This window comes from Paenibacillus sp. cl6col, from assembly GCF_900102125.1.
Taxonomy (GTDB): domain Bacteria; phylum Bacillota; class Bacilli; order Paenibacillales; family Paenibacillaceae; genus Paenibacillus_B; species Paenibacillus_B suaedae.
On sequence record NZ_FNAZ01000001.1, the window covers coordinates 749,728 to 964,337 of the forward strand.

174 protein-coding genes, 7 pseudogenes and 3 riboswitches (1 of these 184 running past the window's edge) are annotated in these 214,610 nt (G+C 46.3%); of the genes and pseudogenes, 74 read left to right on the forward strand and 107 right to left on the reverse strand.

The window, feature by feature from the left end; all coding sequences use genetic code 11:
- From BLS15_RS03230 to BLS15_RS03240, 3 genes are all read left to right on the forward strand, one after another.
- Positions 1-876 carry the 3' portion of an ABC transporter ATP-binding protein gene (locus BLS15_RS03230; RefSeq protein WP_028532144.1) on the forward strand. 141 nt of this gene lie to the left of the window's left edge, so 876 of the gene's 1,017 nt are visible here — the last part of the coding sequence; the start codon falls outside the window, past its left edge; its stop codon occupies positions 874-876.
- Positions 860-1,645, forward strand: a complete 786-nt coding sequence (locus tag BLS15_RS03235; protein ID WP_090509848.1) for a DeoR/GlpR family DNA-binding transcription regulator — start codon at positions 860-862, stop codon at positions 1,643-1,645. Before BLS15_RS03230 ends, BLS15_RS03235 begins: the two co-directional genes overlap by 17 nt.
- An 87-nt stretch (positions 1,646-1,732) precedes the next feature.
- The gene (locus BLS15_RS03240) at positions 1,733-2,749 is read left to right on the forward strand and encodes a histidinol phosphate phosphatase domain-containing protein (RefSeq protein WP_036666962.1); all 1,017 of its coding nucleotides are present in this window, start codon (positions 1,733-1,735) and stop codon (positions 2,747-2,749) included.
- Between the two features lie 88 nt (positions 2,750-2,837).
- On the opposite strand, the gene BLS15_RS03245 is transcribed toward BLS15_RS03240, so the two are convergent.
- On the reverse strand, positions 2,838-3,764 hold the full coding sequence (locus BLS15_RS03245) for a MerR family transcriptional regulator (RefSeq protein ID WP_028532147.1): 927 nt from the start codon (positions 3,762-3,764) through the stop codon (positions 2,838-2,840).
- A 200-nt stretch (positions 3,765-3,964) separates the two neighbouring features.
- Positions 3,965-4,067, forward strand: a riboswitch (TPP riboswitch).
- A gap of 128 nt (positions 4,068-4,195) precedes the next feature.
- On the opposite strand from BLS15_RS03245, the gene tenA reads away from it, so the two are divergent.
- The 5 genes from tenA (at position 4,196) to BLS15_RS03270 (ending at position 8,331) form a co-directional block, all read left to right on the forward strand.
- Positions 4,196-4,897: a thiaminase II gene (gene tenA, locus BLS15_RS03250; RefSeq protein ID WP_090510079.1), complete on the forward strand. Its 702-nt coding sequence runs from the start codon at positions 4,196-4,198 to the stop codon at positions 4,895-4,897.
- The gene (gene thiM / locus BLS15_RS03255) at positions 4,894-5,739 is read left to right on the forward strand and encodes a hydroxyethylthiazole kinase (protein ID WP_028532149.1); all 846 of its coding nucleotides are present in this window, start codon (positions 4,894-4,896) and stop codon (positions 5,737-5,739) included. Before tenA ends, thiM begins: the two co-directional genes overlap by 4 nt.
- A complete protein-coding gene (thiD, locus tag BLS15_RS03260; protein WP_090509851.1) occupies positions 5,730-6,551 on the forward strand; it encodes a bifunctional hydroxymethylpyrimidine kinase/phosphomethylpyrimidine kinase in 822 nt (273 codons plus the stop codon). Before thiM ends, thiD begins: the two co-directional genes overlap by 10 nt.
- Entirely contained in the window at positions 6,548-7,261 is a 714-nt protein-coding gene (thiE, locus tag BLS15_RS03265) for a thiamine phosphate synthase (protein ID WP_090509857.1), read from the forward strand. The genes thiD and thiE overlap by 4 nt, the downstream gene beginning before the upstream one ends.
- A gap of 65 nt (positions 7,262-7,326) precedes the next feature.
- Entirely contained in the window at positions 7,327-8,331 is a 1,005-nt protein-coding gene (locus BLS15_RS03270) for a linear amide C-N hydrolase (RefSeq protein ID WP_090509860.1), read from the forward strand.
- 81 nt (positions 8,332-8,412) lie between these two features.
- On the opposite strand, the gene BLS15_RS03275 is transcribed toward BLS15_RS03270, so the two are convergent.
- The 4 genes from BLS15_RS03275 to thrS all read right to left on the reverse strand — a co-directional run bounded on the left by BLS15_RS03275 (position 8,413) and on the right by thrS (position 12,901).
- The gene (locus BLS15_RS03275; RefSeq protein WP_021254802.1) at positions 8,413-9,138 is read right to left on the reverse strand and encodes a polysaccharide deacetylase family protein; all 726 of its coding nucleotides are present in this window, start codon (positions 9,136-9,138) and stop codon (positions 8,413-8,415) included.
- A 10-nt stretch (positions 9,139-9,148) separates the two neighbouring features.
- A complete protein-coding gene (locus tag BLS15_RS03280; protein WP_028532153.1) occupies positions 9,149-9,736 on the reverse strand; it encodes a YkoP family protein in 588 nt (195 codons plus the stop codon).
- A gap of 268 nt (positions 9,737-10,004) precedes the next feature.
- Entirely contained in the window at positions 10,005-10,940 is a 936-nt protein-coding gene (locus BLS15_RS03285; protein WP_090509862.1) for a GNAT family N-acetyltransferase, read from the reverse strand.
- A gap of 47 nt (positions 10,941-10,987) precedes the next feature.
- Complete coding sequence (thrS, locus tag BLS15_RS03290) at positions 10,988-12,901, reverse strand: threonine--tRNA ligase (RefSeq protein WP_021254805.1); 1,914 nt, start codon at positions 12,899-12,901, stop codon at positions 10,988-10,990.
- Between the two features lie 585 nt (positions 12,902-13,486).
- Here thrS and BLS15_RS03295 point away from each other — a divergent pair.
- Complete coding sequence (locus tag BLS15_RS03295; protein ID WP_021254806.1) at positions 13,487-14,008, forward strand: TetR/AcrR family transcriptional regulator; 522 nt, start codon at positions 13,487-13,489, stop codon at positions 14,006-14,008.
- Positions 14,009-14,115: 107 nt separating this feature from the next.
- Positions 14,116-15,288: a YhgE/Pip domain-containing protein gene (locus tag BLS15_RS03300; protein ID WP_090509864.1), complete on the forward strand. Its 1,173-nt coding sequence runs from the start codon at positions 14,116-14,118 to the stop codon at positions 15,286-15,288.
- Positions 15,289-15,399: 111 nt separating this feature from the next.
- Here the strand turns inward: BLS15_RS03300 and BLS15_RS03305 are convergent, their stop codons facing one another.
- From BLS15_RS03305 to BLS15_RS03320, 4 genes are all read right to left on the reverse strand, one after another.
- Positions 15,400-16,497 carry an iron-containing alcohol dehydrogenase family protein gene (locus BLS15_RS03305; RefSeq protein WP_090509868.1) on the reverse strand — a complete coding sequence of 366 codons (1,098 nt, stop codon included), beginning with the start codon at positions 16,495-16,497 and terminating at the stop codon, positions 15,400-15,402.
- A 5-nt stretch (positions 16,498-16,502) separates the two neighbouring features.
- On the reverse strand, positions 16,503-17,348 hold the full coding sequence (locus tag BLS15_RS03310) for a MetQ/NlpA family ABC transporter substrate-binding protein (protein ID WP_021254809.1): 846 nt from the start codon (positions 17,346-17,348) through the stop codon (positions 16,503-16,505).
- A gap of 140 nt (positions 17,349-17,488) precedes the next feature.
- Positions 17,489-18,154, reverse strand: a complete 666-nt coding sequence (locus BLS15_RS03315; protein WP_028532156.1) for a methionine ABC transporter permease — start codon at positions 18,152-18,154, stop codon at positions 17,489-17,491.
- Entirely contained in the window at positions 18,144-19,157 is a 1,014-nt protein-coding gene (locus tag BLS15_RS03320; protein WP_090509869.1) for a methionine ABC transporter ATP-binding protein, read from the reverse strand. The genes BLS15_RS03315 and BLS15_RS03320 overlap by 11 nt, the downstream gene beginning before the upstream one ends.
- A 95-nt stretch (positions 19,158-19,252) precedes the next feature.
- Positions 19,253-19,360: riboswitch (SAM riboswitch) on the reverse strand.
- 211 nt (positions 19,361-19,571) lie between these two features.
- On the opposite strand from BLS15_RS03320, the gene BLS15_RS03325 reads away from it, so the two are divergent.
- From BLS15_RS03325 to gntK, 5 genes are all read left to right on the forward strand, one after another.
- Positions 19,572-19,679, forward strand: a complete 108-nt coding sequence (locus BLS15_RS03325; protein ID WP_090509870.1) for a putative holin-like toxin — start codon at positions 19,572-19,574, stop codon at positions 19,677-19,679.
- A 715-nt stretch (positions 19,680-20,394) separates the two neighbouring features.
- Positions 20,395-21,294 (forward strand): phosphogluconate dehydrogenase (NAD(+)-dependent, decarboxylating), encoded by a 900-nt coding sequence (gnd, locus tag BLS15_RS03330; RefSeq protein WP_021259604.1) that lies wholly within the window; start codon positions 20,395-20,397, stop codon positions 21,292-21,294.
- Positions 21,295-21,435: 141 nt separating this feature from the next.
- A complete protein-coding gene (locus BLS15_RS03335) occupies positions 21,436-22,113 on the forward strand; it encodes a GntR family transcriptional regulator (RefSeq protein ID WP_028532157.1) in 678 nt (225 codons plus the stop codon).
- Positions 22,114-22,241: 128 nt separating this feature from the next.
- A complete protein-coding gene (locus tag BLS15_RS03340; protein WP_090509871.1) occupies positions 22,242-23,603 on the forward strand; it encodes a GntP family permease in 1,362 nt (453 codons plus the stop codon).
- A 34-nt stretch (positions 23,604-23,637) separates the two neighbouring features.
- Positions 23,638-25,185 (forward strand): gluconokinase, encoded by a 1,548-nt coding sequence (gene gntK / locus BLS15_RS03345; RefSeq protein ID WP_021254815.1) that lies wholly within the window; start codon positions 23,638-23,640, stop codon positions 25,183-25,185.
- Positions 25,186-25,280: 95 nt separating this feature from the next.
- Here the strand turns inward: gntK and fabF are convergent, their stop codons facing one another.
- Positions 25,281-26,516 (reverse strand): beta-ketoacyl-ACP synthase II, encoded by a 1,236-nt coding sequence (gene fabF / locus BLS15_RS03350; protein WP_021254816.1) that lies wholly within the window; start codon positions 26,514-26,516, stop codon positions 25,281-25,283.
- Positions 26,517-26,855: 339 nt separating this feature from the next.
- Between fabF and BLS15_RS03355 the strand changes: the two genes are divergently transcribed.
- Together BLS15_RS03355 and BLS15_RS03360 are read left to right on the forward strand one after the other, a co-directional pair.
- Positions 26,856-27,464, forward strand: coding sequence for a class I SAM-dependent methyltransferase (locus BLS15_RS03355; RefSeq protein WP_090509872.1), 609 nt, complete (start codon positions 26,856-26,858; stop codon positions 27,462-27,464).
- Between the two features lie 179 nt (positions 27,465-27,643).
- A complete protein-coding gene (locus tag BLS15_RS03360; protein ID WP_090509873.1) occupies positions 27,644-28,498 on the forward strand; it encodes a helix-turn-helix transcriptional regulator in 855 nt (284 codons plus the stop codon).
- A 209-nt stretch (positions 28,499-28,707) separates the two neighbouring features.
- On the opposite strand, the gene BLS15_RS03365 is transcribed toward BLS15_RS03360, so the two are convergent.
- The 11 genes from BLS15_RS03365 to BLS15_RS03415 all read right to left on the reverse strand — a co-directional run bounded on the left by BLS15_RS03365 (position 28,708) and on the right by BLS15_RS03415 (position 48,863).
- Positions 28,708-29,601 carry a DUF2268 domain-containing putative Zn-dependent protease gene (locus BLS15_RS03365; protein ID WP_090509874.1) on the reverse strand — a complete coding sequence of 298 codons (894 nt, stop codon included), beginning with the start codon at positions 29,599-29,601 and terminating at the stop codon, positions 28,708-28,710.
- Between the two features lie 123 nt (positions 29,602-29,724).
- Positions 29,725-30,864, reverse strand: coding sequence for a Ger(x)C family spore germination protein (locus BLS15_RS03370; protein WP_090509876.1), 1,140 nt, complete (start codon positions 30,862-30,864; stop codon positions 29,725-29,727).
- Positions 30,861-31,970: a GerAB/ArcD/ProY family transporter gene (locus BLS15_RS03375; protein WP_090509878.1), complete on the reverse strand. Its 1,110-nt coding sequence runs from the start codon at positions 31,968-31,970 to the stop codon at positions 30,861-30,863. Before BLS15_RS03375 ends, BLS15_RS03370 begins: the two co-directional genes overlap by 4 nt.
- Positions 31,971-31,989: 19 nt before the next feature.
- Positions 31,990-33,444 (reverse strand): spore germination protein, encoded by a 1,455-nt coding sequence (locus BLS15_RS03380; protein ID WP_021254822.1) that lies wholly within the window; start codon positions 33,442-33,444, stop codon positions 31,990-31,992.
- Between the two features lie 171 nt (positions 33,445-33,615).
- Positions 33,616-35,265, reverse strand: coding sequence for a methyl-accepting chemotaxis protein (locus BLS15_RS03385; RefSeq protein ID WP_021254823.1), 1,650 nt, complete (start codon positions 35,263-35,265; stop codon positions 33,616-33,618).
- Between the two features lie 168 nt (positions 35,266-35,433).
- A complete protein-coding gene (locus BLS15_RS03390) occupies positions 35,434-35,793 on the reverse strand; it encodes a hypothetical protein (protein WP_021254824.1) in 360 nt (119 codons plus the stop codon).
- A 244-nt stretch (positions 35,794-36,037) separates the two neighbouring features.
- Complete coding sequence (locus BLS15_RS03395) at positions 36,038-42,772, reverse strand: non-ribosomal peptide synthetase (protein ID WP_254777278.1); 6,735 nt, start codon at positions 42,770-42,772, stop codon at positions 36,038-36,040.
- Positions 42,763-43,518, reverse strand: coding sequence for a 4'-phosphopantetheinyl transferase family protein (locus BLS15_RS03400; RefSeq protein ID WP_021254826.1), 756 nt, complete (start codon positions 43,516-43,518; stop codon positions 42,763-42,765). Before BLS15_RS03400 ends, BLS15_RS03395 begins: the two co-directional genes overlap by 10 nt.
- A gap of 83 nt (positions 43,519-43,601) precedes the next feature.
- A riboswitch (cyclic di-GMP riboswitch) is annotated at positions 43,602-43,688 on the reverse strand.
- Positions 43,689-44,257: 569 nt separating this feature from the next.
- Positions 44,258-47,380, reverse strand: coding sequence for a copper amine oxidase N-terminal domain-containing protein (locus BLS15_RS03405; protein WP_028532160.1), 3,123 nt, complete (start codon positions 47,378-47,380; stop codon positions 44,258-44,260).
- A gap of 223 nt (positions 47,381-47,603) precedes the next feature.
- A complete protein-coding gene (locus tag BLS15_RS29300; protein WP_081819863.1) occupies positions 47,604-47,735 on the reverse strand; it encodes a CatA-like O-acetyltransferase in 132 nt (43 codons plus the stop codon).
- Between the two features lie 99 nt (positions 47,736-47,834).
- Positions 47,835-48,863, reverse strand: coding sequence for a LacI family DNA-binding transcriptional regulator (locus BLS15_RS03415; RefSeq protein ID WP_021254147.1), 1,029 nt, complete (start codon positions 48,861-48,863; stop codon positions 47,835-47,837).
- 235 nt (positions 48,864-49,098) lie between these two features.
- Between BLS15_RS03415 and BLS15_RS03420 the strand changes: the two genes are divergently transcribed.
- Positions 49,099-50,148: a 2,3-butanediol dehydrogenase gene (locus BLS15_RS03420; RefSeq protein WP_028532163.1), complete on the forward strand. Its 1,050-nt coding sequence runs from the start codon at positions 49,099-49,101 to the stop codon at positions 50,146-50,148.
- 107 nt (positions 50,149-50,255) lie between these two features.
- Here BLS15_RS03420 and BLS15_RS03425 read toward each other — a convergent pair whose 3' ends face one another.
- The 7 genes from BLS15_RS03425 to BLS15_RS03455 all read right to left on the reverse strand — a co-directional run bounded on the left by BLS15_RS03425 (position 50,256) and on the right by BLS15_RS03455 (position 60,034).
- Positions 50,256-51,047 carry a YdcF family protein gene (locus BLS15_RS03425; RefSeq protein ID WP_254777272.1) on the reverse strand — a complete coding sequence of 264 codons (792 nt, stop codon included), beginning with the start codon at positions 51,045-51,047 and terminating at the stop codon, positions 50,256-50,258.
- 407 nt (positions 51,048-51,454) lie between these two features.
- Positions 51,455-52,561, reverse strand: a complete 1,107-nt coding sequence (locus BLS15_RS03430) for a hypothetical protein (RefSeq protein WP_028532165.1) — start codon at positions 52,559-52,561, stop codon at positions 51,455-51,457.
- Between the two features lie 175 nt (positions 52,562-52,736).
- On the reverse strand, positions 52,737-54,320 hold the full coding sequence (locus BLS15_RS03435; RefSeq protein WP_021254143.1) for a response regulator transcription factor: 1,584 nt from the start codon (positions 54,318-54,320) through the stop codon (positions 52,737-52,739).
- Positions 54,321-54,340: 20 nt separating this feature from the next.
- Positions 54,341-56,116, reverse strand: a complete 1,776-nt coding sequence (locus BLS15_RS03440) for a sensor histidine kinase (RefSeq protein WP_028532166.1) — start codon at positions 56,114-56,116, stop codon at positions 54,341-54,343.
- A gap of 2 nt (positions 56,117-56,118) precedes the next feature.
- Positions 56,119-57,492, reverse strand: coding sequence for an extracellular solute-binding protein (locus BLS15_RS03445; RefSeq protein ID WP_231515091.1), 1,374 nt, complete (start codon positions 57,490-57,492; stop codon positions 56,119-56,121).
- A gap of 870 nt (positions 57,493-58,362) precedes the next feature.
- Entirely contained in the window at positions 58,363-58,683 is a 321-nt protein-coding gene (locus BLS15_RS03450) for a hypothetical protein (RefSeq protein WP_139170632.1), read from the reverse strand.
- Positions 58,684-58,882: 199 nt separating this feature from the next.
- The gene (locus BLS15_RS03455; RefSeq protein WP_028532168.1) at positions 58,883-60,034 is read right to left on the reverse strand and encodes an epoxide hydrolase family protein; all 1,152 of its coding nucleotides are present in this window, start codon (positions 60,032-60,034) and stop codon (positions 58,883-58,885) included.
- A 251-nt stretch (positions 60,035-60,285) separates the two neighbouring features.
- Between BLS15_RS03455 and BLS15_RS03460 the strand changes: the two genes are divergently transcribed.
- On the forward strand, positions 60,286-60,849 hold the full coding sequence (locus BLS15_RS03460; protein WP_021254138.1) for a CGNR zinc finger domain-containing protein: 564 nt from the start codon (positions 60,286-60,288) through the stop codon (positions 60,847-60,849).
- Positions 60,850-60,939: 90 nt separating this feature from the next.
- Here BLS15_RS03460 and glyA read toward each other — a convergent pair whose 3' ends face one another.
- Positions 60,940-62,199, reverse strand: a complete 1,260-nt coding sequence (glyA, locus tag BLS15_RS03465) for a serine hydroxymethyltransferase (RefSeq protein ID WP_028532169.1) — start codon at positions 62,197-62,199, stop codon at positions 60,940-60,942.
- Between the two features lie 191 nt (positions 62,200-62,390).
- Here glyA and BLS15_RS03470 point away from each other — a divergent pair, with 191 nt between their 5' ends.
- Entirely contained in the window at positions 62,391-63,821 is a 1,431-nt protein-coding gene (locus tag BLS15_RS03470) for a MocR-like pyridoxine biosynthesis transcription factor PdxR (protein WP_028532170.1), read from the forward strand.
- A gap of 85 nt (positions 63,822-63,906) precedes the next feature.
- Here the strand turns inward: BLS15_RS03470 and BLS15_RS03475 are convergent, their stop codons facing one another.
- The 6 genes from BLS15_RS03475 to BLS15_RS03500 form a co-directional block, all read right to left on the reverse strand.
- Entirely contained in the window at positions 63,907-64,650 is a 744-nt protein-coding gene (locus tag BLS15_RS03475; RefSeq protein ID WP_028532171.1) for a YggS family pyridoxal phosphate-dependent enzyme, read from the reverse strand.
- Between the two features lie 13 nt (positions 64,651-64,663).
- Positions 64,664-65,200: a pyridoxamine 5'-phosphate oxidase family protein gene (locus BLS15_RS03480; RefSeq protein ID WP_021254134.1), complete on the reverse strand. Its 537-nt coding sequence runs from the start codon at positions 65,198-65,200 to the stop codon at positions 64,664-64,666.
- Positions 65,201-65,451: 251 nt separating this feature from the next.
- Entirely contained in the window at positions 65,452-66,024 is a 573-nt protein-coding gene (locus tag BLS15_RS03485) for a hypothetical protein (RefSeq protein WP_021259638.1), read from the reverse strand.
- A 2-nt stretch (positions 66,025-66,026) separates the two neighbouring features.
- Positions 66,027-66,359, reverse strand: a complete 333-nt coding sequence (locus BLS15_RS03490) for a PadR family transcriptional regulator (RefSeq protein WP_021254132.1) — start codon at positions 66,357-66,359, stop codon at positions 66,027-66,029.
- A gap of 218 nt (positions 66,360-66,577) precedes the next feature.
- Entirely contained in the window at positions 66,578-67,468 is an 891-nt protein-coding gene (locus BLS15_RS03495; RefSeq protein ID WP_021254131.1) for a GNAT family N-acetyltransferase, read from the reverse strand.
- A gap of 165 nt (positions 67,469-67,633) precedes the next feature.
- Positions 67,634-68,389 carry a cyclase family protein gene (locus BLS15_RS03500; protein WP_028532172.1) on the reverse strand — a complete coding sequence of 252 codons (756 nt, stop codon included), beginning with the start codon at positions 68,387-68,389 and terminating at the stop codon, positions 67,634-67,636.
- 271 nt (positions 68,390-68,660) lie between these two features.
- On the opposite strand from BLS15_RS03500, the gene BLS15_RS03505 reads away from it, so the two are divergent.
- Positions 68,661-69,134: a GNAT family N-acetyltransferase gene (locus tag BLS15_RS03505; protein ID WP_021254129.1), complete on the forward strand. Its 474-nt coding sequence runs from the start codon at positions 68,661-68,663 to the stop codon at positions 69,132-69,134.
- A gap of 462 nt (positions 69,135-69,596) precedes the next feature.
- Positions 69,597-71,639 (forward strand): ATP-binding protein, encoded by a 2,043-nt coding sequence (locus tag BLS15_RS03515; protein WP_021254127.1) that lies wholly within the window; start codon positions 69,597-69,599, stop codon positions 71,637-71,639.
- Positions 71,640-71,667: 28 nt separating this feature from the next.
- On the opposite strand, the gene BLS15_RS28850 is transcribed toward BLS15_RS03515, so the two are convergent.
- Complete coding sequence (locus BLS15_RS28850; protein WP_155987228.1) at positions 71,668-71,811, reverse strand: hypothetical protein; 144 nt, start codon at positions 71,809-71,811, stop codon at positions 71,668-71,670.
- A 258-nt stretch (positions 71,812-72,069) separates the two neighbouring features.
- On the opposite strand from BLS15_RS28850, the gene BLS15_RS03520 reads away from it, so the two are divergent.
- From BLS15_RS03520 to BLS15_RS03535, 4 genes are read left to right on the forward strand one after another with little or no spacing between them, the layout of a single operon-like run.
- Positions 72,070-72,987: an ABC transporter ATP-binding protein gene (locus BLS15_RS03520; protein WP_090509887.1), complete on the forward strand. Its 918-nt coding sequence runs from the start codon at positions 72,070-72,072 to the stop codon at positions 72,985-72,987.
- On the forward strand, positions 72,984-73,733 hold the full coding sequence (locus BLS15_RS03525) for an ABC transporter permease (RefSeq protein ID WP_021254124.1): 750 nt from the start codon (positions 72,984-72,986) through the stop codon (positions 73,731-73,733). Before BLS15_RS03520 ends, BLS15_RS03525 begins: the two co-directional genes overlap by 4 nt.
- A gap of 13 nt (positions 73,734-73,746) precedes the next feature.
- Positions 73,747-74,478 carry an ABC transporter permease gene (locus BLS15_RS03530; protein WP_028532174.1) on the forward strand — a complete coding sequence of 244 codons (732 nt, stop codon included), beginning with the start codon at positions 73,747-73,749 and terminating at the stop codon, positions 74,476-74,478.
- Between the two features lie 24 nt (positions 74,479-74,502).
- The gene (locus tag BLS15_RS03535; RefSeq protein WP_028532175.1) at positions 74,503-74,856 is read left to right on the forward strand and encodes a YxeA family protein; all 354 of its coding nucleotides are present in this window, start codon (positions 74,503-74,505) and stop codon (positions 74,854-74,856) included.
- Positions 74,857-75,063: 207 nt separating this feature from the next.
- On the opposite strand, the gene BLS15_RS03540 is transcribed toward BLS15_RS03535, so the two are convergent.
- Both BLS15_RS03540 and BLS15_RS03545 read right to left on the reverse strand, forming a co-directional pair.
- Positions 75,064-76,464, reverse strand: a complete 1,401-nt coding sequence (locus tag BLS15_RS03540; protein ID WP_090509892.1) for a sensor histidine kinase — start codon at positions 76,462-76,464, stop codon at positions 75,064-75,066.
- Positions 76,457-77,194 (reverse strand): response regulator transcription factor, encoded by a 738-nt coding sequence (locus BLS15_RS03545; RefSeq protein ID WP_021254120.1) that lies wholly within the window; start codon positions 77,192-77,194, stop codon positions 76,457-76,459. The genes BLS15_RS03540 and BLS15_RS03545 overlap by 8 nt, the downstream gene beginning before the upstream one ends.
- Positions 77,195-77,481: 287 nt before the next feature.
- Between BLS15_RS03545 and BLS15_RS03550 the strand changes: the two genes are divergently transcribed.
- Positions 77,482-78,036, forward strand: coding sequence for a DJ-1/PfpI family protein (locus tag BLS15_RS03550; protein WP_021254119.1), 555 nt, complete (start codon positions 77,482-77,484; stop codon positions 78,034-78,036).
- 177 nt (positions 78,037-78,213) lie between these two features.
- Here BLS15_RS03550 and BLS15_RS03555 read toward each other — a convergent pair whose 3' ends face one another.
- A complete protein-coding gene (locus BLS15_RS03555; RefSeq protein WP_090509893.1) occupies positions 78,214-79,686 on the reverse strand; it encodes a stalk domain-containing protein in 1,473 nt (490 codons plus the stop codon).
- 194 nt (positions 79,687-79,880) lie between these two features.
- On the reverse strand, positions 79,881-80,267 hold the full coding sequence (locus tag BLS15_RS03560; protein ID WP_217635859.1) for a winged helix-turn-helix transcriptional regulator: 387 nt from the start codon (positions 80,265-80,267) through the stop codon (positions 79,881-79,883).
- Positions 80,268-80,414: 147 nt separating this feature from the next.
- On the opposite strand from BLS15_RS03560, the gene BLS15_RS03565 reads away from it, so the two are divergent.
- Positions 80,415-81,215 (forward strand): alpha/beta fold hydrolase, encoded by an 801-nt coding sequence (locus tag BLS15_RS03565; RefSeq protein WP_175460702.1) that lies wholly within the window; start codon positions 80,415-80,417, stop codon positions 81,213-81,215.
- Positions 81,216-81,330: 115 nt separating this feature from the next.
- Here the strand turns inward: BLS15_RS03565 and BLS15_RS03570 are convergent, their stop codons facing one another.
- Genes BLS15_RS03570 through BLS15_RS03580 form a run of 3 tightly spaced genes read right to left on the reverse strand, consistent with a single transcriptional unit; the run spans position 81,331 to position 85,986 of the window.
- Positions 81,331-83,913 carry an AAA family ATPase gene (locus BLS15_RS03570; RefSeq protein ID WP_090509898.1) on the reverse strand — a complete coding sequence of 861 codons (2,583 nt, stop codon included), beginning with the start codon at positions 83,911-83,913 and terminating at the stop codon, positions 81,331-81,333.
- The gene (locus tag BLS15_RS03575; protein ID WP_028532179.1) at positions 83,897-85,189 is read right to left on the reverse strand and encodes a class I SAM-dependent methyltransferase; all 1,293 of its coding nucleotides are present in this window, start codon (positions 85,187-85,189) and stop codon (positions 83,897-83,899) included. The genes BLS15_RS03570 and BLS15_RS03575 overlap by 17 nt, the downstream gene beginning before the upstream one ends.
- Entirely contained in the window at positions 85,189-85,986 is a 798-nt protein-coding gene (locus BLS15_RS03580; protein ID WP_028532180.1) for a nucleotidyltransferase domain-containing protein, read from the reverse strand. The genes BLS15_RS03575 and BLS15_RS03580 overlap by 1 nt, the downstream gene beginning before the upstream one ends.
- Positions 85,987-86,290: 304 nt before the next feature.
- Here BLS15_RS03580 and BLS15_RS03585 point away from each other — a divergent pair, with 304 nt between their 5' ends.
- Positions 86,291-87,601 carry a helix-turn-helix transcriptional regulator gene (locus BLS15_RS03585; protein ID WP_090509901.1) on the forward strand — a complete coding sequence of 437 codons (1,311 nt, stop codon included), beginning with the start codon at positions 86,291-86,293 and terminating at the stop codon, positions 87,599-87,601.
- Positions 87,588-88,394 carry a WYL domain-containing protein gene (locus tag BLS15_RS03590; protein WP_028532182.1) on the forward strand — a complete coding sequence of 269 codons (807 nt, stop codon included), beginning with the start codon at positions 87,588-87,590 and terminating at the stop codon, positions 88,392-88,394. The genes BLS15_RS03585 and BLS15_RS03590 overlap by 14 nt, the downstream gene beginning before the upstream one ends.
- Before the next feature lie 852 nt (positions 88,395-89,246).
- Here the strand turns inward: BLS15_RS03590 and BLS15_RS03600 are convergent.
- Positions 89,247-91,238, reverse strand: coding sequence for a methyl-accepting chemotaxis protein (locus BLS15_RS03600; RefSeq protein ID WP_028532184.1), 1,992 nt, complete (start codon positions 91,236-91,238; stop codon positions 89,247-89,249).
- An 894-nt stretch (positions 91,239-92,132) separates the two neighbouring features.
- On the opposite strand from BLS15_RS03600, the gene BLS15_RS03605 reads away from it, so the two are divergent.
- Genes BLS15_RS03605 through BLS15_RS03625 form a run of 5 tightly spaced genes read left to right on the forward strand, consistent with a single transcriptional unit; the run spans position 92,133 to position 96,419 of the window.
- Positions 92,133-93,395 carry a threonine synthase gene (locus tag BLS15_RS03605; RefSeq protein WP_090509904.1) on the forward strand — a complete coding sequence of 421 codons (1,263 nt, stop codon included), beginning with the start codon at positions 92,133-92,135 and terminating at the stop codon, positions 93,393-93,395.
- Position 93,396: 1 nt separating this feature from the next.
- Positions 93,397-94,062 carry an amino acid ABC transporter permease gene (locus tag BLS15_RS03610; RefSeq protein WP_028532185.1) on the forward strand — a complete coding sequence of 222 codons (666 nt, stop codon included), beginning with the start codon at positions 93,397-93,399 and terminating at the stop codon, positions 94,060-94,062.
- A complete protein-coding gene (locus BLS15_RS03615) occupies positions 94,043-94,699 on the forward strand; it encodes an amino acid ABC transporter permease (protein WP_021254106.1) in 657 nt (218 codons plus the stop codon). Before BLS15_RS03610 ends, BLS15_RS03615 begins: the two co-directional genes overlap by 20 nt.
- A gap of 35 nt (positions 94,700-94,734) precedes the next feature.
- Positions 94,735-95,502 carry an amino acid ABC transporter ATP-binding protein gene (locus BLS15_RS03620; RefSeq protein ID WP_021254105.1) on the forward strand — a complete coding sequence of 256 codons (768 nt, stop codon included), beginning with the start codon at positions 94,735-94,737 and terminating at the stop codon, positions 95,500-95,502.
- Positions 95,499-96,419 (forward strand): transporter substrate-binding domain-containing protein, encoded by a 921-nt coding sequence (locus BLS15_RS03625; RefSeq protein WP_021254104.1) that lies wholly within the window; start codon positions 95,499-95,501, stop codon positions 96,417-96,419. Before BLS15_RS03620 ends, BLS15_RS03625 begins: the two co-directional genes overlap by 4 nt.
- A 93-nt stretch (positions 96,420-96,512) precedes the next feature.
- On the opposite strand, the gene BLS15_RS03630 is transcribed toward BLS15_RS03625, so the two are convergent.
- Positions 96,513-97,259 carry a Fic family protein gene (locus tag BLS15_RS03630; protein ID WP_021254103.1) on the reverse strand — a complete coding sequence of 249 codons (747 nt, stop codon included), beginning with the start codon at positions 97,257-97,259 and terminating at the stop codon, positions 96,513-96,515.
- A 75-nt stretch (positions 97,260-97,334) separates the two neighbouring features.
- The gene (locus BLS15_RS03635) at positions 97,335-98,027 is read right to left on the reverse strand and encodes a YjjG family noncanonical pyrimidine nucleotidase (RefSeq protein WP_021254102.1); all 693 of its coding nucleotides are present in this window, start codon (positions 98,025-98,027) and stop codon (positions 97,335-97,337) included.
- 364 nt (positions 98,028-98,391) lie between these two features.
- Between BLS15_RS03635 and BLS15_RS03640 the strand changes: the two genes are divergently transcribed.
- Positions 98,392-100,977: a TPM domain-containing protein gene (locus BLS15_RS03640; RefSeq protein ID WP_021254101.1), complete on the forward strand. Its 2,586-nt coding sequence runs from the start codon at positions 98,392-98,394 to the stop codon at positions 100,975-100,977.
- Positions 100,978-101,310: 333 nt separating this feature from the next.
- Here the strand turns inward: BLS15_RS03640 and BLS15_RS03645 are convergent, their stop codons facing one another.
- The 4 genes from BLS15_RS03645 to BLS15_RS03660 form a co-directional block, all read right to left on the reverse strand.
- Positions 101,311-101,760 carry a DMT family transporter gene (locus BLS15_RS03645; RefSeq protein WP_021254100.1) on the reverse strand — a complete coding sequence of 150 codons (450 nt, stop codon included), beginning with the start codon at positions 101,758-101,760 and terminating at the stop codon, positions 101,311-101,313.
- Positions 101,761-101,772: 12 nt separating this feature from the next.
- Positions 101,773-102,474 (reverse strand): Crp/Fnr family transcriptional regulator, encoded by a 702-nt coding sequence (locus tag BLS15_RS03650; protein ID WP_021254099.1) that lies wholly within the window; start codon positions 102,472-102,474, stop codon positions 101,773-101,775.
- A gap of 28 nt (positions 102,475-102,502) precedes the next feature.
- On the reverse strand, positions 102,503-102,928 hold the full coding sequence (locus BLS15_RS03655; RefSeq protein ID WP_021254098.1) for a DMT family transporter: 426 nt from the start codon (positions 102,926-102,928) through the stop codon (positions 102,503-102,505).
- Positions 102,929-103,094: 166 nt separating this feature from the next.
- Positions 103,095-103,751 (reverse strand): DUF2306 domain-containing protein, encoded by a 657-nt coding sequence (locus tag BLS15_RS03660; protein WP_036666971.1) that lies wholly within the window; start codon positions 103,749-103,751, stop codon positions 103,095-103,097.
- A 265-nt stretch (positions 103,752-104,016) separates the two neighbouring features.
- Between BLS15_RS03660 and BLS15_RS03665 the strand changes: the two genes are divergently transcribed.
- Positions 104,017-104,643: an ArsR/SmtB family transcription factor gene (locus BLS15_RS03665; protein ID WP_175460703.1), complete on the forward strand. Its 627-nt coding sequence runs from the start codon at positions 104,017-104,019 to the stop codon at positions 104,641-104,643.
- Between the two features lie 31 nt (positions 104,644-104,674).
- On the forward strand, positions 104,675-105,508 hold the full coding sequence (locus tag BLS15_RS03670; protein WP_090509908.1) for an MBL fold metallo-hydrolase: 834 nt from the start codon (positions 104,675-104,677) through the stop codon (positions 105,506-105,508).
- Between the two features lie 64 nt (positions 105,509-105,572).
- Here BLS15_RS03670 and BLS15_RS03675 read toward each other — a convergent pair whose 3' ends face one another.
- The 4 genes and pseudogenes from BLS15_RS03675 to BLS15_RS03690 all read right to left on the reverse strand — a co-directional run.
- Positions 105,573-105,998 (reverse strand): GNAT family N-acetyltransferase, encoded by a 426-nt coding sequence (locus BLS15_RS03675; RefSeq protein ID WP_090509913.1) that lies wholly within the window; start codon positions 105,996-105,998, stop codon positions 105,573-105,575.
- Between the two features lie 168 nt (positions 105,999-106,166).
- Positions 106,167-107,039, reverse strand: a complete 873-nt coding sequence (locus BLS15_RS03680) for a pentapeptide repeat-containing protein (protein WP_028532188.1) — start codon at positions 107,037-107,039, stop codon at positions 106,167-106,169.
- 124 nt (positions 107,040-107,163) lie between these two features.
- The gene (locus BLS15_RS03685; protein WP_021254092.1) at positions 107,164-107,814 is read right to left on the reverse strand and encodes an MBL fold metallo-hydrolase; all 651 of its coding nucleotides are present in this window, start codon (positions 107,812-107,814) and stop codon (positions 107,164-107,166) included.
- A 476-nt stretch (positions 107,815-108,290) separates the two neighbouring features.
- Positions 108,291-108,581, reverse strand: a pseudogene (locus tag BLS15_RS03690) (EamA family transporter); the annotation flags it as partial.
- Positions 108,582-108,916: 335 nt separating this feature from the next.
- Between BLS15_RS03690 and BLS15_RS03695 the strand changes: the two are divergent.
- Positions 108,917-110,179, forward strand: a complete 1,263-nt coding sequence (locus tag BLS15_RS03695; RefSeq protein WP_090509920.1) for a Kelch repeat-containing protein — start codon at positions 108,917-108,919, stop codon at positions 110,177-110,179.
- Between the two features lie 250 nt (positions 110,180-110,429).
- Here the strand turns inward: BLS15_RS03695 and BLS15_RS03700 are convergent, their stop codons facing one another.
- Positions 110,430-111,344 (reverse strand): DMT family transporter, encoded by a 915-nt coding sequence (locus BLS15_RS03700; protein WP_021254089.1) that lies wholly within the window; start codon positions 111,342-111,344, stop codon positions 110,430-110,432.
- A gap of 252 nt (positions 111,345-111,596) precedes the next feature.
- Here BLS15_RS03700 and BLS15_RS03705 point away from each other — a divergent pair, with 252 nt between their 5' ends.
- Both BLS15_RS03705 and BLS15_RS03710 read left to right on the forward strand, forming a co-directional pair.
- Positions 111,597-112,823: an MFS transporter gene (locus tag BLS15_RS03705; protein WP_021254088.1), complete on the forward strand. Its 1,227-nt coding sequence runs from the start codon at positions 111,597-111,599 to the stop codon at positions 112,821-112,823.
- A gap of 33 nt (positions 112,824-112,856) precedes the next feature.
- The gene (locus tag BLS15_RS03710; protein ID WP_021254087.1) at positions 112,857-113,516 is read left to right on the forward strand and encodes a PadR family transcriptional regulator; all 660 of its coding nucleotides are present in this window, start codon (positions 112,857-112,859) and stop codon (positions 113,514-113,516) included.
- Between the two features lie 113 nt (positions 113,517-113,629).
- On the opposite strand, the gene BLS15_RS03715 is transcribed toward BLS15_RS03710, so the two are convergent.
- Both BLS15_RS03715 and BLS15_RS29305 read right to left on the reverse strand, forming a co-directional pair.
- Positions 113,630-114,076 (reverse strand): hypothetical protein, encoded by a 447-nt coding sequence (locus BLS15_RS03715; RefSeq protein WP_021254086.1) that lies wholly within the window; start codon positions 114,074-114,076, stop codon positions 113,630-113,632.
- A 233-nt stretch (positions 114,077-114,309) separates the two neighbouring features.
- Positions 114,310-114,537 (reverse strand): hypothetical protein, encoded by a 228-nt coding sequence (locus tag BLS15_RS29305; protein ID WP_021254085.1) that lies wholly within the window; start codon positions 114,535-114,537, stop codon positions 114,310-114,312.
- Between the two features lie 464 nt (positions 114,538-115,001).
- Here BLS15_RS29305 and BLS15_RS03725 point away from each other — a divergent pair, with 464 nt between their 5' ends.
- On the forward strand, positions 115,002-115,403 hold the full coding sequence (locus BLS15_RS03725; protein ID WP_021254084.1) for a RidA family protein: 402 nt from the start codon (positions 115,002-115,004) through the stop codon (positions 115,401-115,403).
- A gap of 173 nt (positions 115,404-115,576) precedes the next feature.
- Here the strand turns inward: BLS15_RS03725 and BLS15_RS03730 are convergent, their stop codons facing one another.
- From BLS15_RS03730 to BLS15_RS03770, 9 genes and pseudogenes are all read right to left on the reverse strand, one after another.
- Positions 115,577-116,200 carry a response regulator transcription factor gene (locus BLS15_RS03730; RefSeq protein WP_021254083.1) on the reverse strand — a complete coding sequence of 208 codons (624 nt, stop codon included), beginning with the start codon at positions 116,198-116,200 and terminating at the stop codon, positions 115,577-115,579.
- Positions 116,190-118,457 (reverse strand): ATP-binding protein, encoded by a 2,268-nt coding sequence (locus tag BLS15_RS03735; protein ID WP_175460704.1) that lies wholly within the window; start codon positions 118,455-118,457, stop codon positions 116,190-116,192. The genes BLS15_RS03730 and BLS15_RS03735 overlap by 11 nt, the downstream gene beginning before the upstream one ends.
- Before the next feature lie 67 nt (positions 118,458-118,524).
- A complete protein-coding gene (locus BLS15_RS03740; RefSeq protein WP_090509928.1) occupies positions 118,525-119,325 on the reverse strand; it encodes a CPBP family intramembrane glutamic endopeptidase in 801 nt (266 codons plus the stop codon).
- A 382-nt stretch (positions 119,326-119,707) separates the two neighbouring features.
- Positions 119,708-121,012: an imidazolonepropionase gene (gene hutI, locus BLS15_RS03745; RefSeq protein ID WP_090509932.1), complete on the reverse strand. Its 1,305-nt coding sequence runs from the start codon at positions 121,010-121,012 to the stop codon at positions 119,708-119,710.
- A 125-nt stretch (positions 121,013-121,137) separates the two neighbouring features.
- Positions 121,138-122,802 carry a urocanate hydratase gene (gene hutU, locus BLS15_RS03750; RefSeq protein ID WP_021254079.1) on the reverse strand — a complete coding sequence of 555 codons (1,665 nt, stop codon included), beginning with the start codon at positions 122,800-122,802 and terminating at the stop codon, positions 121,138-121,140.
- Between the two features lie 53 nt (positions 122,803-122,855).
- On the reverse strand, positions 122,856-124,418 hold the full coding sequence (gene hutH / locus BLS15_RS03755) for a histidine ammonia-lyase (RefSeq protein ID WP_021254078.1): 1,563 nt from the start codon (positions 124,416-124,418) through the stop codon (positions 122,856-122,858).
- A 226-nt stretch (positions 124,419-124,644) separates the two neighbouring features.
- Positions 124,645-125,591, reverse strand: a pseudogene (locus BLS15_RS03760) (alpha/beta hydrolase).
- A 66-nt stretch (positions 125,592-125,657) separates the two neighbouring features.
- Positions 125,658-126,719 carry an LLM class flavin-dependent oxidoreductase gene (locus BLS15_RS03765; protein WP_028532196.1) on the reverse strand — a complete coding sequence of 354 codons (1,062 nt, stop codon included), beginning with the start codon at positions 126,717-126,719 and terminating at the stop codon, positions 125,658-125,660.
- Positions 126,720-126,897: 178 nt separating this feature from the next.
- On the reverse strand, positions 126,898-128,061 hold the full coding sequence (locus BLS15_RS03770; protein WP_254777279.1) for an MFS transporter: 1,164 nt from the start codon (positions 128,059-128,061) through the stop codon (positions 126,898-126,900).
- Between the two features lie 343 nt (positions 128,062-128,404).
- On the opposite strand from BLS15_RS03770, the gene BLS15_RS03775 reads away from it, so the two are divergent.
- Entirely contained in the window at positions 128,405-128,986 is a 582-nt protein-coding gene (locus tag BLS15_RS03775) for a TetR/AcrR family transcriptional regulator (protein WP_090509936.1), read from the forward strand.
- Positions 128,987-129,130: 144 nt separating this feature from the next.
- On the opposite strand, the gene BLS15_RS03780 is transcribed toward BLS15_RS03775, so the two are convergent.
- From BLS15_RS03780 to nadB, 4 genes are all read right to left on the reverse strand, one after another.
- Positions 129,131-129,787 carry a DJ-1/PfpI family protein gene (locus tag BLS15_RS03780; protein ID WP_090509941.1) on the reverse strand — a complete coding sequence of 219 codons (657 nt, stop codon included), beginning with the start codon at positions 129,785-129,787 and terminating at the stop codon, positions 129,131-129,133.
- A gap of 203 nt (positions 129,788-129,990) precedes the next feature.
- On the reverse strand, positions 129,991-131,088 hold the full coding sequence (gene nadA, locus BLS15_RS03785) for a quinolinate synthase NadA (protein ID WP_090509948.1): 1,098 nt from the start codon (positions 131,086-131,088) through the stop codon (positions 129,991-129,993).
- A gap of 22 nt (positions 131,089-131,110) precedes the next feature.
- Entirely contained in the window at positions 131,111-131,944 is an 834-nt protein-coding gene (gene nadC, locus BLS15_RS03790) for a carboxylating nicotinate-nucleotide diphosphorylase (protein WP_090509953.1), read from the reverse strand.
- The gene (gene nadB / locus BLS15_RS03795; RefSeq protein WP_090509956.1) at positions 131,926-133,623 is read right to left on the reverse strand and encodes an L-aspartate oxidase; all 1,698 of its coding nucleotides are present in this window, start codon (positions 133,621-133,623) and stop codon (positions 131,926-131,928) included. The genes nadC and nadB overlap by 19 nt, the downstream gene beginning before the upstream one ends.
- Before the next feature lie 235 nt (positions 133,624-133,858).
- Between nadB and BLS15_RS03800 the strand changes: the two genes are divergently transcribed.
- Positions 133,859-135,004 carry an IscS subfamily cysteine desulfurase gene (locus BLS15_RS03800; RefSeq protein WP_090509959.1) on the forward strand — a complete coding sequence of 382 codons (1,146 nt, stop codon included), beginning with the start codon at positions 133,859-133,861 and terminating at the stop codon, positions 135,002-135,004.
- On the forward strand, positions 134,994-135,536 hold the full coding sequence (locus tag BLS15_RS03805; RefSeq protein ID WP_090509963.1) for a transcription repressor NadR: 543 nt from the start codon (positions 134,994-134,996) through the stop codon (positions 135,534-135,536). The genes BLS15_RS03800 and BLS15_RS03805 overlap by 11 nt, the downstream gene beginning before the upstream one ends.
- 243 nt (positions 135,537-135,779) lie before the next feature.
- Here the strand turns inward: BLS15_RS03805 and BLS15_RS03810 are convergent, their stop codons facing one another.
- Positions 135,780-136,943, reverse strand: a complete 1,164-nt coding sequence (locus BLS15_RS03810; RefSeq protein WP_021254067.1) for an Ig-like domain-containing protein — start codon at positions 136,941-136,943, stop codon at positions 135,780-135,782.
- Between the two features lie 305 nt (positions 136,944-137,248).
- On the reverse strand, positions 137,249-137,848 hold the full coding sequence (locus BLS15_RS03815; RefSeq protein ID WP_021254066.1) for a nitroreductase family protein: 600 nt from the start codon (positions 137,846-137,848) through the stop codon (positions 137,249-137,251).
- A 333-nt stretch (positions 137,849-138,181) separates the two neighbouring features.
- Between BLS15_RS03815 and BLS15_RS03820 the strand changes: the two genes are divergently transcribed.
- Positions 138,182-139,141, forward strand: a complete 960-nt coding sequence (locus tag BLS15_RS03820) for an NADP-dependent oxidoreductase (RefSeq protein ID WP_021254065.1) — start codon at positions 138,182-138,184, stop codon at positions 139,139-139,141.
- A 169-nt stretch (positions 139,142-139,310) separates the two neighbouring features.
- On the opposite strand, the gene BLS15_RS29915 is transcribed toward BLS15_RS03820, so the two are convergent.
- On the reverse strand, positions 139,311-139,742 hold the full coding sequence (locus BLS15_RS29915; RefSeq protein WP_028532201.1) for a hypothetical protein: 432 nt from the start codon (positions 139,740-139,742) through the stop codon (positions 139,311-139,313).
- A gap of 284 nt (positions 139,743-140,026) precedes the next feature.
- A complete protein-coding gene (locus BLS15_RS29920) occupies positions 140,027-140,401 on the reverse strand; it encodes a serine hydrolase domain-containing protein (protein WP_368087119.1) in 375 nt (124 codons plus the stop codon).
- A gap of 174 nt (positions 140,402-140,575) precedes the next feature.
- Between BLS15_RS29920 and BLS15_RS03830 the strand changes: the two genes are divergently transcribed.
- Positions 140,576-144,880, forward strand: a complete 4,305-nt coding sequence (locus BLS15_RS03830; protein WP_028532203.1) for an S-layer homology domain-containing protein — start codon at positions 140,576-140,578, stop codon at positions 144,878-144,880.
- A 223-nt stretch (positions 144,881-145,103) separates the two neighbouring features.
- Here the strand turns inward: BLS15_RS03830 and BLS15_RS03835 are convergent.
- The 4 genes and pseudogenes from BLS15_RS03835 to BLS15_RS03850 form a co-directional block, all read right to left on the reverse strand.
- Positions 145,104-145,494: pseudogene (locus tag BLS15_RS03835) on the reverse strand (alpha/beta hydrolase); the annotation flags it as partial.
- A 7-nt stretch (positions 145,495-145,501) separates the two neighbouring features.
- A pseudogene (locus tag BLS15_RS03840) lies at positions 145,502-145,645 on the reverse strand (DNA-binding response regulator); the annotation flags it as partial.
- A gap of 147 nt (positions 145,646-145,792) precedes the next feature.
- Positions 145,793-147,601 (reverse strand): helix-turn-helix transcriptional regulator, encoded by a 1,809-nt coding sequence (locus tag BLS15_RS03845; protein ID WP_021254061.1) that lies wholly within the window; start codon positions 147,599-147,601, stop codon positions 145,793-145,795.
- Between the two features lie 161 nt (positions 147,602-147,762).
- Entirely contained in the window at positions 147,763-149,121 is a 1,359-nt protein-coding gene (locus BLS15_RS03850; RefSeq protein WP_028532205.1) for an erythromycin esterase family protein, read from the reverse strand.
- A 263-nt stretch (positions 149,122-149,384) separates the two neighbouring features.
- Between BLS15_RS03850 and BLS15_RS03855 the strand changes: the two genes are divergently transcribed.
- From BLS15_RS03855 to BLS15_RS03895, 9 genes are all read left to right on the forward strand, one after another.
- The gene (locus BLS15_RS03855) at positions 149,385-150,278 is read left to right on the forward strand and encodes a CPBP family intramembrane glutamic endopeptidase (protein WP_021254059.1); all 894 of its coding nucleotides are present in this window, start codon (positions 149,385-149,387) and stop codon (positions 150,276-150,278) included.
- A 261-nt stretch (positions 150,279-150,539) separates the two neighbouring features.
- Positions 150,540-151,901, forward strand: a complete 1,362-nt coding sequence (locus tag BLS15_RS03860) for an FAD-dependent oxidoreductase (RefSeq protein WP_090509968.1) — start codon at positions 150,540-150,542, stop codon at positions 151,899-151,901.
- A 543-nt stretch (positions 151,902-152,444) separates the two neighbouring features.
- The gene (locus BLS15_RS03865) at positions 152,445-153,440 is read left to right on the forward strand and encodes a beta-ketoacyl-ACP synthase III (protein WP_021254057.1); all 996 of its coding nucleotides are present in this window, start codon (positions 152,445-152,447) and stop codon (positions 153,438-153,440) included.
- Positions 153,430-154,758 (forward strand): ATP-grasp domain-containing protein, encoded by a 1,329-nt coding sequence (locus BLS15_RS03870; RefSeq protein WP_139170634.1) that lies wholly within the window; start codon positions 153,430-153,432, stop codon positions 154,756-154,758. Before BLS15_RS03865 ends, BLS15_RS03870 begins: the two co-directional genes overlap by 11 nt.
- The gene (locus BLS15_RS03875; RefSeq protein ID WP_021254055.1) at positions 154,755-155,771 is read left to right on the forward strand and encodes an NAD-dependent epimerase/dehydratase family protein; all 1,017 of its coding nucleotides are present in this window, start codon (positions 154,755-154,757) and stop codon (positions 155,769-155,771) included. The genes BLS15_RS03870 and BLS15_RS03875 overlap by 4 nt, the downstream gene beginning before the upstream one ends.
- On the forward strand, positions 155,762-156,652 hold the full coding sequence (locus BLS15_RS03880) for an MBL fold metallo-hydrolase (RefSeq protein WP_021254054.1): 891 nt from the start codon (positions 155,762-155,764) through the stop codon (positions 156,650-156,652). The genes BLS15_RS03875 and BLS15_RS03880 overlap by 10 nt, the downstream gene beginning before the upstream one ends.
- Complete coding sequence (locus BLS15_RS03885; RefSeq protein ID WP_021254053.1) at positions 156,645-157,964, forward strand: F390 synthetase-related protein; 1,320 nt, start codon at positions 156,645-156,647, stop codon at positions 157,962-157,964. Before BLS15_RS03880 ends, BLS15_RS03885 begins: the two co-directional genes overlap by 8 nt.
- On the forward strand, positions 157,961-159,118 hold the full coding sequence (locus BLS15_RS03890; protein ID WP_021254052.1) for a hypothetical protein: 1,158 nt from the start codon (positions 157,961-157,963) through the stop codon (positions 159,116-159,118). Before BLS15_RS03885 ends, BLS15_RS03890 begins: the two co-directional genes overlap by 4 nt.
- Positions 159,119-159,147: 29 nt before the next feature.
- Complete coding sequence (locus tag BLS15_RS03895) at positions 159,148-160,026, forward strand: SDR family oxidoreductase (RefSeq protein ID WP_090509972.1); 879 nt, start codon at positions 159,148-159,150, stop codon at positions 160,024-160,026.
- A gap of 94 nt (positions 160,027-160,120) precedes the next feature.
- Here BLS15_RS03895 and BLS15_RS03900 read toward each other — a convergent pair whose 3' ends face one another.
- Positions 160,121-160,981: an AraC family transcriptional regulator gene (locus BLS15_RS03900; RefSeq protein WP_175460706.1), complete on the reverse strand. Its 861-nt coding sequence runs from the start codon at positions 160,979-160,981 to the stop codon at positions 160,121-160,123.
- A gap of 201 nt (positions 160,982-161,182) precedes the next feature.
- Positions 161,183-162,211 (reverse strand): alpha/beta fold hydrolase, encoded by a 1,029-nt coding sequence (locus BLS15_RS03905; protein ID WP_090509982.1) that lies wholly within the window; start codon positions 162,209-162,211, stop codon positions 161,183-161,185.
- Between the two features lie 197 nt (positions 162,212-162,408).
- On the opposite strand from BLS15_RS03905, the gene BLS15_RS03910 reads away from it, so the two are divergent.
- Positions 162,409-162,897 carry an NUDIX hydrolase gene (locus BLS15_RS03910; protein WP_021254048.1) on the forward strand — a complete coding sequence of 163 codons (489 nt, stop codon included), beginning with the start codon at positions 162,409-162,411 and terminating at the stop codon, positions 162,895-162,897.
- Positions 162,898-162,935: 38 nt separating this feature from the next.
- On the opposite strand, the gene BLS15_RS03915 is transcribed toward BLS15_RS03910, so the two are convergent.
- Together BLS15_RS03915 and BLS15_RS03920 are read right to left on the reverse strand one after the other, a co-directional pair.
- Positions 162,936-163,409 (reverse strand): hypothetical protein, encoded by a 474-nt coding sequence (locus tag BLS15_RS03915; RefSeq protein WP_021254047.1) that lies wholly within the window; start codon positions 163,407-163,409, stop codon positions 162,936-162,938.
- A 183-nt stretch (positions 163,410-163,592) separates the two neighbouring features.
- On the reverse strand, positions 163,593-163,811 hold the full coding sequence (locus tag BLS15_RS03920; protein WP_021254046.1) for a hypothetical protein: 219 nt from the start codon (positions 163,809-163,811) through the stop codon (positions 163,593-163,595).
- 162 nt (positions 163,812-163,973) lie between these two features.
- Here BLS15_RS03920 and BLS15_RS03925 point away from each other — a divergent pair, with 162 nt between their 5' ends.
- From BLS15_RS03925 to BLS15_RS03935, 3 genes are all read left to right on the forward strand, one after another.
- Positions 163,974-164,417 (forward strand): GNAT family N-acetyltransferase, encoded by a 444-nt coding sequence (locus BLS15_RS03925; protein ID WP_021254045.1) that lies wholly within the window; start codon positions 163,974-163,976, stop codon positions 164,415-164,417.
- 730 nt (positions 164,418-165,147) lie between these two features.
- Positions 165,148-166,227, forward strand: coding sequence for an LLM class flavin-dependent oxidoreductase (locus BLS15_RS03930; RefSeq protein ID WP_021254044.1), 1,080 nt, complete (start codon positions 165,148-165,150; stop codon positions 166,225-166,227).
- Positions 166,228-167,069: 842 nt separating this feature from the next.
- Positions 167,070-167,972: an MBL fold metallo-hydrolase gene (locus BLS15_RS03935; RefSeq protein ID WP_254777273.1), complete on the forward strand. Its 903-nt coding sequence runs from the start codon at positions 167,070-167,072 to the stop codon at positions 167,970-167,972.
- 104 nt (positions 167,973-168,076) lie between these two features.
- On the opposite strand, the gene BLS15_RS03940 is transcribed toward BLS15_RS03935, so the two are convergent.
- Complete coding sequence (locus BLS15_RS03940) at positions 168,077-168,520, reverse strand: hypothetical protein (RefSeq protein ID WP_021254042.1); 444 nt, start codon at positions 168,518-168,520, stop codon at positions 168,077-168,079.
- A gap of 328 nt (positions 168,521-168,848) precedes the next feature.
- On the opposite strand from BLS15_RS03940, the gene BLS15_RS03945 reads away from it, so the two are divergent.
- Positions 168,849-169,298 (forward strand): P-loop NTPase family protein, encoded by a 450-nt coding sequence (locus BLS15_RS03945; protein WP_021254041.1) that lies wholly within the window; start codon positions 168,849-168,851, stop codon positions 169,296-169,298.
- Between the two features lie 130 nt (positions 169,299-169,428).
- Here BLS15_RS03945 and BLS15_RS03950 read toward each other — a convergent pair whose 3' ends face one another.
- On the reverse strand, positions 169,429-171,021 hold the full coding sequence (locus BLS15_RS03950; RefSeq protein WP_028532592.1) for a basic secretory protein-like protein: 1,593 nt from the start codon (positions 171,019-171,021) through the stop codon (positions 169,429-169,431).
- 192 nt (positions 171,022-171,213) lie between these two features.
- The gene (locus tag BLS15_RS03955; RefSeq protein ID WP_021254039.1) at positions 171,214-171,585 is read right to left on the reverse strand and encodes an iron chaperone; all 372 of its coding nucleotides are present in this window, start codon (positions 171,583-171,585) and stop codon (positions 171,214-171,216) included.
- Positions 171,586-171,841: 256 nt separating this feature from the next.
- On the opposite strand from BLS15_RS03955, the gene BLS15_RS03960 reads away from it, so the two are divergent.
- The 4 genes from BLS15_RS03960 to aceA all read left to right on the forward strand — a co-directional run bounded on the left by BLS15_RS03960 (position 171,842) and on the right by aceA (position 175,858).
- A complete protein-coding gene (locus BLS15_RS03960) occupies positions 171,842-172,339 on the forward strand; it encodes a DinB family protein (RefSeq protein ID WP_028532593.1) in 498 nt (165 codons plus the stop codon).
- Between the two features lie 371 nt (positions 172,340-172,710).
- A complete protein-coding gene (locus tag BLS15_RS03965) occupies positions 172,711-172,941 on the forward strand; it encodes a hypothetical protein (protein ID WP_021254037.1) in 231 nt (76 codons plus the stop codon).
- A 6-nt stretch (positions 172,942-172,947) separates the two neighbouring features.
- Positions 172,948-174,555 carry a malate synthase A gene (gene aceB / locus BLS15_RS03970; protein WP_175460707.1) on the forward strand — a complete coding sequence of 536 codons (1,608 nt, stop codon included), beginning with the start codon at positions 172,948-172,950 and terminating at the stop codon, positions 174,553-174,555.
- Positions 174,556-174,574: 19 nt separating this feature from the next.
- Positions 174,575-175,858, forward strand: coding sequence for an isocitrate lyase (aceA, locus tag BLS15_RS03975; protein ID WP_036667137.1), 1,284 nt, complete (start codon positions 174,575-174,577; stop codon positions 175,856-175,858).
- A 40-nt stretch (positions 175,859-175,898) separates the two neighbouring features.
- Here aceA and BLS15_RS29755 read toward each other — a convergent pair whose 3' ends face one another.
- Positions 175,899-176,027 carry a hypothetical protein gene (locus BLS15_RS29755; protein WP_268632723.1) on the reverse strand — a complete coding sequence of 43 codons (129 nt, stop codon included), beginning with the start codon at positions 176,025-176,027 and terminating at the stop codon, positions 175,899-175,901.
- Positions 176,028-176,494: 467 nt separating this feature from the next.
- Here BLS15_RS29755 and BLS15_RS03980 point away from each other — a divergent pair, with 467 nt between their 5' ends.
- Positions 176,495-177,784, forward strand: a complete 1,290-nt coding sequence (locus BLS15_RS03980) for an esterase/lipase family protein (RefSeq protein ID WP_028532596.1) — start codon at positions 176,495-176,497, stop codon at positions 177,782-177,784.
- A gap of 295 nt (positions 177,785-178,079) precedes the next feature.
- On the opposite strand, the gene BLS15_RS03985 is transcribed toward BLS15_RS03980, so the two are convergent.
- The 6 genes from BLS15_RS03985 to BLS15_RS04010 all read right to left on the reverse strand — a co-directional run bounded on the left by BLS15_RS03985 (position 178,080) and on the right by BLS15_RS04010 (position 187,679).
- The gene (locus tag BLS15_RS03985) at positions 178,080-178,934 is read right to left on the reverse strand and encodes an alpha/beta fold macrolide esterase (RefSeq protein ID WP_021254033.1); all 855 of its coding nucleotides are present in this window, start codon (positions 178,932-178,934) and stop codon (positions 178,080-178,082) included.
- A 431-nt stretch (positions 178,935-179,365) separates the two neighbouring features.
- Positions 179,366-182,710, reverse strand: coding sequence for a DEAD/DEAH box helicase family protein (locus BLS15_RS03990; protein ID WP_028532597.1), 3,345 nt, complete (start codon positions 182,708-182,710; stop codon positions 179,366-179,368).
- A 21-nt stretch (positions 182,711-182,731) separates the two neighbouring features.
- The gene (locus BLS15_RS03995; protein ID WP_175460708.1) at positions 182,732-183,892 is read right to left on the reverse strand and encodes a restriction endonuclease subunit S; all 1,161 of its coding nucleotides are present in this window, start codon (positions 183,890-183,892) and stop codon (positions 182,732-182,734) included.
- Complete coding sequence (locus tag BLS15_RS04000) at positions 183,885-185,363, reverse strand: type I restriction-modification system subunit M (protein ID WP_090509994.1); 1,479 nt, start codon at positions 185,361-185,363, stop codon at positions 183,885-183,887. Before BLS15_RS04000 ends, BLS15_RS03995 begins: the two co-directional genes overlap by 8 nt.
- Before the next feature lie 319 nt (positions 185,364-185,682).
- Positions 185,683-187,116: a PQQ-dependent sugar dehydrogenase gene (locus BLS15_RS04005; RefSeq protein WP_090510104.1), complete on the reverse strand. Its 1,434-nt coding sequence runs from the start codon at positions 187,114-187,116 to the stop codon at positions 185,683-185,685.
- A gap of 191 nt (positions 187,117-187,307) precedes the next feature.
- The gene (locus BLS15_RS04010) at positions 187,308-187,679 is read right to left on the reverse strand and encodes a winged helix-turn-helix transcriptional regulator (RefSeq protein WP_090510002.1); all 372 of its coding nucleotides are present in this window, start codon (positions 187,677-187,679) and stop codon (positions 187,308-187,310) included.
- 241 nt (positions 187,680-187,920) lie between these two features.
- Here BLS15_RS04010 and BLS15_RS04015 point away from each other — a divergent pair, with 241 nt between their 5' ends.
- The 4 genes and pseudogenes from BLS15_RS04015 (at position 187,921) to BLS15_RS04025 (ending at position 190,936) form a co-directional block, all read left to right on the forward strand.
- Entirely contained in the window at positions 187,921-189,114 is a 1,194-nt protein-coding gene (locus tag BLS15_RS04015; protein ID WP_090510006.1) for an MFS transporter, read from the forward strand.
- Between the two features lie 25 nt (positions 189,115-189,139).
- Complete coding sequence (locus BLS15_RS04020; RefSeq protein ID WP_028532602.1) at positions 189,140-189,982, forward strand: aldo/keto reductase; 843 nt, start codon at positions 189,140-189,142, stop codon at positions 189,980-189,982.
- 277 nt (positions 189,983-190,259) lie between these two features.
- Positions 190,260-190,340: pseudogene (locus BLS15_RS28435) on the forward strand (LysE family translocator); the annotation flags it as partial.
- Between the two features lie 23 nt (positions 190,341-190,363).
- Positions 190,364-190,936, forward strand: a complete 573-nt coding sequence (locus tag BLS15_RS04025; protein ID WP_028532603.1) for a DinB family protein — start codon at positions 190,364-190,366, stop codon at positions 190,934-190,936.
- A 126-nt stretch (positions 190,937-191,062) separates the two neighbouring features.
- Here BLS15_RS04025 and BLS15_RS04030 read toward each other — a convergent pair whose 3' ends face one another.
- From BLS15_RS04030 to zwf, 8 genes are all read right to left on the reverse strand, one after another.
- Positions 191,063-193,324 (reverse strand): PQQ-dependent sugar dehydrogenase, encoded by a 2,262-nt coding sequence (locus BLS15_RS04030; RefSeq protein ID WP_028532604.1) that lies wholly within the window; start codon positions 193,322-193,324, stop codon positions 191,063-191,065.
- Positions 193,325-193,788: 464 nt separating this feature from the next.
- A complete protein-coding gene (locus BLS15_RS04035; protein ID WP_028532605.1) occupies positions 193,789-195,063 on the reverse strand; it encodes an L-lactate MFS transporter in 1,275 nt (424 codons plus the stop codon).
- 164 nt (positions 195,064-195,227) lie between these two features.
- On the reverse strand, positions 195,228-195,974 hold the full coding sequence (locus tag BLS15_RS04040) for a LytR/AlgR family response regulator transcription factor (protein ID WP_021254023.1): 747 nt from the start codon (positions 195,972-195,974) through the stop codon (positions 195,228-195,230).
- Positions 195,971-197,614 carry a sensor histidine kinase gene (locus BLS15_RS04045; RefSeq protein WP_028532606.1) on the reverse strand — a complete coding sequence of 548 codons (1,644 nt, stop codon included), beginning with the start codon at positions 197,612-197,614 and terminating at the stop codon, positions 195,971-195,973. Before BLS15_RS04045 ends, BLS15_RS04040 begins: the two co-directional genes overlap by 4 nt.
- 212 nt (positions 197,615-197,826) lie before the next feature.
- Positions 197,827-199,248 (reverse strand): NADP-dependent phosphogluconate dehydrogenase, encoded by a 1,422-nt coding sequence (gndA, locus tag BLS15_RS04050; protein WP_028532607.1) that lies wholly within the window; start codon positions 199,246-199,248, stop codon positions 197,827-197,829.
- 124 nt (positions 199,249-199,372) lie between these two features.
- Positions 199,373-200,041 (reverse strand): fructose-6-phosphate aldolase, encoded by a 669-nt coding sequence (gene fsa, locus BLS15_RS04055; protein ID WP_021255212.1) that lies wholly within the window; start codon positions 200,039-200,041, stop codon positions 199,373-199,375.
- A gap of 37 nt (positions 200,042-200,078) precedes the next feature.
- Positions 200,079-202,073, reverse strand: coding sequence for a transketolase (gene tkt, locus BLS15_RS04060; RefSeq protein WP_090510011.1), 1,995 nt, complete (start codon positions 202,071-202,073; stop codon positions 200,079-200,081).
- Positions 202,051-203,574 carry a glucose-6-phosphate dehydrogenase gene (gene zwf, locus BLS15_RS04065; protein ID WP_028532609.1) on the reverse strand — a complete coding sequence of 508 codons (1,524 nt, stop codon included), beginning with the start codon at positions 203,572-203,574 and terminating at the stop codon, positions 202,051-202,053. The genes tkt and zwf overlap by 23 nt, the downstream gene beginning before the upstream one ends.
- Before the next feature lie 126 nt (positions 203,575-203,700).
- Between zwf and BLS15_RS04070 the strand changes: the two genes are divergently transcribed.
- Complete coding sequence (locus BLS15_RS04070) at positions 203,701-204,597, forward strand: LysR family transcriptional regulator (RefSeq protein WP_028532610.1); 897 nt, start codon at positions 203,701-203,703, stop codon at positions 204,595-204,597.
- 115 nt (positions 204,598-204,712) lie between these two features.
- A complete protein-coding gene (locus BLS15_RS04075) occupies positions 204,713-205,333 on the forward strand; it encodes an NAD(P)-dependent oxidoreductase (RefSeq protein WP_028532611.1) in 621 nt (206 codons plus the stop codon).
- 143 nt (positions 205,334-205,476) lie between these two features.
- Here BLS15_RS04075 and BLS15_RS04080 read toward each other — a convergent pair whose 3' ends face one another.
- The 5 genes and pseudogenes from BLS15_RS04080 to BLS15_RS04095 form a co-directional block, all read right to left on the reverse strand.
- Positions 205,477-205,959: a GNAT family N-acetyltransferase gene (locus tag BLS15_RS04080; protein ID WP_028532612.1), complete on the reverse strand. Its 483-nt coding sequence runs from the start codon at positions 205,957-205,959 to the stop codon at positions 205,477-205,479.
- Between the two features lie 73 nt (positions 205,960-206,032).
- Positions 206,033-206,134: pseudogene (locus BLS15_RS28440) on the reverse strand (Zn-dependent protease); the annotation flags it as partial.
- A gap of 324 nt (positions 206,135-206,458) precedes the next feature.
- Complete coding sequence (locus BLS15_RS04085; RefSeq protein ID WP_028532613.1) at positions 206,459-207,934, reverse strand: aminotransferase class I/II-fold pyridoxal phosphate-dependent enzyme; 1,476 nt, start codon at positions 207,932-207,934, stop codon at positions 206,459-206,461.
- A gap of 145 nt (positions 207,935-208,079) precedes the next feature.
- On the reverse strand, positions 208,080-209,207 hold the full coding sequence (gene nspC, locus BLS15_RS04090) for a carboxynorspermidine decarboxylase (RefSeq protein ID WP_021255218.1): 1,128 nt from the start codon (positions 209,205-209,207) through the stop codon (positions 208,080-208,082).
- Position 209,208: 1 nt separating this feature from the next.
- Positions 209,209-210,447 (reverse strand): saccharopine dehydrogenase family protein, encoded by a 1,239-nt coding sequence (locus tag BLS15_RS04095; RefSeq protein WP_021255219.1) that lies wholly within the window; start codon positions 210,445-210,447, stop codon positions 209,209-209,211.
- Between the two features lie 1,068 nt (positions 210,448-211,515).
- On the opposite strand from BLS15_RS04095, the gene BLS15_RS28855 reads away from it, so the two are divergent.
- Entirely contained in the window at positions 211,516-211,683 is a 168-nt protein-coding gene (locus BLS15_RS28855; RefSeq protein WP_175460709.1) for a hypothetical protein, read from the forward strand.
- A gap of 258 nt (positions 211,684-211,941) precedes the next feature.
- Here BLS15_RS28855 and BLS15_RS29925 read toward each other — a convergent pair.
- Positions 211,942-212,781: pseudogene (locus BLS15_RS29925) on the reverse strand (TnsA endonuclease N-terminal domain-containing protein).
- A gap of 155 nt (positions 212,782-212,936) precedes the next feature.
- Positions 212,937-213,578, reverse strand: coding sequence for a hypothetical protein (locus tag BLS15_RS04115; protein WP_090510015.1), 642 nt, complete (start codon positions 213,576-213,578; stop codon positions 212,937-212,939).
- Between the two features lie 593 nt (positions 213,579-214,171).
- On the opposite strand from BLS15_RS04115, the gene BLS15_RS04120 reads away from it, so the two are divergent.
- Positions 214,172-214,610: IS110 family transposase (locus tag BLS15_RS04120; protein WP_139170636.1), on the forward strand; the 439-nt coding region annotated here is incomplete at its 3' end.

The following is a 214,610-nucleotide window of genomic DNA, read 5'->3' on the forward strand; positions in this document are numbered from 1 at the left end:
ATCCTGTCTGGACTGACTCCGCTCGACGGCGGAACGATTCACATCGATGGTAAAGATGTGACAGGGATCGAACCGAAGGATCGGGAGATCGGCATGGTGTTCCAGTCCTATGCGCTGTTCCCCAATATGACGGTAACCGACAATATTGCCTTCGGCTTGACGATGAAGAAGATGCCGCGTGATGCGATTCGCCAGGCAGTTGGCGAAATGATTGAGCTCACCGGGCTTCAAGGCAAGGAGAAGTCTTTCCCCCGTGAGCTCTCTGGTGGGCAGCAGCAGCGTGTCGCACTTGCCCGCTCGCTTGTTACGAAACCAAAGGTATTGCTGCTGGACGAACCGCTTAGTGCGCTTGACGCGCAAATTCGTAAAAACCTGCAGCAGCAGCTGCGTTCCATTCAACGTGAATTGAACATGACAACAGTACTAGTTACGCATGACCAAGAAGAAGCGATGTCCGTCAGTGATCACATATACATCATGAATGCAGGCAATATCGCGCAGCATGGCTCACCGCAGGAGATTTATATGCAGCCAAGCAGCGAGTTCGTCGCAAGATTCATTGGCAGCTATAACGTATGGAACGCCGAAGCCTTAGGGCAAATCGTACCAGACTACACGCTTGCAGACAGCAAGCTGTATGCCATTCGGCCAGAGACGTTCTGCGAGCAGCCGCTCGTTGGCGGCATGGCCGTAACAGGAACGGTACGCAATGTGACCATGCTTGGCAACATTACGCGTATGGAACTAACGGTTCAGGGTCAGCATGTCGTCGTCGATCAGATTCATCGCAATTCCGATTGGGTGAGCGTCGGCTCTACCACGACGGTATACCTCCATCCGAAGGACGTGATTCCGCTTCATGATGCTACTGCCTGAAGAACGTAGACAGCATATTTTAGAACAGCTGAATCGACATGGCAAAATTCAAGTTGCTTCCCTCGCCAGCGTATTAACGGTTACGCCCGAAACCATTCGCAGGGATCTCGACGAGTTGGAAGCGAAGCAGATGCTTAAGCGCGTGTACGGAGGCGCAGTTGCGTATTCGCATATGAAGATTGAACCTCATTTTGATAAAAAACGAAGCATCAAGCAGTCGGCAAAGAAAGCAATCGGGGAAGCTGCGGCCGCGCTCATTCAAGATGGAGATACAATCGTGGTCGATGTAGGCACGACGACTGTTGAGCTTGTTCGCGCCATACGCGGTGTCGTCGGCGTTACGATCGTGACGAATTCTATTCCTGCTGCCGAACTGCTCATGGAACGGCTGGAAGCCAAACGATTTGACGGCAAAGTCATTGTACTCGGGGGAGTTACGCATCCAGAGCAGAAATCGATTGCAGGCGCCCTAACCTGTGAACTGCTTACACGCTTCCACTTCGATAAGGCATTCATCTCCTGTGCAGGAATGACACCAGCGGGAATCAGTGATTACGACATGGAAGAATCGATCTGCTCCACCTTAATGATTGAGCAGTCCGAGCAGGCATATGTGCTTGGAGATTGTACCAAGCTCGGGGAGACACAGCTGTGCCGCATCTGTGACATGAGCAAGGTCACCGCCATCATATGCGATGCACCAATGCCGGATAAATGGAAGCGCAGCGGATTGCAAGTAGGTTGGATTACGCCGGCTTGCGAGCCATAAGAACATAGCGAAGTTATATGTCGAAGTAACACATCACTTCATACATCACGAATGAGCCACTATGACATAGGATGGGATGCGATCATTATGCTGTATTATGTAGACTACCATATGCATTTGGAGGAAGGCCCCTATTCGTTCCGCTGGCTTGATCGTACGAATCAAGCATTCGACCACTTCCATCCACTTGCTGAACCACGCCATTCCCGTGCATGGCTCGAAGCGAGTTATGCGCGTATGCATACAAGACTGCAGCGAGGAGCTTATGACGAATCATGGCTCGATCTCTATTTGCAAGAAGCGCTGCGCAAAGGACTGCGGGAGGTCGGAATCGTAGATCATCTCTATCGGTTTCTAGAGACGCTCCCCTACTTCGAACGTCACCTCGATATCGGAGACTCCCCGCTAGGCCGCCTTCAGCATACATGGCTGCATCAAGTATGCACCGAGCGGATTGAGGATTTCGCAGCTGCCATTCAGACCGCAAAGCCCAGATGGGCCGAGCAGGGAGTCGAGCTACGTCTTGGATTAGAAGCGGATTATTTTGCAGGTGGAGAGAAGGAGTTGGAATCTTTCATTGCGATGGCGGATTGGGACTATGTGATCGGGTCGATTCACTATGTGGATGGATGGGGATTCGATAATCCCGAGACTCAGTTCCGCTTCGATCAGGTTGATCTGCGTGAACTGTACGGGCACTTTTTCGATGATGTCGAACGAATGATTAACAGCGGTCTGTTCGATATTGCCGCCCATTTGGACAATTTGAAAGTATTTAATTATCGCCCAGCTGAGGAGCTGCATCTCCCGTACTACGAGCGAATCGCACAAGCATTAAAACGGACAAATACAGCTACAGAGGTAAATGCAGGACTGTTCTACCGCTACCCGGTCAAGGAGATGTGTCCGAGTTCCTCCTTTATCGATGTTCTGCTTCGACATGATGTCCCCTTTACCCTGTCATCGGATTCTCACTTTCCAGACGACGTCGGCAAATACGTGGCGGACAATACCCTTATGCTTCAGCAGCGCGGTCTAGCCGAAATTGCCACATTCCATCAACGCAAACGCATCATGCGACCGCTCGCAACTTCGACTTCTTAATAAAGAAAACGCAAAGCGAGCTGCCCTCTCTCCTATCCCATGAAAAGCAATTCCCGGCGCAACGACTGCACCGGGGATTTCATGTATATTATTTTATTTTCTTTCGAACCGGTTCGAATAGCTGCAGCCAATAAGCGTTGCTGCTTCCTGCCGGGCTGTCATTTCGTATATGCTCCTCCAAGCAGAATCTTGCCTCCGAATCAGGCTCGTAGTCTGGATGCTCGTTCAATTTCTCCATCAATAATTGCCACGATCCCGTAATATCATCTGTACTCTCCATCATGGCATACACCCCGCCGGAGAACCTAGCCTCCGCCAAATGACTTGGTATATCGATATTTTCTGGAATGGAGGCATATGCACAATAACCGTAAACGTTCGATTCAACGTCAGGGAGTGGTTCTTCATTTTTTCCAAATAGCCGTGCCGTTCCTTGCAGTTCAGCTTGCACGAGCCAGTCCGCTAATGATTCGATCGCTTCTTCTTCTGGTGATGCGCTTACGACAACATGGCAAGCCATTCTCATTGGTGGAAGGGTTACGAATTTGATCGATGCTGGAGAATAACTCCACTGATTACTCATCGGCATTGTCACCTCATGTTTCATATTTGAATGTAGGAACGGTTCATGACATAATTGCAGCAGCAATTGAGCCGTAATCGGTTCATTGAGGTACTTGTGCAACTGCTCCAACCATTTCTTCAATGTTAGTTCCTTCGATATGCACTCATTCTTGTGCTCAATCATCTCGTGTGCATACTGAGTCATTACCTGATGTGCGGTTCGGAACGTCATATCCGCCAGCACCACTTTAATCTCTTTAATCCCAATATCAAACCCTCTTAACAAAGCAGTTATACGGATTGCAAGCACAGTCTGTTCATCATACATCCTCCAGCCAGAACTGGTATCGCGCTGACTTGCAAACAACCCCTGCGACTCCCAGTGGCGCAGGGTACGGCTCGTCACACCGATTTCCTGCGATAATTTATCGATTCCTATCATGTTGCCCATCACTATCATCAACCTCTGTCACTTGACGTATCATAAGGCGCCTTATGAGGTTATTGTATCAGTTGTCGCAGCGTCAATTACAATACGAAACTTCGCTCCAAGCACTAACAAATTATCGTTTTGACCGAATGGTTGAGAAAACTAACGTTTTACAATTATCTCCATCAATGCTAAAGTAGTTCGTAAGATGAATATGACGTGAAATCCACTAGGGGAGCCGCATAGGCGGCTGAGACAAGAATTCTTGGACCCTTTGAACCTGATCCGGGTAATACCGGCGGAGGGAAGTGGAGCCGGCCTCATGGTCTTTTTGTATGGACATGATGAAGCCGCTCCATTTCGGGGCGGCTTTTTTTGGCTGCCGCGAAGTGCTCCTTGACCAGATTTCAGCATGCATTCATCATCTATCCAATCATTCGGAGGTGCTGTTCATGCTTACATTTACGGAGGAACTGAGACACGAAGCAGAGCCGATATACGATGCCATTATGGATCATCCATTCGTTCGGGGAATTGCTGAAGGTACTGTCAAGAAAGAACAGTTGATTCACTACGTAAAGCAGGATTTTGAATATTTGAATGCCTTTATTCGGATTTACGGCATTGCGATTTCCAAATGTAACAGCCGAGAGACAATGGCTCTTTTCAACGAGCAAATCTCGTTTGTGCTGAATAGCGAGATACACCCCCATCATAATTTTTGTAACGTGGCAGGCGTAACGTTCGAAGAACTGCAAGGCTACCCGATCGCCCCTTCTGCGAGCCATTATGTGTCCCATATGCTTACCGTGGCCCACGAAGGAACCCTAGAAGATATTATTGCGGCTTTGCTGCCGTGCCCATGGACATATACGGAGATCGGACAACGTCTGCTAAAAGAAGTGAATCCAGATGAGACCCATCCGTTCTATGAGTGGATTCATTTCTATGGAGACCTCGGCGGCGGAGTTACGGACAAAATGCGCCGAATGCTGGATGAATGGGCAGAATCGCTGTCGCAAGCACGCAAGCAGCAGCTGAAGAAGCATTTTCTGACTAGCTGCCAGCTGGAATATATGTTTTGGGACATGGCTTATCAAGTAGAAGACTGGCCGGTACGCTTGGCGGAGAAGACAGAGGTGAAACAAGGATGATCGATATGCAGTTCTTCCCCCAACGTATTAAGGAACGGCGCCCCCTCATCCACAATATGACGAATATCGTCGTCGCCAACTTTACCGCTAACGGTCTGCTAGCCATTGGCGCCTCCCCTGTGATGGCTTCAGCCAAAGAAGAGGTAGCAGACATGGCCAAGGCAGCAGATGCGCTCGTATTGAACCTCGGCACGCTCGATACAGACATGATAGAAGCTATGCTAATCGCAGGGCGGTCGGCGAATGTACATGGCATTCCGGTTATTCTCGATCCAGTAGGCGCAGGCGCAACGCCGTATCGGACGAAGGTGTCCGTGAAGATGCTCAAGGAATTGCGTGTCTCGATCGTGCGCGGCAATGCCGCGGAAATTGCTCAGCTGATGGGTGAAGCTGGCGAGATCAAGGGCGTGGATTGCATGGAGTCTGAAAGCTCCCTTCGTTCCCCTGAGGAGTTGTTCGATCTTGCTGCACGGGCAGCTGACCGTTTCGGCACCATCGTTGCCATTTCGGGCAAAGAGGATGTCATTACAGACGGCACAACCGGCTACGTTATTGCGGGCGGTCATCCGATATTAACGAGCATAACGGGAAGCGGGTGCCTGCTGACATCGGTCATCGGCGCATTTGCTGCGGTAGAATCTGATTTATTGCTGGCAGGAGCCGCAGCGATGTCTTATTATGGGGGCGCAGCAGCCCATGCCTATCGAACAGCGGGCCACCGAGGTCCTGGCAGCTTCCAAACTGCATTTCTTGATGCCTTGGCTGAGATCGACCTATTCGATACGGCGGCATCAACAATCACCCCTCGCCAAGCCTCCGCTAGAAGAAAGGTATGGCTATGATGGTCGCACGAGCATTGACGATTGCCGGTTCCGATAGCGGTGGCGGCGCCGGCATTCAAGCCGACATCAAGACCTTCCAAGAGCTGAACGTATTCGGCATGTCAGCGATTACGGCTGTGACGGTACAGAACACGCTTGGTGTTCACGGCGTATACCCGCTATCTCATGAAGCCGTTGCTGAACAGATAAATGCCGTCGTAGAAGATATTGGGGTTGATGCTGTCAAAACAGGGATGCTGTTCAGCGCAGGCATTATTGAGACAGTAGCGAATCGCCTTGAAGCATTCGGTTTGAACAACGTTGTCGTCGACCCAGTCACGATAGCCAAGGGAGGCGCAGAGCTGCTGCAGCAAGATGCCATAGAGGCGATGAAGAATCGCCTGCTGCCGCTTGCGCTGATTGTCACGCCGAACATCCCAGAAGCAGAAGCGCTTGCAGGAATGAAGATTGTCACCCTGCAAGATCGGTGCAAGGCTGCGATAAGAATTGCTGATTACGGCGCCAAAATGGTCATCATCAAGGGAGGCCACGACATGACGACCGAGCTGGCTGTTGACCTGTTCTATGACGGAGCCCACTTCACACTGCTGGAAGACCGCAGAATCATGACCAAGCATACTCATGGCACGGGCTGCACTTACTCGGCAGCGATTACGGCAGAACTTGCGAAGGGCACTGCTCCCAGCGACGCAGTTCGTACTGCTCGGCATTATATTCAAGCAGCAATTGAGGAGACGCTCGGGCTCGGCGGCGGCAACGGCCCAACCAACCATTGGGCATATCGGCGGCAGATGCAAGAGGTGGTCAGATGATAAGTATAGATAGTCGCATTGAAGATGCTTGCATGCGTTCCTATTTGCGGTTGTACCTCGTGCTCGGCAGCGGCAATTGCGAGGGTGACCCTGCAGCGGTTGTCGAGGAGGCCGTTCGCGGAGGAGTAACGATAGTACAGTTTCGAGAAAAGGGCGCAAACGCGCTGAAGGAAACAGCTAAGAAAGAACTCGCAATGCGCATTCAGTCGGTGTGCAGAAGACACGGCATCCCCTTCCTCGTGAACGATGATGTAGAGCTGGCGCTTGCCTTGAATGCGGACGGGGTTCATGTCGGCCAGAACGACGAGCCAGCGGCGCAAGTCAGGGATCGCATCGGCAATAAAATACTCGGCGTGTCCGTTCATTCGGCAGCTGAGGCTCTGCTGGCTGAGGAACAAGGCGCCGATTATCTCGGCGTTGGGCCGATTTATTCGACTGCTTCCAAAGAGGATGCTCTAGAGCCGCAAGGCACTGCAATCATTCAGCGGCTAACAGAGATAACATCACTGCCGATCGTAGGCATTGGCGGCATTACGGCAGAGCGTGCGCCACATGTAATTCGAGCTGGTGCAGACGGGATCGCTGTTATCTCTGCCATTACCCATGCGGAGAATGTATGTCATGCCGCGAGAGGACTTGCTTCCGGAACTGTTCTCTCGACAGCAGGATCGAGTCACCCAAGCGTTGCTTGCCCTTCTGTCATACCATAGATACCATCTTTGTCGTTCAATTGTCGAACATCATGGAGGAATCCGCCTGAAAAGGAGGAATTAGCATGTGTACAAATATATCGATACCGCGAAAATCGAAGAAGGGCGGCATCGTCTCCGCAAGAACAATGGACTGGACATTGAAGCTCAATTCCATCGTCAATTTTGTGCCTCGTGGACAGTCTTTTCCTGAAGCCAATCTTCCGGGAGATGAAATGAAATGGAAAAACAAGTACGGGTTTGTTGGAGCAGGCGATCCAATTGAAGACTTTATCTTTTACTCCGACGGATTGAACGAGCATGGACTTTCCGTTGCCGGGCTGTGGTTGTCCTGCAGCAAATATCCTATGCCTCGACCAGGTACTCCGATCCTATATAACTCCAATTTCGTTCCGTATCTATTGGGGAACTATAAAAATACCCATGAGGTAAAGGCTGCTTTGGCTGATTTGACCGTCATTAATATTTCAGAACTATATCCGTCCGCCTATGCGCTTCTGCATTATATTATCAGTGACGCATCCGGCAATCATTTAATCGTGGAGTTTACTGAAGGGGAAATGAAAATTTACCCGAGCAAACTGGGCGTATTGACGAATGAGCCTACATATCCTTGGCATCTTGTCAATCAAGAGCTATATCAGCACTTAAGCCTGGAAAACAATGCGCAAACCAGCTGTGGAAGTGAACTCTACGGCAGCGGCCAGCTCGGAATTCCAGGCGATCCGACTCCCCAATCCCGCTTTGCTCGATCTGCATTCCTACAGAAAACGACTTTTCGTCCTGCCAACACGAAACAAAGCATCGGGTTAGCTAGACAAATCTTGCAAACACTCACGGTTCCTAGCGGCACGGTCTATAATATGGGCTCCAGCACCATATACGATTGGACGCAGTGGTGTGTATACCGCGATCATACCAATCGCAGCTACTACTTTAACACAGACTTTAACAGCAAGCTTTACGGGATACACCTTACCCAATTAAATCTCGACGCCTCTGAACAAAGCCGAATCCAAATAGAAAGGCCTGCTTGGTACGAGGACATTACCAAAGCGTTTAACGCCTGACACGTATACCGTATGACCAATGAGCTTTTTCAGGCTGAAGTATTAAGAATAATACTATATTCTCATTAACTTCCCTATTTACTACGCATGCTCCAGCCTGATCAATTCATCCGTGCGTACGCATTTTAGCCCTCTACGTTCGGCCTCGTGCAATATATCGCGCAGCACCGTCAACATTTGTCCAGGGGCTTCCTTGTCAGCGCCGAACGTATCCCCACTGTCATGGAGTACGATAACTGCACCTGGCTCAATACGCTCAGACAGCAGCTTACGCAAGTTGCGTTCCCCCGTATCCAGCTTCCAATCCCGCGCAATAATCGACCATAATACGAGCCGATACGATTTGCGCAGCAGGAACAGATCTCCTAAATTCAGTATCCCCCATGGAGGACGATAGAAGGTTGGCCGCTCTCCTGTAATGCGTTCAATAATGTCCGCAGAACGTTCCACATGCTCGCGCCTGATGTTCCGAGGCGTCATGACCCAATTCGGCATATGCGTATAATTGTGAATGCCAATCTGATGGCCTTCCTCATGCATGCGTTTCACAAGCTCGGGATACTTCTCTGCCTTGCTGCCCAGAACAAAAAAGGTGGCCTTCGCGCCCCGCTCGCGCAATAAATCAAGCAGTTCAGGCGTATAATCCGGGTCTGGTCCATCATCGAACGTAAACGCGACATGACGATGTGCCCGCTTCCGTCTCGCCTTACGAAATACGCCCCATCCGCAGATTCGGGTCAATAAGAAAGGAAGCCCCATATAAATAGCGATCAGTACAATTAATATTCCTGCGATAATATTGTCCATGTTATCTCTCCTACTCCTTCACCCTATTCACATATCGATCCATTAACGTGGCACGAGACATCATCAGCATTTTCGGCACCAGCTTCGATCGCTGCTGCTTCAAGCGCTTGGCTCCCTCCGGATTCAGCATGCGGAGCAGCAAACGCAGATATATGGTAGATACTCGCTGCATCCACTTCGTCTCCAGAGGGTGCAGCTCGAAGCCTAATCCATAAGTGATGCCGCGATGAAGCAGTGTTATCCCAGTCAGCGCCTTTACCTTAGCCAATTCCGGATTCGTATTCACAGCATGGCCGACCTGCTTCAATGCATCACGCAGCCTGCGCGCCGTAACAAGTGCAGCCCGATCCGCACCAACGGAGCGAGACAGCTCCAGCACTTCCCGATTATCAAGGTGAATCTCGCATACATAGTCGCCTTTATGAATATAGGTTCCATCCTCACAGTGAATGGAGGTGCCTCGATGCGTCCGTACGACAACTTTACATATTCCGAACTGTGACTGATATACACTTCGAAGAGGCGTGATCAATTCAAATACAGCCTCCCACGTCATCCACAGTGATTGCAGCATTTTGTTGCCCAAGGTGGAAATCATGAACAATCAAATCCTTCCTGTATGAAAAATCGTGATCTGCTTAACTTACTTTCATCGTACAGCCTGGAGTTCTCTTTTTTCTTACTCCATTCTTACGAGTTTCTTAAATAATTGAGGTAAGCAGAGTCCTTTATATCCAAACCTTTCCTTTAGACAACAAAAAAGCAGTACAGCACTTCAAACTTTGTGCTGCACTGCTTATGCTAATTAACGAATCTCTTCGCTCTAACTTATCTAATGCTTCATTACGCTTCGGTTCCAGCGGCTATTAGACCACAATATTGTCGGAAGCAGCTTGTTCCGCTCTATCCAACGCTAGCTCTAATACGTAATAGTCATTGATATTGCGCACGTGGAACCCACAAGACGTGTATAACCCTAGTGCCCGCTCATTCTCAATTGCAACTTCTAATTCAATCTTGGCAGTTGGCTGCTGCTCCTTCATGCGCTCAATAATACTGCGAAGAATCCAGCGTCCGTATCCTCTGCCTCTGTGCTCAGGTTGAACACTGAAGCCGAATAGAAATGCACTGCCTTCTTCTCGCATAGCATGAATCTTCCCGATAGGCAGCCATTCTCCATTCTCCTGCTGGCAGTCTGCAATAAAAATATAATCCTGCTGCGAGAGCATCGCCGTCTCTACATACCCTCTTGCATCTTCCTCATTCATATCGAATCCGTCCATGTTCAATCGCGTGAGAAGAGCCACATCGCTGGTCTCTGCCTGACGTAATTCGATTTTCGCAGGGGGTTCACTAGCATCTTGCACATGCTCTCCAGTAAGTGTCATCCAATATTCGGAGAAGCTGCACTTCGAACCGATGCTCTCCAAATATTCCTTGCCAGATAAGGAAGGTCGAGCGCAAATGAAGATGAGTTTCTCCACCTGACGTCTCCCACACTCCTGCTGAGCTTCCTTAACAAGCTGACTGAATATGCCTTGACGCCGATAGTCGGGATGCACCATCCCGCTTATCTCTACCTCCGATGCACAGAACTGATAGATACCGAGAAATCCAACAATCTCACCATCTACAACATACACATAGTCGTTAGCGACATCACCCGTGCGTGCACGAAGTGAATCCCAGTTCAACTTCAAAATGATTTGATCGTGTTCATTGCAAATGTCTTCCAACCTACGCAGTGCTTCAAGCTGGTCAGCATCCAATTGTGTATAGGTTCGCAAGCCTGTATTTTTCATGCTACTCATCTCCTTCGCTTTCAAATGCGAATTCATGAGATTGTATTCTACACCTTGGCTGTTATTTCCTTTTCAATCAGTTCAGCAAGTTGTTGAATTGGCTGCGTTCCCAGATCGCCCTCGCCCCGCTTGCGGACGGACACGCTTCCGCTCGCCTGCTCCTGCTCTCCTACAATAAGCATGTAAGGAACTTTGCTCTGCTGCGCTTCGCGTATTTTGAAGCCTAGACGCTCATTGCGCGCATCCACTTGTACCCGAATGCCCGCCTGTTCCAGCGATTCCTTCACTTCATACGCGTAGTCGACGAAGAGATCCGATACAGGCAGTACCGCCACCTGAACGGGCGCAAGCCATGTCGGGAATGCTCCTGCATAGTGCTCTGTCAATATGCCAATGAACCGATCAATCGAACCGTACACTGCACGGTGAATAACAACAGGCCGATGCTTCAGGCTATCCTCTCCGATATAGGACAGGTCGAATTTCTCCGGCATCTGGAAGTCCAGCTGAATCGTGCCGCATTGCCAGCTCCGCTTGAGTGCATCCAAGATGTGAAAGTCGATCTTCGGCCCATAGAAGGCCCCGTCCCCTTCATTAACACGATATTCGACGCCGCGGTTATCCAACACGTTCTGCAATGCCTGCTCCGCCTCATTCCACAGTTCCTCTGAGCCCATCGAATCCTCCGGCCGAGTAGATAACTCGATCTTATACTCGAAGCCGAACACGTTATAAATGTGATCGATTAAGGCCATAACCTTGCCGATCTCCTCTTCGATCTGATCCGGACGGACGAACAGATGAGCATCATCCTGACAGAACGTACGAACCCGAAGCATACCGTTCAAGGCGCCAGACATTTCATGCCGATGTACTTGACCGAACTCGCCAAGTCGAATTGGAAGCTCTCGATAGGAGTGCTGCCCATTTTTGTAAATGAGCATATGCCCTGGGCAGTTCATCGGCTTCAGTGCAAACGTCGTATCATCTACTTTCGTGAAATACATATTGTCCTTGTAGTGATCCCAGTGACCCGACTGCTCCCACAATCGGTTGTTCATCATAAGCGGTGTGCGCACCTCGTCATAGCCGCGTCTTCGTTGAAGTCCGCGCGCGAAATCCTCAAGCTCTGTGCGAATCGTCATCCCGTTCGGCAAGTAGAAAGGCATACCAGGCGCTTCCTCGGAGAACATGAACAGTCCAAGCTCTGTTCCAAGCTTGCGATGATCGCGCTTCTTCGCTTCTTCAAGCATATGCAAATATTCTTCCAGTTGATCCTTCTTCGCAAAGGCAGTTCCGTATACGCGCTGCAACATTTTGTTATTCGAATCCCCACGCCAATACGCGCCGGATACCTTCATCAGCTTGAAGGCCTTAATGCGGCCTGTGGACGGAACATGTGGGCCTCGGCATAAATCCACGAATTCACCCTGCTTGTAAATGCTTATAACTGCGTCCTTCGGCAGGTCATGAATCAACTCCAGCTTCAACGGCTCATCCCGCTCGGTAAATAAGCGAATAGCCTCTTCCCGGCTGACAACCTCGCGCGTAATCGGCAGATTTTCTTGGATGACACGCGACATCTCTTGTTCAATCGCTGTCAGATCCTCTGTCGACAATGGCTTCGCGATATCAATGTCGTAATAGAATCCATCTTCAATGACTGGGCCGATTCCCAGCTTGACTGCATCGGCTCCATATATGCGTTGAATGGCTTGCGCCATTACATGTGCTGTACTGTGGCGAATGATGGAGAGACCATCCTTGCTGTCTGCTGTGACAATCTCGACGAGGCTGTCATGCTCGATCGCAGTGTCGACATCCACGAGCGTACCGTCCATTTTCCCGGCAAGTGCTTGCTTCTTCAAGCTTGTGCTAATCGATGCTGCAACTTCTTCGATGGTCGTGCCTTGCAAATACCTCCTGTTCGATTCGTCTGGAAATGTTACCTTGATCTCCATGCTTCAGCCTCCCTTTCCTCATAGTCGCAAGTGAATGATGAACGCCTGAGAGAACGCAAAAAAACGCATCTCTCCCGAAAGGGACGAGTGCGTTCTATCTCGTGGTTCCACCCTAATTCAATCCTGCATTGCTTGTTGGAACGGGATAAGCCGCCATTCGCTGCAATTGCAAGATCCTTCATTGGACATCCGGTAACGAGGATGGGTCGGTGATGCTTACTGCTGAGAAGCGGATTGCAATGGTACCAGTACCATTTCCAAATGCTCACCCTCAGGTTCAACATCACGGCTGCAAAGGGGTAATTCCACAACCGTAACTGAAGAAGCTTGCACCAATCGCTTCTCTCTCTGGACAGCTCGTGCTGGAAATCATGTCTTTGGTCATCGCCTGATTGATATGGGAATTATCTTACTCCTTCCAACGAAAAAGTCAAGCAATAAAATCCAAAAATAAAGATGCGAGCCCTTCTTGAGGATGTTAGATTTATGTATACTATGGCCATTTCCCCACTTGACAAAAGGAAGCACATACATTAATTTATTGATTAATAAATAACGAAAATTCTGACAAGGTGTTGAACCAACATGTCACCAAAAGACCCATCTTTATCTCGTAAGGATCAAATCATTGATGCTGCTGTCGCCTCCTTTGCGGAGCATGGCTTTTACAAGACGACAACCGCCAAAATAGCCAAATCGGCTGGTGTAACGCAGCCATATGTGTTTCATTTTTTTAAATCCAAAGAGGAATTGTTCATCGCAGTTCTCGACCGCGCCACAGAGAAGATTGAAGAGGCCTTCTCCAGCGTGGATGCTCCTCCCGAACAGTTTGTAGAGACAATGGGACGCGCCTTCGGGAAGCTCATTGAGACCCATCGCGATGAGATGCTCGTGACGATGCAGGCATTTACAACTTCAGAGCCAGCAATTCGCGATTCGGTGCGTGACCATTTCACTGCGATACACCAGACGGTCATACGGCGCTTTGAACAAGCCGGGATTCCGAATGCCAAATTCGCAGCCAGCATGTTCATCGGCTCAGGTCTAATTATTACGATGTCAGAAGTGCTTGAAGCGCCTAATTTATCTCCGTGGCCATCTAAATAAAACATAGTGAAACCACTATTCATCTGCTGCCTTTTTGAGGTCGCACTTTTTTTGGCATTGTATTTATTGATTAATAAATAAATATTAAAAATGAGGTGTGTTGATTTATGAACAAAATGTCTGTAAAATCCACTTTTCTTCACCTGTTACAGTCGCCGTCGGTCATTATTGGCCTTATTACCGCGCTTACTTTTCAAGTGCTATTCAGCCTAATCTGGCTGACCGGGTACGATCATTTGACAGACAATGTGAATCGGTTAGCCATTGCCATAGTGAATGAGGATCAAGTAGTTGGCAAGCAAGCGGTGCAATCGATTATGGGGAAGCTGCCAATTCACATGAAAGAGGAAGCGAGTCTTGATCAGGCAATGACACAGCTTGAAGAACGCAAGGTGCAAATGGTTGTGCATATTCCAGGCAATTTCTCTAAGCAGCTAACGGATCCGACACAGAAAGCTGTCATCACGTACGCTGTGAACGAATCCAATCCAAGCATGGTGAAAAGTGTAATGCAATCTGTCTCCAGCCAAATTACGACTTCACTCAATGAACATGCGGTTCGTACGGGCATGACTCAAGTACTGGAGCAGGTACATGTTCCACAGTCGCAAGCAAGCAGCCTATCCGAATCCATGTCTGCACGCGTTGTAGCCGAAATGAATAACGTCCATCCCATTTCGAACTTCTCGTGGACGATGGTTCCCATGATGCTGCTGCTGGCTTCCTTCATTGGCTGCATGCAGTTCACCATGGAAATGAATAAGGCTGCCAAAGCTATTAAACAAAAATGTGGCCAATGGACACTCCTGACAGCTCGCTCCCTGCACAATATTGTGGCCTCCTTGATCATTACAACGGTCGGCACGGGAATGGTGGCGCTGATGGGTGTTCATTCCGATCAAGGCTTCGGCATAATGTGGCTATTCCAACTCGCTTACGTCATCACGTTTCTATTTGTCTCTCAGCTGTCCTTTTACATCTTCAGCGATGCTGGTGCATGGGTCAATATTGCACTGCTGTCGATCCAGTTGATCACCTCGGGAGCTCTGCTGCCGCGCGAGCTGCTGCCATCTTTCTATCAGAAAATCAGTGAATTCTCCCCTGGCACCTATGCCGTAATTGGCATTATGAACCTAGTGAACGGGGGCCCAGCCATATCGGATTCAATCCATGCGCTCTTGCTTATCTTGACTGTGGTCATCCTGCTGACGACTATGATTGTTGGATGGGTACAGTTATTGCAGCGCAAACCGAAAGAACATGGACAGCTAGCTTCGTAAGCAAACTTATTAATGATGCGTAGACACAACGAGATACCGCGTATTCGCATTACATGGCAATAAAGCGCCATCCGCCGCATTTTTACGGACAGATGGCGCTTTATTCCTTCCTCACGATACAATTTGCTCCAGCTTCACGATTGCCTCATATACCTCGTCCGAGGTTACGCCTTCTGGCCTCATCAGCTGTATGGATTCCTGTGGGAGAGTCGCTTTCCGCGCAATGCACTCCAACGTTGGACGGTCTTCCGCAGATAATGCAAGGTCACTTAGCCGATAAGGCAAGCCTAAGTCTTCATAGAACGGCAGCAAATTCTTCATTTCCGCAACATTATCCTCCAGCACCAATTGAACGAGGATACCGTACGCGACCTTGTCTCCGTGCAGCAAATGATGTGTCGCTGGCGCGGCGGTCAGGCCATTATGAACCGAGTGTGCTCCAGCTATTCGACCAAGATGATCGCCGAAGCCGCCAACAAGGCCGCCTGTCATAATTATCGTCTCCGCTACCTCTACGAACGCATCGGATAGCCGCTTCTGCTCTGCGTCGTGAATGCTCTGCCGTCCATGCTCCAGAAGTGCAGTCTGGCATAGACGAGCTGTAAGATGCGCAACCTGAACAGCGGCTGAACGATGCTTCAAACCACGAATGAGTACATCCGCCTCATACCATTTCGCTAATGTATCGGCAATCCCTGCACGCAGATAATCAACAGGTGCATGCAAGGCAATGCGTGGTTCAAGCAGCACCATAAGTGTGCTTTTCGGAAAAACGGTATAGTGTGTAAATTGTCCTTCTTCGTTATAGAACACGCTGAGCGGCGTCCATGCTGCACAATTCGAGGCGAGCGTTGGCACGAGAATCGTATCCAGCCCCGATGTATTGCCTGCTGCCTTGACCAAGTCCATTACCTTGCCGCCGCCGAGTCCAAGAATGGCATCCGCTCGTTCGGCCTGTGCATAGCATGCAATCCGGTGCGCTTCCTGCAATGTGCATTCCCCTTGATAACGGAGATATAACAGTGTTGTGTTCGTCTCCTTCGGCCAATAGGGCTGCGCCGCCTCCAAGGAGCGATCACCATGCACGACAATCACTCGCTTGTATTGATACGGTGCCAATAATGTATCTAGCTTGTCCAAAATGCCCGCTTCACAATGATAGACTGCCGGCGTACCTCTAACGACGATAGATTGCTCTTCCTTCTTCATCGATGTCACTTCCTTTTCAGCATCCACTCTGGTTTGCCGAAGCCTTTGAACTGTTCATCTATTGTTTTCTCGAATTCGGCAGATTCAACAGCTTCCTTCAAGTCCTTCGCGAATTGCTTGTCCAAATCAGCTGTATTCACAACGACACGATTGCGGTAATCATCCGGCATATTTTCGAGCTTCAGAGCATCGAGCAGGTTCATTTTCGCAGCAAGTGCGAAGTTGCCCGGAACAAGAGACAGGTCAGCGCTGTCTACTGCGCGCGGAAGCTGAGCAGCCTCGATTGGCTGTAGAACAAGATGCTTCGGATTGTCCTTCACGTCCTTCTCCGATACACGCAGTGGATCGATGTCCTTGTTCACGGTAATGAGTCCTGCATCTTGCAGCAAGCCCAATGTACGCGCCAGGTTCGTCGGATCGTTCGCAATCGCTACTGTACTTCCGTCAGCAACTTCATCCAAAGATTTGAACTTAGACGAGTAGATGCCCATTGGTGCCGTCGGTACCGAAATAAGCTCGGACAATTCAATTTTATTTTCTTTTGCAAAGTTCTCCATGTAGATTTTGTGCTGGAACAGGTTCGCATTCAAATCCCCATTCGACAATGCCAGGTTCGGCTGCACATAATCTCCGAATTCAACCAACTCAATGGAATAGCCTTTCTTCTCCAATATCGGCTTAATCGCCTTCGTTATCATATCGCTATAAGGGCCTGCTGTTGCGCCGATCTTGATTGCTTTGCTTTCTTCCTGCTTTGCGTCTCCTGAACCCGTTGATGCGTCTTTGCTGCCGCATCCAGCCAGCAAGCCAATTGCTAGAATAAGAGAAAGAATAAGAGCTGTTTTCTTCATGTTGATGACCTCCGTATATGTTTTTTGTATGGATTTGGTGCCTTATGTCCCTTTTTCAATACCAAAAAGACGGCGTGATCTTGATATTTTTCTTCCGTTGCTTCGTAACGGTTGACTTCAAATGATCGACAGCGAATGCATTATCGCTTGTCTACTTTCTTTGCAATAAAGTCTCCTCCGTACTGAATGATCTGCACCAAGCAGATTAGAATGATTACCGTGGTAAACATTACAGTGTTGTCGTAGCGATAGTAACCGAACCGAATCGCCAAATCGCCGATTCCACCTCCACCGACTGTACCAGCCATTGCCGAATAAGCGACAAGGCTGATTGCTGTAATGTTCACGCCTTGGATGATGCCTGGCTTCGCTTCAGGGAGAAGTACATCCCTAATGATCATCCATGGTGTTGCACCAATGGAGATTGCCGCTTCGATGACACCTTTGTCAATCTCGCGCAGCGCCGTCTCTACCAAGCGGGCGAAGAACGGAATTGCCGCAATCGAGAGCGATACCGAAGCAGCCGTCGGGCCTATCGTTGAACCGACAATGAGCTTCGTCAGCGGCAGCAGTGTCACCAGCAAGATGATGAACGGAATTGAGCGAATCATGTTGACGATGAAGCCTAGCACATTTTTCGTAAACGCATTTTCGAGGAATAGCCCCTTATCGGTTACAAATAATAGAATTCCAATGGGAAGACCCAGAATTATGGCAGCAAACAGCGAAATTCCAACCATATAGAGCGTCTGGACAAATGCCTTGCCCAAGTCCGGCAGCAGTTGGATGATCGAATCACTCAGCATGATGGATGACCTCCAATCGATAGGTTCGTTTTTTGATGTAGTCGAGTGCTTGCCGCAGCTCTGATACTTCTCCATTCAGCTCCAAGATCAGAATGCCTAGCGGGTTGTCATGGATGTATTCAATTTTGCCATGCAAAATATTTGCTCTAACCTTGAAGTTCGTCATTACATCAGTAATGATTGCTTCCTCTGCTTGCGGCGCCACGAAGTGAATCTTCACGATCGTTCCCTTGCAATGCTCAATCAATCGTTCTGGAAGATTGAATTGGAACAGACTGCTGATGAACGAGCGGGTCATCGGATGCTGTGGATCAGAGAAAATGTTATATACCGGCCCCTCTTCTACCACATTGCCGTTCTGCATCACCGCCATCCGGTCACAGACGTCCTTCACCACTTCCATTTCGTGCGTAATCAATACAATCGTCAGGTTAAGCTGACGATTGATTTTCTTCAGCAGCTCCAAGATTGACTGAGTCGTCTCAGGATCCAGCGCAGACGTTGCTTCATCACACAGCAGCACATGCGGTTCATTGGCCAGCGCTCTGGCGATACCTACTCTCTGCTTCTGCCCGCCGCTGAGCTGAGCAGGATATACATCTCGCTTGTCAGCCAAACCAACCATGTCAAGCAATTCAAGGACACGCGGTTCAATCTCTGCCTTCGACTTGTTGTTGGCCTTCAGAGCAAATGCGATATTCTCGAATACCGTCTTGGAGCGGATAAGATGAAAGTGCTGAAAGATCATGCCGATCTTCAGTCTTGCCTGTCGCAAGCTCTCTCCTTGCAGCTTCGTCAAGTCAACGCCATCGACGAGGATACTCCCGGATGTAGGTTCCTCCAGCAAGTTGATGCAGCGCAGCAATGAGCTCTTCCCCGCACCGCTTCGTCCGATAATCCCGTAAATTTCCCCTTTATTGATTCGGAGGGAAACGTTATTTACGCCGATGACGGTCGATGTCTTGCTTCGATACTCCTTAACCAAACTCCGAATTTCAATCATTTCACACACCCCGCCATTCTGTTGCTATCACCTGGATGAAAACTAAAAAGCCTCTTTCCCTAAGAGAGAAAGAGGCTGAATTGGCAGTATCGCCACACTTATCTCTCAGAATGGAATCATTCCGTAGGATTTAGCACCGTTTACTCACAGGTAAGGTTGCCGGACGTCATAGGGCCTAGTCCCTCAGTCGCTCTTGATAAGGTAGTATGAAGTTGTCATTTGTTGTTGAAAATATTACATCTGAAAATATGAGATGTCAACAATATTTCATTTCATTTTCAAAATGGATCCCTCATTCTCGGAACCATGCAAACATTCATAAACGTCACTAGACCAAATATGTTATAATATGGAACATACAATAGAATGGCTTACAAGGGCGGTCGGCTATCCTCCGGAAGGGAGGTGATGCCTGTGAGCGTATATGAAGCATTATCCGTCATGCTCCAATTCGGACTATGGATACTCGCGTTAATCACGTTGATTATTACGCTGCTGATATACCTCAACAAACAGAAATAGACCGCCCTAGGTCAAAGGATGCGGTCTATTTCTGCTTCCGAAGCCAATCGCCCTTAAAAGCGGCTATTGTATAGGAGTCGGTTGCAGCCGACTCTTTATTTATTCTTATTATAGCACTGGGAATATATACATGCAATGCGCTCACACAGCGAGTACCTTACATCACATCATTTACTTTGGTATTTTAAAACATCAACACATTCTCTGAATAATTGTCCATGAGGACGCTAGGAATCACATAAAAAAGCAGCACACCGATTATAAAGATGGAGCACTTCGATATTGAACGCATTTTTCTTACGAATCACATATTCATCATTGCTCTGGTTGCTGGATATAAACCATATATTGTTTTTCATGCTGTTATCCCTCTCAGAAAAGTTCATCTAACGTCCTACTAATGTCTTCGTGATCATGATTATAGCCGGAGAGACGGATTAAATTCCCCTTTCTCAATCAGACCGATCATTTCCTGGCATGGACGGTGTTGACTATTTCCTGCTGTGTCAAGATTTTCTCCACACGTATTATATAGATACATAATTTCCGCCACTATGAATCACTCTAAATGAGACAGCATACCCCTGAGCCGAGATATAGCGCTTACAATTTCCACTTTACAGATAGGCCAGAAGACAGTAAGATAAGATCACACTAAGTTGTATACAAGTATACTTGTTGTACTTTACAGCATGATCACAGGAGTGAATACAGCATGAAATTAGGCATGATTGGCCTTGGAAAAATGGGTTTCAACCTCGTAGATAACATATTGCAGCACAAGCATCAGGTAGTCGCTTTTGATGTAAATGCTGAACAACGTCAAAAAGCAGCTGACCTAGGAGCAATTCCTGCAGATACAATTGAAGAACTCGTATCGAAGCTGGATGCTCCGAAGATCATCTGGATGATGGTTCCGGCTGGAGAAATCGTGGATCAAGTGGTAGACACTCTGCTTCCTCTTCTCTCTCCAGGAGACATTGTCATTGACGGAGGAAATTCACATTATAAACAATCCATCGCTAGAGGCGAGAAAGTGCATGCACTGGGTGCCCATTACTTCGATATCGGAACATCCGGCGGAGTATCTGGCGCAGCTGAAGGCGGCTGCTTCATGATTGGCGGCAACCAAGAAGTATTCGCTACACTTGAGCCACTGTTCAAGGACATTGCGGTAGATCAAGGATATTTGTATGCAGGCAAGAGCGGAAGTGGACATTTCCTGAAAATGGTTCACAACGGTATTGAATATGGAATGATGCAGGCGATCGCGGAAGGCTTCGAAGTATTGGACAAGAGCGACTTCGATTTCGATTACGAACAAGTTGCACGCGTATGGTCCAACGGATCGGTTATCCGCAGCTGGTTGATGGATCTGACGCAAAATGCTTTCTCCAAAGATCCGAAGCTGGACAGCATTCGCGGCGTTATGCAAAGCTCTGGCGAAGGCAAATGGACAGTGGAAACTGCACTGGAGCTGCAAGCAAGCGCACCCGTTATCGCGATGTCCCTCTTCATGAGATATCGTTCGCTTGAGTCCGATTCCTTCCACGGTAAGGTAGTTGCTGCACTGCGCAATGAGTTCGGCGGACATCAAGTGGTAACGAAGGAATAGTCAGTTCCTATTTCGATAGCGAAGATAGAATCACCACAAGCCCGATGGTCGCGCCATGCAGCACCGTGGTACAATCAGAACCAAATCTGTAAAGTAAAGATATGGGTTCAGGAAACCAATCATGAGGAGAGTTCACGCATGATACACTATCCGAAACAGTGGCTGCAGGGCGCATCCCTTGGGGAATCCATCGCCTGTGAGCTGCGATTGCAAATTATTAACGGCTCCATCAAGCCGGGCGAAATTATATCGGAGAATCGAGTGGCTGCCGACTTCGGCACCAGCCGCTCTCCCGTTCGCGAAGCATTGAAAACGCTCTCTAACGAAGGGCTTATCCGCTTGGAGCGCATGGGTGCTGTTGTCTTAGGGCTTAGTCTTATCGACGTCGAAGAACTGTACGATGTTCGCTATCTCATTGAGAGCTTTGTCCAGCAGCGGCTCGCCATCGTGAACACAGATGGTCTGATTCTGACGCTTCTGCAGATTATCGACAAGATGGAACTCGCGGTTAAGTACAATGATGCCGTTGAATTCGCTTATCAGGATTTATCGTTCCATGAAGCGATCATTGCTGCAGCGGAGCATAAACGCATCATGCATCTGTGGACGAGCATTCGACTGATCGTGAAGACCGTCATGCTGATGACAACGGAAGAAATATTCTCTGAGGGAGAAGCGAAGCTGTTCACTGTAATTGAAAAACACCGTACGATCGTAAGAGGACTCCAGTCGAAGGATACTCATACGATCCAGCAGGTTGTCTCAGCCTACTTCGCCGACTCGAACCGTACCTTGCATGTCAGCTTGCCGCATTCGTAACGGCAAGCTGCAAGGATACAAAGTTTTTTAATTTTAAGTTGTCGACAAGTATTCAAGTTTGTTTTGGAAACGCTATATTTGGAATCATTCATAACAATCGGCACTTTTCAAAAGGAGGCTCGTACATCATGAGCACACTATTCGGAATGAGTCACAATGTGACATTACTATTTTGGACACTGCTTACCATCGTATTTCTCATTGTGTTCATTGCCAAGCTAAAATGGAATCCTTTCGTGACGTTGCTTATATCAGCATTAATGCTCGGTCTGTTAACAGGCATGAAACCGCAAGATGTTGTGCAATCGATTACACAAGGCCTTGGCGGCACACTTGGCACGATAGCCATTGTCATTGCGCTCGGTACCATGCTGGGCAAGATGATGGCAGAATCCGGCGGTGCAGAGCAAATCGCCACTACCCTTATTGATAAATTCGGAGAATCACGCGTTCACTGGGCAATGCTCCTTGTTGGTTTTATTGTAGGTATCCCGGTATTTTTTGAAGTTGGTGTAATACTATTAATTCCAATTGTGTTCACTGTAGCACGCAAAACAAACAAATCATTGCTGCAGATCGGCATTCCAATCTTGGCGGGGCTATCTACCGTACATGGACTCGTACCACCGCATCCGGCACCGATGATTGCCATCGACGCTTATCAAGCGGATCTCGGTCGTACGATTCTCTACTCTCTGCTCGTCGGAATACCAACAGCAATTATCGCAGGGCCGCTATTCGGCAAGTTTATTGGTAAACGCATTCAATTACAGCCGCCAGCGAAGCTCGCTGAGCAATTCGCGCAGAAGAGTGATCGGCCGCTCCCAAGCTTCGGCATTACGCTGTTCACCATTTTGCTGCCTGTCATTCTTATGCTGATTGGCTCCGTCGCAGACATCATCGATCCTGAAGGCATTAGCAGCTTAGCCGTACTGTGCAAATTCATCGGCCATGAAATTATCGCGCTTCTGATTGCAGTCGTCTTCTCCTTCTTCTCGCTCGGTTATGCGCGCGGCTTCAAGAAGGAAGAGATATCCCACTTCACCAGCGAATGTCTCGCTCCTACCGCAACGATCATTCTTATCATTGGCGGCGGCGGTGCGTTCAAGCAAGTGCTCATTAACAGTGGTGTTGGCGGTGCGATCGCAGAGCTTGCCACACAAGCGAACATTAACGTCATACTATTCGCCTGGTTCGTCGCAGCATTGATTCGTGTTGCAACTGGTTCTGCAACCGTTGCCATGACGACCGCTGCTGGTATTGTTGCTCCAGTACTGGCGATGACTCCAGGTGTTCCTGTAGAATTGGTTGTACTTGCAACTGGCGCAGGCTCGATCGTTCTGTCCCACGTCAATGATGCAGGTTTCTGGATGGTGAAGGAATTTTTCAACATGTCCGTCCCAGAGACACTTAAGTCATGGACAGTGATGGAGACGATTCTATCTGTCGTCGGATTAGCATTGATTCTGCTGTTGAGCACAGTAGTGTAACATACATGGTAATGAAAGAAAGAAGGTTATTCCTATGAATCATCCCAACTACATGATCGGAATCGATATGGGAACGACGAGCACGAAGGCAGTCGTATTCGAAGAGAATGGCAAAGTCATATCCACCGGCAGCCAAGGCTATCCACTGCATACACCGAACGCAACGATAGCCGAGCAGGATCCAGAACGGATATTCCAAGCCGTTGTCTCTTCTGTCAAGCAAGCGATGAGCGCTGCGCAAGCCGGGCCTGAGGATGTACTGTTCCTGTCCTTCAGTTCGGCGATGCATAGCCTCATCGCCGTCGATGCAGATGGCCATCCGCTCACCCCTTGCATCACGTGGGCAGACAATCGGAGCAGCAAATATGCAGCTCAGCTCAAGAAGGATCCGCAGGGACATGCCTTATATTTGCGGACAGGCACTCCCATCCATCCGATGTCCCCGCTTACGAAGTTGATGTGGATGCGGCATGAAGCTCCGGAATTGTTAAATAAGGCGGCTAAATTCATTTCCATTAAGGAATACGTACTATTCAAGCTGTTCCATACGTATGTTGTCGATTACTCGATTGCGTCTGCTACCGGGATGATGAATTTGCAGCAGCTCGCTTGGGATGAAGAAGCGCTTGAACTTGCGGGCATATCGACTGACAAGCTATCCGAGCTCGTTCCTACTACGCATCAGCTAACAGGAATGGATGAAGTCTACGCGCGGGAGATGGGACTCTCCCCTGCTACCCCAACGATTGTGGGAGCCAGTGATGGTGTGCTCTCCAATCTTGGTGTAAATGCGATCGAGCCTGGTGTTGTTGCAGCAACAATTGGAACGAGCGGCGCGATCCGTACCGTCGTGGAACAACCGCTTACCGATCCGAAGGGCAGAATCTTCTGCTATGCCCTGACAGACAAGCACTGGGTCATCGGCGGACCTGTGAACAATGGCGGCATGCTGTTCCGCTGGGTACGCGATGAACTGGCTGCTTCCGAGGTTGAAGCAGCGAAGCGGCTTGGCATTGATGTCTATGATCTGCTTACTCGCATTGCCGAGCAGGTTCAGCCGGGGGCAGACGGACTGCTCTTCCATCCTTATCTAACTGGCGAACGAGCTCCGCTCTGGAATGCGGACGCGCGCGGCTCCTTCTTCGGCCTCACGATGCATCACAAGAAGGAACATATGATTCGTGCCGTGCTGGAAGGCGTCATCTTCAATATGTACACGGTGTTGCTTGCAATGGAAGAGCAGATGGGACGCCCTAGCAAGATTCACGCCACTGGCGGATTCGCTCGTTCACCGCTCTGGCGGCAGATGATGGCCGACATCTTCGATCAAGAAGTTGTCGTCCCTGAGAGCTACGAGAGCTCCTGCCTTGGTGCTGTTGTGCTTGGTCTATACGCAACTGGAAGAGCCGATTCACTCCGTATCGTATCTGATATGGTAGGCGCTACGCACAAGCATGAACCTAATCCGGAGCATGCAGCGATTTATCATGAACTGCTTCCGATCTATATCTCGATATTCCGCAAGCTGGATGAAGAATACGAAGCGATTGCCCGCTTCCAACGTAAGCGTCTTGAATCCTAAGCCCTGCTGATAAACGCCGAGCCCCTGAATTTGCGGATATGCCGCAAGTCAGGGGCTATTTTGTACCGAACCGATTATCCGGTTATGCGTCTCAATCACTCATACTTCTTCAACACGATCACGGCATTATGACCGCCAAAGCCGAAAGAATTAGATAGTCCCACCTTCACATTGGCCTTCCGTGCTTCATTCGGCACATAATCCAGATCGCAGAGGGGGTCAGGGTTCTCAAGGTTAATCGTCGGCGGAATCAGTCCCTCCTGTAAGCTCTTCACGAGCGAGATGGCCTCTACTCCCCCAGCAGCACCCAGCATGTGACCCGTAATGGACTTATTTGCTGTTATCGGAATCCGATAAGCATGCTCGCCGAACATTCTTTTAATCGCCGTTGTCTCTGCCAGATCGCCAACCTCCGTACTCGTTGCATGCGCGTTAATGACATCTACATCCTCGGCAGAGACTGATGCTTCCTGAAGAGCCGTTCTCATCGCAAGATAGGCACCTCGCCCTTCAGGATGGGTCGCAACAATATGGTAAGCATCCGAGCTTATCCCATATCCAATAACCTCCGCATAGATTCGTGCCTTTCTACGGATGGCGTGCGACAATGATTCCAGAATGAGTATGCCCGCGCCTTCAGACATGACAAATCCATCCCGCTCCGCATCGAAGGGCCGACTGGCCTTCGTCGGATCATCATTCCTTGTTGATAATGCCGTTGCATTACCGAAGCTGGCTAGCGATAAGTCGGTAACAGCAGCTTCCGTTCCGCCTGCAAATACAATGTCTGCTCCTCCCGAGCGAATGAGCCGGAACGCCTCGCCAATCGCAGTATTGCCGATCGCACAAGCAGAGACATGGGACATCGTAGGGCCCAGCGCTCCCCATTTGATGCTGATCTGTGCAGACGCTGCATTCGCCATCATGGCTGGCACCAAGGTCGGACTGACTCTCCCAGGACCTCTGCTTCGCAAAATATCGACATTTTCAATCAAGGATTCAATTCCGCCAATGCCTGACCCCACGTAGACACCTAAGCGCTCAGGGTCAATCTGATCCAGCACCAGCCCAGAATCCGCCCATGCCTGCTCTGCGGCAGCAAGTGCAAATTGAGTGAAGCGATCCAGCCGTCTTGCCTCTTTGCGTCCTAGAAGTCCATCCGCATCGAACTCACGCACAAGACCAGCAATTTTCGTTTTATGACCGCTCACGTCAAATGTATCAATAGAGGATATTCCTGATTGTCCAGCAACTAAGTTCCTCCAAAATGTCTCTACATCATTTCCTATCGGGGAGATAACTCCCATTCCTGTAATCACTACGGGTTCCAACTCTAATTCCTCCTCACAGATCGTGATCGTACAAGCCTCTATAACGACACTGTCTTCATTGTGAAATATGAATCTACCTAGCTATTTGGATCATCCATGAGTCGCCTCATGCCTATTCATTGGTTTACGATATTGTCACACAGGATTTATCCTATTACAAGTTGTTGGTTATACTAGTATAATTACTACCTGACTCCAGCAGTAAACAATAAATATCATCCATATCAAGCACTCCTCAGCTGCTCTCTTGCATCATTCGTTGACATAATTAGGAATCCTTATCTATAATAAAGGAAACAAATGTTCGTAATATATTGGCAGAAAGGTAGAGTAGATTTCATGTCCAACTTCAAAGCTGCACTAGCCCAATCGTATGATCAGGATGCACAGAGAAGATCCAGCAGATCCTTGTCTTCTTGGAAAATAGACGAAAGAAAGAAATTTCGTGAGCTGATAAGCCGTGAGGGGAAAACAACTATACTAGAAATCGGTGCGGGAACAGGGATCGACGGCGTTTATTTTCAACAGAGCGGAATGCAGACAACCTGCATCGATCTATCCAGTGAATCGGTGAAGAAGTGCATCGAAAGAGGCTTGAATGCGAAAGTAATGGATTTTTATCAGTTGGACTTTGCCGATCATAGCTTTAAAGCTGTCTATGCGCTAAATTGCTTGCTGCACGCGCCGAAGAAGGATCTGGATCAGGTCTTGCAAGAAATGCATCGAGTGCTCGCTCCGAATGGACTGCTTTTTATTGGATTATATGGTGGATACGACTCAGAAGGAGTATGGGAGGCGGATTGGTGCAATCCGCAGCGATTCTTCTCCTTTCACACGGACAATGCCATTCAGAAGACCTTATCCCGTTGGTTTCAGATCGTAGATTTCCACACTGTCCCATTGGATGATGACAACTTGCACTTCCAATCGATTACGCTGCGCAAATGATATACTAGATAAGGCCATGAAGCCATGCTGCGACATGCAAGTTGGGAATCACAAACAACCATGTAACCTTTCACGATTATTCCTGATCCATTGTTAATCCACTGCTGATCTGGTTATTCACTCTACATAGTCGATAAAACAAAACTAAATGTACAACTGGCTTGATAGGAGGGATAGCCATGTCCAACCAAACGAGATTAGAAGCCCTGTCCACCTTCCTAAAGTCCAAGCGCTCAGGCATTCAACCGCAGTCCGTAGGACTGCCTGCTGGTACTAGACGTCGAACACCTGGCCTGCGTCGTGAAGAGGTAGCGCAATTGGCAGGAGTCAGTACGACTTGGTATACCTGGCTGGAGCAAGGGCGCGACATCACCGTGTCTCCATCTGTTCTGGACGCGGTAGCTGCCGCTCTGCAACTGAATCAGGATGAGCGGAAATATGTATACGATCTTGCACTTGAGAAGCATATTAGCCCACCACAGCAGGAAATGAGTATTGCGAAAATTCCGCCATCGCTCGGGAAAATATTGAATGAGCTAACGCATTGCCCAACCATCATTACGGATAGGCACTTCCACATTGTTGGCTGGAATGCCGCTGCGGCATATGTATTTCTCGATTTCGATCAGGTTCCCTTAGAGCAGCGGAACTTGATTCGACTCGTCTTCGTCAGAAAAGAGCTGCGCTCATTAGCCGTCAATTGGGAACACTTCGTCAGAGGCTTCCTCGCGATGTTCCGCGCCTACTATGGTCAGTACGTGGGAGATGAATGGTATACAGACTTCGTAGACGAAATGTCAGAGCTTCATCCCGAATTCCATGCACTATGGGAAGCAAGCCAAGTCAGCATTGCCCCCGACGTTACGATCGAATTCCGTCACGCGAAGGCAGGCAAGATGCTGTTCAACCTTACCTCGCTTCTCTTGCAGGGGAACATGGACTTGCGGTGCAGTGTATTCACCCCAATTGAACACTCCTCTACCGAGGAGAAGCTAGTCCGTTTTATGAGAAGAGATGAACTACTGAATGAATAGCCTTTGTTGCCGTAACCAAATTACGGCAACAAAGGCTACAATCAACCGAAGAAATATCGAAAGAAAGACCTGAAGAACGAAGGATCTGAAGAACGCAAAGACCCCGAGCAGAGATTTCCGCCGCTGCTCAGGGTCTTGCCTCATCCGAATATGGATCCATTCTTCCGATTCTTGAGAGCCTTACAATCAATCGATAATCCTACATAATCCTACACCATACCACTCCCCTGTATGATGGTCTTCGCCGGCAGCAGGGTCGCTTCATAAATAGATACATCGTTCCTCTTCAAGAAGGACTGTACAACATGATAGCCAACCGCATACCCTGCCCCCGCAGGCAATCCAATTGCCGGATAACCTTCACGCACAGCAGCTTCATCGCCGAACATATAGCTGCTCACCTCAGCGAATCCCTTCGTATCCAATGCTCCTCGGATTACCTCGAAGCAATGATCCAGCTCCTTGCCCTGTATATTCGCCACCCATGGACCAAGCAGCTCCTCTCCATACATCTCAGTTGCAAAAGAATCTGCCAAGCCCTCAATGATAATATAGTCGCCTAGCGTTACATTGCCATGGTTCCAATCGAAATAGGAGAAGCGAACGTTATGGTGGAACTCATGAGCGATCAGCGCCGGCAGTCGCGGAATATTGTAGCTGTTCGGATCCAGGATAATGAGGATATATCCTGGAATACCGCCAAATCCGGTATACCCCTGATAACTGCTTAACTTGTCAGGATCAGCAAGATACGCGCCAAATATCAATTCCTCTGCCTTGACTGCCAGCCCCGCTGAGTCTATTCGGTGGATACATCCCAACAAAGTCTCCTTCGCGAGTTCCAGAATGCGAATATCCTGCAGATGCTTCCTTGCCTTCTCGATTCCTTCCTGATGCTGAAGCGGAAGGAAGCCCATCATTTGAGTGGCCATTACCACATCATAGCCGTTCGGCTGCTGCGCTGTTATAGGTACATGAATGGTCTCCCACATCGATCGAAACGGCTTCATCATTGTATGCCTGAAATAGCCATTTCTCTGCTCATTTGGCATAGTCAACAATACTTCATACTGACGTAACGTGTCTTCCATGTGAATGTTCATTAGGTTCACCTGCATCTCTTCATGGTATGTTCCTCTCCGACAAGTCGGAATACCATTAGGCTACACGATCACGTTACGTGAGAGTCAATCATTCAGCGCAATGTAACTCACAAAAAATTCCGATTACTCAATCGTACCTGTTCGGACAATGTTCACCTCGACATGAGATTGAATGCTTGCCTCAGGGAACATCTTCTTCCACTTGTCAGCTGTCAGTTTGGAGTGCCTTACCGAGCTGCGGTAGACCTCGCCGAAGCCAATCGGATCCGAGCCGAGGCGCTGAAGCTTTTTAATAAGTGCTTCGGTTTCCTTCGTCAATGCTTCTCCTATTTTTTGTTGAAGCAGTTTGCTTGCCTGGGGTTTGCTAAAATCATATTCATCTGTAATTTCATGCAGCTCCACATTGATGCGTAAATTGGCTTGAAATTTCAGGGGAGAAGCTGAGAGGAGACGAATATGTTTTTTACTGCCCAGGTTCGCGAAGACCACTCGTACATGCCCGTCCTCCTTCCGATTCTCATGCAAATAAGGACGCAGCTCATCACGATCAATTTTGATCTCTTTCAATGACGCTAATTTTCCAAGCAGCAGCTTGAGCAAATAGCCTTCTCCAGGCCCGATCGTTCCGACTACTCGATCATTCTGAAGCAGGGCCAGTCCAAAAACCTCAACTCCGTTGGGCAGCTTGCGCAGCATTGGGAGTACCGGATCTTGTCCAGCACTGTAGAAGGCGCTCCGATAATCGTGAACCGTGCAGGAAGGAACCCAATCATCTTGAATATGCTGCTGCAGCATTTCATACAAGTAGGTTCCAATATTCGGAATCTGCTCATAACTGCCGGCCAGCAATTCATGAGACGGCCCTTCACTGACTGCGAGAAAAATCATATCACCGAAAAACGGATCCCTCGTCAAATTCTCAACAATATACGTAATCCCTTGCTTGGCCAGCTTATCATCAAAGACAACGACACGAACCTGACCGTTCACAAGTGTGTGGGCCAATTGCTGGTTGTTGTTAATTCGAGCTCCCTTGGTGCTGCTTGCAATACCAGAGACGATCTTCGTCTTCTTCTTCGCTCCTGGCTCCGGATTGGTCAGAACTGAAGTGACATTAAACTTCTCTTCCGACAGAACGTCAAACCCGATCGCTACACTTATTCCCAACTTCTCCAGCACACTAGACTGTACACAGCCTACAAGAAGTGCCAGCACGGATAACACACCAACTACCCTGAACATCGGTTTGAGCAACGATCTCAATGCGCATCACTCCCCTTCTCACGTTTGCGCCACTTGTATACATACGTCAGAGCGAACAAGAGGAGCGGATAACAATAAGAGACAATCACAGAGTATATCCCGATAAAATCATTGAGCTGATTCACTTGTTCCCGATTATGGAGGGTGCTGGATGCCACGATCACAATAACAGCCAAGCCATACAGTGTCAGCTTCTCATTCCATCCAAACAGCTGCACAGTGCCCCGCAGCACGTTCCAAGCCAGCTGCATGATACCAGGAAGCACAACTAGCATCCAGAAAGGAATTGCAATGAACTCGATCCGCTCCAAGAAGGGGTACTTAATAATTTTTAATAAATTAATGGAGCCCCAAATCGTACGAAGTATCTGATTCTCACTGAAATAGATGATCGACACGATCATAATGAACAAGTACAGGATGTTGGTGAAGAGCACGCTCGCTTGTGCGTAGCGCATCACCTTATTTTTGTCCTGCACATGGCGATAGAGCATAAATATTACTTCAAACCCCGTAATCGTAAACCCCATCTTTATTGCCCCTACCCAAATATGTTGTGCAGTCGTATCATAAATTGGCAGTAAACGGCTCCATTCCACATAGCGGATCGGATAATTGAAGAAAAGGGAGGTCGCGATAATCAGGAAAAAGCTGATAAAGCTCGTTTGTAAAATGACTCTAATTCCGCCCAAGCTGCCATACACCATAAGCACAAGCAATATAAGTGATAGGAGCCATGTCGGAAAATCGGGGAAAATCCACGATTGGATCGCTTCAATATACGTTCTGACAATGGTCGTCATATTCGTCAGGAAATAGAGCATCATGCAGATGCTCAATACTCCGCCAATCCATTTGCCAAACAGGACGTGTTGAATGCCGTACAAATCAAGCGACTTATGCATTTCCAAGGTCTTGACCATAATCCAGACGATCAAATGGGTAGCTATTCCTGCAAGCAGGACCGACATCCATGCATCATGCCCCGCCTCCTTATAGATGTACCGCTGAAATCCGAATATTCCTACACCGACCTGCACGTTGCACACGAGGAACAGCAGCATGTAGGCTTTGAATTGATATTTGTGTGATGTTCCGCTATTCATCTTTTTCACCTACAAATGACTAATCATCAATCTTTCCGGTCCATAGCGAACGAAGAGAAATGGATCGGACGTATTTACGAACCTTGTGCCCTGTTGCAGTCAAGCCCTTCGGTTCTGGAAGCAGCACCTCATCATAAGCCAAGTCAGATTCCTTAATCGGGTGAACTGGTGAAAAATACGGCCTGCCTAAGCTCGTCTGACGAATGAGGTGCATCGTTACCAAGGAGGTTACAAACACAATACCGATGCTGCCCCACATGCCCGCAAAGATCACCATCGGATATCGGACGAGGCGTAAGCTGCTGCTCATTAAATAGTCTGGTGTTGCGAAAGAACCAAGCGCCGCAAGTGCCACTAGCATGATGAGAATATTGCTCGTAAATCCGGCTTGAACCGCTGCCTGCCCAATGACAATACCGCCTACAATGCCCATTGTCTGTCCAACCTTCGTCGGCAGCCTCGCCCCCGCTTCCCGAAGCAGTTCCATGGTCACTTCCAGAATTATCGTCTCAAATAAAGGCGGAAAAGGGACTTTGGAGCGTGACTCAATTAAGGATACGAGCAAAGAGGAAGGAATAATTTCATAATGGAAAGTAAGGGCGGCCACATAGGCAGGAGTCAAGAATACAGAAAGAATTAACGCAACCATTCGCAGTGCGCGAATAAATGTCCCGATCCCCCATCCTAAATAGCGATCTTCCATGGATAAGAAAAAGTCAATGAATTCGCTTGGTCCTACGATCACAAGCGGACTCCCATCCAACAGAATAATAATCTTGCCTTCTATCAGCGAATGGCTAGCCAAATCAATCCGTTCGGTTAGCATCAATTGCGGGAAGACACTCAAATCATTATCCTGAATCATGTGCATGAGCTCTGAGCTGCCTGTCACATCATTGAGACGAAGCTGCTTAATTCGTTGACGTACCAGCTCAACCCGATCTGGATTCGCCCGATCTGCCATAAACATGAGATGGATCGTCGTATTGCGTTTGTTCCCCATCTTATATTCTTCACTGCATAGCTCCGTATCTGGAATAGAGGTTCTAAGCAAGGTCGTGTTCATGCCAATTGACTCCGTAAAAGCAACCATTGGGCCTAATATGGTCGTCTCATTCTCTGGCGAGGTAAGAGACCGCTTAGGCAAGTCCGCCACATTTGCCGCAATGCCTGCCTGAGGGGTCGCAATATAGACCCATCCCTTCACAATCAGCGGTGCGCATTCCGGGATAGTCGCAATATCCATGATTTCTCCGATAGGGAGCGAACTGCGAAGATCCTCGATCGTCGGTGTCTGCCCCAACTGCAGCAACGGAGATAGAATAGAGGTGTGAAGCTGCTTCGTATCGACATGCTGGGGCATATAGCATATGGCAACTGACGGCGAAATGCTTCTTACCACAAGATGGACGCGATGATGAAACAATGCCGATATTTGTTCTTGCAGGGAAGCTGCGAAATCAAAGTCCGCCATAAGACAATTCCCTCCTGTAATCACTTTGAAGATGACGAACATGCTGGATGATCAGACAAATTATTCCCTGCTGCTCGCAAATTCATGCGTGATCGCCATGACATAAAAAAAACCGATACCTAAGTCAGGTATCGGTTCAAGTACGGTATAATCTAGTTGTCAAAATAAATATTAAAATTTAAATTTCGTCAATGAATCCTGCAATCCCATTGCCATGCGCTTAAATTCCTCGGCTGAGCTTGCCAGCTCTTCCATAACCGCATTCTGCTCTTCAGTAGCAGCGGCAATCGATTGCACACTTGATGCGGATTCCTCCGAAATGGTCACAACCCCCTGAACACGCTCGAGCATGTCTTGAGAGCTAATATTGACCTCCTGGACGATCGCCTCGACCATGCTGGCTAGATTGGATATTTCCTGCATCATCGCCACAATGGCATGGAAGACGTCACCCGTATCATTAACACTTTGAATGCCGGATTGGACGAAATGATGGCTCTTCTCCATTGTCTCGACTGCATTTCCCGTCTCGGATTGAACTTCAGCAATAATCTGCTGAATTTCGAGAGCTGCCTGATTCGATTGATCAGCCAGCTTGCGAACTTCATTCGCCACAACCGCGAAGCCTCTGCCATGTTCCCCTGCCCGAGCAGCTTCAATCGCGGCATTCAGTGCAAGCAGGTTTGTTTGCCCCGCAATATCCGTGATAATCGCTAGAATTTCGCCGACTTTATCGGATTTTTGCTGCAGGCTGCTCATCATGCCAGCACTTGCTTCCACATTATCAGACAGCTGTCTCATATGGGTGATCGTTTTATTGACGATTTCATTGCCATGCACAACCTTATCATTGGCCTTCGTGAATTCGCCTGTAATCGTCTTCACCGTTTGATCCACTTCGCCAATTGCCATCGTCACATCCTCGATCATTTGACCGACCTCAGCAAGCTTCTTCGCCTGCTCGTCCACGCCCATTGATATATCCTGCAGCGAGATTGTAATCTGTTCCGATGATTTACTTGTTTCCTGCGAGCTGATTGCAAAGTCATTCGAAGTTGTATTAATGTTCTCGCTCGTATCGACAACTTGATCGACCAATTCCTTCAGATTGCTATGCATGCTCGAAAAGCTGCGGGATACATTTCCCCAAATATCCTTGCGCTCCTCAGCTATTCCAACACGATGGGTAAAGTCCCCAGACCCTATATGCTCAACGGTACGTGAAACCTTGTGGATTGGTTTGACAAACAGACGATTCACAAGCATCCAAGTCACACTCGTGATAATGAGCAAGGATCCAATGGTCACCGCCCACATCAGCCAATTGTAAGAATCAAGACTGCTGTCAAAATCATCAAATCGCGAGATTACTACTGCGGTATAATCTCCAGACTTCGCTGCATATGCGTATCCACCGAGTCCAATGTCCAACTTCATTTCATTCTGCTCGCCAGTGTAAAGTGCATGCAGACTATCTTCGATCTCACTGGACAGCTCCTTACCAAATCGGGCTATCACCTTGCCATCTTTCACCAGCAATGAAGTGCTGTTATCCTTGTATGCAACCATATTCAATACAGCCTTTGGATCGTCCTTGCCGTGCTGCACTACGAATTTCCCAATTTGCCGAACTGCCGTCTGTGTGTCTTCGATCATCATGTCAGTAACGACACTTCGAATAAAGCTGGCATTCACCATGCTGGTCGTTATAATGACAAGCAGAGTAATAAGACTGATAGGCAATAATATCCGCGCTAACAGTGATTGAAAACAGTGATTCCATAACGCCCGTATCCGTTCGTTGATAGATTGAGATTTCATTCCTGTCACACCTTTTATGTAATAGGGTATCTTCCGATACCACGCGTTGTCCTTCATTGCACTTGCTCAAGCTTGCTCGTCACCAAAAAAAAGACCTGCCCGTCCGGGAACGGGCAGGTCATATCATTCAGTATCCTTCAATAAGACGAAAAGATAAGAACTATAAGACTACAAGCTGTCCAAGTAGCGATCTGCTTCTTCGTAGCTTTGAGCTACGCCGTATGCACCGCCGAGATCTTTAACCAAGCGAGACAATTGCAGCTTCGTCAGAGCGGAGCTTACGATCATAGAAGATCCCTTTGTTTTTTTGTTTGCCATGTAGTCGCGCAATCCTGCCAAATAATCGTTCACATCAGCTGGTGCTGGTTGTGCCTTCGCCATATCGATGCAGAATGTGTAGCCTTCCTTCGCTTTATCAACTTCACGACGAACAGCTTGATCGTATTCTTTGGCCTCTTCAATTGTCATCATACCTTCAAGCTTAACATACACACGGTTTTTAGATGCTTCGTATTTCGTTTCGAACATGGAAAATCTCCTCCTAGATGTAATAAATTCATAAGTATGGTGTTACTGATTGTCTACTGCACATACTGAATATTACCCAATATGTCGTTTCATGCCAATGCTTTTTGGTCTTTTTGCTGATTGACGTATGCCTATCAAGTTAAGATAGGGCGCTCTTCGAGCTGCATATGAACCGCAATCAACCTCTCTTCTGCCATTCTCGATGCCATCCCCCCTGCACATAATATCGCTCCGAATTGCTGGCCTACTTGTTCGTAAGAGTTAGGAAGCCAACTTTGAACCCGTGTCGCAGCATATTCGTGACTTGAGCTTCACCAGGTACAGTCCAGGAAAAGCCTAATGCAGCAAGCGTAGATGCAGTCCGTTCTGCAGTAAGCTCGAACGCTGTCAGCGCAGCGCCTTCATCCATCCACCCGTTATGCAGCATCACATTCTCGACTGCCTCAAGCTTCGCCCCCTGTTCATACTGCTCGAACAGATAGGATAGGAACTTCTCCATTGGCAGCCTCGCAACCTGAACATCATTCCGCCCAGCCAGCATTTCGGACATGCTGATCAGATGAGGATTATAGATATGGTAGATCTCATCATGCAGGGCAGGCTTGTCATGCAGTGTAATAATCGCACGGCTCACCTGATCTACGAAGGATAAGTCTGTATCCTGACCGGAATCAGGAACGGCCCCCAATTGGATGAAGGACTTCATCGTCTTGTAGAACGCATTGTCCTGGATATTCTCCTGGAACTGACCGCTCTCTGAGTGACATACAATGTTACCAACTCGGTAAATGTTCGTATGAAGCCCCTGCAGACGCGCCTGTTCTACCAATTGCTCCGCTTGGAATTTCGTCTTTACATAATAGTTGTCATGCACTTGTCCGATGTCCAAGTCATCCTCCGTGAAGAGAACGGATTCCTTGCCTTCAATCGTTCCCATCCCGACCGACATTGTAGAGACGTGGTGGAATCCCTTCTTCGTGCCGGTTGCTGCCAATTCCAACAAGCGCTCCGTCGCCGTAACATTATTCAGTACGAATTCAGAATAGTGGCCATAATGCTTCACATTGGCCGCAGCATGGATGATGCATTCCACTTCATCTGCCAGCTTAGCATATTCGTGTTCAGCGAGTCCGAGATGTTCGTCACTCAAGTTCGCGTTAACGACTTCGATTCGATGTCCGTGCGTGTCTGTCAGTGCTGCACCGAAATAATAGGCCAGCTTCTCGTACAATCTGTGTCGAGCCTGCTCAGGAGATGTCCCGCGAACAATAGCAACCACCTTGCTGTCAGTGCAATGCAGAAGATCGCGAAGCAGGTAAGCACCCAAGTATCCTGTTGCACCTGTAAGGAGAACCTTAGCATAGTTCAACTGCTGCGATAGCTCTCGTTTGTGATAAGCTTCGTTGCGGCTGCGATACTGCTTCCAAGCTTCCGTTACAGCCTTATCCTCCACGACCGCTACTTCCTCTGCATACATGGCACGAATCCGCTCCAGCTTATCCTTCATATGGTTCGGACGATACTTCATCCGCAATGCCAATTCTCGGATCGTCGGATATGCGAATACGTCGCTGACGTCAACCTCGTATTCCTGCTTCAACTGCGCAACAAGCGTGATCGCCTTCAAGGAATGCCCGCCTAGCTCAAAGAAGTTGTCGCAAACGCCGACCGTTGTCAGGCCAAGCAGCTCCTGCCATAGCTCAGCAAGCTTCATCTCCGTCTCACTGTCAGGCGCTACGTAGCCGGCTCCTGTCCACTCCTGCTTCGATGGCGCAGGGAGCTTCGCGCGATCGATCTTGCCGTTCGTGGTCAGCGGCATCTGATCGAGAAACGCATAGTAAGTTGGGATCATATAATCCGGCAAATGATCAAGCAGATGCTGACGAATATCTGCAGCTGTCACCGTACCTTCCGTTACGATGTACGCACAGAGCGCCTTTTGTCCTGGCGATTCCTCAATATCGGTAACGAGTGTTTCTTTCACGAGCTCATGAGTTCGGATTTGCGCTTCAATTTCACCAAGCTCCATGCGATATCCGCGAATTTTCACTTGATGGTCTTTGCGTCCTAAGAACTCGACTGTTCCGTCCGGCAGCCAGCGAACAAGGTCGCCTGTCTTATACAGCTTCTCTCCAGCCTTGAACGGACTGTCGATGAACTTCTCGTTCGTCAAGTCCTCGCGATTCAAGTAACCACGCGCCACGCCATCGCCGCCGACCCACAGCTCGCCCGCTACGCCAATCGGCTGCAGCTTGCCATAGTTGTTCACTACATAGGCTGTCGAGTTCGCAATCGGCGCTCCAATTGGGATCGATCCGTCCTGCTCCGCTGCAATATGGTGGCAGCAGGAGAAGGTCGTATTCTCTGTCGGTCCATATCCGTTCACGATTTGAATTGGCGCACAAGCATGAAGCACCCGGTAGATATGCTTCGGAGACAATACATCTCCGCCAACGAGCAATGTTCGCACAGGTTCGAATAAGCGCTCATTTTTCTCAACTAGCTGTGTGAATAACGGTGAAGTCAACCACATCATAGTGATGCCGTGCCGTACAATCGCTTGTTCCAACTGCTCAGCATCCAAAATCGTCGGCTTGTCAACGAGTACAAGTTGAAGTCCGTTCAGAAGGGCTCCCCATATTTCAAATGTCGAAGCATCGAATACGAGAGAACCAGTCTGCAAAATGCGATCACCCTCTTGGAATGATACGAAATTCGTATTCTTCACAAGGCGAATCACGTTGCGATGAGTGACCATAACTCCCTTCGGCTTCCCTGTCGATCCCGATGTGTACATTAAGTACGCGATATGCTCAGAATTATTGAGATCATCTATGTTTTCCGTTGACTGTACAGCTAGTTCCGAATCCGTGAAACTGATGCTGCTCAGTCCTTCCGGCAATCGTTCAGTCAAATGGTCGCTTGCGAGTACGATATTAACACGGCTGTCCTCCAGCATATATTGAATCCGTTCCTGCGGATAATCTGGATCGATCGGCACGTAAGCACCGCCAGCCTTCAAGATTGCGAGTACACCGATAATCATTTCTGGTGTGCGCTCTGTGAACAGACCAACCGGCTGTTCAGCCTTCGTCCCATGCTTCTGCAAATAATGCGCCAAACGATTGGCCTCCGCATTCAGCTCCGTATAGGTAATTTCACGTTCACCAGACATAAGCGCAACCCGATCAGGCGTTACACGCACCTGTTCCTCGAACAGACTGTGTACAGTCGCATGGCGAGGATATTCGGCATCCGTATTATTGAAGTGGTGCACGATTTCTTCCCGTTCTTGATCCGTAATCAGTTCAAGTTCTCCAATGCTGCATGACGGCTGCTGTGCTGCCTGCATAGCAAGCTGCTCGAAATGCCCTGCCATTCGTTCTACAGTTGCCCGTTTGAACAGCTTCGAACAGAACTCAAAGTTGCATTCGAGTTCCTCTTCACGCTCGATTGCCTCCAGCGTAAGGTCGAACTTCGATGTGCCGTTATGATAAGGCAGCTGTGTGAAGACGGCATCTCCAGCTTGAAGCGAAAGATCCCCCATGTTCTGCATGACGAATACGGTATCGAACAATGGATTGCGGCTTACGTCCCGCTTCAGCTGCAGGCGTTCAACCAGGCTGTCGAGCGGGTATTCCTGATGCTCATAGGCAAGTAGAAGCGTATCCTTCATCTCATTCAAATAATCAGCAAAGGCCTTGCCGCCCTCTGGGAAGCTGCGAATCGGCAAGGTGTTGACGAACATGCCCATCATTCGATCTACATCAGTATGTGTTCGAGCAGCAATCGCACAGCCAACAATCATATCCTCCTTGTCCACATATTTGGACAAGAGCACATTATATACCGACAACAGCACCATATAGAGTGTAGTTCCTTGACGGAGAGCCAGCTGCTTCAATCCTTCCACCGTCTTGGCAGACAATGCTATACGCACCATATCGCCTTCAAATGACTGCACATTCGGACGAATATAATCGTATGGAAGATCCAGCAGTGGGATGTCCCCTTCAAGCACACTCAGCCAATACTGTTCATGTGCTTGTTCATCTTGTGCACGCTTGGACTGCCACTCCGCATAGTCCTTATATTGCAGCTTGATTGAGGCCAGCTCCTCGCCCTTATAGATTGCAGCCAGTTCTTCTGCAAACACACTGAGCGAGGTTCCGTCGAAGACGATATGGTGAATATCCAGCATCAGTATGTAGCTGTCTGCTGCCACTTTCGCAATCGCAGCACGTAGAAGCGATTGCTCCTCCAACTGGAATGGACGGACGAATTCATTCGCCAGTTCAGCAGCAGTACGGCCCTCGGCCTCTATAATCGGCACATCCATATCAACTGTCTCATGCACCTTCTGTACGATCTGTTCCTCTTCCCAATGGAATGAAGTACGGAATGCTTCATGACGCTCTACGATTTGGTGTAGAGCCTTCTTCAGGCGGCCGGTATCCAAATGGCCTTTCACTTCGTACACGAGTGGAATGTTGTAGGCCATGCCAACTCCGCCCCGTTGTTGCAGCGCGAACATACGTGTCTGTGCAGGTGCGAGACGATAATGCGCCTTCTTCTCGGCTGGCGTTATCGATTCGTATTGTTCTTGCGCTCCTCCGTCGATAATTGCAGCAAGCTTGCCGACATATGGATTCGAGAACAATTCCTTGAAGGACAATGAGATATGGAAGTCAGCTGCGATACGTGCTTGCAGCTGTGCCAGCTTCAACGAATGCCCGCCAATCTCGAAGAAGTGATCCGCTGTGCCAATTGGAGAGATGCCAAGCAGTTCCTCCCATATCGCCGCAAGCTTCTTCTCCGTATCCGTTACAGGAGCTTGATATTCGGTAGAGATGCGCTCCTGCTTCTCAGGCTGAGGCAGCTTGGCCCGATCAATCTTGCCGTTGATCGTAAGCGGCATGCGCTCCAAGAACATGAAGTATGCCGGCACCATGAACTCAGGCAAATGCGAAGACAAGTACTCTCGCATTGCACTCGCTGTCATGCCTTCTTCCGCTACAATGTAAGCACAGAGAGCCTTCTGGCCAGGCGACTCTTCAAAAGCTACAACCAGTGCTTCCGTTACTTGCTCGTGCGTATGAATCTGCGCTTCAATCTCACCGAGCTCCATGCGATAGCCGCGAATCTTCACTTGATGATCTTTGCGTCCGACGAATTCCAAGTTGCCATCTGGCAACATGCGCACAAGGTCACCTGTTTTATAGATTCGTTCGCCAGCTACGAATGGACTATCCGCGAACTTCTCACGCGTCATCTCATCCTTATTCAAGTAGCCACGTGCTACGCCTTCACCGCCGACCCACAGCTCTCCTACAGCGCCAATCGGCTGCAGCATGCCGTAATCATTGACAACATAAGCGGTTGAGTTCGTAATTGGCGTACCGATAGGAATTGTCCCGTCTCCCTCTTCCTTCATCAGATAAGAAGTAGAGAAGGTTGTATTTTCAGTAGGACCATAAATATTCGAAATCTCAATCGGTGCACAGTCCTTAGCCGCTCGATAGAAGTGCTTTGGCGACATCAGCTCTCCACCGACAAGCAATTGGCGAAGCGGCGCAAATATGCGCGGATTGCGATCAACCAATTGAATGAACAGCGCCGTCGTCAAGAACATAATCGTTACCTGATGGCGGATGAGCGCTTCCTCCAGCTGCTCAGCGTCCAGTATCGTCGTCTTATCGATGAGCACGAGCCCTAAGCCATTCAACAAGGAGCCCCAGATTTCAAAGGTTGAGGCATCGAAGACAAGTGATCCCGTCTGCAAAATACGGTCGCCTTCGCCAAACTTCACATAATTCGTGCGCTTTACTAGGCGAATGACATTACGATGAGTAACCATGACGCCCTTAGGTCTTCCTGTCGAACCGGATGTGTAAATGATATATATAAGATCTTCTGGCTGATTCACAGATACCAGATTATCGCTAGATTCATCAGCAAGGCTCGGGTCATCCATATGAACCTGCTCGATGGTATTCGGCAAATCTATATCTGACGATCTGCTAGTCAGTACCAGCTTCGTACGACTGTCTTCCAGGACATATTGAATGCGATCCTGAGGGTGATCGGGATCAAGTGGAACATAAGCTCCTCCCGCCTTGAGAATCGCTAAGATACCGACAACCATCTCTGCACTGCGCTCTGCCATAATACCAACAGACTGTTCCCGATCGATGCCAAGCTTCCGCAGCCTGCGCGCCAATTGATTCGCACGAGCATTCAACTCGCAATAGGTCAACTCGCGATCATCTTCGATGACAGCTACTCGATCCGGATGCAGCTTAGCCTGTTCCTCGAACAGCGCCTGAACCGTGAATGTATGAGGATATTCAGCTCGCGTCTGATTCATCCCCTCAATTAACTGGCGCTTGTCCTGCTCTGTCAGCATTTCCAGCTCGCCAATACGCTTCTGAGGATGCTTCACAGCTTCATCCAGCAGCTGCAAGAAGTACTCCCCCAGCTTCTCTACCGTCGATAACTGGAACTGATTTTCCTTGTAATACATTGTGAACATTGGTAATGCGCCCGTTCCAGCAGCATGCTGAATGCAGCCGTGCAGGTCACATACCTGCTCTCCCTCTGGAAGCACGGGCTGAACATCTTCTCCGTACCAGCAATACGTTGCCACATCACTGTCAGAAGCTATTTCAGAGCAAGTCAGGTTACGTCCTTCTGCGCAAGCCGACAAGCTGTTATGAATGCTCATAATTCCTTGCAAGGTTACGTCATCCTGACTGACTACTGTATGGTTGCCATTGCCGTGTCCCGCTTGAACGGCATGAAGAGTTACTTGCTGCGAGTTGTAGAACCGGGACAACAGCGTTGCCCACGCACTGAACATGACGGATTCCAACTTGACCGAATGCTCGGCCGAATGCTTCTTTAGAAGACGCATTGTCTCCTCAGGCAGTTCGATAGAATGTACGTCATAGCCTGCCAATCGTTCTACTGTCAATTCCATGAAAGCCAATTCTCGTCCTCTCCTTTATACGATCCAACCCATTTCGTAAACCTATGAGTCAACTGCTCCCATGTGATGTACTCTATTTGCTTGGCAAATTCCATATGCTGTGCGCACACAGTCATACTATAGCCTGTTACAGGAACGACATATTGCTTTACATAATTATGATCAACATTCCATAATTGATTATGCTGTATAGGTACAGCTGTCTCCTGCACAATCTCGAATGTGCTAGGAGGCAGGCTGAGACCCGTTCCTAATGCCTTCAGAACACTTTCCTTAGCCGTCCATATGTAAAAAAACAATTCCTGACGCGCACGACTGTCGTTCGTATTTGCAAGCAATTCCAACTCACGCGGCGAGCATATCAGCCTAGCCACGTCCATGTTCCATTCTCCTGCTTGCTCTATATCAATCCCGATTGGCGCTTCATCCAATGCCACTGCTATGAACGCACCGGCGTGAGAGATGTTGAAAAATACTGGATCACCCTCCACATATGGCTTGCCGAAGGGATGAGTGTGAATAACAAGTTCGTTATTCGAACATTTCAAGGTTCGACATAGCAGCATGCGTGCCAATATGTCAGCCGCAACCGTGCAATAAAGATCTTCACGGTTCCGAAGTCTATCTAACCTTTTGTATTTTTCAGGTGTAACGAACGGGATAAATCGATCCATCAATGAATCTATGTCTTCGTAGGAAGTACACTCGTCCCATTTTAGCAACACAATTTCCATCATTTACCCCAGCTTCTGTGCGCAAAAAAAAGGCCATTCTGCATAGCCTTGTCACCGAATAACCGTTGTGTAGTTACCGCAACATTAATGGCAACCCGGCCGCCGTAATCCGTGAAGATGTTAGGCCCGCGGCTTTGCGTCCTCATCTTTCGAAGAGTTTGCCTTTCAATCCTGATGTTGTTCTTCTTGATGTATCCATTGCGTGTTGCAGATCGATTATCAGGCAAGAATGTCATAGCAATGTTACGCACTAGTTCTTGTGACATGTATCGCGTGAATAGGTCTAAAGTACATATTACATATCAGCATGTTGGACGGTCGCATTCCCTATCCAACTCAAGACCCATATTTTATATCGGTTGCTCGAATGAAAAGATTAATACTTTTTCATAACACTTTTCAATTTTTCGACACGAAAAATCATTTTTTGTCATTTTATAGTCATTTTCAAAGGTGGTTTCACCCTATTTCCGACAAAAACACCCCTATCCTCTCCATCCTTGCTCCCATAGATTCGTACAATTCCCTCCAACTGCTCGAACATTTGTCGATTTCCCTATAGAGCCACTACTGCTTAGCCCCCCTCTCCCCTACCAATTACCTAATAGACAGCACTGAAGTCATTTCTTACTCATTACACAACTCTCTTGTACTCTTGGTGATACATAAAAAGCCTCGGAAATCATTCCGAGGCTCTTATTGAATGCCATCTATCTATCTTCTCTATCCCACATCATGAGGATTAATATCCGTCACCAACTGTCATTTCGTTGGATGCAGTGGACAGCGCATTCACCGTTGCACTTCGTCCATCTGCTATGGACATCACGAATACTTTATAGGTAACGCCTGTGCGAATCGGATTTCCATATGCATCATTATCGGACAGCGAGAATATGGTTGAACCATCGCCTGATACACTAACCAATTTATAATTACTTCCTGCCACACGATTTGCCTGATCCAGGTTGAATGAACCCGCTGAACCGGAAGGAACAGCCATCACTGCGTAATAGGCAATTCCGTTATCACTGCCTGGCTTCGTGAAGTAAGCCTTGAAATCATTCACGCCTTCTCTCGCTGCAAACACGTTCGTAGGTGCCTGAACAGATTGATCTACCAAGGAAAATTCACCAGAAGGCGAAGACAAGGCATTCGAGGAGCCGCTTCTATTGTCAGCTACCGTAAGCACAAATACCCGGTAAGCAACACCTTTTTGAATGTCGTTGCCTTGAACATCCCGCAAGCCGCTTGTTAGCGATTGTCTTACATAGCCACTCTGATTCCCAACCCGAATGTAGCTGGATGATCTCACCTGTCCCGCACTATATGCGTCGAATGCATAGGACTGATCTGCGCGGACGACCATAATACGGTATTCATTTACGTACGAATTACTGGATGGTGCATTAAAGCCTACTTCAATGTCGCTGGCATTACCGTTTTTGCCAATAATCTTCGCTTCTACATTCGTCACAACATCAACCGAGGCATTGCCTTTAAGCGTCACCTCTGGAGATGGAGCAGACAACGCATTGTTCGCTTGACTATTGGAGCTTACAGACAGAACAAATACCCGGTAGCTGTTGCCGTTGCGAATCGGTGCTCCATCTACATCTCTTGCATCCGCATCGAATACATGCGACAAGCTGCTGCCACTCCGATACACGACAGCTGAGTTCCAATTATTAACTCGATTGGCCTCTGTTAGATTAAAACGGCTTGCGTTGGAAGACTTCACGACCATTACGCGATAATGGTTCACATTCGATTCATCTGCAGCACGGTTGAATGTTACACTCAGGTTTCGTCCATCATTGTAGTTTCCACCCAAACTGCTTGCCGATACGTTCGTTGCAGGGTACACCGTCGAATTGTTAGACAACGTAATCGTATCTGAAGAGCTGGACAGGGAATTCACATAACTACCGCGTCCAACAGAAAGCACATATACTTGGTAGCTGGTTCCGTTACGGATCAGGTCCCCATCTACGTCTCTCGCAGTAGAGCTCAGCTTGAGGCTAACGTCTCTGCCATTCGGGTTCATCGACGTATAATTGTAGTTGGATACGTTGTTCGCTTCGGATACATCAAAGCGGTACGATCTGCTCGTCTTCACAACCATAATTCGATACTGGCTAATATTCGATTCATCCGAGGCCCGGTTGAAGGTAACCATCATATCGCGGCCGTCATTATAATCTCCGACATCGCTTACTCTTACATTGGAAGCACTGTACACCGTTGAGTTATTCGAAATATTGATGGAATCAGATGCGCCCGACAATGCATTGTAATCAGAGTTGCTATTCGAAACTGACATGACGAACAGGCGGTATGTTTCCCCTCTGCGGATTAGTGAGCCATTCACATCACGCATATTAGATGGCAATGTTGAAGTAATGCTATAGCCATTCTTCGAGACATCATAATAATTGCTAGATGAAACCCGGTTTGCTTCAGTCAAATCAAAGCGATAAGCATCCGAATATTTCACTGCAAAAATCCGGTAGTAGCTTACGCGCGATTCATCGGAGGAGCGATTAAAGCTGATCTGAATATCGCGTCCATCTCCATAATTGCCCACTTGGCTGACCTTCGTAATCACTGGAACACCAGCTGATTGTCCAAGCGTGAACGAGGATGAGCCGGAGGACAGCTTGTTGGCATACGAGCTCGTATTGCTTACAGATACTACAAATACGGTATAAGACACATTATTGCGGATATATTCACCTGATGTATCTCTTGCCGTCGAACTCAAGGTTGTCGTCAACGTCGAGTTGCTGGACTTCGATACGGTCGTATAATTTTGGCTGGAGACGCGGTCTGCTTCATAAGCATCGAAACGAGATGCATCCTTCGTTTTAACGACCATAATCCGATAATTTAGAATTTGGCTATCGTTAGAAGGACGGGAGAAGCTGACCTGCATATCGCGGCCATCGTTATAATTCGCCACATTGCGCACTTGCACATTCGTTGCCGCCGCAACCGCATTGTCGCCTAACGTAAAGGTTGAAGATGGGTTCGAGAGCACCTGTTGGTTGCTCGTTCTGCCCACTGACAATACATAAGCTTCATACTTCACATTCGTGCGGATGTAGTCTCCATCTACGTCACGTGCTCGGGAATCCAATCTGACTACAGGATCGTCACTGCTCTTGTTCACTACGGTATAATTGTTGGAAGATACCGAACGAGCCTTGTTCAAATTAAAGGAGTTCGACGCTTTAACAATCATGACGCGATATTGATCAAGGTTATTTTCATACTGTTCCTTGGAGAAGCTGACACGAATATCGCTTGCATCTCCGGATTGGCCTGAGATCTGTGTTGTCACATAATTGACGCCTCTAAGATTGCCGGAGTAGTCGGGCTCATCTGGGTATGTTGGACGATCCGGGTACGTTGGGCGATCCGGATATGTCGGCGAACTTCCAGAAGTCACGCGAACGATTCTCGTTTTGTCGTCATAGTTGATTGTGGCGCCCAATGCTTCACTTACGAAGCGTACCGGAACCATCGTTTTTGCATTCATTATTCTAGATGGAACATCCATATAGACAGTTCTTCCATTGACCGTTGCCGCTTTGGAGCCTATTGTTAAAATTACAGAGGATCCTCCCTTGTAAGCTGTCACCTTCTTCGTCTTCGTTGCCCCATCGAAGCTTACACTGGCACCGAGCGCCTGGAAAATATCCGCCATCGGCAGCAGCACACGGCCTTGCGTGTACACAGCATCTGTTCTAACTTGTTTACCGTTCACATAGACGGTGTAAGCAGGCGCTGCTTGCGCTGGTGCAGGCGTTACCATCGTAAAGCCGAGTGCCACCGCTACAAAACCTGATACTAGTTTTTTCACTCTTTCACCCTCCTAAGTTGCATTCATATTCCAAGTATAAAATTACCACCTTCAACTTAGATGCATCAAATGAGGAAAATGTTTCATACTCCTTTATAAAATTTATTAGATTGTGACAAATTTGTGTCATATCGTCATTTGCCGATTCCACATCAATGAAAAAAGCCGTTGGAACAACGGCTAATTATGGCCTTCTTTCCAACGGCTTCATTACTTTGCTCAATCATGTGTATTCCTTCGGATCATTTATCCATTCCTTGCTATAATCAGCCAATCGCTGCAGCTCGCCAACTAATAAGCCTGCATGATACCCGCCGCACACCACATGATGCAGCTGCAAGGATACGGGCAGCAGGACTCGACCCGTTTACCCGAAATACTGTCCAAATGTGATGATCGGCAAATACGTTCCCTCATTGAACACATTCAAATTGAATGTACATCAAGATATAGATCAGTCCAACTGCTGCGAGCTGCGCGTCATCGCCACACTAGAATCCCTAACAATGAGACGAGGCTCAAACTGCACTCGTTCATATACACCGCGCTTCTGTTCGATGATACGATTAAGCAGCAGTTCGGTCGCTACTCTGGCAACCTCTGCTCCCATGATCGACACAGAGCTAAGCCGCGGCGTCGTAATTGTTCCCCACAAAATATTATCAATGCCAACAATCGCAATGTCTTCGGGCACGCGGATCCCCAATTCCTTGAATCGGTTCAGTAGTCCCATCGCAATCATGTCATTGCCCGCATAGATCGCATCCGGCATTTTCGTTAGACCTGAGAAATAATCGGCTGCCTTCAATCCCGTTTGCATCGAGAAATCATCTCCGAGATAGACCAGAGAGCTGTCTACTTGCGGGAGGGCATCCTCGTAGGCAAAGAAACGCTCCTCAATGATATGCTTCGGCGCACCTGCGTACGCAATCCGCGTCCGGCCTATGTTCATGAAATGCTCCATGACAAGTTTGCCCTCTTGCGTAGATAGACTGACGATATCCGCCTTCACATCGTCACCGAGCTTCTTCCCATAGTTAATAACGGAGATCGGAATGCTCGATTTATTAATCAAGTCAGGCAGCGTTGCAGGGTAAGCTAGCGGCAGGACAATCAGACCGTCTACATGAAGCTTCTTCACTTCCCTAAGTATTTCAAGCTCTGCTCGTGCATTCCCTAATGTATTGATCTGAACGACACGGTAGTCGTAATTTTTGGCCGCCTGCTCGACGGAATAGGCAATCTCCGGAACGAAGGCATTGCGAATATCGGGAACGGCTAGCGCAATTTGCTTCGTCTGCCGTACCTTAAGGCTGCGTGCGAAGGAGTTCGGCACGAAGCCCAGCTCTTCAATCGCCTGCATCACCTTGGCCTTCGTCTTCGGACTAATGCCATCTGCGTCATTGATTGCACGCGATACGGTTGCCAATCCGACCCCTGCTCGCTGTGCAACATCCTCGATTGTGACTTTTCTCTGAACCACTGGTACATCTCCCTCTCGTTACAAGTGGAATTGCTTCCACCATTCCAGCCAAGCCTTATTTCTGTATCATACCATCTGCATTCACATTATTCACCTGATCTTCCTGCAGTAGAAGACTGTGATTGACATCACACTAAGAGTGTGACATATTTAATATCGGAAACGTTTCCGAAAATATTTTCCCGTTTCCATTTCATACAGTATTTCATTTCTATACTTCTGGGGAGATGAGCACATGAAAGCATTAAGATGGCATGGCGTCAAAGATTTGCGCGTGGAGAACATTGCAGAACCAGCAGCCGGTAAAGGCAAAGTAAAAATTAAAGTCGAATGCTGCGGCATCTGCGGCAGCGACTTGCATGAATATACGGCAGGACCGATCTTCATTTCAGACAGCACTCCCCATCCTCTAACTGGAGAGAAAGCTCCAATCGTTATGGGACATGAATTCTCTGGACAGATCGTCGAGGTTGGAGAAGGTGTAACCAAATTCCAAAAGGGCGATCGCGTTGTTGTAGAGCCGATCTTCACATGCGGTGAATGTGAAGCCTGCAAGCAAGGCTTGTATAACCTCTGCGACAAGATGGGATTCCTTGGTCTCGCTGGCGGCGGTGGAGGCTTCTCCGAATATGTAGCAGCAGACGAGCACATGGTGCATAAGATTCCAGATAGCGTTTCTTACGAGCAAGGCGCGCTTGTTGAACCTTCCGCAGTAGCTCTCTATGCAGTTCGTCAAAGCAAGCTTCAAGTTGGGGATCGTGCAGCCGTATTCGGTACAGGCCCAATTGGACTGCTTGTTATCGAAGCATTGAAGGCTGCCGGCGCATCGGAGATCTATGCAATTGAACTGTCCGAGCAGCGTAAGCAAAAAGCAGAAGAACTCGGAGCCATTGTACTTGATCCTTCGCAAGTCGATGTCGTGAAGGAGCTTCGCGAACGGACAGGCGGCGGCGTGGATGTCACTTATGAAGTAACGGGAGTTCCTGCTGTACTGAACAATGCCATTGATGCAGCCAAGCTCGGCGGTGAAGTGATGATCGTCAGCATTTTCGAGCGAGAAGCTACTATTAAACCGAATGCAATTGTAACGAAGGAACGCACAATGAAAGGCATCATCGGTTACCGCAATGTATTCCCTGCGGTTATCAAATTGATGGAGCAAGGCTACTTCCCAGCAGAGAAGCTGGTAACGAAGCGCATTCAATTGGATGAAGTCGTTGATCATGGCTTCGAGGCGCTCTTGAAAGAGAAAAACCAAGTAAAGATTATGGTGAAGCCGCAATAATCCGTAAACAAAAACACGAAGGCTTAGGGTGCTTCAAAGTCATACTGAAATAAAACAAAAGATCGAGTCAGGGGTTAATCAGCTCCCCTTGCTCGATCTTTTCTCCATCATAATGCCGTTCTCAACAGCAAGACGGTAAAACATACGATCATTGATACCACTGCAAGATGCCACCATTTGTACATCATAATGATACCGATATACTCGCGGATGAACGCACTTGGCATGTAATATCTTGCTGTCTTCGCGCCAACACCCTCACACTTCTTCAATCCCGCGAGCCGCGCATAAATGCTTGCCCGAAATACATGATAGTTGTTCGTGACGAAGATGCTTTTATGATCGGGTTTCATCTCGTCCATAATGGCCTTCGAGAACAGCATATTTTGCATCGTGTTGCGAGATTTGTCCTCCATAAGCACGTCCTGCTCTGGAACTCCCTTCGCCACGATATATTTCTTCATTGCCTCTGCTTCACTAAGCAATTCGTCCGGCCCTTGGCCGCCCGACACGATAATTTTAGGCACTTGATGATACTTCATATATTGTTCAATGCTTTTATCCAAACGTGACGCTAGAAGCGGCGGGACTCGTTTCCCTCCGATTAGACCAGAGCCAAGCGCGATAATGAAATCGGGCTTGTACCATATTTTCCAGTAATGATAGAAGATCGCATACGCCAGAAAGCTGACGAATACAAAGGAAAAGTACATGAAGATGAGCAGCGTCCCGAGATAAAAAACAGCAAATTTATCATTATACGAAATAAAGAAAATGTAGAAAAACATGCCGATCATCGCAAAGATCAGGAGACTCAATAATAATGACAACATATTCGCAAGCTTCTTGCTTTCCTTCTTCAGCATAATTCGTCCGTTAAGCAGCAAATATATACTCACAAACAGTACGCTCAAAGGAATAGAGGCAAGGATAACCGCGGCTATAATTAAGTTCACCCACGGAATCTGGTTAGAAAAGGCCACCACGTCCAAGAATAAATTTGCTACAGCCGCCATGAACAGGAATGAAAGACTGATCCGTCTTTTTTCCCTGATAAATAAAAAAACAAAAAGCCCAAATAGAATCAAACTAAAAAAACTCATCATACACTCCCTTTCCAACCTTACTATTGTAAGCAATTCATTCCTTTTTGCAACCCTTTTCCCCCGTCATTATTGAAATGGATCACGATGAGACATTCATGGCTTTGCCAACTGTTAACAAGATGCAGATAATCCCAGCAATCCTCCGCCCAAAAATAAAACAAGCCGATTCCTTCACAATAGAGGAATCGGCTTGCATAAACTCATTTTGTATAGAATTCGTTTACTTTATCTAGTATTTCTTTGAAGTATGGAATATTAAATCGATTTATTAAGCCTTTAGATCCCATGTAAAAGCTGAATCGCCCTTTTTCGCCTAGAAGTTCCTTGAACTTATCAACTGTCTGGTCATACCTTTCTCTTTTCCCTGTATCGGTAAAATACCCTGAATCAATCTCCATTTGAATTCCGATTTTCGTTTTATCTAAATGATTCTTTGCAACCAACCGACCACCATCCCCATATATTCTTCCTTCTTTCACGCTATCGTAAATTGGCTGCAAATTTATTGCGCTGTCTTTGTCAAAATAATAGTGGGGTTGAATATACACATCATCAAAGATCATTGTCTCGTCCACGATGTATGCAATTGTTTCCACTATCTTTTCCCTATTAGGGCCAAAACCATAATAGGGAGCCCATGCAAAAGAAGTAGCTCCGTCTACGTCGTCACTGTTCTTTATATACTCCGAAAGTTTTTCCAACAACTGAACTTGCGATTGATTTTTAAGTTGCGAGTAGCTGTAATTTTGAGTCCCATAGAAGTATATGGCTTCGTTTGGATAATAAAATCCAGTTACCGAGTCCCAATTTGGACCAAGCTTTCGTTTTAACTCCTTTATATAGCTTACATATTCATCGAATAACTGATCAACATTTAACTTGCTCGATACATCGTGTGCTGGCAGAGAAACAAGAACTTTATATTCGCTGTTCGTGTCCACGATTGTCTGCACCGTTTCATTTACATCATCAATCATATTTCTCTCTTTATAATTGTCAATTTTGTTTGTCTTATTATCTATCGCAATAACAAATTGCCTCACCGTATCCAAACGTTCAAGCTCTGCCGATTCATATGGAATGTACCGTTGACCGTCCCCAAAATGACCGCTGTATAAAAACACCATATTTCTTGCTGACAGGTCACTTCGATCCATCGCAATGCTATCCATTTCATTTTCTTCAACGTCTTTTGCCGCTCTAATCACTGGTGTCGAGAACAAATTAACGAACAAACTCAAGGTAAACGTAATCGTCAGCACCCCTGCAAACCAAGCCTTTCTTTTCTTCTTTGGCTTCATGTTCATAACATCGACTCCTTATCCTTAGTTTAGTAGTTTTACAACAATTCACTTAATTCCCTTTATGAACCATTTAATTGTTTCTACAGAAGCATACAAGGAGTTGCGAGACTCTGGAACTAGACAATGATGACAATATTCGGTTGAAAAATGACATTCAGCCTATTCCCTAGAGTAATATTTATTTCTTTACACTGCTTGGCGTTACGCCCCAGTATTTACGGAATATTTTAGTAAAATAGCTGACGTCTCGATATCCGATCATGGCGGCAGCATCATACACTCTCGCCCCATTCATCAACGCCGTCCTCGCCCGTTCCATCTTGCGTTCCAGAACATATGAGGTAAATGACATTCCTATTTCTTGCTTGAATAAGCGACTTAAATAGGAGGCGTTCACATAAAAACGATCAGCGATCGTATGCAAGGTAAATTCCTGATCCTGTTCCGCCTCAAGCAGCTCAATAATCGCTTGAACAGTGGTATGGGTAACCTTCCTGTCATGGCTCTCTGCATATGTGATTATGCTTCTTACAGCACGATGCAATACATCGTACATATGCTCTGGCGTCGTAAGTGATTGTACATTCGAGAGAAAATCGAAATCCGCTCCTGTCACATCCTGTACAGACCATCCGCGTTTGCGGATAAAGAGCGTCAACACGCCAACGATGTACATTAACTGCTCCATCATAATTTCATACGAAGCAGAGTTGTTCTTCGCCGCCTCGCACATGTTCGAAATCATTCGCATGGCAAGTTCTTGATCCATCGTCTCCAATGCCATCTCTAGCTGCTTGTCCTCGTGCTCGTAATCCGGACGATTATTGAACTCAGCTTGGAGCGGCTCATCATATGGAATTGCGATTCCTGTTCCATAAACGACCCGATTTTGCAGCGCCTTTTTGGCTTGAATATATAATGGCAGCAGTTCGTCTATCTTTCCGGTTCCTCCACTAATTCCCGCGCTTACGTCAATGCCAAGACATTGCTTGATGTTGCGAATGAGCTTCTCCATCGCCACGTGAATCCCGAGCATCTGCTGCGGAGTATGTTCCAGCGCTCCCGTATTCCCTATCACAATAATGGTTTTATCCTCTTCCGTGCATACATAAAAATCAGGAGTCGGCAGTATATCTCGAATAACATGCACGAGATTATCCAAGGTCATGCCATCTTCATTGCTGGAACAGACATATTCGTCCACGTCCAGAACGATTACCGCATAACGAGATTCCATGTCTATATGAAGCCCTAATGAAACACAGGAAGCTTCCAGCTCTTCTATCTGATATCGTCCATATGCTAGATTGCGAATCGTATGCTGATGCAGGACGGGGAGGTACTGCGTCCATTGCTCCTGCATCATTAGTTGACGCGTTCGCTCCATCAACTCTGCTTGAATGCATCGGGCTGCGTCCGTTACAGCCTGGAGAATGTCCATTTCAGCAGCAGGCTTGAGCAAATACTTGTATACGCCAAGCTCCACCGCCGTCTGCGCATAGGAAAAATTGTCATGACCGCTTAAAATGATGATTTTCGTGTTCGAATAAGCCCGAGCCACTTGACTCGCCAAGGAAAGACCGTCCATTTCGGGCATTTGAATATCCATTAAAATAATATCGGGCTGCTTCATTTGTATCTGAGCGAGAGCTTCAGCACCGTTATTCGCCGACCCTACTACTTCGATATCGTGTTCTTCCCAGGGCATGTGAAGCAGATTTTGCAAAAATCTAATTTCATCTTCTACAATAAGAAGATTCAAGCGATCCTCTCCTTATTTCATTATTCATCTGTCGTACTTGATAAAGGCAGCTCAAGAGTTACTGTTGTACCTACTCCTAACTGGCTTTCGAATCGGATGCACGCTTCAGGGCCGTAGAACATCCTCATTCTGGAACAAACGTTGCGCAAGCCATATAGCTCCGTTTCTGGTGATTCCAAAAAAGATAAAGGAGCCGACTTGCCGTCGATTTCCTGAATCACTTGATGAATGGATTGCAGGCGCTGCTCACTTATTCCGCTTCCGTTATCTTGCACCGTTATCATCAATTTCCCCTGCTTCAAGAAGCTCGAAATGATCAACAACCCATCGCCCTTCATCTGCTCCAGTCCATGAATAACTGCATTTTCAACCAAGGGCTGCAATAGCAGCTTTAATATAGGGATCGTTTTCGTTTCTTGGTGTATCTCATACACGACATGAAAGCCATGTAAAAAGCGAATTTGCTGGATGCGTAAGTAGTAGTTTAGATGGGTAATCGTTTCCTCTACCGTGAATGTATCTTGCCCTTTATGAAGGCTTAATCGGAAAAAGTGTGACAGGTTCAGCACCATCTCGCTTATTTCCTCTGCCTCGTAGTTTTGAGCCGTCCAGTATATAGAGTTCAGCGTATTATATAAGAAATGGGGATTAATTTGAGATTGCAAAAACGTGAGCTCCGTGCGGGCAATGCGAAGTTGCTGCTCATAATGATCCTGAATCAGATGCTTTTGATGCTCGGCCATTTGATTATACGAGTCCATCAAATAACCAAATTCATCCTTCCTTCTTGTGTGTAACCGGATATCATAATCTCCTCCGATTAACCCCTTCATCGCATGCTTTAATCTGCCTAAAGGGGAAGCTATGCGGTTGTAAACACCCCAAGATATAAGCATGGAAAGCACAAAACTGCACGCTATGATTAAATAGGTAAATTGTCTCATTGTTTTCGTTTCTTGATAAATCTCTTCGATCGGCCGAAATACTTCCAGCCGGATTGGATAGCTAGATGACTCCATGCTCACTTCGAGTATATCCCCATCTTGCTGTCCTCCTGAATCGGTATTAGGAACGGTCAAAATGGGGTCTCCTTCTCTGTTCGTTATTTTCAAGCTAGTCAACTCAGATTTCAACAGCGGGCTTATAAGTGTCTGAAGAGCATTTTTATGTAAAGTCACAATTAGTAAACTTGCTTTGTCCTCATCAGGGAAGGCATTCATCCTTCTGACAAGAGATATTGAGTTTACCTCCACTAAATCTGTGATTACAGGTTCTACCCCCTCTTTGGGCTGGGGCATAAGGAAAGTACTCGCTTGATCCGCAAGTCGATTTAAATAGGCGAAACTTTCTCGCTCGGTTGCAGATTCGATTCTCTTTCCTCCATATTTCGTAGATATCATCGTATGGGTTTCCATCTGATAAATCGTGATCTGGGAAGCCACCAGGCTCACCGCCGAAATGTTCCATAGCTCTTGCAGCAGCTCTGAGTACTGTACAATTGTACGAGGTGACATCCCCGACCCATGCACCCTAAGTTTCTCATTAATGTTGTGGTTCGCCGCAATTAGATTGGTTAACGTCTCAAAATGATGCAACGACAATTCCAGGTTATTCATAACAGACTCCACCTTATCTTGAGTCTGTTCTGTCGTCTTTTGAATAATAATTTGGTTCGCTCTGTTATTGACGTACAAGCTAATGATAACTAGCGGCAGAAGCACAATGAAGAAATAGATGCTGAGCCGTAATTGCGAGGTTTGCAGAAACTTATGATGCGCACGTTGGAATAGTTTCATGGCTACATCCTATTTTTTTTATGCGATTCATGCCAATCGTTTACTTCCTGCGTAACTTCTGTGCCTCCGCTCTCATACCATCGTTTTACGTAGTCGTCGAATGAATTCATGGATTCTAGGCCGAGAATGATTTTTACGAAGACTTCCTGCAATGAATAAAGTTCATTCCATTTTCCTACAATGGTAAGAGGAGGTGGGCCTCCATATGCATCTTGTACGACATGCTTTTCCAATTTTTCAATGTTCTCGTTGAGACGAAATTTTTTGCCGTAGGAATCATTGCGTGCACGCAACAGCCACCGTGTGTCCACATTCACCAGTGCAGAATATATGCCTCTATACAGGTGCTTATCATGTTCATTAAAATTGCTGACAATTTTTCCGTCTTTCCAATCCCACACTTGATTTTGAAATCCCAGAACTAGTGAGGTTCTGCCTTTACCTGCAATGAAATTTAAAAATTGAATGACTTCGCGAGCATGACTGCTCCCTTTTGGAACCACTTGATACCCGAATACTGGATTCAATGCGCCTACTCCCTGCTTCCCTTTCTTGCCAATCGGATAGTCAATGGTTATCCAATTCGCTTTCGAATCTTTCATCAAGCTTTGAGCAATAACTCCGCGTGTATCATACCAAGCTCCGGAAAACATTCCAACCTTCCCTTCTATTATTTTTTCGTTCATGACCTCTCTACGGTAAATAGGGAAATCCGGATCAATCCATCCCTGTTGATAAAGCTCAGCAAAGAATGAGAGCGCTTCCTTCATTTCCGGCAAAACGTTGCCATAGACGAGCTTCCCCCCTCGTTCCGTCCATTGGTTCAATTGAACTCCGAACGCCCCAAAAAGCGGTGAAGAATGATACAAATCCTTCATCATCGTAAAGCCGTATGTATCTCTCTTTCCGTTTCCGTCAGGATCGCCTTCCGAAAATGCTTTTATTACTGCCTTATAATCTTCCAGCGTTACGGGTATCGGCAGGTTCAGTTTATCCAGCCAGTCTTTGCGGATATAGATGATTTCTCTCCCCTTCACCTGCTGACCACTCGGAATTGCGTAAATCGAGCCATCATACCGAACGCGGTCCCATAATTCTTCCGGTATGAGACGCTTTAAATCTGCTCCGTATTCATTGATCCAGTGATCGAGAGGTTGGAGTTTATTTTGCGTCACGAATTTGGCAAATTGGATCGGGGAATTGATGCTGATCATATCGGGATGATTCTGTTCCATCGAAATGATGGTGTCGATCGTTTTTTCATAACTGGGTACGGGCGGCAGTTCGACACGGACATTCAATCCGACATGTTTTTTAATGTAATCCAAATAAGGATTTTGATTTTCATCCAAGCCTGCCGGAAACGGAAAACTCAAACTATTGATCACAATGGCTATGTTTTTTCCATCCCGCAATTCTTTATTCTCAGAACTGATTGAAATTGGGTTGAACTTGGGTATAAAAAATAGGCCTAACACAAGAAGGGTTAGCATGTAAATTATCAGCATGAATCTATTTACAAATTTACCGCTGCTCAACACTACAAAAATCATCCTTTCGATTTTTTTTATTTCCCCATGTAATTGAGAAGCTTCTACGATCCCTCCTACAGAACCATTTCGATTGCGACACAAGTCCTAATTCAAATTATAGTATAAAATTTGAACTTCAAACAATATTTCTCAGCAATATTTATATTATGTATGATACAAATACAAAAAAACTCTTCCCGGTCTAATTGAAATAGATACCGAAAAGAGGTTTCGCGGTCGTACAATATGCTCTTCTCCTGAGTACAGCCACCATCGAGTCCTACAACTTCCAATCCAGATACTCTGCCCAGGTTGAACGTAAAAGAGTTTTTATTTTAGCAGTAGGGATATGAATAATAACTACATTAGAAATGCTATTCGTATACATATTGGTTAATAGGTATTTTCCATCAGGAGATGGTTTATATGGCAGCACACCTTGCGTATCAACCTGTATCGTAGAATGATCATTACCTGTTATGGAATCAATATGGACAACGTTCGTTTCGTTACTCTGCTGGTATGCAATATATTTTTTATTGTAGGAAAGTGAGGGATTAGAAGCATTCGATTTATACTCATCTAGTTGATGATTCGTAAGATTGAACGACATAATGTGCGGAGACTTTTGTTCATCTTGTGCGGTAAAAAGAACCCGATTGGAATCAAGCCAATCATAGTATAGATATCCACTATCAAGCGAGGCTATGGAAGTTAATGCCCCGTGTCTCTATCATATACCTTCAACTCGCCTTCTTCTATAAAGCTAATGGCATGACGGCCAGGAATTGACTTTGGAAATTGAATGTTCTTTCCCGCTATTATTTTCTCTCTTTTCGAGTAACTAGCATTATCATCTTCAATTTCATAAATATCTTGCTCATCCCCGTTTTGAATGACAGCAAGAAGCTTATTCCCATTATTAACACTATAATGCGGTTCGAAAAAATTATTATGAAACGGTAAAAGAGCATCTGTCTGCAGATTAAACTTGTACATAGGTGTTTCAGTCGGATTCATTTGCTGCATGATCATGATCTCCCCCTCCATTGATGAGAAATCATTTGATTCTGAATAACTCTGCCATATCAGAAAAGCAACGAGAAAAACACATATTGTTGCTACAAGTAGGATCAGCCTTCTTTTCAATTCGTGCACCTTCCTCCTTTTATAGTATGGGGTTACAAACCCAATGAATTCAGAGGAGTTACTTCCCCCTTCACTGGGGCTATTACTATGATCTAATATTAAAAAATGAACGTATCGATTCTGCAACCAGCCCCGGCTGCTCCAGCGCAACAAAATGCCCACCTGTATTCAGCTCATTCCATTGCAGGATGTTCGGGAACAAGCGCTCCACATATTCTCGCGGCGGACGCTCATGAGGCTGCGTCTTCGTTAACGAAACGCCATGCGGTACAGGGCATGTCTCACCTTCACTCGGCCACTTGATATGCCTGCCTTCATAATAATAGCGGTTCGCCGCGTTAATCGTCTGGGTAAACCAGTAGATTGAGACATTTGCCAGCAAATCGTCCTTGTTGAACTGCTCTAACCGCTCACCCTTTTCGGTTACCGTCCAGTAATACCATTTTTCCAAAATAAAGGCTGCCAGACCTACAGGAGAATCATGCAGTCCATACGCCGCAGTCTGAGGCTTCGTCCCCAATAGATGCGCATACCCGCCCTCTTCGCGATACCACTGATCGCCACATGTAAGAAAGGCCCGCTCAGCCTCGGACATCTCCATGCCCTTCCCTATAAAAGGACTCGGATTCCCCGGTGATGTCGTATGATACCCAATGACCTTCTCCGGATGATCCAAGCATAGCAAGCCAAGTACGCTCGCCCCCAAATCATAGCCATGTGCCCCGAACTGCTCATAGCCCAGCCCCTCCATCAACTTGACCAACACATTCGCGACCTGTCTATCCTCATAACCCGGCCCCAATGGTATACTCGAGAACCCATGCCCCGGAATCGAAGGAATTATGACATCGAAGGAGATGGAATCATTGCCTCCATCGTTATCCGGCTGTGTCAAAAACGGAATCAGATCCAGCATCTCATAAAATGTACTTGGCCAGCCGTGGGGAATTAGAATTGGTAATGAGCGACTTCCCTTCCCTTTTTCGTACACAAAGTGAATGTCTGTCCCGTCAATCGTCGCTTTGTAATTAGAGAAGGAATTGATACGCCGTTCCACCATGCGCCAATCGAAATCATGCAGCCAATAATGAACAATATCCTTCATATACGATATTGGAATCCCGTAATCCCATTCTGCTCCTGGGATTTCATCCGGCCATCTCGCCATTCGCAGTCTTTGCTTCAATTGTTCAATCTCTTCGTCTGAAATACTCACAGTGAAAGGATTCATGTTCATCGTTATCTTCGCTCCTTGGCAGAATAAATACGAGAATAGATAGAAAAGACTTGAGGAAGCTAGGCCGCGAGTTCATCAAATCTATAATTTAGAACAACCTAGTGATACACTGATAATGAAATCAGAAATCAAGAAGCACGTATAAGACATAACTCACGAACGTAACCAGTAAAACGGTTTAAATAGTTAGTCAACTAGTAAATAAATCTTAATAGTTAGTTAACGATGTGTCAATAGGAGTGGTTGAGCAGATGACGAATGGATATGATCAGCTTGAAATAATTGCTGATTTCTTCAATACACAGGATAGACGAACGCGGTACGAGGGAGATCCCGGGATCGAGCATTTAACAGAGCCTAGCCGTTTAGTCGAGTGGCTCTTGCAGCACCAGCTTATCACAGAATCAGATAATGCTGCTTCAGAGGAAGAATTGCAATTGGCGCGCGAGCTTCGCAATGAACTTCGCAAAACAATAGTGAACAACGAGCACGATGGAAATGTAGAACAGGTTAAGCTGGAGCAGCTTACGAAGAATTTCCAGTTCGGGCTCGTGTTCCAGGAGAATGGAGAGCAGCTTGTGCCTCTGCAAGTAAATGCAGCTAAAGGATTAGCTCAACTACTCATTATTGTGTACGAACTGAGACGAACGAAGATGTGGCATCGCATACGTGTATGTACAGCAGAGGATTGCCAGTGGGTATTTGTGGATCGATCCAGACCCGGAACGGGGAGATGGTGTTCGATGAAGGCATGCGGAAATCGAGCGAAGAATAAGACCTTCCGCCATAAACATAAAAACGAATCGTCGCTGTAATGGAGTAGAGTAAAGGGCTGGCTTCCCAGCCCTTCGCATCAGACCGGACGTGAGGTTTCCGCTTACCGGCCTTCCTGCAATGAAGCAAATTTACATGCTATCTAACGAATGAAGTCCTTCATATAAAGGAAACTGAGACGTCATTTCACGTACAATTTCTAGTATTTGATTTTTAATCGTCGAACTCTTGGGATTTTTAAAGGCCAGTCCAATAAGCTGGGCAATTTCTTTCATCTCCTCGGGTCCTAATCCTCGTGAAGTCATTGCAGGAGTTCCGAAGCGAATGCCACTCGTTACTAACGGGCTGGCCGTATCATGAGGAACTGCGTTTTTATTCGCCGTAATCCCCACCTCATCGAGTATGGATTCTGCTTCTTTGCCCGTAAGTCCAATTGCGCGCAAATCAACCAAAACAATATGATTGTCTGTCCCCCCCGATACAACGGTTAACCCTTCATTCATTAGCGCTTCCGCCAATACGTTAGCATTTTCAAGCGTTTTTGCTATATACGTTTTGAAGTCCGGTTGCAATGCCTCGCCTAGCGCAACCGCTTTTGCCGCGATAACATGCATAAGTGGGCCGCCTTGCGATCCAGGGAATATCGCTTTATCAATGGCTTGCGCCCATGGTTTACGGCACATGATGACACCGCCTCTTGGCCCTCTTAACGTTTTATGCGTGGTCGTCGTAACAAAGTGTGCGTGTGGCAGCGGGTTTGGGTGCAATCCTGCTGCAACGATTCCTGCAATATGTGCCATATCTACAAAGAAAAGAGCCCCAACTTCGGCCGCGATTTGGGCGAACAACTCAAATTCGATCGTTCGTGGATAGGCGCTGGCACCAGCCACGATGATGCGTGGAAGGTGCTTATGGGCGAGTTTTCGCACCTGGTCATAGTCAATGCGCCCTGTTTGTTCATCGACACCATAAGAAACAAAATTATAGAATCTTCCAGAAAAATTCACCGGACTCCCGTGTGTAAGATGGCCGCCATGGGATAAACTCATGCCCAATATCGTGTCACCAGGCTTTACTGATGCAAAATATACCGCCATATTCGCCTGTGCACCGGAGTGAGGCTGCACATTGGCATGCTCGGCACCGAAAAGCTCTTTAACTCGGTGAATGGCAAGTTCCTCGATCCTATCGACATGCTCACATCCGCCATAATATCTTCTTCCCGGATACCCTTCAGCATATTTGTTGGTCAGTACTGTGCCCGTCGCTTCCATGACAGCTCGGCTTACAAAATTCTCCGATGCAATCAGTTCTATTTTATCCCGCTGCCGTGTAAGCTCTTGCCGAATTGCATTAGCCACCGCTTTATCTTGCTGCTCCAAATAATTCATGATCATCTTCCTCTCTACCTGTCTATTTCACTATTGAAATCTGATATTTCCGCCATAAGAAGAGAATTCAGTTGTGTTGCACAATCAACAATTGTCGTGCTAGTATACCAATCAATGGAGTGTTGATTAATATCCATAGTTGAGTAATTATAGCAATCCATAATCATGCCAAAAACGCGGGAGTTGTCTGAATGTTACAAGTCAATCGAAATGATAAACGTCCCATCTGGCAGCAGCTTCTGGATCAAGCGATACATAATATTACATCCGGAAAATGGCCTCCAGGGGAATTACTGCTCCCAACCCGTGAACTCGCTCCATTGATTGGTGTTTCACGCTCAACCATCCAGATTGTTTACGAGGAATTATTCAGCCGCGGGTATACCGTAACCTCTCGTCGCGGCGGAACAAGAGTTAGCGATTGGACATATGCAACTCGTCCTTCTGAAGATGCTGCCACACAAGGGCCGATCCCTCCTGAATTGCCATCATTAAACACGGGAATCGGACATTTACACGATTGGTTTGGAAATAAAGATCATCGTCAAGTAGAGATCGATTTCACTCCTCATGAGCCATACCTAGACGAGCATTTCCGAAAAAATTGGAGACACTCCTTTTTGCACGCCTCTACAGAAACAGACCTGGACAATTGGGCTTACGGAAATGCATATGGATTTCTACCGCTGCGAGAGCAGATTCAACGTTATTTGTCGCTTGAACGGGGAGTTCATGTGGATGTCGATCAAATCATCTTGACCTCAGGCGCACAGCATAGCATTGATTTGATTGCCCAAGCTCTGTTACAGCAAGGAGAAACGGTTTCAGTTGAGGATCCCGGCTTCCCTGCTGCCTGGATGGTGATGAAGTATCGGCGCATGCAAGTTGAATCCGTTCCGGTTGACGAACACGGACTATGCGTTGACCGCATTCATCCTGAGTCCAAACTTATATATGTTACGCCATCGCACCAGTGTGCGGTTGGAGCAATTATGTCGGAGCCGCGCAGGCAGCAATTGTTACATATGGCTGCTGAGCAGAGGTTCTGGATTGTTGAGGATGATTACGATAGTGAATTTCGATATCGCGGTGACCCGCTCCCGACGCTGTTCAGTCAGCGACCTCAGAACACGCTATATATGATGAGTTACTCCAAAATGGTCGCTCCTGGCATTCGGTTATCGGCAATTGTCGGATCCAAAGAGGCCATTCGTCAAATTACCCAAGTCCATGAATTAACCTATCGGCATCTGCCGATTATGGAGCAATTAACACTTACTCATTTTATCGAGCATGGTCATTTTATGCGTCATATGAGACGAGTTCGGAATGTATATCGTCGTAGACATGAAGCCATGACGAAGGCTATTATCGCAACAGGTCTGAGCGACCACTTCACACTAAGCGGCGTAGAAACGGGATTGCATATGCTTCTTGAGGCTGATAAATCGTTTGATGAGGAAGCCGTGACAAAGTTAGCGTTCGAAAAGGGAATCCGCGTGTATCCGCTGAGCACGTATTGCTTGGAAAGTGATCGAAAAGGTTGGGTACTCGGTTTTGCGAAAGTAGATGAAGCAGCTATTGAAGAAGGAATTTATCGTCTTGCGGGGATGCTTTTATAAGCCAAGCATCCCCGTCACGACCTTCGCTTGCTCACATCAACCATGTAGAAAATGTTGTGTTCGTAATCGCTCTCCTGTCTCTCTCCTAATCGTCCTGGCGCGCATTTTCGTTCCAGTAATAGCTGTCCGGCAAGTAACGTTGCCCGAATACGCTTGTCCCTACGCGGATGATAGTAGCCCCTTCCTCGATAGCCACCTTGAAATCACCAGACATGCCCATCGAGAGGATATCCATTTCTACACGCGGAAACTTTTTCTCCCTAACTTGGGTTTGAATCGATTTTAATAATCGGAAGCAGTGCCGGGTCTCGTCGTTTGTCGCATTTAGTTTTCCAATCGTCATTAAGCCCTTCACGTTCAACGTGTCGAACTGGGACAATTGTTCCACCAACTCCAGTGCCGTTTCCGGGGAAGCACCAAATTTACTTTCTTCGTAGGAAGTGTTGATTTGCACCAGAATATCCATAGTCTTGTTCTCTTTGGCGAGTTGATGGTCCAGGGCCTGCCCCAATTTCAGACGGTCTACAGAATGAATGAGCGTAACATATTTAACAACGTCCTTCACTTTATTCGTTTGCAAATGTCCGATAAAATGCCATTCCACCTGATTAGATTGCTGCATAAGCGGAAATTTGTCCCGAAGTTCCTGCGCTTTGTTTTCCCCAAATAGAGTCTCCCCCGCTTGTATGGCCATTTGCAATTTTTCAAGCGGAACAGTTTTGGTTGCCAACAACAATTTCACGTCCTCTACCTTGCGCCCGGATGCTTGGCAAGCCAATTCCATCTGCTGCCTTACGGTTCTGAGATTCTCTTCAACTAAATGTCCCATGTCTCTTCCCTCTTTACACCGTTTTTCCAGGCTCAAACATTTTCCCCTCTTCAATCGGATTTTCTTTGGCGGTAATATGATGTGGATCTATTCGATACACCTGAACCGGGCCACCGAATACAGCTGATCGGTATTTGTCCACGTGCTGCTTGGGTAATGGACGATTATAGTAATCTGGCACATACTTATCAATCATTTCCTGCAGCATATGTGTAGCTTCATCCAGATCGACGATAGGCTGTACCTTGCCAAAAATCATTACGCTCATATACGCTGTGTCCGTCTTGGCTGGCACCGGATTTGTAATCGTCCCGTACTCTTCACAAACCGTAAAGCAGACCTCCGGGTTTTCACCTATAACCTGATTTCTTCTCCCGCCAGTGGCTCCATGGAAATAAAGCTTGCCATCTGTCCAAACGAAATTAAGAGGAACAACATACGGCAGATGACCATCGACCATTCCAAGATGTCCAATTCGAGCTTGCCGCAGAAAGGTCTCAATCCTGCTCTTATCCAACACTTCTCTTATTTTGTAACGTACTCCATTCATGGCTTCACCTCTATTGAATTGAATGATTATGATGTGAGTTTATCAGCCATTGGAATGAGGTTAAATGTCCATAAACATATAATTAATGCAATCCATATTAGACAGTAAGCGATCCCTCTTCGTCAAACCTGATAAGGAGCGCATCCGTGTTTAGTTCTATTCCGCTTAGCATGGGCTAGGCGCACTCCATGAAAAAACCGGAATGAAAGTCATTCATTCCGGTTCTCTCTGGCTCCACATGAACTGCCAGCTTATTCTATTCGATCCCGCCCCAAGCTGATTTGTGCGTTCTTCATCATTCCGAGTGCCAAGCCAAGCATTAGGCCAATACCTGTGACGATAAAGAACAACACGCCTATCCCCTCCTTCAGGACGACCATTTGCAGAATAACGCCAACAAGCGCACCAAGTGCCAAGCCAATGAACATGAACGCGCCGTAGTAGAGACCTATCGCCTCCGCAACAGCAGGCTCCCCATAATGCAGCCATTTCGCTTCACTGTGCAGCAGCGGATTATCTGGATTCTCCACAGAGAACGCGGCCTTCGCACGCTCGAATGCATCCGCTTCAGAGATTCCCTCTTCGGCGACAAGGTCTTGAATGTAATCGGACATATAACCCATCAGATCTTCTTGCGCTTCCCGATTTTTCTGTGATGTCCATTTGAATTTGGCTGCCTGCTTCTTCGCTTCTCCTAACGTTGCGTTCGCTTTTTGAACCAGTTTCTCAAAGTATGTTAGTTCATCACTGCCTGCCATGTTTAATTGTGTATTTTGCTTAATGAACTGCTTCATTTTATGTTCTGTATCTTTGCTCATCGTCATGATCATTCCACTCCTTCTAAAAATTGATCCATTAATTGCTTCATAAAGAGCCATTCTGCCTTCTTATGACTCAAATAGGCTCTGCCCGATTCGGTGAGATGATAGTACTTTCTCCGAGCTGCCGCACTTCCCTCTTGCCAATAGCTTGTCACGTATCCATTGTTCTCAAGACGCTTGAAGGAGAGATACAGCGTGCCTTCCTTCAGTTCGAAGGAACCTTGGCTCTGCTTCTTCACTTCCTTACTTAAATCATATCCGTACAAATCCTGATGATACAGCAGACTCAGGATGATCGTATCAATGTAACCGCGCAATATTTCCTTATCGACGTTCAACAAAGTCACTCCTCGCTGATACCTTACTTTATTAGGTACAGGAACAGTATATACGATCTATACCTTATAAAGCAATGTATAATTTAAAGTAAGGTATCATTCATCATTCTCCCAATCAAAAAACCTCCACGAATGCCGCACCTTATAAGGGTCAACATCCAGTGAAGGTTAATTGGGTTAATTAGGTTAATTGGGTTTATTGTGGATTATCCATATATTTATCGGGTTATTTTATAAAACAATAGCCGATGCTTCTGCCGAAAACCTGCCTTCTGATAGAGGGAAATTGCCTTCCCATTCTCTTCCTCCACACATAAGGAGATTTCGTCAATCTTCCTGTCTAGGAGCAGGAAGCGCAGTGCCTCTTGTATCAGTGAAGTACCGAGACCTTGTCCTTGCGCATGCGGTGATACAGCGATGAATTCGATATTTCCTTCCTGCGCGTCGCAGTCTGCTTCCACATATACGTAGCCAAGCAAGCTCTGCTGGTGATCGACAGCAATAAATATCCGATGATCGTCCTGAAGGCGGCTCATAATTTCTTGTCCGCTGTAATATGTGTTCGGGAACGAAGCATCATGCAGTGCAATGAAGGCATTAACATAGTCTGGTGTGATCTCCTGTAGGGTATGGGCCGGCGCATAGGCAAATGCAGAGCGGGTACATACCAATACCAAATGGGCATGCAAATATGTTGACGACGATATGCCATCCATAAATTGCAGAGCCTGCTTGTTCTCCTCATTATAAAAGCTGTGCAGTGTCGTTACCTTGTCACCAAGCTGGTTAATTCCCGCTCTCCACAGCTCATGTGCAAGGTCATTCCATCTCGCTCCCTCCTCGATGAACGGCCCCCATACCTCTGCCACACCGCGTTCCAGGTCGACATCAAAGCCGAGGGCTCCTATGATTCGTTCATGTTCATAGGCAACCACGAAGGATGTATCTAACTCAAGATCAGAGAACTCCTCGGAAAGCGTGCCCGCAATTTCGTCTTCCTGATCCCCACAAAATCCAACATGATGCTGCTTCTCTTGATTCAATCGAGCGATAAAGGCAGCTAATTCTTTGATACGTTCATATGAAATGGTATGAATTATGATCGACATGAAGTAATATTCTCCTTATCATCTATCGTAATGCTCCAGCACCGTGTCCATCCCCACGCGACATAATATCGGTCGGTAAGGTCTGTATTCAAAAGCCCAGTAGTGAAATGAAACTGCGATCTCTTGAACCTCTTATATGTAATCCGATTCTAGTCTCGTTGCCGTTCATTCGAAAATAGCAACCGGACGCGCCCAGCCTGCGCTCGCCTTTTCAACTTTTACCGGGAAGCAGCACACCTTAAAACCGAACGGCTTCGGCAGCTGCTCCAGATTCGCCAGCTTCTCAATCTGGCAATATTCATGCTCTTGGCCGACAAAGTGAGCCGCCCATAACACTCCATCCTTCGGCTCACGCTTATACGCCTCAGCTTGAAGGTTCAATGGAATATCCCAGCCCCAGCCATCTGTACCTACTACCTTAATGCCCTGCTCAATCAGCCAACGAGTCGCTTCCGCAGATACCCCAGCGTGCAGAAAGGCATAATGTTCCTCATAGAGGCGCTTGTCCGCATCGGTACGAATGAGCACAATGTCATAAGGTTTCAGCGTGTAGCCGATCCGTGCCAGCTCAGCAACCAAATCATCCGTCGTAATCTCATAGCCGGTCGGCTTCTTGCTGAAATCAAACAGCACACCATCAGAGAAGAACCATTCCAGCGGGAGCTCGTCGATCGTTCTTGCCGGCTTGCCCTCCGAGGTTGGCCAGTAGTGCCACGGCGCGTCAACATGTGTACCGGCATGCGTGTTCAAGGTCACCGTTTCGGTAGCCCAGGCTTGGCTCTCTGGAAAATCATCTGGCTTAAGTCCAAGCATGGCGGCTGCCTGCTGAGCGCCTTCCTTGTGACTGGAAAATTCAATCTTAGCCGGGAGCGGCTCGCAAATGCGCGGACTAATAGATACGCTTAAGTCTATTATCTTCATTTTCATTCCATCTCCCTCGAATGATCGGATATATCGAATGTTAGATGCAGCACGACTCGCAACGAGACGGAGCTCTATAACCAACAACTCTTGTCCTTACATTCAACAGCAAGGGAATAGTATCCTCCATATATCAAAAAGGTTCATATTTCATCGGAGATGAATCGCTTCCTTGATTCAGGTTTTTATTGAGAATGTGCATCCAAATTGCTACACTGATTCCAAAAAGGTTAATCCAAATTCCTGTATAAGTTGAGGTGAAATCGAGAAGATGAACCAGCTTACAGTAGAACTGCAATTTTACAAGCCTGCATATTTGGAGGCACTCCAATCCTATCAACTCCCTGCGGAGCAAAAACAGTTTGCTGCAATGCCGAATCAACGGTTGGATACCTCTGACGGTCAGCACCCTATCGTCATAACAGCTGGCAATCAGCCGGTAGGTTTTTTTGTATTGAATAAGAATGCAAGAGTTCAGGAATATTCCGAGAATCCACATGCGCTGCTGCTTACGTCCTTCTCTATCGATTATGCGAAGCAGGGGCAGGGATATGCTTCAACAGGGTTAGAGCTTTTGAAGAGCTTTATACCTGAACATTTTCCGGATTGCAACGAAATTGTACTGGCTGTGAATCATAAAAATATCCCTGCACAACGGTTGTACATCAAAACCGGATTCACCGACACTGGACAAAGATGCGAGGTCACCATTGACGAGCAATACATTTTCTGTTTATCAATATAATTTCCTCCTTCCCTAGCAAATAAAAAAGCACGCGTTCCGCGCCATGCAGTATGCTCGAACGCGTGCAGTTATTTTCATGTGGCATCTTCTTCTAATCTCCGAATATAACGATAAGTTTGCTAAGCAAAAAAGAGGCGAACAGGATAATTCCCATCTGCCTCTCGGTTCATTAAAAGGGAAACTATTCTTGAATACTCGTTACTACACCGTCATCCAGATAAATATATTTAAAACCATTATAGACCCACTGTTCATGAATATAATAAAAAGAACCGAGGATGCTCAGGAAATACTCCTGATACCGCTCGGTTCTACACAGTTATGATGTTAAAGCTAATCGATAATATACTCCTCAAGTATGCTCTCTACAGAAGCAGTCTGTTGTCTTATCGATATTGCCAGATGAGAAGGGAATCGTTAACATGAGATATAAATGAATCACAAGGAGGCGCAGCCGATACCGTGCAGCTCCATTGGTTGGAACATACCAAACCATTCATCGGGCGCAGCAAAGAAATGAGTCACGTCATCGACTGGCTCGACGATCCCCAAGCCCCTTCCCGTATTCTATACATATCTGGCATGGGCGGCATAGGCAAGAGCTCGCTCATGACGGAGATGATGCTTGCCGTTCAGCAACGACATTGGACGAGCATCTGGCTGGACGGACGCTCATGCTTGACAACGCCCGTAGGATTTTTCGAATACTTAGCGTCCGCCATTCAATTAGAACGATATAATCGTCAGCCTGTCGATCCGCTCGAAGTACTTATTTCTGCTCACGCTTCCCATCGCATCGCTATCTTTATTGACAATTCCGAGCATATATCACTGCTGGAAGGCTGGATTATGAATGCATTTTGGCCAAAGATGTCGTCACAGGGTGTCCTCCTCGTATTCGCCTCACGCTCCCCTATCCCACTTGTATGGAAAACGAATCCGCACAAGGGGAGACACATTACCGAATTGCCGCTGGCCCATTTTTCGTTTGCGGAGACGATGGACTATATTTCACACACAGGTGCATTCTCGAAGGAGATAAGCGGGGAAATTGCTCGGAGCTCAGATGGCCATCCGCTCGGTCTGGCACTTGCAGTAGAAGCTGTTCAAAAGAAACAGGAGCTGTCGAACAAGGATACGAGTATTGTCTCTCAGACGATCAGCGCCCATTTACTGCGTGAACTCACAACCGATGAAGTTCAGCCATGCGTCGATGCATTGATCGTGCTGCAGCAAGCCAACCAAGAGATGCTCTCGAAGTTCCTGGGGCGCCCTGTCACGATTCAGCAATATCGGCTGCTGCAGAGCATGTCTTTTATTCGAACCGTTCCTGATGGCATTGCTCTGCATGATATTGCCCGTATGCATCTGCATCGGGATTTCCGAGCAAGAGAGCCCGAGCGATTGGAAGAGCTTCGAACGAAGGCAGCCAAGCTTCTCTATCAGCAATTTCGCCATGTAGATCTTCATCATCGGCGCGAAATAGCGGCTAAGCTGCTCTATTTGTGCAAGGATACCCTCCAATCTGATCGCCTGTATGCGGACTGGACAGTAGATTCGCCAGACTCGCCGCTCGAAATTGTGACCGAAGCCGATCTGCCTGTGCTGCATGAGCTGCTGGATCAGTGGTGCGACTACAGCATCGATCCATGGCAGCGTAGCATTTACCATCAATTTATGGATGAACTCGTTGAACAATTTCCAGAGAGTATTGTGGTTCTGCGCGAAGCGGATGGCAAGCCTATCGGCATGTTCATGTTGCTGCTTATGCATCGGGATACAAGCCGACTGATGGAACAATACATACCTTCCGAACTTCACGAATGCTTCACGGATGAGGAACTAGCCTGCAGCGCGGATCAGGCGGATACGTACTACGCTGTCTTAGCAGCAGCAACAGACAAGCATCCCATGTTCACTCGAGAAGAGATCGTCGGCCTGCTTACCCGAGATCGGCTCTCCTTACTCGGTCAAGGCTCCCGCGCAGTGCTTGTTGCCACCAATCCGAATTTGAAGACATTCCTGCAGCAGGTTGGGTTCCAGCTTCGTCCCACACGTACAAGGAATTGTGATACTTCATACGCAAGAGCGGATATTTTGGAGCTTGATCTCAGACAAGAACGATTCGGGGAATGGATCATGTCCTTCTTCACGGAGCAGACAAGCGAGTCCAGCGAGCAAGGAAGCACGATCACCGTACAAGATGTTCGGAAAATGCTATCCTGTCTGCACGAGCCCGGCAAACTAAATCACTATACCCGCTTCTTTCCTGCAATTGCGAACGGAGTCGCTCTGCAAGCACACTTGCTATCTATCCTTGAGCACAACACATACCGCCTTCAAGAGCAGGATCTGCTTCTCCTAAATACGGCCTACAACTTGCATCCTCATAATCACATCGCGGCTTCGCTTGCCTGCAATATGAGCCGCGCCACCTATTATCGCTATTTGAACAAGGCCGTTCAAAATATGACCGAGATGATAAAAAGCAAGGGACTTCATTAACAGCACAGCAGGGCCTTGGGCTGATGATTCAACACATCTCAGCCTTAAGGCCCTCCTTATGTATCTTGACCTCTTCCCGCAATTCCTGCAGAACGGCCTCCTCATCTAACCCTAGCTGCTCGATAATGTCCTCGACACGAACGACCACTTGTTTTTTCGACATTGAACTCATATCTACTCCTCCATCTCCCATATCTGTTCCATCTGTTCCTCTCATCATCAACCTCGTACATTCGAGAGTACTTTCTTGTTGCCTTTACTATAATTCAGAAGCCCGGTTCCTTCGTCTCAACTTTTTCTCATCTTTCTTACATACACCGTCATTTAAGGTTGGCGTAAGGTAATTTTCAGCCTTATGAAAGGTTCGGGACTTACAGTTGAAGCATGCAATCATAATTTGAATGATACGAAATGGAGTTGAAGATACTCGATGAATACCCAACCCGTCGTTGCTACTTACAGCCTTTCGAAATTTTATAACCATGTATGTCGGGTGAACAAAATTGACCTTGAGGTTCCTGAAGGCGAAATATACGGCTTCCTCGGCCCGAATGGGGCGGGAAAATCCACAACCTTGAAGATGCTGCTTGGTCTAGCCAAGCCCACCGATGGCCGCATCACCCTATTCGGTCAGGAGCTCGGCAAACATCGGCGTTCTATCCTTAATCAGATCGGTTCCTTGATTGAATCTCCTTCTTATTACGGTCATTTGACTGGACTTGAAAATATGAGGGTCATGCAGACATTACGCGGGGTTCCGAGAAAAAATGTAGATGAGGCACTGAGAATTGTCCGACTTGAAAACCAGAAAAACAAAAAAGTAGAGCATTACTCACTCGGCATGAAGCAACGGCTGGGCATAGCTATGGCTCTTATCTCCTATCCCAAACTGCTCATATTGGATGAGCCTACGAACGGGTTAGACCCTGCAGGCATCGGGGAGATTCGCGAGCTGATCAAATCAATGCCGCGGCAGTACGGAATTACCGTGCTTCTCTCCAGCCACCTGCTCTCTGAAATTGAGCAGATCGCCACCTCCGTTGGCATTATTAATGACGGCAATCTACTCTACCAAGGGAAAATAGAGACGCTGCAGGAGCGAAATAGATCGTCCCTCGCAATTCGAACGGGCAATAATGCCGCAGCCGCAGCATGGATGCAAACTCAGGGCTATATGGCCAACCTGCAGGACGAATGCTTACAAACCGAGCATATGAGCGATCAACAAGTGGCGAGGCTGAATAAGGATCTCGTGCTGAGCGGTATTGATGTTCTTCGGATCGAAGAACGCAAAAGAACACTGGAGGATATATTCTTGGAGCTTACCGGAAGGGAGAAAAGCTTATGATTAGAGCTTTGTCCCTAGAATATTTCAAGCTTCGCCGCAAGCGTATCTTCGCAATGGCAGCCTTATTTCTGAGTGCTCAAATGCTATGGGCGTTGGTATCAACAACGATGTCGATCGCTCGTAATCCCAGCAGCGCGGACTGGAAAACGATAATTGCAACAACATCTTCCATGAACGGCTTATTTCTCCCGATTATCTCGGCTATCGTCGTATCGCGCTTGTGCGACATGGAGCACAAAGGAAACACATGGAAGCTGTTAATGGCAACGAATATGCATCGGAACAGCATCTATGCTGCCAAATTCATATGCGCTGCATCGATTCTCTTCCTTTACCTCGTCCTCCAGGCTTGCATTATTCTCGCGTTCGGCATGATGAACGGTTTCGATTCGCTCCCGTTGCGGCTGCTCATTTTGCATATTGGAGGAGCACTTCTGACAAGCATAGCCATCATTGCCTTGCAGCAATGGATTTCCCTTATCGTAAAGAATCAATCCTTTGCCCTGTGCCTAGGCATGATTGGCGGTTTTATTGGCATGACAGCGGATCTATTTCCTGCATTCGTGCGCCGGATATTTATATGGTCTTACTATTCCGGACTGTCTCCTGTCTCCTATCTATATACAGAGAAAACCGCAACATACGTGATGCAGCCGCCAAGTCCCGTTCTGATAGCTGCGGTGCTGCTCATCGCTGCCGCATGTTACGCGGCAGGTAATATACATGTTTCTCGCAAGGAAGTATAGGAGGTTAATCGATATGTTACGAAGCGTTTCCGCCGAAGTTATGAAGCTGCGGCATTCTCGAATTTGGATCATTCTTGTTGTTCTTCCCGTTATTAGTCTCGTAATTGGCTGTGCGAATTATTATTTCAATCGAGAGGTTCTGCAGCAGGAATGGTACAGCTTGTGGACGCAAGCTGCTCTCTTTTATGGCATGTTCTTCCTCCCTGTGCTAATCGCTATCTGTTGTGCCTATGCATGCAGATTAGAGCATATGAACCGGAACTGGAATGCTGTACTGACGGCCCCTGTATCCATTGCCAGCGTCATCATAGCCAAGCTGATTGTCGTTGGAGCGCTCCTGTTTTTTGTTCAGTTGATATTTTTCACTCTCTATTTCGGTATGGGACATTTGCTCGGCATCTCCTCGGCCTTTCCTTCCGATGCGATAGGATGGATCTTTCGAGGATGGATATCCTCTCTCGCGATAGCTGCCATCCAGCTAGTGCTCTCGCTGCGAATCCGCAGCTTTGCGGCACCGATCGGCATCTGCTTATGCGCTGTTTTCCTTGGATTGGGGCTGTATGTCGCGAAGTTCGGCATGCTGCTGCCGTATTCCATGCTGACGATTGGTATGGGTGTACTCAGTCAGGAGAGTCTTAATGGTGCGGAGCTATTCCAATTCTATGTGATCAGCGTCATTTATATTGTACTGTTCACTAGTCTCTCCATTCGCAGCCTGCAAAGGAATGATGTCATACAAGCCTAATTCGCGCCAGAAGGGGAACCTGCAATGAAAAAAATAATCCTTATCGCCGCGCTGTTGTTCGCAGCCGTCGTCGCATTCGGTGTTTTCATCCTTGCTCCGGAAAGAATAGCGCCGGACAACCCGGAAGGGAAGACGATATATTATGCACAAATCAACAGTAACGAAGCGATGAAAAACAAGAACGGCAGATATGAATACAGCCTCCTTGCTTTTGATAGCCAAGGAAGTCAAAAACAGCTGGACTTTACCACCAGCAAGCAATTACGCAAGGGAGCTTATCTGGAGCTGTATACGACAAGGCTTCGAGGAGTTACCTATTGGCATGAAGTTCCCTATGACACTCTTCCCGAGAACATAAGAAGAACCTATAAGCCATAGTAGTTTTATTCAACCAAGGGCCGCTATCTGGATCATACGCTGATCAGAGAACGGCCCTTTTCGTGATTGTTTAACTGAGGAGCATATTAGCATATTCATTGATCAAGAACGTTGAACGTCATGATGTAAATGAGATATTCCATAAATACTAGAACACCATCATACAATTCTACTAACTGTCTATGTTCGTCTTTTTGTTAGCTTAGATTAGCTACAAGCTGCCTTGGCCGAACAGCTTGGCAGCTCAATTGTAGCGCACATGCCCTGCCCCGTGTCACTCACCAGCCACAGCTGTCCACGATGTGCCTCGGCAATTCTAGCCACCATAGGAAGCCCCAAGCCATGTCCATTTTGTCGCAAGTGTTTCCTCTCCGCAGAGTATGGCAGCTTCAACAGATCCTCCAGTGATTCACGCTGAATCCCTACTCCGTTATCCATCACTGTAAATTGACAAGCCGAACCATCGGCTGATTGATTTATAAGCAGCGAAATGTCGCAACCATCTGGATTATGATCGATGCAATTCTGAACCAGATTCGTGATGGCACGAAGCATCAGCTTGCGATCAACTTCAGCCTGAATATGCTCTTCCTTGATCTGCAATTCAATCGCATACTGCTCATCCAGCCCTTGATTCAGAAAGTCTGCAGCAACCTGTCTGGCTAGAGCCGCTAATCGCATAGGCGCCATGTTCAAGGGCTGCATCTCATACTCCAGCTTGGAGACCAGATTCAAGTCACTAACGAGGGAGCGCAGCTTCTCTCCCTGCTTACGAATAATTGCCGCCTGCCGCCTCTGCTCCTCAGGCACCTCTGCATGTTCTTCCAAAGCACTTGCATACCCAAGAATCATGGACAGAGGCGTGCGAATGTCATGGGAAATTCCCGCAATCCAATTCGACCGCGCCTCATTGCGAGTACGAAGAGCCGCCTGCCTTTCTCGCAGCATTTCAGAGGTATCATTGATGCTTCGCGCAAGATTGCCGAATATCCCCTTCTCTTCTGCACGAACGGCCTCTTCCTTGCCTAGCGCGTGAACAACGCCCGTGAGCGGCTTCAAGGATCGGGCAAGCCGAGTGCCGATTATGATAGCCAGCACACATCCAAGTACGATGTTCCCGAGCAGTAGGATTAAGGCCCTCTGCGGTAAAGAACGTATCCATGGCACGAGAAAGTCAAAATGATACTTCGCATGGCTATCCTTCGGATAACCAAGCACGACCAATCCATCTGTATGTTCCCATACGTATACCGGATGCTCCTGCAGATAATGACGGGTGAACTTGGCAACCTCGGTTAAGGAATACGCACGCGGGACGTCTTCAGGCAGCTTGTAATCCCATATAACCTGGCCGCCCTTATCAAGCAGCATCGCCCATGCTTCGGTACCCTCCAGCATCTGGCGGGAGGAGGCGTCTAATACATGTGTCTGTCCCGTCCGCTGCAAATGATTCGCTACGAACTCCACGACATGCTGTGGGGATTGTCCGGCGTTAATCTCCTTGAACACGAAGAAACCGAGCATGGCCAAATTCAAAGCAATGATCCCGGCAAAAATGGCAAACGTGATGCCCGTAAAACGACGAATAAGGCGGATAATGCTATCCATCGTTCTTATGCTCCTTCACCACAAGCTTGTATCCGAGCCCTCTAACCGTTAGAAGACTACAAGGCTTGGAAGGATCCACCTCGATCTTCTCCCGAATTCGCCGGATATGCACCATTAACGTATTTTCATAACTGGCGCCATCATCGCCCCAACCGGCCTGAAACAATGCATCGGTCGTCACTATGCGCCCTCTATTCTCATATAGCTTCATAAGAATGGCGTGCTCCTTGGCCGTAAGCGGCTGCTCACGTTCACTATCCCCGTCGGTCTCACTATAGACCACAGCGCTCTCTAAATCCACCGTGCATCCTTCCAATGGAAAGGTCGGCAACCTCTCCTCCTGATGCGTCTGGTACACTCGCTTCAAAATGCCGTTCAGGCGAAGGATCAGCTCCCTTGGCAGAAAAGGCTTTACAATATAATCATCGGCTCCAAGGCCTAGTCCGAGCAGCCGATCCTCATCCTCACCCCTCGCAGATAAGAACAGCGCCGGCATGCTGGAGAATTGGCGGATGGCCGTCAGCAGCGCAAAGCCGTCCTGATCCGGAAGCATTACATCCAATATGGCGATGTCAGGCTTGTCCCTGCGGCACGCGGCTAGTGCAGATTTGCTGTCGGATGCCGTATAAATTCGATAATAGCCCTCTTTGCGCAGCATCATATCGATCATGGTTCGAATGTCAGGTTCATCGTCCACAATAAGTATTTTTTTGTTCTTTAGATTGTCCACGCTGCTCCCCTGCCTTTTCTTACTATAAGTAGTTCGTTAAGCATATCATTGATTTGGAATCGACCGAGGGAAAATAGTAACTTCGACAAGAAGATGTATATAACCTGCATAAATGAGACTCCAGGGCCCTGAAAGGAAGCTTAAGAACACTAGAATTGTGGAATAACGGGCAGGATAGTTCAAAAGTTTCGCGAATACCCCACATATGGAGTTATTTACGGAATTCGTAAATAAGACGTTATGCGTAATTACAGTAAAACAATATAGTGAGGATGGATTATTCGAAAATGAAGAAAACAGGTGTTTTACTATTTCCTCTATTCAGTGAGTATGAGTTAACCGTTGCATTGTCCATTTTGAAACAAGGAAATAAACCTATTACAACAATAGGGATAACTGCAGAACCGATCTTTGGAGAATCCGATTTGAAGTGTCTGTCCGATTATACTATTTATGATGTAGACATAGAGACATTGGATAGCATTTTGATTCCTGGGTGTATGGATATTACAACGCTATTCGATAATGATGATTTAATAGAATTTATTAGAAGATGCGTTGAGTTTAATAGCGAAGTGATTATTGGTTCAATTTCAAGCTCACCCTATTTATTAGCTAAAGCGGGGATATTAGAAAATCGGAAGTATACAATCGGTATGCATGAAGCAGGCCGAAGTCAAACAGGAGTTTTTAATGAAGAGAATTATTGTGATGATTTAGTAGTGCAAGATGGGGGGATATTAACAGCTAGAGGAAGGGCATTTATAGAGTTTGGAATTAGATTCGGACAACTATTAAATCTGGATTTTGATTCCAATTGGTATAAAGGGAATAATAAATAACATATAGTATTTCGAAGAGGACTGTAATTACGCATAACACAGTGTTCACGCTGCGGGGGACAAACCTCTTTGATCTCCGGCAGCCCTAATTTAACTATTCTCTTCTGAACACAAGTTATATAAAAAGAGCCTTCCCCGGTATTTGTCATAACCGGAGCAAGACTCTATTCATACTCCCTATTTCATCGTAATCGAAATTTTATCTTCCTTTTGCACCCATTCTGCCTTCGCCCCCAGCTTCTCGCTAATGAAGCGAAGCGGCAAATAAGAGGTTCCTTTAATCGCAAAAGGCTTGTTGTCCAACTGAACTTCCTTGCCGTTCAGCGTCATTGTCCCCGACTTATAGTTGACATCAATGGTCAATTCCGCGCTGCCAGTACCCGCATTGGAGCGGCTGACCGTGACAACCTTGCTTAGTATATCAAACTTGATCGTGGCACCCAGCTTCTCGAATATCGAACGAATCGGCACGAAGGCTTGACCGTTGCGAATAACAACGCCGTTGTTCATCTTAACAGTCTCTCCATTCAACACAAGCGATACCGCACGGTGTACCGGCACAGCCTGCGCATGCATAAACTCATAGTCCCCGTTTCCCAAATCCGCATCATTGTTAACGCCCCAGCCCCATAGAGAGCCGTCTGCCTTCTGCATGATGATATGTCTCCAGCCAGCCTTTACCGAGCTGATATTCGAAGCAATAAGTTCAAACTTGGCGCCGCTTGACATCGATTCGGTTTCAATAGACGCTTGATATACGTTTCCGCCATTCGTGAGTGCAATGATTGAACGTTCCACAACATACGCTTCTTTCACATCAGAGATATTCTTCAACTGAATCGGCTTCGGATTGTCATGAACCGTCGTTACGTCGGACACCCCCGTCCACGTACCACCCCAAAACCAGAGGCGAGATGCAGCGTCGATTGCCAGATTCGCTTCTCTATTTGAATAGATGGATCGGATCGCAGCCAAACCATCAACTTGCGAAGGAGCTGGGGTGCTTCCCTCCGGAAATTGAAGCGGCCAGCTCCACACCGTGCCGTCCTTTTTAAGCACCAGCCCGCTCGCCACGGACTTCACCTGAGGTAAGGAAGCAACCTTCTCAAACGAAGTTAATTTATTCGTTCCCTCCCATACAGTACCGTCCTTCTTCAGGAAAAACCATCGTTCCGGGTTCGGATGTTCAGGGGAGTACGCGGCTATTTTTTCAACCTGATCGATGCCGGACAGCTCCTTGAATTGAGCATTGTCTTCGTCTGCAACAATATAAACTTTGCCATCTGCATCAATAGCTAAATCGCCATTCCAGAAAACCATATCATTTATGCCGCTTACGGGGTGAATCTTAATTTCTGGCGATATCGCGCTACCTTTCAAATACCATACCTTCTTGTCATCCGTCACCACATAAGGGCCAACGATCCGTGTGACTGGGCCAATTCCATGCAATTGAGTCGGCACAGCCTGATAATTTCCCCACACCCAATAGGTTTTGTCTTTTTTAACTAATGAGTTCGATCCATATTCTTGAATTGCGTTGCTTGATTTCTGCTCTGCCGATACGACGGATGCATTGGATACTCCAATTATCCCTAAGCTCAATACCGCCGCCAGCACCCATTTTCCCGCATGTACTGTTCTTCTCATTATAACGTTTCCTTTCTCTATGAAATTGAAAGTTCTCCATCCATTACTAGACCATATTCTACCATTTTATCAACGTGATTTTCCACAGACTTTATGTACAATTTCATGAAGCTCCGCCTACTGTATCTGTAAAGGAGCCAATGTATCCTGGCATTCTTACATTTTGCCTCTCTCTCGATCGCCACATGGCATGGTTAAAGGTCAGTTACCATGTTATTCTCTGCTGGGATCCCCTCTCGCGGATTGGCCAGCCGGAATAGCTCCCCCCACTCCTGCAATTGATCGATGATTGGCTTTAACTTCATCCCAAGCTCAGTTAATTCGTACTCTACCTTAGGCGGAACTTCAGGATAGGCATGACGATGGATGATTCCCGCAGCCTCTAACTCCTTAAGCTGTTCCGCAAGCATTTTATGATTAATGCCTACAATCCCTTTCTTCAGTTCCCCATAACGATGCTTGCCTGCAAACAGTTTGCAAATAATAGTCGGCTTCCAGCGCCCCGAAATGATAGAGACTGCCAACTCGATTGCACACTGGTACCGCTTCCCATTGATTTCATACATAGACGGACTTGTCATCTCATACTCTCCTTATGGTAAGTATTTCACCAAAAAGTGCGTACTTACATTAATTACGTTCTTACATTATGATTAGCATCGAAAAGAGAAGCGCCAATCAAAATGATCAGTCGACAGTCTCAATATATCATATGGGCGGTGGATGAAATGGATAAAATTGTGAAGAAGGATTCTGTAGAGGTGTTATATTCCGTTGAAGGCAGCGGATCAGGCTTATTGCTCATCCATGGGACAGGAGCAACCCATCAATTGTGGGAAGAATTAAGTCATACCCTGTCCTCCCACTTCACTGTCATGTCACCCAACTACGGTCAGTTGGGAGCAAACTTACGACTAGAACTGGACGATGTGGTGGAGCAACATCTAGCCGTCGCTTCCCAGGAAGGATTCGAGCAATTTCATGTCATTGGCTACTCGCTAGGAGCAGAGATTGCCGCAGCTCTGGCAGCCAAATACCCAGGGCGCGTGCTATCGCTTACGCTGGTTGCAGGATGGGTTGAATCAGACGTGTCGGTACAGTTCCAATTCGATTTATGGCACAAGCTGCTCATTTCCGATCGTACCGCATTCGCCCAATTCCTAATGTATACCGGCTATAGCTCCGATTATTTGAATCGGTATGCCATTCATGAGCTGCTGGCGATGGCAGATGATCTCGCTCAAAATCTTGCGCCGGAGATGAACCATCACATTGAACTTGATACCCGCATCAATCTGCGTCCGCTCTTAGGCAGCATTACCGCTCCAACCCTCGTTATTGGATTGACCCATGACCGCATGGTGCCTGTCGAACAGACGAAGGAGCTTGCGGCCCTGATCTCTGGTTCACAGTACCGTGAAATTGCTTCTGGACATTTGATCGTCACGGAGAATGGCGTCGCCTTGCTAGAAGAACTGCTGCTCTTCCTCGCTCAAGTAGATGAGCGGCTTAGATCAGTTCTGCACTAATCTATCAATTCATGCAGCAGAGCGCTCTATGAGGTCATCCCAAAGAGCGCTCTTACTAAAGAAAGTCTTCAATTGACCAATTCCATCAACAATGATTACTTTCAGTTCATGCATGTTACAATCTTGGATCAAGCTCTTTCTCTCTGCCTACTTCGAATAATAGGTTTGCAACCAGTTCCTTATACTCCGCATGCTGAGGTGTTATTTCGTCAAGTTTTACAGCAAGCATTCGCTGTCCCAGACGATACTCATTGAGCGATGTCTTCAGCTTCTGGCGCACGTTTTTCTGCTTGATCAGCTTATAGTACTTATGCGGAAATTGATAATCATAGCCGTAAACAAGAGATAAATAATCCGCGTTTCTGACCTTCATATAAGGTACGGCATTGTTTACCGTACACTCTGGTTTCATGACTACGCCTTCCATATGTTTCTCCGTTGTCAGCTTAGAGAAATAGCGTTCGGCTTGCTCAACATAATCTGGCTGTGTTAGATCCACAATTACGTATTCGTCGTCAGACAAGAAGCTAAAAATCGCAGATGTATTCTCGGTTGGAATCCGTTCCTCGCCCGACTCATAAATCACTTTAAGCAGACCAAACGGCTTATATTCCAAATCCCCGTCCTCCGCGTACAGTCCTAGCTGCTTCTGATAAGTCTCGTATGCTTCCTCATGCTCGCTCAGCGGAACATTAGTCTTGATCGCATAGTGAACATGCTTATAGCTCTGATAGATAGGACTGCCGTACTTTTCACTAAGAACCGCTTTCGACATATGATACTGGTCTTTTTCAAATTCCGTACTCCGATACGTCTCCACAAGCTTCCCCCATACAGCTTCAAAACCTTGCTGCTGTAAAAACTCAAGCTCGCTCTCCAAAGCTGCCGCAATCGGCTTGAACTGCCGTTCAATCAGCCCTTCCCCCATCGCTCTCCAAGGCAGCAGCTCACCGTCCAGCAGAAGCATTGCGATCTGGTTCTCTTCCATATACGTTCGGAATCTGTGAAGCAGCTGCTCGTATACGTCTGTTAGATCCACTTGCTTGACTCTATATCCGTTCCGGCTCACCGCGAAACACTGCTCAACGTCACGATACAGATAAATATTACATCTCGATCCCATATATTTAGGCTGCAGCACTACCTTCTCTACTTGATGTTCTGCAAAGTAATCCAATCCCCTCTTCAACGATTCCAGTTCATGCGCATCTACATCTTTATCCGAAGGCGACATCGTTCCAGATATGAAATTGATCTGATTCCGCGTACAGTAGTGCAATCTCCGTACTTCTTCATCATTTAGCTCCTGCAGGGATACCTTCCGCTGAACTTCAAACAGTGTCGGAAGCTCTTCTTCAATAATCGCTTGCTTAGCAGGATGCGATTTGAAGAATGGCTTGTAAGAGATAATTACAGCGGTCAATCGATTGCCATGCACACTGCCCGTGTCTACGTGAATTTTGTTCTTGATACGGAAGGCTGTCTTGGCCGCCACATGGCCGAATATATGATAAGGCTGATTGCTAACCGCTTCTTCTTGAATAAAGCGCAGCTGTTCTTCGAGCGGCGCATCCCGATCAATGCGGAAATTACGCTGACGACGAACGGCCTTCCCATCCAGCTTCCCAATATACTTGTTCCTGCAAGGTGCGTGAGTCACATAGAACGATGGCGCATGAGGCGAACGATATTGATAGAATGGCTGCGATAGGGAAACCAAGTGATTAAATCTATCCAACAGTTCTCGATCACCCATCAACACCTGAATCGAATCAAAATACGTGTCTACCAGCTCCTTATCGACACCACTAACCTCTCCCTGCAAGTACTTGTATACGAAGTTCTCATGGTTTCCGAGCACGAACCGGAAGTGCTCCCGATTGTCATATAAAAAGTCGATGGTTGCTTTGGTCGCTTTGCCTTTATCAATCCAGTCCCCTACTAAAATAATGTCCGTATCCTGCACGCGCTCCATGGCGCTGAGCCTGCCGTCCTCAATTCGGTAGCCGCAGCTGCGCAGCAGCCCTTGCAAGTCATGAATGCATTCATGCACATCGCCGACAATCGTATAATTGCGTTCATTCGGCAGGAATGTAGCCGCATATTCGCCGCGATTTTGAACAATGACGCGGTATTCCGGATTGGCAGCCCCCTGTTCAAGCCAGTAAAAGTCCTTGCTGCGCACCCGATGGATATTGGCATACCCTTCCCGCGCAAGAGAACCGAGCACATCCTTTTTCAACCGATTCATATGGTTCGTGATCAGTCTCTTCGAACGCTCTGATGCATAATAGTCCTCGCGCTTGCGGTAGTCGAAGAGGATGACCTCTACGTGGTAGTGATTGCGTTCAGCAATCTCTCGAACCTTGGCCCTGATATCCTCGGCTAGTCCGGTCGTATCCAGAATCACGAACTCCGCATTCACCGGAAAAGAAGTGACCATGTCCAGCTTCGTATATAGCAGATTGAAAGCTTGGGCGCTGGCCTCCAGCATAACCTGATCATATTTATCATAGTCGTGACCGAGTATTTCTTGCCGCATGCTGTCCGAGGACAAATATTGCACATTCATTTGCATGGCCCCTGATGCATCTCCACTTAACTGCGGCATCAGCACTTCCTTGGCAAACGTCGTCTTGCCGCACTCCGTCGGCCCAATCATCATATAGATCGTATGAACGTTAGTGACAAGCTCCACATTCTTCTCCTCCTTTCCTAATAACGACGCCTTGTGTCGTCGATATGCCATTCACGCGATCCCCGATCGCTACGAATTCGTATGTGTTTGCTGCTCCATAAGCGGTCATCGCTTCCGCAAACCAAACTTCGAACTCCTCTTTTCCCATTTCCCAGCGGTGGTCGAGGTGCCGGAACGCCGTCAGTTCGTAGAAGACGTTAAAGTCAGCATTCGGTGTCGTAATGACGAAATGTTCAAAATCAATATTTGTGCAAATTGACTGAATCAGATGCTTCGCTTCATCCTTGCTCATGTGCTCAATCACTTCTGTCAACATCACATCGACTTGCTCCCCGTTGTAATGCTCCATGAAGTGCTCAAGTGACGGATAGGTTATAATGTTATCTCGTTCTTTGGACTCGGCCTTTCGCTGCACGACCGCAAGCAGATCTTCATTAATATCTATTGCATAGTAGCTGCTGCTTTCTACTTTCGAAGCATAAGGGATTGCATAGAATCCCTCGCCGCAGCCAACATCGAGAATCGATTTGTTGAAAGGCAGTATGCCTGCAATGAAATTTCTGCGCTGCATCGCTGTTCCGCCGTATTCGAACTGGATCGCATATCGATCGGTACGTTCAAGTTCCACCTTATGTTTGCGGAAATCCTGCTTCGAGGACAAGAAAATACGGGCGAACAGGCTGCGAATATAGTACGGGGCATCGATAATGTTCATGCTCTTCACATATTTCACGATCATACTGTCCGAAATATCAAGACTCTCATTGCCGAACATAGACAAGAATAAGCACAGCACACTCACGACATGAAGCAGCTCATGCAGGCTTCGCTGTGTCGTTATCTTAATAGAGTAGCTCTTATCCGTCCTGTGATGGAGGTCGAAGGTATATGCCGTTACATGTTTTTGAAAAAAATGAATGTACTGCATGCGATCCACATGAATCATGTTAATGGTAAAGGAATGCTCATAACCCGCAACATCCTCTTCGCTCTGCGCTTTGAAGGGTGCCGAGAAAAATTCGCCAATCGCATGCAGCGGGAAAATCGGCGTATTATAGCGAGATACGTTCAAATATTCAAAAACCTCATCCTTATGCTGCTTATAGGAAACCTCATTGTCCGCATCCTTGAAATATACGTTATACTTCGCTGCATCGCTGTACCAGCCGTATGCCGTCCCCTTGCGAATCTGTCTCAAGATCATTCCGTTATGCGGATTTTTCCGAATGAGAAATGAAAACTGTGGATGCGTTGACGATAATTGCACGATTGCCATTATGCTTCTTCTCTCCTTACATCTGCGGTTGTAATCGACCTGCGGAATAATTCATCAAGCCGTGCATCATATCCGCCTGCTGCAACAGGCTGCTGTGCGGCAATCCGTTCATAGTACCCGATGGATTGTTCGATAAAGGCATTGATGACTTCGATTCTCGGCTCCATATTCAACTCTTCTCCCGCGATCTTGCGCGCAAGCAATTGTTGAATAGCGGCATGAAGTTCACTGTTCGCCAGCACAAGCCGATCTACCAGCACCGTGAATTCAATAGGTGGCATCTCGTGATAACGCTCAATCCACTGGCAGGCCAGCAGCGGGCGCAGCACGTAAAAGTACTTTTTGATCTTCACGGACTCCCTCTGCAAATACTCTCTGTAGTTTCCTGTGGCCATGTGCAAATAGTGATACATACAGGCTCTTGGCGAAAAGGTATCGGAGGATAAGGCACGTATCTGCTCCACCACATCCAATTCTTCCGCATATACAATCGGAGATTGCAGCCATTCAAGCAAAGGCGGATTCGACTTGCGGAATAAGGACAGTGCTTTCTTCATATCCCAACCATTGATATCCAACATATTGCTGATCGGCCGCTCAATCACGTCTCGTTTTTCGAATAAGGATAGATAGTTGTCCATAGGCCTTACATAGATGAATCGAACATCATAATCACTATCCCTCGATGGAAATCCCCAAGCCCTACTGCCTGATTCGCAAGCATATACTATTCGTACCTGTTCTTCTGTCTCGATATTTCGTAACGCATCTATAATTTGCTGCCGTATATTTTCCATATAAGTTTGACTCCTTCCCTATCAAAGCTATCCCTTTGCAAGCTGCTCGTTTCGTTGTACTCACTGCTTCGATTGATTTCCATCCTTCTACGCGTGGTGCTCAGGCGTTCCAGCATTTAAGCCATTCCCTAACCGTTGAACCGATGCGCATTGCTTTGTGCACTCATCATCTCTTATTTCCGGTTTTGCGAACATGGCGAAAGTATTACGACCTACCGAGATTATTTCGTGCTCCCGCAAATGTTTACCTGATACAATAAAAGAAAACAGCATGGGTTACTTGGGAGAAGGAAGGAGATTCGACATGGCTAAGGAGAGTTTCGATAAGGAGATTCAGTATTTGCGCACGCTCATGCTGATGAGAGGGGCGTTCAATAGACAGCAGCTTGCAGATCGGCTGGGCATTTCCGTACATACATTGGACAAAACGGCTCGACGCTTGAAAGAAGTTGCCGCTGCCTCAGAGGTACAATCTAAGCATGCCTCAGAAATGGAACTGGCAGAAGCTGTTCATCAACGTAATGACGATTCATCCGATCCTGCCCTATTGTTCTTGTTTCGAGCCAAGTCGCTGAAGGAATCTGAATCGGTTCGGATATCGATTATTTTGGAGGCGCTGCAGGAGCAATCTATGACTGCTATGGAGCTTATGGATGAATGCTGCGGCAGAACGCCGGAAGAGCTGTCGCTGCCTGATGAGAAGACAATTCGAAGCGACCTGAAATATTTGGAGTCGGTTGGCGTCATACGCAAAGCGAATGCATCCCGTCCATATCGCTACCGCTTGAACGATGAGCTTATACAGCAACTATCGGATGAGGAGCTGCTTGATTTATACGATTTCGTGGATGTAATGGCGAACACGCAGGTGCCTTCTGTCCATGGCTATTTGCTGCGGGACAGCTTGAAGAAGCAATTGCTGCTTGATCATGAGGGGCAATATCTTACCGATACCTTTTTATATAAATATCACTATCATTTTCGCATATTGGATGAGGCCCATCTGTTTACCTTATTAGGTGCGATCAACAAGCGATGCAGAGTGCAATTCCAATACTTCACGCCCAAGGCAGAGAAGAGCTATGCCGCGCAGCAGACGAATCCGCGCTTCGAGAGGGAAGGCGAAGGAACTTGGCATAAGGCTCTGCCCTTAAAGATCGTATATGACCATCAATATGGAAGATGGTATATGCTGAGCAGCGATAGAGAGGGTATCCGCAAGTTCCGCATGGAGGGCATGACCCATATTGAAGAAGTGGAGGATGTATCCGAGGAAGTATTTCAGATGAAGACAGCGGCGCTCATGGAGAAGCTTCAGTACAGCTGGCTTATCGATACCGGACGGCCCGTGAAGGTGCGTGCCCGCTTCTTTAGTCCTCGCCCAGGAGAACCGGACTTCATTAAGCAGCGGGTACTGCTGCAAGGGCAGTGGGGGGAAATTGTTGAGGAAGATGATCAATCCTTCCTATACGAAATTACGGTAAATGGAATTACGGAGATTAAGCCTTGGCTGCGCAGCTTCGGATCGAGCTGCGAAGTGCTTGAGCCCAGACATCTACGCCGCGAGCTGATAGAGGAATGGAAGGAGATTGCTGCATACTATGAACCCATTTGAGAAAATCTTTGGCTATCAAATCCTATCCCGTCTCGATGATGCGGGTACATTCGTGGTTACCTCCCATGAACGGGCATGGTTGAAGACAATGCTTGCGCATCCTGCAGCGAACGAGGCCTTCTCCGAAGATACGATAACCAAATTAAATGGAATCCTGTCCTCAGAGATGCTCATGGATACCTCCCATAATCTTATTGAGAAGGCCAAGAGCAAGGAAAAGCATGTCTATCATCCGATGCTGCGGCCGCTCCGCAGGTACATCTCTTCCGGAACAGGAATACGCATCAGCTACGCAATCAAGGGCGGTCGTGTCAACGAGGAGCATGAGGGCTTTCCATATAAATTAGAGTATTCCATTATTAAGCGAGAATGGTACCTGCTCTGGTACCATCGTCAGCACCGTGGTCTCATGAACACCAAGCTGCGCAATATTACATCATTGACGGCAGAATTGATCCCGCCTGCGGAAGCGGAGTACATTCTAGCGAAGCTTGCCCGCTTGCGCGATCGTCGCAAATCTGAGGTTGTGATTGAGGTCATCCGTGAATATAACCGCGAGCTGTCGCGCATCTTGTATGCCTTCTCCTGCTTCGAGACGGAGGTGATGTACGATGAGGAACAGCGCAGCTACCAGATTCGAATCCGACTGCCGTGGAATGAGCATGAGTTCCTCTTGTCCAAGATACGCTTCCTCGGCAAGCGCGTCCGTGTACAGGATAGCGCATACCTGCAGAAGCGCATGCGCGAGACGGCTGCCATGGCACTGGCGAGGTATGAAGAAAACAGTGTATAGACCTAAGATGGTGTGGGGTGGGCTCTCGCCAATCCTACACCAGAAGGTGTTCGTTTGTATAAATAAGCTTTCAGGGCTGTCACGTATAATCTCTCAACGAAAATAAATAGTAGATACACGCCAAAGTATAAACGTCCACTTCATCGTCTAAAAGCTCGATCCTAATCGTCCGAGGAGGTATAACCTTATTGTAAGTAATCAAAGCTATGTCTCTGTCAGATTCAGATAAGCATGTTAACTTAGTGGTTCGATCCATGAAGTCCTTTTTTAATAAGTAAACCTTATTATCAATCACGAACTCCATACTAGGATTTGGTTTGACCCTCGTTTTATCTTTCAGCACAAATCTTCCGACATGTTTAGAATCCACGTTCCATTCCGACCTAATCATTGTCTTGAGCGACCAAATTTCAATAGCCTTGCTCATTGACCTCCCTTCGTTATTAAAGACTTCAACATTGACTAAATAATCGCTAAAAACATTATCAACAACATAATGGAGCGTACTGTTATAGTGTCTTTGAATATCCCCCACTCGATTCCCGTTCGCATCTGTTAACGCGAATTTTTTTCTGCTTTTGCGATAGATAGGGGATACATATTGATAACGGGGCATTGGATCACCACTTTGAAGGTAATAATCAACATTCAACACCAAGAAAATAATTCCTTTTATTTACTATCCCCCAGTATGAATGACCTTGTCAATACGAAGCCAACCATTCTATCTCGTGTTTTTCCAACCATACCCTTTCAACCAACTTTATGCTTAAGACTGCTCAAATAAAAACGGCGGTATGCTGGGTTCATAGAAGATCCCAGCATACCGCCGCGTAACATCACAATGATAGCTTATATTTTAAATTTCTTCACTAGCAATTCCAACTCGCTGCTGGATCGGCTTAAATCTTCCGCCGACTGCGAGACCGTATCAATTGCTTTCAACTGATCCTGCGTCGAAGCGCTGACTTCTTCCGCGGCGGCTGCGGATTCCTCCGAGATCGCGGACAGATTTACAATGGACTGAACCACGTTTTCTTTCAGCTCGGACGCCGTCTGTATTTTGTCCGACATTTCCATAATCGCCTCGATCACTTGCTGCATCAAGCTTTGAATGCTTGTAAATGCAATCTCTGTCGACTGCACAGCCTCATTTTGTTCCGAGGTGATTTCCTTGGTCCGGCTCATCGCCCGGGTGGCATTCGCAGCCTCTTCTATAATGCCCTGAATGGTGCTGCTAATTTGCTCAGTCGAACTAGCGGATTGTTCTGCAAGTTTACGCACTTCTGTGGCGACGACTGAAAATCCCTTGCCAGCCTCTCCCGCTCTTGCCGCTTCGATCGACGCATTTAAAGCAAGCAGATTGGTTTGAGCTGATATCGCTTTGATCATTTCGGCCACAGCCTGAATGTCGTTGATTTTGGTTACGAGCAGGTTCAATACTTGTTCGATCGATTGAATTTCACGGAACGATTCATCGGAACGCACTTGCAGCACAGCCAACGTCTCTCTTCCATCGATGCTTGCCTGTTGTGTCTGGTTTGACTTCGCCTGCATGGAAGACATCGTTTCTTCCACCGATCTAAACTGCGAGTCCAGCTTGCTTGTGACCTCCTGCATATGATCCAGATTTGTTGCGCTTTCGGCCGAACCTTGCGCGACATCCGACATGGCGTGGGCAATTTCTTCGCTTGCCGCTTTTGTTTCTTCCGATACGGCACTCAGATTTTCGGCCGACTCCGTGAGCTGTTCAGAGGAACCAATCACGCGGGATAAGACCTCCCGCACGCTTTGTACCATATGATTAAAGTGGCCTGTTAATTGGCCAATCTCGTCCTTCGAACTTACCTTCCCTTCCACGGTCAAGTCTCCATCAGCCATTAGCTGCACCTGCTTCGTCAATTGAACGATCGGCTTCGTAAAGAAGCGGGCGACAAAGTAGACAATAACATTTGAAACGACGATGGCGCACAAGGTTATGATGATGTTCATATATTTAATATGGTTCGTGAGCTTTAACAGTTCGTCTTCTTGATAGACAGCACCGATTTTCCATCCTGTAAGACCGGACGTCGTATAATATAGAACTTCCGGTTCGCCTTTATCCGTGTAATTAACTTTCCCTGCACTTTCATTTGTAGTGTAAATTTTGTCGACATATGGTCTTTCCCGTTGATTTTTCCCGGCTGCATCTTCTGTATCCGGCAGCACTACCGAGTTTCCTTCTGCATCCAAAATAAATCCAAACCCATTATATCCTACATTCGTTTCACTGATTTGCTTTGTCAATTGATCCAGGTTCACATCAAGCGATATAACCCCAAGAACCTTGTTGTTTTCCACAATGGCCTTAGAGATCGCTATTTTCATTTTCTGACTGACACTATCCTTGTACGGAGGGGTGAATTTCACTTTATCCTTGTCATCATTAGCCAATTTATACCATGGGCGAATGCGAGGATCATAATCTTTTTTGAATACATTAGCTTCGGGATCAAACATCTGCTTCGATGAATTCCCCATATAAATAGCAGATATTTCAGGATTGATTTTTGTATAAGATTTCATAACTTGAATCATGTTAGGAGTTAGCTTGTCTCTGTTTTTTACAATGTCTTTGATTTCTGGATTTTCACTAAAATGCAAAATATCATTTGCATAATTATTTAGACGCAAATCCGTAACCTGCAATAAGGCCTCCGCTTCTTCGCTTCCTATCTCATCCAACTCTTCTTTAAAGCTATTAGTCATCTGCAAGTTAGTTGTCAATTGCAGAATGACCAAGGAGGAAACCAGCAATACTGCAAAAATTAACATAAGCTTGTTCTGTAACTTTTTAAACATGATGTCGACCCCCTATGAATTGTAAACGTTACAAAACTCATACTGGGATCTGAATAAAAACCCCAGATTAGACGTTATAACGTCTTTAACGTGGAAATTTTAGCACATGTTTAATATGTATAAAGTGATATAATTCCGAACGATTATGCAGAATTATACAAAATTATTGATAATTTTACGGCGTATTTATTAGATGTAGATACGGATCTCCCAGCTTTAATAGTATCGAGAATTATTCCTGTATATTAATATTTCGGTTCGTTTCATTTAAACTATAAGCACTTCATGAAATTCTACTAATTTTTTATTAATTCCAGAAACTCCGATAATTTATAACACAAGAACAAAAGCCACCCCCCTAATTTAGTTGGGATAGATGGCAGTCTTGTTTCTTATATTTTGAAATTACATTCACATTGACTCTTCTCAAGAGCCAGCCTTAAAAAGGCTCGCCTTCCCTTGCTCCTGAATGGCTTGCAATGCCGCCACATTTCTTCACTCACCTGATTCATCGGCTTATTGGCAGTCGTATTTGACTTTAATGAATAAAATAGTTCTAAAGTTCTACCTCGCTTAAGGCTTTGATTACGCCCTTCATATCTCGCGAGAAGTGTATATGGATACGTCTTGGCATATCACGCTGCCCATTCTTGACCAGTGATGTATTGTAAAAATGCCTTTGCTGCTCCAATTTGAACCGCGTCTAAGCGGTAAAATTCCATGTACTAGAGTGCGAGTTTCAATTTCTTAGTTGACAAATTGGATTACTCAACTTTATTATTATTTTATCGCGTTACATATTTTGGATGTAAGTCAAATCGTTCAATATTCCGCTGACCGTACCGACGGAGGCTCCTAATACCATCACTGCATGTGCAGAAAGGGGAGCGTACCGTGCCATTCAGTTATATCTCTCATTTGCATTGCCCGAAATGCAGAACAAGTTATTCCCCGCACAAGCAGGCGCATCTATGTGCTTGCGGTTCCCCATTACTTGTAGCCTATCGGTTGGATGAACTGAGGGAAACCGTCCAACGCTCCGAACTGGCTGCAAGAGAACCAAGCCTGTGGCGCTATCATGAACTGCTCCCTATCGAGCTGGAGCAGAATGTGATTTCTTTAGGAGAAGGTTTTACCCCTCTCCTCCCCCTGCCCAAGCTTGGACACCGAATTGGTATTCCCCAGTTGTATATGAAGGATGATGGGCTTCTGCCGACCGGCTCTTTCAAAGCCCGCGGCGCGGCTGTTGGTGTATCCAGGGCCAAGGAGCTCGGCGTTGAGGAATTAGCATTGCCGACGAATGGCAATGCAGGTGCAGCCTGGGCACTTTATGCGGCTCGCGCGGGCATACGTTCCACAGTCGTCATGCCTGTAGATGCCCCTGCTATAACACGCAGTGAATGTACAATTGCAGGAGCTCGACTCCATCTGGTCAATGGCTTAATTAGTGATGCTGGCAAAATTGTCTCTCAAGCAATCAGCGACGATGACAGCCTGTATGATGCCTCTACTCTTAAAGAGCCTTACCGGATCGAGGGCAAGAAGACGATTGGCTTCGAAATTGCCGAGCAACTAGGCTGGAAGCTGCCCGATGTCATCCTGTATCCAACAGGAGGCGGTGTCGGCCTCATCGGCATTTATAAGGCATTGACAGAGTTGCTGGCACTAGGCTGGGTTCAAGGCAAGCTCCCTCGGTTCGTCGCTGTCCAATCTGCGGGATGTGCCCCCATCGTCGAGGCATGGAAGAACAAGCAATCCGAGTCGATACCTTGGCCGAATGCTTCTACCCTTGCGTTCGGCCTCAATGTACCGAAGGCACTAGGAGACTTTCTAATATTGGATGCCATCTATCGAACCGAGGGCTGTGCAATTGCGGTGGATGATCGCGCACTGTTGGGCGAGCAGCGCCTTATTGCTGAGCTTGAAGGAGCCTTCATCTGCCCGGAAGGCGCATCTACATTCGTCGCCGCACGCCGATTGCGTGATAGCGGCTGGATCCAGGACAGCGACACCGTCGTTGCGATCAATACCGGGCTCGGCTTGAAATACCCGCATGTCGTCCAGACCAGCATCCCTGTCTTGGAACCTGATGATTACTTGAACCGAAGAGGCACTATCTCCAGCAGGCAGTCCACCTCACGGGAGGAAACCGGCTAACATGACACTCGATACCTCCTTCATGCTGGAGCATGTGCCCGACTTCTTGCACGCAGCCCTAGTCACGATCGGAATTGCTGGAGCCGCCATCGCTGCTTCTCTGCTCGTTGCCGTGTTCAACTCGATTCTCTTGTATTTCCGAGTACCGATATTAACTGCCATTGTACGTGCCTACATCGAGGTAGCTCGCAATACACCCTTGTTGATTCAATTGTTCTTCCTGTACTTTGCACTGCCGAGTATCGGAATTCGCATGTCCAGCTACACCACAGCCTTACTGGCGATGACGTTTCTCGGCGGCGGTTATTTGACTGAAGTGTTCCGCGCTGGAATCGAAGCCGTCCCCAAGTCTCAGTTGGAGTCAGGATTGGCACTTGGGCTGTCTCGCTGGCAGTTGTTTCGCGATATCGTCCTACCTCAAGCGCTGCGAATTGCTACGCCGTCCTTATTTGCCAACTTTATTTTTCTACTGAAAGAGACGACGGTTGTATCTGCAGTAGCCGTGCCGGAAATTTTGTACACGGCTACGAACTACATTGCACTATACTACAAAACCTATGAAATGCTGCTCATGATGACGGCCCTGTACTTGCTGTTGTTCCTGCCATTATCCTTTGTGCTTTCTTGGCTGGAAAGGAGGTTCCAGCATGGCCAGTTCGGGACTTGATTTGCTTGTCGTATCGCTTCCCCAGCTTGCCAAGGGGTTGTATCAGACAGGGCTTATCGCCATCTGGAGCATCGCGCTAAGCACGATTGGCGGCCTTCTATTCGGTGCCCTGCGCACCTCTTCTAGTCCGTGGCTGCGGTTGATTACCCGTACTTATCTAGAATTGTTCCGCTCTATCCCGATTTTGGTATGGCTGTTCTTTTTCTTCTTCGGTCTTCCAATCTTCTTCGGTCTGAATGTTCCAAGCTCTGTATGTGCAGTACTGGTGTTGTCACTTTGGGGGATCACTGAAGTTGGCGAGGTTGCACGAGGTGCCCTTATCTCATTGCCGCAAGGTCAACGAGAAGCTGGCATGGCGATTGGACTCAGTACCCTGCAATTGTACGCATACATTCTGCTTCCACTAGCGCTGCGACGCATGATCCCGCCTACGATTAATGTGTACACACGCATCATCAAGACGACATCACTGACTGTTCTTATCGGCGTCACCGATGTGATCAAGACGGGGCAGCAAATTATAGAGCGCACAGGAGAAGCCGTCCTTATTTACGGTGCATTATTCATGCTCTATTTCATACTGTGCTATCCGTTATCTGCCTTATCAAGAAGGCTGGAGCACAAGCTGCTATCCTAATACCTCACTGATTGAATAGAAAGGAGGAACCATTCATGCCCGACGCATTGCTTGAGCTATCCAATGTCGGCAAGTCGTTCGGCAAGCATTGGGTGCTGCGGGACATCAACCTGCAAATTGCTCAAGGAGAAGTGACCGTTATACTCGGGCCAAGCGGCTGCGGCAAGAGCACGCTGCTTCGGTGCCTGAATGGACTCGAGACAACGCAGAGCGGCAGCATTCGATTCCACGGTCAAGAATTGACCAATCCAGCAACGCGCTGGCAGCACATTCGCCAACAGATTGGAATGGTGTTTCAAAGCTATCACCTATTCCCCCATCTGACGGTACTCGATAATATCCTCCTCGGACCAATCAAGGCCCAGCGGCGTACCCGTACAGAAGTGATCGCCCAGGCCGAGAAGCTCCTGGAGCGCGTCGGATTGCTAGACAAGAAGGATGCCTATCCTCGTCAGTTGTCGGGCGGCCAGCAGCAGCGAATCGCGATCGTGCGGGCACTATGCATGAATCCCGAGGTCATCCTCTTCGACGAGGTGACGGCTGCACTTGATCCCGAGATGGTGCGCGAGGTGCTGGAAGTCATGCTTGCCTTGGCGGAACAAGGCATGACGATGGTTATCGTGACCCATGAGATGGGGTTCGCCCGTGCTGTAGCCGACCGGATTGTGTTTATGGATGAAGGCCGAATATGCGAGACAGGAGCGCCGGATGCTTTCTTTGCAGATCCCAGAACCGAACGAGCCCGTCGCTTTTTGGATAAATTTTTGGACATTGAAACATGGAAAAGGAGAGAAATTGGATGAAGAACAAATTGGGGTTCACATTATTAATGGTACTGCTCATGGTCGGGTTATTGTCCGCATGCAGTTCAAGCAGCAATGGAAGCGATGCAGGCAGTGGAGCGAAAGAACAACCTACCACAGCAACGCAACAAGAGAGCGATAAATCATCGAATGCCGATACCGGTGCCCTTAGCAAAATTAAAGAACGCGGCAAAATTCTCGTAGGTGTATTCTCCGACAAGCCCCCATTCGGGTTCACAAATGAGAAAGGCGAGTTGGTTGGCTTCGATAATGACTTAGCAAGACGCTTCGCGAAGGATCTACTTGGAGATGAGAGCAAAATTGAGTTCGTCGTCGTGGAGCCAGCAGGTCGTATCCCGTATTTGCAAAGCGACAAGGTAGATCTGATTGTAGCCAACATGACCGTGACCGATGAGCGCAAGGAAATTGTTGATTTTACAAATCCAAATTTGAAGGTGACTACACAAGTACTCGTAAACGATCAGAGTGGCATTAAGTCGTTGGCTGATTTGAAAGGAAAGAAAGTTATCGTAACGAAGGGAACGACAGCTGATATTTTCTTCACCAAAAAATACCCCGACGTTGAACTGGTCAAATTCGAGAAAAACACCGAATCCCTCCAAGCATTGAAGGATGGACGCGGCGACGGGTACGCACAGGATAATTTCATCCTACTCGCTTGGGCACGAAAAAACCCTGGCTTCGCCCTTATTCCAGAAAAGCTGGAGAAAGAGGCGCCGATCGCGCCAGCTGTCAAGAAAGGCAATACTGAGCTGCGCGATTGGGTGAATCAAGAGCTGGAGGCGCTGGGAAAAGAGAAATTCCTGCTGCAGTTGTACGATAAATACGTGAAAGAGGAACTCGGCCCGGATGTCTCTCCAGACGATATTATCGTGGAAGGAGGACACTGGAAGTAACACAAGCGCCGTACAATACAATAGCACCCGAACATAGAACGAGGCTGTCTTGCCGTCATGATTAACATGACCGCAAGACAGCCTCGTTTTTTATTATTCCACAGCGAATAAATATGCCTGGAGACTATCTGCAACACACTCCATAATCAATTGAATAAAAGGCTCCAATTGACCTTGGACGCTTGCTTCCTCCAACGTCTCATAATATCGCATTCTGACAGCATCCGCCGCCTTCACAATGGCAGGAGGATATCCGTGCTTCATCAGAATTAGATTCATAAGGAGTCTTGCAGTTCGGCCGTTTCCATCTGAGAAAGGATGAATACATACAAATCTAAATTGGAATTCCGCAGCCAGCATCACTGGATGCATCAATCCTTGTTGATTCTCGTACCATTTCATGAGCTCTTCCATCTTCTCAGGAACAACCGTATAATGGGGCGGAACATACTGTGAACCTGATATACGAACATTGACCATTCGATATCGTCCTGCGTCGTCCGCAATATTTTTAAGAACAAGATGATGAATTGATTTCACCACATACTCAGTTAGCTCCTGATCCTGGCGAAGGAGCTCTTGAATGTAGGCAATCGCTTCAGCGTGGTTAATAACTTCAAAATGCTCCCGAAGCTTTTTTCCACCGATCGTTAACCCCTGTTCGAGCACAAGCTTCGTTTCAAGCAGCGTCAGTGTATTTCCTTCAATTGCATTCGAGTTATACGTCCATTCAACACGATATACTTCCTCTAAATTCCGAACGACTTCGGCAGGTAGTGGTCGCAGCGAATCCAATCTATTCTTTAACTCATCAATCAAAGTAAGATCCACACCTATCACCTACCTTTTCCCTCTCTATTATTAGTATTATATCAAGTCTATTGCGTTTCTAGACAATCATTTATTCCAATACCATCACTTCAATCCTAATATCTGATACAGCTCCTGAAGCGAACAAATTTCATAGGTTGGAATAATATCCGTTTCATTCGCTTTCCCCTCGGGATTGAACCAGCAGGTATCCAGACCTGCCAGCTGTCCGCCCTTCATATCCGAGCTTAACGAATCCCCGATAATCAATGCCTGCTGCGGGTCAAAGCTAGGAATGCGTGCGAACACAAAATCAAAAAATTCCTTCATCGGCTTCTGGTACCCTGTATCCTCCGATACGAAAATGCTAGTAAACATCGGATGTAGACCGGAATCACGTAGCCTTCGATCCTGTGTCTTAGACAAGCCATTCGTCACAATATGCAAATCATACACGCCGTGCAGTTTCGTAATTACTTCCATAGCTCCGTCAATGAGCTGATGTCCCTGTTCCAAATAGCCCCGATATTTTTGCTCCATCAGAACGCCATCCACTTCATGCCCATACTCCTTCAAAAGTAGAGAGAATCGAGTGTTCACTACCTCGTCGCGATTGATCTTTCCCTCTTCATACGCCCTCCACAATCCCTGATTCATCTGTTTATAATGGGCTTCCATTTCTTCTGTCAGCTCGATCTGCTGTCCTTCGAACAACAAACGCAGCGCCAGCTTCTCCGCTGCCTTGAAATCAAGCAATGTATCATCAACGTCAAATAATAATGTTCGATATATGCGCATCTTATCTCCACCTATCTATGTTATAGCCTGCTCTACAGGCTATATTTTCTATTTTATTTTCATATCCATCAACACTGCAAGCTGCTCTACATCTGCACGACTTGTGTGATATTCCCTCTATTTTCACGTGCGTGCATCTGTTGTACTGGATATAGGCTTACACTCCTAAATGCTCTCATCCAGCCCTGCTGGCTGCACTTTTCCTAGCTGCTCGTCCTTCGTACTTCTACAACTCACCATGACAATCCCTGTAAGAAAAGTTCTTTTCCCGCTTCCGACTGCACCTTATACTGGTATCAAACGTAATACGTAATAGGAAATAGGAACCAATAACATAACACACGACTGGAAACGGAGGATCACCGTGAAGAATGCAATACGATGGCTGTCCGCCATCATGATGATTGTCATGTTGCTTCATCCGGGAATTGTTCAGGCAGACGCGATTCCGAGCAAATCGGCCATAGTGCGCGATATAGCCAAGATGATTCCTAAAGAATCGATTCCCTATATCGAGCGAGCTGCCAAGGGGAAGCCCTATACGTTCTATCTCCTGACTATCAATCGTTTGGATGGCCAGGATGCAGCAGAATATGCAACCGAAGTATATCACAAATGGAAGTTGACAGCGGATGACATCCTCATCCTATTGTCTAAGGAAGATCGGCGCGTAGAGATGAACTTCAACAATCCGGCTTTGCAAGAGAAGATCGACGCACTGCCCAATGATGACTCGTCTCGCTCTAAGCTCAGCGCATTCGTTGACAAACATTTTATTCCGAAGGCGAAAGAGGGCAATTTCGCTAGGGCCACTATAACGCTTATGGAAGCGACCAAACAATTGAAGCCTGTGCCGATTGTACCAACGCCGGAGAAGCCTGCTAAAGACCTCCCATCCGGCAACAAACCATCGAAGCCCGCATCGGAGAACGAAAGTCAGCCCGTAACTGTGCCGAAAGAACCGGAAGGTCCAAGTGCGCTCGTCCTTTTCTGGAATAGCATTCCGTGGCCTAGGGTCGGTATCGTAGCAGGCTTAGCTGCATTGTGCATCTTGCTAGTTGCATGGATGTGGCAGCTTCAGCGGCTGCGCAAAATTCGTACCCAAATTCCTGCCGTTATGGCCACTGTCAGTCAAGCGCTCGAGCGAGTGCACCACTACACTGAGCTGTATCAAGGCGCGACGCAGCAGCAAGCTGCGGCTATCGAGCAGCAATTAACGGCATCCATCATTGCGCTGGAGTCCAGCTTGAAGGAAATGAAGCAGATCAGCTTCGCCCACACGCTGCTGCCGAAATTCAAAAGCCAGCTCGATGCGGCAGACAACGTGCGGCAAACGCGTGTAAAAGAAGCAGCAGAGCTAACGAAGCAAATTGAACAAATCGAGGTCACGGAGCGACAGCTCGTAGACAGCATTCGTGAAGCGCGAGCGCGTCTTCAGCAGCTCGAATACGAATATCGCCAAGAAATCAGTACACGCGGTTGGACGCTTGAAGCAATCGACCAACGCTACCATACGCTCGTCAGCCGTGTGCAAACCGTGGATGATATGGATACCTTCGATCCGATGGGCGCCAATGCCATCATGGATACCTCCAAGGCAGAAATCGAGCAATTGGCGCAGGATATCGCGTCCATCGCTCATTACGCCAATCTGTACCAGCAATTTCCGAATGAGGTAGCCAGCAGTCGCGCCCGCTTCGAAAGCATCGTACAAGAACATAGACTCAAGCTAATCCGCATCGATCCTTACGGTTGTCTGGAGCAAGCTAGAGACACGAATGAACGGATGCTGGAACAACTGCGAAGCGGCAAGATTTCGGAAGCTGTGCAATTGGCAGAACGCAGAGGCCAGCACCTGACGGATGCTGTACATATGACACAGCGGCTGGCAGATTTGAAGCTGAAAAATGCGGAGGACATCCAAGCCATCGCGAATAGATTTTCCAACCTGCCAGAAGAAGAGCGGCACATGAATGGGCTGCACCAGAGAATTAGCCATACCTACCGTTCCAACTACTGGAATCATGCTTGGGAACTGTATCATAACGGGCTTTCCGTCATTGCCAACATGCGTTCCAGACTGGACAATGTGCGTTCCCTCTCTTCGGAAGAAGTGCAGGAATACGAGATGGCTCGTCAGGAACTTGATGGCATACTGCAAGCTTGCCAGGATCAGGATCGCAATCAAAGGCAATATGAAGAACTTGTCATGAAATTGGATCAGGCGCTCGAACTAATCAACAGACAGATGAAGAGCGGTGAACAAGCTTACACCCGCGCCCAAGATGTTATTAAGCGCAATCGTCTCGTGCAAGCATGGCGATATGCGGAAGAATCTTTGATGAAGCTGGACTCCGGACTGAAGCAGTTGCTCGCCCAGCCTCCTTATGACATTGACTTACAGTCAGAGCTAAGCTCGCAATATGCACGCGAAGCGGAAGCCTACTTGCAAGATGTCGAGCGAACTGCCATTGTGAAGCGCGATGCAGAACGCACGATGAACGACATGGAAGCACGGTATCGTTCCACGTATCATCGTACAAACCGAAAAGTAAGATTATCTCACTTTGACTCCCAATATTCGCAGATCATGTCCTCTGCGAATGACTATATGTACCGCGGCGAATACGAACGCGCCAGTCAGGAAGCTGCTGCGGTGGCAGGCATTATTAGCGCTATGAATGCCGCTTATGATGCTGTGATAGCAGAGGAACGGCGCCGAGAAGAAGCCCGCCGGGCGGAGGAGCGAAGACGCCAAGAGGCTCGCCGAGCAGAGGAACGCAGACGCGAAGAGGAAAGACGCCGAGAGCAAACCAGTAGATCGACCAGCTATAATTCCAACTCGAATAGCAACAACTCGGGCGGATCCAGCTCGAACAACTCCAATAGCTCGGGCGGGTCTAGCTGGGGAGGCGACAATAAGAATTCTTCCGGCGGATCGAATTGGTAGTAGCAGAAGTGAAGGGGTACCCTACCTTCAATCTTCAACTTGCAATCTACAATAACCTTTCACGCACAAAAGGGCCTCACCATCCACGGCAAAGTGGATGGTGAGGCCCTCCTTCCTTTTCAACAAAAATCCAGAACGAACTAGCACTAAGCCAACCCCTTCATCACCCCAGAGAAACCATCAACCCGCTACTTCAACACAACAAGCGGTTCAGTGACCGTTGCCATCACATTTCCGTCTATCTTCTTATAGAAATCATTCCACTGATATCCATCTTCTACATCCAGCATCGTATCCAGCGCGTATCTAAAAAAAACGAAGTAGATAGGGAATCTACAGCGGTTCTACTCTTTTCCCCGTCTTAAATACAATAACGCCGCCAATAATGATCAAAACCCCGATTGCTTGTTTACCCGTAAAAGGAACCTGATCGAGGCCAAGCAACCCCAAAGAGTCGAACAACAGCGCAAAACTAATCTGGGACGCCATCACAATCGAGATGGCAAACGTCGGGCCAAGCCGCTTCACTCCCTGTACCACACTAAGCACGACACCGACCCCGATGATGCCGCTGAACCAGTACCATGTCTTCATATTAGGCAAATCAAATAGCTGCTTTCCTTCCACTAAGAGGCCAATGGTGAGTGACGCTAGGAATCCCATGCCCAGCACGATTGCTGTAGTCGTCCACGTTCCCACGCCTTCATTTACTTTACTGTTGAACACATTCTGCACACCAACAAGCGAGCCAGCGATGAGCGCCAATACTAAGCCTGCAATCATAAGCGTCCCCTCTCACCTTTCATATATATTATGGCCTGCCAGAGTACGCAATCGCTCCCGATCCTTCACGGAAATAAACCCTCGACTGCGCTCGACCAAGCCTTCTTCACAGAACTTATGAATAACTCGATTCAAATGTCTGTAGCTGGTGCCAATAAAGTTGGCTACATCCCGCAAACTCACCGCATTAAGCTGTCCATTAAATCGCGGATCCGATTCATCATACGATATCGACAAGAGATAACTCGCCAAGCGCGCCTCCACCGGATACATCAAATTAAAGCTCAAGGAATCTGATTTCATGCAAAACTTCGTCGTAATGAGCTTCAACAAAAATTGAAGCAGCTTTGCGTCTTCTTTCGCATACTGATGCAGCCAGCGGTAATGAACGATAATCATATGAACCGGCGACACCGCCTCAACCGTATTCATGAAGTCAATGCCTTGCACATATTCAATGTCCCCGACCGCTTCTAGTGCGGTTTTGAACGACACGATCAGTGCCTTGCCCTCTGCCGAGGTGTTATACACCTTAACCTTTCCCTTCACAAGCACGGATAAATACTCGGCTGGATCACCCTGCGAACAGATGAGTTCACCTTGCTCATAAGTGTACAATGTCAAATGCGGCAATATCTGTGCATTAAATATTGATGCTATCTGATGAATCTCCAAATAATGAGCCAGTTGTTCACGATCCTTGATCTCTTTCATAGCGCACCTTCACCCCTGCCGCAAAAAATTACAGCTTCAATATAATCACTCCGGCGATCATCATCCCAATGCCGATGAACTGCGCCAGCTTCATATTCTGCTTCGCTACACCGAACCATCCTCTACTGTCGATGATGAAGGTTACACTTAGCTGGGCAATTAACACCATTGCAATCGTCAGAGTCACTCCAATCTGATGAATGGCTGTGATATTGCTCGATATGATAATTGCTGCCAAGGCACCTCCAGCCAGATATATCGGCTTCACTTGCTTGACTCTTCTCCATTGTCCATCACGGACGAGCAGCAGAAGGACGAAGGCCAGTACAAATCCCGTGAACTGGGTAATCGTTGCTGCTTGCCATGTGCCAATATGTTGACTGATATGGGAGTTCGCCACGCCTTGCAGCGTTATGAACGCTCCGCCTAACCATGCAAATAGGATTCCCGCCATCATTCCCGCTCCTCTAGACATGAATTCAATTTCACTATTATTTAAAATCAGACCCATGTCTTGGGGGAAGGACATATGTCCCAAGTGTATCAAAAAAGCAAAAAACAGCGTAGAGGCGGAATATTGCATCAGCATCCGCGTTCACACTGTTTAGGTAAACAAACCGCTATTGTATGTATGACTTTCTACTACCTACTGATGGACGGTGTGCGACCAAACTCTCTGCAACCAACAGATTTGGCACCCAGCATAGCCAAGCGATCACTGCAAATGTGTCATTGGAATCTGAAAGCCCGAAGAGTATCGCTGCCAGCGGCATATACAGGCGCAGTGTAATTGCCGCACATGTAAGCGCATAGTTGCGAATCATCCAGCGGCCATGTCCGGCTAAGTCGCGAGCGACAACAATGCGGACTATCCCTTGATACAGAGTATACATCCATAAAGTAGACAGTACTCCGAAGCCTGTTGCGGCGAGCCAACCGCCATCCGCGTACCAGGATAAATAGAGCCCTGTAATCCCCCCAATCGCAATCAGGCACGCATACACATAGCCGATTGCGCGGTGTAGATTAGGCTTTTGTACTCGTAATCGCTTGATGAATTGAAGCCATCCGATAGTAATAGCAAGTCCTGAAGATATGGCGTGCGCCCACAATACTGGATACCACAACGTCGGCAATTCCCCTTTGCCTTTTACAAGCGGAGCTTCTTGGATATGAGATGGTATAGCATACATCGCTAAAGCATAAATTCCGACAATGATTGCCAGAAATGCCATTATCCCAAAGGCCCATGAGCGAGCCGCACTCTGCACTTTCATCCATCATTCTCCATTCCTCTATACTGGAAGGAGTGTATCATGCACCCTTAGCTACTTCACTCCGTCTGCAGAAGTATTTTGCTTTAGAGCTAATCCTAGTTACACACCATGCGTCTCAATTTCTCTATTTCTCTATTTCTCTACTCCTGAATCATAGTATCTCATATCGAAAATGGAATGATTGCCCAACTTCGTAACTCGTGTTAATATAAACACACTAAACAGTAAATTATATTTTACCGGTAAATTGTAGTGAGGTGTTTCGATGACTGTGACCAGCGTCTATAAAATTCAGACTCATGAGCAGCTAAAAGCAATTGCAGATCCTCTCCGGACGAAGATGCTTATGAACCTTGTCAAGCAAGAGTATACCGGGCAGCAGCTTGCTGAAATGCTGGGTATAACCCGAAATAATATTTATTTTCACCTGAAGGAGTTAGAGAAGCATCAGGTGATTCAAATTGTCCGCAAAGAGGAGAAGAACGGTATCGTTCAAAAATATTACCGCGCAGTTGCGAGCCGCTTCGTCCCAGAAGATCATTTGCTGCCGAGCATGGATCTGATCGAGACGTCGCGACAAGTGTTCATGGAGACCGTCGAGGTCACCCGCACTAAGATTGAGAGCGCACCGGCTGCATCTTTCGCTCTGAACAGCAGCAATCTGGATCAGCGTAAGAACATCGCATCCACCTATCAAATGATCGCAACGGAAGAGAACTTCCACGCCTTCGTCGAAGAATTCAAGCAGCTGCTGGACAAGCATTTCACGAAGCATGAGAAGTATGGGAAGCAAGAGACAAATGAGACGAATGAAGAAAATGAGGATCTAAAAAGCTATTATTTGTCCCTGATCGCATTCCAAGATGACAGCGAAGAGATCGCCATTCAATGATTACATTCTTCACTTTCTGGAGGGATACCGCATGCAATCTAACACAGCCAATCGCGAGCAGCACGCAACAAAATATCCTATCGTAATAGACGATACTTGGTTCACCGTCGCGAAGCTCGACGACTCTACGTATTCCCTTAGCGAATACGGCCATTGGGAGAGAGTTCATTCTTATCTGCTCATCGGCAGTGAACGAGCCGCTCTCATCGACACCGGACTCGGTATCGATGATATTACGCGAATGACTAGCCAACTAACCAGCCTGCCCATCACCGTACTTACCACCCATGTGCACTGGGATCATATCGGCAGCCACGGCAAGTTCGAGCGGATTTACGTCCACGAACTGGAAGAAGATTGGCTCATTAATGGCATTAAGGGATTGCCGATTGAGCAGATTCGCAAAGATGTGTCGCGTGATATTACGAGACCCTTACCGCCTACCTTCGATCCTGTTGCCTATACTCCCTATCAAGGCAAGCCAACTGGTCTGCTGCAAGATGGAGATACCATCGATTTAGGGAATCGTAAACTCTTCGTTTATCATACGCCCGGCCATTCCCCCGGACATATCGCCGTGCACGATACAAGCAGAGGCTACTTATTTACTGGCGATCTGCTGTACGATGAAACACCAATCTATGCATTCTATCCTACGACGAGTCCAGAAGACCTTGTGGCCTCCTGGCAGAAAATTTCGGGGATTGAGGGTATTGTACAAGTATTCGGCTCCCATAATCGGCTTAGGCTGGAGCCCGAATTATTAGGTGCGTTGAAAGAAGCGGCTGCAGAGCTGCTTGAGAAGGATCTTGTCCGCTTCGGAACTGGCGTTCACCAATTCCGTGGCTTTTCGGTTCAGTTCTAAGGCGCTGGTCGACCTTCTTATGCAAAAAACGCTTGGGCATCTGCCCAAGCGTTAGCGTTTTTATTTACCTCGCCTCTATTTCCTTCTGCTTCCCAGCTTGCATGCGATAATTTCGGAATATCATTCCGTTCGCCTTCATCATGCCGAAATGTTCATAATAGGGAACCAGGTCATCGTCGCAGCATAAATCAATCATATAGATGTCATCCAACGCTTTCATCATTTGACTGACTAATTCTTTGCCGATCCCCTTGCCTTTATATGCTGGCAGCACTTCAAGCAGTGGAATATAGGCAGACAGTACACCGTCACTTATCGCCGTGATAAATCCTACGACCTGACCCGTTTGTTCATTCATCGCCAGAACCACTTTGCTGGTGTTCTTCAATAACCGCAGGTGAGTTTCCGGGCTTGGCGGATTCGGCCAATCTACAAAAAAGTCTTCCAGCATTTCATCTGTAATCCCGTCGACTGAGTGCTTGTATATCATATTCGATCATCTCCTCATGTAATTGTTCTGAGGTAGATCGACAATATCAATAGTAAAGTAACAAACCAATACCCTCCGTATCATCAAAAGAAGCACTATACACCATAATACGGAAGATTCATATATTCCACAACCATAATTTCCTTTCTCCAGCCTGCCTTCTACTGGCTATGCTGTCCAATGGGCCGGTCGAGACAGCCTTCCCGGCAGTTGAGTATGCGAATCTCCCTTCGCTGCGTTAATCTGTACCTGAGTCAGAAAAATACTGTCTCTCAAATCCGCGCCGCGAATATCTGCATCGCGCAAGTCCGCTCCGATGAGGTCGGCTGCGCGCAAATTCGCATGCTGCAAGTCAGCCGCGATCAGATAGGCTCCTCTTAAATCTGCCCCTCTGAGATCAGCTGCTTTTAATTTCGCACCCATGAGATCGGCTCCGCGGTAATTCTTCCGTCTCTCCTTCGAATTTGCCTGCAGATTGCAGCGTACGTCCATCCATACCAGCTCGCTCGTTTGCAATAACAGTCTATTTACATTTGCACGATGCGCGTGAACATCCACCTTCAGAATTTCATCTGCACGGAGCTCTGTCAGACGTACTGTCTCCTCCACCATCATATTAAGCTCTTGACGAATGGAACGCGCTGCCTCTAGCACAAGTGCTTCATGTAAATACCACAGCATTTCGTGGAGCTGATGCATAATCGGAAAGACGTTATACATGGTTTTCGCTCTCTCCGAGCTTTCTCGCCAATCAATGCCCTCAAACGTAATCTGCGACACTTTCTGTCCTGCACCGAAGCACTCGAACACGGTGCACCCTTTACATCCTCGTGCCCGCAAATTCGCGTGAATTCCGCATCGATAGTCAGCTTGCAAGTTCGAGCAGGGAACTCCCGCATCCTTGCTCATCGCAAAATCAGCCGAAAAAGAAAATGGGAGCGCAACACAACAAAGCCCGAAGCAATTCTCGCAATCCGCCCGCAGGTCGGCCCAATGTATATTCTTACGTACATGAGAGTGATCTCGGTTTTCCTCTAGCAAGTAGAGCACCTCCGATGTGCTAATAATCTGAGACGATTATAACGGATGTGCTTGGTACTTTCTAGCAAAATGATAATGGTGTCATTTCTACATTACCGTCAAGTTCGTTCATATTCCACTGCCCTCAATATTGCATGATGGCTACGCCCGCGGCTTGAGACAAACTGTCTTGTGTAATATCCAGCTCTTTATAGCTTCTAACCTGCTGACCGGATGCTGCGAGAAATTTATCTACCTTATCAAAAATCAGAAATCCTAGCGGACGGAGCGCCTTCGTACGGTAATGCATCGGAATGGTTATCGTTGCCCGCAATTGACGCATCAGTTGAGCCGCTTCATCTCCGTTAATGGTCATTCTTCCGCCTACCGGAGTCATAAGAACGTCTACCTTGCCGATTGCTTGGCTTTGCTCTTCAGACAATAGATGACCCAGATCCCCACAATGACAGATAGTCAGGCCATCGACTTGAATGCGGAATACAATATTGTCACCCTTTTTCGCACCGTTCACTTTATCATGAAAGGTCTTAAAGCCGCTGATCAGCACCTCACCGTCACCATAGGTGTATTCCTTCGGCTCATTCACAAGCAAGTAATCGCCAACCGCTACCTGAATCTGATTATGATCGCGATGTTCATGCGTAACCAGAACAATATCCGCTTCTACCTCAGGCATTCGATAACGAAGCAGACGTCCGTATGGATCAATCAAAATCCTTGTTCCTGCCTGCGAAGTCAATAAAAAAGCCGATTGCCCGAACCATTTGATTCGCATAAACATACCACCTTTCATTTATAAAAACCGCTTCCGTCCATAATGATCTGTTATATTCTTAAGATATTTCCCTACCCTGTTAAAGTCAACTGGACCCTCTCATATGCGATCCCTTCCATTGCGTGATTGCCCAATATCAATATACATGCGCGTCTCCCCTTCGGCACAAACCGATTGAACATCTTCCTTTCCTGCTAAGTGTGATAAGCTGAACACTAAAGACAAAGTACAAAGTGTTATCCTAGAGTCAAGTGAGTCGCCATCCAGATAGCAAGCAATAAAAAAGTAACTTTCTCATAGGCACTGTTCTACAAAAGAGAGCTAAATGTTTCCGAACCAGGTGCTGTCGGAACAGATAAAATCGCATGGAAGGCCTATCAGCAGCATCCTGAACGGTTCATCCCTTTCGCCTCAGGCATTCATTTATTAGAGCCATCTGGGTTGAAGGCGGCTTGATAATTCACACTCCATTCTATCTATGCCCCAATATCCTTACGATTTGTCTGCTGCTCGCTTACCTGTCGTTGCTGCAATAAGAACACAGCAAGTCCAATCAAAATGAGTGCAATGCCAATGCCTTGCTGTACCGTGATAACCTCATCCAAAATGAAATAAGCAAGGATGCACGTTCCTACCGTCTCCCCGAGAATACTCATGGAAATGACCGACGTACTGAGCCATTTCAACAGCCAATTGAATAACGTCTGACCTAAAATCGTTGCGATGAAGGCTAGTCCAGTAAAGGATCACCACGTTTGAGCGGAATAAAGATCCCCATTACTTGCTTCTTTGACAGTAAACGTGATTCTCTTCAAGGTGGCTAATTGGGCAACGGAGGTCTCAACGAAATTGAGTCGGCATCAAGACTACGATGTTAGAGCAAGCAACTCCACTGTCACCATATTATGTATATTTTTACAACAAGGTAGATGAACTCCACTCGAAGCACAGCTAATGGAATGAATCACCTTATCAGTAAAGTTACCACTTTTTTAGTATACGAAAAACATTTATTTACATTTTTTCATATGTTCATATATATAGACAAACATATTCCAATTTCATATAATCAGTACACAGTCTGAATTTAAAGGAGAAGATTATGAAGAAACCTGTCTTATCGATTCTATTGTCGCTACTTTTACTGTTATGTTTCATTCCAAGCGCATACGCCTCCACTGGCGTGGAGAAATGGGAACAAAAAAATGATTTTCCAGTGTCGAGAAGCTATCCCCATGTAGCGTTAGCCAATAACACCATTTATGTAATCGGGGGTTCTCCCTCCGGATACTCCAGTTTTGCCAACAATGTATATGCCTATGATCCAACTAATGACTCATGGATCGAAAAAGCCCCCATGCCTACAGCAAGAGTCGGAGCGGCAATAGCTGTCGTGAACGATATCATTTACGTAATGGGCGGAAAGGATGGAAGCGGATACTCTAATGTAGTTGAAGCATATGACCCAAAAACGGACAAATGGTCCAGCAAAACAAGATTGCCCGAAACAAGAAGTTACACTTCAGGAATTGCAATTAATAATAAAGTTTATGTTATAGGGGGATATAAACCTGGTGGTTCAAACTCCAACACCGTGTATGAATACAATCCGGAAACCAACAGTTGGGCTGCGAAGGCGAAAATGCCTTCTTCTAGATCCGGTATTGGCCTCACTACATTAAACGGAAAAATTTATGCAATCGGTGGGGAAAATTCAGCTAATTCAAACTCCCAAAGTATAGTTGAAATCTACGATCCTCAAACAGATACCTGGGAAAATGGAGTCCCTTATCCGGAAACCGCCATATATATTGGGACGACAGAGCTTAACGGAAAGATTTATGGGGTTGGAGGCGGCAAACCTGATGGTAGAACAAAAATAAACTCTGTCTATGAATTTGACCCGGTAAAAAATGAATGGACAAAAAAATTAGACATGCCGACTACAAGAAGAGCAGGTGTAGTATCCTTTAATAATGCGATTTTTGCAATAGCCGGCGAAACCACTACTTCCATTAATAAAGTTGAAGTTTATTATCCTGGAACTAGTGAAGAACCAACAGAACCAACAGAACCTACTGAACCTACTGAACCTACTGAGCCGACTAATCCAGAACAACCTAAAGGTAATCGTGCCATCCTTACAGTTACAATGACGACTGGACTAGAAAAAGAATTCGATCTTTCTATGGGAGAAGTCAACTCCTTTATCTCCTGGTATGAGAACAAAAACGCCGGCGTAGGCACAACATCTTATGCCATCAATAAACATAACAATAATAAAGGCCCTTTTACCAGCCGTAAGGATTATGTAATCTACGATAAGATTTTATCGTTTGAAGTAAATGAATATACTGTGAAGTAAAAAATAAGGAGCTGCTTAACCGCAGCTCCTTATTAATATGCTCTTAGTTAAGAAATCCCTCGTTGACCGCCTCGCCTTAATATGTACTACGAGTAAAGCTGTTTTTAGCTTCAAACGGAAGTCCGATTCCAATAAGAAGTGTCATCTCGTTTGCAAACAATGTCTGACTTGTTTTTTATTTTGTGTTCACCTGACAGAGTTGTGAACACTCTACAGCAGTTTTTAATTCATATTTGTAATGCCAATCTATCTATGTCCCAATTTCCTTACGATTTATCTGCTGCTCGGTTACCTGCCGTTGCTGCAATAAGAACACAGCAAGTCCAATCAAAATGAGTGCAATGCCAATGCCTTGCTGTACCGTAATAACCTCATCCAAAATGAAATAAGCAAGGATGCACGTTCCTACCGTCTCCCCAAGAATACTCATGGAAATGACTGACGTACTGAGCCATTTCAACAGCCAATTGAATAACGTCTGACCTAAAATCGTGGCGATGAAGGCGAGTCCGATAAAAGACCACCATGTGTGAGCAGAATAATCGAAGAAGGATGTTTGCTGACTGAAGGAAAAGAGACTTAACAAGAGCGCACTGCTTGCATAGCCGATAATGGAATAAGGAACGAGCGACAACTGTTTGCGAACATGCTGGCCAACAAAGAAGTAAGCCGTAATGACTCCTGCCGCAATAAAGGCAAGAATATCGCCGAACAGCGCCTGCCCGCTAATCTGGAAGTCCTGCCACCCGATGACGAAGCTTCCTGCAATCGCTACGATACAACCGAGTATGGCCCCCATACGGAAGCGTTCTTTAAACAAAAAGTAGCCTCCCGCCATGGAAAAGAGCGGCTGCAAGGTCACGATCACCGTTGAGCTTGCGACTGACGTGTAATTCAATGACTCAAACCAGAGCACATAGTGCGTGGCTAGAAATAAGCCTGACAGCAGTCCATACCCCCATTGCTTCTTCGACAATGAACGTATTTCTCGCATGCTCTCTTTGTCCGCGAGAAGAAACGGCAGCAGCATAACCGCTGCAAAAAGCATCCGATAAAACGCCGTAATGCCAGCCGGCGCATCTGCTAACTTCACGAAGATAGCTGAAGTCGATAATGCCAACACCCCGAGAAATAAAGTCGCATAAGACATAAGCGGTGATTTCAATACTGCTCCCCCTAAACAATGTGTTAATCAACTATACAGCGTTCGTTACCATGTACACATGTAAGTATAATTAGAAAGGCACACAAAAAATAGTAGGGAATGCAAGCCTATTGAAGGCCGCTCATTCGGTAAAATGTTACGTTCCAAAGATTTTTATATTTTATAGATAAATATTTATATATAATACTTTACTCATGAAGTGATATCATTTACAATGACTACACCAACATTAACCAAAAAGGTGGTCATTACATGCTGCTGCGTCACAAAGCTTTCAGGCAATTATTTGCCGGAAGAGTCCTGAGCGTTTTTGCGGACTCCATACTCTTTTTCTCGCTACTCAAATGGATTGAAATCAAGTCGAGCGGAACAGAATCCTTTACGTTTTTCTATGTGGCATACTATCTCCCTATTGTGCTGCTAGCCCTGCCTGCCGGAGCCTGGATATCCGGAAAAACGCTGCAGCATGTGATGGTATGGTCAAATGTCGTCCGCATGAGCGGTATGATCCTGTTCTTTTTACTCTCAAATATGATCCCGATGCCGTGGGTATATGCGCTCCTAATTGCAGAAAGCATTGTCGGTTTATTTTTCATGCCAGCCAGTCAGTCTCTCCTCCCTCAAATCGTTAGCGAAAAAGAACGTCCATCAGCGAATAGCTGGCTTCAGATGGGCTATACGGTCGTCAAAATAACAGGTCAGATCTTTACCGCCTTTATGCTCAAAAACGGATCCTCGCCTGCTTCGTTGCTGCTGTTTTCAGCCTTTCTTCTCCTATGTTCGCTGATGTGCATTATGCGTATGAAGCCAAAGGTGAAACAGGAAATGCCGGAACGCCGTGGCCAATGGACTTTAATGAAAGAAGGTGTCCTTTATATTGCTCGTCACCGCCAGCTCGGCACGTTGTTTGTTTTTTTGACGATTGCCATGTTCATTGCTTCCTCAGTGGATTTGATTCTGCTCTCCTTTTTAAGGGATGTGCTTGGTTCAGGCGTTGAAAATCTAAGTTTTATCGGAACAGCTTCCCTTTCCGGCATGATCGTGGGTGCGGCTCTCGTTCCAAAATGGTATAAAAAGATAGAGAGAAAATGGCTGATAGTCCCTCCATTTTTCACCCTTTGTATCAGCATCGGCAGCTTATATGCAATCCAAAATTGGCTGGTGATATTGCCCCTCTTTTTCGTGCAGGGAATTGCACTGGGATGCTTTAACATTACATTTGTGACCTACGTTCAGGATATTGTGGAGAAGGATAACTACACTCGCGTTTTCAGCATGTACCATATGATTTCAACCAGTGCGGCTCTGCCAGGTATATTGCTGACCGGAGTGTTGCTTTCGATATGGGGAGTAACAACGACGGTTCTCGTGATCAGCGGAATGTTGCTTATACTCGGAATTGCCGGAATTTTGGCTATACCATCTCTTGGTAAAGGAAACTCCGCAGAGCAAACGAATATTGAAACAGAGGCGGTTTAAGAATATGAAAATGACAGAAAGGAAGTAGAAACGATGTCGTTGAAGTTTGGAATTTTGGGCTTTCTTAGTAAATGGGAAGCGACTGGTTATGATCTCAAAAAGGAATTTGATGATTTTATGAGCATCTTTTGGCATTCACATTTATCACAAATCTATCCGGAACTTGGACGTTTAGAACAGGAGGATTACATTACAAGCCGCATGCAGCCGCAGACGGGCAAACCCGACAAAAAGATCTACGCCATCACGGAAAAAGGCAAGCAGGAGCTGATCTCCTGGCTGCTTTCGCCTCCGGAAACGCCGAAGCTTAAGGACTCCTTTCTGATGCAGGTCTTCTTTATGGACAACATTCCCGCAGAGGAGGTTATTTTCCAGCTAAAGGCCTATCAAAAGGAGCGGGAACAGCGGTTAGCCAAGATGAAACGCATTCTTCATGAGCGCTGGGAAAGCATACGAGAGCGTAATGTCATGAATTCACGGATTTTAATGAGCTCAGCGGTCATAAGAAGAGGTTTGGAACAAGAAATCCATTATATAATCTGGTGTAAAGACACGATCGAACTAGTGGAGTCCTGTTCCGCACTTTGGTCGCAGGATATCGACAAATCAGATTTGCCTGATGAAGCCTATATTCGATTTTCGGACGTCGAACCTTTATTCCAGAAATATTATGGCAATTTAATGAATGATTAATATATAGATAATCATTTTCCGTTATCTGGTTAATCAACAGGCGTGACCTAAAAGAAAAATCCCGATGAATAAATCATTCATCGGGAAAACGAGTCGACATTTTGATGTTGCGATCAGTTTCTTTTATAAACTTCTAAAATATAATCATAAAATCTGCTGGAATTGTTCTCTACTCGAATAAAATATTCCTGATCCTTTATCAACTTTTCAGAAAATTTCAATTCGTTGCGCGAGTCCACTTCTCCGCTCGTGATTTTCTTTCTATTGGCATCATACAGGGTCACTTCGGCTCCCTCAACAGGAAGCTCAATGTTAGCAGCGCCAAAGTCAAATGTATAGAATGTAGTCTCAGGAGCCTTAAACTTAAAATAGTCGTAATCGTCATCGCGGGATGCTTTACCATTGATCATGGTATGTGTTTTTAGAGGAAACTCATTAGCACGCTTAAACGTATCGTTATTTTCAATCTCATTAAAAAAATCAATTGCTGCAAACGCTGGCGTGGATAGGCCAGCTACCATAGTAAGCCCCAAAATACCTGCTATGATCTGTTTTTTCATCAATTAATAACCTCCCAGAATAGTTTGAAGCGCAAAGAATCTGAGGTGTCGTTCTATCTATCATTTTACGATTCAAATATGCTGCCCACTAGGGTAGCGATATGACATGATTCAATGAATAAATTTACTTTTTTATGAAATGAGTAGACTCAAACAAAACAAAGAATATGTAAACCCGAAGCTCGTCATGAGACGAAATCGACCGGCAAATGCCGAGCTCCGGATCCATCAAGTTATATCAATGCAATAGCGAGTAATGTGAATAAGCTTAAGGTTATGATATCGTTATTAACGAAAGGAAAAAAGCCTGACGTTCTTACAGCTCCATAATTCGCTTCGGGACGCAAATAGACATTTTGATAATCTACCTTAACAACCGTCCCTCGGTATTCTTGGCGGTCCATTGTCAGGATACGAACTTTTTTGTTCATACAGTACAAGCAATTCTGATAGGCTTCCAATTTTGTTCCCCTCCTCCCTATTCACCATATGACACAAATCCAGTTGGGACACGGCGAATATACATCGTAGCGAGGGGATTTTGTCTGCCTAGCAGCCTCTCCTTACCATTTTCAATCTATGAACAAAGTCATTGCCCCTTCATTTTCTTCTTAAGCTCATCACAGCGATAACAAAAATGAAGACTGATGACGTATTGCGGCGCTATTCGTAAGTATGTCATCCAATCAAGTGAACATTCCCTAGTATTTCAACAGATCTAATGCTATAATTTAGGTGTTTTACATCAATTGATTAACTTTTAAATGGGAAGGAGTGAGTACCTGATGAAAAAGAGATCTTTGAGAAGCCTATCCTCCGGTATCGGGTATTCTACTGCTGTTTTCTTCTAGAATTCATAAGGACGGGATACGTCTGTCCATTTTGAAGGAAATGAACGAAAACCATTTAAAAGGAGATATTAGTAATGACACAAACCAATCCTATCGTTTCCAGATATAATCCTGAATCAATTGCCAAGCCGGTTGGACACTACAGCCATGTAACCAAAATTAGCAGAGATGCGGAGCTGTATGTTTTTTCTGGTCAAATTGGAATCGATCCAAACAATCACATTCCCACTGACTTCAACGAACAAGTAACGAACACGATGAGCAACATTGTTGCCCTCCTTGCTTCTCAGAAGCTGACGCCTGATCATGTCGTGAAAGTGAATATTTGGGCGACGGAAGAAATCGACTGGGATCATTTCGATGCGGAGTGGAATCACGTATTCGGCGCTCCCTCTCCTTCCATGACGATTGCCTATGTTGCTGGATTAGGTCTTCCTGAATTGAAAATTGAATTGGATGTATGGGCCGCAGGCTAATAGATGGCTCACATCATGTTGATATGAAAGTATGAAAGTCCCCCTCATTGAGGGGGACTTTCTTTTGATAAGGCTGGATAGTTCTCGTAGAGATTTTGCCTTCTATATAATTACCCTCGCGCTCATGGGGATTACAGGGGATGCCAAATGGATCACGAGCCTTATCCGCCATTCTACTTGGTTTGATTTATTAGCAAACCGGATTCGTAGCCCTTTACAACAGCACCAATGCGCGTCTTAACTCCAAGCTTATCAATAATAGATGCAATGTGATATTCAACGGTTCGCTTGCTCATCGTTAGAATAACAGCGATCTCTTGATTGCTCTTTTCTTGAGCAATTAGTTTAAGCACTTCCCTCTCCATAGCGGACAATTGATCTTGCTTTAGACCACTTAGAACTTTCTCCGGTATTAGGATATGGCCTAATACACTTTGCCTAATCGCATTAATGATTTCCTGGTAAGTGGCCTGTTTGGATAAATAAGCATGGACTCCAATATCATACGCTTTTTGGTAGAATTCCTCATAAGTGTAGCCGGACAACATAATAATTTTCATAGCTAGCCCGAATTTCTCCTTGCATAGCTTTGCCACTTCAAAGCCATCCATATGCGGCATTGAAATATCCATAACGAATACATCTGGCTTTACATGATCCAGCTCTTGAACACCCTCGCGTGGATCCGTGAAAGTTCCGATTACATGAATATCATTCTCTTCGTTTATTCGGTTTTTCAATCCTTCCATGACTAAAGGATGGTCATCCAGCAGTATCACTTTAATTTTATCCAACATGGCAATGATCCTCCATTACTGGCACACAAATATGAACATCTACGCCTGTCCCTATTGAAGAATGAATATTCATTACACCGCCCAAATAAGTGACCTGATGATGAATGGATACAAGACCAAAGTGACGTTGATCAGAGTTATGTCGGCCCAGTTCCGCGACGTCAAATCCTGCTCCATTATCCTGCACCCTACATTGAAGTACACGCCCAGTATTCCAAATCGCTAAGACTACCTTTGAAGCATTGGCATGTTTGACTGCGTTCGTAAGCAATTCCCGGATGATTCTAAAAATATTGGTTTTCACTAACGGTTGCAGCACCAGATCGGGCGAAAGCTTGTATTGAAATTCGATTTCAAGCTCCGCTCTCTCCTTCGTTGAACGAATCAGCCATTGTACAGCGTCCTTTAAATCGGTTTTATCAACAATATGCGGATGAAGGCGGTCACATAACAGGCGAATCTCACTCTGTGAGTCATAGATACAATGAAGCCAGAGCTTCACTTTCTGTTTATTGATCACTTTGGAATCATACAGCTCTTCTAAATCACGGGAAAGAAAAATGAGGTTTTGCAAGATTTGATCATGTAAAATGTAAGAGGTCTGTATTCGCTCGGATTCCTGTGCCTCCAATATTACATAATTCATCTTGTTGTTAGGATTGGCTGCCTCTTTGGTATCATCACCATCTTGAACTTTTGCCGATAGATAGTTTTTTTGCATGTTGGAGAGTAATTGGGCATTCCTTAACAGCCGAAACACTTCCATATGTATTTTTTCTAAAAACTGAAGTTCCTCTGCCGAGAAAAACGTATCATTGCTCTTATGCCCAAGGCATAAATAATCCTTCTCCCCGACACGTAACACTTCACTAAAATGATATTTTTTACTTAAATCCAGCTCGCTACAATCCTCCATGATTAACTGTTCTTCCAGCTCTTCGAAAACACCTACGCAATAGGCATGTTGTTGAACGCCGTCTCTCCATATGACACAGATACCTTCTACGTCGATTACTTCTTGGATCATCTCCACCAGCATCATCATTAAATCACGGTTATTCTTCTTCTCCGTAAGTTGAATCGAGAGTTTAAGTTTTTCTTTCTCTAGCCATAGCTTTCTACCGTTCACTTTGTCGTTAGCCCATTTCAAAGCCCACTGATAACTTCCTGTATAGGCGAATAAGAAAAAAATATAAATCATAGGTGACCACTTAAATGAAATCGAGCATAAATAAACAAAGAACAGTCCGGCAACAAACAACGTATGGATAGATAGCCGGGAAATATAAAGTTGCATATCTACCATTCTCTGTTTAATCAAAATGTACATAATCGTGGAGGAGAAAGGGATAAGCCCAATCATCGCATATTCTGGTGCTAACATGTACCGTAATCCCACTACATTCGGGATCGCATATAAAAATAAAAAGGGGAGAAAGCTGAGAGAAATTCCAGTGACAAGGATCAACAAATAGTTCTTTCTTATTCGATCAAAACGACTCCAATGAAGTCTCCCCAGAACTAATATAATCCCAATAACAATCATAAATTGAATAAGTGTAATATCCCTGATCCAATCGGGAATTCTGCCAATCGTGATGGTGAATGAGGCATAGAGGGTAAAAACAACGAGCACAGCTTTAGCGCAGGTAAATAAACTTTGCACCACAGGTCTTACCTTTGTAAAAATCAATTGAAGGAACATGTCGAGCATCATGTAAGGAATCCAGATCGAGCATGCGGCCAAGATTACATTCGCTATAATCAATTCAGTCGCATAAATCGTCAAAATGATGAACGCCAACACAATATTCATTTTGAAAAAATCGCGTATCAGATGTGATTCAGGCTTCCTGAAGTAAGTAAAGCTTCCGATTCCGACGAGTATCAATTCAACTCCAATCGCAAAGATCTGTTTAAAAAAATCCCGCTGATCCACCTTGCCTTGTATTTCTGTGCCGTGATGGAGGAACGTATACGTCTTCACTTGTTTCATATCGATAATCTTGCTATGTGGCCAATCGGTTAATCTCTTTCCATCCAAGGCTATGAGCTCGTCGCCTGGTTCGATTCCTATTTCTTCTGCTTTCCCGCCAGGATCAATCCCTGTCACGAACCATTTTTCATTCTTATTCTCCAATTTAACGCCTATATATGGGTATTCAAAAGACTGCCAATGAATATAGAATGCAGCGAATAAAAAAAGAAACAAAGATAGATATACGAAATACTGATGTTTGCCCTTTACATTTTTCATTACATTCACCTTGGTTGACATTTAATATTAGTAATATTAGTCGTGTAGCATAGATTCTTTACTCATTTTACACTCCAACTAGTTTAAAAGTAATGATACCCCAAATCGTATTCACAAAAAGATGAAGCAAAATGGCACCATAAATATTTTTCCGGAGTTTGACTAATATCTCTTCGGGAATAAATATGGATAGAGGAATGAACGCCCAGTTCTGCGGTGCTTGCCACATATGATAAATTTGAAATAACACTGCAATAATTAACCAATCAAACTTAAGCGAGCCCACTTTTCTGAGCAAGTAACCACGAAAATAGATTTCTTCTCCTACAAAATTCCCGAACACCCCAATCACCAACAAGTACCACGGGAAATCATAATAACCTTGCTGCCAAATATGCCACTCTCCCATGTGGAAATACGGGAGGCTATTTAAATATTCATGCAAAGGCGGAAAAATGAACCTCATATAGGGAAGGGAGATCAACGTAAATAGAATCACAATTACTGGAAACACAATAATAAGCCCTTTTAGATCCAGTCTTGTAAAGCCTAAATATCGAAGGGATTCTTTAAAGGAAAGCTTATCAGCATATCGTAACATTGCAAATGGAAAAAATACATGCCAGACCGATGCCATAATAGCCAAGATGAAAAACTGCGTGTTGTGACTAGATAAACCCGTCAATTCCATAAACGGCTCACGGAAAAAATAGATAAGAATATAAGTCAGTACCCCTGGAATGAGAGCAAGCATTAAATAGAATGTAATTTGCTTCTTCCCTTTTGCTTCATATTTTCGCAGAAAATCAACATAGTCTGGATCCTGTAAATTAAAGAAGTTTTTCAGCCTCTCATAAAATACCGTCATCTGTATTCACTCCGATCTATTGAACTTCAATGCTTTTTAAAAATATCATGAAGCCATAGATTGGCGAATCTGTATGTAGCGCATGATTTGCATGCAACGACGCAAATATTTTTGCGTGATCCCGCAAATAATGAGGCACCTATCTTATATTCCATTCAACTTCATGTCAGGCAGCGAAATGGAAATAAAAAAGACACTGCCCCGCTTTTGCGTCAGGCAGCATCCATGTAGACGATTTTTTAGATGATTTGTAGATATGGAAGGTCGGCAATTATAGTATTACGGTCGCTTCACCATACCGCGCCCCGAATAGGCTGCCTTCATTTCCGGTTAATCATGGAAGGCAGCTTCTTCCGTTACGCGCAGATGAGGAGTGAAGTATTCATCGCACACCTCCTCCTTGCACTACTTGCGTCTTCAGGGTACGATTCCACACGACCTGCGCTCCGTTCTTGATTACACCGAATGTATGATTAATGCCGAAATGATATGGCAAGTAAGCTAGGTTAGGCGCATCGAAAATGGTCAAGTCCGCCCGCTTGCCGACTTCGATAGAGCCGATGTCTGCTGCGCGTCCGATCGCAGCAGCTGCATTCAGCGTGCATGCTGTCAAAATCTCTTCAGGCTGCATCTTCAGATTCAAGGATGCCAGCATGATGATGAGCTGGATCGATTCCGTCGGGCATGATCCCGGATTGTAGTCGGTGGAGAGTGCGACAGGCAGCCGGAACTTGTCGATCATATCGCGGGCGCGGGCATGCTGGGACAGACCAAGATTGAAGGTCGTTCCCGGAAGCAAGACCGGAATCACGTTACCTGCTGCCAGACTGGACAATCCTTGATCAGTCGTCATCACCAAATGCTCGGCTGAGATCGCTCCTACCTCTTGGGCCAACTCAGAACCGCCTAAGGCTACAATTTCATCCGCATGAATTTTCGGAATGAGCCCATGGTGTCTGCCCTCCATCAAGATAACGCGGGATTGCTCCACGTCAAATACGCCTTCTTCGCAGAAGATGTCGCAAAATTCCGCTAATCCTTCTGCTGCAACGGCCGGGAGCATTTCCTCAATGATTACGGCCACGAATTCCTCTGTCCGTCCCTTGTACTCTTCGGGTACAGCGTGTGCTCCCATAAAGGTAGAGGCGATGTCCACCGGATGCGTATCATGAAGTCGACGCGAGACTCGCAACTGCTTCAGCTCTGTCTCCAGATTCAGGCCATAGCCGCTCTTCGCCTCTATCGTCGTCACCCCTTGGAGCAGCATTTCATTTAGGCTTCGATAAGCCTTGTCGTATAGCTCTTGCTCGCTCCATTGCCGAGTCGATTTGACCGTGCTTAGAATTCCGCCGTCCTTCGCCAGGATGTCTAGATACGGCACGCCCGAACGCTTCATTGCTAGCTCGTGCTCACGGGATCCGCCATGAACGAGGTGCGTATGCGGATCGACTAACCCGGGAGTCACGATGCGGCCACCGACATCAATCGTCTCGCGAATAGCTGCTCCTGCCAAGGCAGCCATCACTTCATCCTTATGTCCTACCAATACGATCTTTCCTTTATTTATGGCGACAGCTGCATCCTTAATTTCCCGAATCTGTCCCATCTCATCCCCATATCTGGGTCCATTACCTTCGGGGGTGTATAAGCATCCGATACCTGTTAGAAGCAAATCAATCTGTTCCAATGTAAGAAACCTCCCTCGTTGCGTATTTAGGTAGGTAATATTCCGTTGGTACTTCGCCGTACTATCGGCAATTTCCCGTGCTGTCAGGACTGCGGGCATTGCAATGTTGATTCCGTGCTCTGCTCTCAGGACTGCTGACGCATTGGAATACAGATTCCATGCTGCTCCGCGGTCGCAACCGCTTCGTCATATCCTGCGTCTACGTGACGGATGACTCCCATCCCCGGATCGGTCGTCAAGACGCAGCGCAGCCGTTCCGCAGCTTCATCCGTGCCGTCGGCAACGACGACCATTCCGGCGTGCAAGGAATATCCCATGCCAACGCCGCCACCGTGATGGACAGATACCCAAGAGGCCCCTGCCGATGTATTAATAAGTGCATTCAAGATTGCCCAGTCTCCTACAGCGTCGGAGCCATCCTTCATTGCCTCCGTCTCGCGGTTCGGGGAAGCAACGGAGCCGCAGTCGAGATGATCACGGCCAATAACGATCGGAGCGCTTAGCTCGCCTGACTTCACCATCTCATTAATCGCTAAGCCGAACTTGGCGCGATCTCCATATCCGAGCCAGCAAATACGGGCCGGTAGACCTTGGAAGGACACCCTCTCTTGGGCCATCGTAATCCAGCGGCGCAAATGATCATTATCCGGGAACAGCTTCAATACGAGTTCATCTGTCTTGCGAATATCTTCTGGATCGCCCGATAAGGCAGCCCAGCGGAATGGCCCTTTGCCCTCGCAGAAGAGCGGACGAATATAAGCCGGAACAAAGCCTGGAAATGCGAACGCATCTTGTACACCTTGATCGAATGCCACTTGGCGAATGTTGTTGCCGTAATCGAACACAACAGATCCGAGCTTCTGCAAGTCCAACATCGCCTGCACGTGAACCGCCATACTGGCCTTCGCCAGCTCGATATAATGCTTCGGATCACGGACGCGAAGAGCAGCCGCATCCTCTAAGCTGTAACCAGCTGGGATGTAACCGTTGAGCGGATCATGAGCAGAAGTCTGATCGGTTACGAAGTCAGGCTTGATGCCGCGGCGCACAAATTCAGGGAACAGCTCTGCTGCATTGCCAAGCAATCCGATCGATAACGGCCTCTTCTCATTGATTGCTTGAAGTGCGAGTTCCAATGCTTCGTCTAAGGTCTCGGTCAATACATCACAGTAACGCGTTTCAATTCGGCGTTCAATCCGAGAACGATCTGCCTCGACTGCAATCACGACGCCATCATTCATCGTCACAGCAAGAGGCTGGGCACCACCCATGCCGCCAAGACCGGCCGTTAATGTAAGCGTGCCGCGAAGCGACCCTCCTGCATGCTGACGAGCAGCTTCAGCGAACGTTTCATATGTGCCTTGGAGAATGCCTTGCGTCCCAATATAAATCCAGCTTCCCGCAGTCATCTGGCCATACATCATCAGCCCTTTGCGTTCGAGCTCGCGGAAGTGATCCCAGTTCGCCCAATTCGGTACGAGCACAGAGTTCGACAAGAGTACGCGGGGTGCCCGCTCGTGTGTGCGGAATACGCCGACCGGCTTGCCGGATTGAATAAGCAGCGTCTCATCGCTCTCCAGCCGCTGCAGTTCACGGACAATGGCCTCGTAGGAAGGCCAGTTGCGTGCCGCCTTGCCAATCCCGCCATAGACCACCAAGTCTTCCGGTCGTTCCGCCACTTCTGGATCCAAATTGTTCATCAGCATGCGCATGGCTGCTTCCTGAACCCACCCCTTGCATGTTAACTCGTTACCGCGCGGTGCACGAATGCTTCTCTTTACCTGATTCATCTTGTTACGCCTCCTTTTCATATGAAACCTGATGTTCTCTTCTTGAAGTCGACTTAATATAATCGGCCTGCTACTTCCTCTACGGCATGAAGGAACTCCCCTCTGCTAAGCGCAGATGCAACGGCTTCAATCTCCTTGCTTAAAGAGCGATCCGTCGTTACCGGCGGTACAAGCTTGCGCACCAAGTCGAAGAGCGCACGCGTCGAAGGAGCCAGCTTCTCTGCGCCTCGGAACTCGGCGGCTTCTGCCGCACAGATCAGCTCAATGGCCAGCACCTTGGACACATTGTCTACCACTTGTGCCGCATGGCGGGCAGACGTCGTGCCCATCGATACATGATCCTCCTGATTGGCGGAGGAAGGGATCGAGTCGACGCTCGCCGGATGAGCCAGTACTTTGTTCTCCGAGACGAGCGATGCGCTCACGTACTGCGGAATCATCATGCCGGACGCCATACCAGGCTGATGGCTAAGGAATGCAGGCAGCCCGCCAGACAATGCCGGATTGACAAGCCGCTCCGTGCGCCGCTCCGCTATGTTGGCTAGCTCGCTCATCCCTATTTTCAAGAAATCCATTGCAAACGCCATCGGCTGTCCATGGAAATTCCCGCCTGAGATGACTGTGCCCTGTTCCAAAAACAAGAGCGGATTATCGGTCGCTGCGTTCATCTCCACATTCAACTTATCCTCCACATAAGCAAGCACCTGTCGCGATGCGCCATGAACCTGAGGCAAGCAGCGCAGAGAATAGGCATCCTGCACACGAATGTCGCCTTGCTTCGTCGTCAACTGACTGCCGCTCAGCAGTGTTCTTAGATTGGCAGCGACGCCAATCTGCTCTGGATAAGGCCGGACGCGCTGAAGCTCATCCGCGAACGCATCCGTAATCCCATGCAAGCACTCCACCGTCAGAGCCGCGATCGCATCCGCCGTCTTGGCAAGCCGCAGGGCATGCACATAAGTCAGTGCACCGATTGCTGTCATAATCTGTGTGCCATTGATGAGCGACAGTCCTTCCTTGGCCTGCAGCTGCACGGGCTTCAGACCTGCCGATGCCAATGCATCATGACCGGACATGCGCGTTCCATGATAGACAGCTTCCCCTTCACCCATAAGAACCAGCGCCAAGTGCGACAATGGGGCCAAATCTCCGCTCGCGCCAAGTGATCCCTGCTCAGGGATCACCGGATGAACGCCCCGGTTGAGGCAATCGATGAGCAATTGAAGCGTTTCCAGACGAATGCCGGAGAATCCCTTCGCGAGGGCGTTCGCCCGCAGCAGCATGATCGTACGCACCGCTGCCTCTGGCAAGGAAGAACCAACGGCACAGGCATGACTCCGAATTAAGTTGGCTTGCAATTCTGCCGAATCCTCCGGCGAAATCATGACATCGCTGAATTTGCCGAATCCAGTAGTCACCCCATATACCACTTTATTCGCATCCACAAATTCCTCGACCATTTCACGGCATCGCATGACGCGCTGTACGGCGTCGGAGGCGAGAACCACTGGAGCGTAATCATAGGCAATCGCAGTCAGTTGACCTAGTGCCAATTGTCCTCCGTCCAGCGTGATTGGCCCCGTATGCTCTTCTTGTTGCAAATGTTTAACTGCCACAACCATTCCTCTCCTTTCTTGCTTTACCAAAAGAAAGAGGCTGTGCGGAAGTTGTTAGCTTCCACACAGCCTCTTGTTCAAAAGGGCCGACCTATGAAATTGCTCATCCCAGTAACAATGATGAACGCGCATCACTATGCATCGCCCTTTCATTTGAATTAGATAGGCAAATATATCCATTTCATTTACTATTACATGTGTATTCATTTCTGTCAAGTATGGTGCATCAGCAGACTGACGGATTAAGCGCCTTGGCCATCGCATCCACATAGCTCTGACTTGCGCGCCGGCTCACTTCCGCGTCGGGGACGAACACTTCGAAGCCATGATAGCTTCCAGGATACAGATGGAACTCAACATCTACCCCCGCTTCCGCAAGTCGAGTCACATAATCGATCGTCTCATCTCGGAACAGATCGAGCTGGCCAATACACGTATAGGTCGGCGGCAGCCCCGCCAAACTTTCTGCGCTCGACGGCACCGCATATGGGGATACTTCGCGAGTGTCGCTAGCATCTCCCAAGTACATGCTCCAGGCTGCTACGTTATTCGTCCGGTTCCAGGTTGCGTTGTCGGCCATAACTTCATAGCTTGATGCCGACTTATTTCGGTTGTCGAGCATCGGATACAGCGGCATTTGGAAGATAAGGGCCGGACCGCCTTTGTCGCGAGCCATTAAGGCAAGCGCTGCGGTTAGACCGCCGCCTCCACTCGCACCAGCTATCGCGACTCGATCTACATCAATGCCTAACGATTCGGCTTCATTCGTCATCCATATCAGGCCGGCGTAACAATCATCGATTGCAGCTGGGTAGGATGCTCGGGAGCAAGTCGGTAATCGACCGATACAACGATGCAATTCGCTGCCTGCACGAAGCGTTCGCACAAGTTATCGTCCATATCCGGATGCCCCATTACATAGCCTCCTCCATGAATCCACAGCATGGCCGGAAGCTTGGCGCCCGTTCGCGAGGCAGGCTCGTATACCTTGGCCAACATCTCGCCTGCTGCCCCCGGAATCATCTGGCTTGTCGTATGTACATGCTCTGACTTCTCAATCGGAGGATTTGACAACAAGCTTCTGCTCCACGCTAATTTCTCCTCTAGTTGAAAACCTGGAAACTGTGCTAATGCCGCTCTTAATTCCGGCGATACCCGACTTTCAAAATTCATGTAAGTTCCTCCAATACCGAGATGTAGTTTCGAAGCACTTGTTCTATTATCTATAACAACTCTGCATTACGCTTGAATTCCCGCTTCAGCTTCCCACTTGCTAATTTCCTCCCGAACTCGTGGCGCAACCTCCGTCCCTAACAGCTCAATCGCTCTCATTACTTGGTCATGCGGCATCGTGCTTAAGGGCACATACATCATAAAGCGTGTAATGCCTACCTGCTTGCGAAGGTGTATGATCTTGTGAGCAACCGTGTCCGGATCGCCAACATACAGCGCTCCTTCAAAGCTGCGGGCGGCGTCGAAGCTGGAACGGTCATAATACGCCCAGCCCCGCTCCTTGCCGAGTTTATTCATGCCTGCCTGGGTAGATGGGAAAAACATATCAGCTGCTGCTTCCGTATCCTCTGCAACAAATCCTATCGAATGTGAACCGACCTGGAGCCGCGATTCATCATGGCCAGCATGCGCGGCTGCCTTCTTATACAGCTGCACAAGCGGTGCAAAGTTCATCGGACTCCCGCCAATGATCGCCAGCATCAGCGGCAGTCCTAGCAGACCTGCACGGATAGCGGACTCCTGATTCCCCCCGCTCCCAATCCATACCGGCAATGGATCTTGAACCGAACGCGGATACACGCCCTGATTGCGAATCGCTGGCCGATGACGCCCTGACCAGGTAACCCTCTCAGACTCTCTTATGTGGAGAAGCAATTCCAAATGTTCTTCAAATAACTCATCATAATCGTTCAAATCATAGCCGAACAGGGGAAAAGATTCGACAAAGGAACCCCGGCCCGCCATAATTTCAGCACGTCCATTCGAAATCCCATCAAGCGCAGCAAAATCCTGATATACGCGCACTGGATCTGCTGAAGAAAGTACCGTCACCGCACTCGTCAGCCGAATGCGCGACGTCCGTGATGCAGCCGCTGCCAACACGATTGCAGGTGAAGATGCCGCATAGTCCTCGCGATGATGCTCCCCTATGCCGAACACATCAAGTCCCACCTGATCAGCAAGCACAATTTCCTCTACGACTTCGCGCAATCGCTGTGCGTGACTGATCACTTCACCAGTCTGAATATCCGGCTTTGTCTCTACAAACGAAGTAATACCAATCTCCACGGACAATCTCTCCTTATCGTATCGTTCATAGCATATCGAGTAGAGTAGGCTTGAAAACATTTATTTAACGTCGTATATATATCTTCATTTCGAGTGATTATTCAGTTCTGTTGAGTGAGGTGATAAATAATGTGATTCATGATGCTGAATCTGTAGATTATAAGACGCCAGCTTACCTTCATGCAGCAGCACCAACGCGTCTGGTCATTGCCCAAAAAAGGAGAGCTGCTGCACTGACAGAGGCTCCGAGCAAGCATACGCCTCCCCAGCCATAATGTGCATAGACGTGGGTTGAAGCAATTGAGCCGCTTGCACTGCCAATCGAATAGAACACCATATACCCGGCTGTTAGTCGACTGCGCGCCTCCGCGCGCAAAGGAAGGATCATTGTCTGATTCGTGACGTGTACGGCTTGCACCGCCAAGTCCAGCAGAACTATGCCAATCATTAATGCGAATAAGGATTGCTCTGTATAGCTGATGAACAACCATGAGAGCAGCAGTAGAACCAGAGAAAAACCCGTCGTTCTCTGTCCATAGCCTCGATCAGCCAGCTTCCCCGCTCGTGCTGCCGCTAACGCTCCGGCAACACCTGCCAATCCAAACGCCCCGATAGCACTGTGCGAGAGCGATAGCGGTGGCGCACTGAGTGGCAGTACGAGTGAAGTCCACAAAATGCTGAAATCAGCAAAAATCAGCAGCGCCAGGACAGAGCGGATACGCAGCATCCGTTCTTGTACAAACAACGTAATCACGGATCTAAGCAGCTGAGGATAGGACAGTGATTTGACCTCACGCTCCATATGGGGCAGCACTCTAGCAAACACACAAACGATAAATAGCAGCAGCGCGGCGGAGACTAGATATACGGCACGCCAACCTGCAAGATCCGTTACAATACCGGCAATGGATCGGGCAAGCAGAATGCCAATGACAATTCCGCTTGTGACAATGCCAACCACGCGTCCTCGTTCAGCGGAGGCAGCCATCGTTGCCGCAAACGCCACAAGCGTCTGCGTCACTACGGCAAGCAGCCCCACCAATGCCATGCCAACAAATAGAACGGTGCTGGTAGGAGCAGTTCCCACGATAATGAGAGCGATCATGGACAACAGCATCTGTCCGATAATTAACCGGCGCTGGTTCAACAAATCTCCAAGCGGTACCAGCAGAAGCAACCCCAGCCCATAAAAGATCTGAGTGATCGTAATCACGATGCCAATGATCGAATGCTCAATACCAAACTCAATCGACAGCTGATCGAGCAGTGGCTGGGCGAAGTAGATATTGGCGACAGACATGCCGCAAGCAGCCGCAAACAGCAGGATCACATAACGAGACATCGTCGTGTGCTGATCAGAATCAGACGTAAGCTGTGTTGCGGAATTCCCCTTGGCATGGGCATGAATCTCTGCCTTTTCTAGAACCTCCTCCATGTTGGACACACTTTACCTCCATTCGCTTAACTTAGTCATTATAATACTGTACCGAACGGTATGTTATAATTCCCAGTAAATATAGCTTGCGCCAACTCTTATTGTCAACAAGAATATTTGCCTTCATTAGCGATCGTTGAAATGTCCATCTTCTCTCAGTTGGGATAATCTGTCCTATATTTGACAAAGAGAACAGCTAATCATAAAATAATAATATACTGGACAGTACGTAAAAAGAGAGGTATTTATTGTGGCAAGAACTCGCGAATTTGACGAAGGTAAAGTATTAGATGCGGCCATGCAGCTATTTTGGGAGAAGGGATATGAGGCTACCTCGTTGAGTGATTTAACTTCCCGAATGGGTATTCAGCGCCCTAGCATTTACGCTGCCTTTGGAGACAAAAAGGAATTGTTCGAAACTGCGCTGCGCAAATATATGATGTCCCGGGCTTCTGAGACACGCGACAAGCTTCAAAGCCACTCATCTGTCAAAGAAGCATTTGCTGCGTTTTTTGCAGATGTGGTTGCTGAGGAATATGCAAGTGATTGCAGTGGGGGTTGTTTTTGCATTAATACCATGGTTGAACTTGCACCACATGATGAGAAATTCGAAATTCTAACAAGAGAACATCAAATGTACCTGTCTGTCATTTTCCAAGAAACGATAGAACGTGGAATTAACTCAGGCGAGCTCGATGCCCATATAGAAGCTAAGGCTTTGTCCCAAGCGCTCATCATCTCGCTAATTGGACTAACTGTTATGTTAAAGTCTCGTCCACAGCAATCATTTATTGATAATGCGATCAGAGCGACGCTTGCGTTGCTGAAGTAATGTAGGTCGTCTAGGAAATGAAAAAGCAGCAGTCTAGCACCCGAATAAAGTCCTAGACTGCTGCTTTCTATTTTCAGCTGCTGATATATCTCTCTGTTCTAATCCTCGCCTGTCTGTATCCAGACCTGATAGACGGATTACGATTTATAAATTCGGCTCCTGCTGCGAGAACTGTTGAAGCATTCCTCTTATCTGTTCTACCAATGGGGCCGGCGCTTTATGGGGCGAACCTGCATCAAACGGAGGCTGAGGATCATATTCCAAGATCAACTGCACTCCTTTGCTCATCTCTTCACCCATTTCCCAGGCTACCAATTGGAGTGCCATGTCGATACCGGAAGAGATGCCGGCCGCTGTGACGATTTTGCCATGGCGAACCACTCTCTCATTTGTTGGAATGGCTCCAAGCGAACGAAGCAGTTCGAAGGATCCCCAATGACTTGTTGCCTTGGCACCATTCAACAAGCCAGCAGCACTCAAAATCAAAGATCCGTTGCACACCGATGTCGTCCAAGTCGTGGTCTTATGCAATTGGCGTATCCAATTCAGCGTCGCTTCATCATTCATCGGAGCTTTATAGTTTGGCGGGCTGCAGCCAGGCACGACAAGAATATCAGCTGAAGTAATCTCCGAAAAGCTGTAATCGGCATGCATATAGCCCATTTTCGAATCTAATTTGATCAACCCTTTTTCTTTGGCGACAAACTTCACGTTGCATTTCATTGTAGCCGCAAATACTTCATAGGGCCCAATTGCGTCTAAGGCTGTGATTCCATCGTATAGCATGATTGCGATTTCCATCCAAGACCTCTCCCTTACGCATGGTGTTTGATTCGTATTCACACACAGTATACCATACCCCCCTATAGTATATTGGTGTCGATACTGTGAAACCATTGCTGGGTATAATGGAAAATAGCGTGTACATGCTCTATGCACCTGCGGCTCTCAATCAGCAATAAATTGCTATCTACAATAATGCACTCACCTCTAATAGTTCTTACCTAAATCTGCAGCATTCGATCCAGCGCCTTAACAGCATCGACCTTGATCGATTCTGGCACCGTAATGATGCCTACCGGCTTGCCTTGGTCAATCTGCTCCAATGACCAGAGCAAATGAGGCAGGTCGATCCGATTCATCGTTAAGCACGGGCACATATTCGGATTGAGCGATTCAATCTGCTTATCCGGGTGAGTATGGATGATGCGGTTCACGAGATTCATTTCCGTTCCGACGGCCCATTTCGTTCCGGGTTCCGCGGCATTGATCGTATCAATGATATACTTCGTGGATCCTGCATAATCCGATAACGCAACGACTTCACGCGAGCATTCAGGATGAACGATAATCTGAATCTCTGGATCTCGCTCCCGAACACTGCGAATATTGTCTACCGTGAACTTCTCATGTACTGAGCAATGCCCCTTCCACAAGATAACCTGAATGGCTTGCACATCCTCACGATCTGTCACCAGCTCGCCCAGCTCCGGATCCCACAACGCCATGTCGCGCAGCGGAATGCCCAGATCATAAGCCGTATTCCGTCCAAGATGCTGATCTGGCAGGAAGAGAATTCGTTCCTTCTGCTTGAACGCCCATGCCAATACTTCCTTCGCGTTAGATGAAGTTACTGTCGCGCCTCCATGTCGGCCAACGAAGGCTTTAATCTCAGCCGATGAATTGACATAGGTTAACGGAATAATGGTATCTCCATACACTGCCTGCAGACGTCCCCACGCCACCTCGGTCTGCTGCATATTGGCCATATCCGCCATCGAACAGCCAGCACGCATATCTGGGAGCACAACGACTTGACTCGGAGATGACAGCATGTCAGCCGTCTCCGCCATGAAGTGAACACCACAAAAGACAATAAACTCCGCATCTGTAATTCGCTGAGCAAGCTGCAGCGAGTCCCCTGTAATGTCAGCAAACTGAATGACCTCATCCTTCTGATAATGGTGGCCGGGAATCAACAATCTCGAGCCGAACCGCTGCTTGATATCACGCACCCGCTGCTCCATCTCTTCCACACTCAGCCGCTTATAGTGCTCAGGCATCATGCCATGTTCGCCTCTCATCACTTCCAATATGGACATCGTCTTTCTCCCCCTCTGTTCCTTAACGAAGTTCTACATCCATGCTAATGTCTAGACTGTGTACTGAATGAGTCAAAAATCCGAGTGATATATAATCTACACCTGTTCCCCGATACTGGTGAAGCGTGTTAAACGTAATGCCGCCTGATGCCTCAGTTATGATGCTTCCTGGTGTTAATGATGCGAAGTGCTTCACTTCTTCCGGTGAGCGGTTATCGAACATAATGACATCTGCCTGCGCGGCAATGGCCTCTAACAGCTGTGTCTCCGATTCAATCTCTACCTCAATCCGAATCATGTGGCCGGCATAAGATCGCGCTCGTCTAACCGCCTCTGTGATCGAGCCGCAAGCCGCAATATGATTGTCCTTGATCATGATGCCGTCATACAGACCGAAGCGATGATTATAGCCGCCGCCTACACGCACCGCATACTTGTCGAGCATGCGCAGACCCGGCATCGTCTTGCGCGTATCACAAATTCGGGTATGCTCGTCATCGAGCAGTCGAATCGCTTGACGCGTCTGAGTCGCAATCGCGGACATGCGCTGCAGCAAGTTCAGGACAACGCGCTCTCCAGTCAGCATTGCTCCCGCAGATCCCTGTAAGACCGCTATTGGTTCTCCCTGGGATAGAGAGTCCCCATCTCGCTTCTGCAAGGAAATCTGAATCCCCTCCGACATCAGCCGGAAGCCCTCTGTAATGACATCCGCCCCTGCAAGTAATCCGTCCGCTTTGCTTTTAATAACAGCTTCGCACTGTTCTCCGTCAAATAGAAATGATGATGTCTGATCCCCGCTTCCGATATCCTCCGCATAGAAGGATTCCAGCAGCCGTCTTAACTGAAAACGTTCCATGATGGCACAATCCTTTCGTTACGCACAATTTGAGTTCCTGTCAGGGAATGGACAATTTGCTTACTACCCCAATTATGATAATCACGATTCGGACAATCGCTCCGGTAATGAGCCCCGCGGCTCTCCTCCCGCAGCAGAGCAGACTCGGTAACAAGCTGTGCCAGCTGCCACAAGTTCGCAAGCTCCAGCTGTTCCCTTGTGATTTTTTGCACTTTCAAGGCCCGTGTCGGCATCTTCGTTAACCACTGCTTCATGCTCTGCAATTGTTCTTGATTCCGTTCAATTGCTGCTGCCGACGTCATTCTACGCTGAAGCTCTTCAAGCGACGTCTGCGGAACCTGTATCGAAATGGAGTGCTGCACATTACCATCGACTATTTCAGCCTCGACTGCTTTAGCCATGCCAACTTCGCCTATGACTGCTGCTTCACCCGTGAATACTTCAGCCGCTCTGGCTTCTCTGACAACGTTTGCCTCAAACTCGTCGGCCCGTGATCCCAGTTTCCCGAGCTCACTCGCACGAATTCGCATTGCCGCCTTGCGCCCTGTAACTAGTGCTTCCAACAATGAATTGCTCGCTAGACGATTAGCTCCATGGAGTCCGTTGCAGCCGGCTTCCCCAATCGTAAATAGTCCGTGAATCCCACTCTCTCCCCATTCATTGACTTGGATGCCTCCCATGAGGAAGTGCATGCCCGGGGCTACTGGAATCCGTCCCTTCTCCAGTTCTATACCAGCTTCTTCACAAAGTCGTGTAATGCTCGGGAAGCGACTTCGAAAATCTCTGCATGCTTGAATATCTATATAAACTGCATGCCCTTGCTGCATCTCCTCATGAATCACTCGAGCTACGACATCACGTGGAGCCAAATCCTTAAGTTCATGTCTGCCTTCCATAATCCGGCGGCCATGCTCGTCAATTAACACACCGCCTTCCCCGCGCACCGCTTCCGACACTAGTCCATAGCTGCGGTCGTCCTTCACAAGCAGCGTCGGATGAAACTGCATAAATTCAAGATCTGTTAGATGCGCACCTGCACGATAGGCCAGCATCAGCCCATCGCCGGTTGCAACCTGATGATTGCTGTGATGGCGATACAGGCTGCCACATCCACCTGTAGCTAACACAATATGCTCAGCATGAAGCGTCTCGATCTGCCCTTCCTTGCTTCGGAGAACAACACCATTACAGCGTCCTTTCTCCACAAGAAGATCAATTACAGTAACAAATTCACGGATTTGAACATGACTCGGGATCCGTTGCAGCAAATAATCCACCAGCATCCTGCCAGAGGCGTCACCGCCAGCATGAAAGATCCGATTCGCACGGTGAGCTCCCTCACGTCCCAGCATTAGCCTTCCATCGTGATCACGGTCAAAAGGAAACTGAGCCTCTACAAGCTCAAGCATAATCTCCTTGCCCTCCCGAATGACCGTCTGTACCATGTTCAGGTCGTTATGCCCCGCTCCGGCTTCAAGTGTATCTGCGATATGACTAAGCATCGTATCATCTGGCAAGTAGGAGGTAGCAATCCCCCCTTGTGCCAGAATTGAGTTGCTGTCTGACACCTTTCCTTTGGTTAATACAGTTGCGTGTATATGTGGAGGCAGCGAGGATAGTAACGACAATGCCGCGACTCCAGAACCCACAACAATAACGGAGTGTTCTCCCTTTTCCATATCTTTTCACTTCTTTATTTCGAAAATAAGTGCATGAACTTTACAAACAGACAATCATATAATATACATGTGTCTTTACACCTGTATTGACAGTAAATCTGATACAACATTACAATAAGCTCAGTTACTTTGCAAGCTAGGATTTTGATAAAAGCAACTCATTCCTGGATAGACATAGGAAACATGACTGCATGACGAGTAAAAAATAACAAGGATATAAAGGGGACTTTCACCGTTGATATATTTGGATTACGCCGCTGCTGCACCTATGGATGAACGTGCGCTGCACCTACTAACCGAATTAAGCCGCGAAGCATACGGCAATAGTCACAGCCTTCATGACACAGGCGGCCGTGCAGCATATGTGCTGGAATACTGCCGAGAGAAGCTGGCAAGTATGATAGGCGGAGTTAAGGAAGGCATATATTTTACGAGCGGAGGATCGGAGTCGAATCTATTGACGATTCAATCCATTCTGAACGGGTTGCCAGAGGGGAGAAAGCATCTTGTCACAACAGTAATGGAGCACGCCTCCATCCGTAATGCCCTTTCCTATCTGGAACGGCTAGGGTACCGGGTGACGCTCATTGAGCCGAATGCGGGAGGCATCATTACGAAGGAAATTCTTGAACAAGCACTTGAACCGGACACAGGCTTAGTATCCATTCAGCATGCCAATTCCGAGACAGGAATTGTGCAGCCATTGGCTGATCTGTCGCCTCTACTCAGAGCACGAGGCATTTTCCTGCATAGTGATATGGTTCAGACATTTGGCAAGCTCCCGATTGATATCCGCCAGTTGGGGGTGGATGCCTGCTCGTTGTCCAGCCACAAAGTGTATGGCCCCAAAGGGGTGGGAGCTTCCTACCTTCACCCACGAGTCCCTTGGCAGCCTGTCCTTCCAGGAACCCATCATGAACGCGGATTTCGCGCGGGCACAGTCAATGTTCCCGGTATTGGCGCCTTCGTGACCGCAGCCGAACATTGCGTAGAGAATCAAGCTGAGCTGTTATCACACTTCCGGCAGCTTCATACTTATTTGTTCACCCAAGCTGGGCGGCTTGGAATTCCACTCACCCCTGCTGTTAACGAACAATACGCCGAAGTTGCTCCACATATTGCCGGGTGCCTCTTTGACGGGATGGAGGGCCAATATGTTATGCTAGAATGTAATCGTAACGGAATCTGCATTTCGACCGGAACGGCCTGTGCAGCAGGTCATCAGGAGCATTCCCCCTCTCTTGCGGCTATTGGACTTCGCAAGGAGGAAGCGCTTCGGTTTATCCGCATTTCCTTCGGCAGATCCACAACTACTGAGCATCTGGACAGCCTATTAACATTGCTGGCGTCCTTGAAAGGAGCAAATCCAATTGGCGACTAACATCAAGCTGACAGGCGAAGAGCGCCGAACGAAGCTGCTGGATTGGCTGAAGTCCTCCTCTCCACTCACAGGAACCGAGTTGGCCCAACGAGCTAATGTATCACGCCAAGTAATCGTGCAAGATATGACCTTGCTAAAGGCGCGCAACGAGCCCATTCTCGCGACTAGCCAAGGATACGTATACATGGATCAAAGCACAAAAAAAAACGCCTCGTTGTTCGAGCGAGTAATTGCTGTTCAGCACGCACCCGAGCAAAGTGAGGAAGAACTGCTGCTTATCGTCGATTATGGCGTAGGCGTCAAGGATGTTATCGTGGAACACCCCATATACGGGCAAATCTCGGCACAAATCCGCGTCAATACCCGCAAAGAGGTCTATGATTTCATGAACAATATCCGCAGCAGCGGAGCAGCCTTCATCTCAGAGCTTACGAATGGAATTCATCTCCATACCTTGACCTCCCCAAGCGAAGAGCGATTGGATGAAGTATGCGAAGCGCTCAAAAAGGTCGGGTTCCTTATTACGGACTAAGCACGGGCACATTCTTACGGATAGATGTCTAATTGGCGTCTACATAGTTCCTGTGAAATGAAGAGATTCTCGATAATGGCAAATGAAAAGCGGCAGTATCAGGAATGACGAATCCTGAGCTGCCGCTTTCCGATATATACATCTTCATGACGCTGACATCACGAGCAACACGAACATCATGCTTTACTTCTACAGGTCATCAACCTGTGCAGGCCTTGTATAGAACTAGAACTCAAGATCATCCTACTCTACTGTGATACGCAGAGATACTTGTTTGCCGCCATATGAAAAGGTAAGGACAGCCTTCCCTTTACTTACTGCAGTAATCATCCCTTGATTGGCAGTCGCCTTGGCGTTCGACTTCGACTTGGCAAGTGACGTGACATCAGACGTGTTACCGCTGCTGTATACTGCCTGTACTCGATAGCTCGTCGACTGATGAGGCGCAAGCTTCGCCGTTGATGCCACAACGGTCAGCTTTTTCAACTTTGGTGTGACTTGAACCGGGATTTCAAACGTACGATCACCGTACACGCCCACAATTCTCGTCGTTCCCTCCGTAAGTCCTTTTACGCCGGAAACGGTTACTTTGGCAATTTGATCATTGCCGGACTTCCATGCTATCTTGCCAGCAAGAGACACCTTTTTGCCGCTCGATAAAGTGCCGATTACTTTAATGGGCTTCGCAGCTCCCGCTTCCACCACGAGAGATGTAGGCTGAACATCAATACTCACCAAGTTTTCCTGTAGTACAACGGGAAGAGTTACACCTTTCCCTCCATAATACAGTTTTACACTGACGCTTCCCTTTGGCTGCCCCACCGCCGTAACGACACCGCTGCCAACATCGATGCCCTGACCTGACGCTTTCGCCGTCACCTGTGAAGTTACATCTCTTGTGCTCCCGCCCGCATAGACCGCTTGAACGGAAAAAGCCGCAGACTTCCCGGGAGACAGTACCACCTTCGTAGGAGTTACAATTAGTTTTTTAATCGTAGCAGTAACGTGTACAGAAATATCAAACCTTTGTGATCCATATACGCCTGTAACGATCGTACTTCCTTCCGCCACTCCTTTAATTGTTGCGCCGCTCATTTTCACAACTTGCTCATTGCCTGACTGCCATTGCACCTTCGATCCAAGCGATACTTTTTTCCCATTGGATTCATATCCGTATACTTTAATCGACTTGGAGGAACCCGCACCTAATGTGACAGAATTAGATGGACTCACGTCATATTTCACAAACTCCTTAACGGAACCTGGCTGATTGCCGTATGTCACCGATACCGCGTCGCTCTGGGCATATAAACTTGTTGGGCATGATAAGGTCAAGATAAGCATCGAACAAACGATGAGCCACCCAATGCCAATGCGGCCTTTTCTAACTTCCAATACTGACTTCATAATTTCTCCTCTCTCAACGACTAGGTTCTCTATGTATAGCTAACGATTAGACTATGGTGGATTCAAAAAAGTTCACCTGTCCAATTATTTACTATATTATTTATTAACGGCTTATCGTGAGAAAAAGTGAACATCTCGCACGCGTATACGATTTCCTTCTCAATCCTTCGGCTAGGTTATGCAAGAATCTACTGCAAAGAAATCTTATGAAAATTACTTATTGGCACAAAAAAAGAATCCATTTTGAATAATGACAAATCAAAATGGATTCTTTGTATTGAATGTTCCGTTTATATAGTACTTAATTACTTATGAAACTTTACACGCTCTTCTAACGGTTTGAATTGCTTTTCACCTGGTGCAGCTGTTGGATTACCAAATGGCATTTGCGCAATAAGTTTCCAATTAGCAGGGATATTCCATTCTTTTTTCACTTCATCATCAATCAGTGGATTGTAATGCTGCAAAGATGCTCCCAATCCCTCTGCTTCCAATCCTGTCCACACCACTAATTGGTGCATACCCGATGCTTGGTTTGACCAAATTGGGAAGTTGTCAGCATATGCAGTAAATTGTTCTTGAAGTGATTTCACTACAGCCTCATCTTCAAAGAATAATACAGTACCATAACCTGCTTTGAAGGAATCCATTTTTTGTTGTGTTCCAGAAAAGTCTCCATCACCAACTACTTTTCTCAATGTTTCCGTTGTAATGTCCCATAATTTATTATGTGCCTCACCAGACAATACAACCAAACGCGAAGATTGTGAATTGAACGCTGACGGAGTGTGTTTCACAGCAAATTCGACGATTTCTTTGATTCTTTCATCTGATACTTTGACCTCTTTATTGATTCCGTAGTAAGTACGTCTTTCTTTAAGTGCAGTGTAGAAATCTTTTGTCATCGTTTTCTTCCTCCTAAATTCGATTATCCTTTAAATCGATATATGTTGTGGAAACATGTGTAAATAAATTAATTGCATCATTTTCGATACTTTTCATCCATCCTCAATTAATGTATCCTGCTTGTTTCGCATTTATACAAATATGAACAGCTGTCTGGGATGGACTCATTTTATCTCTGGTTAGAGTATCTTTAATTCGAGATAATTATATAAAATAAAATGAGTATAGTCAACAAGAAAGAAAAATGACTTTTGAATTTGAATTATCTATACTAAATGAAATAACAAGTAAATAACCTACCGCACTTCCAATATAGAAGGAGAGATTTTGATATGAAAGGGATTGGCATTGAAACATACGGAGATGAAACGACGCTTATGTTGGTTCACGTTCCGACAGAACCAGTAGGCCCAAACGACCTGCTCATTACGATAAAAGCTAGTGGGGTGAACCCTGTAGACTGGAAAGTACGGGAAGGATACTTGAAAGAAAGCTTTCCGTATCAACTTCCTCTGATCTTGGGGTGGGATGCGGCAGGTAAAGTGGCGGCTGTCGGAACGGATGTAACCAAATTTCAAGTAGGAGACAATGTGTTCTTCCGTCCAGAAATGGAGAAGCAAGGCACGTACGCCGATGAGATTGTTGTTCCTGCAAATCTTGTTGCTCCAATGCCTCGTTATATGACGTATATTGAGGCAGCATCCCTTCCACTCGTGGGCCTTACCGTATGGCAGGCTCTCGTAGAAGTGGGAAATGTTCAGGCAGGGGATCGCGTGCTTATTTTAGCTGGAAGTGGTGGAATTGGATCCTTTGCCATTCAATTGGCGAAAGCGCTGGGAGCTCATGTGACCACGACAACAAGCGCTAAAAACATCGATTTTGTAAAAGAGTTAGGCGCAGATCAAGTGATTGCATACGATCAGGAAAGCATCCGAGATTCAGGACTAGAGTTTGATTTCATGCTCGATACGCTCGGTGGTTCTTCATTCGAAGAGGCATTATATTGCATGAAGTTGAACGCAACGGTGGCTACCATATTCGGTGGGCCAGATGAAGTTCGACCTGATTCCATAAATAAAATAGAAGCAGAGCGTCAATTAAACATTAAGTACGTGTTCACGCGTCCCGATGGCGAAAACATGAATCATATTCGCAAACTGGTTGAATCACAAAAAATTAGACCAATCGTAGGGGAAGTCTACCCGATGACGGTTGATGGAGTAAGAAGAGCACATCTGTCTAATCAAACAGGACGAACACGAGGTAAGATCGTTCTAAGCAGAGAGGATTGAACATCTTTTTTACTAGATGTAAGTTGTATCCGTATTTGTTCTATAAAAGATGTAATAAATGAATAAATGGCCCATAAAAAAGTAAAAAAGTGCTGTCTCCAAGGTCGATAATGATCTTAGAGACAGCACTTTGAACTTTTATCTTTGGACAAGCCTCCCTACTCCTTTTTTAATGAAATCTCAAATATAGAGCCGACCTCTCCAGCAAATACAACCCTTCCGTTATCCGGCAGCACAACTTGATTGTTACCGCTGACCACGGTGTGATTGATACATATCCCCGCCTAAGTTCCAGCGAATCTCGGCCAGCCATCGTTGGAATTTGCAGTTTGTTGACTGCTTTGTTTGCATCAATGATTGTAAAATTCAACACATAACCAGAAGCAACCTTCACGCTATTCAATTGTAGAATCGGCTTTGCATTGAAATAAGTCATCGACGAATATTTTTCACTTAACACGTAATATTTTTTATTTTCACGCGCTTTCCATGCAGCTGCAGTAGCGTGCGATAATTCGTTGGCCTCTAGCCTCTCTACCTTATACTCTGAAATAGCGATCTGTCCAAGCTTAGGTATCGAAATATAGGAGCGCAACCACATGTATGTACGTCCATTTTTCTCAACAACGAATTTGTATTTTTGCGAGCCATCCTCATTTACAAACGAAACATCATTGCTTTTACCGATTTGGGAGATAGAATTCCATCGACTTCACCTGTGAATATCCGCGAGAATGTAACCAGATCTTCAGCAGTGGAGTAAATCCCTCCGCTTGCAATGACATTATAATTTTCTGTTGGAAGTTGTCCCTCATAATTAGGATAATAGACCCCCACCAATGTCGTTGGATTTACAACATCCTACGGAGTTTTTGTATTGTTCATTTACAGAGGCATGGTGAAATACTTGTGTATAAATGCAGTAAAGTCCATGCCGCTAACTCGCTCTACCACTATTTCAGCTAACGAAAAACCAACGTTGTTATATACCGAGTATTCACCCGGATCTGCTTGTAAGTCCTGAGCCGCCAATTCTTTCAACAAGGTATGATGTGCATACGTGTCATGATCATCAAACAAGGTTGAATTTGGACCAATGTATCCGTGAAGACCGGAAGAATGATTCAGCAGCATGCGGGGTGTAATCTGTGTATAACGGCTGTCTTTCATTGTAAAGTCGGGTATATAGGTGACAACGGGCACATCTAAATCTAGTTTTCCATCGTCTACTAGCTTCATAACAGCCGCTGTGAGTATCATCTTGCTCGTTGAACCGATGCCATATATGGTATTGGAAGTGAGCGATACAACAAATGTCGATATTATGACTCTCTTAATTTGCCAGCTACAAATGTCGATATTTAAAGGATGAGTTCAATTCTGTCAAACATACATGATAGAACTTAAACATAATTACGAGAGGCGATGTAGTAAATGAAACCCGAATTACGCATGCGAAAAACAATCGCTGTACTGATGGCATTCCTGCTCATCTTTACAGCAGTCCTTCCTCTGCGATCTGGCATTACCAAGGCCATGGCTGCAACTGGCTGGCAGCCAATTGGAAACAGCACAATTGGTTTAAATGTGGACGCCACCAATGAAACGTCACACCCTAACATGGTCAATTATAATAACGAGCTGTACATGGCATGGTCTGAGAGAGCAGACCAAGATAATAAGACCACGATCCAAATCAAGAAATATAATGGTAGTAGCTGGGAGTATGTTGACGGCGGCACTAGTTTCAGCGCAGATCCATTGGCTTCTGCAACTAATCCTATCATGGCCGTATTCCAGAATGAGCTATATGTGACATGGTATGAATTATCGAATTCGAATAAAGGTAGTCAGATAAGAGTCAAGAAATATGACGGCTCAAGCTGGTCTTTCGTAGACGGTGGAGGCAGCAAGGGACTGAATATGAATTCCCCCTCTATTGCATACATCCCTCATTTGATAGTCTATAATAATAACCTCTTTATCGTATGGGTAGAGAGTACCAATGGCAACTATCAAATCAGAGTCAAAAAACACAATGGTTCAAGTTGGGAATGGGTAGATGGCGGTAGCAACGATGGATTAAATGCAAACCCTTCTTCATTGGCGAGTAGCCCTGAGTCTGCTATTTACAACGGAAATTTATACATATCCTGGCATGAAAAAAGCGGAGGAAAGTCACAGCTGCGAGTTAAAAAGTTCGACGGCACTACTTGGTCTTTTATCGACGGATCTAATGGCTTAGGTAGTGATTCATCCGATATTTCAAACGGTAGTTTAACTGTTTTTAACAACGAGTTGTTTGCTGTATTTTCCGAAAAAAATGGAGTTCACACCCATCTCCGAGTCAAAAAGTATGATGGAGTAAGCTGGACGTCCGTTGATGGTGCTAACAATGCCGGATTAAACGTAAATGTTTCAAAAAACGCGAAGCATTCAAGAACTGCAGTTTACGACAATGCATTATACGTAATCTGGACCGAAGCAGTCGACCGTGATTGGGGTGGAACAATACATATTAAAAGATACGATGGAACAAACTGGAGTGGAACTAGTGAAACCATTCTAAATGTAGATCCATCATCACTTACAGCAATGAATCCTAATTTGTCCTCATATAACGGCAAGCTGTTCGCTGCGTGGACTGAATCTAACAATTATCAGACTCAAATTAGGGTCAAACAATATGATGGTGTCGCTTGGACGTCTGCTCATAATGAAATTAACGTCGGGTTAAATGGAAATTTGATTTACTCGTATCATCCTGATTTGAAGCAATTTAACGATTCGCTTTATGCAATCTGGGTCGAAAATGGAAAAATTGTAGTTAAAAGCTATTCCAATGGAGTCTTATCTGGCTCGGAAGACTTAAACGTTGATCCTACAAAAGTGGCTGATACTCCGAAATTAGCTGTTTTCAATAACGAATTATACGCACTATGGGTAGAACGCGACAATGCAAACGTCAGAATATTAAGAGTGAAAAAATGGGATGGAGTGTTTTGGGTTGACGACAAAAACGGACTAAATGCCAATTCTCAGGAACAAGCTTTGCATCCTAATCTGTTATCCACGAATGATGCAATTTATGTAGCTTGGTCTGAGTCGGCGAATGTTGGGTATGACGTCCAGGTTAAGAAATTTAATGGAAGTTGGGAATCGCTTGGGCGCGCTGCATCACACACTGTTGGCAAACCAAGCTTGGCTATGTTCCAAAATGAATTGTATGGAACTTGGCTAGAGTTGAATAGCGCAAAAAATTACCAACCAAGAATTAAGAAATATAACGGTCAAGATTGGGTGTACGTGGATAATGGAGGCGTTAATGAATCTGTAGATATCGACAACACCAACACCTCTATAATTGAATTCAACAATGAGTTGTATGTTGTATGGGTCGAGAATGGCACTAATGGTGTTCTGTTGAGAGTAAAACGTTTTGATGGAGCAAGTTGGGAGGCGGTAGAAAATATTGCAACTGATATCGCGCTCGACAGCCCTCCTGCTTTGAAAGTGTTCAGAAATACACTATTTGCAACATGGACGGAAACAACCAACGGAAAAGCCCCGCAAGTACGTGTCAAACAGTTTAATGGCACAAGTTGGTCTTCTGCAGACGGTGACGGTGTTGACGGACTGAATGTCGACGCAACTAAACGAGCGTTTGCTTCTGTTCTAGAAGAGTACAATGGTGAGCTTTTCGCTGCTTGGACTGAACATAACGGGGTGTCAAATCAAATTCGAATGGCCCGCTACACAGGGAACATTATTCCACCTGTAACTCCAACGGATCCAAATACACCAGGGTCTGCAAATCCGTTGGCTGCACCGACGGGATTTATTGCTACGCCAGAAGATGGGCAAGTGAACTTACGTTGGAATAGTGTAACAGGGGCCACTTATTATCAGGTTTACCAAGGCATATCCTCTGGTAGCTATGGAACCGCACCTGTAGCAAGGGTAAGTGGAGCAGCGAATTCAGCTCTTATTACGGGACTTTCAAACGACTTACCTTATTATTTTGCAGTTCAGGCAGGCAATGAGAATGGTGTGGGTGCACTCTCTCCAGAGGTAAGCGTCTTACCACAAGTGAATCGCAAGACGGATTTGCAAGCCTTAGCCTTGTCTCAAGGGGCGCTTAATCCAGCCTTCGATTCTAGAATTCTGGATTACACAGCGATTGTTCCGAACAGTGTCTCATCGTTAACAGTAACTGCCTCGGTATATGATCAGCAGTCTCCATTAACAGTGACTGTCTCGGTATATGATCAACCGTCTTCGTTAAAAGTGAACGGAGCACTGGTTACTAGTGGTCAAGAAAGTAGTCCAATTCAACTTGCTGTAGGTCAAAACATCATTTCAGTGGAAGTGACAGCAGCAAATGGATTGAAAAAAATCTATTCCGTCAACGTAACTAGGGAATCGGCATCCCCGTCATCAGGAACGCGCCCTTCCGATTCTAGCAATTGGATAAGCGATCCAAACAGCGGTAAGTCGACCCGCAATCAATTGGCTTCAAGTATCGTAACGCAAGAAAACGGGCAAACCGTTGTGAACGTATCCCTTGATTCAGCCATTATGGCCTCACAGCTGACAAACGGTGGAGACAAGCAAACATTGTCAATTCCTGTGAGTCAAGAAGCAGATAAAGTGTCAGTAAACCTAAATGGAGAAGTATTAAAAACATTGGATCAATTCAAGCAAACCGTGCTTGCAATTTCAACGCCTATCGGTAATATCAAGCTGCCAGCAGCACAGATTAACCTCAATGATTTGTCTGCCAAATTTGGTGGGCCAGCAAATACAAGCGACCTATCCGTTCAGGTCGTTATCACCAAGGGTGATTCATCTAAGGAAAAATCAGTTAGGGATGCAGCGAATAAAAGTCATTTTACTGTAATGGCTGCACCTGTTGATTTTTCGGTTATGGTCTCTTACAAGGATAAAAAGGTGAATATTAGTCGGTTCAGCAACTTTGTCGAGCGTGAAATTCCAATTCCAAGCGGCATCGACCCTAACACAGTCAAGACAGCAGTCGCTCTAAACGACGATGGATCAATTCGTCATGTGCCGACGCAAATTATGACTCGTAACGGAAGCAGTTACGCCGTTATTAAGAGCTTGACGAACAGCACTTTTTTGCTGATCTCACATCAGAAAGTTTTCGATGATTTGAAGGGACATTGGGCACAGGGTATCGTTTCCGACATGCTGTCGAGAATGGTGATTAACGGAGTCGACGATACCCATTATGCGCCTGACGCAGCGATTACTCGGGCTGAGTTCGCTGCAATTATTGTTCAAGCGCTTGGCATGGACAATAAAGGGGAAACCATGACCTTCAAAGATGTTGCTGCATCGGATTGGTTTAATGCTGCAGTTGTGACAGCACAGGAATACGGTATTATTAAGGGTTATGAAGATGGAACATTCCACCCTGGGAAGACAGTTACCCGTGAGGAAGCCATGGTTATGATAGCCAAAGCCATGCAACTGACTGATTTGAAAGCTTATGTTAACAATGCCGATGCGGACTCCGTATTATCCGCATTTATCGATGGTGCATCTGTTGGAGCATGGGCTAAACAAGGCGTCAGCGCAGTAGTTAGCAGTAAACTGATCAACGGAGCCGGCAATGGATTGCTGCCAAAGAAAGACATTACGAGAGCCGAAGCTGCCGTGCTCGTTCATCGTATGCTAGAAAAGGCAGATCTGATTGACGTAGTTCAGACTAAATAATCTTCCGTATCTCAACGAACCTAGTTCGCAAATAAAAAAACCTGGAATGGCTGACTCCTTATGTAGACAGCCACTCCAGGTTTTTCGTTATGAATCGTTCAGCGGTCGTGTGACAGAAAACCAGGAACGCGCGCCGAAAGTAAAATAATCCCCCGTCCCATCACCTTTGGCAGGATTGAAACGGAGTACCCGGCAAAGCTTGGTCTTCATCCAAATAGTACACTTACTTTACTTCTTTCATATATGCTCTAACATTCTCAGCGATTTCTTTGAATTTGGTGTGGTGCAAATAATGCGATCCCACCATGGTGATTATTTTTCCATGTACCGAGTCTTTAACCTGCTCTTCATGCAGAGGTACCCATTCCTTTCTCCCTTCATTATTCGCTTGTACAAAGTATCAAACTCATTTGCTCTACGGTTTTTTCATCGAATGCCAGACCCTTATAGGGGTCTGCACTAAATATAAGAGCAAATCGTAAGAGACCTGATTTTTTGAGGAATTCTAATCTTTTTAATGGGAATTCGACATCCATACCTGGTTGTGTTGGAACACTGCTATCGATTCCGACAAATGCAGTCACCTCGTTTGGATATTTGTTCACATAATCCAATGCCGTAAATGTCGACATGCGTTGAAGCATAGACGGCCATTGCTTCCTTACCGTCTGCAGCTTCAACTGTTGTGAACCCATCTTTGCGTAAAAATAAACATACAAGTTCGCGAATGTTCGCATCATCATCAGCAACTAGTATAGTAGGCATATGTTCCCTCTTTCCCCAGTTTTCCATCTATGCTGTTAATAATCCATTATACTATAAATGGATTTGAGGCATAAAAACAGCCCGTGAATTTCATAGACTTATTTGGAGAAGTTGATTATTGCCACTAATCTATCAAAGCCCCCTCTTCTAACTAATCAATCCTTCTTCCTTCGCCTTGTCCACTGCATCTTGCCTGTTATTTACGCCTAGCTTGGAATAGAGGATAGATATATAATTGCGGATCGTTCCTTCCGAAAGATTCATGCTAGCGGCGATAGCTTTGTAACGTGATCCACGGTACAGTAGATCCAACAACTCGAACTCGCGTTTAATTAATCCATATGGATTATCCCAAATGATATTTCCACGTTCCTTGAGCTGCACCCGCTGCTGCTTCATCTCTTCGAATACTTGCTCCGCGATCTCCTGGGTGATGGACATGCCTCCAGCATGAATGAGGCGAATCGTGTCGATTAACTCCTTGGGCTGTATGGATTTCAACAAATATCCCACTGCCCCATACTGAAGTGCGGTCACCGCTTGTTCTACATCACTGAAGGTACTCATTACGATCACTTGTAGATCAGGCCACTTTTCCTTAATCACTTGTAAAGCTTCGATTCCATCCATTTCAGGCATACGGACATCCATCAAGATAACATCTGGATGAACCTGCTCGCACAACTCAACAGCTAATTTTCCATTTCCGGCCGTTCCTACTACCTGCAAATCCTGTTGATTATCAAGTATCATGCTAAGACTATCGACAATCAACTGCTGATCGTCGACGATAACAAGCCGTATTTTGCTTTGCACAATTTCATATCTAGGCACTGTACAGAGCACGACCGTCCCTTCATCACGATGAGAGTGGACTGATAAGTGGCCTGACAACTCTAGCAAGCGCTCCTTCATCGTAGAAAGCCCAAAGCCTGGCTGCAACTGTTCATTACCTACCCCATTATCTTGAATTTGCAAACGCAATTGATTCGCTTCGAAATGCAAATAGACCTCGATGGCCGTTGCTTGTCCGTGACGAGCCGCATTCGTCAATGCCTCCTGTAGACAACGGTACAATGTTAATTTGATCGGATTAGGCACGGCATACTCCTCACCTAATGTTCGATACTTCACTTCAATCCTTGTTGTATCCTTGAATTTGCTAACCAGCTTTTGTAGAGAAGTCGTAAAAGATGCAGGTAGGGTAGATGACAACATTTGATGCAAATGAGTTCGAACTTCTTCTAGTCCACTGCGGGCAGAGCGCAGAAGAGCATCAATGCGTTCAGTTTGATCGCCTGTTGCCGCCTGACGCAGCGATTCCATTCCCATAATGAGTGAAGTCAACGTATGGCCAATCGTATCGTGCAGCTCCTTAGATAGTCGATTTCGCTCCTCGACTAACGTCATCTGTTCAACCTGAGTCACATGTTGTTCCAAAATCCGATTTTGCTCCTTGATCACTTGCCCCTGCCTATGCGTAAGTACCGCTAATTGAAAGGCATATCCCAAGGCAAATACAATCCCATAATGCAAAATGACGTCTACGATAATATCAATCCAACTTATTTTACTTACCCAGCCGAGAATAAACGGGATGACACCAGAAGATAGAATCGCTGTCCATCGGTAAGTAGAATTACTGCTTAGAAAGCCAATGACAAATACAATCGGGGCATATTGCCATACATTCGATATCCCATAGAGATTTAGGAAAATAACAAAACTCCCCGACAACACCATTTCAGCAATCAAATACCACTGCAAATGATACTGTTGAAGCCAAAGCGGGACGAATAATGGAACAAAAGAGAGCCCCATAGCTGCCCAAAGTGGTATCGGCAATCCTCGCTCATGCAATATGCATAGACTAATCACGAGCGTGATCCACCATGAGATCCGTATACATAACATGACCCAATCTGACCACAACCATCGCTTCATCCATTCTTTCATAGGAATACCTCAATCCTTCATCAGATATCTACAAGTTACACCACATACAACCTAATTGAGAACCATTAATTTCTGAAATAAATGATTGAACCTTCGAGCGGAGTAAGGTCTAGTAGAAGAAGAAAGAGCAACCGTATCCCGATTGCTCCAGAAATGATTTCCTACTTTTGTACTTGTAACATATGGGATGGGCTTGTGTTACGAATATGGACAAGAATGTCAAACCGTTCCCGCAGGGGCACATTGAAATATGGCGGCAGGCCCGGTATTATCCGCGCCCCTAAGCTGAGGAACGGCTGCTTTTCCTTCACCCATCGCCCTGCCTCTCCCTTCAGATGGCGAGCGTCCAATAGGAATCTCTCGTAAGATACTTTTCCGAACATATCGTTCGTACTGTTTTTATGCTGCGGTATTGCATCTGTCATAATCTTTCCGCCGCTACTCATGTCAAACTCGTATGTTGTAAAATGCCCTTCCGTCATCGAGGTTCCTATAACGACGTATTGATCACCTACACGTTCCTTCAGGAACTCCCCAGCTGGCTTCGGATACCATTCTTTATCGATAACACCCTTAGCTACGTGAATATTATGGCCCCAGATCATCGTTTTCCCACCAAGTGTTTCTTTTGTCCATACGGCAAGGTCTGCCAAATATTGCTCGTGGAGGGTGACAAAAGACGGATAATCTTCAGGAATCATCATGGTTGTATAATGCTTGATTGCCTTCGCCGTCCCTTTCACCCACGTAAGCTCATTTGAATTAGCCTTCTTCTCGTCTTTTACGGCTACTTTCTCAAGCAATTGGACAACTCTTTCCGCATTCGCTTGGAACCTGGCTTTCTCCTCATGAGTCAGCTTCATATACTCCTGCAAATTGACAGTTACCGCTGGCATATCTTTATAGTTCTGCACGACTTCAGACAGCATATCGGGATGATGCTTCTTCACATAGTTAATGACTGTATCGTAGACATCTTTATCCAATGACTTTAGATCGAGCCCGATAAATTGAATCTTTTTCTTGTTCTTTGGATTAGCATTGTAATCCTTCATCCACTTCACCATAGCGACGATCTCATCAGTTGGATATAATAGCTTCAAAAATTGCTTGGGATCTCCTTTGCCTGTGTGGATATATTCATTTAATTTCAAACCATTCCCCCAATCCTCCTCCATCCCGAAGTTCGTAAATCCCATCTCCGTAACTAAATATTTCACGAGACGAAATTTCATCGTAAACAATTCAGAGCTACCATGAGTTTCCTCTCCTAATCCTACATAATGAGCATCCCCGATCATCTTCTTAAGCGGCTTTAAATCTGCAAACGATTGAGTCGGGTCAATCGTCTTCAATGGAAAAACCTGTGATTCAAAGGATTTCACAATACTATTTTGCAACGTCTGCACGGAATGAGTCACTTCTGTTGACCGTGCACCAGCATTCGAAGCTCCTCCAGCAACCAACAGCGCTGTGCTAACTACTGCAGCCATGCCACTAACCATCATTTTCTTATTCATGTTATTCCACCTCAATTGAGTAATTTGATGAGCGCAATACACGGCAAATCATGCTGTACGTCAATCGCTCAGCCTGATTATCATTCAGTCCGCATCACTTTTTCTAGTTACATCCTGTCATTAATATTGATGACACATACCGCATGTCATTTCGTTACAAGCCTCACTATGAAAAATGACGCCCCATTGGTCATACTGAATTTGCGAAAGATTGAGGGCATCAATATAAAACATTTCTATGAGTCGAAAGGAAGGATGTAATTTTGAAATCGCGTGGAAACAAAAACGCTTCGGATTTTGGGGAGGTGAAAGTAAAACATGCCAGAAAAGGCCTTACGTTCTTTCTTGGTTTCTTATTCGTGTTGTCGCTGATCGTAAATACGGTTGTCATCATGTCGGGAAATATTCTGCTTATTGTTGTGTACATGTTCGTACCGGCAATCGCTTCGATTCTAACTCGTCTCCTCTTGCGGGAAGGTTTTGCAGATGTATCCTTTCAGTTGGGCAGTGTAAAAGTATGGAGAGGGATCGGACTGGGCCTGCTCATTCCTATGCTCATCTGCGGAATCACCTACTCCACCGCCTGGATGAGTGGTATAGCCTCGTTCCAGCTTCCTGTGGGAGGTACCTTCGAAACGTACTATCATGCTCTTGGTCTGCAGTACTTGCCTACGCCGCTGAGCTTCGTGCTTATGGTCGCAGTGGCTGGCATTGCAGGAAGTATCATCAACCTCATCCCCGTTATGGGGGAAGAAGTCGGCTGGCGGGGATATATGCTGACACGTTTAGTTGAGGCCAAGGCTCCGCGTCCTATTTTGCTTAGCGGATTGATCTGGGCAACTTGGCATATTCCGATTGTCATATCGGGTATGTATGTGGCTGGGCCATCTGTCCTTCTCTCTGTCCTAGGCATCTACCTGTGTATCATTCCGTTCAGTTATATTACCGCCCGATTGCGATTAGCCACTGGCAGCGTCTGGCCTTCTGTCATTATCCATACCTCATGGAATTCTGTAATCCAAGGTCCTTTCACTCGTGCAACAACAGGGGAGTTTTCTGAGGTCTGGATTGGTGAGTCGGGTCTCCTTACGGCATTTATCATTATCATTGCAGCAATTATAGTGTCACGAACAGTAAAAGTCCGAGAGTTGACGTGACCAGAAATAAGCTCTCTAATCATTCTCATTGACGAAAAAGAGAGTAACGAATTTGATTGATCATAAATCCTCCTTAGCACTAAGGGGGATTTTATGTTTTGTCCAGCCGACATCTAATAATTTTGTGAAAAAAAGAACAAGTAGCTATTGACTTGTGAAATAAATCACAGTACACTGTGGTTGTGAAATAAGTCACATTTAACACATTGAAATTAAACCATTTGGTTTACCTATATTTTTACCCTTCGAGGAGGAATTACGATGAAAATTGCAGTGATTGGTTGTACGCATGCAGGAACAGCAGCAGTGGTGAATGCCGCCAAGCTATACCCCAAAGCCCAGATTACCGTTTACGAACGCAACGACAATATATCGTTCTTATCTTGCGGGATCGCATTGTATGTGGGCGGTGTCGTGAAGGAGCCGGAAGGACTCTTCTACTCCTCGCCGCAGCACTTGGCGAATTTAGGTGTGATTACTCACATGCGCCACGAGGTTCTCACCGTTGATACAGATGCGAAAACGATGCAGGTGCGCAACCTGCTGACTGGAGAACAATTCAATGATTGCTTCGATAAGCTGATTGTCACGACGGGATCTTGGCCGATCATTCCACAGCTCCCAGGCATGGAGCTGGACAACATTCTGCTGTGCAAAAATTACGAACATGCGAACAACATCATCGAAAAAGCTAAACAGGCAAACCACATCACAGTGGTCGGTGCGGGATATATCGGAGTAGAGCTTGTGGAGGCGTTCCAGGAGAGCGGCAAGCAGGTGACCTTGATTGATAGCGGAGACCGGATTCTGAACCGATACCTGGATGCCGAATTCACCAGCCAGATCGAGGAAGCGTTCCGCGGCAAAGGCATTGAGCTTGCGCTTGAGCAGACCGTTCAAGCTTTTGAAGGCAAGGACGGCATCGTTAACAAGGTCATCACTGACAAGGGTGAAGTGGAAACAGATATGGTCATTCTTTGTATCGGATTCCGACCGAATACCCAACTGCTCAAAGGTCAGTTGGATATGCTGCCAAATGGCGCAATCATCGTCGATCAATATATGCAAACCAGCAAGCAGGACGTGTTTGCCGCCGGCGACAGCTGTGCTGTTCATTACAATCCGACAGGTAGAGCTGCCTATATCCCGCTGGCTACCAATGCAGTGCGGATGGGAATGCTGGTAGCCCGCAATCTAATGGGGCCAACGACGAGATATTTAGGTACGCAGGGGACATCCGGTCTCAAAATATACGATATCAACCTGGCTTCGACAGGACTTACCGAGGTCGCATGCGCAGATGAGAAAATCAATGCCGAAGCAGTTACGGTAATCGATGCCTACCGGCCGGAATTTATGCCATCGGCAGAGACCGTAACCTTGAAGGTTGTGTATGAGAAAGAAAGCCGCCGCCTGTTGGGAGCGCAAATCATGTCCAAAGTTGACTTGACCCAAGCGATGAATACCTTGTCGGTATGCATTCAAAATGGGATGACGATCGACGAGCTGGCCTTCGTCGACTTCTTCTTCCAGCCTCACTTTAACAAGCCTTGGAACTTTTTGAATACGGCCGGCATTGCCGCACTTCCCCAGTTCGTAGACGGAGAACTGCAGCACGCCTAAAAGCACTACCATGAAGGGAGTGTCCCAATAGTCATTGAATATGACGAGGGACACTCCCCTTTCATGGGATTTACTTTCATGACCACCATTGTTTCTGACATCTGTACAAATGAAACCATGGCCATTGATTCTCTATCAGTAGTTTCTACTATATGTATCACTTTTCTTGATAAACAAACACTTCGGTTAGCGTCTTTTTAAGAATAGCGATAGTTTGGCGACTCTCCCCTTTTTGCCTGCCCTTCTTAAGCCCAACCTTTTTTCTGCTCGACAAACTACATTTTTATTACGCAACAACAGCAACACATCTGGATAGGAACGTAATGGCATTTTTAATCGTAAGGTTTTTTTACAATTTTTTTTGCAAGACAGATTATCACGCCAATGTAAAAGTACTCCGATATATAATAGAAGAATCAACCGAACGAGTAAATTGATGAAACCACCAAGAGAATGTGCATTACAATAGAGGGGGCTTTTGGGTAATAAGCAAGAGCTTCACGTCATGATCGAAATCAACAAGAGGAACGAGGCCATGGGAGTATGGAGAGAAAAGTGAAAATTATCGGTACGGGGGTATATTTACCGAAGCAGCGCGTTACTTCGGAAGAAATGGATCGGAAGCTTGGCGTACCCGCCGGGTGGTCCTTGAAAAAGTCGGAGGTTCGCGTACGATATTTTGTTGAAAACGAAACAGCCGCCGAGATGGGGGCATTCGCTGCACAAGCCGCACTGCAGGATGCGGGGCTCACCTTCGCTGACATCGACTGCATCGTATGCGCAAGCGGTACAATGCAGCAGCCGATTCCATGCACAGCGGCTTTGATACAGCAAGCAATGGGGAAAGGAAACTCCGGGGTGCCGTCTTTTGACATTAATTCGACCTGCCTTAGCTTCCTAGCCGCGCTCGACGTCATGTCATATCTGATTGCCGCTGGACGCTATCAGCGTATCCTCATCGTCTCGACAGAGGTTGCCTCAGTCGGCCTGAACTGGGAGCATAAAGAAAGCGCGGTTCTATTCGGCGATGGCGCCGCTGCCGTTATCGTAGGCCAAGCAGCAGCATACGAGCAATCTCGTATCGAAGCCTCATTAATAGAAACCTATAGTACCGGAGCCTCATACTCCGAGATACGGGGCGGAGGTACGGGGCTGCACGCTAAATATTACGATGATGCTCGAATGAGCGACTATATGTTCCATATGGATGGTCAGCCGATTTATAAAATGGCGTCCAAGCTGCTGCCTGACTTCCTTGAACGGCTGCTTGGATCGGGAAATACGGCAATGTCGCAATTCCCGCTTATCATACCGCATCAAGGCAGCGCTATGGCGATGCGCCTGATTAGCCGCAAGCTGGGCATTGCTCCAGAGCAGCTCATGAACATTACATCGGATCACGGAAATACGATTGCCGCCTCGATTCCGATGGGGTTGCATGAGGCCATTCACCAAGGGCGGGTGCAGCGGGGAGACCGTATTCTGATGCTTGGAACTTCTGCCGGGCTGTCATTGGGAGGGCTGGTGCTTGAATACTAGCAGTTCTAGCAGTCCGTCCAACGATATTCCGCGGGATGGGAGGCGAACTGTCCTAATTACCGGCAGCCGCTCCCCCGTCTCCTTGGAACTGGCGCGGCTATTGGGTGGTGCTGGGCACCGGATCATCATGGCTGATAGCTTGCTCGTCACAATAGGCTCGGCCTCCCGCTTTGTCACCCGCCATTACTGTTATCCGCCTCCCCGCCATGAACAAGAGCGGTTCCTAGCTATGATAGAGCGTATCGTGATAGACGAGCAGGTGGATTGCGTAATTCCAACCTGCGAGGAAGTGTTCTATCTAGCACAGAGACAGCGGGCATGGCCCAATGGATGCGAGCTATTTGCTCCTCCGTGGGAGCTGCTTAAGCAGCTTCATCATAAGGGACAATTCATCGAAATGATCCGGCAAGCTGGCTTACACGCACCTTCGACACAGCTGCTGACATCACAAGCGGAAGCATGCGGCTACATACAGACGCTTGGGGAAGATGCTGCCGTGCTGAAGCCGGCCTACTCACGCTTCGCGAGCCGTGTATTATTCGTACGGGCTGGCTATGCCCTTCCGGACGATATCCTAATCACCCCGGACTATCCTTGGGTCGGGCAGCAATATATTCGCGGCACATTGTACTGCACGTACAGCATTGTCCGCGATGGCTCTGTACGTGCTCATGCCTGCTATCCCTCCGAATTCACTGTTGGTGCAGGAGCAAGCATCGCCTTCAAGCATGAGCCGCAGGCCGATCTGCTGGCATGGGTGCAGCGATTTGTCGCCCCGCTTCGATATACGGGGCAGATTGCGTTTGACTTTATCGTCACGCCGGAACAGAACATCTACCCAATCGAGTGCAATCCCCGTGCAACAAGCGGCGTCCACTGCTTTACCGCATCTGATCAGTTGGACAAAGCGTTCTTCGAGATGAATGGTGGGAGAAATGGCGACACAGAGGTCGGCATGGACGGCTGCACAAATAACACTGCTAATCAAAATACATATCTTAATGCAAATTTTGATGCAAATTTTGATGCAAATCTTGGCGAGCATCATGCGAGAGCCTACCCCATCGAGCCAACATCCACCCGCCCTGCCATGTTGACGCTCGCCATGCTGGCGTACGGCTGGAGGAGTCCTCAGCGGGGCTATTGGTTGAGGGAGCTATGGAAAGGACGAGATGTCATCTTCCGCTGGCAGGATCCGAAGCCGTTTGTCGCGCAGGCCGTTATGCTATACCGCTTCTGGCGAGAGAGCAAAAAGCGCTCCGTCTCACTAATAGAGGCCACTACATCAGATATAGAATGGAATGGTGAATCATCATGAGCCGACGAGCATTAGTGACGGGAGGAACTGGATTCCTAGGGCAGCGGTTGACATTAAGATTGGTCGAAGAAGGCTATACCGTCAGCGCCATTGGCCGCAATACGCATGTAGGTCATGAACTGGAACGGATGGGTGTCCGATTCATTCCGCTTGAGTTAGGCGATGCCGAGCGGATTAAGGAGATATGCCACGGTCAAGATACCGTCTTCCACTGCGCGGCACTGTCTGCTCCATGGGGCGCATATGCCGACTTCTACGCCAGCAACGTCATCGGCACACGCCATGTCGTACAAGGATGCGTAAGCGGAGGAGCACGGCTCGTGCATGTGTCAACGCCGAGCATTTACTGGAATTGGCGTGACCGATTGAATATTAAGGAGACAGATCCACTGCCTTCTAAACAGGCTACGGCCTATTCTGCCACGAAGCTGCTAGCCGAGCGGGAGGTGGATCAGGCCGTAGAAGAGGCTGGGCTGCACGCCATTACGCTGCGGCCGCGCGCGATCTACGGTCCAGGTGACCGCGCCATCCTCCCGCGCCTCATAGAGGCGAACCGAGGCGGCTATATGCCGCTCATTCGCGGCGGCCGGTCGATGCTCGACGTTACGTATGTCGACAACGTGGTCGATGCGCTGCTGCTAGCCGCCGAAGCTGACGCGGCTGCGCTTGGCGGCAAGTACAATATTACGAACGGCGAGCCTAGGCTGCTGAGCGATCTGCTGGCTAGGCTGTTCGCCCTGCTCGAAATGCCGTTCCGCCCCATCCCGCTCGCTTACCCGATCGCTTCGGCGGCGGCCGGGATGCTGGAGCTTAACGCCCGCTGGTTTGCCAGAGGCAAGGAGCCGAAGCTGACGCGGTATACGGTTGGACTAATCGGACGGAGTCAGACGCTCGACATTACGGCTGCCCGCGAGATGTTGGGTTATAAGCCTAGAATCGGTATCGAGGAAGGCATGAAGCGATTTGCTGAAGCATGGGTACAAGAAGGAGGCTCGTCAGCTGCATGGACGTGAACAAAGGAGCCATAACAGAAGTTTCCGTGAACTTGATGACCGCAGGGTACTGCACGCACCGGGAATGGCTTACGATTCAAGGCGGGAGCGGCGCTTCTGTGCGCTTTCCGGCCATGTTCGCCTATATCGAGCACCCGCGACTCGGACCAGTCCTGTTCGACACCGGCTATTCCACGCGCTTCTTTCAGGCTACATCGTCCTTTCCCGCGAGGCTGTATCGGTGGACGACGCCGGTCAATATCGGCGAAGAAGAGAGTGCAGCCAATCAACTGCGCAATCTTGGCGTAATGCCGGAGGACGTGCGGACAATTATTTTGTCGCACTTTCACGCAGATCATATCGGCGGTGTGCGCGACTTCGCGAATGCCGAGTTTTATTATTTGCGCGAGGCTTATCGTCCCCTGCAGGACATGTCTCCTTTCCAAGCTACGAAAGCCGGCTTTCTGCCTGGGCTATTGCCGGATCGATTCGGTGATCGGTCCCGTCTTATTGAGGAGACATGCAGCAAAATAAGCTTGGACGAGGGATATGCGCCCTTCACAGAGGGATACGATCTGTTCGGGGACGGTAGCATCATCGGCATCAACCTATCGGGGCATGCGCTGGGTCAGCTTGGCCTGCTTCTGCGCTCTGCAGGGCATGAATACTTCCTCTGCGCCGACGCTGCTTGGTCAACGGCAGCCTATGCATCGCATCGGCGTCCGAAGTCCATCGTCAAACTGATCAAAGCGGATTGGCAGCAATATAAGGATAACCTTCATCGATTACATATCCTGCATCGTAGGCGACCGGATCTTCACATCATCCCAACGCACTGCCGGGAGGCCGAACAGAGGTACGTAACAAGCCCTAAGGTTCAAGGAGGTGCTCAGCGTGGATAAAGGTATGATGATCGCTGCCCGGGAATATATCCGCACGAAGTACGGACGAAGCTGGAGCAGCAGGGAAGCACTGGAGCGGTGGCAGCATCGTCAAGTGATGAAGCATCTGGGGCGAATCAGGCAGTGCTCCCCCTTCTTCCGCGAGCGCATGGGCGAGCTCCCCGACGATCAGTGGCGCGGCATGCCAGTCATGGACAAGTCGCTGATGATGGAGCATTTCGATGCCCTTAATACCGCTGGCGTACGAAAGGAGGAAGCGTTCGCCATGGCACTGGCAGCTGAGGAGAGCCGCGACTTCACTCCAGAATGGAATGGTATTACCGTCGGTATGTCCTCGGGGACGTCAGGCAATCGCGGCCTCTTCCTCGTCAGCCCACAGGAGAGCATGGCATGGGCCGGAGCGATGCTCGCCAAGGCTCTGCCTGGTTCCGTATTGGCTCGGGAGCGCATCGCGCTCTTCCTGCGTGCCAACAGCAACTTGTACGGGAGCGTGAGCAAGCGCCGGCTGCAGTTCGCCTACTTCGACCTGCTCGACCCATTGGAGGAGCAGGTCAAGCGACTGAACACTTACGCCCCTACCCTGCTCGTCGCGCCGCCGTCTATGCTCCGCATGCTTGCAGAACAGCTGGAACTGGGCTTGCTCGCGATACGTCCACGCAAGCTTTTTGCCGTAGCTGAAGTCCTTGATCCGCTCGATGAAGCGATAATTAGCGCGTCGTTCCAGCAGATCGTGCACCAAATCTATCAATGCACGGAGGGGTTTCTCGGCATTACGTGCGGACATGGGACGCTTCACTTGAACGAAGACCTCGTCTTCGTAGAGAAAGAGTGGCTAGACAAGCGGGAAAGAAAATTCACTCCGATTATTACTGACTTCCGGCGTATGACTCAGCCGATCGTTCGTTATCGGCTGGACGATGTCTTGACAGAGAGAAACGAGCCTTGTCCGTGCGGATCTCCCTTCACTGCACTGGAGCGCATCGAAGGGCGTCACGATGATATGTTCTATATGCCTTCACTAAGAGACGGCACTCTTACGACTGTATTTCCCGATTTTATTCGCCGTGCAATTCTGTCCGCCTCATCGAAGATTGAACACTATGCGGCGGTGCAGCATTCGCCAACGCACATCACGGTGGCGCTGCAAGTGCCTACTCAATATCGGACAGCATGTGAACGGGACATTATGCTCGAACTACAAAAGCTATGTGCAATCGTTCAGTGTGCAGCGCCTGAGATTCAATTTACCGAGTGGAAGCCGCAGTCTGCCGGGCACAAGCTGCGCCGGATCGAGAGGAAGTTTACAGTATGAGTATCGCAGTTCTATATGATGCAGCGAATATCGATCGGCTGCCTTGGCCGAACGATGAGGAGGGGCATGCGGCTAAGGCATGGATAGAGCCATGGATACGATATGGGCCGGAACGCGACGTGGATAATATTCAGACCCAGATGATGGTGATCGTCATCGACGACCAATATGTGCTGCCGATTACCGTTAATGAACGAGAGTACGACAACGCATATGTATGCTCGCCGTATACGCACTATGTTACTTATGCGAAGCAAGAGCTCGGCATGCTGAAGCAGCCGCTGCTGGAACGGCCGCTTGCGTGGCTGTTAAGTGGAATCGGATTAGGAATGAAGTTTGCGCAGTGCAATCGCGTCGTGCATGTGAACAATTGGCTGCTGTCTACGAATTTGTATCCACGTATGACGGCAGAACACGTATTAGCCATCATCCCCCTGCTGCAAGCTCGGTTCCCCGATCACGCGATCGTGTTCCGTTCGTTGAATCGCCACTACTACCCGGAGCTGTGTCGCAGTTTGGAGGAAACTGGATGTGCGCTTGTGCCTAGCCGCCAAATCTATTGCTTGGATACCCGCGATTCCAGAACTCAGAATGCCAAGGCGAGATGGTTAATCAAGCGTGATGAAGGACTGCTTGCGAAGCATGAATACGAGATCGTTCGGCATGAAGAGCTTGTACCGGCCGATATTCCCCGCATGGTTCAACTGTACAACTTGCTCTATATCGATAAATATTCACCGTGCAATCCGCAGTTTAATGAGCGCTTCTTCGAACATGCACTGACGACGAAGACACTGCACTTCGTCGCTCTGCGTACATCGAGGGGACGAATAGACGGAATTATGGGTTACTTCTGCCGCGACGGTATACTGACGACGCCAATCTTCGGTTACGATACAGCCCTTCCGCTGGAAACAGGCCTGTACCGCATGCTCTCCGCTGTCCTGTTCCGTGAGGCGCAGCGACTTGGCATGCAATGGAACGAGAGCTCGGGCGCAGCACAATTCAAGCGCAACCGGGGAGCTACCGGGCATTGGGAATATTCCGCCGTCATGGATCGGCATCTGCCGGTGTATCGCCGGAGCTGCTGGTCGTTCATTTCCTTGGTAGCCAATCGAATCGGCGTTCCGCTGATGGAACGACATAAATTATGAGGATATAGACGAGGAAGGAGGATTCATGTTTGACATCACCACATACGAAGTCGCAGCATTCTAATGGTTCTCCTTCGCGTCCAATCGCCGTCGTGACCGGCACGTCCAGCGGCTTCGGGCTTTACACAAGTGTCGCGCTGGCGGGCGCAGGATATGATGTCGTGGCGACGATGCGTGATACTGCCAAGCAAGGAAAGTTGCTTGCTGAAGCCCAGACAAGCGGCGTCTCCGAACACATCCATGTGCTGCCCCTTGATGTCACGAATCAAGAGAGTATTGAAGCTGCTTTCGAGCATATTCGCCAACAGTACGGCAGGGTCGATTTGCTCGTGAACAATGCAGGCTATGCCGCAGGTGGATACGTTGAGGAAGTGGATATGGACGCTTGGCACGCCCAACTGGAGGCCAATTTCTTCGGCACGGTCGCTGTTACGCGCGCAGCGCTGCCTATCATGCGGGAACAACGCAGTGGAACCATCATGAATGTGAGCAGCATTAGCGGCCGATATGCTTTTCCAGGCTACGCCCCATATGCCGCCTCCAAGTTCGCCGTTGAAGGCTTTACAGAAGCGTTGCGGCTTGAGATGCTGCCTTTCGGCGTATATGCCGTTCTAATCGAACCCGGCGCCTACAAAACTGATATATGGGAGAAAGGATTCTCCTCTATCCAAATACGCGAGAATTCGCCGTACAGCAAGCTGCTTCAAGCGGTTCTGCAATTCTCGAAGCGCAGCTCTGAAACGGCTCCTCCTCCGCAGGAGGTGGCGCGTCACATCGTCAAGATTGCGCGCACGCCAAGACCGAAGCTGCGCTATTTCATGGGTCGAGGAGCGATGCCCCTGCGCCTTATCCGTCTATTGCCGTGGAAGTGGTATGAGAAGCTCGTACTGTGGGCTTTACGACGATAGACAAGGAGGCTGTGCCCAGTGTGCATGTTGGGCCAGCCTCCTTGTTGTTTAGTAAGTGATTGATTGATGAACCGTCAATTCTTACTCTTCGTATTTATTTCTTAATAACCGGAATCCATACTTCGCTGCGATAGTCCTCTGCCCACGGATTGCCTGGAGGATACAGCTCGAAATCAGGGATTTCGGCTTGCTCATAATCTGTAGCGGGGAACCACTCCTGATAGATGCGGACCCACACATCTTGAATGGAGCCAGGCATTGGGCCCGTTGATGTAAATACAGCCCACGTCGCAGCTGGAATTTGAATAAAATCATACTCACCTTCTGATTCTGTTCGATCCGTCTCTACCGCAATCGCGTAGTTAAAGACTTCACCGCCCTGCTGCGCGCCATAGCAAATGCCTAGGGTATCTTGATTTTTGCCCAGTGCAGCAATTTTAGCGACGGTTCCATCCGCGTGACTATCTTGCCAAAACTTCGGAATCTCGATCGAATTTTCTCCCTCTTTCGTGGTCGTCTGGATCGACTTTCCTATAACGGTAAACGCCTCTCTCTGTACAATTCTATAATCCATTTCTTTGTCTCCCTTCAATGATAGGTGGAAGGAGATGCGAGGAAAGGCCTTCAGCTGAACACCCGAATTTCGAGCCTCAGAGGGCGAGATGCCGTGCAGCTTGCGGAACGCCTTAGAGAACGATTCTGGCGAATCGTAGCAATACTTCATCGCGACATCGATCACTTTAGCACCACTCATCGCCAACTCTTGAGCCGCCAAGGTTAAGCGCCGTTTCCGCACATACTCAGCCACTGTCATACCAGTCACCATATAGAACATCCGCTGAAAGTGGTGGGGAGAAGAATACGCCGCCTTCGCGAGCTCCGCCATATCCAAGGGCTCCTGCATCTTCGCTTCGATTAAATCAAGCGCCGACATCATTCGGTTCAGCCATTCCATTCGCAATAGCTCCTCTCTGCGTACATCTTATCAAGGCTGCCTCTTGCCATCCTGTCATTCTGTGCGATCGTGTGACAGACCTATCATCTGTTCGTATCATCGTCCCGCTTATTCTCATCTATTCAACCCATACAATGCCTGAGTCATTCATTGGATTAGCGGCAGTCATGAACAAGGGTTCGACTTTAGTGCTGGAATCCATTATTTTGCGAACGAATCCACCATCCATTGCGAGAACTTCTCTTTTTCTTCAAATTGTGGATAATGAGCGGATTGATCGTATGTGATAAATTCCTTTTTAACTGTATCGATTTGATCAAAATACGTTTTGGCTGCTTTCGCAGATGTCATGTAATCGTACTGCCCCATAATGAAATAGACCGGTACTTCCAGCTTGGTAACAAATGTAGGCAATGGCTTCTTCAATGCCTGCCCTATCAATACTTCTTGTGCATTCGAGACACTGCGATAAAAACGGATGCGATCCAGCAAATTATATTCCGGTCCGAACAAGCCTCTATCCATGTCAGCATTCACATCAATCAATCTTGCCGTGCCGCCATATTTGCGCACATAATTGCGTGGAGTTAATTGTTCTCCGCTTTGCACCTTTTCCGTTAATCCTTGCAAGAACTCCACATCGGTTGTGTCGCCGCTCATTTTTGCTTGATCAAGCGTGAACTGCAATGCATCCTTTTCACTTTCTGTAACATTAGACATCTGTCCGATGCCAATATAGGCTTTATATTTCTCAGGTGCTTGCTGCGCAGCTTGTATGCCTATATAAGTTCCAAAGGAATGGCCCGCTAATATAACCTTCTCTTGATGGAAACGGGCCGATATGTAATCTGTCAGAGCCAGTACATCTTTCACTAATAAATCCGTAGACAGGCTGGAATAATCCTCCCCAAAGTGATACGACTTCCCTCCGGCTCTCTGATCGTAACGGACAACCGTGAAGTGCTTCTCCAATAGGTCTTGGTATTTGGTTACATAGGGGATTTCCGGTACAGCTGGCCCACCGTGTATGAAAATAACAACCGGATTATTCTTATCCTGACCTCGTATCAGCAATTCATGGCCGGTTCCATTTATCTCGACTTCCTCAAGTACGCTTATACTATTTTCCCCTTCTATTTTAGGAGTCCATGTGGGGAAAACCAACGCTATCCCGACCAATAATATCATAGCTATCCCTACATATAGAAGAACTTTCCTTACCTTTTTCACAGTCTCAGCTCCCTAGTCATATCTCATTTATAATCTAACGATCTATACGAATTATGTTCATACATAATTGTAATCGAGGAAAGATTTGAGAGAGACGTGCAAACGTCGGGATTTTGACTAGACCTGGGACCGGGAAGGAAAGCACAAGAAGGATGTGGAATGAATATACAAACATTACCGAATAAGGAGGTCGTACTATGCCATTTCCAACGCACATCGTATCCGCAGGTGGATTTGTGGAGGATGAGCAAGGGAATATCCTTTTAGTAAAAACTCGTGACGGGGGGTGGGTTTACCCTGGTGGACAAGTAGAAATTGGAGAAAATCTAATGGATGCTTTAGTACGTGAAATTAAAGAGGAAAGCGGAATAGACACTACAGTTAGCTATTTGATTGGTGTCTATTCGAATACAGGCATTTTTAAGTGGTATGATGGTGTGACTGATGTTCCTACCCAGGTTATATTTGATTTCGTATGTAAACCTGTTGGTGGGGAGTTAGCGGTTTCTGAAGAAACAACCGATAGCCGCTGGGTGGCGAAAGAAAGAGTTCTTGATTTCATTACACATCCAGCTATTCGTACACGCTATCAGGCTTATTTGGAGTTCAACGGAGTGGTAAATTACATGGAGTATGTAACTAGTCCCGAGTTCATAATCAAACACCAAGCGGGCATCTCCTCGTAGTTTTAGGCCATCCCGCAAAGGATGGCCCTCTATCGCGATCATACTTTATCCACATAAAAGAACACAGTTCCGTAGTATTTCATAAACCTTTTATAATCTTCATTTCCTTTCATAACAATTATCGTTGGATAAGCATCTACTTTACGTTTTTTTAATGTGGTTAATAACTTTATCTGAAAATTGCAATGAAATTTACCTTCTTCATATTGAAGAAGAAGTGGTGGTAGAGCGGCTGCATGCCCGTCATCTTCAGTCGCGTGTTTTTCATCGAGCTTTAATACTTGACTCTGAATGAGTCGCAGTGGAAACTTCACAACGCCGATACATAGATGCTCCCCCTTCATGAAATCATTTTGAAAGGGAATGACTTTATGGGTAAACAGCAGATAACATTGAATCCATTCTTCTAACATCCCGGCATTTGCATACTGTACAGCTGACTCCACAGTCGGGGCATAGGTTAAATTTCTATCGTTTTTCTTCAGATAAACGATTTTTTTGACAGAATCCAAGGTTGAACTACTCCCACTTTCGCCACGCTTAGAAGTGGGAGTCTTCTGTCGGGTAACGATAAAAAGTATTCGTCCGCAAGTTCCGACACCTTAACCCCATGAGTATACTTATTGCGAATCATAAGGTTGCGTCTTTGGAGTTGATCTCGGTAACCAGACGTCTCACCCCACGACCTTTTTTCCTCACCAGTAACGATCTGCAAACTGTTCAGGACTTAATTCATCTGCAACAAATCCACTAGGTGTCATATTTACCTTGTCAGAGAGCATTGCTTTAATGATATTATCCTTGCCCATCATTTGATCGTCCCTTCTATTTTCAAGTTCATTTGTAGCTTGTAATAAAGATTGATTATTTATAATAAAGAACGATAATTTGTAATAAAGTTTGATTAAAATCATCCTTCCCCTGTAAATTTCTTAGAGGTTAGATGATTCTTTGTTGGATATTTATGTTAATGTAACTATAGAGATTGTGATGAAATGTACTTAAACTAACGGGGCAGTTATTAAAATGTATAGCGAATGATTAGGGATATAAAGAAATAGTGAGAGGGGAAATTTATGAATATCCGTCCAATGACATTAGAAGATATTCCTAAGTTAGATGATTTAATGAATTATCTAGGTTATCCATCTTCAAATTTAAAGATTCAAGAAAGATTTAATAAAATTTTAAATTTGCCAGATTATAAAACATTCGTTGCTGAAATCAACGATAAACTTGTTGGTTTCGTAGGAATGTGTAAACAAACTGCTTATGAATTTGATGAGCCATATGTAAGAGTTTTAGCACTAGTAGTACACGAAGATTTTCGCAGGAAAAATATTGGGCAAAGTCTTATGTTGGCAGTTGAAGATTGGGCAAAAAAGAATCATTGTATAACAATTACATTAAACAGTGGAAATAGAGAAGAACGAATCGCTGCACATAATTTTTATAAAAATTTAGGATACTTAGGAAAGAGTACGGGTTTTAGCAAAAATTTAACCGAGTTTAACCAATAATTAAATTTCAATATACGAATCTATACAAAATAACGTTCCCAAATCAAAGTTTGGAGACGAACTCAAGGGCCACTAATGCTGTTAAATCAACGTTCGTGGCTTTTCTTATGAACATTGTTTATGCATTGTTTTATGCACTTTTGGTTAAAAGTAAGTCATAGCAAAGGTTTTGAAGTATTTGAAGTAATGTTGCACCATCGTCTTTGATGAATAAAATCGTGTATAAAAATTGAAGTCTTATCGTTGTAAATCCGCATAAATCTGACGAGTCCCCTTATTGTGCTAACGGGTGCTTTAATTGAATATTCGCATCACGAAATAATCAAACTTTTTTATAAAAACCAAACAAGATAAATAAAGAACCAACTGTTTTGATCAAACTTTGTTTCAAAACAGTTGGTTTCTTTCTGTATAAAATCAGCGTTTGCAACTTACTTTTAATCGAACTTTATTAAAAAGCTACATCATTAACATCAGCTGCGCATCTGATATGAAATATCATAGCATTGGAAAGAGCAGGGTTATAGGCAATGAATATGTTTACTTAACTTTACATATAGAACGGCATACTCTAAAACGAACGGTGGATTGGAACGCAGACGGGCGGGCAAGATGAAAGTAAACCTTCAACGAGAGCAACAACAAACAGGTAGGCTTTCGATCCTTTCAAACTAACAATACATATGTTACTATGGTTTATATAGTGGTATTGATAAAGGAGGCGAACACGATGACCGATAAACCGGTTGTTGATCTGGAAATTGGAATTAGTACTTTTTTGGAGGCATCGACGAATCCGGTGACGGGCGAGCGCATCAGCCATACCGAACGAATACGTCGGGCGGTCGAGGAAATTGTGTTAGCCGATCAAGTTGGTCTTGATGTCTACGGCATCGGCGAGCACCATCGGTATGAGTATGCCTCTTCTGCTCCAGCGGTCATCCTGGCGGCAGCAGCAGCCCAGACGAAGCATATTCGCCTAACTAGCGCCGTGACTGTCCTGTCTTCGGACGATCCGGTACGCGTCTATCAGCAGTTTGCGACTCTCGATGCCATCTCGAACGGACGCGCCGAGATTATGGCGGGCCGTGGCTCGTTCATCGAGTCCTTCCCGCTGTTCGGCTATAGCTTGAATGATTACGAACAATTGTATGAAGAGAAGCTGGAAATGCTGCTCGCTATTCGTGAGTCGGAGAAAGTGAGCTGGCGAGGAAGCCGCCATCGCGCGGCCATAGACAATCTTGGGGTGTACCCGCGGGCCGTTCAGGATCCTCTGCCCGTCTGGATTGCCACCGGCGGTAACGCTGAATCTTCCGTCCGGGCCGGCACACTCGGGCTGCCGGTTGCTTATGCGATCATTGGCGGCATGCCGGAGCGCTTTGCGCCGCTTGTCGAGCTCTATAAGAGATCCGCGGGAAGAGCTGGACACGATGTAAACAAGCTGCAAATCGCGACCCACTCGCATGGCATTGTAGCCGATACTGCCGAGAAGGCGGCGGATCTTCTGTTCCCAGGAACACAAGCCATGATGAACAAGCTCGGACGTGAGCGTGGCTGGGGAGCTCAGTACACACGCGCAACCTTCGATGAGGACAGCAAGTTGCGAGGCTGCCTCTATGTCGGCGATCCAGAGCACGTCGCTGAGAAAATCGTATTGCTCCATCGCAACTTGGGCGTGACGCGCTTCTTCCTGCACTGTGACATTGGTTCAATTCCGCACCGTGATATCATGCGCTCGATTGAACTGCTCGGCACCAAGGTCGCCCCGCTCGTACGGAAGGAACTGGCTCGCAGCGAGGGTAACGCATAAGACATATTTTAGAGGATCCATTCACAATCGATCTATTTGAAATAAAAACACCTCCAAAGACAGATATCCATCTGCGCTTTGGAGGTGTTGCATTTTCTCTTTTATGTGACAAACCATTTCACTTCGTTCCCGAAGTTGAACTGGAATTGGCATCGCCTCGCCATCTCGGCATGAGTTCACTATGCAATATTTTTGAGCGATTAGTTAGATCTGTTTCTCGCGGATAGTAAACGACAATGGCCTCGTCCCCTCATCATTATGACCATAATTAACCCGCCAAATAGAGAACAAGGAACTCCCTATTCATTTCCAATCCACATCTCATCATGAGACGAATCAGGTAATTCATAACATTTCAAAGAATCCTCTTGACGATTTTAACTAGTTGTAACTATAATGGTTACAACCAGTGAGTGCTGCAAACAGAAACCTTCCCTACGCGATTTGCATTTTTCGCTGCTTGTCCCAACCAAGGTGCACACTTTATGTTCGAACATTTTCAATATATAATAGTTAGTCCATTTTTTTTGGAATTGTTGTAACTGATATAGTTACAACGAGATCTCATTTTTCACGCCCAGCTTTGACGAAGTATGCAGCCAAACATAGGGAATACAGAATGTACATGAACTCATTCGGGCATACTTTACCTACTTTGGGGATCAATTTGAACTGGTGACATTAGTGGTGAAGGTCAGATTTGGAACGCGTTTAATTTTGCTTAGGTGAATAAGAAGGGAAGCTTGCGCTGGATAGCATTACGTTGCGGTTTCAATAATCGTAATCAATACAAGAAAGAGGGAGATTTTAAGATGTTTCGTAAAAAATCATCTATAGGAGTTATGTTATTGCTTTGTTTCACACTAGTGCTGAGTGCATGCGCCGGTAAAGCGAACACGACAAACAACGAGAGCAAAGAAGAACCTAAGAAGCAGGCGGCTGAACTGAAGATCACGCCATTCAATCCTGGAGAAAACGGCCTCTTCTCTGTCAGTTCAAGCCTAATCGAAGGGCCGAAAGAGGTCGTGCTCGTCGATGCACAGTTCGAAAAGAGCAACGCCGAAAAGCTGGTCAAAATGATCCAAGACACGGGAAAGAAGCTGACTACGGTCTATGTAAGCCATAAGGATCCAGATTTCTACTTCGGCCTGTCGGCAATCCGCAAGGCATTTCCAGACGTAAAAATCGTTGCTACTCCAGCAACCGTGGAAGGAATTAAGGCAACCATCAAGATTAAGAATGACTTCTGGAGCCCAATCCTGAAAGAAAACGCTCCGACAGAGCTGATCGTGCCTGAAGTTCTTGACGGGGATAAGCTGACAGTCGATGGTGAAACTGTGCAGGTGGTCGGTCTTAACGGTTCTGATCCGTCTCACACCGTCCTTTGGGTTCCGTCGAAAAAAACAATCTTGGGCGGCGTACCTATCTACGAGAACCTGCATGTCTGGATGGCAGACAACCAGACCCCAGAGAGCCGTGACCACTGGCGGGAGATTTTAAAGCAGATTCTTGATCTGAAGCCGGAACGGGTTATCCCTGGCCATTACCTAGGCAAGAGCTCCGAGAATACGTCCAGTGTCACCTTCACTCGTGACTATATTGCAAAATTTGAAGAAGCGGCTAAACAGTCCAAAAATTCAGCTGAGCTGATTGCAGCGATGAAAAAAGACTATCCAAACTTCAAGAATACAAGTGATCTGGAAATGGGCGCACAAGTAATGAAAGGCGAGCGTTCATGGCCTTGATTTAACGTTTGAAAAAAGGCCGTCATGCCATCTTCGTTCGGAGCATTCCACCATCAGGTTAGCTCCATTGCAGCGGTATGGCGGCCCTTTTTTATGTAGTCTATTCACGAATCTGTCAGTTCAAAATACCACTCAAGGAAGGAATTAAAGCTTTTCCATTGCGAATCCAGTTTACCAGCATAAAAGTCCTCCATTTGCTGGCCCAATCCTAAGCCTATCACTTCGTCTGTGTTCCTATTATAAAAAAAGCCGTATTCCCCTTCAAAGCTATCCAATGGAATATATTCTTCAGGCAGGTTTAAAACGGCATGAGCACTCTCCATTGCTAGCATATAATCCGAAGAATTAATCATAAACCAACAAATCTGATAGATTTCATATCGTCTATTATAGAAAGTTGGCCCTTCCTCTGCATGCAAATAAAACGCAGCAAAATCCGAACCCAGATCAATGCCTAACTTTACTAATGCGTTTTTATACTCCTCATCGATGTCTTCAAACCACCAGTTTTTGCTTCTGCAATAATTGACCACTTTTTCCGACAGCATCTCGACTACTCCTCCAATATAGTTATAAGCTATCTAAATTGTTCCCCTGAGTATATCACATCTCCTTTCGTTATCGTTGTTCGTGGTTTACCTTATTGCGTTTCATAAGCAAGGCGGGTATGGTCGATAAATTTGATAGCTATTAAGAATTTTATTGGAATGAGATATTTTCGAGCTCCACGCTGAGAGGGTACAGAACAATTGAATTAAATTCCCAGAAAGTAATATTAGCACCAGAAGAAGTAACCATCATCCTCTATTTTGTTAAAAAAATTGAATTATAGTAAGTATGTACCAACTGATTTGATTTTTAAGGAGGCTCATTTAAATGAAGAAGCAATTGTTAACTTTAACACTGTTCGCTTCCGTTTTGGCATTTGGCCAAGCTGTATCAGCTTCTGAAATCACCCAAAGTGTAAACAAAAGTAATGATGTGATTGCTTTTAATACTGTGATGGCGCAAAGTGTAGTTATGTATAGTATGTCCTGGAATGCAGTAAGTGGGGCTGCAACTTATAAAGTCTCTATTCGAGACTTGAAGAAGGATGAGAAGGTCGTACCATTATATGACACAAAAGGACAAACATCATTTGGCATTACTCAAGCAGGCTACTGGCTCAAAAGTAACACTGATTTTCGACTTTGGATTGGCGCATACGATAAAAATGGGAAAATGATTGCTACAGCGGAGAGAGAAGTGAAAACAGAAAAGGATAATAGTTCCCCTACCGATACGGTAATCGAGTGGAGAGGCTTTAAGTTTGTAAAAGTAAACTGATTCTCTGCTCCCAGACGTGAACACGAATGATAGATGCATACAAAAAGGAGCAGTTGCCGTAGCAAACTGCTCCTTTTTTATCGGATGACAAGCATTTAGTGAGGGTAACGTATGTGTATTTGGCTTAGACCTAATTAGGAAGTGTCGCTTGATACTGTGACCAAAGCGTCTGCACGTCTGTTCCGGTAATCAACTTGATTTGACGTTCTTTCCATAATCTTTTTTCATTTTCTCCTCCAATGTTGTAAGGGATCTGGGTCGCATTTAGTTCACGAATGAAGCCTCGTTTTTTCGTATCCTCTATCCAGCGAAGGAAATTCGCTGTCCCATGCGTCTCCCAGCTTCCTCCCTTTCTCGCGCTATAACGGTCATGGTAGCCCGCTCTATAACGCAAGCTATCGGCTATTGCCTCTACATCAAAATTGCTATATTGATAAACATGACCGATTTCATGATAAAGGATTCCAATTATTTCGTCGCGCAGCGATTTGGCAGGGCTCTCTACAAACTTTTGCAGATACTGCGCACTGAAGCCTACTGTCTTCAGCGTGGCATCTCCCGATGTCCAAGCCACCCCAGGAGCGTCTACTATCGTAACTAATATTTTTTTGACATCTACAGGCGCATCGGCCGGACTCTTGTATAACATCTCATGTACTTTACGTGCGACCGCCAATATTTCTTTCTCTGCATTGGGAAGAGCTTTCTTAAATAATTTACCTTTACTCGTTGAATCAAGGATCTGTACTTCGATTTTTGGGTTGATGGCATGCCCGACATCATTCGTACGCGAGAATTCGACCTCACCCAATTGCATAGAGTTTCCGCTATGATTTTTCATATTGCTGAGTCTATAGTATTGATACGCTGCGGTATTGTTATCTAAAAGATAATACATGCGCTGATGTCGAACCTTGAATATCTCATTGCTTTTCTTATCTATACTAGTCCAGTTCTTATTATCGTTCGATCCTTGAAGAACCCAACTTTTAGGGTCGCGTTCAGGTCTATCATCAGCTGCCGTAAGCGAGTAACCATCGATCGTCACCGACTTGCCGAAATCGAATGTGAGCCATGCGGTATTATCTTTTGTTAACCATTTTGTAACGCTGGTCCCGTCCACCAGATTCTCTTTGGTTTGGTTAGGCTTTTTTTCTCCACTGGCCGCAACCTCAGGCTTGGTCGTACTCCATTCCTTTGAGCTGCCATCATATAGCTTGATTTCGGATACCTGCAGCATTCCGCTTCCATTTTGATTATGAAAGTTATCGAATTTCACAAATTTATACGCTGTCTTATTGGAAAATGAATATGTTTTCGTTTGATGCCGAGAGGTGAAGCTTTGATTCTGCTGCACGTCCAGTTGAGTCCAGCTTGTCCCGTCATTGGAGCCTTTTAACACCCAGCTTTTTGGGTCTCTATATGGCTCGTCCTCTGCAGAAGTAATCGAGTATGAGGTTACGACTTTCGCGTCAGGAAACTCGTATTGCAGCCATGCCGGGCTGTTGAACGTCAACCATTTTGAAAAAACATCTTGATCGAATGCCTTATCCTTCCCTTGATGTGGCGCGTACTCTCCGCTGGCCGTTGCCTTCCCGCCTAAAGCCAAATTCGTTGGGATTTTGATTGAAGTTTGTTCCGCTGCCGCTGCCTGAATATGTACACTGTTGCTGAAGCCTGCCCCTAAGGTAGCAGCTAAAATAAGAATGCCAAATCTCTTCATGCTTCGCCATCTCCTCTTTACTTTGCTTTGGGATTGGACCGAAATGAGATGGTTATAATTGCTAATTATACATCAAAAACACATACTGGTAAAATATACAATTCAGTCATCCGTATTACCAAACCTATTCCATTTCACTTGACGCATAAAATAACCCCCTTGGCATTCAAGGGGGTTCAATCATACATGATATTACTTTCGCCAAAAGGTTGAGCAGTTTGCCTTATCCAAAATATTGAACGCAATCATTTTCTCAAGTAATGAGAAAGGAACCGGACTACTCCACGGAATACGAAACAACTGCTTCGTCTGTTCATAGCCAGCCTGCTCAATTTCATCAGAAAAATGAATAATCCCAGCCCTTTCCGGGCCAACAGCTAAATGATTTTTGGATACACTAAAGCCAATAATAAATGTGCCATGATCGGTAAACATAGGCTGATTCCACGCGATTTTGGGCATTAAATTCGGAAATTTCTGAATGATCCAAGCCAAAACCTCTTCTGTTCGATCCCGATGCTGTGGGTGCTCAATTTTTTCTAAATATTCTGAAAAAACTTCCATGTCGCTCTCTCCTAAAATGAAAACTGATTTTTACATAACATTATTGTCAGTACACCAATTCCTATCCTTCAGTGCTTTGGTGACGTCCATTTATCAACTGTAGGGATTATTGTTCTATTACACTAGAAACGCTTTGCGGATAATCATATCCAACAAGTTTTGATGTTGCAAATGTATGTCAAAATGCTTTCAGGGGATCTTTTCCATTCGACTGGTTGTATAGTATTCTAGCCATAGAAGGAGTGAGGAAAAATCAATGGTAAAACAATTAATCGTCGGAGATGCCATGCAAGAACTGGCCACAACGCGGCGCATACTCGAGCGCTTACCCGAAGAGCATTTGACGTGGAAGCCGCATGTGAAATCGATGTCGTTAGGCGGGCTAGCCACGCACCTGATTAACCTGCTGAATTGGCAAATCGCAATTCTTCGTTACCCGGAACTCGATCTTTCAACCGTGCCGAATCGTCGAGAAGCTTTGGAAAAACGTGGAGCCGTGCTGAAGGAATTCGATACAAATGTCGTGGAGCTTGAAAGGTTGTTAGCTGAATGTGACGAGAACGCGCTTGCCGAGGAATGGACTTTACGAAACGGCGATCATATCATCCTGCGCCAGCCGCGGGCGATCGCACTTCGCACCTTCGGAATAAGCCACATGATCCATCACCGGGCACAGCTCGGGGTTTATTTGCGATTACTCGATATTCCGCTGCCAGGCCTCTATGGTCCCTCGGCCGATGAGGAAGGAAAATAAATAAAAGATATACCAAAAGGTCGCAGAGAATCGGCAAACCGCCGGGTACTCTGCGACCTTTTTTTTGAGAATAAACCATGTGCCGGGCAATGCAACCAAGCAGTCACCTACCCCAAATATCGGAGCTAACCCCTTTGCTTCTCTTCAGTTTGCGGATGTTAATGAGATGAAGGATATATTGGCTTAATCCGTGTAAATAAAAAATATTTTTTCAGCCCAAAGCCGCACCCCTATTAGGATCGACCTTTAATTCTGGAAAATTTTCTTAAAAAAGGGGCTTTTCATTTTTAAAAGCTCTGTTATAATACAGATCAACGAATGACAAATCTGTATTATAACAGATAACCTAAATGACTCAGGAGGCGTTTGGAATGGATTGCTACTACTGTCATGGCAATGGAGAAATGGAATGTTTGGAATGCGAAGGACACGGAAAACAGGAGAGCGGCCACCAATGTGGCTCATGCCAGGGGCATGGCATCACGCCTTGCCTGCGCTGCAACGGAAGCGGCAGCCTGGATTACGAATTCAATGAGCAAGACTCGATCACGAATATTTTGCAAGCCGCCTATTTGAGTCCGGCTTTCAGCAGAGGGAGGTAATTAGTCATGTCCAAAATGCCGGTTAACAATTGCAAGGAAATTGTTGTACTCGGACACATGCCTGAACCGTACGCCGAGATTTTGACGCCTGGGGCACTCGAGTTCCTCGGAAAGCTCCATGAACGGTTCAATGCCCGCAGATTAGAGCTTCTCTCTGACCGTGCCGAGCGCCAACGCCGACTGGATGCCGGCGAACTCCCCGACTTCCTGCCGGAAACGAAGCACATTCGGGACGGTGAGTGGAGCGTCGCTCCTGTGCCTTCCGATCTCCAAGACCGACGGGTGGAAATAACCGGCCCCTCCGGGGATGCAAAAATGGTCATCAATGCGCTCAATTCCGGCGCCAAAGGATTCATGGCCGACTTCGAAGACGCGAATTCCCCGACATGGGACAATTCGATCCGCGGCCAAATCAATATGCGCGATGCCATTCGTCGTACAATCACCTTTACGAGCCCAGAGGGCAAAGCCTACCGCCTGAACGAACAAACCGCTTACCTGTTAATTCGTCCTCGTGGCTGGCATTTGGAGGAGAAGCACATTCGCATAGGCGAAGAAAACGCCTCAGGCAGCCTTGTCGACTTCGGACTCTATTTCTACCACAATGCTCGTACCCTCATCGAGAATCAATCCGGACCTTATTTCTATCTTCCCAAGCTGGAGTCCCACCAAGAAGCAAAACTATGGAACGATGTATTCGTGTTCGCCCAACAAGAGCTGGGCATCCCTCAAGGAACGATTAAAGCAACCGTGCTCATCGAGACGATTCTGGCCACATTTGAGGCAGATGAAATTTTATACGAACTGCGGGAGCATAGCGCTGGCTTGAACTGCGGTCGCTGGGACTATATCTTCAGCTTCATTAAGCGGCTGAACCGTCATAGACATGCGCTGCTCCCCGATCGTTCACAGGTCACGATGACCGTGCCGTTCATGCGGGCGTACACGCAGTACGTCATCCGTACCTGTCACAAACGCGATGCGCATGCCATGGGCGGCATGGCAGCCCAAATTCCAATTCGGAATGATACCGAGGCTAACGCGAAGGCAATGGAGCAAGTGCGCGCCGATAAGCAACGCGAAGCAAATGACGGCCATGATGGAACTTGGGTTGCCCATCCTGGACTCGTTCCGATCGCAATGGAAATATTCAATGAACAGATGAAGGGGCCGAACCAGCTTCAGAAAAAACGTGAAGATGTCCGTGTCACGGCAAGCGACCTGCTCGCTTTACCAGAAGGCACAATTACCGAGCAGGGACTGCGGACGAATATCAGTGTCGGTCTGCAATATATCGAAGCATGGCTGCGGGGATTCGGCGCCGTACCGATCTTCAATCTTATGGAGGATGCGGCGACGGCCGAGATATCGCGCACTCAGGTGTGGCAATGGATTCGTCATCCGGAAGGCCGGCTTACGAATGGAAACGACATCACGCTTGAGCTTGTGTTGAAGCTGACGGAAGAAGAAATGTCCAAGATTAAAGAGTCAATCGGCCAAGATGACTTCGCGGGCCGCAGATTCACTGAGGCGAAGCAATTGTTCGTAAATTTGATTAGCGAAGAAACTTGCAGCGAGTTTTTGACGGTGATGGGCTATGAATTGCTGGGATGAAATCATTGAATATGAGGAGATGGCTGCCGTGACGGATAAGCATACGATTCAACAATTGGAGACGAAATGGAAAGGAGAACGGTGGGAAGGCGTAACGCGTACCTATTCTGCCGATGAAGTGATCCGGCTTCGCGGTTCTGTCCAGGTGGAGCATACGTTAGCCCAGATGGGAGCCGAACGGCTCTGGCATCTGCTGCATACCGAAGAATTCGTGCCCGCGCTTGGAGCATTGACGGGGAATCAAGCCGTGCAGCAGGTAAAAGCTGGCTTGCCCGCCATATACTTAAGCGGATGGCAGGTAGCCGCAGACGCCAACCTGTCGGGTCATATGTATCCCGATCAGAGCTTATATCCGGCCAATAGTGTGCCGCAGGTCGTGAAGCGGATTAATCAAGCCCTACAGCGGGCTGATCAAATCCAACATGCGGAAGGTAAAAATGAAACCTACTTTTTTGCCCCGATCGTGGCAGATGCCGAAGCTGGATTCGGAGGGACGCTCAATGTATTCGAGCTCATGAAGGCGATGATTGAAGCAGGAGCTGCAGGCGTACACTTCGAAGATCAACTATCTTCTGAGAAAAAGTGCGGGCATCTCGGCGGCAAGGTGCTCCTGCCTACGCAGCAAGCCATTCGTCATTTGATTGCAGCTCGCTTGGCTGCCGACGTTATGGGCACGGACACCTTGATTATCGCACGTACTGACGCCAATGCGGCCCAACTGCTGACGAGCGATGTCGATCCGTACGATCGGCCATTCCTGACAGGACAGCGTTCTCCGGAGGGCTTCTATTATACGCGTGCTGGGATTGAACAGGCAATTGCGCGCGGTCTCGCCTATGCGCCTTATGCAGATCTCGTCTGGTGCGAGACGTCCGAGCCGAACATCGATGAAGCACGTCAATTCGCCGAAGCGATCCATGCCAAATATCCAGGCAAGCTGCTCGCTTATAATTGCTCGCCTTCCTTCAACTGGAAGAAGAAGCTGGACGATAAGGCAATCGCGGGCTTCCAGCGCGAGCTTGGACGTATGGGATACAAGTTCCAGTTCGTGACACTAGCCGGTTTCCACGCGCTCAATTACAGCATGTTCGAGCTGGCGCAAGGCTACAAGGAGCGCGGCATGGCCGCCTACTCCGACCTGCAGCAGGCTGAATTCGCCTTGGAACAGCTCGGCTATGAAGCGGTTAAGCATCAGCGTGAGGTCGGCACAGGCTACTTCGACGAGGTGGCACAAGCGATTTCGGGCGGTATTTCATCTACAACCGCCTACACAGACTCGACGGAAGCAGAGCAGTTCACGTAAGGGGATCCGATTCAAACCCATTTTTGAACATAGAGTCAAATTAGCTAAACGCCTCGTTTTGGAAATCACTCCCCCTTGCTGCCCGCTGCTCTGCAACCTCGCCTTCGCTGCTATAAGCAGCTTTCGTAACACGAAGCTCGCTACGGAAGCACAAAACCTCCAGTTCCACCGCAACCTCCCCGGGGCATACAAGGATGGAGCCGTCTCACAGGTCATTAACAATGGCATAGAGACGGCTCCATTTTTTCATTCAGCAGCCCCTTTCCCAAACCCATTTGTACCGTTTCCCTATCGTTGCTAGTGGATTCAGCCCATTCTTTACTCCCTTTTATATCTGCTTCTTTCGCACTCCTCGCTAATCAACTCTCCAAAACTATCACTGGATGACAAATGCTTCAAAAAGCTATTTACTTGCAAATATTTAATTTACATAGTTGTAAATAATAGGTTCATATGGTAAATGTATATGTATAACATCATGCTAACTGTCCCCCTCAACACGCCATTCCGGCAACACACCACAAAAATCTCCTTTTGTATCTTCATGAATCCAGCAATGCTAGAACAGAAAGAATAGCGGAAGTTTGAGAGCAACTGTATTTGAAAGCGATTACAAAACTAGATAGGAGGCATTTTATGATCCGTAAACTGTCAAGCTGCATTTTGCTACTCTTTATTCTTTTTTACTCTATTCTTCCTAACAACTTGCCGTCTGTTCACGCGGAGGCTGACGATGCCATTGTCAACAATGCCATTGCTAACAATGACTTCCCTATCGTGCTGGTTCATGGATTTGGAGGCTGGGGAAGAGACGAGATGTTTTCGTTTAAATACTGGGGAGGATTGGGCGATATTCAAGAACAATTAAGGAAACACGGTCATTCGGTATATACAGCTGCGATAGGAACGGTATCGAGCAATTGGGATCGAGCCTGTGAGTTGTATGCGCAAATTAAAGGGGGAACCGTAGATTATGGCAGAGCCCACTCGGAACTGTACGGTCACGAGCGATATGGCAGATCGTATGAAGGGATGTATCCATCATGGGGAGAGATCGACCCGAATACGGGGCGTCCGAAGCAAATTCATGTAATTGGACACAGCATGGGAGGACAAACCGCACGCATGCTGATTCATCTATTGGAAAAAGGAGATGCTTCTGAACGTGCTATCACCGATGCATCTGATCTATCCCCGTTGTTCAGTGATCAACCACTTCTGTATGTTAGCAGCCTCGTTTCCCTCGCCGCGCCGCATGATGGCACCAGCTTTACACATTTTGTAGGGGGAGTAGTTCCCTTCATCCACCAGCTGATTGGCTTGATTGCCGCAGCTTCTGGCAATGCAGAGCACCCCCTATATGATTTCAAATTGGATCAATGGGGATTGAAGCGAATGCCCGATGATTCCTTTTTCGATTATTTCCAACGGGTAATAAACAGTAAATTTTGGAGAATATCAAAAGACAGCTCACTGTGGGATTTAAGTCCTGACGGGGCCAAACAGTTCAACGAGCAAATACAGGCAAATCCGAGCGTCTATTATTTCTCGATCGCCACCAACAAATCGTATCGTATCCCGCTATCGGGATGGCATGCGCCAAAGCTGCTCATGAATCCGTTATTGCTGCCGCCGAGCTATTTTGTCGGTTCCTTCGCGTACGATTCCCCAGGGCATGTAGTCATTGATGAGGAATGGTGGCCAAATGATGGGCTGGTAAATACGATTTCCATGGACGGCCCGAAAAACGGATCAAACGATCAAATCATTACTTACCAAGGAAAGCCGCAGATTGGAAAGTGGAACTACTTAGGACTCATGGATTCCTGGGATCATCTCGATATCGTTGGATTGGGCCTAAAAAATACGGGAGATTTTTTTCTCGACTTAGCGGATATGCTGACCGACCTGCCTCCGGCAGGCTGATGAAACAGATGTCTATAGGAAATAAAGTGTTACATTTACTTCAATATAAAACCAGCGGCAGTCTCCAACTGAAAAATACAGTCTTAGACTGCCGCTATTGCTTTTTAACATCTAAAAATTTCCATAATATAAAATCAGTCAGCAGGCTCTTGAAGCAGCGACGTTCAGTTCCCCAACCTCTAAAAAAAGAGTGCCCTAATGAAACAAAAGGACACTCTAAAAGGCACTATCTAGTTGCAAACCATGTGTTGCGCTCTATTATTTCGTAAGCTAACAATTTGACTGCCATTCACGATTACTCCAACGATGTGTGGTTCGAAATTGCTTGAATAATCGTATCCCAATCATCTAAGTGTACTTCATGCCCCATTCCCTCAACCGTTAACAAGGATGCATTTGGTATTTCATTAGCAAGTGCAACACCGTGTTCCAAGGGAAGAATTGTATCACCCGTGCCGTGAATAACCAAAACAGGTACATGGGTTTCCTTTAACTTTCCTTCGTATGCATCGTCACCTTTCAGTAGTCCATGATTCAACATACTGACTAGATAATTCGCTCGTTTGATCTCGCGTTTTACTTGCTTATACGCTCTATGCTCATCAAAGTGATGCCTGGCACCACACATCAGTCTAGAGCCGTTGACCAAGTATGTTGCAACCGCCTCTTCATCCAACCAATCCAATGTCGCTGCATCTGCATGATGAGCAAGAATCTTCTCACCCATCGGAGGCAACCCTCTGTCGATATCATCAGATCCAAAGATTGTTGTGGCAATCAAAGTTATCGTTAGAACTCTTTGCGGATGTTTTACTGCAATGATCTGTGCAATCATGCCACCTAGTGACAATCCCACGATGTGCGCTTGGTCAACCCCATATGAATCAAGCACCCCAACTGCATCATCAGCCATGTCCACAACGGTATAGTGGGATTCCCCGGGTGGATAGGTAATGGAACGTCCCACATCTCGGTTATCAAATCGAATCACATAACGACCCGAATCAGCCAAACCTTGGCAGAACTCATCGTCCCAATAAATCATCGAACACATGCCTCCCATAATCAGCAAGACAGTTGGATGATTCGGATTGCCGAAACTCTCTGTGCATATCTCAACGCCATTGATTTTTCTTATCTTTTCACTCACGAGATAACTCCCCATTTCATTCGAATTCGTTCAAGCAAAAAAGAAACTCAAATATACTCATGACTATTTCAAAAAATGAAAGAGAGTAGATGATACGTGCTTCAAATTAACGCAAACGAATGAACTCGATAATCATGAGAAGCTCTCTCCTTTATAAAAATTGGGTGTTAATACCACCCCCTATAATACCATACCCGCTTCACTATTTTCAGCGATGTAATCATTATTCACATGGACAATACCGATTAGAATCACACAAGAAACGCTTGAGTGAACACGTCCCCCATTTCTGATCCTCTGCCACAAAAAGAAGAGCCGAGCAAATGCCAAGAAATAATCCTGAATCTGCTCGACTCTTATATGACATTTGATTATTACTAATTCAAATAATTAGCCCAAAATAATGTAGTTAAAGTCGCTACCTTCACAGCCTATACAACCCTAACCGCATTCTCCTTCACCGCATTTACCAACTCCACAAGTTGTTTCTGCTTTACACCATCAAACAACTTAATAAAGCTCTGTGGGCGATCGAAAGGGGGCTTCATCAGAACAGAAGGGGCTTCGATATACCCATTCTCCACAATATAATCAATAACTTTACGAACGAACACAATTTGAGCTTGCGTAAGTGACTGATCGTTAATGAATCTCGAAAATGCCTGCATGGCTGCTTCATGTTCAAGCTTGGCAATCTTGCGAACGAGCAGACCAAATGGCGTATCTTTAAATTCACGTTCATAATCTTCCGCAGTACCTAATTCGCCTGTAAAAATATTCTCCAAGCTTGCATAGTCACTTGCAGTTAAAGGCAAGTTATTTCGCAGCTTATGAATCGCAAGATGATCTTTATTGTTCTCGATATATCGATTGACCTTAAGTCTATAATCCTCAAAGTCATAGGCAGCATCTAATGCTTCACCAATACGTTCTCCCAGAATTTCATCTTGTAAGTTCGTATAGACAATACGATCATTGCCTTCGTCAATGATGAACTTAATTAGATCGCGTAACTCCACACGAACTTTCTCAAAATCTAAAATCCCCGAATCAGACCAGAACTCGTCGGTATCGATCGATTTAATAAGAGCAATTTTAGCTTTGACCTTCGGAATGGTAGCCTTGGTCTGCAGAACTTGCGCCATTTCCATCAGTTGTTTTTTATTGCGCTTGAATTGTTTATTTGCTTCCATCGCACCGAGCATTAAGCCATACATCAGATTATCGAAACGCTTTGCATATTCATCTCGATCTTCCATAAACACGAGCGGAGCAAGATTCGTATTCAACTCATGCACGTCGCTATCAGATAAGCTTACGAACACTTCTTTACGTTTAAACTTCTCAACATATTGGAGCTGCATTTTGACCGATATCAATTCGAGATTTAATGCATTAGTTTGACTCCATACTTCATGAATGAGTTGCTGACGCAATAATTGGTAATCTTCACCTAGATAATTAGCATGCTGTAATTGCTGAATCAGCCTTATACGCTTCGAAAAAATTAACTCGGACAAACTTAATGTCTCTGCACCTTGTAAGCCTTCTTTATTTTGACGGAAGAACTCGAAGTTCCCTAAATAATCAAATATCATGAAGTGTGTCTTATCCTGACCTTCACCGAATAAGTTTTTCCGTAATCGTGTACCTCGTCCAATCATTTGCCAAAACTTTGCTTTGGAGCGAACACGCTTGAAGAAGACAAGATTAACGGCTTCTGGCACATCGATTCCTGTATCCAGCATATCAACCGATACTGCGATATACGGTGCTTTATCCGCTGCTTTAAATTCATCAATAGATGATTGAGCATACTTATCTTCATAAGTAATTTTGCGTATTAATTGGCCATAATATTGTGGATACAACTTATTGAAGCGTTGCAGAATGTAGTCGGCATGCTTTTTATTTTGCGCAAAAATAATGGTCTTGCCAATGAGATCGCCACCGCCAACTTTTATGCCACGCGTCATAAGATCTTCTAGTACACGATCAACCGTATTTTGATTGAAAATAAATTCATTAAGCGCTGGGGCTGGTATCTCTTCAGGCAATTCACCATCTTCATCTACAAAATCTTCTTCATAGCGACTACGATCATCCTCAGAGAGGTCATCATATGTTATTCCTTGCTCTAAAAACTTCGTTTGCACTTCAATATTGTAATAAGGCACGAGCACCTTATCCTTCTCGACGGCAGTCTCATAATCATAGGCATAGGTAGGGACATCACGTTCCATTTCAAAAAATTCATACGTATTGCGATCCACTTCTGACTTTGGAGTAGCTGTTAAACCTAACAATATGGCATCAAAATATTCAAATATCGCACGATACTTCTTAAAAATGCTACGATGCGCTTCATCAATAATAATAAGGTCAAAATGAGCTGGTGAGTAAAGCCGCTGACCGTCTTCTGACTTCGCTGTATCAATCGCATTCAGAATCGTAGGAAACGTCGAAAATACAATGCGAGCCAGTTTATCTTCTTTATTGCTTAATAGATTACATAGCGTCATATCAGGTAAGTATTGCTTGAAATCATCCTTCGCCTGCTTTACCAAGGACTTCCGATCCGCTAAGAACAATACATTCGTCACATGACCACCACGAGATAGAACATCTGTTAAACTTGATGCCGTACGGGTTTTCCCTGTCCCCGTCGCCATCACAATAAGGGCCTTGCGATGACCTTTCTCGATATGATGACCTACGGCACGAATTGCTTCCTTTTGATAATAGCGATCTGTAATTTTATCGTTGATAACGATTTGTTCCAAAGACTGCTTCTGAGTACGTCGCTTCATTAGCTTCTCCAGATCATTTCGTGAGAATATTCCGCTAACTACGCGCTGTGGAGACGAGAGATCGTCCCATATGTATGTTTCAAAACCATTTGTATTAAAAATAATAGGGCGTTGACCGAATTTCTTCTCTAGGCAGTCCGCATACAATTTGGCTTGTTGCGTACCGATTTTCGGATTAATGGATGTACGTTTTGCCTCAATTAAAGCAAGGGGAAGTCCATCACGTCCATAGAGGACGTAATCAACATAGCCAATATTCTCCGCATTCGGCATTCCTTCGACTTTGACTTCTTCCTGAGCATCGTCGCCGATGGTCCAGCCTAATAACTTAAGATCAACATCAATATATTTTTTGCGTGTGTGGAATTCTGAGAGGTCTTGAGGAGTAAACGTTCTTTCGGATTGATGTTGTTCCTTGTCTTGTGTTAATTGCTTACTTAATGCTTCTATCTGGGCACGCAGACGTTCAATTTCACTTTCTTTGTCAGATAAGAGTCCCTGTTGTTCTTTAATGCGACGTACATCCAATTGAACTTGCTCTGTAGGAATCAATTGTTCATTAAAGGTACGTTCTTCATACTGCATCCCATAGCAATAATCTATCCATTGAATAAACTCAAATAGTGAAGCTAAAGACAACACTGCTTCACTATGTGTGATGTTCTTGTTAGTATGAACACCTAGATTACCGAGCTTAATAATATAAGGGATCTTACTCCATGTCTGCGAATCAACGGCAAAACGAAATGTAGGTTCATGAATGAGAGACTGTAAATTGTCCTTATACGGCATCTGTATCGACTTGTCTGCGGCGTATACCCATTTCACCGCAAGCTCTAAAGCCTTACGGCTTCCCACAGCAGACATTGCTGGGGAAGTCGCAAGCACACGTTCAGCTTCGATGCAAGCAGGAGCAAACATCTCATATTCTGCTAGTCCACTCAAAAACGTAAAATTGGCAGTCATTTTGTTCACCTCATGGAAGTATTAATCAAAATACTGGCTCATTAATGAATCGAAGAGCTGCTGTGTTTCTTGGATGGATTGTTTGACAAGAGATTTTTGTTCTTCGATTTTGGTAACGATGGATGCAAATTGGTTTTGTAGGGATATAGGTGGCAATACGATTGTATAGTCTTTAATAATACTTAAATTCAAATTTTCTTGATTACCTCCGCGCCCCAACGAGCGTAAATTATCATAATTAACTCTCAATAATCTGAATAAATATTCGGTATCAATTCCATTACTTGGCAACAGCGCAGCACATGCTTGATTAGTTGCTGCACTTATTTTGAGAATTCCAGATTTGCCTCTTGTCTTTCCTTGTCCATACATCGCAATTAATATTGTATTTTCGGGTAATATTTTGCAGTTCGTTTCTTCAATAGCAACTTGAGTTATTCTTTCTTCGGTGTTGTAAATATATCCTTGTTCAATTTCACCTGTCTTAACCCATGGTATTGTAGCATATTCATAGTACTCTTTTTTATTTCTGCTAGGAGTAGAACCTGTTTCAACATTTAAAATAGAACCAATCTTAACTGTCTGCCACCCCTTATCATTCGTAACAGGATCACCAAACATATCATAAAACACAGACTTGATAAGCCCATCCAATTCCTCTAATTGCTTTTTCCGTAAAACAAGAAGTTCAGAAACGGTATCGAGATTTTGAGCTATTTGTTTTTGAATTTCAAGAGGGGGGAGGGAAATATCAGTATTCAAGAATTGACTCTTATTAATAATTGGTACTACTGCTGAATTAGCTTTATTTCTTAAGATATTCTTTATACTCAATAAAGCATAAGCTAAGTATTCTGGTTCCACTTTTAATAAATCAGGAATAATCGCATTAATTTGTTGATTAAAAGAACTTTCTTTATTAACGATTCCTACTTTACCAATAATCCCAATGCAAGATACTAATATACTACCTTTCGGTACAATTCTTATACTCGATCTAGCTTTTTCAGATACATAATTAGTAGATCCTTCTAAAATTTGTACTATTGAATCATTTAAATCATTGGGTTTAAAAAAATGAATATCGTTACTTTCATAATATTCTAATTTATTCGTTGACGGTGTATTTCCCGTAAGTACTTGTCCAATGTCTTTGATCTTCACCTTTTCCCACTTACTCACCAAGAAGCCCCCTTAATTCCTGCATTTTAGAGGCAATCTCCTTATCAAGTTGATCTAGTCGATCCATAATTACCGCCGGAGCATCATACTCAACCTTCTCATACACAATCTCTTTATAGCGATTAATAGATAGATCATAACCACTATCACCTCTACCCACGATCGCAGCTTTATCCACCATAAAGCTTTGTTCCGTTGGTTGACGGTCCATCTCTGCATCGAGATTGTGAAAACGGGCTAGAATATCAGGAATATCATTATCTTCAACCGGTGCACGCTTATCATCTAGAGAATAGCCATCTGCTTTCATATCGTAGAACCATACTTTGTCCGTACCGCCAGCATCCGTTTTCGTAAAAATGAGAATCGCTGTACTTACCCCTGCATAGGGCTTGAACACTCCACTTGGCATCGAAATGATCGCTTCTAGTTTATGATTCTCTACCAACTCTTCGCGAAGTGATTTGTGCGCTTTGGTTGCTCCAAATAAAACTCCATCTGGAACAATGGCAGCACATCGTCCACCTTTGCGAAGCATACGCAAGAACAGGGCTACGAATAGCAGTTCTGTTTTCTTCGTGTTGCAAATCGATTTCAGATTATCATGAATACTGTCAGCATCAACCGTTCCTGTGAATGGAGGATTCGCTAGAATCATCGTATATTCATTTGCAATATCATTTTGCTTCGATACACTGTCTACATAATCAATATGTGGATTCGTAATCGAATGCAGCATTAAGTTCATCGCCGATAGACGCAGCATCGTACGGTCGGTATCGAACCCAGAGACCAAGTGTCCGGCAAACTGCTCCCATTGCTCCGTTGTCATCGTTGCTTCATATTGCTCTCGAATATACTCTGCTGTAGAAACCAGGAAGCCTGCCGTACCACATGCTGGATCACAGACACGATCATCAGGGGTCGGAGCCATCAGACGCACCATCAGGTCACGAATATGCTTCGGTGTACGGAATTGTCCGTTCTGTCCTGCTGTTGCCAGCTTTCCAAGCATGTACTCGTATAAATCGCCCTGCATATCCAAATCTTTAATATCATGCTCATAGAGCTCGTCCAGCCCTGTAATGATCTTCTGCAACACCTGTGGTGTAGGAATCAGAAAGATCGCATCCTGCATGTAACGTGCAAACGCCGTTGTTGGGTCTTCACTCATCCCTTTAATAAACGGGAATACATCATTATTGATGGTATCGAAGATGATCCGTGGATCTTTATTTTTAAAGTTGCTCCAACGCATCGCTTGTCCTTCTTCGGTCTCAGGGAACACTTTAGGAAGCTTATCTCCACCTAAGGCTTCAAAGCTTTCAGCCTCCAAATCTTTTTCATCTAGAGAACGAATGAACATAAGATACGTTAATTGTTCAATAACCGTTAGTGGATTCGTTATCCCCCCGGCCCATAAATCAGTCCAAATTTTATCTACTTTATTACGGATTTCTCCTGTTAGCATATTTCGTTTCCAACCTTTCATCTATAACGAAAATAAAATAGTTTTTAAGCTAATATACATTTAACTACATATATATTACCATGATTTTGATTGTAAGTAGTCTAAATTTACTACATAGGCTTCAGTACCTAATTCAATAGATATCTTCTTATTAACTCCATCATTTTAGCCATGAACTATTACACAATGTAAAACAAAAAAACTCTCAAGGATAATGTATCCTCAAGAGCTATTATTATCGGACTTTATTTTCATATTAAAGTTAGATACTTTCGAAAACACTTATTACCGGCGTTATTAAAAATGGAATAGTCAGCAATCATGGAACAATCTCAAACACAGTTCCTTGGTGACGATCAGCCACTTTTACAGAACCATAAACCCCTAAATACAGTCTGGATTGACTCAGATTCGTGCCCAAACTAACATAATAAGCGGATTGAGTCCCAAAATCATAATTGGTTTCAATCACACTAAAATCACTTTGTTTACAATCCGTTCTTACCCTGGTATAAGCTAAAACTCCTCTAACTGGAGGGGGAGATCCTTCATTTCTGGCGAGATCCGTAAACACAACACTTCCCGTTAAACCGGGGATTGCATTTCCCATATAGGTCTGGACTCCAGTAAGGGCAGTTCCTCCAAACTTATCGGCTCGGGGATCTTTATGAAAATAACTAATGAGAGGCGGAAGACGCCGCACTGAAGTTGTGATCGCTTCATCGTAATAAGAAATTGTCTTCTCATCCAAAGCCGGATCTGCAGAACAGCCTGTAATGAACGAAGTAGGAAAAGCGCCTTCCCACCCTCGCCAGCCAAAGTTAATAAATCCTTCTTGATCAAGTACAGAATTGGTCAAAGTCAAAGAAGCTTGAACAAGCTGAGTAACCGGTATGGGTTTATAATGAATGAATGCAAAAATTGACTCTACAAGATCCTGTCCGACACTTCCTACGTATTTGATGTACTGATTATAAGATAACCTTTGAAATGCAATGCCTGGCAGATTGCGGCCCCCTTTGGCCATTACCGTAAGCGTTTCCTGAATAGACACAGGCAGCTCATTAAAACGTGTAACTACGGGCGGATTATCGATAAATGTAGGTTTGGAAATATCAATTTCAACGATTTTACCCGCGATTTCCATATCCGTTTGGCTTAAATTAAATGGATCATAGCCTGATCCGCCATCTCCGGTTGTCAAAATAAGTTTTCCTGTTTCAGGTGAGAAGTTTAAGCTATTGACGCCATTATGATTTAAAAAAGGTCTTCTTATATTCAGTAATGTCCGCCGTTTTTGAGGTTGTCCATTCGCATGTAGAATCCATTCCTCAACGGTATCAATATGATCATAATGCGTTTCTCGATTTATCCACTTTAAGTTTAAGGTTTTAGGATCACACGGGTTCGGCTTAAAAGATTCAAATTCACCAGGAAGAGATCCTGGACCTTGGGTTCCCGCCACTGAATAATGGAGATAAAACAGACCATTAAAATAAAATTCAGGATGAAAGGCTAGCCCTATCAATCCCCGTTCATCATACCCACCATTAGAGGCACCTAATGTAATGATTCGTGAGCGAATATCTAAAAAAGTTCTTATATCCCCGTCCCCTATGTAAAAGATCTCACCTACTTGAGTTGCAATAAATAATCTTTCAATTGATTCACCTGGAAGGATCGCTGTTTTCAAAACAGTGGGCATATTTAACTTGCTTACAATGGGCCGTAAGCCAACCTTAACTTTCATCAAATAACGGAGCACCCCTTCATATTTTTTATATGAATATGATTCGAGCCGTTCTATTAGTACCGACTTAGAGCCAGCCTGAAGGCCGGTATATAAAAAGGGCTCTGCCTCCATTGCGGAAAGCAAAGCCCTTCTCATTTATTGGTTCTTACACATATGTCCTCTATCTACATAACCAAACTCCGAATATCCCCTTACTTAAGCTGTTCATTCAACACACTATCTTCTAAAACAGCAAACTTATCTCCATATACTCTCGTTAAATGCTTTTCACCCCATGTACATAGTGCACTTAGAATCCCTTCTAAGCTCTGTCCATATTCACTAAGCTCGTACTCTACTCTTGGTGGAACTTGATTGTACACGATTCGATTGATGACCCCATCCTCTTCAAGCTCGCGCAGCTGTTGGGTAAGCATTTTTTGGGTGATATTTGGCATGAGGCGTTTTAATTCGCTTGTCCGTTTTTTCCCGTGAGTCAGATGGCATAGAATCACGCATTTCCATTTGCCGCCTAAGACCTCTAATGTCGCTTCAACAGAGATATTGTATTTCTTTTTTTGCATCTTGGTTCTCCTCCTTCTTACAGGCACTAAAAAGTACCTATGTTACTTTTAGGTTTCTATATAACTTAAAAGTGCGTACTTTTCTTTATGGATGATATATCTCATAATAACATTTGCCGGCCGATGAATACCATACTTTCTTAAAAATCAATATAACATTTTGAGACGGATGCACTTCAAAATTTATTATTCGCTGGAAAGAAAGTTCCCATTTATATAACAGAAAAAAGGAGGAGATAATATGGAACTAAGTAAAAAGCAAAGCATGTTAGCATTGCTTGCCTTGGCAGTAAGTGCTTTTGCAATCGGGACAACTGAATTCATCAGTGTCGGGTTGCTGCCGCTTATTGCAAATGATTTAGGTATTCCAGTAACCACGGCCGGATTAACGGTGTCCTTATATGCGTTAGGAGCAACGTTTGGAGCTCCGATTTTGACAGCTTTGACATCAAGCATGTCACGTAAGAAATTATTACTTTGGATCATGATTGTCTTTATTATTGGCAATACTGTTGCTGCACTCTCCACGACTATTGGGATTTTGCTAGTAGCACGTGTGATCTCCGCATTTTCACATGGGGTCTTCATGTCAATAGGATCGACAATTGCTGCCGATTTAGTTCCAGAAGACCGCAGAGCTAGTGCGATATCCATTATGTTTACAGGTCTTACTGTAGCTACGGTAACTGGTGTTCCATTTGGGACATTTATTGGACAGCAGCTAGGTTGGAGAACAGCCTTTATTGCTATTGTTATCATTGGTGTTATTGCTTTAATTGCAAATAGCATTCTTGTTCCATCTCATTTGCGTAAAGGAGTAAAAACTTCTTTTCGTGATCAGCTTAAACTAGTGACAAATGGTCGGTTATTGCTTTTGTTCATCATTACAGCATTAGGATATGGCGGAACATTTGTCGTGTTTACCTACTTATCACCATTGCTTCAAGACATCACTGGGTTTAAAGAAGGAACAGTAGCTGTCATTTTGTTAGCTTACGGTATCGCGATTGCGATTGGGAATATGATTGGAGGTAAGTTATCGAATCAAAACCCAATTGGTGCATTGTTCTATATGTTTATTGTACAAGCAGTCGTCTTATTTATTTTGATGTTTACAGCACCATTTAAAGTTGCTGGATTGATAACGATTCTGTTGATGGGGCTGTTAGCATTTATGAATGTGCCGGGCTTGCAAGTCTATGTTGTAATACTGGCTGAGCGCTTTGTTCCTAGTGCAGTTGATGTGGCATCAGCAATCAATATTGCTGCATTTAATGCCGGGATTGCGATAGGTTCCTTTGTAGGCGGAATTGTTACAGACTCGATAGGACTTATCCATACGACTTGGATTGGAGCACTTATGGTATTAGCCGCTACAATCTTAACTGGATTTAGCAGAGCTATGGAACGAAAAGATCGAGCAAGCAAAATATAATAACATGTTGGAGGTTTTTATTATGATGGCAAAAAATTTGAAAGATACAACAACTTTGAATAATGGCGTGAAAATGCCTTGGTTTGGACTTGGCGTTTTCAAAGTCGAAGAAGGCCCTGAATTGGTGAACGCAGTAAGAACAGCGATTAAACATGGATACCGCAGTGTAGATACAGCAGCGATTTATGGGAATGAAGAAGGCGTTGGCCAAGGGATTCAAGAAGGCTTGAAAGAAGCAGGCATTTCAAGAGAAGAGCTATTTGTCACTTCTAAGGTTTGGAACGCGGATTTGGGATATGAATCGACGATTGCTGCTTATGAAACAAGCTTAAAGAAACTGGGCTTAGCGTATTTGGATTTGTATTTGATTCATTGGCCGGTTGAAGGAAAATATAAAGATGCGTGGAGAGCGTTAGAAACGCTTTATAAAGAAGGCCGCGTAAAAGCAATTGGCGTAAGTAATTTCCAAATCCACCATTTGGAAGACTTGATGAAGGATGCTGAAATTAAGCCGATGATCAACCAAGTAGAATACCATCCGCGCTTAACTCAAAAAGAGTTGCAAGCATTTTGCCAAGCCAACGATATTCAGTTTGAAGCATGGTCACCTCTCATGCAAGGTCAATTGCTTGACAACGAAGTTATTCAGGAAATTGCGAACAAGCATAATAAATCTATTGCCCAAGTTATTTTGCGTTGGGACTTGCAGAACGGGGTTGTTACTATTCCAAAATCAACAAAAGAGCACCGAATCGTTGAAAATGCAAATGTGTTTGACTTTGAACTGACGAAAGAGGAAATGGAGATCATTGATGGATTAAATCAGAACCATCGTGTAGGTCCAGACCCAGATAATTTTGATTTTTAATGAATAAGAACTCGGAGTCCGAGTTCTCAGAGTGTAGAGAAAGATGTATTCTTTCTCTACACTTTTTTATGTTGATCAAAGAAAATAAAGTGATTTCTTAGTGCTTAGATATCTAGGACTTTATTTTCTTATTCTTGGCCTTCATACTCCTTACAAAAAATGTTATCAAAGCTGGACTTAGGATATATAATAGTTTCTAACTTTGATGAAATACAGAGAGGAGTTTCTCGTACTATTTCGCAAGGTCGTACAGCTGGAGTCATCTCGCTTCTTGGCAACCTGGCTATGGGTGCAGCGTTGGCTAATGGCAAGTGTCTTGACAGGTCTTGCTGCGAGTCTTGCTTTTGATCGCAGATAGTGATACACGAGGAGATGATCTTGATGAACAAGAACATAGGAATCACTGATATTTTGGTAAGGTTCGAAGAAATTTCGAAGCATTATGTTCGGGAGCTGGACAAGTATAGTCTGGCGGAATTGTGTCGCAAGCCGAGCGAGAACGAATGGTCGCTTGGGCAAATGTACCTGCATCTGCCCCATTCCACGCTGAACTTGCAGCTCCGTCTTGCGGAGCAGTGCATAGCGCTCGGTGGCGGCAGCGAGGAGGACAGTGGGAAGACGGAGGCCGGCCATGCCGTGTTTGAGCAAGGGAGCTTCCCACCGATTCGCATTCAGGTACCGGCCGACTTGCAATATACGCCTCCTCAGCCAGAGAGCAAGGAGCAGCTTGTCGCCAAGCTTGAGGAAGCAAGGCACCGCATGCATGAGATTGGAGCGTCACTGCAGACCATAGACCCAGAGCGGCTGCAGCGAAAGGCGACTCATCCAGCCGTAGCCTTCGGCGCGTTAAACGCGGTCGAATGGTTCACGATGGTGGAGATGCATTACCGTCATCATCTGCTTCAAAAGGAGCGGCTGGACGCTTTCTTACAAACTGCAGAGTTATTAGGCTAACGGGTTATCGATTGTAATAAGCTCCGCATACTCCTTTCAATATGAAATGAAGAATAGACCTCCTACTTCTAATAGGAGGTCTATTTTTCATCTAGAAGCTTAAACAGACTTATACATCCATATTCGCTAGAAGTTGGGTGCCAATCGAATAAGTTTATCCGGGGTGCCGTCACCGTTTTTGTCGCCATTGTTGCTGGTGACGAAGTAGAGTGATCCGTCCGGCGCCTCGACAATGTCGCGAATGCGTCCGTATTTATTCACGAACAAGTAAGTAAGATCACTGCTCTTGATCGTCGGTTGGCCGTTCTGTTCTCCAACGATCATGCGAATGATCTGTTTGCCTTTTAAATTGGTAACAAGCAGATTCCCTGCCCAGGGCCCTTGAGTTACAAAAGTCATGCCCGAAGGCGCCCAGGTTGTGCCATTCGCATAAATGAGCGGGGGTGTAATGCCTGGTTGGTTCTGATTCCCACCCTCATATTTAGGCCAACCGTAATTGTTACCGGGTTGAATGTAGTTAATCTCATCTTTGGAGGATTCACCGTGCTCTGATGCAAAGAGACGGTTCGTTCCAGGCTGCCATGCTAATCCTTGAGGATTCCGATGTCCACGGCTATAAATGGGCGAGGAGGCAAACGGATTATCACTTGGAATGGTGCCGTCTAGATTCAGGCGGAATATCTTCCCTCCAAGGTAAGTGAGTGTATCGTCTTTGTTGCCGTAATTGCCGTCACTGAAATACAGCTTGTTGTCGGGGCCTATTTTCATCCGGCCGCCATTGTGATAGACTGCACCCGGAAGATTTGTAATGAGGACTTTGTCTACTGTAGCGATGTTGTTGTTCTCTTTCAGCCGAACGACCTGATTGGCAACTTTGTTGTCTGATGTTTTGTAGGAATGGTAGATATACATGTAATGATTGGTGGTGAAATTAGGATCGAGAACCAGGCCCAATAAGCCGCCTTCGCTCTTAGGCATGTAATAGAAAGGCGAGCCCAGCGTAATAACTGGCGTTGATTTCAACTTTCCGTTCACAATGACACGGACTCTGCCGCTGTTGCGTTCGGTGAAGAAAATCCGCCCATCCGGTGCAAAATCAACAGCCCATGGGGTTTCCAAGTTGGTAGCAACAACCTCTGGTGTATAAGGATCGGAGGAGGCGGGGCTGGTTTTGACAGACAACGCACTGCTAGCTGCGGAACTATTTCCTGCTAAGTCTCTTGCTTTCACGGTAAAGGTATACGAGGTATTTGCCGTAAGTCCTGTTACATTAAAAGATGTCGCAGGCGTGCTTCCGGCGAGTGTGCCATTTTTATATATGTCGTACGCATAGACGCTGACGTTATCTGTAGATGCCGTCCAGGACAGATTGACTGACGAAGATGTTTTGCTCGGGCTTACAAGTCCTGACGGAGCAGTTGGGGCCTGCGTGTCAGTTTGATTTGTCGTTTTTACGGTGAGAGGGCTGCTGGCATTGGATATATTTCCTGCCGCATCTTTGGCTTTGACCGTGAATTGATAGGTAGTATCCGGCGTTAATTCGGTAAAGGTGTAGGTAGTATCCTTGACATTTGCTTGCGTCAGAACATTATCTTTGTATAAGTCATAGCCCTTCACGCCTACATCATCCAGCGATGCAGTCCAGGATATGTTCACAGTTGTATCCGTTACTTGGTTTGCTTGCAGGTTTGTTGGTTCTGTAGGCGGGAATACATCACCGGTAGCATTGACTTTTACCTTGTCAAAGGTGGCCGTGCTTAGGCTGGATACATTATGGCTGGTGACAGCCAATCCTACATACAACGAAGCATTCATATTAATAGTCAAGTTGCCCAGATCGCCCCAGTTCAACCCGTTGTTGGATACATATCCTTTGATCACATTGCCTTTGCGTTCAAGCTTTACCCAGGCCGGGCTCGTCGAAGCAATTTTAACACTCTGAGATGATCCGCCCGTCTCCGTCCGGTACTGGAACGTGAACCCGTTGGAAGGCGTCAATAGCAAATCGACATGCTTGGAATTGGCATTCAACGTTTCCCTTATCATAATTCCTGCTTTCGCAAAATCGTGTGTATGGGTCTGAGAAGAGACAAGGGCAATGATAGCGCCGTCTCCTGTCCAGGGTTGATAGAGGTAATTGAACTGATCTGATTTGCCCCAGATGTCTGTGCCAGCGCCGCTTACGCTAAATTGATCACCCCCTGGATCATAAGAAGCGCTGCCCGTTAATGCAGGAGAACCGATATTTTGTTGTTTCCACGGATTCGGTACAGCACCTGCTATAGCTGCGACATCAACATCGGCCTCGGCGAAGCCTGATGTAGGTAATAAAGCGAGCAGCATACACAAGAAAAGACTCAAAGCCATCATTTTGCTTCGTGTAATCATCGCTACACCTCCTTTTTAGAATATGGATGAAATCCTCCTCCCCAAGAATTAAACCACTTATACTTTTGATCCATATTTCACTATATCTATCTAAAATGGAACTTATTTAAAACGGAATCAAATGTTAAATTTTAATTAATGCTTCCCCCATTAGCTTTACAGAACATGAGATTGAATACTGCTGAGGAGCACATTCAGACATGGATCATGTGAATGGATAAATATGGAATGTTGGATCTTGAGGTGGATTTGACTCTAGAGGGTGTTAGACGATCCCGTGTAGGCAAACGTGAAGCGTCCACAAGTGTGCTCGAACAAATACAGGGAGTTAATTAGACAGTACGAGCATTAGAATAAACAAAAAAACAGGCGTCTTTGCACCGCTTATCTGTGCGAAAGACACCTGTTTAATTATCTAACACTCTTTCAGTGACCTATCCTACCAATAGGAGGTTCCACTGCGATTATCCTACATTGTAACGCGGTTTTAGCACTTCTTGGTTTACTACTGGTTTCACTTCTTGGTTCTTCTTCGACTGATTACGCCCGCTAGGTACGGAGATAAAGATCGCAATCAAGAAAGAGAGCATACACAAGACCGCGATGACGGTAAAGGTAATATGAAAACCACCGAACAGAGCACTAAGGAACGAACCAGCCAAGGCACCTAAACCGAATCCCTGATAAATGATTCCATAGTTCTTGCTTTGGTTCTTCAAACCGAAATAGTCAGCCACAATCGCTGGGAAGACCGTGATATTACCGCCAAAGCAGAATGCGATCACCGCGACACAGGTGAAGAAGATGCCCAGGTTCAAAGGTACGAAGTTTAAAGCCATGACGGACAATGCCGTTGCAAAAAGCGCTCCCGCCACCACTTTCATACGTCCTACTTTATCAGACAATGCACCGAGGATGATCCGGCCAGCCGTATTGAAAATCGCCACCATAGCTACCGCATTCGCTGCTGTGCTGACATCAAGACCGGCAAGCTGTACCCCGATGTCTTTGACGATACCAATCAGGTACAATCCACTCATACAAGCTGTGAAAAGAATAATGAAGAGCATATATGCTTCTTTCGTACGCAGCATTTCTTTGACTGTATAATTCCGCCCACTCTGCGACCCCGTATTTGCGTTCGCAGGTGTTTCCGTAATTACGGCTTCTTTGATTAAGAACGAACCGGCAATTACCATCACCATCACGATCAATCCCCAGACCAGAAATGCATAGGAGACACCCATCGTATTGATGAAATTCGCATTGATATATTTAAAGACCAAGCTGCCTGTCCCAAAGGCTCCCACCGAGATTCCGGATATTAACCCTTTGCGTTCAGGAAACCATTTTATTAAATTCGATAGCGATGTAATATATGCTGTACCATCCGCAAAACCAACAACCACGCCAGCCAGCAAGTACAACATCCACAACGATGAAACCTGTGAGCTAGCGATTAGCCCTGCACCGAGAACAGCACCTGCAATCATTGTCATACGCCGAATTCCGATACGATCCTGAATCTTACCAGCGAACAGTGTCGAGAAAGCCAGTGCAAAACTAGTGATGGAAAATGTAATCGATACGGAGCTAAGCTCCCATCCAAACTTGTCAGCTAACGGCTGATTAAATAAACTCCACGTATATATGGTTCCTAATCCCATTTGTACAATGATTGTTCCAAGGACGATCATCCATCGATTTACTTGCGACCCAGTTGCTTGATGCGTTCTCATGATAGATCCCTCTTTCCATTCTGCTATGATCAAGAGTTGTGTTTTATCTGTAGGGAAGTGAAAGCCTTTTTACGCTTTGCTTTTTACACCCTTATCTTACAAGATAAAACGCTTACTTGAGCCATGAGCGACATGAAATGACGGGATTGCGGAATGAACTGCATTTATATATGCATCAACTGCCTAAATTCTTTGACTTTACTTCTGCTGACGGGTACTTTGGCATCCATATCACGTAGACGCAGCAGGTAGGTATTGTTGAACCATGGAACGATTTCATGGATTTGAGACAAATTGACGGTATAGGAACGATGACAACGATAGAATCGATCTTGTGGCAGCATAGCATGAAAGTCCGATATACTCATCGGCATTGTGTAGGTACCGCTCTTCGTGAATACGTTGGTCACCTTCTCTTGTGCTTCCGCATAGTAGATGTCATCGCTATCAGTTACGATATACTTATCATTTTTCAACAGATTAATGCGTTTCTCCTCAGCTCTTTGCCTGCTGTCCGGGGGATTTGAACTTCCTCCTTGCTGCACATCCCGTTCGAAGGCGGTCTCCAGCTTACGTAACATCGCGGCAATCCGGTTCTCATCGTAGGGCTTCAAGATATAATCAAAAGCTTCCAGTTCAAAAGCTTGGGCTGCATGTTCCTTATACGCTGTTGTAAAAATAACATACGGTTTATGCGCGAACTTACTGATATTCGTCGCGAGCAGCATCCCATCCAAGGATGGAATGTTAATATCGAGAAAAATCGCATCGACTTCCTTCTCCTGCAGAAATTTGAGCACATCAAGGCCATCTTCGAATCGCTCCACGATTTCAATGCGGCTATGTTTGGTAATCAAATATTCCAGCTCTTCACTGGCCAAAACTTCATCTTCCACAATTATCGCTCTCATCGTGTCTCCTTCTGTATGTCAAAAAAGATATTCGTTCCTTGATCTAGCCGCTCCATAGTAACACCATGCCCGAAAATGAGCTTCACACGCTTGTACACATTGAACAGACCAATATGATTCGGTGGAACGCGCTCCTCTATCACCTGTTTGATGATATCTTCACGGATACCCACGCCAGTATCCCGCACGCCAATCCGAATGTACTCTTCTGTATCTTTGACATAGATAGTGACCGTTCCAGGCCCTCTCTCCTTCAATATGCCGTGGACAATCGCATTCTCCACTAACGGTTGAATGATGAGACTCGGAATCTTCACGGCGACTTCATCCACATCATAAACGACATGCAGCCGATTTCCGAAGCGTGCTTTTTCAATCTCTACGTAATTCCGAACCTGCTCCAGCTCCTTATGGATATCGATCAATTCATCCGTTAGCTCCAAATTATAACGTAAGTATCCGGATAAATTGACGATCAGCTCCCTCGCTTGGTCTGGCCTAGTCCGGATCGAGGATCCAATTGCATTTAGCGCATTGAACAAAAAGTGAGGCTGAATCGTTGTCTGCAGCGCTTTGAGCTCCGCTTTATTCGCCATCTCCTTAATCTCTTCCACACGAGAAACTTCCATTAATGTTGAAATGATCTGGGACAAACCGACGGCCATAGTCTGCAGCGGATAGGTAATTTTATGCGCTTTCCGATAATAAATCTTCAAGGTCCCCGTCACTTCTTCCCGCTCTTTCAGCGGAATAATAAGCAAGGATTGAATGCCGGGCATCGCATCGTCCAACGCATGGTTGCTTATCATGAACTCCCCGCTCCGTATCGTCTGTTTGGTCATATCACTTATGATCTCATGCCGAAGTTGATAGCGGTCTTCCCCAAAACCGACGTAAGCGAGCACGCTCGAGGAATCCGTAATCGCCACCGCATCGGCTTGAATGTCTTCTTTAATAATGGAACAGATCTTGTGCAAGGATTCGGTATTGATGGAGCGGAAATAGGGCAATGCCTTATTTGCAATGTCCAACGCCAACTTCGCTTGCTGCGCAGCGATTCCTTCCCGTTCACTTTCTACATTCTGAATTAACAAAATGATCAATCCCACATTCAATTGCCCGAGAATCATCGGTGTAGCAATTCTGGATACAATCTCATTGCCTAATGTAGTAGGCTGCGCCATGAATATGATCAACAGCATCGTTAAGGCCTCGCAAGCCATCCCGGCAAGAATCCCGATAAACCAACGTTTCGCCTTTGGTGTGCGAAGATGAATATACCCAGATACCAGCCCCGCAATAATACTCGTGATGAGACATGGAATCGAGGTCACCCCGCCGATATCGATCAAATAACGATGGATTCCGGACACCACGCCCACGACTAGACCGACCCAAGGCCCAAACAAGATGCCCCCTGCCGTTATTACGATGATCCGTACGTTGACGAGCGAGCCTTCCACATCGATGCCTGAGTAGGTACCGAATAGTGCAAAGGTACAGAACAGAAGCGTCACGACGGCGAACTCCTTCGTTGTCAGTGATTCCTTTTGCAGAATCTGCTTAAAGCTCGGAATACGAGTTAAGAAAAACAAAATAATGAGCAATAATGCTGCCCGCTCAAAGAGCTGAAGCAGCATTGTGAAATCTCCGTTTATTGGAAACTACCTCCCGTTATCTCAAGCTGTTGTTTGTTTATTTTATCAAAGTTTGCTCTGTTTTCACGTTCCAAATCCATACATAAAAAAAGAGCGTGTTTTGAAAAAGATTGATCAAAACACGCTCTTAACATACTCTATTGAACTATTCTTTTATTTAAGGTTTAAAGGATTACTACACAATAATAAATCACTTATTGTTCATTGTTTTCCATCCATTGAAAGTGGAAACTCCCCTTTTTATCAAGCCGCTCGAACGTATGCGCCCCAAAATAATCCCTCTGTGCCTGCAGTAAATTAGCCGGTAGTCTCTCTGTCCGATAGCTGTCATAATAAGCTAAAGCGGAAGCGAAAGCAGGAACCGGAATTCCTCTAGTTACGGCAATCGATACGACTTTTCTCCAGGCTTCCTGATAGTTAGCAATAATCCCACTGAAGTATTCGTCCAACAACAAGTTTTTCAATTCTGGGTTCCGGTCGTATGCATCCTTAATATTTTGTAAGAACCTTGCGCGGATAATACATCCCCCGCGGAAGATCATGGCGATGCCTCCATAGTTCAAATTCCAATTATACGCGTCGGAAGCAGCTCTCATTTGCGCAAAGCCTTGCGCATACGAAGCGATTTTGCTGGCATACAAAGCCTTGCGGACGGCCTCGATGAATTCATTGGGATCGCCGTCGTAGCTTGAAGCCGCGGGGCCTTTCAGCTGCTTGCTTGCTGCCACGCGTTCTTCTTTCATAGCGGAGATAAACCGCGCAAACACGGATTCAGTAATAATGGACAATGGAACTCCTAAATCCAATGCGCTTTGGCTCGTCCATTTCCCCGTTCCTTTCTGTCCTGCCGAATCGAGGATGACATCCACCATTGGCTTGCCGGTCTCCGGATCAGTCTTCGAGAAAATATCGGCTGTAATTTCAATCAAATAACTATCCAGTTCGCCTTTGTTCCATTCGGAGAAAATGTCATGCAGCTGCTCGGTATTTACGTTCAATACATCTTTGAGCAGATGATACGCTTCGCCGATGAGCTGCATATCGCCGTATTCAATGCCGTTGTGCACCATTTTGACATAATGGCCGGCACCGTCTTCTCCGATATAAGTCGAGCAGGGATCGCCGTTCACTTTGGCCGAAATGGCGGTCAGGATGGGCGCTACCAGTTCATACGCCTCTTTTTGCCCGCCCGGCATAATCGCGGGGCCGTTTAGCGCTCCCTCTTCGCCGCCCGAGACACCTGCGCCAATAAAACGGAATCCCTTGGCTTGCAGCTCTTTATTTCTTCTTTGCGTATCAGGGAAATAGGCGTTCCCGCCGTCGATAAGAATATCCCCTTGACTCAGGTAAGGAACTAGCTGATTGATGGTATCGTCTGTCGGTTGTCCCGCTTTGACCATAATTAGAATTTTCCGCGGCGTCTCGAGCGATTGGACGAATTCTTCGACACTGTACGTGCCGACGAAATTCTTGCCTTGCGCCTCCTCCAGAAGCTCATTCGTTTTCTCTGGCGAACGATTGTATACTGCAACTGAGAACCCTTTGCTTTCTATATTTAAGGCTAGGTTTTTCCCCATGACGGCCAAGCCTACTACGCCGATTTGCTGTTTTTTCATTGCAATTCCCTCCCTGTCATTTCTCTCTCTTTGTAGATAAACGTTTGATGAGCCCGGCTTTTTGCGCTTCGAAACCAGACTTGCCCAGCAACAACATATTGATCTTGTATATTTTAATCGCAGCTTAAATCCCTGCTGTTTTTTTCCAATCGGCAGCGAATTTGTCCATGCCTTGATCCGTTAAGGGATGCTTGGAAATTTGTTCGATCACCGCAAATGGAATCGTGGCTATATGCGCGCCTGCCATTGCTACGCGTGTCACGTGATCCGGATGGCGGACGGATGCCGCGATAATTTGCGTGTCCAGGTTATGCACTCGGAACAACTCAGCAACTTTCGTGACGAGCTGGACGCCGTCTTCCGATATATCATCCAAGCGGCCAAGGAACGGCGAGACATAGGTAGCACCTGCACGAGCGGCCAGTAAAGCTTGATTCACAGTGAAAATCAGCGTCACGTTCGTTTTCACGCCTTTGTCGCTCAAGTAGCGGCAAGCTTCAAGTCCAGCGAGCGTCATCGGAAGCTTGATCGTGATGTTTTTGTCATTATTATTAATTTTGATTAGTTCGTCCGCTTGCGCGATCATTTCTTCTGCTGTCACCGCATCAGGCGTTACTTCAGCGGAGACCGATTCAACTCCGGGTACTTCCCGCAAAATCTCGGCGATTCGATCTTCAAATTTCACACCTTCCTTAGCAACCAACGACGGATTCGTCGTAACACCGGATAAAATACCGATTTTATATGCTTTTTTGATGTCTTCCACATTTGCAGTATCGATAAAGAATTTCATAGGTAAGTACCTCCATTGTTTTATTTGTAATTTACTATTACTTCAGTAGTTCCTTCGTAAGGCGAACCACTTCAGTTACGGAGAAACCAAAGTACTCCATAACCTCTGTACCGGAACCAGAAGCGCCGAATGTATCAATCGACAGTACTTTTCCTCCTTGTCCCGTATAACGATCCCAGCCTAACGAAATGCCAGCTTCAATGGCCACCCGCTTCGTAACGGAATTAGGAAGAACACTCTGCTTGTACTCATCGGGTTGACGATCGAACAGTTCTCTGCTCGGCATGGCAACGATGCGTACGGAGATGTTGTCCCGTTCCAACTCCGCCTTGGCGTTCATGGCCAGAGAAACCTCGGAGCCGGTTCCGATTAGGATGACATCCGGCTGACCGCCCGTTTCGCTCAAGACATAAGCGCCTTTGGCTACCCCTTCAACATTGGCCTTGGTTGCTTCATATATAGGCAGATTTTGTCTGCTCAACACTAAGGCTACCGGACCTTCATTTTGCTGTAGAGCGTACGCCCAGGCGCTTGCCGTTTCATTGGCATCGGTCGGACGAATGACCGTAAGTCCCGGAATGGTGCGCAGTGCAGCCAAGTGCTCGACGGGTTCATGCGTAGGTCCATCTTCCCCAACAGCAATGGAATCATGGGTAAACACATAAATCACAGGCAGTTTTTGCAGCGCAGCCAAACGAATAGACGGGCGCAAATAATCGCTGAATACGAAGAAGGTGCTTACGAATGGCTTTACACCTCCATGCAGGGCCATGCCATTGCCGGCTGCACCCATAGCATGCTCACGAACGCCAAAGTATATATTGCGTCCCGAGTAAGACTCCACGGCAAACTTTTGCTCTCCTTTGATGTCCGTCATCGTCGAATGTGATAAATCCGCACTTCCTCCAAAAATCGAAGAAACGGTTTTTACGTAATGATTTATCGCTTCGCCGCTTGCTACGCGGGTAGAAATCGATTTGGAAGTGTCGAACGTAAGGATTTCTGCGGCCTCAATCGACACGGAGCCGTCGATGACTTGCTCAAGCTCCTTACCCTCCGCAGGATATTGCGCTTTATAGGCAGCGACCAATTTGTTCCACGCTTCTTCTTTGGCCTCGCCCTTACGTTTCAGCTGCTCGAAATGCGCTTTGACTTCTTCCGGAACGGTGAACTCTTCCTCATACTTCCAGCCGTAAGCTTCCTTGGTCGCCTTCGCCTCTTCTTTGCCCAGTGGATTGCCGTGTACTTTGTTCGTTCCCGCTACCTTGCTGCCGTAACCGATAATCGTCCGAATTTCGATAAGCGTCGGCTGGGCATCATTTTGCTTAGCTGCCGCGATCGCTTCGGTAATCTGGGAAATATCATTGCCGTCCTCGACCCGGATATATTCCCAATTGGCCGATTCCGCTCTTTTTTGCATATTTTCGCCGAAGGAGAGATTAAGCTCTCCGTCCAACGAGATGTCGTTGGAATCATACAATACGACTAACTTTCCAAGCTTCATATGTCCTGCCATGGACATCGCCTCGTAAGAGATTCCCTCCATCAAGCAGCCGTCTCCGACAAGCGCATACGTATAATGATCGATTACTGGGAATCCGTCTTGATTGAATTTCGATGCCAAATGAGCTTCGGCCATCGCCATCCCGACTGCCATCGCCAACCCTTGTCCCAGAGGTCCAGTTGTCGCTTCTACGCCATCCGTGTGCCCATATTCGGGATGCCCCGGCGTTTTGCTGTGCAGCTTGCGAAACTGTTTTAAATCGTCAAGCGACACCTGATATCCCGACAAATGCAGCAGGCTGTAGAGCAAGGCTGATCCGTGACCCGCAGACAGAACGAAGCGGTCGCGGTTAAACCATTTGGCATGGCCGGGATTGTGATTTAACAGTCTGGACCAAAGGGCGTATGCCATTGGTGCTGCCCCCATCGGCAGCCCCGGATGACCGGAATTGGCACGGTTGATAGCATCGATAGACAATGTTCGGATCGTATCGATGGATAATTGATCAATGGTTTCCTTGGTAAGCATATTGTTCTCCTTCTTCCGCTTTAATATTTCCTTCTGATTTGTCATCGAACCACCAATGATAGCCGTCCTGCGCCAACAACGCATCGGATTCGGCAGGTCCATAAGTACCCGCTTCATACCGATGAAGTGGAACCAGATTCTCCTCGAATGCTTCCAGGATCGGTTGAACCCATTGCCACGACAATTCGACTTCATCCCAATGTGCGAAGAACGTAGGATCTCCTTGCAATGCATCGTAAATCAAATTTTCGTAAGCTTCGGGAACATCGCCCTTGCTCTCATGAAAGTTCATCTGAAGGGGCTTGAACTCCCCTTTATGCAAAGGATCCCTTGTATTTAATTGCAGCGTAATGCCCTCGTTAGGACTAATTTCAAATACCAGAAGGTTAGGCGATTTTCCTTCTGTATTTGCCTGTGAGGACTTCGTTAACAGATCCTTGAACTCAATTACAATCCGCGTTGATTTCTCTTTCATTCGTTTGCCTGTACGGATATAAAAAGGAACGCCGCGCCAAAAGAAATCATTGATCTCCAATTTAGCGGCAATAAACGTATCGTTCATGGAAGTAGAAGCGATTCCTGGTTCGGAGATATAGCCGATTACCGGCTTACCTTGAACGGTTCCTGCTTTGTACTGCCCGCGGATAATGCTCGCGCTCACTTCCTCTTTTTGCAGCGGCTCGAGAGCTTCCATCACCTTTTTCTTCTTAAAGCGCACCATTTCCGAGTCGCTGTTGATTGGAAGATGACTTGTCAGCATCATCAGTAATTGCAGCATATGGTTTTGGAACATGTCTCTTACGGCACCTACATGATCGTAATAACCCGCTCTTTCTTCTACGCCGACGGTCTCGTTTGCCGTAATTTGCACGTTGGCAATATAACGATTCGTCCATAAGGCATTAAGAACCGGATTCTGCTGCAAAATCTCAAGCTTCTGGATCAGTGGCTTGCCGAGATAATGGTCGATTCGGTAAATTTCATGATCCGAAAAAGCTTGGCTCAGCTTCTGATTTAAATCACGAGCAGATTTCAAATCATGGCCGAATGGCTTCTCGATCACGAGACGCTTCCAGCCATTCGCGGAACCGAGCCCGCTTTCCTTAATGCTCGCTGTGATCGTTTCAAAAAATTCAGGTCCAACAGATAAATAAAACAGGCGATTCGGCGGAATATGCAGCTCTTCTTCTCTCTGTTCAATCAGTTGCAGCAGCTTCCTATAATCTTCTTTGCGATCTATATGAAGAACGCTGTAACGGAATGCGCTCAAAAAATCTTTGATTAACGCAGAATTGTTCGCTTCGCGTCTGGAAAAAGTACGGATAGACTGCTCGACATTTGCCTGAAACGATTCATCAGACAGTTCTCTTCTCCCAAGACCAAATAAGGAGAATGATTGCGGCAGCTTCCGATCGATATACAAGTTGTAAAGGGCAGGGTATATTTTTCTTTTGGCTAAATCCCCTGTCGCTCCAAACAAAACAAAAGTGGTCGGCTCCATGTTTCTCTCTCCTTCAAGCAGCGCTCTCTTAATAAAGCTCTGGTTTCTATTTCGTAGTTCCACTATAATACGAATATCATCTATACAAGTAATAAATATATTTCACAGGAGCTATAGACCACATCTATGAGCATAAATTACGAATTGTACAAAGTATTTTATTGGGCTGCGAAGACAGGCAGCTTGACACAGGCTGCCAAGGCCTTATTTCTAACCCAACCTAGCGTCAGCCACGCCATCAAACAGCTTGAAAACAGCTTCGGCGTCACTTTGTTTTACCGGAATTCAAAGGGCGTTGGGCTGACGAGAGAGGGCGCCATCCTGTATTCCTATATTGAGCAGTCACAGATCTTAATATCGCTGGCCGAAGAAAAAATGGAAGCACTTAAAAATTTGGACAGCGGCGAGCTGCGGATTGGCGGAAGCGATTCGCTGTTCAAGCATTATTTGCTCCCGTACTTGGAGGACTTTCATGAGAAGCATCCCGGGATCAGACTTCACCTGAATCATGGAACTACGCCGGAAATCATCTCCTTCTTAAAAGAAGGGAAAATTGATTTAGGCGTCATCCGTATGCCTATCGTCGATACCCAACTTGAAGTGAGGGAGACTTTTCAGCTGCAGGAATGCTTCGTAGCGGGGACACGTTATGCCGAGCTCAAGGATGCGGTTTTAACGCTGGATATGCTGCTCCAGTACCCAATTATCCTGTTCTCGCGCAATAGCAGGGCACGAATGACCATTACGGAATTATTTCAAAGCTACGGCTATAAGCTCGCACCTAAAATTGAGGTCGGAAGCGTAGATCTTCTCATCGAGTTTGCTCGGAAAGGACTCGGAATTTCATACGTGACGAGAGAATTTGTGTCGAAAGAGCTGGAAGAGGGCACCCTCTTCGAGATTCAATTGGACGTGCGGCTGCCGCCATCTCACGTGGGGATTATGATTATGCGCAACATGCCGCTTTCCATGGCAGCATGCGGGTTTATCGAGATGATTCAAACGTGTCCCCTGTCAAAGTAGGCACATTCAGATAGGCTTTGCTTTGCAAGGTCTTCATCATCTGGCCCATCATGGCGTGAAACCAACGGTCTCTACCACTTTTAAAGAAAGACTAGAGAGTAAGGGAGAAGGAAAAATGAAAATATGTATATTGGGATCAACAGGGAGAGTTGGATCAGAGCTACTGAAACTAGCATTACAAGATTCGCATGATATTACAGTCTTAGTGCGTGATCAGAATAAGCTTGCAGGTTCGCATAGGAATCTACAGATCATCGAGGGAAATGTACTAGATGAACATGATGTGAAGAAGGCGTTTAAGGAAGCTGATATCGTTATCAGTGCTCTTGGAACAGATGGGAATGGCACGTTGTCGAAAAGTATGCAAACCATTATTAAACATATGAAAAAAGAGGGGATAAGCCGAATCGTTACAATTGGAACAGCGGGTATTTTACAAGCTCGCACTAATCCGAAGATCTATCGGTTCCAATCGGAAGAATCAAAAAGAAGAAGTACCACAGCTGCCGAAGATCATTTAGCTGCTTATCTAGCCTTAAAAAATAGTGGGCTATGCTGGACGATTATTTGTCCTACCCATTTAATCGATGGCGAAAAAACGGGCATGTATCGAACTGAGGTAGATGTGCTACCATTGAACGGATCGAAAATTACAGTGGGCGATACTGCTCATTTTACCTGGTCTTTGATAAATAAAGAAGGATATGAGAATAGCCGTGTCGGCATCGCTTATTAAATACCGTCCCAAAGCCGTTGACTAGTTTTTTTATGGTAGTAATAGGTTTCCACAAGAAAAAAATTGTGCCGATCTGTAATTTTATTTGGTCGGCACAATTATATGGTTTCACTCTTTTTTACCAATGTTAATTTTGTCTCCGTTCACTTTAGTTCCATATCCATAAACACATCCGCTCTTACATAGGGCATGGGCCCGATCTGCTCGACAGGAACGCGCTTGAACCCAACCGATTCGTATAAATGAATGGCGTTCGGTAGCTTGGTGCTGCTGCCCAAGAAGATCGATGTCGCGCCAAGTCCGCGTGCGCGGTTAATGGCGGCATGGATGATTTCCCGTCCGTATCCACGTCTTCGCAACTCGGGTATAACGCTCATTTTTGAGAGCTCGAACACCCCAGCACCAGTCGGCACGAGTGCAACGCATCCAACGATCGAATCGCTATCGCGTGCGATGAGTACGTCTCCTCCTCTGTTCACGATGTTCTCCACCGGATTATCGAGGAGTATCCGATCCGCCTCTTCGACTGTGAAGATTCGGGCGATCCATTCTTCGTTAAGTGTTTTGAAGGCCCGAGCTTCTTCGGGCGTCTGCATCGAAGTAATCGTGAGCACTGTTTCAAGCATCCTATGTTTCCTCCTCTTGTAAAGGTTCGTCGCCTACTGCACCCGTCCTGTCATCAGATAAATAGCGAGTCATTGGAGCCATCATTTCGTTTCTGAATAATTCAAGCTTTTCCTCGGGCGATGCTTGAGCAACTTTTTGATAAATATAATCTGAACGCATTGATTTTATGTTCATACCTCTCACCACTAGTTATTTATAGTGAGAATTATGCACTATGACGTAACGTCATAGTCAAGTACTTTGGATCAAATATATTTATCAAACTATCCTGGTATTGCTTAGTGAGGCCAAGGCAGTCTAACACTTTATTTTTCAGGTATCGCAACTCTTACCACTCCGCGCCTCAACAATACAAGTCCATGCCCCTTCGGGGTGGCCGATGTATAGCTTCGAAGGAGGCCGAAGACGGACTATATCGCCCGTCTGCCCTTCAATCAAAATGACCAGACTTGCATTGACGGCGCTTCGTGGTGCACTCTACGCGTAAGGTATGCAGATTTAGGAGATCGGGTCGGTTTCCACGATCACCTTGACATTTTGGATGTACCGATCCTCCGGTCCTTTCACCGGAAGCCCCACCTCCACATGATCGACAATGTAATCGATGTTGTCTTGGGAGATCACTTCGCCCGGCAGCAGGATTGGAATACCCGGCGGATAGACATATATGAACTCGGCAATGATTCGACCGGCTGATTCCTTGAACGGAATGACTTCGGTATCTCCGTAAAATGCATCCCTTGGAATCAGGGAGAGATGAGGAATTTCCGGGATCTTCACGATTAGCTCATTTGCAGTGTTCACGTTGTAATACGTTCCAGCTAACTCACGGAGAGCTGTAAGCAGTACCGACACCGTTTCCTCGTTGTCGCCTGGGGTTACCAGGCAGAGGATGTTGTACATATCACTGAGCTCGACCTCAATGTTATAATGCTCACGCAGCCAGTTTTCCGCTTCAAAGCCTGTAATGCCCAGATGGCGGACATGGATGGTGAGTTTGGTCGGATCATAATCAAAGGTGGCCTCGTCCCCAAGGATTTCTTCCCCGAAGCAGTACAGACCTTCCATTTCATTAATGCTGCGGCGGGCTTTTTGGGCAAGATCAATCGTTCTTTGCGCCATGTCATGGCCGTTAATCGCTAGATTGCGTCTGGATGTATCCAATGATGCAAGCAGCACGTATGAAGTAGAAGTTGTTGTCAGCATACTGATGATCGTCTGCACGCGCTGAGGATTCACATAGCCGTTTTTTGTATTCAGGTTGAGAACCGAGCTTTGTGTCATAGAACCCCCAAGCTTATGCACACTAGTTGCGGCCATATCCGCACCAGCTTCCATAGCGGACATCGGCAGATCCTCATGGAAATGGATAAGTACCCCATGCGCTTCGTCTACGAGCACTGGAACATGGCGGCTGTGGGCAAGATCGACGATTTCCTTCAGATTGGCGCATACGCCGAAGTATGTCGGGTTAATAACCAGAACCGCTTTGGCATCCGGATGGCGATCCAGTGCACGCTGTACGGATTTGGTTGTAATGCCGTGATCGATTCCAAGATTCTCGTCGCGAACCGGAGATATGAATACTGGCTTCGCGCCGGAGAAAATGATGGCCGACATGATCGATTTGTGCACATTGCGTGGTACGATAATTTTGTCCCCAGGCGAGCATGTAGACAAAATCATGGTCATAATGGCACCACTCGTCCCCTGTACGCTGAAATAAGTATAATCTGAGCCAAATGCGTCGGCTGCAAGCTTTTGCGCTTCTTCAATAACACCGGTAGGCTGATGGAGATCATCCAGCGGCGCAATGTTAATCAAATCTATAGATAGGGCACTATCGCCTATAAACTCTCTGAACTCACTGTCAGTTCCTACGCCCTTTTTATGACCGGGAATATGAAATTGTACGGGATTGCTCGCCGCATGTTCTTTCAGAGCTGTAAATAGCGGCGTGTTACGGTGATCCATTTTATGCTGTCACAACCTTTCTAAGCAGTTCCGGCTCGAAATCTTTCCATTTTACGCCGAATAGCAGATACATGTCCTTTTGGCCGACTTCAGCCAAGTTATATTCACGCTTAATTCCCATCGGAGTTAAGGCTTTGGTTATTCATTAAGCTAGTCTCATCTTAAAATCCTGATAACCGAACTCGCGCACGACGCGGCAATTCCCATCCTTCTCCTGCACAGCGATGGCCGGCAGCGGCATGCCGTTGAAGGTATTGGTTTTGACCATGGAGTAGATCGCCATATCTTCAAATACTAATCTGTCGCCGCTCTTGAGAGGCTGATCGAAGGAATAGTCTCCGATGACATCGCCCGTAAGGCAGGTCGGACCACCGAGTCGGTAAGCGTATGGCTTCTCCCCGAATTCGCCCGAGCCGACCAGAGGTGGACGATAAGGCATTTCCAGAACATCCGGCATATGACAGGTAGCCGACGTGTCCACGATTGCAATCTCGATGCCGTTGCGATGGATATCCAACACGGAAGTGACCATATAGCCCGCGTTAAGCGCGATGGCTTCTCCTGGTTCGAGGTATACTTCCAAGCCGTATTTATTTTGCATTCGCGTTATGCAAGCTTCGAGCTTCGGGATATCGTAGTCTTCTCTCGTGATATGGTGACCGCCGCCGAAATTGATCCATTCCATTTGCGCCAGCCAAGGTCCGAACTTGTCTTCGACCGCATTCAGCGTGGTCTCTAAATCGTCCGAGTTCTGTTGGCAAAGGGTATGAAAGTGCAATCCCGAAACGCCTTCCAACAGTTCCGGCTGGAAATCCTCCCGTTTGACGCCAAATCTTGAGCCCGGCGAACAAGGATCATAGATCTCATGCCCCACTTGCGTTGAACATTCCGGATTGATACGAAGGCCAATTTTTCTGCCAGCAGCAAGAGCCTTCGCTTTATACTTTTCCAACTGGGAGAAGGAATTGAAGATGATGTGGTCGCAAATGGAAATAATCTCATCGATCTCATCTTCACGATAAGCAGGGGCAAAGACATGATTTTCTTTGCCCATTTCTTCGTGACCCAGTCGTGCTTCGAATAATCCGCTCGCGGTCGTACCGCTTAAGTATTTTCCGATGAGCGGATACATCGCAGTCATGGAAAAAGCCTTTTGCGCCAGTACAATTTTGGCTCCCGTACGCTGCATGACGCCGTTCAATATTTTCAGGTTTTTCTCGATGAGTGCTTCATCGACTACAAAACAGGGTGTCGGTAATTCCTCAAACCGCATCTTAACGAACGAGCTCCGGCTCTTTAGCTTCCTCAGGCAAGGCGTCAACCAGCACAGGGTTGAAGTCTTCTACCCATGGAAGTCCCCATTTGTTCAGCTCCTCCATGAATGGATCCGGATTGAACTCTTCGACATTGTATACGCCCGGTTTGTTCCATTTGCCGGTGAGGATCATCGCCGCGCCGATCATGGCAGGAACGCCCGTTGTATAGGAGATGGCTTGGGAGCCCACTTCCTTATAGCACTCTTGGTGGTCGCAAACATTGTAGACATAGTACGTCTTGTCTTGGCCGTCTTTCTTCCCTTTGAAGATACAGCCGATGTTCGTTTTGCCTACTGTACGAGGTCCAAGGGAGGACGGATCCGGAAGTACAGCCTTCAGAAATTGAAGCGGAATGATTTGTTTTCCTTCGTATTCGATTGGTTCGATGGAGGTCATTCCTACGTTTTCAAGCGCCTTCAAATGCATGAGATAACTTTGGCCGAAAGTCATGAAGAAACGGATGCGTTTCAGACCAGGGATGTTTTGCGCAAGAGACTCGAGCTCTTCATGGTACAGCAGATACATGTCCTTTTGGCCGACTTCTGCAAAGTTATATTCACGCTTAATTTCCATCGGTTTTGTTTCGATCCATTCCCCGTTTTCCCAGTAGCGGCCATTGGCAGACACTTCGCGGATATTGATTTCCGGGTTGAAGTTGGTTGCGAAAGGATAACCGTGATCCCCGCCATTGCAATCCAGAATGTCGATATATTCGATTTCGTCAAAGTAGTGTTTCAACGCATAAGCCGAGAATACGCCGGTTACGCCAGGGTCGAATCCGCTGCCGAGCAGTGCTGTAATTCCTGCTTTTTCGAAGCGTTCCCGATATTCCCACTGCCATTTGTATTCGAATTTCGCCGTATCTTCTGGCTCATAGTTCGCTGTATCCATATAATGCGTTCTGGTAGCCAGGCAGGCATCCATGATCGTCAAATCCTGGTAAGGCAGAGCCAAGTTCATGACGATATCCGGTTTGACTTCGTTAATCAGAGAGATCAGCTCTTCAACGTTATTGGCATCGACCTGTGCGGTTGTAATTTTAGTTTTGCCGCCGTCCAGTTTTGCTTTCAGATCATCGCATTTGGACTTCGTACGGCTGGCGATGCAGATTTCTTCGAAGACCTCGCTGTTTTGAACGCATTTATGAACTGCTACAGATGCTACGCCACCGGCGCCAATGATTAGTGCTTTTCCCATTTTTCAATCTCCTCACCGAATTCAATTTTTTTCACTGTAAAAACGGCAACAAAAAAAGCAAGTGAAACACGCACCATGCGCATCACACTTGCTTGATATATTTAAAAAATAAGATATTCCCAATAAACATGACAGAACAAACTCCTAGCGTGCTTATCAGTCACCCCTAGGACTCATCGTTTCATGGAAGAGCTCTTATATTCAAATATATTTTGTTAGGATCAGAGTCTATATAGCAAATAATGCCTTTACCACTCTTATTGACCGTTTCACAAGTTGTGTGCGTATTGCACTGGTTGTAAAGTAACCAACTTATAAAATTTGAGCTTTTAACTCAATCAATAAGGCAACGAAAAGTTGCCAGTCGGCATTTGACCCGGCTGTCCGTATGGCCTTAACTTCCGGAGAGGAAGTGGTCAAAAATTATCTGCTTGGAAAGATCCTAAAAATATATTGAATATTCGCTTTCCAAAATTAATGCTTCTTCATAATAGCAGGATCGGAATTATTGAGCAAGAAGAAATTTTAAAAAAATCAAACCGTCATTCCTGCATACGTTGACAATTAATCATGGACATATGTGCATAAATTGGACTAAATCTATGTTTTGAATATCTTGCTGCCCGGTGCCAAGTGAAAAGACAGTGGTACTTGGCAGCCAGCTTCACCAATCCACACTGCACTTTATGACAGTTACGCCGGTACAAATTTCCCATGTAAAAATTCCCTCATTAACCTATATTTTTGTAAATAAAAAGAATCCATTTTAATAAAAGATTGATCAAAACGGATTCATGCTTCGGCCACGATCATTGAAGAATAAGCGGTTATTAGGCAGCTTTCAGGTGAAAAATGTTTACCCTAATAAGGATGAATCCGGATTCCGTGGGATTCAGGCTTACTAAGGAAGAAGCTAGAAAGATTGCTATACTCGATATAATGGAGGTAAAAAGAATAATGAAGATGTTCAAACATAGGATCACCGGGCAGTATGAAGATAATATAACATTTATTTCCTTAATAAATAAACAAATTAAGTAGAATATAATTATCAGGAGGTGATAAAACATGAACAATGAAAAGCCAAGAGATCCCCAGCACCACACTGACCCGGCAGAGGGAAAATATTGTAAAAATGAGGGAGCAAGAGTTTGTACTACTGGTGACTATTATTTAGTATGTGAAAATAATCATTGGAAAGCTGTACATCAATATTGTGAAAGCGATAAGGCCTGAGAAATCAGGTCTTTTTTACGGGCTATTGTTCTATAATTCTATTAGCTAATTCTACTGTTTTTGGATCACGCTTAGACTTTGCCCTTATAAACTCCCCAATCCGTATATTCATATTTTTACAATAAAAAAACTAAACTAAGAAGTCGGAACCGTACGCTCTAGCTGGATATTCATCATTGTATACTGGTAGGGATACTATTTCCGTAGCAAGTGTTAATGTCGAATCGGTCACATATTGAAACACTTGATTAATATAAATCATCCGTATTTCACCTTCTCTAAATTACCTTCATCAATACACTTAATATCAATTGTTTGCTCTAAATCAATCGGATTTTGCATATCAATGACTACAATTTTTCTAGCAAGTAAGTGATAAAATAGTGTAACGCCACTTCCAAAAGGTAAGTGTATATCTGTATCAAACTCATTAGTAATTTCACAGATACTTCGTGAATTATTCAATAGGCGATTCATAAGAGACATGGATAAATCCTCAATATTTTGGTCACCCATTTCTTGATATACATCATAGCTGCGAGTATCAAAAAAATCATAGATATAATTTAATATTTCTAGCCATTGTCTTATGAATTTCCTCCTCTATTACAGTTGCCCAATTAATGCTTCTTCGCTTCCAATATTCCCGTTCAATTTCAAACTTCTCTAACACACGTTCTTCTAACAGCTTATCTTTCATTTATATAGTATGAGCGACTTCAAATACACCTTGCCCCTTATCAACTGTTAATAAAAAGTCCATTGTCATAACAATTGGATCGCCTGTTTTTGAATCAGCTGGGTGTTTAATCCCAAGCTCTTCAGCAATGATAATCGTCTCTTCTTGTGGTAATAAAGGAATTTGTTCACGAATATCCAAAATGACATCAGAAAATTCAGTCAAATAAAAGTAATTTCGCTCCAAATCTGATAAAAACTCATGTTGTCTGGCGGTTTTTATACCTTTTAATCTTGTTGACCGACCTAATGAGGAAACATCTTGAATTTTAAGCCAAGGCTGATATCTGCCCCACTGCCAGTTCCTCGACCCTCTTTAATCCACTTATCAATTTTAGATGTTCTTTTTCTTTTCGACACAAAAACACCCCTTTAGATAATCATATCCAAAGGGGCAAAGCTTCGCAGTTTTTTTATAAACGTCGCGACTTTATTTTAAACATCGCATCTTTTTTACAAACATCGTGACTTTATTTTAAATCCACAAAATAATGTAGCTTTTGAACAAAGTTCGATTAAAAGTAAGTTGCAAATGCACCATTTTCGTTATTCAATAAATATCTTTTATCATTAACAACATTATGGTAATCAATCTCTAAAAAATATGTTGCTTTACTTAGAACGTCATAAAAGAAAGGAACAAACTCCAAATCTTTAAAAACATAAATTTCTATTTGTTCATCATTATTTCTATTTGCTTCAAATATACGATGGTTTCCATTGATACAATAAGGTTTGTTGTTGGTTAAATATCGACTCTGAAGTACCATTACAGGATTTTTATGATTGGGTTTTATTCGGTTTGGGTCTTTATTTATGTTACCTTGGTCAACAGATTCAATTATATTCGATGGAGAAGTCTTTATGGGTTTAATGTTTTTTTCTTTTATAAATGTAGTAGCCCCGTCTATGTCTAAGGTATACTCAAATACCCCAGTCGTGAACTCTGCATATAACGAGAATGTCTCCTGACCAATTGGATGTATCACTGGGTAAGTTTCATCTAGAAGAGTTTGGTTTAAAATATCAGTCCATTTTGAGGCAACTTCAGCCCCATAGCTGGATTCTTTCCGCATTACTTGAATGCGTGAAATAAAGTGTTTAAAAGGTTTGAATTCCTGAGACTCTTTTTCGAATAATTCTATTTCACTTACCATTTAATATCCCCTTTGCTATTTTATATTTAGAGTAACCCTCTTCAACTCTTTAGCCCCGTTAGCCATCCATGAAGTGCAAAAATAAGCTCTTCGCCACAGAAAACTCCCGTTCCTCTAACTTCTTCAGCAACTGCTATTCCTATTTCAGGAGTGTTACTGTCTACATAACCATATCCCTTATTAAATTCGTTAAACAATCTATATCAGACAGCCCCGACTGCTTGGTTATTAGTATTTAATGCTATTAATGCTGTATGCTGTATCGCCCTTTCTTCCCCAACCTTCATGATATTTTTTTATATGTGGTTTATTTTTAGGAATATGAATAGATGCATAAAGCATATCCGTCAAAAAATAAAATTCACTTTTTTTGGATTCCCAATAATAACCACCGTTTATACACCCCATTATTTTTTAAGACATTTTATTTACTTCTATGTAAAACAATTATTTTCCTTCTTCAATTAAACTGCCCCGTTAGAATTCCTGTAATACGAATAATTGGGTGGTTGAACAAAAACGAGCGCCTCGGTACGATGGGGTTGTGCACGAGGTCATTGCCTCAATAATCCCATCCAGGAGGTCGCTCTACTATGAAGTTTAAGGCACAGGACAAGCAAAATCAACTCATTGAAAACATTACCGTTCATCACCTAGTCATCGGCGTAGATATCGCCCAAGAATTCCATGTGGCCCGCGCAGTCAGCTTTCGTGGAATTGCATTAGGTACACCGCTAGAGTTTGGCAATCATCTTGAGGGGTTTGAGATGCTGGGACGCTGGATCCATGATCTACTCAAAGTCTACAAGCTTAACAAAGTCATTGTAGGCATGGAACCCACCGGACATTACTGGCTAAATCTCGCACGTTGGCTCTCTTCTCAGAGCATTGAGTCCGTTCTTGTTAATCCCCATCTCGTCAAAAAGAATAAGGAGAACCGTGACAATACCCCATCTAAAAGCGACCGCAAGGACGCTCTTGTCATTGCAGATATGGTCAAAAACGGGTATTACTCCCCTGTTCGTTTTCATC

What these genes read in the sequence shown, in the direction of transcription:
- BLS15_RS03235 (WP_090509848.1), top strand. Translation starts at nt 860, where the DNA reads ATGATGCTACTGCCTGAAGAACGTAGACAGCATATTTTAGAACAGCTG.
- BLS15_RS03240 (WP_036666962.1), top strand. Translation starts at nt 1,733, where the DNA reads ATGCTGTATTATGTAGACTACCATATGCATTTGGAGGAAGGCCCCTAT.
- BLS15_RS03245 (WP_028532147.1), bottom strand. Translation starts at nt 3,764, where the DNA reads ATGGGCAACATGATAGGAATCGATAAATTATCGCAGGAAATCGGTGTG.
- tenA (WP_090510079.1), top strand. Translation starts at nt 4,196, where the DNA reads ATGCTTACATTTACGGAGGAACTGAGACACGAAGCAGAGCCGATATAC.
- thiM (WP_028532149.1), top strand. Translation starts at nt 4,894, where the DNA reads ATGATCGATATGCAGTTCTTCCCCCAACGTATTAAGGAACGGCGCCCC.
- thiD (WP_090509851.1), top strand. Translation starts at nt 5,730, where the DNA reads ATGGCTATGATGGTCGCACGAGCATTGACGATTGCCGGTTCCGATAGC.
- thiE (WP_090509857.1), top strand. Translation starts at nt 6,548, where the DNA reads ATGATAAGTATAGATAGTCGCATTGAAGATGCTTGCATGCGTTCCTAT.
- BLS15_RS03270 (WP_090509860.1), top strand. Translation starts at nt 7,327, where the DNA reads ATGTGTACAAATATATCGATACCGCGAAAATCGAAGAAGGGCGGCATC.
- BLS15_RS03275 (WP_021254802.1), bottom strand. Translation starts at nt 9,138, where the DNA reads ATGGACAATATTATCGCAGGAATATTAATTGTACTGATCGCTATTTAT.
- BLS15_RS03280 (WP_028532153.1), bottom strand. Translation starts at nt 9,736, where the DNA reads ATGATTTCCACCTTGGGCAACAAAATGCTGCAATCACTGTGGATGACG.
- BLS15_RS03285 (WP_090509862.1), bottom strand. Translation starts at nt 10,940, where the DNA reads ATGAAAAATACAGGCTTGCGAACCTATACACAATTGGATGCTGACCAG.
- thrS (WP_021254805.1), bottom strand. Translation starts at nt 12,901, where the DNA reads ATGGAGATCAAGGTAACATTTCCAGACGAATCGAACAGGAGGTATTTG.
- BLS15_RS03295 (WP_021254806.1), top strand. Translation starts at nt 13,487, where the DNA reads ATGTCACCAAAAGACCCATCTTTATCTCGTAAGGATCAAATCATTGAT.
- BLS15_RS03300 (WP_090509864.1), top strand. Translation starts at nt 14,116, where the DNA reads ATGAACAAAATGTCTGTAAAATCCACTTTTCTTCACCTGTTACAGTCG.
- BLS15_RS03305 (WP_090509868.1), bottom strand. Translation starts at nt 16,497, where the DNA reads ATGAAGAAGGAAGAGCAATCTATCGTCGTTAGAGGTACGCCGGCAGTC.
- BLS15_RS03310 (WP_021254809.1), bottom strand. Translation starts at nt 17,348, where the DNA reads ATGAAGAAAACAGCTCTTATTCTTTCTCTTATTCTAGCAATTGGCTTG.
- BLS15_RS03315 (WP_028532156.1), bottom strand. Translation starts at nt 18,154, where the DNA reads ATGCTGAGTGATTCGATCATCCAACTGCTGCCGGACTTGGGCAAGGCA.
- BLS15_RS03320 (WP_090509869.1), bottom strand. Translation starts at nt 19,157, where the DNA reads ATGATTGAAATTCGGAGTTTGGTTAAGGAGTATCGAAGCAAGACATCG.
- gnd (WP_021259604.1), top strand. Translation starts at nt 20,395, where the DNA reads ATGAAATTAGGCATGATTGGCCTTGGAAAAATGGGTTTCAACCTCGTA.
- BLS15_RS03340 (WP_090509871.1), top strand. Translation starts at nt 22,242, where the DNA reads ATGAGCACACTATTCGGAATGAGTCACAATGTGACATTACTATTTTGG.
- gntK (WP_021254815.1), top strand. Translation starts at nt 23,638, where the DNA reads ATGAATCATCCCAACTACATGATCGGAATCGATATGGGAACGACGAGC.
- BLS15_RS03355 (WP_090509872.1), top strand. Translation starts at nt 26,856, where the DNA reads ATGTCCAACTTCAAAGCTGCACTAGCCCAATCGTATGATCAGGATGCA.
- BLS15_RS03360 (WP_090509873.1), top strand. Translation starts at nt 27,644, where the DNA reads ATGTCCAACCAAACGAGATTAGAAGCCCTGTCCACCTTCCTAAAGTCC.
- BLS15_RS03365 (WP_090509874.1), bottom strand. Translation starts at nt 29,601, where the DNA reads ATGAACATTCACATGGAAGACACGTTACGTCAGTATGAAGTATTGTTG.
- BLS15_RS03375 (WP_090509878.1), bottom strand. Translation starts at nt 31,970, where the DNA reads ATGAATAGCGGAACATCACACAAATATCAATTCAAAGCCTACATGCTG.
- BLS15_RS03380 (WP_021254822.1), bottom strand. Translation starts at nt 33,444, where the DNA reads ATGGCGGACTTTGATTTCGCAGCTTCCCTGCAAGAACAAATATCGGCA.
- BLS15_RS03385 (WP_021254823.1), bottom strand. Translation starts at nt 35,265, where the DNA reads ATGAAATCTCAATCTATCAACGAACGGATACGGGCGTTATGGAATCAC.
- BLS15_RS03390 (WP_021254824.1), bottom strand. Translation starts at nt 35,793, where the DNA reads ATGTTCGAAACGAAATACGAAGCATCTAAAAACCGTGTGTATGTTAAG.
- BLS15_RS03395 (WP_254777278.1), bottom strand. Translation starts at nt 42,772, where the DNA reads ATGGAATTGACAGTAGAACGATTGGCAGGCTATGACGTACATTCTATC.
- BLS15_RS03400 (WP_021254826.1), bottom strand. Translation starts at nt 43,518, where the DNA reads ATGATGGAAATTGTGTTGCTAAAATGGGACGAGTGTACTTCCTACGAA.
- BLS15_RS03420 (WP_028532163.1), top strand. Translation starts at nt 49,099, where the DNA reads ATGAAAGCATTAAGATGGCATGGCGTCAAAGATTTGCGCGTGGAGAAC.
- BLS15_RS03430 (WP_028532165.1), bottom strand. Translation starts at nt 52,561, where the DNA reads ATGAACATGAAGCCAAAGAAGAAAAGAAAGGCTTGGTTTGCAGGGGTG.
- BLS15_RS03440 (WP_028532166.1), bottom strand. Translation starts at nt 56,116, where the DNA reads ATGAAACTATTCCAACGTGCGCATCATAAGTTTCTGCAAACCTCGCAA.
- BLS15_RS03450 (WP_139170632.1), bottom strand. Translation starts at nt 58,683, where the DNA reads ATGATCATGCAGCAAATGAATCCGACTGAAACACCTATGTACAAGTTT.
- BLS15_RS03455 (WP_028532168.1), bottom strand. Translation starts at nt 60,034, where the DNA reads ATGAACATGAATCCTTTCACTGTGAGTATTTCAGACGAAGAGATTGAA.
- BLS15_RS03460 (WP_021254138.1), top strand. Translation starts at nt 60,286, where the DNA reads ATGACGAATGGATATGATCAGCTTGAAATAATTGCTGATTTCTTCAAT.
- glyA (WP_028532169.1), bottom strand. Translation starts at nt 62,199, where the DNA reads ATGAATTATTTGGAGCAGCAAGATAAAGCGGTGGCTAATGCAATTCGG.
- BLS15_RS03470 (WP_028532170.1), top strand. Translation starts at nt 62,391, where the DNA reads ATGTTACAAGTCAATCGAAATGATAAACGTCCCATCTGGCAGCAGCTT.
- BLS15_RS03475 (WP_028532171.1), bottom strand. Translation starts at nt 64,650, where the DNA reads ATGGGACATTTAGTTGAAGAGAATCTCAGAACCGTAAGGCAGCAGATG.
- BLS15_RS03480 (WP_021254134.1), bottom strand. Translation starts at nt 65,200, where the DNA reads ATGAATGGAGTACGTTACAAAATAAGAGAAGTGTTGGATAAGAGCAGG.
- BLS15_RS03485 (WP_021259638.1), bottom strand. Translation starts at nt 66,024, where the DNA reads ATGACGATGAGCAAAGATACAGAACATAAAATGAAGCAGTTCATTAAG.
- BLS15_RS03495 (WP_021254131.1), bottom strand. Translation starts at nt 67,468, where the DNA reads ATGTCGATCATAATTCATACCATTTCATATGAACGTATCAAAGAATTA.
- BLS15_RS03500 (WP_028532172.1), bottom strand. Translation starts at nt 68,389, where the DNA reads ATGAAGATAATAGACTTAAGCGTATCTATTAGTCCGCGCATTTGCGAG.
- BLS15_RS03505 (WP_021254129.1), top strand. Translation starts at nt 68,661, where the DNA reads ATGAACCAGCTTACAGTAGAACTGCAATTTTACAAGCCTGCATATTTG.
- BLS15_RS28850 (WP_155987228.1), bottom strand. Translation starts at nt 71,811, where the DNA reads ATGAGTTCAATGTCGAAAAAACAAGTGGTCGTTCGTGTCGAGGACATT.
- BLS15_RS03520 (WP_090509887.1), top strand. Translation starts at nt 72,070, where the DNA reads ATGAATACCCAACCCGTCGTTGCTACTTACAGCCTTTCGAAATTTTAT.
- BLS15_RS03525 (WP_021254124.1), top strand. Translation starts at nt 72,984, where the DNA reads ATGATTAGAGCTTTGTCCCTAGAATATTTCAAGCTTCGCCGCAAGCGT.
- BLS15_RS03530 (WP_028532174.1), top strand. Translation starts at nt 73,747, where the DNA reads ATGTTACGAAGCGTTTCCGCCGAAGTTATGAAGCTGCGGCATTCTCGA.
- BLS15_RS03535 (WP_028532175.1), top strand. Translation starts at nt 74,503, where the DNA reads ATGAAAAAAATAATCCTTATCGCCGCGCTGTTGTTCGCAGCCGTCGTC.
- BLS15_RS03540 (WP_090509892.1), bottom strand. Translation starts at nt 76,464, where the DNA reads ATGGATAGCATTATCCGCCTTATTCGTCGTTTTACGGGCATCACGTTT.
- BLS15_RS03550 (WP_021254119.1), top strand. Translation starts at nt 77,482, where the DNA reads ATGAAGAAAACAGGTGTTTTACTATTTCCTCTATTCAGTGAGTATGAG.
- BLS15_RS03555 (WP_090509893.1), bottom strand. Translation starts at nt 79,686, where the DNA reads ATGAGAAGAACAGTACATGCGGGAAAATGGGTGCTGGCGGCGGTATTG.
- BLS15_RS03560 (WP_217635859.1), bottom strand. Translation starts at nt 80,267, where the DNA reads ATGACAAGTCCGTCTATGTATGAAATCAATGGGAAGCGGTACCAGTGT.
- BLS15_RS03565 (WP_175460702.1), top strand. Translation starts at nt 80,415, where the DNA reads ATGGATAAAATTGTGAAGAAGGATTCTGTAGAGGTGTTATATTCCGTT.
- BLS15_RS03575 (WP_028532179.1), bottom strand. Translation starts at nt 85,189, where the DNA reads ATGGCAATCGTGCAATTATCGTCAACGCATCCACAGTTTTCATTTCTC.
- BLS15_RS03580 (WP_028532180.1), bottom strand. Translation starts at nt 85,986, where the DNA reads ATGGAAAATATACGGCAGCAAATTATAGATGCGTTACGAAATATCGAG.
- BLS15_RS03585 (WP_090509901.1), top strand. Translation starts at nt 86,291, where the DNA reads ATGGCTAAGGAGAGTTTCGATAAGGAGATTCAGTATTTGCGCACGCTC.
- BLS15_RS03590 (WP_028532182.1), top strand. Translation starts at nt 87,588, where the DNA reads ATGAACCCATTTGAGAAAATCTTTGGCTATCAAATCCTATCCCGTCTC.
- BLS15_RS03600 (WP_028532184.1), bottom strand. Translation starts at nt 91,238, where the DNA reads ATGTTTAAAAAGTTACAGAACAAGCTTATGTTAATTTTTGCAGTATTG.
- BLS15_RS03610 (WP_028532185.1), top strand. Translation starts at nt 93,397, where the DNA reads ATGACACTCGATACCTCCTTCATGCTGGAGCATGTGCCCGACTTCTTG.
- BLS15_RS03615 (WP_021254106.1), top strand. Translation starts at nt 94,043, where the DNA reads ATGGCCAGTTCGGGACTTGATTTGCTTGTCGTATCGCTTCCCCAGCTT.
- BLS15_RS03620 (WP_021254105.1), top strand. Translation starts at nt 94,735, where the DNA reads ATGCCCGACGCATTGCTTGAGCTATCCAATGTCGGCAAGTCGTTCGGC.
- BLS15_RS03625 (WP_021254104.1), top strand. Translation starts at nt 95,499, where the DNA reads ATGAAGAACAAATTGGGGTTCACATTATTAATGGTACTGCTCATGGTC.
- BLS15_RS03635 (WP_021254102.1), bottom strand. Translation starts at nt 98,027, where the DNA reads ATGCGCATATATCGAACATTATTATTTGACGTTGATGATACATTGCTT.
- BLS15_RS03645 (WP_021254100.1), bottom strand. Translation starts at nt 101,760, where the DNA reads ATGATTGCAGGCTTAGTATTGGCGCTCATCGCTGGCTCGCTTGTTGGT.
- BLS15_RS03650 (WP_021254099.1), bottom strand. Translation starts at nt 102,474, where the DNA reads ATGAAAGAGATCAAGGATCGTGAACAACTGGCTCATTATTTGGAGATT.
- BLS15_RS03655 (WP_021254098.1), bottom strand. Translation starts at nt 102,928, where the DNA reads ATGGCGGGAATCCTATTTGCATGGTTAGGCGGAGCGTTCATAACGCTG.
- BLS15_RS03660 (WP_036666971.1), bottom strand. Translation starts at nt 103,751, where the DNA reads ATGAAAGTGCAGAGTGCGGCTCGCTCATGGGCCTTTGGGATAATGGCA.
- BLS15_RS03665 (WP_175460703.1), top strand. Translation starts at nt 104,017, where the DNA reads ATGACTGTGACCAGCGTCTATAAAATTCAGACTCATGAGCAGCTAAAA.
- BLS15_RS03670 (WP_090509908.1), top strand. Translation starts at nt 104,675, where the DNA reads ATGCAATCTAACACAGCCAATCGCGAGCAGCACGCAACAAAATATCCT.
- BLS15_RS03675 (WP_090509913.1), bottom strand. Translation starts at nt 105,998, where the DNA reads ATGATATACAAGCACTCAGTCGACGGGATTACAGATGAAATGCTGGAA.
- BLS15_RS03685 (WP_021254092.1), bottom strand. Translation starts at nt 107,814, where the DNA reads ATGCGAATCAAATGGTTCGGGCAATCGGCTTTTTTATTGACTTCGCAG.
- BLS15_RS03695 (WP_090509920.1), top strand. Translation starts at nt 108,917, where the DNA reads ATGAAGAAACCTGTCTTATCGATTCTATTGTCGCTACTTTTACTGTTA.
- BLS15_RS03705 (WP_021254088.1), top strand. Translation starts at nt 111,597, where the DNA reads ATGCTGCTGCGTCACAAAGCTTTCAGGCAATTATTTGCCGGAAGAGTC.
- BLS15_RS03710 (WP_021254087.1), top strand. Translation starts at nt 112,857, where the DNA reads ATGTCGTTGAAGTTTGGAATTTTGGGCTTTCTTAGTAAATGGGAAGCG.
- BLS15_RS03715 (WP_021254086.1), bottom strand. Translation starts at nt 114,076, where the DNA reads ATGAAAAAACAGATCATAGCAGGTATTTTGGGGCTTACTATGGTAGCT.
- BLS15_RS03725 (WP_021254084.1), top strand. Translation starts at nt 115,002, where the DNA reads ATGACACAAACCAATCCTATCGTTTCCAGATATAATCCTGAATCAATT.
- BLS15_RS03730 (WP_021254083.1), bottom strand. Translation starts at nt 116,200, where the DNA reads ATGTTGGATAAAATTAAAGTGATACTGCTGGATGACCATCCTTTAGTC.
- BLS15_RS03735 (WP_175460704.1), bottom strand. Translation starts at nt 118,457, where the DNA reads ATGAAAAATGTAAAGGGCAAACATCAGTATTTCGTATATCTATCTTTG.
- BLS15_RS03740 (WP_090509928.1), bottom strand. Translation starts at nt 119,325, where the DNA reads ATGACGGTATTTTATGAGAGGCTGAAAAACTTCTTTAATTTACAGGAT.
- hutU (WP_021254079.1), bottom strand. Translation starts at nt 122,802, where the DNA reads ATGAATCAGGTAAAGAGAAGCATTCGTGCACCGCGCGGTAACGAGTTA.
- BLS15_RS03770 (WP_254777279.1), bottom strand. Translation starts at nt 128,061, where the DNA reads ATGTCTCGTTATGTGATCCTGCTGTTTGCGGCTGCTTGCGGCATGTCT.
- BLS15_RS03780 (WP_090509941.1), bottom strand. Translation starts at nt 129,787, where the DNA reads ATGGAAATCGCAATCATGCTATACGATGGAATCACAGCCTTAGACGCA.
- nadA (WP_090509948.1), bottom strand. Translation starts at nt 131,088, where the DNA reads ATGTCCATATTGGAAGTGATGAGAGGCGAACATGGCATGATGCCTGAG.
- nadC (WP_090509953.1), bottom strand. Translation starts at nt 131,944, where the DNA reads ATGGAACGTTTTCAGTTAAGACGGCTGCTGGAATCCTTCTATGCGGAG.
- nadB (WP_090509956.1), bottom strand. Translation starts at nt 133,623, where the DNA reads ATGGAAAAGGGAGAACACTCCGTTATTGTTGTGGGTTCTGGAGTCGCG.
- BLS15_RS03810 (WP_021254067.1), bottom strand. Translation starts at nt 136,943, where the DNA reads ATGAAGTCAGTATTGGAAGTTAGAAAAGGCCGCATTGGCATTGGGTGG.
- BLS15_RS03815 (WP_021254066.1), bottom strand. Translation starts at nt 137,848, where the DNA reads ATGACAAAAGATTTCTACACTGCACTTAAAGAAAGACGTACTTACTAC.
- BLS15_RS03820 (WP_021254065.1), top strand. Translation starts at nt 138,182, where the DNA reads ATGAAAGGGATTGGCATTGAAACATACGGAGATGAAACGACGCTTATG.
- BLS15_RS29915 (WP_028532201.1), bottom strand. Translation starts at nt 139,742, where the DNA reads ATGTGGTTGCGCTCCTATATTTCGATACCTAAGCTTGGACAGATCGCT.
- BLS15_RS29920 (WP_368087119.1), bottom strand. Translation starts at nt 140,401, where the DNA reads ATGATACTCACAGCGGCTGTTATGAAGCTAGTAGACGATGGAAAACTA.
- BLS15_RS03830 (WP_028532203.1), top strand. Translation starts at nt 140,576, where the DNA reads ATGAAACCCGAATTACGCATGCGAAAAACAATCGCTGTACTGATGGCA.
- BLS15_RS03845 (WP_021254061.1), bottom strand. Translation starts at nt 147,601, where the DNA reads ATGAAAGAATGGATGAAGCGATGGTTGTGGTCAGATTGGGTCATGTTA.
- BLS15_RS03850 (WP_028532205.1), bottom strand. Translation starts at nt 149,121, where the DNA reads ATGAATAAGAAAATGATGGTTAGTGGCATGGCTGCAGTAGTTAGCACA.
- BLS15_RS03860 (WP_090509968.1), top strand. Translation starts at nt 150,540, where the DNA reads ATGAAAATTGCAGTGATTGGTTGTACGCATGCAGGAACAGCAGCAGTG.
- BLS15_RS03865 (WP_021254057.1), top strand. Translation starts at nt 152,445, where the DNA reads ATGGAGAGAAAAGTGAAAATTATCGGTACGGGGGTATATTTACCGAAG.
- BLS15_RS03875 (WP_021254055.1), top strand. Translation starts at nt 154,755, where the DNA reads ATGAGCCGACGAGCATTAGTGACGGGAGGAACTGGATTCCTAGGGCAG.
- BLS15_RS03880 (WP_021254054.1), top strand. Translation starts at nt 155,762, where the DNA reads ATGGACGTGAACAAAGGAGCCATAACAGAAGTTTCCGTGAACTTGATG.
- BLS15_RS03890 (WP_021254052.1), top strand. Translation starts at nt 157,961, where the DNA reads ATGAGTATCGCAGTTCTATATGATGCAGCGAATATCGATCGGCTGCCT.
- BLS15_RS03900 (WP_175460706.1), bottom strand. Translation starts at nt 160,981, where the DNA reads ATGGAATGGCTGAACCGAATGATGTCGGCGCTTGATTTAATCGAAGCG.
- BLS15_RS03910 (WP_021254048.1), top strand. Translation starts at nt 162,409, where the DNA reads ATGCCATTTCCAACGCACATCGTATCCGCAGGTGGATTTGTGGAGGAT.
- BLS15_RS03920 (WP_021254046.1), bottom strand. Translation starts at nt 163,811, where the DNA reads ATGATTTTAATCAAACTTTATTACAAATTATCGTTCTTTATTATAAAT.
- BLS15_RS03925 (WP_021254045.1), top strand. Translation starts at nt 163,974, where the DNA reads ATGAATATCCGTCCAATGACATTAGAAGATATTCCTAAGTTAGATGAT.
- BLS15_RS03930 (WP_021254044.1), top strand. Translation starts at nt 165,148, where the DNA reads ATGACCGATAAACCGGTTGTTGATCTGGAAATTGGAATTAGTACTTTT.
- BLS15_RS03935 (WP_254777273.1), top strand. Translation starts at nt 167,070, where the DNA reads ATGTTATTGCTTTGTTTCACACTAGTGCTGAGTGCATGCGCCGGTAAA.
- BLS15_RS03940 (WP_021254042.1), bottom strand. Translation starts at nt 168,520, where the DNA reads ATGCTGTCGGAAAAAGTGGTCAATTATTGCAGAAGCAAAAACTGGTGG.
- BLS15_RS03945 (WP_021254041.1), top strand. Translation starts at nt 168,849, where the DNA reads ATGAAGAAGCAATTGTTAACTTTAACACTGTTCGCTTCCGTTTTGGCA.
- BLS15_RS03950 (WP_028532592.1), bottom strand. Translation starts at nt 171,021, where the DNA reads ATGAAGAGATTTGGCATTCTTATTTTAGCTGCTACCTTAGGGGCAGGC.
- BLS15_RS03955 (WP_021254039.1), bottom strand. Translation starts at nt 171,585, where the DNA reads ATGGAAGTTTTTTCAGAATATTTAGAAAAAATTGAGCACCCACAGCAT.
- BLS15_RS03960 (WP_028532593.1), top strand. Translation starts at nt 171,842, where the DNA reads ATGGTAAAACAATTAATCGTCGGAGATGCCATGCAAGAACTGGCCACA.
- BLS15_RS03965 (WP_021254037.1), top strand. Translation starts at nt 172,711, where the DNA reads ATGGATTGCTACTACTGTCATGGCAATGGAGAAATGGAATGTTTGGAA.
- aceB (WP_175460707.1), top strand. Translation starts at nt 172,948, where the DNA reads ATGTCCAAAATGCCGGTTAACAATTGCAAGGAAATTGTTGTACTCGGA.
- aceA (WP_036667137.1), top strand. Translation starts at nt 174,575, where the DNA reads ATGGCTGCCGTGACGGATAAGCATACGATTCAACAATTGGAGACGAAA.
- BLS15_RS03980 (WP_028532596.1), top strand. Translation starts at nt 176,495, where the DNA reads ATGATCCGTAAACTGTCAAGCTGCATTTTGCTACTCTTTATTCTTTTT.
- BLS15_RS03990 (WP_028532597.1), bottom strand. Translation starts at nt 182,710, where the DNA reads ATGACTGCCAATTTTACGTTTTTGAGTGGACTAGCAGAATATGAGATG.
- BLS15_RS04000 (WP_090509994.1), bottom strand. Translation starts at nt 185,363, where the DNA reads ATGCTAACAGGAGAAATCCGTAATAAAGTAGATAAAATTTGGACTGAT.
- BLS15_RS04010 (WP_090510002.1), bottom strand. Translation starts at nt 187,679, where the DNA reads ATGCAAAAAAAGAAATACAATATCTCTGTTGAAGCGACATTAGAGGTC.
- BLS15_RS04015 (WP_090510006.1), top strand. Translation starts at nt 187,921, where the DNA reads ATGGAACTAAGTAAAAAGCAAAGCATGTTAGCATTGCTTGCCTTGGCA.
- BLS15_RS04020 (WP_028532602.1), top strand. Translation starts at nt 189,140, where the DNA reads ATGGCAAAAAATTTGAAAGATACAACAACTTTGAATAATGGCGTGAAA.
- BLS15_RS04025 (WP_028532603.1), top strand. Translation starts at nt 190,364, where the DNA reads ATGAACAAGAACATAGGAATCACTGATATTTTGGTAAGGTTCGAAGAA.
- BLS15_RS04030 (WP_028532604.1), bottom strand. Translation starts at nt 193,324, where the DNA reads ATGATTACACGAAGCAAAATGATGGCTTTGAGTCTTTTCTTGTGTATG.
- BLS15_RS04035 (WP_028532605.1), bottom strand. Translation starts at nt 195,063, where the DNA reads ATGAGAACGCATCAAGCAACTGGGTCGCAAGTAAATCGATGGATGATC.
- BLS15_RS04040 (WP_021254023.1), bottom strand. Translation starts at nt 195,974, where the DNA reads ATGAGAGCGATAATTGTGGAAGATGAAGTTTTGGCCAGTGAAGAGCTG.
- BLS15_RS04045 (WP_028532606.1), bottom strand. Translation starts at nt 197,614, where the DNA reads ATGCTGCTTCAGCTCTTTGAGCGGGCAGCATTATTGCTCATTATTTTG.
- gndA (WP_028532607.1), bottom strand. Translation starts at nt 199,248, where the DNA reads ATGAAAAAACAGCAAATCGGCGTAGTAGGCTTGGCCGTCATGGGGAAA.
- fsa (WP_021255212.1), bottom strand. Translation starts at nt 200,041, where the DNA reads ATGAAATTCTTTATCGATACTGCAAATGTGGAAGACATCAAAAAAGCA.
- tkt (WP_090510011.1), bottom strand. Translation starts at nt 202,073, where the DNA reads ATGCTTACCAAGGAAACCATTGATCAATTATCCATCGATACGATCCGA.
- zwf (WP_028532609.1), bottom strand. Translation starts at nt 203,574, where the DNA reads ATGGAGCCGACCACTTTTGTTTTGTTTGGAGCGACAGGGGATTTAGCC.
- BLS15_RS04070 (WP_028532610.1), top strand. Translation starts at nt 203,701, where the DNA reads ATGAGCATAAATTACGAATTGTACAAAGTATTTTATTGGGCTGCGAAG.
- BLS15_RS04075 (WP_028532611.1), top strand. Translation starts at nt 204,713, where the DNA reads ATGAAAATATGTATATTGGGATCAACAGGGAGAGTTGGATCAGAGCTA.
- BLS15_RS04080 (WP_028532612.1), bottom strand. Translation starts at nt 205,959, where the DNA reads ATGCTTGAAACAGTGCTCACGATTACTTCGATGCAGACGCCCGAAGAA.
- BLS15_RS04085 (WP_028532613.1), bottom strand. Translation starts at nt 207,934, where the DNA reads ATGGATCACCGTAACACGCCGCTATTTACAGCTCTGAAAGAACATGCG.
- nspC (WP_021255218.1), bottom strand. Translation starts at nt 209,207, where the DNA reads ATGCGGTTTGAGGAATTACCGACACCCTGTTTTGTAGTCGATGAAGCA.
- BLS15_RS04095 (WP_021255219.1), bottom strand. Translation starts at nt 210,447, where the DNA reads ATGGGAAAAGCACTAATCATTGGCGCCGGTGGCGTAGCATCTGTAGCA.
- BLS15_RS28855 (WP_175460709.1), top strand. Translation starts at nt 211,516, where the DNA reads ATGAACAATGAAAAGCCAAGAGATCCCCAGCACCACACTGACCCGGCA.
- BLS15_RS04115 (WP_090510015.1), bottom strand. Translation starts at nt 213,578, where the DNA reads ATGGTAAGTGAAATAGAATTATTCGAAAAAGAGTCTCAGGAATTCAAA.